At 61.5% G+C, this 198,060-nt stretch carries 181 protein-coding genes, 1 tRNA gene and 2 pseudogenes; 67 read left to right on the top strand and 117 right to left on the bottom strand.

Translation table 11 applies throughout. The features are described 5' to 3' along the window. Window positions 1–291 precede the first annotated feature (291 nt). On the bottom strand, window positions 292–774 hold the full coding sequence (locus tag WBF69_RS03455; RefSeq protein ID WP_424261259.1) for an Lrp/AsnC family transcriptional regulator: 483 nt from the start codon (window positions 772–774) through the stop codon (window positions 292–294). 121 nt (window positions 775–895) lie between these two features. Between WBF69_RS03455 and WBF69_RS03450 the strand changes: the two genes are divergently transcribed. The 5 genes from WBF69_RS03450 to hslU all read left to right on the top strand — a co-directional run bounded on the left by WBF69_RS03450 (window position 896) and on the right by hslU (window position 5,696). After that, the gene (locus WBF69_RS03450; RefSeq protein ID WP_424261232.1) at window positions 896–1,879 is read left to right on the top strand and encodes a nucleoside recognition domain-containing protein; all 984 of its coding nucleotides are present in this window, start codon (window positions 896–898) and stop codon (window positions 1,877–1,879) included. Between the two features lie 167 nt (window positions 1,880–2,046). Next, the gene (locus tag WBF69_RS03445; protein ID WP_424261230.1) at window positions 2,047–3,147 is read left to right on the top strand and encodes a CobW family GTP-binding protein; all 1,101 of its coding nucleotides are present in this window, start codon (window positions 2,047–2,049) and stop codon (window positions 3,145–3,147) included. A gap of 78 nt (window positions 3,148–3,225) precedes the next feature. Continuing rightward, window positions 3,226–3,666: an RNA polymerase-binding protein DksA gene (gene dksA / locus WBF69_RS03440; protein WP_424261228.1), complete on the top strand. Its 441-nt coding sequence runs from the start codon at window positions 3,226–3,228 to the stop codon at window positions 3,664–3,666. 156 nt (window positions 3,667–3,822) lie between these two features. Further along, the gene (hslV, locus tag WBF69_RS03435; protein WP_424261226.1) at window positions 3,823–4,356 is read left to right on the top strand and encodes an ATP-dependent protease subunit HslV; all 534 of its coding nucleotides are present in this window, start codon (window positions 3,823–3,825) and stop codon (window positions 4,354–4,356) included. A gap of 8 nt (window positions 4,357–4,364) precedes the next feature. Beyond that, a complete protein-coding gene (gene hslU, locus WBF69_RS03430) occupies window positions 4,365–5,696 on the top strand; it encodes an ATP-dependent protease ATPase subunit HslU (protein WP_424261224.1) in 1,332 nt (443 codons plus the stop codon). A 57-nt stretch (window positions 5,697–5,753) separates the two neighbouring features. On the opposite strand, the gene WBF69_RS03425 is transcribed toward hslU, so the two are convergent. Continuing rightward, on the bottom strand, window positions 5,754–6,107 hold the full coding sequence (locus WBF69_RS03425) for a copper-binding protein (protein ID WP_424261222.1): 354 nt from the start codon (window positions 6,105–6,107) through the stop codon (window positions 5,754–5,756). Between the two features lie 122 nt (window positions 6,108–6,229). On the opposite strand from WBF69_RS03425, the gene WBF69_RS03420 reads away from it, so the two are divergent. Next, on the top strand, window positions 6,230–6,664 hold the full coding sequence (locus WBF69_RS03420; protein WP_424261257.1) for an N-acetyltransferase family protein: 435 nt from the start codon (window positions 6,230–6,232) through the stop codon (window positions 6,662–6,664). A gap of 34 nt (window positions 6,665–6,698) precedes the next feature. After that, the gene (locus WBF69_RS03415; RefSeq protein WP_424261220.1) at window positions 6,699–7,250 is read left to right on the top strand and encodes a cob(I)yrinic acid a,c-diamide adenosyltransferase; all 552 of its coding nucleotides are present in this window, start codon (window positions 6,699–6,701) and stop codon (window positions 7,248–7,250) included. Here WBF69_RS03415 and WBF69_RS03410 read toward each other — a convergent pair. Together WBF69_RS03410 and WBF69_RS03405 are read right to left on the bottom strand one after the other, a co-directional pair. Continuing rightward, entirely contained in the window at window positions 7,241–7,768 is a 528-nt protein-coding gene (locus WBF69_RS03410) for a carboxymuconolactone decarboxylase family protein (RefSeq protein WP_424261218.1), read from the bottom strand. The two genes, WBF69_RS03415 and WBF69_RS03410, sit on opposite strands and share 10 nt — an antisense overlap. A 63-nt stretch (window positions 7,769–7,831) precedes the next feature. Then, on the bottom strand, window positions 7,832–9,157 hold the full coding sequence (locus WBF69_RS03405; protein ID WP_424261216.1) for an aspartate aminotransferase family protein: 1,326 nt from the start codon (window positions 9,155–9,157) through the stop codon (window positions 7,832–7,834). A 124-nt stretch (window positions 9,158–9,281) separates the two neighbouring features. On the opposite strand from WBF69_RS03405, the gene WBF69_RS03400 reads away from it, so the two are divergent. Then, window positions 9,282–10,148 carry a MurR/RpiR family transcriptional regulator gene (locus WBF69_RS03400; RefSeq protein WP_424261214.1) on the top strand — a complete coding sequence of 289 codons (867 nt, stop codon included), beginning with the start codon at window positions 9,282–9,284 and terminating at the stop codon, window positions 10,146–10,148. Window positions 10,149–10,154: 6 nt separating this feature from the next. Beyond that, complete coding sequence (locus tag WBF69_RS03395; RefSeq protein ID WP_424261212.1) at window positions 10,155–11,180, top strand: C45 family autoproteolytic acyltransferase/hydolase; 1,026 nt, start codon at window positions 10,155–10,157, stop codon at window positions 11,178–11,180. Here the strand turns inward: WBF69_RS03395 and WBF69_RS03390 are convergent, their stop codons facing one another. The 6 genes from WBF69_RS03390 to WBF69_RS03365 all read right to left on the bottom strand — a co-directional run bounded on the left by WBF69_RS03390 (window position 11,181) and on the right by WBF69_RS03365 (window position 15,668). Then, window positions 11,181–11,498 carry a c-type cytochrome gene (locus WBF69_RS03390; RefSeq protein WP_424261210.1) on the bottom strand — a complete coding sequence of 106 codons (318 nt, stop codon included), beginning with the start codon at window positions 11,496–11,498 and terminating at the stop codon, window positions 11,181–11,183. A gap of 206 nt (window positions 11,499–11,704) precedes the next feature. Beyond that, window positions 11,705–12,538, bottom strand: coding sequence for a formylglycine-generating enzyme family protein (locus WBF69_RS03385; RefSeq protein WP_424261208.1), 834 nt, complete (start codon window positions 12,536–12,538; stop codon window positions 11,705–11,707). Between the two features lie 134 nt (window positions 12,539–12,672). After that, window positions 12,673–13,308 (bottom strand): lipoyl(octanoyl) transferase LipB, encoded by a 636-nt coding sequence (gene lipB / locus WBF69_RS03380; protein WP_424261206.1) that lies wholly within the window; start codon window positions 13,306–13,308, stop codon window positions 12,673–12,675. 12 nt (window positions 13,309–13,320) lie between these two features. After that, on the bottom strand, window positions 13,321–13,596 hold the full coding sequence (locus WBF69_RS03375; RefSeq protein ID WP_424261204.1) for a DUF493 family protein: 276 nt from the start codon (window positions 13,594–13,596) through the stop codon (window positions 13,321–13,323). Window positions 13,597–13,604: 8 nt separating this feature from the next. After that, window positions 13,605–14,840 (bottom strand): D-alanyl-D-alanine carboxypeptidase family protein, encoded by a 1,236-nt coding sequence (locus WBF69_RS03370; RefSeq protein ID WP_424261203.1) that lies wholly within the window; start codon window positions 14,838–14,840, stop codon window positions 13,605–13,607. Between the two features lie 168 nt (window positions 14,841–15,008). After that, window positions 15,009–15,668, bottom strand: coding sequence for an alpha/beta hydrolase (locus WBF69_RS03365; RefSeq protein WP_424261201.1), 660 nt, complete (start codon window positions 15,666–15,668; stop codon window positions 15,009–15,011). A 57-nt stretch (window positions 15,669–15,725) separates the two neighbouring features. Here WBF69_RS03365 and WBF69_RS03360 point away from each other — a divergent pair, with 57 nt between their 5' ends. From WBF69_RS03360 to galU, 4 genes are all read left to right on the top strand, one after another. Continuing rightward, entirely contained in the window at window positions 15,726–16,589 is an 864-nt protein-coding gene (locus tag WBF69_RS03360; RefSeq protein WP_424261199.1) for a biotin--[acetyl-CoA-carboxylase] ligase, read from the top strand. Continuing rightward, window positions 16,586–17,419: a type III pantothenate kinase gene (locus WBF69_RS03355; RefSeq protein WP_424261197.1), complete on the top strand. Its 834-nt coding sequence runs from the start codon at window positions 16,586–16,588 to the stop codon at window positions 17,417–17,419. Before WBF69_RS03360 ends, WBF69_RS03355 begins: the two co-directional genes overlap by 4 nt. 90 nt (window positions 17,420–17,509) lie before the next feature. Next, window positions 17,510–17,686 (top strand): hypothetical protein, encoded by a 177-nt coding sequence (locus WBF69_RS03350; protein ID WP_424261195.1) that lies wholly within the window; start codon window positions 17,510–17,512, stop codon window positions 17,684–17,686. Beyond that, window positions 17,683–18,522 carry a UTP--glucose-1-phosphate uridylyltransferase GalU gene (gene galU, locus WBF69_RS03345; protein WP_424261193.1) on the top strand — a complete coding sequence of 280 codons (840 nt, stop codon included), beginning with the start codon at window positions 17,683–17,685 and terminating at the stop codon, window positions 18,520–18,522. The genes WBF69_RS03350 and galU overlap by 4 nt, the downstream gene beginning before the upstream one ends. Window positions 18,523–18,549: 27 nt before the next feature. On the opposite strand, the gene WBF69_RS03340 is transcribed toward galU, so the two are convergent. Then, window positions 18,550–19,887, bottom strand: a complete 1,338-nt coding sequence (locus WBF69_RS03340; protein WP_424261191.1) for a 3-deoxy-D-manno-octulosonic acid transferase — start codon at window positions 19,885–19,887, stop codon at window positions 18,550–18,552. After that, window positions 19,884–20,861 (bottom strand): lipopolysaccharide heptosyltransferase I, encoded by a 978-nt coding sequence (waaC, locus tag WBF69_RS03335; RefSeq protein ID WP_424261189.1) that lies wholly within the window; start codon window positions 20,859–20,861, stop codon window positions 19,884–19,886. Before waaC ends, WBF69_RS03340 begins: the two co-directional genes overlap by 4 nt. Before the next feature lie 103 nt (window positions 20,862–20,964). Here waaC and WBF69_RS03330 point away from each other — a divergent pair, with 103 nt between their 5' ends. After that, the gene (locus WBF69_RS03330) at window positions 20,965–21,486 is read left to right on the top strand and encodes a gamma carbonic anhydrase family protein (protein WP_424261187.1); all 522 of its coding nucleotides are present in this window, start codon (window positions 20,965–20,967) and stop codon (window positions 21,484–21,486) included. A gap of 24 nt (window positions 21,487–21,510) precedes the next feature. Here WBF69_RS03330 and WBF69_RS03325 read toward each other — a convergent pair whose 3' ends face one another. From WBF69_RS03325 to WBF69_RS03310, 4 genes are read right to left on the bottom strand one after another with little or no spacing between them, the layout of a single operon-like run. Continuing rightward, complete coding sequence (locus WBF69_RS03325; RefSeq protein ID WP_424261185.1) at window positions 21,511–22,566, bottom strand: glycosyltransferase family 4 protein; 1,056 nt, start codon at window positions 22,564–22,566, stop codon at window positions 21,511–21,513. 40 nt (window positions 22,567–22,606) lie between these two features. Further along, window positions 22,607–23,974: a bifunctional UDP-N-acetylglucosamine diphosphorylase/glucosamine-1-phosphate N-acetyltransferase GlmU gene (glmU, locus tag WBF69_RS03320; RefSeq protein WP_424261183.1), complete on the bottom strand. Its 1,368-nt coding sequence runs from the start codon at window positions 23,972–23,974 to the stop codon at window positions 22,607–22,609. A 19-nt stretch (window positions 23,975–23,993) separates the two neighbouring features. After that, window positions 23,994–24,656: a PhaM family polyhydroxyalkanoate granule multifunctional regulatory protein gene (locus WBF69_RS03315; protein WP_424261181.1), complete on the bottom strand. Its 663-nt coding sequence runs from the start codon at window positions 24,654–24,656 to the stop codon at window positions 23,994–23,996. A gap of 38 nt (window positions 24,657–24,694) precedes the next feature. Continuing rightward, complete coding sequence (locus tag WBF69_RS03310) at window positions 24,695–25,537, bottom strand: NUDIX hydrolase (protein WP_424261179.1); 843 nt, start codon at window positions 25,535–25,537, stop codon at window positions 24,695–24,697. 252 nt (window positions 25,538–25,789) lie between these two features. On the opposite strand from WBF69_RS03310, the gene coxB reads away from it, so the two are divergent. The 5 genes from coxB (at window position 25,790) to WBF69_RS03285 (ending at window position 29,874) form a co-directional block, all read left to right on the top strand. After that, window positions 25,790–26,950: a cytochrome c oxidase subunit II gene (gene coxB, locus WBF69_RS03305; RefSeq protein ID WP_424261177.1), complete on the top strand. Its 1,161-nt coding sequence runs from the start codon at window positions 25,790–25,792 to the stop codon at window positions 26,948–26,950. A gap of 81 nt (window positions 26,951–27,031) precedes the next feature. After that, the gene (gene ctaD / locus WBF69_RS03300; RefSeq protein WP_424261175.1) at window positions 27,032–28,633 is read left to right on the top strand and encodes a cytochrome c oxidase subunit I; all 1,602 of its coding nucleotides are present in this window, start codon (window positions 27,032–27,034) and stop codon (window positions 28,631–28,633) included. A gap of 36 nt (window positions 28,634–28,669) precedes the next feature. Continuing rightward, complete coding sequence (locus WBF69_RS03295) at window positions 28,670–28,786, top strand: cytochrome oxidase small assembly protein (protein WP_424261173.1); 117 nt, start codon at window positions 28,670–28,672, stop codon at window positions 28,784–28,786. Further along, complete coding sequence (locus WBF69_RS03290; RefSeq protein ID WP_424261171.1) at window positions 28,783–28,974, top strand: DUF2970 domain-containing protein; 192 nt, start codon at window positions 28,783–28,785, stop codon at window positions 28,972–28,974. The genes WBF69_RS03295 and WBF69_RS03290 overlap by 4 nt, the downstream gene beginning before the upstream one ends. A gap of 21 nt (window positions 28,975–28,995) precedes the next feature. After that, complete coding sequence (locus tag WBF69_RS03285) at window positions 28,996–29,874, top strand: cytochrome c oxidase subunit 3 (protein WP_424261169.1); 879 nt, start codon at window positions 28,996–28,998, stop codon at window positions 29,872–29,874. 21 nt (window positions 29,875–29,895) lie between these two features. Here the strand turns inward: WBF69_RS03285 and WBF69_RS03280 are convergent, their stop codons facing one another. Beyond that, window positions 29,896–30,108: a twin transmembrane helix small protein gene (locus WBF69_RS03280; protein ID WP_424261167.1), complete on the bottom strand. Its 213-nt coding sequence runs from the start codon at window positions 30,106–30,108 to the stop codon at window positions 29,896–29,898. Here WBF69_RS03280 and WBF69_RS03275 point away from each other — a divergent pair. From WBF69_RS03275 to WBF69_RS03255, 5 genes are read left to right on the top strand one after another with little or no spacing between them, the layout of a single operon-like run. Beyond that, entirely contained in the window at window positions 30,107–30,892 is a 786-nt protein-coding gene (locus tag WBF69_RS03275; protein ID WP_424261165.1) for an SURF1 family protein, read from the top strand. The genes WBF69_RS03280 and WBF69_RS03275 overlap by 2 nt on opposite strands. Continuing rightward, window positions 30,889–31,506, top strand: coding sequence for an SCO family protein (locus tag WBF69_RS03270; RefSeq protein WP_424261255.1), 618 nt, complete (start codon window positions 30,889–30,891; stop codon window positions 31,504–31,506). Before WBF69_RS03275 ends, WBF69_RS03270 begins: the two co-directional genes overlap by 4 nt. Window positions 31,507–31,509: 3 nt before the next feature. Continuing rightward, window positions 31,510–32,523 (top strand): COX15/CtaA family protein, encoded by a 1,014-nt coding sequence (locus tag WBF69_RS03265; protein ID WP_424261163.1) that lies wholly within the window; start codon window positions 31,510–31,512, stop codon window positions 32,521–32,523. 9 nt (window positions 32,524–32,532) lie between these two features. Next, a complete protein-coding gene (gene cyoE, locus WBF69_RS03260; RefSeq protein WP_424261161.1) occupies window positions 32,533–33,438 on the top strand; it encodes a heme o synthase in 906 nt (301 codons plus the stop codon). A gap of 50 nt (window positions 33,439–33,488) precedes the next feature. Continuing rightward, entirely contained in the window at window positions 33,489–34,100 is a 612-nt protein-coding gene (locus tag WBF69_RS03255; RefSeq protein WP_424261159.1) for an SCO family protein, read from the top strand. On the opposite strand, the gene WBF69_RS03250 is transcribed toward WBF69_RS03255, so the two are convergent. The 12 genes and pseudogenes from WBF69_RS03250 to cphA (WBF69_RS03195) form a co-directional block, all read right to left on the bottom strand. Beyond that, window positions 34,095–36,701 (bottom strand): cation:proton antiporter, encoded by a 2,607-nt coding sequence (locus WBF69_RS03250; protein ID WP_424261158.1) that lies wholly within the window; start codon window positions 36,699–36,701, stop codon window positions 34,095–34,097. The genes WBF69_RS03255 and WBF69_RS03250 overlap by 6 nt on opposite strands. A 298-nt stretch (window positions 36,702–36,999) precedes the next feature. Beyond that, window positions 37,000–37,905: an RNA polymerase sigma factor RpoH gene (gene rpoH / locus WBF69_RS03245; protein ID WP_424261156.1), complete on the bottom strand. Its 906-nt coding sequence runs from the start codon at window positions 37,903–37,905 to the stop codon at window positions 37,000–37,002. A gap of 145 nt (window positions 37,906–38,050) precedes the next feature. Continuing rightward, window positions 38,051–38,908, bottom strand: coding sequence for an endonuclease/exonuclease/phosphatase family protein (locus WBF69_RS03240; protein ID WP_424261154.1), 858 nt, complete (start codon window positions 38,906–38,908; stop codon window positions 38,051–38,053). Window positions 38,909–38,921: 13 nt separating this feature from the next. Beyond that, entirely contained in the window at window positions 38,922–40,712 is a 1,791-nt protein-coding gene (gene aspS / locus WBF69_RS03235; protein WP_424261152.1) for an aspartate--tRNA ligase, read from the bottom strand. Between the two features lie 45 nt (window positions 40,713–40,757). Then, complete coding sequence (locus WBF69_RS03230) at window positions 40,758–41,405, bottom strand: DUF502 domain-containing protein (protein WP_424261150.1); 648 nt, start codon at window positions 41,403–41,405, stop codon at window positions 40,758–40,760. 19 nt (window positions 41,406–41,424) lie between these two features. Further along, window positions 41,425–41,757, bottom strand: a complete 333-nt coding sequence (locus WBF69_RS03225; protein WP_424261148.1) for an FmdB family zinc ribbon protein — start codon at window positions 41,755–41,757, stop codon at window positions 41,425–41,427. A 43-nt stretch (window positions 41,758–41,800) separates the two neighbouring features. Continuing rightward, window positions 41,801–43,075 (bottom strand): putative Na+/H+ antiporter, encoded by a 1,275-nt coding sequence (locus WBF69_RS03220; RefSeq protein ID WP_424261146.1) that lies wholly within the window; start codon window positions 43,073–43,075, stop codon window positions 41,801–41,803. 79 nt (window positions 43,076–43,154) lie between these two features. Continuing rightward, window positions 43,155–44,768 (bottom strand): GMC family oxidoreductase, encoded by a 1,614-nt coding sequence (locus WBF69_RS03215; protein ID WP_424261144.1) that lies wholly within the window; start codon window positions 44,766–44,768, stop codon window positions 43,155–43,157. A 125-nt stretch (window positions 44,769–44,893) separates the two neighbouring features. Further along, window positions 44,894–45,856, bottom strand: coding sequence for a 4-hydroxybenzoate octaprenyltransferase (ubiA, locus tag WBF69_RS03210; RefSeq protein WP_424261142.1), 963 nt, complete (start codon window positions 45,854–45,856; stop codon window positions 44,894–44,896). Window position 45,857: 1 nt separating this feature from the next. Continuing rightward, window positions 45,858–47,066, bottom strand: coding sequence for a PLP-dependent aminotransferase family protein (locus tag WBF69_RS03205; protein ID WP_424261141.1), 1,209 nt, complete (start codon window positions 47,064–47,066; stop codon window positions 45,858–45,860). A gap of 58 nt (window positions 47,067–47,124) precedes the next feature. After that, the gene (gene cphA / locus WBF69_RS03200; RefSeq protein WP_424261254.1) at window positions 47,125–49,704 is read right to left on the bottom strand and encodes a cyanophycin synthetase; all 2,580 of its coding nucleotides are present in this window, start codon (window positions 49,702–49,704) and stop codon (window positions 47,125–47,127) included. A 14-nt stretch (window positions 49,705–49,718) separates the two neighbouring features. Further along, window positions 49,719–51,854 (bottom strand): annotated as a pseudogene (gene cphA, locus WBF69_RS03195) (cyanophycin synthetase); the annotation flags it as partial. Between the two features lie 227 nt (window positions 51,855–52,081). Between cphA (WBF69_RS03195) and WBF69_RS03190 the strand changes: the two are divergent. Together WBF69_RS03190 and WBF69_RS03185 are read left to right on the top strand one after the other, a co-directional pair. Further along, window positions 52,082–54,307, top strand: a complete 2,226-nt coding sequence (locus WBF69_RS03190; RefSeq protein WP_424261139.1) for an ABC transporter ATP-binding protein — start codon at window positions 52,082–52,084, stop codon at window positions 54,305–54,307. Next, entirely contained in the window at window positions 54,297–54,773 is a 477-nt protein-coding gene (locus tag WBF69_RS03185; protein ID WP_424261137.1) for a DUF1854 domain-containing protein, read from the top strand. Before WBF69_RS03190 ends, WBF69_RS03185 begins: the two co-directional genes overlap by 11 nt. Here WBF69_RS03185 and WBF69_RS03180 read toward each other — a convergent pair. The 3 genes from WBF69_RS03180 to WBF69_RS03170 form a co-directional block, all read right to left on the bottom strand. Further along, the gene (locus WBF69_RS03180; RefSeq protein ID WP_424261135.1) at window positions 54,768–55,862 is read right to left on the bottom strand and encodes a hypothetical protein; all 1,095 of its coding nucleotides are present in this window, start codon (window positions 55,860–55,862) and stop codon (window positions 54,768–54,770) included. The genes WBF69_RS03185 and WBF69_RS03180 overlap by 6 nt on opposite strands. A gap of 26 nt (window positions 55,863–55,888) precedes the next feature. Continuing rightward, window positions 55,889–56,077: a YqaE/Pmp3 family membrane protein gene (locus tag WBF69_RS03175; protein ID WP_424261133.1), complete on the bottom strand. Its 189-nt coding sequence runs from the start codon at window positions 56,075–56,077 to the stop codon at window positions 55,889–55,891. A gap of 120 nt (window positions 56,078–56,197) precedes the next feature. Further along, entirely contained in the window at window positions 56,198–56,527 is a 330-nt protein-coding gene (locus tag WBF69_RS03170; protein ID WP_424261132.1) for a YegP family protein, read from the bottom strand. Window positions 56,528–56,668: 141 nt separating this feature from the next. On the opposite strand from WBF69_RS03170, the gene WBF69_RS03165 reads away from it, so the two are divergent. Beyond that, window positions 56,669–57,646 (top strand): DUF4105 domain-containing protein, encoded by a 978-nt coding sequence (locus WBF69_RS03165; protein WP_424261130.1) that lies wholly within the window; start codon window positions 56,669–56,671, stop codon window positions 57,644–57,646. Here WBF69_RS03165 and WBF69_RS03160 read toward each other — a convergent pair. Next, window positions 57,626–58,132, bottom strand: a complete 507-nt coding sequence (locus WBF69_RS03160) for a cupin domain-containing protein (RefSeq protein ID WP_424261128.1) — start codon at window positions 58,130–58,132, stop codon at window positions 57,626–57,628. The genes WBF69_RS03165 and WBF69_RS03160 overlap by 21 nt on opposite strands. 161 nt (window positions 58,133–58,293) lie before the next feature. Between WBF69_RS03160 and WBF69_RS03155 the strand changes: the two genes are divergently transcribed. Continuing rightward, entirely contained in the window at window positions 58,294–58,611 is a 318-nt protein-coding gene (locus WBF69_RS03155) for a DUF4148 domain-containing protein (RefSeq protein WP_424261126.1), read from the top strand. A gap of 133 nt (window positions 58,612–58,744) precedes the next feature. On the opposite strand, the gene WBF69_RS03150 is transcribed toward WBF69_RS03155, so the two are convergent. Beyond that, entirely contained in the window at window positions 58,745–59,746 is a 1,002-nt protein-coding gene (locus tag WBF69_RS03150; RefSeq protein WP_424261124.1) for an Rpn family recombination-promoting nuclease/putative transposase, read from the bottom strand. A 663-nt stretch (window positions 59,747–60,409) separates the two neighbouring features. After that, the gene (locus WBF69_RS03145) at window positions 60,410–60,757 is read right to left on the bottom strand and encodes a two pore domain potassium channel family protein (RefSeq protein ID WP_424261122.1); all 348 of its coding nucleotides are present in this window, start codon (window positions 60,755–60,757) and stop codon (window positions 60,410–60,412) included. A gap of 160 nt (window positions 60,758–60,917) precedes the next feature. Here WBF69_RS03145 and WBF69_RS03140 point away from each other — a divergent pair, with 160 nt between their 5' ends. After that, window positions 60,918–62,045: a hypothetical protein gene (locus WBF69_RS03140; RefSeq protein ID WP_424261120.1), complete on the top strand. Its 1,128-nt coding sequence runs from the start codon at window positions 60,918–60,920 to the stop codon at window positions 62,043–62,045. 45 nt (window positions 62,046–62,090) lie between these two features. On the opposite strand, the gene WBF69_RS03135 is transcribed toward WBF69_RS03140, so the two are convergent. From WBF69_RS03135 to wbpD, 37 genes are all read right to left on the bottom strand, one after another. After that, a complete protein-coding gene (locus tag WBF69_RS03135; RefSeq protein WP_424261118.1) occupies window positions 62,091–62,519 on the bottom strand; it encodes a hypothetical protein in 429 nt (142 codons plus the stop codon). A 59-nt stretch (window positions 62,520–62,578) separates the two neighbouring features. Continuing rightward, a complete protein-coding gene (locus WBF69_RS03130) occupies window positions 62,579–64,399 on the bottom strand; it encodes a polysaccharide biosynthesis protein (protein WP_424261116.1) in 1,821 nt (606 codons plus the stop codon). Window positions 64,400–64,409: 10 nt separating this feature from the next. Further along, entirely contained in the window at window positions 64,410–65,585 is a 1,176-nt protein-coding gene (locus tag WBF69_RS03125) for a DegT/DnrJ/EryC1/StrS family aminotransferase (protein WP_424261114.1), read from the bottom strand. Window positions 65,586–65,647: 62 nt separating this feature from the next. Further along, complete coding sequence (locus WBF69_RS03120; protein ID WP_424261112.1) at window positions 65,648–66,286, bottom strand: acetyltransferase; 639 nt, start codon at window positions 66,284–66,286, stop codon at window positions 65,648–65,650. After that, window positions 66,279–66,872: a sugar transferase gene (locus tag WBF69_RS03115; protein ID WP_424261110.1), complete on the bottom strand. Its 594-nt coding sequence runs from the start codon at window positions 66,870–66,872 to the stop codon at window positions 66,279–66,281. Before WBF69_RS03115 ends, WBF69_RS03120 begins: the two co-directional genes overlap by 8 nt. Further along, the gene (locus WBF69_RS03110) at window positions 66,869–67,996 is read right to left on the bottom strand and encodes a glycosyltransferase family 4 protein (RefSeq protein ID WP_424261108.1); all 1,128 of its coding nucleotides are present in this window, start codon (window positions 67,994–67,996) and stop codon (window positions 66,869–66,871) included. Before WBF69_RS03110 ends, WBF69_RS03115 begins: the two co-directional genes overlap by 4 nt. Then, entirely contained in the window at window positions 67,993–69,957 is a 1,965-nt protein-coding gene (gene asnB / locus WBF69_RS03105) for an asparagine synthase (glutamine-hydrolyzing) (RefSeq protein ID WP_424261106.1), read from the bottom strand. Before asnB (WBF69_RS03105) ends, WBF69_RS03110 begins: the two co-directional genes overlap by 4 nt. 7 nt (window positions 69,958–69,964) lie before the next feature. Continuing rightward, window positions 69,965–72,448, bottom strand: coding sequence for a glycosyltransferase (locus tag WBF69_RS03100; protein WP_424261104.1), 2,484 nt, complete (start codon window positions 72,446–72,448; stop codon window positions 69,965–69,967). A gap of 52 nt (window positions 72,449–72,500) precedes the next feature. Then, on the bottom strand, window positions 72,501–73,652 hold the full coding sequence (locus WBF69_RS03095) for a glycosyltransferase family 4 protein (RefSeq protein ID WP_424261102.1): 1,152 nt from the start codon (window positions 73,650–73,652) through the stop codon (window positions 72,501–72,503). A 52-nt stretch (window positions 73,653–73,704) separates the two neighbouring features. Further along, window positions 73,705–74,781, bottom strand: coding sequence for a glycosyltransferase (locus WBF69_RS03090; RefSeq protein WP_424261100.1), 1,077 nt, complete (start codon window positions 74,779–74,781; stop codon window positions 73,705–73,707). Continuing rightward, window positions 74,759–75,811 carry a hypothetical protein gene (locus WBF69_RS03085; protein ID WP_424261098.1) on the bottom strand — a complete coding sequence of 351 codons (1,053 nt, stop codon included), beginning with the start codon at window positions 75,809–75,811 and terminating at the stop codon, window positions 74,759–74,761. The genes WBF69_RS03090 and WBF69_RS03085 overlap by 23 nt, the downstream gene beginning before the upstream one ends. Further along, window positions 75,811–76,803 (bottom strand): GNAT family N-acetyltransferase, encoded by a 993-nt coding sequence (locus WBF69_RS03080; protein ID WP_424261097.1) that lies wholly within the window; start codon window positions 76,801–76,803, stop codon window positions 75,811–75,813. The genes WBF69_RS03085 and WBF69_RS03080 overlap by 1 nt, the downstream gene beginning before the upstream one ends. Further along, entirely contained in the window at window positions 76,803–77,831 is a 1,029-nt protein-coding gene (locus tag WBF69_RS03075) for a DegT/DnrJ/EryC1/StrS family aminotransferase (protein WP_424261252.1), read from the bottom strand. The genes WBF69_RS03080 and WBF69_RS03075 overlap by 1 nt, the downstream gene beginning before the upstream one ends. A gap of 50 nt (window positions 77,832–77,881) precedes the next feature. Further along, entirely contained in the window at window positions 77,882–79,165 is a 1,284-nt protein-coding gene (locus WBF69_RS03070) for a glycosyltransferase (protein WP_424261095.1), read from the bottom strand. Beyond that, the gene (asnB, locus tag WBF69_RS03065) at window positions 79,162–81,006 is read right to left on the bottom strand and encodes an asparagine synthase (glutamine-hydrolyzing) (RefSeq protein ID WP_424261093.1); all 1,845 of its coding nucleotides are present in this window, start codon (window positions 81,004–81,006) and stop codon (window positions 79,162–79,164) included. Before asnB (WBF69_RS03065) ends, WBF69_RS03070 begins: the two co-directional genes overlap by 4 nt. After that, window positions 80,994–81,707 (bottom strand): hypothetical protein, encoded by a 714-nt coding sequence (locus WBF69_RS03060; RefSeq protein ID WP_424261091.1) that lies wholly within the window; start codon window positions 81,705–81,707, stop codon window positions 80,994–80,996. The genes asnB (WBF69_RS03065) and WBF69_RS03060 overlap by 13 nt, the downstream gene beginning before the upstream one ends. Continuing rightward, window positions 81,707–83,149, bottom strand: a complete 1,443-nt coding sequence (locus WBF69_RS03055) for an oligosaccharide flippase family protein (protein WP_424261089.1) — start codon at window positions 83,147–83,149, stop codon at window positions 81,707–81,709. Before WBF69_RS03055 ends, WBF69_RS03060 begins: the two co-directional genes overlap by 1 nt. After that, entirely contained in the window at window positions 83,146–84,510 is a 1,365-nt protein-coding gene (locus WBF69_RS03050; RefSeq protein WP_424261087.1) for a BFO_1060 family glycosyltransferase, read from the bottom strand. Before WBF69_RS03050 ends, WBF69_RS03055 begins: the two co-directional genes overlap by 4 nt. 33 nt (window positions 84,511–84,543) lie before the next feature. Further along, a complete protein-coding gene (gene wecB / locus WBF69_RS03045) occupies window positions 84,544–85,659 on the bottom strand; it encodes a non-hydrolyzing UDP-N-acetylglucosamine 2-epimerase (protein ID WP_424261085.1) in 1,116 nt (371 codons plus the stop codon). A 90-nt stretch (window positions 85,660–85,749) separates the two neighbouring features. Next, a complete protein-coding gene (pseI, locus tag WBF69_RS03040) occupies window positions 85,750–86,808 on the bottom strand; it encodes a pseudaminic acid synthase (protein ID WP_424261083.1) in 1,059 nt (352 codons plus the stop codon). Window positions 86,809–86,813: 5 nt separating this feature from the next. Beyond that, window positions 86,814–88,448 carry a UDP-2,4-diacetamido-2,4,6-trideoxy-beta-L-altropyranose hydrolase gene (gene pseG / locus WBF69_RS03035; RefSeq protein ID WP_424261081.1) on the bottom strand — a complete coding sequence of 545 codons (1,635 nt, stop codon included), beginning with the start codon at window positions 88,446–88,448 and terminating at the stop codon, window positions 86,814–86,816. 35 nt (window positions 88,449–88,483) lie between these two features. Then, the gene (locus WBF69_RS03030; protein WP_424261079.1) at window positions 88,484–90,511 is read right to left on the bottom strand and encodes an aminotransferase class III-fold pyridoxal phosphate-dependent enzyme; all 2,028 of its coding nucleotides are present in this window, start codon (window positions 90,509–90,511) and stop codon (window positions 88,484–88,486) included. Next, window positions 90,508–91,395, bottom strand: a complete 888-nt coding sequence (locus WBF69_RS03025; protein ID WP_424261077.1) for an aldo/keto reductase — start codon at window positions 91,393–91,395, stop codon at window positions 90,508–90,510. Before WBF69_RS03025 ends, WBF69_RS03030 begins: the two co-directional genes overlap by 4 nt. Window positions 91,396–91,408: 13 nt before the next feature. Beyond that, window positions 91,409–92,077 carry a class I SAM-dependent methyltransferase gene (locus WBF69_RS03020; protein ID WP_424261075.1) on the bottom strand — a complete coding sequence of 223 codons (669 nt, stop codon included), beginning with the start codon at window positions 92,075–92,077 and terminating at the stop codon, window positions 91,409–91,411. Beyond that, entirely contained in the window at window positions 92,070–93,233 is a 1,164-nt protein-coding gene (pseC, locus tag WBF69_RS03015; RefSeq protein WP_424261073.1) for a UDP-4-amino-4,6-dideoxy-N-acetyl-beta-L-altrosamine transaminase, read from the bottom strand. Before pseC ends, WBF69_RS03020 begins: the two co-directional genes overlap by 8 nt. Before the next feature lie 3 nt (window positions 93,234–93,236). Continuing rightward, the gene (pseB, locus tag WBF69_RS03010) at window positions 93,237–94,235 is read right to left on the bottom strand and encodes a UDP-N-acetylglucosamine 4,6-dehydratase (inverting) (RefSeq protein WP_424261250.1); all 999 of its coding nucleotides are present in this window, start codon (window positions 94,233–94,235) and stop codon (window positions 93,237–93,239) included. 55 nt (window positions 94,236–94,290) lie between these two features. Then, the gene (locus tag WBF69_RS03005) at window positions 94,291–94,689 is read right to left on the bottom strand and encodes a hypothetical protein (protein WP_424261071.1); all 399 of its coding nucleotides are present in this window, start codon (window positions 94,687–94,689) and stop codon (window positions 94,291–94,293) included. A gap of 15 nt (window positions 94,690–94,704) precedes the next feature. After that, the gene (locus tag WBF69_RS03000) at window positions 94,705–95,073 is read right to left on the bottom strand and encodes a hypothetical protein (protein ID WP_424261069.1); all 369 of its coding nucleotides are present in this window, start codon (window positions 95,071–95,073) and stop codon (window positions 94,705–94,707) included. Between the two features lie 5 nt (window positions 95,074–95,078). Then, window positions 95,079–96,146, bottom strand: a complete 1,068-nt coding sequence (gene wecB, locus WBF69_RS02995; protein WP_424261067.1) for a non-hydrolyzing UDP-N-acetylglucosamine 2-epimerase — start codon at window positions 96,144–96,146, stop codon at window positions 95,079–95,081. Beyond that, a complete protein-coding gene (locus tag WBF69_RS02990; protein ID WP_424261065.1) occupies window positions 96,143–97,261 on the bottom strand; it encodes an N-acetyl sugar amidotransferase in 1,119 nt (372 codons plus the stop codon). Before WBF69_RS02990 ends, wecB (WBF69_RS02995) begins: the two co-directional genes overlap by 4 nt. Then, window positions 97,258–98,025: an AglZ/HisF2 family acetamidino modification protein gene (locus WBF69_RS02985; protein ID WP_424261063.1), complete on the bottom strand. Its 768-nt coding sequence runs from the start codon at window positions 98,023–98,025 to the stop codon at window positions 97,258–97,260. Before WBF69_RS02985 ends, WBF69_RS02990 begins: the two co-directional genes overlap by 4 nt. Further along, complete coding sequence (hisH, locus tag WBF69_RS02980; RefSeq protein WP_424261061.1) at window positions 98,012–98,644, bottom strand: imidazole glycerol phosphate synthase subunit HisH; 633 nt, start codon at window positions 98,642–98,644, stop codon at window positions 98,012–98,014. Before hisH ends, WBF69_RS02985 begins: the two co-directional genes overlap by 14 nt. A 21-nt stretch (window positions 98,645–98,665) precedes the next feature. Continuing rightward, window positions 98,666–99,934, bottom strand: a complete 1,269-nt coding sequence (locus WBF69_RS02975) for an oligosaccharide flippase family protein (protein ID WP_424261059.1) — start codon at window positions 99,932–99,934, stop codon at window positions 98,666–98,668. A gap of 53 nt (window positions 99,935–99,987) precedes the next feature. Then, window positions 99,988–100,326: a MarR family EPS-associated transcriptional regulator gene (locus tag WBF69_RS02970; protein ID WP_424261057.1), complete on the bottom strand. Its 339-nt coding sequence runs from the start codon at window positions 100,324–100,326 to the stop codon at window positions 99,988–99,990. Then, window positions 100,323–101,267, bottom strand: coding sequence for a Gfo/Idh/MocA family oxidoreductase (locus WBF69_RS02965; protein ID WP_424261055.1), 945 nt, complete (start codon window positions 101,265–101,267; stop codon window positions 100,323–100,325). Before WBF69_RS02965 ends, WBF69_RS02970 begins: the two co-directional genes overlap by 4 nt. Before the next feature lie 34 nt (window positions 101,268–101,301). After that, window positions 101,302–102,393, bottom strand: coding sequence for a DegT/DnrJ/EryC1/StrS family aminotransferase (locus tag WBF69_RS02960; RefSeq protein WP_424261054.1), 1,092 nt, complete (start codon window positions 102,391–102,393; stop codon window positions 101,302–101,304). Window positions 102,394–102,412: 19 nt separating this feature from the next. Next, a complete protein-coding gene (wbpD, locus tag WBF69_RS02955) occupies window positions 102,413–102,988 on the bottom strand; it encodes a UDP-2-acetamido-3-amino-2,3-dideoxy-D-glucuronate N-acetyltransferase (protein WP_424261052.1) in 576 nt (191 codons plus the stop codon). Between the two features lie 356 nt (window positions 102,989–103,344). Here wbpD and WBF69_RS02950 point away from each other — a divergent pair. Together WBF69_RS02950 and WBF69_RS02945 are read left to right on the top strand one after the other, a co-directional pair. Next, window positions 103,345–103,566 (top strand): annotated as a pseudogene (locus WBF69_RS02950) (type II toxin-antitoxin system RelE/ParE family toxin); the annotation flags it as partial. Next, on the top strand, window positions 103,550–103,852 hold the full coding sequence (locus WBF69_RS02945) for a helix-turn-helix domain-containing protein (RefSeq protein ID WP_424261050.1): 303 nt from the start codon (window positions 103,550–103,552) through the stop codon (window positions 103,850–103,852). The pseudogene WBF69_RS02950 and the gene WBF69_RS02945, both read left to right, overlap by 17 nt. A 101-nt stretch (window positions 103,853–103,953) precedes the next feature. Here the strand turns inward: WBF69_RS02945 and WBF69_RS02940 are convergent, their stop codons facing one another. Continuing rightward, window positions 103,954–106,152, bottom strand: coding sequence for an autotransporter domain-containing protein (locus WBF69_RS02940; protein ID WP_424261048.1), 2,199 nt, complete (start codon window positions 106,150–106,152; stop codon window positions 103,954–103,956). A gap of 207 nt (window positions 106,153–106,359) precedes the next feature. On the opposite strand from WBF69_RS02940, the gene WBF69_RS02935 reads away from it, so the two are divergent. Beyond that, complete coding sequence (locus WBF69_RS02935; RefSeq protein ID WP_424261046.1) at window positions 106,360–107,652, top strand: O-antigen ligase family protein; 1,293 nt, start codon at window positions 106,360–106,362, stop codon at window positions 107,650–107,652. 99 nt (window positions 107,653–107,751) lie between these two features. On the opposite strand, the gene nusG is transcribed toward WBF69_RS02935, so the two are convergent. The 8 genes from nusG to ssb form a co-directional block, all read right to left on the bottom strand. Next, window positions 107,752–108,255, bottom strand: a complete 504-nt coding sequence (gene nusG, locus WBF69_RS02930) for a transcription termination/antitermination protein NusG (RefSeq protein ID WP_424261044.1) — start codon at window positions 108,253–108,255, stop codon at window positions 107,752–107,754. A 110-nt stretch (window positions 108,256–108,365) separates the two neighbouring features. Then, the gene (locus tag WBF69_RS02925) at window positions 108,366–109,850 is read right to left on the bottom strand and encodes a nucleobase:cation symporter-2 family protein (RefSeq protein ID WP_424261042.1); all 1,485 of its coding nucleotides are present in this window, start codon (window positions 109,848–109,850) and stop codon (window positions 108,366–108,368) included. Window positions 109,851–110,147: 297 nt separating this feature from the next. Then, window positions 110,148–113,342, bottom strand: coding sequence for an error-prone DNA polymerase (locus WBF69_RS02920; RefSeq protein WP_424261040.1), 3,195 nt, complete (start codon window positions 113,340–113,342; stop codon window positions 110,148–110,150). Window positions 113,343–113,344: 2 nt separating this feature from the next. Continuing rightward, window positions 113,345–114,763: a Y-family DNA polymerase gene (locus tag WBF69_RS02915; RefSeq protein WP_424261038.1), complete on the bottom strand. Its 1,419-nt coding sequence runs from the start codon at window positions 114,761–114,763 to the stop codon at window positions 113,345–113,347. Beyond that, a complete protein-coding gene (locus tag WBF69_RS02910; RefSeq protein ID WP_424261036.1) occupies window positions 114,684–115,487 on the bottom strand; it encodes a translesion DNA synthesis-associated protein ImuA in 804 nt (267 codons plus the stop codon). Before WBF69_RS02910 ends, WBF69_RS02915 begins: the two co-directional genes overlap by 80 nt. A 45-nt stretch (window positions 115,488–115,532) precedes the next feature. Continuing rightward, window positions 115,533–115,847, bottom strand: a complete 315-nt coding sequence (locus WBF69_RS02905) for a type II toxin-antitoxin system RelE/ParE family toxin (RefSeq protein ID WP_424261034.1) — start codon at window positions 115,845–115,847, stop codon at window positions 115,533–115,535. Window positions 115,848–115,850: 3 nt separating this feature from the next. Beyond that, the gene (locus WBF69_RS02900) at window positions 115,851–116,105 is read right to left on the bottom strand and encodes a ribbon-helix-helix domain-containing protein (RefSeq protein WP_424261032.1); all 255 of its coding nucleotides are present in this window, start codon (window positions 116,103–116,105) and stop codon (window positions 115,851–115,853) included. A gap of 158 nt (window positions 116,106–116,263) precedes the next feature. Further along, the gene (ssb, locus tag WBF69_RS02895; protein ID WP_424261030.1) at window positions 116,264–116,749 is read right to left on the bottom strand and encodes a single-stranded DNA-binding protein; all 486 of its coding nucleotides are present in this window, start codon (window positions 116,747–116,749) and stop codon (window positions 116,264–116,266) included. A 363-nt stretch (window positions 116,750–117,112) separates the two neighbouring features. Between ssb and WBF69_RS02890 the strand changes: the two genes are divergently transcribed. From WBF69_RS02890 to WBF69_RS02870, 5 genes are all read left to right on the top strand, one after another. Continuing rightward, the gene (locus WBF69_RS02890; RefSeq protein WP_424261028.1) at window positions 117,113–118,714 is read left to right on the top strand and encodes an ABC transporter substrate-binding protein; all 1,602 of its coding nucleotides are present in this window, start codon (window positions 117,113–117,115) and stop codon (window positions 118,712–118,714) included. A gap of 90 nt (window positions 118,715–118,804) precedes the next feature. Continuing rightward, window positions 118,805–119,833: a dipeptide ABC transporter permease DppB gene (gene dppB, locus WBF69_RS02885; RefSeq protein ID WP_424261026.1), complete on the top strand. Its 1,029-nt coding sequence runs from the start codon at window positions 118,805–118,807 to the stop codon at window positions 119,831–119,833. Further along, a complete protein-coding gene (dppC, locus tag WBF69_RS02880) occupies window positions 119,830–120,720 on the top strand; it encodes a dipeptide ABC transporter permease DppC (protein ID WP_424261024.1) in 891 nt (296 codons plus the stop codon). Before dppB ends, dppC begins: the two co-directional genes overlap by 4 nt. A 13-nt stretch (window positions 120,721–120,733) precedes the next feature. Further along, window positions 120,734–121,729 carry a dipeptide ABC transporter ATP-binding protein gene (dppD, locus tag WBF69_RS02875; protein WP_424261022.1) on the top strand — a complete coding sequence of 332 codons (996 nt, stop codon included), beginning with the start codon at window positions 120,734–120,736 and terminating at the stop codon, window positions 121,727–121,729. Continuing rightward, on the top strand, window positions 121,726–122,742 hold the full coding sequence (locus tag WBF69_RS02870; RefSeq protein WP_424261020.1) for a peptide ABC transporter ATP-binding protein: 1,017 nt from the start codon (window positions 121,726–121,728) through the stop codon (window positions 122,740–122,742). The genes dppD and WBF69_RS02870 overlap by 4 nt, the downstream gene beginning before the upstream one ends. A gap of 1 nt (window position 122,743) precedes the next feature. On the opposite strand, the gene WBF69_RS02865 is transcribed toward WBF69_RS02870, so the two are convergent. Continuing rightward, complete coding sequence (locus tag WBF69_RS02865; protein WP_424261018.1) at window positions 122,744–123,946, bottom strand: MFS transporter; 1,203 nt, start codon at window positions 123,944–123,946, stop codon at window positions 122,744–122,746. A gap of 86 nt (window positions 123,947–124,032) precedes the next feature. Here WBF69_RS02865 and uvrA point away from each other — a divergent pair, with 86 nt between their 5' ends. Genes uvrA through WBF69_RS02850 form a run of 3 tightly spaced genes read left to right on the top strand, consistent with a single transcriptional unit; the run spans window position 124,033 to window position 129,002 of the window. Continuing rightward, a complete protein-coding gene (gene uvrA / locus WBF69_RS02860; RefSeq protein ID WP_424261248.1) occupies window positions 124,033–126,891 on the top strand; it encodes an excinuclease ABC subunit UvrA in 2,859 nt (952 codons plus the stop codon). A 25-nt stretch (window positions 126,892–126,916) separates the two neighbouring features. Continuing rightward, window positions 126,917–127,600 (top strand): response regulator, encoded by a 684-nt coding sequence (locus WBF69_RS02855; protein ID WP_424261017.1) that lies wholly within the window; start codon window positions 126,917–126,919, stop codon window positions 127,598–127,600. Beyond that, entirely contained in the window at window positions 127,587–129,002 is a 1,416-nt protein-coding gene (locus tag WBF69_RS02850) for a sensor histidine kinase (protein ID WP_424261015.1), read from the top strand. Before WBF69_RS02855 ends, WBF69_RS02850 begins: the two co-directional genes overlap by 14 nt. Here the strand turns inward: WBF69_RS02850 and WBF69_RS02845 are convergent. Beyond that, window positions 128,994–131,729: a diguanylate cyclase gene (locus tag WBF69_RS02845; RefSeq protein WP_424261013.1), complete on the bottom strand. Its 2,736-nt coding sequence runs from the start codon at window positions 131,727–131,729 to the stop codon at window positions 128,994–128,996. The two genes, WBF69_RS02850 and WBF69_RS02845, sit on opposite strands and share 9 nt — an antisense overlap. A gap of 218 nt (window positions 131,730–131,947) precedes the next feature. Here WBF69_RS02845 and WBF69_RS02840 point away from each other — a divergent pair, with 218 nt between their 5' ends. Genes WBF69_RS02840 through WBF69_RS02830 form a run of 3 tightly spaced genes read left to right on the top strand, consistent with a single transcriptional unit; the run spans window position 131,948 to window position 134,944 of the window. Continuing rightward, window positions 131,948–132,928 carry a Bug family tripartite tricarboxylate transporter substrate binding protein gene (locus WBF69_RS02840; protein WP_424261011.1) on the top strand — a complete coding sequence of 327 codons (981 nt, stop codon included), beginning with the start codon at window positions 131,948–131,950 and terminating at the stop codon, window positions 132,926–132,928. 31 nt (window positions 132,929–132,959) lie between these two features. Beyond that, the gene (locus WBF69_RS02835) at window positions 132,960–133,397 is read left to right on the top strand and encodes a tripartite tricarboxylate transporter TctB family protein (protein ID WP_424261009.1); all 438 of its coding nucleotides are present in this window, start codon (window positions 132,960–132,962) and stop codon (window positions 133,395–133,397) included. Further along, on the top strand, window positions 133,397–134,944 hold the full coding sequence (locus WBF69_RS02830) for a tripartite tricarboxylate transporter permease (RefSeq protein ID WP_424261246.1): 1,548 nt from the start codon (window positions 133,397–133,399) through the stop codon (window positions 134,942–134,944). The genes WBF69_RS02835 and WBF69_RS02830 overlap by 1 nt, the downstream gene beginning before the upstream one ends. Here WBF69_RS02830 and WBF69_RS02825 read toward each other — a convergent pair whose 3' ends face one another. The 4 genes from WBF69_RS02825 to WBF69_RS02810 all read right to left on the bottom strand — a co-directional run bounded on the left by WBF69_RS02825 (window position 134,945) and on the right by WBF69_RS02810 (window position 139,283). Further along, window positions 134,945–136,357, bottom strand: a complete 1,413-nt coding sequence (locus WBF69_RS02825; RefSeq protein WP_424261007.1) for a CoA transferase — start codon at window positions 136,355–136,357, stop codon at window positions 134,945–134,947. A 138-nt stretch (window positions 136,358–136,495) separates the two neighbouring features. Further along, window positions 136,496–137,623 carry a deoxyguanosinetriphosphate triphosphohydrolase gene (locus tag WBF69_RS02820; RefSeq protein ID WP_424261005.1) on the bottom strand — a complete coding sequence of 376 codons (1,128 nt, stop codon included), beginning with the start codon at window positions 137,621–137,623 and terminating at the stop codon, window positions 136,496–136,498. Between the two features lie 2 nt (window positions 137,624–137,625). Further along, the gene (gene aroB, locus WBF69_RS02815; RefSeq protein WP_424261003.1) at window positions 137,626–138,705 is read right to left on the bottom strand and encodes a 3-dehydroquinate synthase; all 1,080 of its coding nucleotides are present in this window, start codon (window positions 138,703–138,705) and stop codon (window positions 137,626–137,628) included. Window positions 138,706–138,710: 5 nt separating this feature from the next. Beyond that, the gene (locus WBF69_RS02810; RefSeq protein ID WP_424261244.1) at window positions 138,711–139,283 is read right to left on the bottom strand and encodes a shikimate kinase; all 573 of its coding nucleotides are present in this window, start codon (window positions 139,281–139,283) and stop codon (window positions 138,711–138,713) included. A gap of 181 nt (window positions 139,284–139,464) precedes the next feature. On the opposite strand from WBF69_RS02810, the gene WBF69_RS02805 reads away from it, so the two are divergent. The 4 genes from WBF69_RS02805 (at window position 139,465) to WBF69_RS02790 (ending at window position 146,376) form a co-directional block, all read left to right on the top strand. Further along, window positions 139,465–141,906, top strand: a complete 2,442-nt coding sequence (locus WBF69_RS02805) for a penicillin-binding protein 1A (RefSeq protein ID WP_424261001.1) — start codon at window positions 139,465–139,467, stop codon at window positions 141,904–141,906. Then, window positions 141,906–142,070, top strand: coding sequence for an LPS translocon maturation chaperone LptM (lptM, locus tag WBF69_RS02800; protein ID WP_424260999.1), 165 nt, complete (start codon window positions 141,906–141,908; stop codon window positions 142,068–142,070). Before WBF69_RS02805 ends, lptM begins: the two co-directional genes overlap by 1 nt. Window positions 142,071–142,076: 6 nt before the next feature. Further along, window positions 142,077–143,348 (top strand): diaminopimelate decarboxylase, encoded by a 1,272-nt coding sequence (gene lysA / locus WBF69_RS02795; protein ID WP_424260997.1) that lies wholly within the window; start codon window positions 142,077–142,079, stop codon window positions 143,346–143,348. A gap of 115 nt (window positions 143,349–143,463) precedes the next feature. Next, window positions 143,464–146,376: a putative bifunctional diguanylate cyclase/phosphodiesterase gene (locus WBF69_RS02790; RefSeq protein ID WP_424260995.1), complete on the top strand. Its 2,913-nt coding sequence runs from the start codon at window positions 143,464–143,466 to the stop codon at window positions 146,374–146,376. Between the two features lie 52 nt (window positions 146,377–146,428). On the opposite strand, the gene ccsB is transcribed toward WBF69_RS02790, so the two are convergent. The 3 genes from ccsB to WBF69_RS02775 form a co-directional block, all read right to left on the bottom strand. Continuing rightward, window positions 146,429–147,790 carry a c-type cytochrome biogenesis protein CcsB gene (gene ccsB / locus WBF69_RS02785; protein ID WP_424260993.1) on the bottom strand — a complete coding sequence of 454 codons (1,362 nt, stop codon included), beginning with the start codon at window positions 147,788–147,790 and terminating at the stop codon, window positions 146,429–146,431. After that, complete coding sequence (locus WBF69_RS02780) at window positions 147,787–149,766, bottom strand: cytochrome c biogenesis protein ResB (protein ID WP_424261242.1); 1,980 nt, start codon at window positions 149,764–149,766, stop codon at window positions 147,787–147,789. Before WBF69_RS02780 ends, ccsB begins: the two co-directional genes overlap by 4 nt. A 247-nt stretch (window positions 149,767–150,013) precedes the next feature. Further along, complete coding sequence (locus WBF69_RS02775; protein ID WP_424260991.1) at window positions 150,014–150,703, bottom strand: c-type cytochrome; 690 nt, start codon at window positions 150,701–150,703, stop codon at window positions 150,014–150,016. A gap of 230 nt (window positions 150,704–150,933) precedes the next feature. Here WBF69_RS02775 and yihA point away from each other — a divergent pair, with 230 nt between their 5' ends. Both yihA and hemB read left to right on the top strand, forming a co-directional pair. Then, complete coding sequence (gene yihA / locus WBF69_RS02770) at window positions 150,934–151,557, top strand: ribosome biogenesis GTP-binding protein YihA/YsxC (RefSeq protein ID WP_424260989.1); 624 nt, start codon at window positions 150,934–150,936, stop codon at window positions 151,555–151,557. Window positions 151,558–151,627: 70 nt separating this feature from the next. Continuing rightward, window positions 151,628–152,647 carry a porphobilinogen synthase gene (gene hemB / locus WBF69_RS02765; RefSeq protein WP_424260987.1) on the top strand — a complete coding sequence of 340 codons (1,020 nt, stop codon included), beginning with the start codon at window positions 151,628–151,630 and terminating at the stop codon, window positions 152,645–152,647. Window positions 152,648–152,660: 13 nt separating this feature from the next. On the opposite strand, the gene WBF69_RS02760 is transcribed toward hemB, so the two are convergent. Beyond that, the gene (locus WBF69_RS02760; RefSeq protein WP_424261240.1) at window positions 152,661–153,794 is read right to left on the bottom strand and encodes a S1C family serine protease; all 1,134 of its coding nucleotides are present in this window, start codon (window positions 153,792–153,794) and stop codon (window positions 152,661–152,663) included. A 37-nt stretch (window positions 153,795–153,831) separates the two neighbouring features. Here WBF69_RS02760 and WBF69_RS02755 point away from each other — a divergent pair, with 37 nt between their 5' ends. Further along, a complete protein-coding gene (locus WBF69_RS02755; RefSeq protein WP_424260985.1) occupies window positions 153,832–154,611 on the top strand; it encodes a Nif3-like dinuclear metal center hexameric protein in 780 nt (259 codons plus the stop codon). Between the two features lie 213 nt (window positions 154,612–154,824). Here WBF69_RS02755 and mscL read toward each other — a convergent pair whose 3' ends face one another. Further along, a complete protein-coding gene (gene mscL / locus WBF69_RS02750; protein WP_424260983.1) occupies window positions 154,825–155,274 on the bottom strand; it encodes a large conductance mechanosensitive channel protein MscL in 450 nt (149 codons plus the stop codon). A gap of 163 nt (window positions 155,275–155,437) precedes the next feature. Here mscL and petA point away from each other — a divergent pair, with 163 nt between their 5' ends. The 6 genes from petA (at window position 155,438) to WBF69_RS02720 (ending at window position 159,600) form a co-directional block, all read left to right on the top strand. After that, entirely contained in the window at window positions 155,438–156,085 is a 648-nt protein-coding gene (petA, locus tag WBF69_RS02745) for a ubiquinol-cytochrome c reductase iron-sulfur subunit (RefSeq protein ID WP_424260981.1), read from the top strand. Between the two features lie 44 nt (window positions 156,086–156,129). Next, window positions 156,130–157,515: a cytochrome b gene (locus tag WBF69_RS02740; protein WP_424260979.1), complete on the top strand. Its 1,386-nt coding sequence runs from the start codon at window positions 156,130–156,132 to the stop codon at window positions 157,513–157,515. A 30-nt stretch (window positions 157,516–157,545) separates the two neighbouring features. Then, window positions 157,546–158,394, top strand: coding sequence for a cytochrome c1 (locus WBF69_RS02735; protein ID WP_424260977.1), 849 nt, complete (start codon window positions 157,546–157,548; stop codon window positions 158,392–158,394). A gap of 53 nt (window positions 158,395–158,447) precedes the next feature. Continuing rightward, window positions 158,448–159,056: a glutathione S-transferase N-terminal domain-containing protein gene (locus WBF69_RS02730; protein WP_424260975.1), complete on the top strand. Its 609-nt coding sequence runs from the start codon at window positions 158,448–158,450 to the stop codon at window positions 159,054–159,056. A gap of 2 nt (window positions 159,057–159,058) precedes the next feature. Further along, the gene (locus WBF69_RS02725; protein WP_424260973.1) at window positions 159,059–159,493 is read left to right on the top strand and encodes a ClpXP protease specificity-enhancing factor; all 435 of its coding nucleotides are present in this window, start codon (window positions 159,059–159,061) and stop codon (window positions 159,491–159,493) included. 31 nt (window positions 159,494–159,524) lie between these two features. Beyond that, window positions 159,525–159,600 (top strand) — tRNA-Thr (locus tag WBF69_RS02720). A gap of 94 nt (window positions 159,601–159,694) precedes the next feature. Here the strand turns inward: WBF69_RS02720 and WBF69_RS02715 are convergent. Further along, complete coding sequence (locus WBF69_RS02715; RefSeq protein ID WP_424260971.1) at window positions 159,695–161,752, bottom strand: PhoX family protein; 2,058 nt, start codon at window positions 161,750–161,752, stop codon at window positions 159,695–159,697. A gap of 224 nt (window positions 161,753–161,976) precedes the next feature. On the opposite strand from WBF69_RS02715, the gene WBF69_RS02710 reads away from it, so the two are divergent. Further along, window positions 161,977–162,219, top strand: coding sequence for a hypothetical protein (locus WBF69_RS02710; RefSeq protein ID WP_424260969.1), 243 nt, complete (start codon window positions 161,977–161,979; stop codon window positions 162,217–162,219). A gap of 41 nt (window positions 162,220–162,260) precedes the next feature. Here WBF69_RS02710 and WBF69_RS02705 read toward each other — a convergent pair whose 3' ends face one another. The 8 genes from WBF69_RS02705 to WBF69_RS02670 all read right to left on the bottom strand — a co-directional run bounded on the left by WBF69_RS02705 (window position 162,261) and on the right by WBF69_RS02670 (window position 171,263). Then, window positions 162,261–163,280 (bottom strand): 2Fe-2S iron-sulfur cluster-binding protein, encoded by a 1,020-nt coding sequence (locus WBF69_RS02705; protein WP_424260967.1) that lies wholly within the window; start codon window positions 163,278–163,280, stop codon window positions 162,261–162,263. 36 nt (window positions 163,281–163,316) lie between these two features. Continuing rightward, window positions 163,317–163,796 (bottom strand): GlcG/HbpS family heme-binding protein, encoded by a 480-nt coding sequence (locus tag WBF69_RS02700; RefSeq protein WP_424260965.1) that lies wholly within the window; start codon window positions 163,794–163,796, stop codon window positions 163,317–163,319. Window positions 163,797–163,860: 64 nt separating this feature from the next. Then, window positions 163,861–165,321 carry an aldehyde dehydrogenase family protein gene (locus tag WBF69_RS02695; protein WP_424260963.1) on the bottom strand — a complete coding sequence of 487 codons (1,461 nt, stop codon included), beginning with the start codon at window positions 165,319–165,321 and terminating at the stop codon, window positions 163,861–163,863. A gap of 128 nt (window positions 165,322–165,449) precedes the next feature. Further along, window positions 165,450–166,181, bottom strand: a complete 732-nt coding sequence (locus tag WBF69_RS02690; protein ID WP_424261238.1) for a TenA family transcriptional regulator — start codon at window positions 166,179–166,181, stop codon at window positions 165,450–165,452. Between the two features lie 163 nt (window positions 166,182–166,344). After that, window positions 166,345–167,811: a gamma-glutamyltransferase family protein gene (locus WBF69_RS02685; RefSeq protein ID WP_424260961.1), complete on the bottom strand. Its 1,467-nt coding sequence runs from the start codon at window positions 167,809–167,811 to the stop codon at window positions 166,345–166,347. A gap of 47 nt (window positions 167,812–167,858) precedes the next feature. Further along, entirely contained in the window at window positions 167,859–169,064 is a 1,206-nt protein-coding gene (locus WBF69_RS02680) for a porin (RefSeq protein WP_424260959.1), read from the bottom strand. Window positions 169,065–169,234: 170 nt separating this feature from the next. Then, window positions 169,235–169,660: a RidA family protein gene (locus WBF69_RS02675; RefSeq protein WP_424260957.1), complete on the bottom strand. Its 426-nt coding sequence runs from the start codon at window positions 169,658–169,660 to the stop codon at window positions 169,235–169,237. Window positions 169,661–169,739: 79 nt separating this feature from the next. Continuing rightward, window positions 169,740–171,263 (bottom strand): hypothetical protein, encoded by a 1,524-nt coding sequence (locus WBF69_RS02670; protein WP_424260955.1) that lies wholly within the window; start codon window positions 171,261–171,263, stop codon window positions 169,740–169,742. A 346-nt stretch (window positions 171,264–171,609) separates the two neighbouring features. On the opposite strand from WBF69_RS02670, the gene WBF69_RS02665 reads away from it, so the two are divergent. After that, entirely contained in the window at window positions 171,610–172,356 is a 747-nt protein-coding gene (locus WBF69_RS02665; RefSeq protein ID WP_424260953.1) for a TSUP family transporter, read from the top strand. A gap of 111 nt (window positions 172,357–172,467) precedes the next feature. Continuing rightward, on the top strand, window positions 172,468–173,184 hold the full coding sequence (locus tag WBF69_RS02660; RefSeq protein ID WP_424261236.1) for a GntR family transcriptional regulator: 717 nt from the start codon (window positions 172,468–172,470) through the stop codon (window positions 173,182–173,184). 18 nt (window positions 173,185–173,202) lie between these two features. Here WBF69_RS02660 and WBF69_RS02655 read toward each other — a convergent pair whose 3' ends face one another. The 4 genes from WBF69_RS02655 to WBF69_RS02640 form a co-directional block, all read right to left on the bottom strand. After that, window positions 173,203–173,481 (bottom strand): 2Fe-2S iron-sulfur cluster-binding protein, encoded by a 279-nt coding sequence (locus WBF69_RS02655; RefSeq protein ID WP_424261234.1) that lies wholly within the window; start codon window positions 173,479–173,481, stop codon window positions 173,203–173,205. A gap of 10 nt (window positions 173,482–173,491) precedes the next feature. Next, window positions 173,492–173,809: a ferredoxin gene (locus WBF69_RS02650; protein WP_424260951.1), complete on the bottom strand. Its 318-nt coding sequence runs from the start codon at window positions 173,807–173,809 to the stop codon at window positions 173,492–173,494. A gap of 15 nt (window positions 173,810–173,824) precedes the next feature. Next, on the bottom strand, window positions 173,825–174,151 hold the full coding sequence (locus WBF69_RS02645) for a 2Fe-2S iron-sulfur cluster-binding protein (protein ID WP_424260949.1): 327 nt from the start codon (window positions 174,149–174,151) through the stop codon (window positions 173,825–173,827). 101 nt (window positions 174,152–174,252) lie between these two features. After that, window positions 174,253–175,275, bottom strand: a complete 1,023-nt coding sequence (locus WBF69_RS02640; protein ID WP_424260947.1) for a bile acid:sodium symporter family protein — start codon at window positions 175,273–175,275, stop codon at window positions 174,253–174,255. Between the two features lie 80 nt (window positions 175,276–175,355). Between WBF69_RS02640 and WBF69_RS02635 the strand changes: the two genes are divergently transcribed. Next, window positions 175,356–176,219, top strand: a complete 864-nt coding sequence (locus WBF69_RS02635) for an AraC family transcriptional regulator (protein ID WP_424260945.1) — start codon at window positions 175,356–175,358, stop codon at window positions 176,217–176,219. Here WBF69_RS02635 and thpR read toward each other — a convergent pair. The 10 genes from thpR to WBF69_RS02585 form a co-directional block, all read right to left on the bottom strand. Then, window positions 176,180–176,707: an RNA 2',3'-cyclic phosphodiesterase gene (gene thpR / locus WBF69_RS02630; RefSeq protein ID WP_424260943.1), complete on the bottom strand. Its 528-nt coding sequence runs from the start codon at window positions 176,705–176,707 to the stop codon at window positions 176,180–176,182. The genes WBF69_RS02635 and thpR overlap by 40 nt on opposite strands. Next, window positions 176,704–178,572, bottom strand: coding sequence for a cation:proton antiporter (locus tag WBF69_RS02625; protein WP_424260941.1), 1,869 nt, complete (start codon window positions 178,570–178,572; stop codon window positions 176,704–176,706). Before WBF69_RS02625 ends, thpR begins: the two co-directional genes overlap by 4 nt. 140 nt (window positions 178,573–178,712) lie before the next feature. Beyond that, entirely contained in the window at window positions 178,713–180,176 is a 1,464-nt protein-coding gene (locus tag WBF69_RS02620) for an N-acyl-D-amino-acid deacylase family protein (RefSeq protein WP_424260939.1), read from the bottom strand. A 3-nt stretch (window positions 180,177–180,179) separates the two neighbouring features. Further along, window positions 180,180–181,064, bottom strand: a complete 885-nt coding sequence (locus tag WBF69_RS02615; protein ID WP_424260937.1) for a MurR/RpiR family transcriptional regulator — start codon at window positions 181,062–181,064, stop codon at window positions 180,180–180,182. A gap of 14 nt (window positions 181,065–181,078) precedes the next feature. Next, on the bottom strand, window positions 181,079–182,350 hold the full coding sequence (locus tag WBF69_RS02610) for an amino acid deaminase (protein ID WP_424260935.1): 1,272 nt from the start codon (window positions 182,348–182,350) through the stop codon (window positions 181,079–181,081). A 19-nt stretch (window positions 182,351–182,369) separates the two neighbouring features. Next, window positions 182,370–183,335, bottom strand: a complete 966-nt coding sequence (locus WBF69_RS02605; protein WP_424260933.1) for an ABC transporter ATP-binding protein — start codon at window positions 183,333–183,335, stop codon at window positions 182,370–182,372. Beyond that, window positions 183,328–184,404 (bottom strand): ABC transporter ATP-binding protein, encoded by a 1,077-nt coding sequence (locus tag WBF69_RS02600; protein ID WP_424260931.1) that lies wholly within the window; start codon window positions 184,402–184,404, stop codon window positions 183,328–183,330. The genes WBF69_RS02605 and WBF69_RS02600 overlap by 8 nt, the downstream gene beginning before the upstream one ends. After that, window positions 184,401–185,312, bottom strand: coding sequence for an ABC transporter permease (locus WBF69_RS02595; protein WP_424260929.1), 912 nt, complete (start codon window positions 185,310–185,312; stop codon window positions 184,401–184,403). The genes WBF69_RS02600 and WBF69_RS02595 overlap by 4 nt, the downstream gene beginning before the upstream one ends. Beyond that, window positions 185,309–186,247 (bottom strand): ABC transporter permease, encoded by a 939-nt coding sequence (locus WBF69_RS02590; protein WP_424260927.1) that lies wholly within the window; start codon window positions 186,245–186,247, stop codon window positions 185,309–185,311. The genes WBF69_RS02595 and WBF69_RS02590 overlap by 4 nt, the downstream gene beginning before the upstream one ends. 28 nt (window positions 186,248–186,275) lie before the next feature. Continuing rightward, the gene (locus tag WBF69_RS02585) at window positions 186,276–187,862 is read right to left on the bottom strand and encodes an ABC transporter substrate-binding protein (RefSeq protein ID WP_424260925.1); all 1,587 of its coding nucleotides are present in this window, start codon (window positions 187,860–187,862) and stop codon (window positions 186,276–186,278) included. 114 nt (window positions 187,863–187,976) lie between these two features. Here WBF69_RS02585 and WBF69_RS02580 point away from each other — a divergent pair, with 114 nt between their 5' ends. The 6 genes from WBF69_RS02580 to WBF69_RS02555 all read left to right on the top strand — a co-directional run bounded on the left by WBF69_RS02580 (window position 187,977) and on the right by WBF69_RS02555 (window position 194,913). Further along, entirely contained in the window at window positions 187,977–188,372 is a 396-nt protein-coding gene (locus WBF69_RS02580) for a RidA family protein (RefSeq protein WP_424260923.1), read from the top strand. Window positions 188,373–188,520: 148 nt separating this feature from the next. Beyond that, a complete protein-coding gene (locus WBF69_RS02575; RefSeq protein WP_424260921.1) occupies window positions 188,521–189,477 on the top strand; it encodes a TAXI family TRAP transporter solute-binding subunit in 957 nt (318 codons plus the stop codon). Between the two features lie 82 nt (window positions 189,478–189,559). Beyond that, the gene (locus tag WBF69_RS02570) at window positions 189,560–191,581 is read left to right on the top strand and encodes a TRAP transporter permease (RefSeq protein ID WP_424260919.1); all 2,022 of its coding nucleotides are present in this window, start codon (window positions 189,560–189,562) and stop codon (window positions 191,579–191,581) included. Beyond that, window positions 191,581–191,991 carry a DUF1850 domain-containing protein gene (locus tag WBF69_RS02565; RefSeq protein ID WP_424260917.1) on the top strand — a complete coding sequence of 137 codons (411 nt, stop codon included), beginning with the start codon at window positions 191,581–191,583 and terminating at the stop codon, window positions 191,989–191,991. The genes WBF69_RS02570 and WBF69_RS02565 overlap by 1 nt, the downstream gene beginning before the upstream one ends. A gap of 56 nt (window positions 191,992–192,047) precedes the next feature. Continuing rightward, complete coding sequence (locus WBF69_RS02560; RefSeq protein WP_424260915.1) at window positions 192,048–193,445, top strand: DUF2868 domain-containing protein; 1,398 nt, start codon at window positions 192,048–192,050, stop codon at window positions 193,443–193,445. Continuing rightward, window positions 193,438–194,913, top strand: coding sequence for a DUF3482 domain-containing protein (locus tag WBF69_RS02555; protein WP_424260913.1), 1,476 nt, complete (start codon window positions 193,438–193,440; stop codon window positions 194,911–194,913). Before WBF69_RS02560 ends, WBF69_RS02555 begins: the two co-directional genes overlap by 8 nt. Window positions 194,914–194,974: 61 nt before the next feature. Here the strand turns inward: WBF69_RS02555 and WBF69_RS02550 are convergent, their stop codons facing one another. Beyond that, entirely contained in the window at window positions 194,975–195,871 is an 897-nt protein-coding gene (locus WBF69_RS02550) for a TPM domain-containing protein (protein WP_424260911.1), read from the bottom strand. Then, window positions 195,868–196,482, bottom strand: coding sequence for a LemA family protein (locus WBF69_RS02545; protein WP_424260909.1), 615 nt, complete (start codon window positions 196,480–196,482; stop codon window positions 195,868–195,870). Before WBF69_RS02545 ends, WBF69_RS02550 begins: the two co-directional genes overlap by 4 nt. Window positions 196,483–196,737: 255 nt before the next feature. On the opposite strand from WBF69_RS02545, the gene WBF69_RS02540 reads away from it, so the two are divergent. Beyond that, window positions 196,738–198,060: DEAD/DEAH box helicase (locus WBF69_RS02540; protein WP_424260907.1), on the top strand; the 1,323-nt coding region annotated here is incomplete at its 3' end.

The following is a 198,060-nucleotide window of genomic DNA, read 5'->3' as shown; positions in this document are numbered from 1 at the left end:
CTCTACCGCTGCAGCAATCTGACCGAAGATCTTCATCCTCTCGTCGAAGCCCGCCATTAAAACACATCCGCATTTCAATGTCAAACCTGACTGCCTTCGACCGAAGCCGAATCTTCGTCGCTCACATCCGTCATCAATCGGGCTTTTCACCTACAAATCAATGACTTCTACCTGGCTGACCCCATCCTAAAAGGACAGGATTTCAGGGTTAACCCTGGGTGCCTGGCGGCGAAGAGACCGAACTATAGCACAGCTTTTTTACCGCGTGCAAGTCAGCCCTGAAAAACAGAATCAGGCGGGGACCGGTAGTTCGGTGGTCTCTTTAATAGAGCGCAGCGCAAAGCTGCTGCGGATGTCGATCACCGCAGGGTGACGCATCAATGTATCCATCGCAAAGCGCGAGAAGGCAGCCAGGTCCGCCACCTGCACACGCAGCAGATAATCCATGTCGCCCGACATGGCATAACACTGCATGACCTCGGGCCAGCCCTGGACGTCCTGGGCGAAACCGGAGATCGCGCTATGCTCGGCCCGATGGGACTTGTCCAGACGCACGGAGATATAGGCCAACAGCCCCAGTCCCAATCTTTCGGGGTCGGCCAGCGCGACATAACGACGGATGTAGCCTTGCTCTTCCAGGCGTTTGACCCGCCGCAGGCAGGGACTGGGCGATAGATCAACGCGCTGGGCGAGTTCTTGGTTGCTGATGCGCCCATCCTGCTGCAGATGCATCAGGATGAGTCGATCCACCTGGTCTAGGTCCTCGGCAGGCATCATGGGATTCCACACACACAAATAATCAGAAAGGCCTCAAGAATAGAGGCAGGACGGCCACATGGCAATCAGGGACTATTCCCTGTAAAGTCGTCGTCTTGCCCATCGATGCCGTCCCGCGATGATCCACTATCTCAATACTATTCGCCAGCGCAGCACGCGCATGTTCATGACCATCGCCCGCATCATGCTGCCGGTCATGGTGATTGTCTATATTGCAGACCGCTTGGGCTTGGTCAGGCTGGCCGGGGAAGCGCTGGCGCCGGCGATGGGCCTGCTGGGCCTGCCTCCACAGGCGGGCATCATCTGGGTCACGACCGTCATTACCAATATCTATGGCGGCATGGCGTCGATGGCGGCGCTATCGGACAGCCTGCAGATGAACGTCGCGCAGGTCAGCGCCCTGGGCGCCATGATGCTGTTCGCCCACAACATCCCGACCGAACAATCGGTCGTCCGCCGCGCCGGCGCCAGCGCCCTGTTGACGGGCGGCCTGCGGCTGGTGATCAGTATTCTTTACGGCGCTGCGGTGACCTGGACCTGTCAGGCCATGGGCTGGCTGCAAGACCCCGTGTCGTTTGCCTGGATGGGTCAGGATGCAGGCCTGACGCAGGGGCCGCCCGACGTGCTCACCTGGCTGCTGTCTACTGTGCAGTCCCTGCTGCTGGTGCTGGTGGTGATCATCGGCATGGTGATCCTATTGGATCTACTGGAACGCCTGGGCGTCACGCGCCTCGTGACCCGCCTGCTGACGCCGGTATTGCGCCTGTCCGGCCTGGAAGAACGCGCCGCTCCCCTGACGACGGTCGGCGTGCTGCTGGGACTGGCCTATGGCGGCGCCCTGATCATCGATGCCGCCGAACGCGAGGACTTCAGCCCCCGCACGCGCCTGCTGGCGCTGTCCTGGCTATCGCTATGCCATGCCTTGATCGAAGACACCCTGCTGATTCTGGCGCTGGGTGCCAACATCTGGGTGATTCTGGTGCTGCGCGGGCTGCTCACCCTGGGTATCCTGGCGATGATCGCCGCCCTGACGCAACCCCATACCCGCTGGGGCAGACACCTGGCCGCCAAAGCCGCAAGCCCCTCGATGTGCTCCGATTGACTTTCCCCGGACGACATCCCGCCCCGCCAGCGCCACGTTTGCCCTAAACCTCGGCCTATGATGTAATCGCATGCTGATCGCTGAACCCCTTGACAAGGACCGCAAAGCCGGTATGACATTCCGGCAGACGGCATCACCGGGACAGCGCATCGCAATCGAGGTCATTCATGAACGCTGCCAACTCTGCCCGAAAAATTGATTCCATGATTCCCGTCACCGTGTTGACGGGGTTTCTGGGCGCGGGCAAGACGACGCTCTTGCGCCGTATCCTGACGGAATTTCACGGCCAACGCATCGCCGTCATCGAAAACGAATTCGGCGAGGAAAACATCGACAACGACCTGCTAGTGCAGGACCGCGACGAGCAAATCGTCGAACTGAGCAACGGCTGCGTCTGCTGCACGGTGCGCGGCGATCTGATCCGCACCCTGCACGACCTGGCGGCCCGCCGCGAAGCCGGCGGCCTGCAGTTCGATCGCGTCATCATCGAAACCACCGGCATGGCCAACCCCGGCCCGGTGTGCCAGACCTTCTTCATGGATGACGACATCGCCGAGACCTACCGGCTGGACGCTGTCATCACGGTGGTGGATGCAAAACACGGCATGGCCGCGCTGGACCGCCAGGAAGAAGCCCAGCGCCAGGTCGGGTTCGCCGACCGCATCCTGATCTCCAAAAAGGACCTGGTCAACGAGGCCGACTACGAGGCCCTGCGCGACCGGCTGGTGCGCATCAATCCCAGGGCGTCCATCACGCCGGTGCACTTCGGCGAGACCGATCTGCACACCCTGCTGGATGTCAGCGGCTTCGACCTGGATGCGATCCTGGACATCGATCCGGCATTCCTGGCGGAAGAAGACGCTCACGATCATCATGACCACGGCCACGATCATGACCACGACGAAGACGGTCACGTCTGCGGCTCGGGCTGCTCGCACGACCATCATGATCATCATCACGCCCATCACAGCGACGACATCGGCGCCTTTGTATTCCGTTCCAACCGGGCCTTCGATCCTGCCCGCCTGGAGGACTTTCTGGGCGGCATCGTCCAGGTCTATGGCCCCGATCTGCTGCGCTACAAAGGCATCCTCTACATCAAGGGGATCAATCGCCGCATGATATTCCAAGGCGTGCACATGATGATGGGGGCCGAACCCGGCGCCCCCTGGAAAGCCAGTGAAAAACCGAATACCCGATTGGTATTCATTGGCCGTAAACTGCCCCAGGACATTTTTACTCAGGGGCTCGAACAATGCCTGGCCTGACCGCCCACCCCACGCTGCCCCGCTGTACCGACGGGATGCGGACGACAGGCCCCGGCACATAATAAGGAAGGACACGACATGGCTAGCAAATCCAGCGCCAAATCAGCGCCCAAGACCATGACAGAAAAAGAACTGTTGGCGATGCCCGAACAGGACTACATGAACGCTGCCCAGCTCGCCTTCTTTCGGGATCGCCTGCACCAGCTGGAACATGAAATCCTGACCAATGCAGGCGCCACCACCGAAAACTTGCGCGAAACCCAGTATGTGCCCGATCCGGCCGACCGCGCCACGATCGAGGAAGAGCACGCGCTGGAACTGCGCACCCGCGACCGGGAACGGAAACTGCTGAAAAAGGTCCAGCAATCGATCGCCCGCATCGACGCCGGAGAATACGGCTGGTGCGAAGAAACCGGCGAGCCCATCGGCATCGCCCGCCTGCTGGCCCGCCCCACGGCAACGCTGTCCCTGGAAGCCCAGGAACGCCGTGAAATGCGGCAAAAGCTCTACGGCGACTGAGCACCGTCCACACCCGGCGACGCACGGTTCAACAGCTCTCTTCCCCTGGGGACGAGAGCTGTTTTCATTTCCGCCTGCCAGGCCCGTCGGACCCCGGCACGTCTTGAACTTTGGCGCCTCACCCCCATCTGCAAGATCTTGGACCAAGAGAACGCCATGGAACAATTTCACGCTACCACCATCGTCTGCGTCCGCCGCGGCAACGACGTCGCCCTGGGCGGAGACGGCCAGGTCACACTAGGCAACATCGTCATCAAGGGCACCGCCCGCAAAATCCGCCGCCTGTACCACGACAAGGTCCTGGCCGGCTTTGCCGGCGCGACGGCGGATGCTTTTACGCTGCAAGAACGGTTCGAAGCCAAACTGGAAAAACATCAGGGCCACCTGATGCGCGCCGCCGTCGAACTGACCCGCGACTGGCGCACCGACCGCGTGCTGCGGCGTCTGGAAGCCATGTTGATCGTGGCTGACCAGGAACACACCCTGATTCTGACCGGCAACGGCGACGTGCTGGAACCGGAACACGGCATCGCCGCCATCGGCTCGGGGGGCGCCTATGCCCAATCCGCCGCCCGCGCCCTGCTGGATGCCACCGAGATGACGCCCGCCGAGATCGTCAAAAAGTCCCTGGAAATCGCCGGGGAACTGTGCATCTACACCAACCAGAATCACGTCGTCGAAACGCTATAAGGCCTGCCATGTCCGCTACCCCCATGACTCCAAAAGAAATCGTCTCGGAACTGGACAAGAACATCGTTGGCCAGGACAAGGCCAAGCGTTCGGTCGCCGTGGCCTTGCGCAATCGCTGGCGCCGTCTGCAAGTCCCCGAGCCGCTGCGCCGCGAAATCGTGCCCAAGAACATCCTGATGATCGGCCCCACCGGCGTGGGCAAGACCGAGATCGCCCGTCGGCTGGCCCGGCTGGCCAATGCGCCCTTCATCAAGATCGAAGCCACTAAATTCACCGAGGTCGGCTATGTGGGTCGCGACGTGGATACCATCGTGCGCGACCTGGTGGACGTCGCCATCAAGCAGGTCCGCGAAACGGAAACGCGCCGCGTGCGCACCCAGGCTGAAGATGCCGCCGAAGACCGCATCCTGGATGCGCTGCTGCCGCCTGCGCGCAATGCCCACGGCGAACCGGAACGCGAAGAAAACAATACCCGCCAGGTATTCCGCAAGCGCCTGCGCGAAGGCAAGCTCGACGACACGATGATCGACATCGAGGTCGCTCAGACTCCGGCCCACATGGAAATCATGGCGCCGCCGGGCATGGAGGAAATGACCGAGCAGCTGCGCGGCATGTTCGCCGGCCTGTCCCAGGGCAAGACCAAGCCGCGCAAGCTGTCGGTCAAGGAAGCCTTTCGCCTGCTGACCGAAGAAGAAGCCGCCCGGCGCATCAACGAAGAAGACCTGCGCACCCAGGCCATCGCGCTGGCGCAAGAGCACGGCATCGTCTTTCTGGATGAAATCGACAAGATCGCCGCCCGCCAGGAGGCCGGTGGGGCCGACGTATCGCGCCAGGGCGTGCAGCGCGACCTGCTGCCGCTGGTCGAAGGCACCACCGTCAATACCAAATACGGCATGGTGCACACCGACCACATCCTGTTCATCGCGTCGGGCGCCTTTCACTTGTCGCGACCGTCCGACCTGATTCCGGAATTGCAGGGGCGCTTCCCCATCCGGGTGGAACTGGATTCCTTGAGCGCAGAGGATTTCATCCGCATCCTGAGCGCCACCGACGCGTCGCTGACCAAGCAGTACAGCGCCCTGATGGCCACGGAAGACGTGACGCTGGAGTTCACCGACGCCGGCATCCGACGTCTGGCCGAGCTGGCGTTCGAGGTCAATGAGCGCACGGAAAACATCGGCGCCCGCCGCCTGTACACCGTGATGGAAAAACTGCTGGAAGACCTGTCGTTCGAGGCGGCCAGCCCAGGCGCCCAATCGGTGGTGATCGATGCCGATTACGTCAACGACAAGCTATCCGAAACGGCCAGCAGCCAGGATCTGGCCCGCTACGTGCTGTAGCCCGCAGCGCAGCGGCCCATCAGATCCCCGCCCGGACAGACACCCCGGCGGGGATTTTTATTGTTTCTTGAGTGCGGTGATCTGGTATCGGCCACTGGCGCGTTGCGCCGTGAAATCGACGGCATCCCCCACGGCAATGCCCGACAGCAGCGCCGGATCCACGCGATAGACCAGCGTCATGGCGGGCAGTTCCAGTTTGCTGATGGCGTCATGCCGGATGGCGATTTTGCCAGCAGCCGCATCGATGCGCACGACTTGACCGCTGGCCTGGGCCTGCACCGGCTGGGCCTGAGCTGCTGCCGTGACAGGCAGCGCCAGCGCCGCCGCCACGGCGGCGGGCGCGATGATCCCATGACCCGCCAGCGGCGCGGCGGCCAGGATGTTCAGGATGTGCGAAACACGAAAACGCATGGGCTACACTCCGTCTGTTCATTCAAGCATAACGCGAAACAGAGTTCATTTTGCCCAGTCCCATTCCCGGCTACACCCTGCGGCCCGCCACCGAATCCGACATCCCCGCCATTCATGCCCTGATGCTGGAAATGGCCGTTTTTGAAAAACTGACGGATATTTTCAAAGCCACCCACGACAGTCTGCACGACAGTTTCTTCGGCGCACAGCCCGCCGCCCGCTGCCTGGTCATCACGACCGACGACGCGCCGGCCACCGCCGTCGCCTACATCATGTGGTTCCACAACTACTCCAGTTTCCTGGATCGGCGCGGTCTGTACCTGGAAGACGTCTATATTTCCCCCGCGCATCGCGGGCGCGGCCTGGGCGGCTGGGTGCTGAAACATCTGGCGGCCCTGGCAGTGGAACTGGGGTGTGGCCGATTTGAATGGGTCGTGCTGGACTGGAACCAGAACGCCATTGATTTCTACAAGCACCACGGCGCCGAAATCCTGGATGACTGGCGTGTCGTGCGCGTGACGGGCGATGCCCTGCTGAACCTGGCTGCCCAGGACTGACCCTCTTTTCCCATCCGCCCTTCTGGAGCCCCGCATGTCGATCCGCGTCTCTATCGTATCCACCCGCACCGGCGATGACGGCACCACCGGCCTGGGCGACAAGACCCGCGTGCCCAAGGACGCCCCGCGCATCGCCGCGCTGGGTGATGTGGACGAGTTGAACAGCGCCATCGGCCTGTGGCGCACGGCGTCGTTGCCCGCCGAGGTCGATGCCCTGCTGAATCGCATCCAGCACGATCTGTTCGATCTGGGCGGAGAGCTGTGCATCCCTGGCTGGACGGCGTTGAACGACGATCACGTCCTGCGTCTGGATGATGCCCTGAAACGGTACAACGCCGAGCTGGGCCCGCTGAAGGAATTCATTCTGCCGGGCGGCTGCCCCGCCGCTGCGCATGCGCACATGGCTCGCACCATCGCCCGCCGCGCAGAACGGGCGGTCGTGACGCTATCCCATCAGGAAACGGTGAACCCGCCGGTGCTGCATTATCTGAACCGGCTGTCGGATCTGTGTTTTGTGCTGGCCCGCTACCTGAACCGGGCAGCGGGCCGATCGGACGTGCTGTGGGAACGCGACGATCAGCGCTGATCGTCGGAATGCACTTGCAGCGCTTCCAGAAAACGCGACACCATGTTGTAAGCCGCGATCGTGGCGGTCAGCTCGACCAGTTCCGTGTCGGAAAAATGCGTCTTGACGGCATGAAACACGGCATCGGGCACCTGCACCGACTGCGTCATGGCATCCGCATACGCCAATACCGCTGTTTCGCGGGCATCGAATAGCCCGACCGGCAAAGTCATCTGCGCCAAGGCGTCCAATTGATCCTGGCGCAGGCCTTCCTGCAAAGCGATGGGCGCATGCTGGTCGGCTTCGTAGGAAGCGCGGTTCAGATGCGCGATACGCATGATCACCAGCTCGCGCAGCGCGCCATTCAGGCTGGATTTCTGCCGGATCGCCGTCAGATACGTCAGCCAGCCCTCGGCCACCGAAGGGCTGTGCAGCAGCATCTGATACAGATGCAGTACGCTGCCGCGCTCTGCGGCGATGCGCTGCGCCAGACCGGCGGTCGCGCCCTGGCTTAAATCAGCATAAGACACTCGGGCCATCGGGGCCTCCATGGAAAATGCCGGACGACACGCCCGGCGGGGATTGGGCATTCTAGCGTGCTGTCAGGCCGGCAACACCTGACGCACCGTGCGCTCCAGGCGATCAACGATCTGATCGATATCTGCTGCGGAGCAAATGAAAGGCGGCGCCAGCAGCACGTGGGCACCCAGCACGCCGTCAATCGTGCCGCCCATGGGGTACATCATCAGGCCGTTTGCCATCGCCTGCCGTTTGAGCGCCGCGTGGGTCTTCAAGGCCGGATCCAGCACGGCTTTGGTGGCGCGGTCCGCTACGAGCTCGACACCGACGAATAAGCCCCTGCCGCGGATATCACCCACGTTCGGGTGATCGGCGAAAACCTGGCGCAGACACGTGCGCAGCTGTTCGCCGCGTGCGCGCACATTGGCCAACAGCTCGTCGCGCTCGATCACCTGCTGCACCGCCAGAGCGGCGGCGCAGGCCGTGGCATGCCCCATATAGGTGTGGCCATGCTGAAAAAAACCACTGCCTTGCACGATGGTGTCGTACACCCGGCGGCTGGCCAACATGGCGCCGATCGGCTGATAGCCCGCGCCCAGGCCTTTTGCGATGGTCAGGATGTCGGGGACCACGCCGTCTTCCGCGCAGGCGAACAGATGCCCGGTGCGCCCCATGCCGGACATGACCTCGTCCAGAATCAGCAACACCCCATGCCGGTCGCATACCTGACGGATGCGCTGCAGATAGGTGCGCACCGGCGGCACCGCGCCGGCGGTCGCGCCGACCACGGTTTCAGCCACGAATGCCGCCACCCGCCCCGGCCCGATCGAGCAAATCATGGCGTCCAGCTCGTCGGCCAGGCGCTGGGCGTAGGCTTCTTCGGTTTCATCGGCCCGCTGATCACGATAGGCATAACAGGGCGATACATGGTGGGCGGGCGTCAGCAACGGCAGGAATGGCTGACGCCGCCAGGCGTTGCCGCCAATCGCCAAGGCCCCCAGGGTGTTACCGTGATAACTCTGGCGTCGGGCGATGAACTGGCTGCGTTCTGTTTCGCCGCGCTCGACGAAATACTGCCGGGCCAGCTTCAAGGCCGCCTCGACGGCTTCCGATCCGCCCGACACGAAATACACGTGATCCAGATCGCCGGGCGCCCGCTGCGCCAGGAAATCCGCCAGATCCTCGCAGGCCTGTGTCGTGAAGAACGAGGAATGGGCATAGGCCACCTGATCCAGCTGCGCCTTGATGGCGGCGATCACATCCGGATGCCCATGCCCGAGGCAGGATACGGCGGCTCCGCCGGATGCATCCAGATACTGGCGACCGTCCTCGTCGAACAGGGAAATCCCTCGACCGCGCACTGCGTGTTTCAGCGTATGCTGGGGATTCCGGTGAAATACATGCGTCATGAAAGGGCCTCGCTGCCCCGTAAGGCTTAATCAGAAAACCAGGAAATTCAACAAATGTTTCTCATATCATATATCATGAAACACTCGAAGACGATCCTGATTCATCCAAACTCACGCTTCTGTCATGTCCGCCCCACACTCGCCCGATGAGCTGATCCAGCACATCCAGTCGCAATTCACGGCCCTGAGTCCCCAGTTCCAGGCCAGCGCCCGCTATCTGATCGACCATCCCGCGCAGGTCTCGACCCTGTCGGCCCGCAAGCTGGCCGCACTGGCAGGCGTGCAGCCGGCCACCCTGGTTCGGCTGGCGCAGCACCTGGGCTATGCCGGCTGGGACGCACTGAAATCGGTCTTCACCCGCGAGCTGCAGCAGCGCCCCGGCAGCTACGCCGCCCGCGCCCAATCACTGGTCGAGCGTCCGGAATCCGAACAAACCGCCTGGCACAACGTCAGACAGCAACAATCCCGCAACCTGGCAGCCCTGGAGGTCGTCAACCGCCAGGCCATGAGCCGAGCCGTCGCCCATCTGGCCGCTGCGCAGCGCATCATCATCGCCGGGTACCGGTCTTCTTATCCTCCGGCCTTCAGCCTGTGCTATCTGTGCAGCCTGTTTCGCCCGAACGTCCAACTGCTGCACAACGCAGGCGGCACCATGAGCCTGGATCTGCATCATCTGCGCCCGACCGACACGGTGATCCTGATCAGCTATGCGCCTTATTCACGAGAGATCATGCAAGTCGCCCAGGCTGCCCAGGAACGCCGCTGCACCGTGCTGGCGCTGTGCGACAGCCAGGTCGCCCCGATCGCGCTGCAGGCCAATCACGTGCTGGTGTTCCCGACTCAGGGGCATTCCTTTTTTCCTTCCACGGTCGCCATCCAGGCGTTGGTCGAAATGCTGGCCCAGCAACTGCTGACGCACAGCGGCGAACACGCCATCACCGCTCTGTCGCAGGCCGAGGACCAACTGCACGCCACTGGCGCCTACCTATGAATCGTCATGACGCCTGATCCCATTTCCCTGTCCTGGCTGGATGCCCACGGTTCTCACCACGAGATCGGTCTGGCCCTGGGACGATGGGGCGCACAAGCCTGCCGGCAACATCTGATTCATTCCGCCGCCTGGGCGCAGGTCATGGCGCACCGCCAGCATCCCGCGATTCCGGTGTTGCGCGGGCTGTTGCACCAGCATTTCCCCTGGATCGAACAAGAACTGGCCGGCCTGGCCGAAGGTCTGGGACTGGCGCCCGACGACGTATTTTTGTGGAATTGTCGGGGAGACCTCTGGGCGCTGGCGCCGGACGGCTGCACCACCGTGCTGGCCCCGCAGCGGCTAAGCCACAACGAGGACGGCGACCCAGGCTTTGCCGGGGCCTGCGGGCTGGCGAAGATTCGACCGATCGACGCACCGCCCTTTGTCTCGTTTCTATATCCGGGCTCTCTGCCCGGCCATACCTTTGCCGTGAATCAGGCAGGGCTGGCCATCACCGTCAACAATATTCGCGCCCGGCAGGCGCGGGCGGCAGGGCTGCCGCGCATGATACTGACCCGCGCCCTGTTGGCGACCAGCACACCGGCCCAGGCCATCACCCTGTTGCAGGCGCATCCCCGCATGGGGGCGTTTCATCTGGGGGTCGGCCAGACAGGGGCCAACGTGACGTTCAGTGTGGAATTCAGCCAGGAAGCCGTGTCGCTGCAGACTGTTCGCCAGACCCGGCGTGTGCACGCCAATCACGCGCTGCACGAGGCACAGCAGGGCCTGCCCCAGGTCATCACGGAGTCATCCGCCCGCCGCCAAGCCAGGGGTGAATGGCTATTGGATCAGGATGCTGCGGCGCTGGACATCCTGCGCGACACAGACGATGCCGCCGAACCCATGATGCGACTGTCCCCGACCGATACGGATCAGGAAAACACACTGGCGACGGCGGACATCGATCTGTCAGGCGAGCAGGCGCGCTGGGCAGTCTACTGCCCCGGCGATCACCAACCCGCCTATCGCTTCGAAGGGCTGCGCCCGTCCTGATTACTGGACGCGGCTGACCATGTACTCAACGGCGGCGCGCAGGCTTTCGTCGTCGGCCTTGGTGCCTCCCCGGGCCGGCATCGCGCCTTTGCCCTTGGTGGCGACGTCCATCATCTGGTCCATGCCGCGCGCGATGAGCGGTTCCCAGGCCTGCTTATTGCCCAGCTTCGGCGCATTGGCGGCACCCGTGCTGTGACAGGCGATGCAGGACGACTTATAGAGCTTCTCGCCCTTTTGCAGAGTGCCGGCATCCGTCGCCATCGACAGGGCGGGAACCAGGGCCAGACTCAGGATGGCAAGGCTCAGCTTCTTCAACATACTCATCTCCATTTTCAGGCGCCCGTCTCTGTGATCAGGCGTGTTTTACTTCCAACGCCTTCATCATGTCATAGCCTGGGTTAACCCTTATTGTTCTGGATCAAATCCGTTCATCGGAAATTCATGTTTCGTTGGAAAACCTTGATTTGGCGCAAAAAAAGACCCCCTGCGCGCAGAGAGTCTTGAGCGTGGATACCACCGGACGATCAGCCGGCCCGCACCAGGCGGAAGCCCAGGTTGGCGGGCGGCAGGCCGATGGAACAGGCGCCCGTGCGCGGATCACGGATAAAGTCCGGCATGGCGGCAATATGCGCCCCGGCCAGGATGCGCACACCGCAGTTTTCTCGCGGCGCGAGCGGCAAGGCGCCGACGCTGTGGCTGGCGAAACACGTGTCCGTCCATTCCCAGACATTGCCGCCCATATCGCTGATGCCCAGGGCATTGACGCCGAAGCGCCCGAATGGCTGGGCAGCTTTGATGCGTTCCCGGGCGCGGGAGATTTCCCGTTCATATTCCGCCAGCCAGCGCACCGACGGATTGGACGGATCGGACGCCAGAGCGCCTTCTTCCCGGTATTGTTCAGCGGCGGCCCGCACCCATTCGACGTACGTCGGCAGGCGCCAGGCTTGTCCCGTTTCCTGCGACAGCCAGGCCGCGTAGGCGGTGGCATCAGACCAGCTCACCCCCACCGCCGGCATATCCGGCGCGTTCAGATGGCGAAACGCCTTATCCAGCCGTTTGCAGGCCCCCGCCTGGATGCAGCGCGCATATTCTGCCTGGCTGACCTGCCGCCGCATCATGACCCATCCGTCCTCTACGCGGCCCTGAACGCGGGGCGCGTCCACCGGCAGCCCCTGATCCAGGAATTCTCCTGCGGCCTGGTACGTGAAGGTGCCTGCCGGAATCGGGACGACATCAATCGCCGGGGCAGCCTGAACGGCGGCGGCGCAGGCGATGCCTGCCAGCGTGACAGCCGTGCGCTGCAGGATACGTGGGAATGAGCGAAACGGGATGGAGCGATGCGGGGAAATCTGTGTCATGGAGGACCTCGTGAGGACCTCTCTATTGGACCTGGAAGATGCGCCGCACGTGTTGAGGCGCATCAAAAACTGGCGTAACGGCCTGGTGCGACGATCAGGCGCAAAAGAGGCCGGCTTTGCGCGTCAGCCTGTGTTTACCATGCCGCGGCGAAACGCCGCGCCAGCCGATCGCCGACGTCGATCAGGTCAGCCTGTACCCCGCAAGCGCGCAGGTCCACAGTCTGCAAACCCGCATAGCCGCAGGGATTGATGTCCGAAAAGGGGCCGAGATCCATCCCTACGTTCAGCGCCACCCCATGATAGGCGCACCCCCGGCGGACCTTGATGCCCAGCGCCGCGATCTTGGCCAGCGCGCTGCCCTGCGACACGGATAGCGCCGACTGCGGCACGTAGATTCCCGGCGCGCCCGGCTTGCGGCAAGCGGACGGCACCCCCAGATCGGCCAGCACGTCCAGGACGGATTGTTCCAGCCGCGTCACGAAATCACGCACGAACACCCCCCGGCGGCGCAGATCCACGAGCGTATAGAGCACCACCTGACCTGGCCCGTGGTAGGTGACCTGCCCGCCGCGATTGCAATGCACCACCGGGATGCCATGAGGATTCAGAATGTGGGATTCCAGCCCCGCCTGCCCCAGCGTATAGACGGGCGCGTGCTCTACCAGCCACAGCTCGTCGGGCGTGTCCGCCGTGCGGTTCTCGGTGAAATCCTGCATCGCCTGCCAGACCGGCAGATAGGGGGCAGGGCGATCCAGCCAGCGCAGCTGCATGCCGTCGTCGCCTTACAGCACCACCGACACCATATCGTGCCCATGCAGGGCGCGGTACACGTCATCCAGCTGCTCGCGCGAATGCACCCGCACGGTCAGGGTCAGGCCCAGGTAGTTTCCGCTGGAACTGGGGCGCACCTCGATGGTGGCCGGATCAAAATCCGGGTCGAACGCGCGCACCAGATCCGCCATGGTCGGCAGGAAGGCATCCCCCGCCCGCCCCATGACCTTGATGGGAAAGTCACAGGGATACTCGATCAAGGAGTCTTGCGGATTGATCGTTGCCATACAGCCCCCTACTGGAACATCAGGCGGACCTTATCCACCAGTCGACCGAAAAAGCCTGCTTCGGCCACGGAATGCATGACCAGCAGCGGCACCTGCTTCAGGGGCTTGCCATCCAGCGTCACGACCAGGGTACCGGCTTGATCGCCTTCGGTCAGCGGCGCCATCAGCGGCTGGGTATAGCGGGCCTCGGTCTTGATCTGATCCGCCTGACCGCGCGGCACCGTCACCCACAAGGACTGGTTCACCCCCAGATCGGCAGTCTCGGTTTCGCCTTCCCAGACGCGAGCAGCCACCGCCGGTTTGGTCTTATCCAAGAGCTGGACGGTATCGAAGTTCTTGAAGCTCCAGTTCAGCAGCTTCAGGCTGCTTTCAGTGCGGGCGGCTTCGCTGGCGGCGCCGACCAGCACCGACACCACGCGGCGCCCATCGCGCAACGCAGTCGCCACCAGGCAATAGCCCGCCGACTGCGTGTGACCGGTCTTCAGGCCATCGACGGTCGAGTCCGCCCACAACAGGCGGTTGCGGTTGCTCTGCTTGATGTTGTTGTAGGTGTATTCCTTTTGGCTGTCATAGTGGCGGTACTGCGGAAAACGCTGCACCAGCGCGCGCGACAGCACGGCCAGGTCTTCGACGGTGGTCATGTGATCGGGATCAGGCAGACCGGTGGAATTGACGAAATGCGTCTTCGTCATGCCCAGTTCCTTGGCCTGCTGGTTCATCAGCGCGGCAAAAGCGGATTCGCTGCCAGCTACGGCCTCGGCCAGCGCCACGGTCGCATCATTGCCCGACTGAACCAGCATGCCCTGCAGCAGTTCATCCACCGACACTTCCGTATTCGGGTTGATGAACATGCGCGACCCTTCGGTCTTCCAGGCCTTTTCGGACACGTGGACCTTTTGATCCAGCTTCAGACGACCGCTTTCCAGCGCCTCGAAAACCACATACGCCGACATCACTTTGGTCAGCGAGGCCGGTTCGACCGCAAGATCCGGATTCTGGGCGGCAATGATCTGGCCGCTGGTGGCATCCAGTGTCAGCCACGCCTTGACGCCCAATGCCGGCGCGGGAACATTCGACAGCGCGCTGACGCCTTCGGCCTGCGCAGCAGCAGGCGCTTCGACGGCTGTCGGCGCCGGCGCGGCATCCGTAGCCGACCAGGCAGGCAAGGGCGCCAGCAGCGCGCAACTAAGCGCCAGCGGCGCCAGACGGAAACGGCGAAGGGTCGGCAACAGAGCAGTGGTCATAGGCGTCATTGGTAAAAAGAATGGTGAGCAGAAAACATGAGGCTCATTATAGGCAGCGCACCTGGCTGCTTCGCGAGCCGTTCCAGCGGAAATCGAGACAAAACGCAAGCAACTGAAACGTGCGGTCTCACCGGCAGGGGGGGTATATGCCCGCCGCCACCTTGACGGTCAAGTGCCGGCATCCACCAATCCCGCCAGGCCGCTCAGGGTGATCTGGCGCAAGATCAGCAGCTTGCCATGAAAGAAATGCCCGGCATCGGGCACTACCGTCATGGGCAACTGATGCGCGCGGGCGAAATCCATGCCTTCGGACAAGGGCACGACTTCGTCGTGTTCGCCATGCACCATCAGGGTGGAAGCAGGCACCGTCAGGGGGCGATAGCGAAACCGTTCGACCGCGCAGCCGATCAGCATCAGACGCGAGGGCAAATGCAGTTCCTGGTCCTCCAGTTCCGCATACAATTGAGCTGCCACGGACGACCCGAAGGAAAACCCGGCCAGTGCCCAAGGGCCTTGCGCGACTTGCGGCCAAGCCTGCTGGATGTGTTTGACGCACGCCACCATATCGGCGGTTTCACCGACGGCATGGTCAAACACCCCCTGCGAGCCGCCCACGCCCCGGAAATTCGGTCGGATCGTCAACAGGCCCTGCTGCACGCAGGCGCGGGCCACGGTGGTCACGACTTTATTGTCGCGAGTGCCGCCATGCAGCGAGTGCGGATGCAGAACCAGCGCCCAGCCGACCGGCTGCTGCTCGGGATGGTCCACCGTATATTCAACCGTTCCAGCCATGCCCTGAAAAGCCGATTGTTCCGTACGTAAACTCATGATGAACTGGATTCCTGATCGGGTTCGCCCTAGCCCCATTCTACCTATATGAACGGCATGTCTTCCGATGTCGCCCCTTTCCTGCCCGCCCCCGATCAGATGGCGGCTAGCTTGCAGGCGGCGCTACCTTCATTTCAACGCATCGACTGGCTAGAGGAAACCGGCTCGACCAACGCCGATCTGCTGACGCGATCCCGCCAAGCGCACGGGGCGGTCGCCCGCCCCTGGCTGCTGGGCACCCATCTGCAGACACAGGGGCGCGGACGAGCGGGGCGTACCTGGCAAAATCGGGTGGGCGCCAACCTGATGTTTTCTTGCGCCTTCGATGTCTTTCTGCCCGCCCGCCAGTTGCCCACCCTGTCGACGGTGATCGGAATGGCCAGCTGTCAGGCGCTGCGCCAACAGATCAGCCCCGATCTGCAATCCCGACTGAACATGAAGTGGCCCAATGACTTGCAATGGGACCACGCCAAGCTGGCCGGCATCCTGATCGAGTCCACCCGATCCGGCACCACCCAAGCCGCCGACCACCATCTGATCATCATCGGCATCGGCTTGAACATGCTCGACGCTCGCGCCTTGTCGCTTTCCCTGGACCGCAACATCGCCGACTGGGCGGAAGTCGCCGCGATTGACGCCCAGGCGGCGCAAGCCACTGCCGCCACCCTGGTCGCCGGCCTGGCGCGAGCCTGGTACGACACCCTGAATCAGGCCACTGCCCACGGCTTTGCCGATCTGCCGGCCCGTTACGCTCAGGTCGACGGCTTGGCCGGCCAAGCGCTGGACATCATCGACGCCGGCAAGCTGCGCCAGACGGGCATTGCCTGTGGCATCGACGCGCAGGGCCGCCTGCTGGTGCGCAACGCCGAGGGCGTCCACCCTGTCTCGGTCGGCGAAATCTCCGTGCGGCTGCGGCGATGAAACTGCTGATCGACGCCGGCAATACGCGGGCCAAAATCGCTTGGACAGTCCCTGGGGGCGCCCCTGGCCGAACCCCGGCCATCACCTTGGACTACGCCTGCCTGCACGAACTGACGGCCCATCTGCCTCACCCGCCGCAAGCCATCCTGGGTTCGAACGTGGCCGGGACGCAGATCCGCCAACAAGTGGACCAAGCCTGCCACGCCGTCTGGGGGGTGAGCGTGCGCTGGTGCGATGCCCGCGACGGCCAGGCGTGCCTGCGCAACCGCTATGACGACCCGGCGCTGCTGGGCGCCGATCGCTGGCTGGGGCTGGTGGGACTGCTGCCGCGCCTGGCTGCCGACCCCGACTGGCGCGCCGGCCACGGCGCCCTGCTGGCCAGTTTCGGCACGGCCACCACCGTCGATGTCCTGCTGCCAGGCGATGCGCAGGATCCGCCCACCTTTCTGGGCGGTCTGATCCTGCCCGGCCCCTCGCTGATGGCCAGCAGCCTGAACCAGGGCACGGCCCAGCTGCCGGTCAGCGCGGGCCGGCACGTGGATTTCCCGCGGAACACGCACGACGCCATCGCCAGCGGCATTGCCGCCGCCCAGGCCGGCGCGCTGCTGCGCCAGTGGCATCTGGCCCGTCGGCATGCCCAGGGGCGCGCGCCTCTGGTCTTTGTGTACGGTGGCGGCTGGCCGGGGTTAAGCGCTGCCATCCAGGACGCTCTGGCCCAGACGCAGACTGCGCTGGGCCTGCCGCACCGCCCGCCCCAGCTGCTGGATGGCCCCGTCCTGGACGGACTGGCTTGCCTGGCCGACATGGCCGAACCAACGCAGACCACTTGATATACTGAACAACTGCATCGCACGAGGGCCTACCGGACAGCCGCCACCCAGCGATCCCCGGCAAACCAAGAACCGACCATTACTTGCACCATGCGCTTTCTGCTGATCCTTGCCGCCATCGCCAACGTGGCCCTGCTGGCCTACGGCCAGGGCTTTTTCGGCCCGCCCCCCTCCGAGCAGGGACGCACGCCGCGCCCTCTGTCGCAACGCAGCCAGCAGGCGCTCGTCCCCAGCGCCCCTCTTCCCCCCGAATTCACGCCACGATGAAACCCATCCGCAAAGCCGTCTTCCCCGTCGCCGGCCTGGGCACGCGATTCCTGCCGGCCACCAAGGCCATGCCCAAGGAAATGCTGCCGATCGTCGACAAGCCGCTGATCCAGTACGCCGTCGAGGAAGCCCTGGCCGCCGGCATCACCGAACTGGTTTTCGTCACCGGTCGCAACAAACGCGCCATCGAAGACCATTTCGACCGATCCCCCGAACTGGAAGCGGAGCTGCAGGCCAAGGGCAAACAGGCCCTTCTGGACACCATCCGCACCATCCTGCCCGACCACGTGCACTGCATCTACACCCGGCAAGCCCAGGCGCTGGGACTGGGCCATGCCGTGTTGTGCGCCGCCCCCATCGTCGGCAACGAGCCTTTTGCCGTGCTGCTGGCCGATGACCTGCTGGATGCCGATACCGCCGTCACCCGCCAGTTGGTCGACGCCGCCCACCAGCATGACGGCAGCGTACTGGCCATCCAGGAAATCGATCCTCAGGATTCGCGCAAATACGGCATCGTGGCGGGATCCGTCGTGGATGCCCGCAACACTCGCGTCGAACACATCGTCGAAAAACCAGCGCCGCAGGATGCTCCGTCCAATCTGGCCGTCGTCGGACGCTATGTGCTGGAACCGGAGATTTTCGATTTTCTGCGCCAGACCCCCGCAGGCGTGGGCCAGGAAATTCAGCTGACGGACGCGATTTCAGCCATGCTGAAGCACCGGCGCGTCATCGCTCACCGCTACACAGGCGAACGCTACGACTGCGGCAGCAAAGAAGGTTTTTTCGAGGCGACGATCGCGCTGGGCAAGAAATATCACGGCTTAGGCATCGTCTGAACCCTGCAACCGAGCGGGGGGCGGGCATCAGGGCCCGGCCCGCTGCGCCAGCAAATCCTCGATGCCATTGACCACCCTGGCCACTGCCCCGGCATGCTGGCGCACCCAATCGCACCCCGCCTGCCCCGTCTGCGTCAGCACGGCGGGATCGTCCAGCCAACGTACCGCCTGACGCAGCGCCTGATCGGCATCGCTCACCTGCACGAGCGCGCCCGCCGCACGGGCATCCGTCACCGCCTGCTCGAAATGCGCCGTATGCGGTCCGACGATCACCGGACGCCCCAAGGCGCTGGCCTCGATGAAGTTCTGACCGCCCAGCGGCGCAAAGCTGCCGCCCACAATGGCGACCTGAGAGCAGGCGTAATACCAGGGCATTTCCCCCAGCGTATCGCCCAGCAGGACTGTCGCCTGGCGGCAGGCGGCCAATGCAGAGCTGCCGCCATCGCCCAACGCCACCAATTGCGTACGGCGGATAAAGGACAAGCCTGCAGCCTGCAATTGAGCGGCGGCTTCGTCGAAACGCTGCGGGTGCCGGGGAATCAGCATCCACAGCAGGGGCGAATCCGATTCTGTCCCCGCTGCCGCGGCGCGTTCGTGCAGATGGCGGATGCCCCGGATGAAGGCCGCGTCCTCACCCTCGCGCGTGCTGGCAATGGCAATGACTCGGCTTCCTAGTTGCGCCGCGAAATCCTGCCCGCGCGCGACCTTATCCTGATCCAGGCCGACGTCGAACTTGAAATTGCCCGAGACGCTGACCTGCCTGGCCCCGAGGCGTTCCAGGCGTTGCGCATCCGCCAGCGACTGGGCGTAGGTCCGGGTGATGCGGCCATAGGTTTGCCGCATCAGGCCGCCCAGCCGCTCGGTGCGCCGCAAGGCGGCTTCGGACAAGCGTGCGCTGGCCAGTATCAGCGGGATGCCGGATCGCTGGGCGGCAAACACCAGATTGGGCCACAGCTCGCGTTCGATCAGCACCCCCAGGGCAGGCTGATGATGCTGCAAGAATCGGCGCGTGGCACCGGGAAAGTCATAGGGCAGCCACGCCTGCTGCAAGACGCCCGTCGCCAGATCGGCGGCATGCGCGCGCCGGCCTTCGGCCAGCCCGGTCGCCGTCATGTGCGTCAACAAGACCCGATGGCCGCGGTCCAGCAACGCACGAATCAAGGGCTGAGCCGCCCTGGTTTCACCCAGACTGACGGCATGAATCCAGATCGCCCCGGCAGGCGGCGGCGTCTCGCGGTAACGACCAAAGCGCGTGGCATCCAGCACCGCCCAATGCCCACCCGCCCGACGCGCCCGCATCCCCATCCAGGCCAGCAGCAGCGGCGACAGAGTCGCCAGCAGCCAGGAATACAGCCAACGGCTCATGGGGCTTCCGGGACTGAGCGGGCCGCGTCCAAGGCAGCATCGATGGCCGCCAGCACCTGAATCGCATCCGGTTCCTGCCCGCGCTCGCCCAGGCTGGCGGTATAGGCCGCCCCCTGCAGGGGGGTGCGGACCGGCGTCGAAGCCTTGTAGATGCCGATGGTCGGACGCCCCAAACCGGCGCTCAGGTGTGTCAGGCCGCTATCCAGCCCCACCATGATCCGCGCGCGGGCCAACTGATCGGCCACCTGCCGCAAGCCCAGGCGCGGCAGGACCTCGGCCCCGTCGCGCCCCTGGATCAGCGCCCGGGCGCGCGCCTGTTCGGATTCGTTCCCCGCCAGCAGACGCAAGCCCAGGCCCTGCGCCTGCAGGTGATCGAACACCTGCCGCCAGTGGCTGGCCGGCCAGAGCTTGTCGTCGCGACTGGCGGAAGGCATGATCAGAGCCACAGGTTCGACCACGACCTGATCGGTGATGGCTTGCAGGCCGAATTCGGGCGGCCCGTCAAAGGCATAGCCGAACGCGGCGGCTGCCAACGTGCGCTGGCGGATGATGGCCGGCTGCCAGAATTCGACCCGATGTTTGACGTCGTAGAACAACGATGCCAGCGGCTCGCGCGCCGATTTCCAGTCCAGCCCATGCCGCTGGCCCCGCGCCTGGCGCACCAGCCAGACCGATTTCAGCAGGGCCTGCATATCCAGGATCACGTCATACTGCCGGGCGGCCAGATCCGCCCGCAAAGCGGCGCGCTCGCGGCGAGTGCCCGCATCCCACCACTGTTTGCGCCAGCGCCGATGCGCCACGGGGATGACCTCGCGCACGGCGGGATGCCAGGCGGGGATCTCGGCGAAGGATTCTTCGGCGATCCAATCGATCTGCGCATCGGGCACGTGCCGGGCAATATCGGAGATGGCCGGCAGCATATGCACCAGATCCCCCAGCGAGGATGTGCGAACAATCAGGATACGGGTTGTCATGCCGCGATTATAGGCGGGCGACCGCCTCTGGCGCGGGGCTGGTATCCTTATCCGCATCGCATTGAGCCCTGTCGCAGACCGCTTGCCATCCGGAGCACCGACCATGACCTGCTACGCCCTAGGGGATCTGACCCCCAGCATCGATCCTTCCGCCTATATCGCCGCCGAAGCCACCGTGATCGGCGCAGCCACGCTGCAGGCCGGCGCCAGCATCTGGCCGGGGGCCGTGGTCCGCGCCGACAACGAACCCATCGTCATCGGCGAAGAATCCAACATCCAGGAAAATGCCGTGCTGCACGTCGACACAGGCAAACCGCTGACCATCGGTCGCCGGGTGACGGTCGGCCACCAGGCCATGCTGCACGGTTGCACCATCGAAGACGGCGCGCTCATCGGCATCCAGGCCGTGGTGCTGAATGGCGCCGTCATCGGTCGCCATAGCCTGGTTGGCGCGGGGGCGCTGGTCACCGAAAACAAGGTCTTCCCGGAACGATCCCTGATCCTGGGAGCGCCCGCCAAAGCAGTGCGCACGCTGTCGGACGACGAGGTCGCCGCCCTGCAGCGCAGCGCCAAAGACTATGCAGCGCGCGCGGCGCGCTACAAAACGTCCCTGACGCCGTTGTAAGCCGCAGGGCTTCCAGGGCAACAATCAGGCGGCGCGCAACTGGCGATACAGTCGTTCGTACGCGGCTACCATGACCGGCACGGAATAGACCTGCGCCACGTGCGCCTGGGCGCGCTGCGCCATGGCCTGGGCGGCGTCGCCATGACCCAGCACCCACGCGATGCGCCGCGCCAAAGCGGCGGCATCGCCGATCGGCGCCAACAAGCCGCGATCCGGGTCCAGGATTTCCCGGTGGCCGCCCGCATCGGTCGCCACCACCGGCAAGCCGGCCAGGCAGGCATCCAGTACGCTGGTGCCCAGCGCCTCGAACCGGGAACTGCTGACATAGACATCCGCCAACGCCAGGAAATCCGCCACCTGCGGCTGAAAGCCGACGAAACGGTAATGATCCTGCAGCCCCAGAGCCTGAACCCGGTGACGGGCGAGTTCCGCCGCGGCGCCATCTGCCCCACAATGCAGACAGACGATATCGGGATGATCGGCGCGCAGCAGATGCACCGCCTCGATCAGGGCCAGAGGATCTTTTTCCGGACTGAGCGCCGCCGCCGTCACCAGCACGCGCCTACCCTCCAACGCAAACCGCTGCCGCAAGACGGACACATGCGGCAGATCCGGCGGCAGCGCCAGGACGGCGCTGGGGATCACCAGCGCCGGCAGGCCCAGCGCTTCGGGCGCTGCTGCCGCCGCCTGACTGATCGCCACCAGCGCATCGACCCGCGACCACTTCCATCGCTGTCGACGCGCCCTGTCCGGCGCATCGAAAGCCGTGCGCCGGGTAAACACCAGCGCGGCGCTCAAACAAGGGCGCAACACCGCCAGCAGGCTCATGGCCTGGGCCGTCTGCGCATGGATGATGTCGTAGGCGCGTCGCTGCGCCAGCAGCACGCGCACCAGCGCCGCGCTGCCCGCGCAGGGATGCACGGGAATGCCCGCTGCCTGGGCGCGCTGCGCCAGCGGGCTGCCGGCGCGCGCCGCCAAAGCGATCTGATGGCCTGCGGCCTGCAAGCCCTGCAAAGTCAGCAGCGTCTGGCGTTCGCCGCCGCGCCACCCCTTTTCCAGATTCAGGTGCAGCACACGCATCGCGTCATCTCGGTGTCCAGCCGCACGAATGGGGTCGGCATCAGGCCTTGCGCACCGGTCGCTTCCAGCCCGGCACGGTCTGTTGGGACGCACGCGACAGCGTCAGTTCGCCGGCGGGCGCGTCTCGCGTCAGCGTGGTGCCGGCCCCCAGGGTCGCCCCCTGCCCCACCCGCACAGGCGCCACCAGCTGGGAGTCCGAACCGATGAAGGCATCGTCTTCGATCACCGTCTGGAATTTGTTCACGCCATCGTAGTTGCAGGTAATGGTGCCGGCACCGACATTGACCCGCTCGCCGATCACGGCATCGCCCAGATAGGCCAGGTGGTTGGCCTTGGATCCGCGACCCAGGCGTGTTTTTTTCAGTTCGACGAAATTGCCGACATGCGCGTCCGGGCCGATATCGGCCCCTGGACGCAGACGGGCATAAGGGCCGATCCGGGCGGATTCGCCCACCTGGGCGCCTTCGATGTGCGTATAGGCATCCAATGTCGCGCCAGCCCCTATATCGGCGTGACGAATCACGCAATGCGGCCCGACGCGCACCCCGTCGGCCAGCCGGACGTTGCCCTCGAACACGCATCCCACATCGATGAAGACATCGCGCCCGCACTGCAGATCGCCGCGCAGGTCGAAGCGGGCGGGGTCCGCCAGGGTCACGCCCTGTTCCAGCAGGCGGCGGGCCTGTTCGCCTTGCCAGATGCGTTCCAGCTGGGCCTGCTGCACACGACTGTTCACGCCCAGGGTTTCCCAATGCGCTGCTGGTTGGGCATGCGCCACAGGCATATCGTCGCGTACCGCCAGGCCGACGATGTCGGTCAGATAGTATTCGCCTTGGGCATTGTGATTGTCGATCTGTCCCAGCCAGCGCTTCAAGGCGGCGGTGGGCGCAGCCAGGATACCGGTATTGACCTCGGCAATGGCGCGTTCGGCCTCGCTGGCGTCTTTGTGCTCGACGATGCGCTGCACGCGGCCTTGGGCATCGCGCACGATCCGGCCATAGCCGCTGGGGTCGTCCAGGGTTTCCGTCAGCAGCGCCAGCCCGTCGCCGCGCGCCTGCAGCAATGCCTGCAGAGTGGCCGTCTGCACCAAAGGCACGTCGCCATACAGCACCAGGCAGGTATCGTCCGCATCCCCTTCCAGCAAGTGCGGCAGGGCCTGCATGACGGCATGTCCGGTGCCCTGTTGGGGCTGCTGCAGGGCAAAGGTCAGCCCCTGGTCGGCATAGCTGGCCTGCACACGGTCTGCGCCGTGGCCCACCACGACCACGACCCGGTCGGGATTCAGGGCGCGCGCAGCCCCCAGCACATGGCTGAGCATGGGCTGTCCGGCAATCGGGTGCAGCACTTTAGGAAGATCGGACTGCATGCGCTTGCCCAGGCCGGCAGCGAGAATGATGATGTTCAACATAAAGTAACGGTATGAGGTATCAGCGGGTGCGGGACTTGCTGGTCGAGGCCGCCTTGGAAGCAGCGGCCTTGCGAGTCGAAGAGGCTTTCGCAGCGGCGGGCTTGCGAGCCGTGGTGGATTTGGCGGGTTTGGCGGATTTGGTTGCCGGCGCGCGTTTCTGTTTCGGCGCAGCACCTGCGGCGACTGTTTCGGCCGCGTCGGCCATGCCGCTCAAGCTGGAGGCGGTTGCGTCGCGCAGCTGCTCGAATTGCTGCTGGACCATATTCCACCAGTCGCCGGCAGCCTGGGCATACGCCTGACCGGCTTCGTCGGCCTGAGCGCCCGCGGACGCGGCTTTGCCCGACGCAGCCGCCTTGCCGGGCGTATGGGGAAATACGCCCCCGGCAAAAGACTGCAGCGTCTGGAGCGTGCTGCGCTGAATTTCCATCCCTTGAATGGTGCTGGCCAGCATCGTGGCATTCAGCTGCAGCCAGTTCTGCACCGTCTGCAGTTCCCGGATGCGTTGATCCAGGTCTTCCAGCGACATGGCCGGCATCGCGGGAGTATCGGCGCGCCCGGCCCCGGCCAGGCTCTGCCAGGCTTGACGCATCATGTCCAGACCGGCGAACAAGGGATTGCCGGCGGCGTCTCCTTGTTGACCGAACCCAGGCAATACGAAGGGGTTGGAAGAATCCTGTGCCATGATGGTTTCTCCTTTGCCGGGTCGCGCCGGCATGTCAATCAAGCGGTCAAAGAAGCAGACGGCGCGCCCAGGCGCCGCCGCAAAGAATCCAGGATGCACAATTCGGCTTCCAGGGTAAACGCGCCGTGCAGGATCATGTCCCACAAATCGGCCATGCCGACGCAACGGAATTCCAGGACTTCGCCGTCCAGATTGGAAGGCGCCGTCGCGGCATCCAGCACGCAATCACTGAGACAGACCGTTTCGACCTGATAGCCGTCCGGCAAGCGGCGGTGCATGCGCAGCACGGTACGCAAGGGGCTGTGCGCAGCCAGTGCCACGGGCACGAGTCCGGCTTCTTCGTGGGATTCGCGCAACAGCGCGGAGGCGGGGTCTTCGCCCGCGGCCACCAGCCCGCCCGACAAAGTATCCCAGAGCCCGGGATCGGTGGATTTGTTGAGCGCGCGACGAGCGATCCACAAGCGCCCATCCGGCGCCCAGCCGTTCAGATGGATCGCCTGGGTCTGCAGCCCCAGCGGACGCACGGCGCCACGTTCGATGCGCCCCAGCTGGCGGCCTTCGGCCACCACGTCCAGCAATTCGTCGCGCCAGCTGCGGATGCAGCCCGCGTCTCGTAGGGCCAGCGCCAGATTGCGCAGGACACCGTCCAGGCTGAGACGCGCGGCGGGAGCCGCAGTCAAGTGCGCGGCTTCGGCTTCGATGTGCACACCGGGCCGCCCGTCAATCGCCGCCAGGGCCGCCGGCCCGATCCACCCGGCCACCCGCCCCGCCACCGTGACTGGCCGGGCGCCTGGCGGCGGCAATTGCTGGGTACGGCGCACCAGGCGCGCGCTGCGCGCAGCCAAGTCGTCCGAGGTGAAAACCGCAGAGGTGGAATTCATCGGGGCATTGTAGTGGAAGCCTGAACGGGATAGGTGGAAACCCGCGAAAGCCCAGGAATAGGGCAGAACCCCGTCTGTACAAGCCGAAACCCTTAGCTATAATCCCTTCAAGCTTATAAGGACATCGCAGGCCTCAACTCTCGCGGCTGCAGGACCTGACGATCCGATCATGTGTGCAGGGCCCGTTTCCCTCGTGTGTCTTTGACGAAGGTCTACCCGCCCCGAAGAACACACACCAACCAGAGGGACGACATGAAGATGGTCAGAGGGTTGCTAGGCATGATCGCGCTGTCATGGATGACAGGCGCAACCGCACAGGTTCAGGACGTACCAGGGGGGCCAGCGGTCAACCAGCTGAACGTTACTCCGGGGGTCACGCCGATCTCCCTGGAAATCTACGAATTGCACTGGATGATCATGATCGTCTGTACGATCATTTTCATCGGGGTCTTTGGCGTGATGCTGTATTCCATCATTCGCCACCGCAAATCCCGGGGCTACAAACCCGCCAAGTTCGACGAAAACCTGTCCATCGAACTCACCTGGACCGTCATTCCTTTCCTGATCATCGTCGCCATGGCCATCCCGGCCAGCCGCACGCTCGTCGCCATGAAGGACACGTCGGGCGCCGACCTGACCGTCAAGGCAACCGGCTACCAGTGGAAATGGGGATACGAATATCTGGACGGCCCGGCGACCGGCGTGTCCTTCCTGTCCAATCTGTCCACCCCCCAGGAACAAATCGACGGCAAGGCCCCAAAAAGCAATACCTATCTGCTTGAGGTCGACCGCCCCCTGGTGGTGCCGGTCGGCAAAAAGGTCCGTGTCGTCCTGACGGCGTCCGATGTCATCCACGCCTGGATGGTCCCGGAATTCGGCGTCAAGCAAGACGCGGTGCCCGGCTACCTGCGCGACACCTGGTTCCGCGCCGACAAGGTCGGCACTTACCGCGGCCAGTGCGCCGAACTGTGCGGCAAGAATCACGCCTACATGCCCATCGTCGTCGAGGTCAAATCCGCCGAAGACTACGCTCAGTGGGTCAAAGACCAAAAGGCCGCGATGGCAGCGGCCACCGAAGACCCGAACAAGACCTGGACCAAAGACGAACTCGTCGCCAAAGGCAAGGACATCTTCGCGTCCACCTGCGTGGCGTGCCACCAGGCCAACGGCCAGGGCATACCGGGCACCTTTCCGGCCCTGAATGGCGACACCAAATTCGTGCTGGCCCCCATGAAAGGCCAGATCCTGACGGTGCTCAATGGCCACCCCGGCACCGCCATGGCGGCATTCCGCGATCAGCTCAACGACGTTCAGCTGGCCGCCGTCGTCACCTATACCCGCAACGCCTGGGACAATGCCGGCAAAGGCCCGGACCCCGTCGTGCAACCATCGGACGTCAAGGCTTTGCGCTGACATCCGCCGCACCACGGCTCCATCCCATATCCTATTTTTCCGCGCCGCGTCGCACGCAGCGCGTCCTCGAAGGAGGCATACATGAGCAGCGTCACCGCAGACCACATCCCGCCCAGCACGGGACATGACGAACACGCACACCACACCCCCACGGGCTGGCGGCGCTGGGTGTTCGCCACGAACCACAAGGACATCGGGACGATGTACCTGATCTTCTCGTTCTGCATGCTGCTGGAAGGCGGCACCCTGGCGCTCCTGCTGCGCACAGAACTCTTCGAACCCGGCATCCAGTTCTTCCAGCCCGAACTCTTCAATCAGTTCACCACCATGCACGGGCTGATCATGATCTTCGGGGCCATCATGCCGGCCTTCGTGGGCTTCGCCAACTGGATGATTCCGCTGCAGATCGGCGCATCCGACATGGCTTTCGCCCGCATGAACAACTTCAGTTTCTGGTTACTGCCGGTAGGCGCCATCCTGCTGACCGCGTCGTTCTTCGTCCCCGGCGGCGCCAACGCATCCGGCTGGACCATGTACGCGCCGCTGTCGCTGCAGATGGGGCCGGGCATGGACTTCGCGATCTTTGCCGTGCACATCCTGGGGGCCTCGTCCATCATGGGGGCGATCAACATCATCGTCACCATCCTGAACATGCGCGCCCCCGGCATGACCATGATGAAGATGCCGATGTTCTGCTGGTCCTGGCTGGTCACGGCCTACCTGCTGCTGGCCGTGATGCCGGTGCTGGCCGCCGCCGTCACCATGCTGCTGACCGACCGCCATTTCGGCACCCACTTCTTCAATGCCGCCGGCGGCGGCGATCCGGTGCTGTACCAGCACGTGTTCTGGTTCTTCGGACACCCCGAGGTCTACATCATGATTCTGCCGGCCTTCGGGATCGTGTCGCAGATCATTCCGACCTTCGCCCGCAAGCGCCTGTTCGGCTATTCCTCGATGGTGTACGCCATCTGCGCCATCGCCATCCTGTCCTTCCTGGTGTGGGCGCACCACATGTTCACCACCGGCATGCCGGTCACGGCCCAGCTGTTCTTCATGTACGGCACCATGCTGATTTCCATCCCCACCGGGGTCAAGGTCTTCAACTGGACGGCCACCATGTGGCGCGGATCCATGACCTTTGAGACGCCCATGCTGTGGGCCATCGGCTTTATCTTCGTGTTCACCATCGGCGGCTTCACCGGACTGGTGGTGGCCATCGCCCCGATCGACATCCAGGCTCAGGACACGTATTACGTGGTGGCGCACTTCCACTATGTGCTGGTGGCCGGGTCGCTGTTCGCCCTGTTCGGCGCCGCCTACTACTGGCTGCCGAAATGGTGCGGCCACATGTACGACGAAAAGCTGGGCAAGCTGCATTTCTGGAGCAGCATGATTTCCTTCAACATCGCCTTCTTCCCCATGCACTTTCTGGGGCTGGCCGGGATGCCGCGCCGCTATGCGGACTATGCCTCGCAATTCACGACCTTCCACCAGGTGTCCACGATCGGCGCCTTCTGGTTCGGTCTGTCGCAACTGATTTTCATCTATGTCGTGGTCAAGGCAGTGCGCAGCACCGGCCCCACCGTGCCCGCCTGCCCCTGGGAAGGCGCCGAGGGCCTGGAATGGACGGTGCCTTCGCCCGCGCCCTACCATACCTTCGTCACCCCACCCGACTATAAATAAATAAGGCTGGATACCGGCATCACTGGAAGTTTCGTCATGACACCTGAACAACGTCGCCGCAATCGTCGCACCGGATGGATCCTGGCTCTATTCGCGATCGCCATCCTGGTCTGGACCTTTGTCCGCGCCAATCTGTACGGGGTCGCCGATTGAGCGGGCCAGGCGCTTTTCTGCGATCGGTGCGCACCATCGCCTGGGCGTTTCTGGGCCTGCGCAAACGCTCCGGTCATGACGACGATCTGAACCGCATCGGCCCGTCGCATCTTATCGTCGCGGGCCTGCTGGGCGGGCTGGTATTCGTATTGCTGCTGCTACTGGCCGTCCGGCTGGTCACAGCCTAGAATCAGAAAGAGGAGAACAACATGACAGCAGTTGCACAGACAGCGGACGGCAGCAAAGCTCCTTACTATTACGTCCCGCCCCACTCCGCCCACCCGATCCAGGGCAGCCTTTGCATGCTGGCCACGCTGCTAGGCGCGGCATTCTGGGTCAACGACTACGCTTTTGGCCGCTGGCTGTGCATCGCCGGCATCCTGTGCATGTTCGTCGTGCTGTTCAGCTGGTTTGGCGATGCCATTCGCGAATCCGAAGGCGGCATGAACAGCAAACGCATCGACCATTCCTACCGCTGGAGCATGACCTGGTTCATCTTTTCCGAGGTCATGTTCTTTTCCGCTTTTTTCGGGGCGCTATGGTACACGCGGGAAGTCTCCACCCCGTGGCTGAGCACGCTGGATTCCCAGACGCTGCTATGGCCCAGTTTCACAGGGGCCTGGCCTAATTTTGGCCCAGCCGGCACCGTCGCTCCGTTTGAAGCTGTCGGGCCATTCTGGTTGCCGACCATCAATACCGCCCTACTGCTGACATCGGGCCTGACCCTGACCATCGCCCACCACGCGCTGCGGGCTGCCCAGCGCCAAAAAGCCATTCTGTGGCTGGGTCTGACCATCATTCTGGGCTTTACCTTTGTGGCCTGCCAGGCGTATGAATACCACCACGCCTACACCGAACTGAACCTGCGCTTTACGTCCGGCGCCTTCGGCGCGCTGTTCTACATGCTGACCGGCTTTCACGGCTTTCACGTCATACTGGGGGCCACCATGCTGACGGTGATCTGGTTGCGCCTGGTACGCGGCCATTTCACGGCTGAACACCACTTCGGATTCGAAGGCGCAGCCTGGTACTGGCACTTTGTGGACGTCGTCTGGCTAGGCCTGTACATTTTCGTCTACTGGGTGTGACATCCCCCCCCCGGCGCCGGTTCACCCCACGGTGACCGGCACCCCGTTGGCCTCGATCCACCCCAGGGCATGCGCCAACAACAGGAACAGGAACAGCAGGATGGACAGGCCCACCCGCCAGGTCAGGGCCCAGGCCATCCGACCGCTACGCCCCTGATCCTGCATCAGAAACATCAGGGCCGAGCCCAAGCTGGCGACAATCGCCAGAAACAGGATAACAATCAGCACTTTCATGGATGGATTCCCGGTCTTAAGAAAAAAAACCCTGGCGGCCATCGTATTGCTGATCCTGCTGACAGGTATCTGCATCGCGGCGGGCCAGTGGCAATTGGGCCGTGCCCATGAGCGCGAAGCCATTCACGCCGCCCGCTTGGCCGGCCAGCAAGCGCCGCCGCTGACGCTGACGACCGACACCCCTGCCGGACCTGAATGGCATCGCGCCAGCGCTCGGGGGCAATGGCTCAATCCGTTTACTGTACTCCTGGATAATCGTAACCTCAAAGGTCAGCCTGGTCTCTGGGTAGCGACCCCATTGGCCCTGCAGGATGATCCCGGCGCCGCCGTGCTGGTGCTGCGCGGCTGGGTCGCCCGACCGATGCCGCCCGCCGTCCTGCCCGATCTGCGGGCTGCCGAGGGGCCGGTCCGCATCCAAGGCACCCTGCTGCGTCAGGTGCCCCGTCTGCTTGACCTCGACCAACTGACCGGCGGCGAGGGCGCGGAACTGCCACGGCCCTTCCCGTCCTTGGACGGCGTGCCGCCGCGCATGCAGAATCTGAGCCTGGATGCGCTGGCGGCTGCCACCGGCCTGCGCCTGCTGCCCGTCGTGCTGGAACAAGCCCCTACCCAGGATGTCGGCCTGATCCAGGAATGGCCCGGCCCATCGGATAATGCCAGCCAGAACTACAACTACGCCGGACAATGGTTCAGCTTCGCCGCCATTGCCCTGATCGCCGCCGCTGCCATCCTATGGCGCTCCTGGCGGAAACCCGCCGCCCCATCAGAATCGGACGCACCCTGACCATGACGACTGTTCCCGCCCGCCCCCGTTCCATCACTCCGGTCATCGCCATCTTTCTGGTTGCCCTGGCGCCCGTGGTGTTCGCCCTGCTGGCCTACTATGTGCCGGCGCTGGGCCTGCGGCCCGCCATCCAGACAAACTACGGCCAGCTGCTCGAACCTCAACGCCCGATCCCGGACACCCTCACCCTGCGCGACAGCCAGGGGCAGCCGTACGATCTGAATCAGCTCAAAGGGCAATGGCTGCTGATCAGCACCGGCCCCGGCGCCTGCCCTGAATCCTGCGTGCGCGGCCTGTTCGTGATGCGCAATTCGCATGCCAGCCAGGGCAAAAACGTCGACCGCCTGGAACGCATCCTGTTCGTCACCGACAACGCCCCCATCGCCCCGGTCGTCGGTGATGCCTATGTCGGCACGCACGTGCTGCGCGCCGATCCTGCTCAGCTGGCAGCCTGGTTGGCGCCCGGCGCCGCCGACCCCGCAGCCGCGCTGGCCTCGGGCCTCTGGATCGTCGATCCCTTGGGCCATCTGATGATGCAGTTCCCAGATGGCCAGGACCCTGAAGGCGTGCGTGACGACATCCGCGTCCTGCTGAAAAATTCCCGGATCGGATAAGCAGTGACCGCCTATCGCCGCCTGGTTTTTCTGGCCTGGTTCCTGACGCTGGACCTGATCATGTTCGGCGCCTTCGTGCGGCTGACCGATTCCGGCCTGGGCTGCCCTGATTGGCCGGGCTGCTATGGGCACTTCAGCCCCCTGGGGGCGCATGCCTCCATCCGCCAGGCGCTGGAAGCCATGCCGTATGGCCCGGTCAGCGCCTTTCAGGCCTGGGTCGAGATGATCCACCGCTATGCCGGCGCTTTCCTGGGCATGCTGATCATCGCCTTCACGGTCCTGGCCTGGCGCCTGCGTCATGCCCTGGCGCGCAGCCCGGCGCTGGCCACCGCCGTACTGGGCCTGGTCTGTCTGCAGGGCGCTTTCGGCGCCTGGACCGTCACTCATCGCCTGATGCCGCTGGTGGTCACCACCCATCTGGTCCTGGGCATGAGCCTGCTGGCCATGATGACCTGGCTGGCCGCCCGCGAAAAATCCCACGACCCGGTGCCGGCGGCGCTGGCCAGCGGTCGTGGCTGGATGATGCTAGGCCTGACCGTGCTGTTTCTGCAGCTGGCGCTGGGCGGCTGGGTCAGCACCAACTACGCTGCTCTGGCCTGCATGGATTTCCCGACCTGCCACGGTGTCTGGATGCCGCCCATGAACTTCCAGGAAGGCTTTTCGATGCTGCGCAGCCTGGGCCAGCAAGCCAGCGGCGACCCGATTTCCCAAGACGCGCTGACCGCCATCCACTGGACTCATCGCAATTTCGCCTTGGTGGTCCTGGCCCTGCTGGGCGTGCTGGCCTGGCGCTGGCGCGCGGTGCCCGGTCTGCGCGGCCCCGCCCGCCTGCTGCTGGCCTTGCTGGCCCTGCAACTGTTCACCGGGCTGACGACCATCTTCTTTCAATGGCCGCTGCTGATCGCCGTGATGCATAACGGCGGCGCCGCCGGCCTGGTGCTGGTCGGCACCACCTTGCTGTGGCGGCTGGCCCAGGCAGGGAAACTCCCTAGCGGCAGCCGCCGCCAGGACGCCTAGAATGATTCCATGACAACCGCCGCCGCTGCCCGCCACCCATCCCTGCTGCACCAATACCTGGTGCTGACCAAACCCAGGGTCACCCAATTAGCGGTGTTCTGTGCCGTCATCGGCATGTTCCTGGCGGTGCCCGGCATGCCCGATCTGGGCCGGGCGGCAGCTGCCACGCTGGGCATCTGGCTGCTGGCCGCCGCCGCGTTTTCCGTCAATTGCCTGATCGAACGCGAAACCGACGCGCGCATGCGGCGCACGGCGCGGCGCGGCACAGCATCCGGCCAGATCACCCCGCCCCAGGTGCTGCTCATGGCCGGGGTGCTGGGCGGCGCGGGCATGTTCATCCTGAACACCTGGGTCAACGCCCTGACCATGTGGCTGACCTTCGCCACCTTTGTCGGTTATGCCTTGATCTACACCGCCATCCTGAAACCCCTGACCCCCCAGAACATCGTCATCGGCGGATTGTCCGGCGCCATGCCGCCGGCGCTGGGCTGGGCCGCCATGGCCGATGCGGTGCCCGCCGAAGCCTGGGTGCTGGTGTTGATCATCTTCATCTGGACCCCGCCCCATTTCTGGGCGCTGGCCCTATACCGCCACCACGAATACGAGGAATCCGGCCTACCCATGCTGCCGGTCACGCACGGACAGAACTTCACCCAGTTGCACGTGCTGCTCTACAGCATCGCGCTGTTTGCGGCATCCCTGCTGCCCTACGTCATCCGCATGAGCGGCCCAGCCTACCTGGCCGCCGCCTGCCTGCTCAGCGGTCGCTTCGTCTGGCAAGCCTGGATGCTCTATCGCAACTATTCCGATGCCAGAGCGCGTAAACTGTTCTGGTATTCGATTTTGTATCTGGCCCTGCTGTTCGCAGCGCTGTTGCTGGATCACTGGGTCGGCCTGGCGTTGGGCACCATCTGATGTGATGCTTCCCGGTCGGGTCCGGCCCCCTGACCCCGATAGGTAGAAGCATGACCGCCTCTTTTTCTGTTTCCCGCCGCACCCTGCTGGCCGGCATCGCCGCCAGCTTGCCCCTGGCCTTGATCGGCTGCACCTCAAAAGCCGCCGAGCCCCTGCCCTTCGAAGGCAACGACATCAGCGGCACGCATCTGGGCAAAGACTTGTCCATGACCGACCACCATGGCGCCCTGCGTACGCTGGCCGATTTCAAAGGCAAGGTCCTGCTGGTGTTTTTCGGCTATACCCAATGCCCCGACGTCTGCCCGACCGCCCTGGCCCAGGCAGCCCAGACCCTGGAACTGTTGGGCGACCAAGCCGACAAGGTCCAGGTCATCATGATTTCCGTCGACCCGGCGCGCGACACCCCGGAAATTCTGAACGCCTATATGCAGGCCTTCGACCCGAGCTTCATCGGCCTGACCGGCACCCCTGAACAACTGGACAGCACCGCCCGTTCATTCAAGGCCTTTTATGCCAAGGAACCCGGCCCGACTCCCGAACAGTACGCGATGAATCATTCGGCGGCGTTCTACCTGATGGACCAGAACGGCGAAGCCCGCGCCCTGCTGGGGCCATCCCTGACGCCGGAAGACATGGCGCACGACATCAAGCTGCTGCTATAGGGCCGTCGTCGGCGCATCCGGCTGCGTCGTCGCGGCGGCCTGCTCCTGCGGCACCGACGCGACGGCCCGAGCCGCATGCAGATCGGGCAGCGGCTCGTGCTGACGCTGTCCGGATTCGAACTGCCGCCAGACCTCGACCGCGCGCAGGCGCTGATGCACAATCGCGTCGATCTTGTCGCGCAACACCGGGAATTGCGCCAGCAGGCGCTTGAAATCCTTTTCCTGCAGCATCAACAGCCGGCTATAGCCGATCGAGCGGGCCTGAGCCTGGAAGTCGTGATTCATGGCCAGCGCCATTTCCCCGAAAATCTGGCCGCTGCCCAGTTCGGCGGTTGTACCATCGGGTAGATTCAGCGCCACGGCGCCGGACGCCACGAAATACATGGCGTGGCTGCGCCCGATGCGGGTGTGAATCGCCTGCCCCGGCACCGCCAGGCGAGGTTTCAACACCTTGCCGATGGCACTCATGGTGGCCTCGTCCAGCCCCTCGAACAGGCTGACCCGCTGCACCATGGCCTCGGCGCTCAGGGCGATGTCCAGACCGGGATGCGTTTCCAGCGGCCCCCAGCGCATCTCGACCTGCTGGACCAAGTCGGAATACGCCTCGCCGCTGATCAGGTTGTGCGTCAGCATATCCCGGTAGTGCATGCGTTCCAGAGATCGCGCCATCCGCGCCAGATAGGCTTCCTGCAGATGCCGGGCATAGCTGGGGTACTGCAGCGTCAAGGCCTGCAACGCGCCTTCCAGCAAAGCCAGGCGCCGCTGATGGGCGGCAATGATGATGTCGGTGACCTCCGCCCCCAGCAAAGGCTGCACATCCGTGCGGGCAAACTGGATCAGGCGGCGGGCGACCGCCCATTTGCACATCAGATTGGTAAAGCGTCGGGCCAGTTCCCGCCCCAGCCAGAACGGCTTGCCCGTCAGATGATGCAGCCGCAGGGCCAGGCGCAGGGTACTGGCATAGCGCAGATCCCCTTCGATGGCGGATTCAAAACCCGCCAGGCCGCCGGTTCGCACCATATCCCCCAGGCGCTCGGCACGCGCCAACAGGGATTCTGCCGTGCGCCAGTCCACCACTTGGGCTTTCAGCGTTTCAAAGAACATTTCCTCTTCGCGGCCAGCCAGTATCCCCATGCCGACCGCGACCTTCTGGTCCATGGACAGCTGCTGCACCTGTGCCGCATCCATGCTGGTCTGACTGGCGTCGAACACCGCATGCAGGCGTTCCAGCACTTCCGGACCGATATGTTCGTGGCGGGCGATTTCGTCGATCCGCAGGCGCAGCGCTTCCAGTTCCACGATCTGCGCCTGATCGCGCAAGGTGCGGTCCACCGGCGACAACTGATCCAGGCCCAGACGGGCGATCAGAGGCCGCAGGGTCAGGCCGTTGACGAACAGCGTCATCAACACAAAGCCCGTTGTCACGACGGCGATGAACTGACGAGCTTCGTGCGGTACGGCCGGCTGTTCGGTCACCGCCAGCGCCAGCGCCAGCGATACCGCGCCGCGCAAGCCGCCCAGCAACATCACCGCCCGGTAGGACGGGCTGACCTGGGTGCTCAGGCGCAGCCGCCCCAGCAAGGGCAACAGGCCGTAGACCATGACGGCCCTGGCCCCCAGGGTGACGATGAAGACCACCAGGATCAGCAGGACCTCCATCCAGGTGATTTCCGCCATCATGCGTGGAATCAGCATGGCGGCAAACAGGAAGATCAGGGAATTGGCCCAGAAACCGAACTGCGCCCAGGCGCCCTCCAATTGTTCGAACGTGGTGGGCGACATGCGAGTACGGCCATTGGACCCCACCACCAGACCGGCGACGACCGTGGCCACCACACCCGATACGCCCAGGTAGTGTTCCGCCACATAGAACGTCAGATAGGCCAGGGACACCGTCAGCGTGATCTCGGCCGGCGGCCAGCCGCGCAGCCAACGGAACAACGAGGTGGCCAGCCGCCCCATGACCAGACCGGCCAGGCCGCCGCCGATGAAACTGAGCAGAAAACTGACTACCACCTGGGTCACGGAGGGCTCGCCGCCGCTGAACAGGACGCTGAGCAGCACGGAATACAAGGCGATGGATGCTGCATCGTTGAACAGGGACTCGCCCTCAACCAGGGTGGTCAGGCGGCGAGGCGCCCCGACTTCGCGAAAAATGCCCACCACCGCAACCGGGTCGGTCGTCGCCACGATGGCCCCCAGCATCAGGCAAACTACCAGGCCATAGGGGGAAATCGCCGCCAGGGAAAAGCCCACCGCCACCGTGCAGACCACGACGGCCACGATGGCCATCACCAGGATCGGGCTGATGTCATCCAGCAGCCGGCGGATATTCATCGCCAGTGCGGCTTCAAACAATAAGACCGGCAGGAAGACGTACAGAAACGTTTCGGAGGAGATCTCGAAGTTCTGCAGTGAATCCAGAAAATCCGCCACGACCCCCGGCGCCCAGCCATGCACATGGATGATCACGCCCAGCACGAAACCGACAATGGCCAGCAGTACGGAATACGGCAAGCGCAGACGCCCCGCCAGCGGCGGCATGAAGGAAATCAGGGCCAGCAGCCCGGCCAGGCCAAAGACCAGGAGGCCAATTTTCATGATCGAAGCACATTAGCAAAACCGTGACGCCTATTATGTTACAGATCGCAGGACCGTGTCTGAAACAAAGTGATGGCGTGAACAGCCGCCGCTCGTTGCGCGCTAAAAAAAGGGATGCCATAAAGGCATCCCTGGAACATCCGCTTCGATAGGGAGGGGAAGAGGAGAAGCAGAAGCGGACGACAGGACGGCGCAGCCTGAAAGGCTGGTGGTTCGTCCATGATGATTAGTCCGCCGGAGCGCTATAAAGTTCGGCCTGATCCACCGCAGAGATGAAACAAATTATGTTTCCGCCCGATCATGCGGCGAGAAAATCCGGCTGCCGATCCGCCAGCGCGACTTTCAGTTTTTTCAGGGCTGCCGATTCGATCTGGCGGATGCGTTCGGCGGACACGCCGTATTCGGCAGCCAGCTCGTGCAGCGTGGTCGCGCCGTCATCGGCCAGCCAGCGGGCCTGCACGATGTGCCGCGAACGGTCGTCCAGCGCATCCAGCGCATCGGCCAGGCCTTGGCTTTGCAAGGTATCCATCCGGCGGCGGGCCAAAATCTGGGCCGGTTCCTGGCTGTCGTCGGCCAGCCAGGCGATGGGCGCGAAACGGTCTTCGTCGTCGGCCTGAGCTTCCAGAGCGCAATCCCCGCCCGACAAACGGACTTCCATTTCGGAGACGTCTTCGGGGCGCACATTCAGTTCGCGCGCAATGTCGGATATCTGATCCGGCGCCAGAGTCTGGCCATCCGGGCGCATGCGCCGCAGATTGAAAAACAGTTTGCGCTGCGCCTTGGTCGTTGCAATTTTGACCAAACGCCAGTTGCGCACCACGTATTCGTGGATTTCGGCGCGGATCCAATGCACGGCGAACGACACCAGACGCACCCCGCGATCGGGGTCGAAACGGCGCACGGCCTTCATCAGGCCGATATTGCCTTCCTGGATCAGATCGGCATGCGCCAGACCATAGCCCTGATACTGGCGAGCGATGGACACGACCAGACGCAGATGGGACAGGATCAGTTCGCGGGCGGCTTCCAGATCATTACCATCGCGCAGACGGCGGCCCAGATCGGATTCCTGTTCGGCGGTCAGCATCGGCAGGCGATTGACCGCGCTGATGTAGGCATCGATGGAGCCCAGCGCGCCTGGATTCGAAATGGCCTGCGCAAGCTGGGACGGTGCCAACACCAAAGACGAAGAAGTGTGGCTCATAGAAAAATCCTTGGGATCATACCCAGTGATGTTAGCACTCTATAGATCCGAGTGCTAATTTTGGGGCAATGGGGTTTTGACCGATGCATCCGGGAAAAGTTCCGGACCAATGCGACAGCCCCGCCACATCCGTCGGAACAGGCCGTCAGGGCAATTCCAGATCCGCCACCAAGGGCGCATGATCGGACAGTTTTTTCCAGGGCGCACCATGCAGCACTCTGGCCCGGCGCACGGCAAAGCCGCGTTGATAGATACGGTCCAGGCGCAACCAGGGGAAAATGGATGGAAAGGTGCGCGGCGGCGGCATCAGGCGCGCCGCATTGCCGGTCATCGACAGAATGGGGGCATGGCCCGCCAGCGGCTGCCCCGGCAACCAGAACATGCGCTGACGCAGTTGCGCCACCCGGTGACGCAGACGATAGATTTCATCGGTGCCCTGAGGCGCCGCGGCAAAGACCTCCACCAGACCCAGCTGTTCGACGAACAGGGGGGCCAGCCGATTGGTCCAGTCGTTGAAATCCCCCGCGATCAGCAAAGGTTCAGAATCCGGCACCAGCCGCCGGATGCGTTCCACCAGGGCATGCACCTGACGGGAACGACCGCCCGCCAGCAAACCCAAATGCACCACCAGGCAGTGCACGTGGGTCTGTTCCACCTGCACGACCCCGTGCAATAGGCCGCGCTGTTCCAGGCGATGGTCGGAAATATCCTGATTTTCGTAATACAGGATGGGATAACGCGACAACAGGGCATTGCCGTGATCGGTCGCCGTGTGCACGGCATTGCAGCCGTAGGCGGCCTGCATGCGCATGCTGGCCGCCAGGGACTCGTGCTGGGCATCCAGGCTGCCGCGCCGCTGATTGCGCCCCTGAACTTCCTGCAGAAACAGCAAATCTGGGCGCAGGCCATAAAGACCCAGGCGCAGATCCGCCAGCGATTCCCGTCCACCCGTGGTCGAACGGCCCTTGTGGATGTTGTAGCTGACGACCCGCAGGACTGCCATTGCGCATCCCCCGTTAATTCGCCTCGGTCTGACGCAGACGGATGTGCAATTCGCGCAACTGCTTTTCGTCCACCGGCGACGGGGCTTGCACCAGCAAATCCTGCGCGCGCTGGGTCTTGGGGAAGGCGATCACGTCGCGGATGGATTCAGCGCCCGCCATCAGCGTCACCAGGCGATCCAGACCAAAGGCCAGGCCGCCATGCGGCGGGGCGCCGAACTGCAGGGCATCGAGCAGGAAGCCGAATTTCTCGCGGGCTTCTTCTTCGTTGATTTTCAGGGCCTGAAAGACCTTGGTTTGCACATCGGCGCGGTGGATACGTTCGGAACCGCCGCCGACTTCCCAGCCGTTCATGACCATGTCGTAGGCGCGGGCCAGAGCGCTGCCGGGATCGGATTCCAGCAGGTCTTCGTGGCCGGCCTTGGGGCAGGTGAAGGGGTGGTGCGCCGCAAAGTAGCGGCCTTCGCCCTCGTCGTATTCGAACATGGGGAAATCCACCACCCACAGCGGCTGCCAACCGGCTTCGAACAGGCCGTTGGCACGGCCGAATTCGCTGAGACCGATTTTCACCCGCAGCGCGCCGATGGCGTCGTTGACGACCTTGGTGCGATCCGCGCCAAAGAAGATCAGGTCGCCGCTTTGCGCGCCGGTGCGCTCGATCAGGCCGCGCAGCGCGTCCGCATGGATGTTCTTGACGATGGGCGACTGCAGGCCGTCGGGAATGGCGGCGGCGTCGTTGACCTTGATGTAGGCCAGACCGCGCGCGCCATAGATGCCCACGAACTGCGTATAGGCATCGATTTCGCTGCGCGGCAGGCTGGCCCCGCCCGGCACCCGCATGGCCACCACGCGGCAGGCGGGATCTTTCGCCGGGCCGGCGAAGACTTTGAAGTCGACATCCTGCATCAGGTCGGCGACGTCGGTGAATTCCAGCTTCACGCGCAGATCGGGCTTATCGGACCCATAGCGGCGCATGGCTTCAGCCCAGCTCATGACCGGGAATTCGGGCAGCGCGACATCCAGCACCTGGCGATAGACTTCGCGCACCATGCCTTCGAAGATCTCGCGGATCTGGACTTCGTCCAGGAAGGACGTTTCGCAATCGATCTGCGTGAATTCGGGCTGGCGATCGGCGCGCAGGTCTTCGTCGCGGAAGCATTTGGTGATCTGATAGTAGCGGTCGAAACCGGCCACCATCAGCATCTGTTTGAACAACTGCGGCGATTGCGGCAACGCGAAAAATTCGCCGGGATTGACGCGCGAAGGCACCAGATAGTCGCGGGCGCCTTCGGGGGTGCTGCGAGTCAGCATCGGGGTTTCGATATCGATGAAACCCAGGGCATCCAGATAATTGCGGGCCACCATCGAGACGCGGTAGCGCAGCATCAGGTTGCGCTGCATCTGCGGGCGGCGCAGATCCAGCACCCGGTGCGTCAGGCGCGTGGTTTCCGACAGATTGTCGTCATCCAGCTGGAACGGCGGCGTCAGCGACGCGTTCAGGATTTCCAGTTCGCGGCACAGAATTTCCACATCGCCCGACATCAAATCGGGATTGCGTGTGCCTTCGGGCCGCATCCGGACCAGGCCGGTGATGCGCAGGCAGTATTCATTGCGGATGCGTTCCGCCGTGGCAAATGCCGTCTGGTTATCGGGGTCTACCACGATCTGGGCCAGACCTGCCCGATCGCGCAGGTCGATGAAGATCACCCCCCCGTGATCGCGGCGGCGATGGACCCAGCCGAACAGGGTGACGGTCTGGTCAAGATGGTCTTTGGACACCTCGCCGGTGTAGCAGGTACGGTTCAAGAATGACTCCGAAATAGGTGAAGGCAATGCTGCAAATGATCAAAATTACTGCGGCGCGTCGTTGCCGGCGCCGGCAGCCAACGGGACAACTGGCGGCGCGGGCAAGACAGGCGGCGTCACGACACCCATGGACACCACATATTTCAGGGCGGCTTCGACCGACATGTCGAGCACCTGGACATCGGTGCGCGGCATCATCAGAAAGAACCCGGATGTGGGGTTGGGCGTCGTCGGCACATACACGCTGACGAAATCGCCTGCCAGCAGGCCGGCGATTTCGTCGCACGGCGTACCTGTCAGGAAACCAACGGTCCAGGCGCCCTGGCGCGGATATTGCACCAGAATGGCCTGGCGGAAAGCCTGGCCATTGGGCCCAAAGACGGTATCGCCGACTTGCTTGACCGAATTATAAATGGAGCGCACAAAGGGGATGCGTCCCAGGAAGGCTTCCCACCGCGACAAAATCGCGCGGCCAATGAAATTGGCGCAAAACAGGCCGGTGAACAGAATGACCAGGAGCACCAGCACCAGTTCGAAGCCAGGAATGGCGACGCCGAACAGAACTTCCGGCGACAGGAACGACGGCACCAGGGAATCCAAGGTGCGAGCCAGCGCCAGCAGCACCCAGACGGTGATGACCAAGGGCAGCCAGATCAACAGGCCGGTAATGAAGTAGCGCTTGAAAAATCGCATGGTCGAAGGACCCTGGGTATCAGCCCGGCGTGGCGGCTGGAGCGGCTGGAGCGGCAGCAGGCGCAGCGCCAGACGATGCCGCGGTCGACGCGCCCCCTGCAGAGGAAGCATCCGAGGCAGCCGAAGAACCGGCAGAACCCAGCACCCCTTCGGAATGCGAATCAGGCTTGCCGCCCCGGAAATCCGTTTCGTACCAGCCCGAACCCTTTAGACGGAATCCGGCGGCCGTCACCTGTTTTTCGTAAGTTTCCTGGCCGCAGGACGGACAGACCGTCAGGCGCGGATCGGACATTTTCTGCAGCACGTCCTGCTGATGAGCACAGTGGCTGCAACGATAGACATAAATAGGCACAACACAGGTCCTGAAAATCTCAACTGCTTGAATTCTAGTCCTTTTAGGCAAAAGAATTGGGCAGCAGGAACATGACGGCCGCTACCAGCGTCGGCACAGCCGCCGCCCCCAACAGTTTCAGCGGCGAGATCGTGCCATCGCCGAAGCAGCCCTTGAGGATGGAAAAGCCTGCCGGATTGGGCGCATTGGCGATCACCGTCAGGCCGCCGCCCGTCACGGCGCCCGCCACCAGCATGTAGCGCCACAGTTCGTTGGTGCCTTCGACCAGCGATCCCAGATAGGTCAGGGCTGCATTGTCAGTCACGGCCGTCAAGGCCGTGGCGCCCAGGAACAGGACAAACGGCGACAGGCCGGCCAGCAGATCCTGCAACCACCACTGCTGCAGCCCCCCCAGCACCACCAGACCCGCCAGGAAGAAGCCCACCATCAGGCCTTCGCGCAACAGCAAAGGGGCCTGGTGACGCTTATAGGCATGCGCATAGCCGATGAACAGCACCAGCAGCGCCAGAAAGATCTTGATGTGATGCGAGGCCAACACCACCCCCACCAGGAACAGCACGTGCACGGCCATCACCACCCGCGACACCGGATCGCGGGATTCTTCGCCCGTGGCATGCCCCAGTTCGCCATTGAGCAGAAACGGACGGCAGATCCAGGTCAGGACCAGGCCGTTGATCAGCACCGCCGTGACCGCCCGCCAGCCGAAATGCGTGGCCATGAAGGCCGTATCCCAGTTGAAGGTCTGCGCCACCATCAACACCGGCGGCGCGGCATAGGCCGTCAGCACCCCGCCGATGGAGACGTTGACGAACAACACACCAAGCGTCAGATACTTGAAGCCATCCTGCCCCGGGCGACGGAAATAGGCCTGACGCAGCAGCAGCGCCGCCAGCGTCATGGCGGCAGGTTCCGTGATCAGCGACCCGGACAGAGGCACCATGGTCATAATGACGAAAAACCGGGCCAGCTCGCCTCGCACCGGCAAGATCCGCGCCAGACCGTCCACCCCCAGATGCACCAATTCGATGATGGGCCGGCTGGCGGCCACCACCATGATGACGAAGACAAATGCCGGTTCGGTGAAATTACGCGTGTCCAGGTATTCGACTGCGCCATGAACCCCCAACGTCAGCCCCATCCAGACGAACAGCACACAGGCCCACACGCCGAAGACTGCCTCGACTTCGGACAGCAAGTGCCATAAACCGGCGTGACGCCCGCCCTGATTGGCCAGTCGCGCGAAGACCGGCACGGAAAACGTGTGAATGATGGCAATGGCGAACAGTACGCTGGCCACGACCTCGGTGTGACTGACCATATCCGAGTCCAAAAAGTAAGGCTAGAAAAAAGCCTGCCCTGTCCGTTCCAGAACGACAGCACAGCAGGCCTGCAGTATTTCAGACGTCGCCCAGAATCAGGCGGGCGCCCTTTTCAGCAATCATGATGGTTGGCGAATTGGTATTGCCCGAGGTGATGACAGGCATGATGGACGCATCAATCACCCGCAGGTTTTCGACCCCCCGAACACGCAGTTCCGGATCGACCACCGCCAACGAATCGACGCCCATTTTACATGTCCCCACCGGATGGAAGATCGTCGTGCCGATATCGCCTGCGGCGGACTCGAGTGCCTCCTGGGTCTGGCAGGCGTCTCCGGGCAGATATTCCTGAGGATGATAGGACGCCAGCGCAGGCTGCGACATGATGCGCCGAGTCAGGCGCAAGGCGTCTGCCGCCACGGCGCGGTCATCCGGGGTCTGCAGATAATTGCACAGAATGTCCGGATGATCGGCTGCATTGGGCGACGTGATGTGCACATGCCCCCGACTGCTGGGCTGCAGATTGCACACCGATGCCGTGATCGCCGGAAAAGTGTGCAGGGGATCGCCGAATTTATCCAGGGACAGCGGCTGCACGTGGTATTCCAGATTGGCGCGCGAACGAGAGGGATCGGACCGGGCGAACGCGCCCAGCTGCGAAGGGGCCATCGACAGCGGCCCGCGCCGCCACAGAGCGTACTGCAGGCCCATCCAGGCCTTGCCCCACCAGGCATTGGCCAAGGTGTTCAGGGTCAGGCCTTTTCGCAGGCGATAGATCGTGCGCAGTTGCAGGTGGTCTTGCAGGTTCTCGCCCACGCCCGGCAGGTCGTGCACCATCGGGATCCCCAAAGGACGTAACCGGTCGGCGGAGCCGATGCCCGACACCTGCAACAGTTGCGGAGAACCGATCGCGCCCGCAGCCAGAATGACTTCGCGGTGGGCCACCGCATGCCGGCGCACGCCATTGTGCACAAAGGCCAGTCCGGTCGCGCGGTGACCGGAAAATTCGATGCGCTCGACGCTGGCACCAGTCAGCACCTGCAGATTGGCCCGGCCCATGACGGGATGCAGAAAGGCCTTGGCGGCGCTCCAGCGCACGCCGCGACGCTGATTGACCTCGAAATAATTGCAGCCCGCGTTGTCGCCCCGGTTGAAATCATCTATGCGCTCGATCCCGGCTTGGGCGGCTGCATCGCGGAAAGCATCCAGCACATCCCAGCGCAAGCGCTGCGGCTCGACCCGCCAAGTGCCCGCTGCGCCATGAAACTCGCTGGCCCCCGCATGATGGTCTTCGACGTCGCGAAACAATGGCAGCACATCGCGCCAGGCCCAGCCTGGATTGCCCAGGGAAGCCCAATGGTCGTAATCGGCAGCCTGTCCGCGCAGATACAACATGCCGTTGATGGACGAGGAACCCCCCAGCACCCGACCGCGCGGATAAGCCAGAGAACGGTAATTCAGGCCGGGATCGGGCTGCGTGTGATAGCACCAATCGGTGCGCGGATTGCCAATGCAATACAGATAGCCCACCGGGATGTGGATCCAGCGCCAATCGTCGGGACCGCCGGCCTCGAGCAAGAGAACACGGTGTTTTTGCGACAGGCGATTGGCCAGCAGGCAGCCGGCGGAACCGGCCCCTACGATGACGTAATCGAATTCCAATGGCGCGTCAGCCTGGGCGCGGTCGGACATGGAGCGTCTCCTGGGGCCTGATGAATACGGCCCCTGATTTTTAAAATCAGTCTAGCCGTAAATCCACGCAGACGCCAAGAAGCCTGCCCGCTGCGCGGGATGAGGCGACGCCCGGGCGCGCCGGATCAGAATGGCAGGACGGTCCCCGCAAAACCGGCCACGATCAGCAACACGCCAACCTGGATATTGGACCGGAAAACCCGCAGACCGCGTTCAGGATGACGGACGTCGAACACCCGCATCTGCCAGACGAAATGCGCGGCAATGACCGCCATGACGACGTAATACGGCCAATCCATGTCCATGCCCCAGCCCGCTGCCGTCCACAGCGCCGCCGTGACGGCGTAAAAGCCGCTAATCCAGGCCCGGCCCTGATCGCCGAACCGCATCGCCACGGATTTCAGGCCCAGCATGCGGTCGTCGCGCAGATCGATATAGGCATAGATGGCGTCGTAACCGATCTGCCACAGCACCGCCCCCAGCCACATCGCCACCCCGTACCACGGCAGGATGTCGCGCGTATCCGTCCAGGCCATCAACATGCCCCAGTTGAACGCCATCCCCAGCACCGCCTGCGGCCAATAGGTAAACCGCTTGCACAAGGGGTAGATGATCACCAGCGGCACCAGCGCCAGCGCCAGCCAGCGGCTATAGGCATTGATGGCCAGCAGCAGGCTGGCACTGACCAGCAACTGCGCGGCGGCGAACCACAGGGCGGCTTTCAGCGTCAGTTGCCCGCTGGTCAGGGGCCGGAAACGGGTGCGTTCCACCCGATGATCGAAATCGCGGTCGAAAATATCGTTGAAGGTACAGCCGACGCCGCGCATCAGCAGCGCCCCCAGCGAAAAGATCAGCAGCCGCCAGACGGTAGGCCAGCCGTCCGCCGCCTGCACCAAGGCGGCCAAGGCCGGCAGCAGCGTCAGCCAGGTGCCGACCGGCCTATCCAGCCGGCACAGCCGCGCATACGGCCCCCAGGCGTCAGGCAGCCAGCGGGCCACCCAATCGTCCGGGCGCATGTCCGATAAATCCGGACCGCCGCCTGCCGCGGCAGCGACCGGCGCATCCGCCGGGGACTGCGATGGCTTCATATCAACGACTGCCGGCAGGGCCGATCAATTCCCCCAGCACCTGGATGCCGGCGCGGATGCGGTCTTCGGACACCGTCACGAAACTGAGCCGCAGCGTATTGACGGGCGCCTGGACGCCGGCATAGAACGGCGCCCCCGGTACGAATGCCACGTTGCGGGCGATCGCCCGCTGCAGCAGTTCGGTCGTATCGATGCCGTCGCGCAGCGTGACCCAGATGAACATGCCGCCTTCGGGGTGCGTCCAACGGGCATCCGCAGGAAAATGTTGCTGCAGGGCATCCAGCATATAACCGCACTGACGCTGGTACAGCGCCCTGACGACGGGCAGATGCTGCTTCAGAAAACCGCTGCGCACGGTTTCGTACACCGCCATCTGCGTGACGGTAGCCGTGTGCAGGTCGGTCGCCTGCTTGATCTGCACGAGCTTGCTGATGATGTCGCGCGGGGCCACCACATAGCCCAAGCGCATGCCCGGCGCCAGCACCTTGGAAAACGAACCCAGGCGGATGACGGTCGCGCCCACGGCGCGCCCCAGTTCCAGCAAGCTGGGCTGCGGCTCGCCGGCATAGCGCAGTTCGCCGTAGGGGTCGTCTTCGATGACGGGCAGCCCCAGCGCGGCGCAGCGCTCGACCAGCGCCTGCCGGCGGGCCCGGCTCAGGGTCAGCCCGGTCGGGTTCTGGAAATTGGGCAATGCATAGATGAACCGCGCATCACGGCACAGATCCGCATCCAAGGCATCCGGGATCAGGCCGCCGGCATCCGTGGGCACCGCCTGAAAATCCGGCTGGAACAGGGAAAACGACTGCAGCGCGCCCAGATAGCTGGGGGCCTCGACCAGCACTTTCGAACCGGGATCGATGAAGAGTTTGCCCAGCATGTCCAGGGCCTGCTGCGAACCGGACACGATCAGGACTTCTTCAGGATCGATAGGGGCGCCGTCGCGGGACAGATCCTGCGCCACCCATTCGCGCAAGGGGGTGTAGCCTTCGGTGCGGCCATACTGCAGCGCCGTGGCGCCGTGCGTGGCCAACACCTGATCAAAGGACGCCCGCAATTCCTGAATGGGAAAACCTTCGGGAGATGGCAGACCGCCGGCAAAGGAAATGACCTCCGGGCGTTCGGTGATCTTGAGAATTTCGCGGATGGCCGAGCTGGTGAGCTGCCTGGCGCGTTGGGAAAATACAGCGGAGGGTGTGGTCAATGTGTCCATGATCATAAAAGCCCGAATGACGCGGGGAAACTCCAAGCTGCCTATATTAGAACAATTGTCAGGCAGCCACCGGCATCCGGGTGCGCTGGCCGATATAGGCCAGCGCCGCTTCGACCTGATCGATCAGCACCAGACACAGATCGCCGGGCTGCAGCGCATTCAAGGCCGTATCGATGGCCAGAAATTCCCCCCGTATTTCTTCCAGGTGACTGACCCGCCGGGCGCCCGCCAGCCCTGCGCGCAACAGCGCCAATACTTCTCCGTCGGCGCGGCCACGCTGGCACTGATCCTGGTACAGGATCACGGAATCGAACACGCCGCCCAGAATTTCCGTCTGCTGCCGGATGTCCTGATCGCGCCGGTCTCCTGCGCCGCTGATCACCACCGTCCGCCGTTTGGCCGGCAGCGCTTCGACCGCATCGACCAGGGCCAGCATGGCATCCGGGTTATGCCCATAGTCGGCAATCACCATGGCGCCTCGGTAATCGAATACATTGAAGCGCCCCGGCACGGTGGCGGCATCGTTGACGAAAGACGCCAGCCCCGTCTGGATCTGCACCCAGTCCACCCCCAGCGCCCAGGCGGCAGCCGACGCCGCCATCGCGTTTTCCACCTGAAATGGCAGCGTTCCCCCGCGCGTCAGAGGCACGGCGGACAACTGGATGCGGGCTTGCGTCCCGCCCTGCGAAAACACCAGATCCCCCTGATCCACGAACACCACGCGCCCGCCCTGGGCGCGATGGGTCTCGATCAAGGGGTGGCGGGCATCGCGGGCGAAATACGTCACCTGCCCCGGACAACCGGATGCCATCTGCGCCACGATGGGGTCCTGAGCATTGAGCACCGCCATGCCGCCAGGCGCCACGCTTTCCACCACCACGCGCTTGACCACGGCCAGGTCTTCCACGGTGCGGATATAGTTCAGCCCCAGGTGATCGCCAATGCCGATGTTCGTCACCACCGCCACGTCGCAGCGATCGAACCCCAGGCCTTCGCGCAGGATGCCGCCTCGGGCGGTCTCGAAGACCGCCACGTCCACATCCGGGTGCAGCAGCACATTGCGGGCGCTGCGCGGGCCGCTGCAGTCCCCCGTGTCGATCCGCCGGGCGCCCACATAGACCCCGTCGGAATTGGTCATCCCCACACATACGCCGGGCCGGGCGCACAGATGCGCCAGCAGGCGCACGGTGGTCGTCTTGCCATTGGTGCCGGTCACCGCCACCACGGGAATGCGCCCCTCATCCCCCGGCGCATACAGCATGTCGATCATGGCCGCGCCCACGTCGCGCCCGGTACCATACGACGGCGACAGGTGCATGCGCAGGCCCGGCGCCGCATTGGCTTCCACGATGCAGCCGGTCTCGGGCGTCAAGGGCCGATAGACATCCTGGGCGACCAGATCGATGCCGCACACATCCAGCCCCACCATGCGGGCGGCCATCACGGCGCTGGCCGCGAGTTCCGGGTGGACCTGCTCGGTCACATCGGTCGCCGTCCCGCCGGTGCTCAGATTCGCATTGTTGCGCAAGACCACGCATACACCCTGAGCAGGCACGGAATCCGCCCGATAGCCCTGCCCCGCCAAGGTGTTGAGCGCAATCTCGTCCAGCCGGATGCGGGTCAGCGACGTACCGTGGCCCTCGCCGCGCTGCGGATCCTGGTTGATCAGATCCACCAGCTGCGTGATGGTGGATACGCCGTCCCCGACCACCTGAGGGGGATCGCGCCGCGCCGCAGCCACCAGGCGATCGCCCACCACCAACAGGCGGAAATCATGGCCGGGGAAATACTGTTCCACGATGACGCTGGAACCATGTTCACACGCCACCGCATAGGCTGCCAGCACCTGTTCCCGGCCCTGTACATTGACCGCCACGCCCTTGCCCTGGTTGCCGTCCAGCGGCTTGACCACCACTGGCCCATCGATTTCCAGCGCGGCCTGCCAGGCATCGTCGGCATCCACCACCACACGGCCACGCGGCACGGACACTCCCGCCACCGCCAGCAGGGATTTGGTCAGGGCTTTGTCCTGGGCGATGGCTTCGCCGATGGCGCTGCTGGCATCGGTTTCCGCCGCCTGGATGCGATGCTGGCGGCGTCCCCAGCCAAACTGCACCAGACTGCCATCGGTCAGGCGCCGATAAGGAATACCGCGCCGCACGGCGGCCTGCACGATGGCGCCGGTGCTGGGCCCCAGACGTACGCCTTCGTACAAGGCCTTCAACTGCGCGACGGCAGCCGCCAAATCAAAGGGTTCATCACGCAAAGCCGCCTCGCACAAGGCGCCCGCCAGATCAAACGCCAGGCGGCCCACCGATTCCTCGAGGTATTCGATGACGACCTGAAATACGCCGGGATCCTGGGTTGCGGTCGTGCGACAGAACGCCACCGGGCAGCCGGCTGCCGCCTGCAGACTGAGCGCCGCCCCCGCCAGGACATGGGCCAGAGAATGGTCCGCCGCCTGTCCCGCAGGCCGCTGCATGTCGATATCGGGAAAGCGGACGCGCAAACGCGTCTCGAACGCATCCTGTTCATCCATGACGCATTCGCTGCCCGTGCAGGACACGATGGCCTCGATCGCCGTCTGCCGGCACCATACATTGGGTCCCCGCAGGGCACGGACTCGGGAAATTTCCATCATCACCTCGCGGCCCAGGTGCGCAAACCCACCCGGATATGTTCCATCTCCAGACCCAGGGCCCAGACGGCGCCCAAGGCGGCCAGCACACTGGCCAGCTCATCCTGCAAGGCGGACAGGGCCGGATCGCCCAGATCCGCCACGGGAATTTCCACCCCCCGCTCGGACAGCACCAGACTGTCGTCATGCACCACCACCGCGCGACCGCCGGCTCCCACATGGGCTTGCAGGGCATCGCCACCGGGCTGCAGTCCATACAGCGTGGCGGCTCCATCGCACAGGGACGCCAGACTGGCGGTCAAAGGATCGTCGGCATTGAGCACGGCAACGCCGCCGGGCAGGACCACATCCACCTGAGTGCGAAAGATGCGCAGCAGATGCTCGGGCGCTTCCATGTGGAATTCGGGCCACGTCAGGCCCGGGTCGATCCCCGTCACCACCCCGACCTGGCAGCGGTCATAGGCCAGGCCTTCGCCCAGAATCATTCGCCCGCCGTTTTCCAGCACCGCATAATCCACTGCCTGATTCATCAGTAAACGGCGGCCGGCATCCCAGGATGCCGCATCCTGGGCGCTGATCTGTCGATCCCCCAGGAACAGCCCATCGCCAGACGCCTGGCCGACCGTTTTGCCCGTCAGCTGCAGCAAATGGGCGATCAGACGCACCACCGGCGTCATGCCCCGGCTGCCGCTGACACCCACGACCGGGATCCGCCCGTCTTCAGGAGGCGGAAACAGGTCCTCGATAATCGCCTGCCCCACCGGGCGCGGCTGCCCCCTGGCGGGCTTCAAATGCATCAGCAAACCCGGCCCCGCATTGACCTCGACCACGGCGCCCTGCTGCTCGGCCAAGGGCCGCGAGATATCGCGCGTCACCAAGTCAATGCCGGCGATGTCCAGCCCCACCACCCGCGCCGCCAGCGAGACAAGTTCCGCCACATCCGGATGCACCGCATCCGTGACGTCGATCGACACATTGCCGCTGCGCTGAATCATGACGGCACGCCCCCGTTCGGGCACCGCCTCGCCGTCCAGGCCCTGACGGTCGAGTTCCAGACGGGCGGCAGAGTCCAGGCGCACGACATTGAGCGGGTGGTCCTCATCCCGTCCGCGCCGAGGGTCGGAATTCAATTGGGACTCGATCAGCTGCAGCACGGTCGATGCGCCATCGCCCACGACCATGGCGGCTTCGCCACGGGCCGCCGCCGCCAGCTTGCCGCCGACCACCAGCAGACGATGCTCGTCGCCTTCGATGAACCGTTCCACCATCACGCTGCTGCCCTCGTCCACCGCCACCGCGTAGGCGGCTTCGACCTGCGTTTGCGTCGTCAAGCAGGTGAACACCCCCCGGCCATGATTGCCATCCGAAGGCTTGACCACCACGGGCAGGCCGATGTCCTGGGCGACTTCCCAGGCATGGGCGGCACCGGTCACCAGACGGCCTTCGGGAACCGGCACACCGCAGGCTTGCAGCAACTGGCGGGTCAGTTCTTTATCGCGGGAAATGCCTTCGGCAATCGCGCTGGTGCGACTGGTCTCCGCCGTCCAGATGCGCCGCTGGCGGGCGCCGTACCCCAATTGCAGCAGATTGGCATCGCTCAGGCGGATGAACGGAATGTCGCGGTCGTCCGCCGCATCGACGATGCAGGCGGTGCTGGGTCCCAGGCCCAGGGATTCCGCCAGGTTTTTCAGGCGGTCCACCGCGCCCGCCACGTCAAAGGGGCGATCCTCGATGGCCGCCATCACCAGATCGCGGGCCGCGTACAGCGCTTCGCGCGTCAGGGGCTCGTACCAGGCCCGCACAATGACTTTGTAGACACCGCGCAACGGCGTTTCCCGCGCCCGCCCCAGGCCGCCGGGCATGCCCGCCAGGCTTTGAAGTTCCAGCGTGACGTGTTCCAGAATGTGCGCCGGCCAAGTGCCTTCGCGCACGCGCTGCAGGAATCCGCCGCGCTCGCCGATGCTGCAGCGATGCTCGATCAGCGTGGGCAGCCAGGCACTGAGACGTTCGTAAAAACCGGGGATGACGTTCGAGGGGTAGTCCTCGAGATCATGGATATCGACCAGAGCCTCGATGACGGGGCGATAGGCCCAAATGTTCGGCCCCCGCAAATACACCATATTGAGAATCTCAATACTCTTGTTTTCCATGTTTGAACCATGTCAAAAGGTCTGGCCGGGGGGCCGCATGTTGCCGTGAATAAAGGCGCTCCAACACGCCCATCACGCAACGGCACACATCATAATCTTGCGGCGCAACGCCGCACAGAAAAACTGTTGAGGGTTGTGACGCAGGCGCAACGGTCCCCGCCGCGCGCCCGGATTCCGATCTATATTTCTGCTGTCAGACTGATATCCCCCTTCCCAGCCCACCATCCATGCAGGGTTCCATGCTCGAAACACCGGCTGCTGACGGCCTTGCGCCCGCCGCATGGCGCGATACGCTGTCAGCGCAGTTGGCCACGGACGAACACCTGCTGGGCTGGCTGACGCTGAACCTGGACTCGCACCTGCAGTACACCGACAGCCTGCTCGTCCTGACCGACCGCCGCTGGCTGTTCTGCGGCACAGGCGCCCAGTCTTGCCGGTCCTGGCCGTTGCGCCCCGATCTATTCCTGAAGCTGCAGGACCATGCCGGCGTAGGCAGCCTGGAACTGATGGACGAACACGCCCGGCTGGCGCGCTGGCGCTACACGCTGGACCGTCATCCCCAGGCCCTGCAACTGCTGGCCCGCCACGAAGCTCTGCGCCAGCCATCCGCAGAGCCCCCGCCGCCTGCCGTCGCCGCCAAGGACTCACAAGCCCCCCGCGCCAGCTCGCTGTTTCGCCTGTGGCGCTTCGCCCGCCCCTACCGCCGACAACTGAGCATCGGGTTGATCCTGACCTTGATCGCCACGGGCGCATCGCTGGTGCCGCCCTACCTGACCATGCCGCTGATGGACGAGGTATTGATCCCCTTTCAGAACGGCGCACCGATCCGTTGGGACCTGGTGACGCTGTATCTGGGCGGATTGCTGGCGTCGTCGCTGATCGCCTGGGGCCTGGGCTGGGGACGCAGCGCCATCCTGGCCCGGGTCAGCGAGCGCATCGGCGCCGATCTGCGCACCACCACCTACCAGCACCTGCAACAGTTGTCGCTGCAGTACTTCGGCGGCAAGCGCACCGGCGACCTGATGGCTCGCATCGGGTCCGAATCCGACCGCATCTGCCTGTTCCTGTCGCTGCACCTGCTGGACTTCGCCACCGACCTGCTGGTGATCGTCATGACCGCGATCATTCTGCTGTCCATCGACCCCTGGCTGGCGCTGGCGACCCTGGCGCCGCTGCCCATCATCCTGTGGATGATTCATTGGGTACGCGACCGCCTGCGTCACGGCTTCGAGAAAGCCGACCGCGTCTGGTCGGACATCACCAACGTGCTGGCCGACACCATCCCCGGCATCCGCGTGGTCAAGGCCTTTGCTCAGGAAAAGCGCGAGGTCGCCCGGTTTCGCGAAGCCAATGACCGCAATCTGGCAATCAACGATCGGGTCAATGCCCTGTGGTCGCTGTTCACGCCCACCGTCACCCTATTGACGGAACTGGGCCTGCTGGTGGTCTGGGTGGCCGGCATCTGGCTGGTGTCGCGCCAAGCCATCACGGTCGGGGTATTGACGGCCTTTCTAGCCTACATCAGCCGCTTCTACGTGCGGCTGGATTCCATGAGCCGCATCGTGTCCGTGACCCAACGGGCTGCCGCCAGCTCGAAACGCATCTTCGATATTCTGGATCACGTGTCCAGCGTGCCGGAACCCGCCAATCCCCGCCCCATGGAGCGGATCCAGGGACATATCGAGCTGAGCCACATCGGCTTTCGCTACGGCAACCGCAGCGTGATCCAGGACCTGAGCCTGGACATCGCCCCCGGTGAAATGGTCGGCCTGGTGGGCCACAGCGGATCCGGCAAGAGCACGCTGGTCAATCTGATCTGCCGCTTCTACGACGTGACCCAGGGCGCCATCCGTCTGGACGGCGTCGACATCCGCCAGTATGCGATCAGCGACTATCGGCGCCGCATCGGCCTGGTGCTGCAGGAACCTTTTCTGTTCTACGGCAGCGTGGCGGAAAATATCGCCTACGGTCGCCCCGACGCCAGCCGCGCCGACATCATCGCCGCCGCCCGCGCCGCCCATGCCCACGAATTCATCCTGCGCCTGCCGCACGGCTACGATTCCCTGGTGGGCGAACGCGGCCAGGCTCTGTCGGGCGGCGAGCGCCAGCGCATTTCCATCGCCCGCGCCATCCTGATCGATCCCCCTATCCTGATTCTGGACGAGGCGACCTCATCGGTGGACACGGCCACGGAAAACGAGATCCAGAAGGCCCTGGATAATCTGGTGAAAGGCCGCACCACGATTTCCATCGCCCACCGCCTGAGCACGCTGCGCGAAGCGGATCGCCTGGTGGTCATGGACAGCGGACGCATTGTCGAGATCGGCGGCCACGACGAACTGCTGGCCCGCAACGGCGCCTACGCGCGGCTGTACCAGGCGCAGCTGCAAGGCACGCTGCCCCCGTCGCGCCCGACCGAACGCCCCGACGACGAGGACGACGATGAACCCTGAAAGCCAAACGCCGTTCACCCTGTCCCAGGATACGTTCGGGCACCTGCTGCTATCGCGCCCCGGCCAGCCGGACGTGATCGTCACCCCGGTGCGCAGCTTTCCCATCAGCGCCCCGGACGACTGCATTTCCCTGGTGGACGAACAGGCCCAGGAACAGGTCTGGATAGCACGCCTGCAGGATCTGCCCGACACACTGTTGCACCTGATCGCCGATGACCTGGCCCAGCGCGACTTCAAGCCTGAAGTCCTGCGCATCCAGCGGACGTCGGGCTGGACGACGCCCTGCCGCTGGGACATCGACACGGATCGCGGCCCCGCCGTACTCAGCCTGAAAAGCGAGGACGACATCCGCCGTCTGTCGGCCCATGCTCTGCTGATCGCCGACGCCTGCGGCATCCATTTCCTGGTGCGCGACCTGACCGCGCTGGACCGCGCCAGCCGGAAGATCCTGGACCGGTTTTTATAGGTACAAATCCAACTGAAAGGTCTCGGGCCGCACACAGCGCACCGCTTCGCGGGACGCGTCAATGCAGCCGCCCTGATCGTAGACGCCAGCCGGATCACGCAGGCGCATCATGCGATCCAGGATCTGCTTCGTCGCCAAGGGATCGGCCAGCGTCCCGGCCACCCGGGCCTCGACGATCGATTCGTCCATCCAGGTTTTCGCACCCTGGCGCAGACCATGCCGCCAGTGGTAGATCTCCACACACTTGGAGGTCAGGGTGTAGGGCTGATCCGGTTTCCAGAAATTGGTGAAACATCCCTGCCCCAGATAGAACACCCAGGACCCTTCATAGCCCTCGACACTGGCGGAAGGCTCGTGCGGATTGCGAAACCACAGACGGTCGCCCGGCACGTAGTATCGGGTCGGCAGCGGCGCCTGCAGCGAACCGTATTCGTGCAGGAAGGCCTCGTGAAAGGCGCCGGACTGGATGGCCTTGCGCTGCCACTGCGTCTGCAACGCGGCCAGCGCCGCCGGATGACTGGTCTGCAATTCCCGCGCCAGGGCCAGTAGCAGCACATATTCGGTGGCGCGGTAACAGGAAAAGGAATACAGACGCCCGGACACATCCGGCCACAGCGTCTGTTCCAGCGAGGGGATCAGATCATGACCCGGCAGCAGGATGAAGCCGGTCGCTTCGGACCAGCGCCAGCAGTCCGGGCGTTCGGCCTGTTCCGTGTCGAAGGCCAGCACGGTGCGCCGCCCCGCCTGCACAATGAAGCGCCGCAACCGCACGGCGGACTGCCATTCGTCCAGGCTGGGAAAATCGAAAGCGATGGGGGACAGCAGCAGCGCCGCCAGGATTTCGGTATCCAGGTCCTGATCGCTGCCGCCAGGGGACAGATGCAGCGCCCGAGCCAGGTCCGCAGTATCCCAGCCCGCCGGTTGCGGCCTGGACAAGCGGAACCGCTGCCAAGGCCCCTGATCGTCAACGCCGGCGTCCTGCGCAACCAAATCGCCCAGGCCGTATTCCGACAGCCAGAGCCGGCACCGGATCTGCTGTGCATCGGGCCAGGCGCCGCGAATGCGGACACCGGCGTTATCGCCAGTCATCGGCATGCCCCGCCCGCGACTGGTCCTTACTGCCCCAGCGCCTTGCTGATTTTCTTATCGGTGTTGTACTGGCTGAGCGCATACACCGCCCAGATCGCCGCCGGAATCCAGCCGATCAACGTGATCTGCAGGAGCAGGCAAATGATCCCCGAAAAAGGGCGACCGATCGTGAAGAAGGCCAGCCAGGGCAGCAGCAAAGCGATGAGCAAACGCATTGTCGTAATCCGGTGAAAATTGAAAACCGGTATTTTATGGTGTTTCAGTGCAAAACCGCCATGCCCCGCGCATCGCTGCGCACGGTGCCGGACATGGCGCCGCCTGCCGCGGTTCAGCCCTCAGGTTTCGTCTTTCACGGACGCCGTCGGACCATTGGCCTTGACCGACTCGATGCCTTTGTCCCGAGCCGCTGCCGTGGTGTACATTTCGCTGCTGCCGATGATCTCGCCATTGGACGCCGTCAGATTGAAGTAATGCGAGCCGTCCTTGGCTGTCAGCCGCCCATAGCGATCATCACTGGGCGAATTTTTCCGAACGGATTCGATCCCCCCCAACGCCGATGCTTTGCTGGCATACCGTTGGCTGGTCAGGATGACCTGATGATTGCCGGACCTGAGATTGAACAGGAATTTATCACCGCTAGACTTCAGGATGTATTCACCACTCATGGTTTTGACTCCAAGTCGCGCGGACGCGGAATGCGTCCGCCAGGGGATGCAACCTGGAAACTATACCCCTAAAGGAAAGACGGATTCGATGAACCCCGATACACTGGGCCGCATCGCCGACCGGCCCCCGCATTCCTTGCCATGCACATTCTGACGCAAAGCCTGTTGTCCTTCGTCCTGCTGCTGGCCCTGGCCTGGGGGCTGACCGCGCTCTGGGTTCAGGCGCCGGGCGGGCAAGGGCTACGGATGATCTGGATGGGGTTATGGGCGGCCAGTGTGCTGGCGGGCCTGGCATCCCTATGGGTCCAGCACCGCTACGCCGTACCAGCCCGTTGGACACTGGCCGCAGCCGCCATGATGCTGGCGGTCTGGTGGATCAGCCTGACGCCCTCGAATCAGCGCGACTGGACCGACGATGTGGCCCGCAGCCTGACGGGCCGCGTCCAGGGATCCGTCGTCACGCTGCACAACATCCGCAATTTCGATTGGCGCAGCGACACCGATTACACCGTCCGCTGGCAGGACGCATCCTACGATCTGGACACCCTGCAGTCCGTGGACATGGCCCTGTCCCACTGGATGGGGCCGGCCATCGCCCACACCCTGGTGTCCTTTGGCTTTACAGATGGCCGCCATCTGGCGTTTTCCGTGGAAATCCGCAAGGAACGCCACGAATCCTTTTCCACAGTCGGCGGATTCTTCAAGCAGTTCGAGCGCAGCATCATCGCGTCGGAAGAGCGCGACATCCTTTACGTGCGCGCCGGCCCGCGCGGCGAGCAGCTTTTCCTGTATCCCATCCACATGCCCCAGGCCGCGATGCGCCAGCTATTCCTGGCCTACGTGGACAGCGCCAACCGCCTGGCCGATGCCCCACAGTTCTACAACACCGTGACGGCGAACTGCACCACGCTGGTCTACGATATGGTCCGGCCCATCGTGCCCGGATTGCCGATGGACATCCGCCTGATCCTGTCGGGGTACCTGCCGGAATATCTGTACCGGCATGGCGGCCTGGATACGCGCCAGCCCCTGGCTGTCTTGCGCGCACAGGGGGACATCACACAGCGCGCGGCGCAGGCCGGGCCGGGGGCGGATTTTTCAACGCGCGTGCGCCAGTAAGCCGCACACCCAATCGCCATGGCGGTCAATGGCATCCGCCAGGTCCGCTTCGCCGGCCAATTCAAAGCCGGCGAATTCGAAGCCGGGCGCCACCAGGCAGCCCGCCAGCACGAAGTCGTCGGCATCGACCAATTGCGCCGCAAACCAGCAGCCGGCAGGGACCACCGCCTGATACACCGCCCCAGGATAGCGCACGGGATCGCCCAAACGATGCGTCAGCAAACCGCCGTCAGGCAGCAGCACATGCAGGTCCAGCAGGCCGCCCGCATGAAAGCACCAGATCTCATCGGCATCGATGCGATGCCAGGCCGACCAGGCACCCCGCGCCAGCAAATAGTAGATCGACGTTCCGGCGCTGCGCTGCGCCCCCTGAAACGGCACCTGCAAGCCTGAACGGAAGACCTCGCGGTAATACCCGCCTTCCGGATGTGGTTGCAGATCCAGCGCGGCGATCAGGGCCTGGACAGAGTCATGTTGACTGCTCACTGTCAATTACCACCAAAAATAGAAATATGAATTCGATTTTGCCTAATTTATCTTTCTGGAGCAATAGATCATACTGTTTCCAACAAAGCAGGATATGACTCACCGAGCGGAAAACCCGCAACGCCCTGCTCAGTTATCTACACAAATTGAAGGAAATCACCATGAAAATCACCGCCGCCGCCTCTATCGCCATTCTGTCCCTGGGCCTGGCTTCCGCCGGCATCGCACAAGCCGAAAACAACAGCTACCCGGAAACCGTGACGCCCAGCACCCAGACACGCGCCGAAGTCGTCCAGGACCTGCGCTTGGCGCAGTCCCAGGGCTTGATCACGGCAGGTGAAGATAACAGCTATCCGCAACTGCAGGCCGACGGCCCGAGCATGACCCGCACCCAAGTTCTGAAGGAATTGGAAAACGCGAAACGTGCAGGCCTGGTGAGCAGCGGGGAAAACCACAACCAGTATCCCCAAGTTCTGTAATCACCGCGCTACGGCTTGAGATTGAGGCCTGCCGCATGCAAGTGCGGCAGGCTTTTTTGCGCATCTGGGGCTGGAAACGCGAAATCCCACCCTTGCGATCGCTGCAGGGCCTGCCGGCAGCCTGGACGAGTGGCTACTGGCCCGGCTCACCTCGGAAGACCTCACTTAAGCTGGTGGCATCCAGGATATTCAGCGACCAAGTTTCCAGTTGTTCTGTTTTGGCGGTACGGACACATTGCTCAACCTCTTCAGAGACAGGGCCGAAGCGGCGCTGAATTTGTCGTAAGAGCAGATCGGCCTGGCCTTTGGTGCGGCCTTCTGCCTGCCCTTCCTGTCGTCCTTCCTGTCGTCCTTCTTGCCGCCAATGTTGCGCCCAGATGCCGGGTTTCTCAGCGATCATCATATCGAGCTCCTGTAAGGAATTGACGGGTGGCAGTTGCCGCGTGGGGCTGTCGTCGCCTCGGGCCACGTACTGTAGCCAGGCGGTGAGGCTGCGATTCAGTTCTTCGTGGCCCGGACCGCGCACCACGTCCATCAAAGTGTGCAATAAATCGCGCCATTGCTCAACATCTCGGCTTCTGGCCAGGCGCAGCATCAAGGCAGCCAAGTTGCGGTCAGGCAGCTGTGCGCCCTCTAGCAGCTCGCGTTCATTAACCAACAGGTAGCGTATCTGGGGCTGGTACGGCGCCAGATCAGTGGGCACTTCGTCCAACAGTTCAGCCATGCTCTGGGCCGACGTCCAGGGAACATCGCCGCCATACAACACCACTGGCAGCACGGGCGGCAGGGGCAGGCGCACAAGATCGTGGCGCAGCAGCGTCTGATAGCTCAGACTGGCGTAGAAGACGATGCGCAGCGCCATCGTTTTATCGGGCTGCGTCTGCTGCTCGAACAGCAGCAGAATACACAGACCGGGGACCGAGGCGTGCAGCGGCTTCCTGATCCACGGAATCAGCCATGCACAATCCCCTGCGCGCTGCTGCAAACGGTCGCCTACATGATTAGTGGTAACGGGCTGCATACGTGCCCAGTCCAAAGACGCGAACAATTCGGGAGACAGCACGCAGGCCATGAGGTCGCGCAGAATTTCCTGATGCTGGAACAAGCGCCGGTAGGCCGCATCGATCTTGCCCATGAGGATGGTTTCCCTGTGGATCGGACAGGGCTTGATGATGCGGCATAGCAGGGCTGTTCAGAGCGCTGCGTGATCCTGTTTGTCACGGCGGGAAGGCGCCAGGCGACATGCCCAGCTCGTACGCCCCACCTTACTTCCGCAAATAGCTTTTCCTGCCGCTGTCGGAATAGCAATATCGCCCGCCTCGGGGGCCTGTGCAGTATGCGCCTGCACGGCATGAACAGGATGATTCCCCCGCCGACGGCGCAGCAGATCGTTGGGCCGGCGCCGGGGCGAAATTACTCCCACCAACAGGCGAGGCGCTGCACGAACGCTTGCTGGCACTGACGGAACCATCGTTGCAGACAAAGGTTTCCCCCTGGCAATGCGAGACCCCGCCCTTGCGACCGCTGCAAGGTTGGTTGGCAGCATAAGCAGGCAGATTGAAGGCCACACAGGCCAGAAACAGACCCAGCGCAGCAAAGCACCGGCCAAAACCGTTTTTGAACTCCGGCATGAGGCCTAGTGTGCTGTTCGACTAATACTCGTACTTAAATTTGGCGTCTGCGATGCCCATACTGCGTTACAAATCCTCGCGATAGCTACTGCTATCGCTGCGGTTTGCGCCTTGTCTGGACATCGCATCCACCCAAATTTAAATGTACGGATTAGTCGAACAGCACACTAGTCGTCCGTCTCGTCCAGGTGGAATTTGTGCATGATGCGATGGGCGATCGGCGCCAGCATCACGCCCAGGGTCGCCATGACGATCAGACCGACGAAAAAGCCGTAGACGGCGGAAAAGATCTTCCCCCCGTACGATTCCGGCATGATGTAGGTGCCGATACCGCCGATGACAAAGGCTGCATTCATCAGGGCGTCGTGCCAGCCATGGCCGCCGAACCATCGGTGGCCCAGCGCCCCCACCAGCAAGGTCGCGCCCACCAAGAACAAGGCATACGCCGCGTGCAAAGCTAGGCGGCGGCGGAAATGCGCGGGATGCAGCAGGGGTTCGTTGCGGGATTCGTACATGGGATGCGCCCCCCTTTTTGAGTGATGGGCACACTGATCAGCAGCTCTGCTGGCAGCCTATCATCCTGTGCCTGAGATAAGGTGAAAACAAGTATAGTTACAATAAGAGAAATTTGGTATGTTAAAGGATCGATTGAGTCGTACTGCGTGGCAACAACCAATGACCAAGATCAGATTCAACTACCGTACGGCATTGCTGACGATCAGCATTATCGTCTCATCGAACGCCTCTGCTTTTCAGATCCTACCGCGCATTAGCGACGTTGACCGACAGTTAACCAGTGTCGGCAGCAACAGCTTGCTGGACGGCGCTGGGCAATGGATTATCGGCACCTTCGTTCCAATGCTCAAGCACCCAGTGCATGAGGCGATTACGCTCAATGCTCTTGGCTGCGCCGTCCCTCTAGGAAAAGAATCCGATTGCATAACAACCGAGACCGTCCTGAAGCACCAAACATTGCTATATGGCGTGCGCTGGCCCGATGACCCACCCTTTGCCCTGAACCGCACCTCGCCCCCTCGAATTTTGGGCTGTAATCCTACAGTAACACTGCGCTCTACGGCTCAACCAAAATGTTGGCAGGGCCTATTCTCAGACGCAGAGAAATCTGCCCCCCAGCGCCTGGCCGCCAATCCTGAAAAGCCTGCTTTTGGTCCCGGAAGCTACCTGCTGTATAGATCACACTTTGGAGATCTTCAGTTCTTCCATTCCATGGCAGCACGCGATGGTGAGCCAGCATGGGAAACCATGCAACGCATGCGGATGTGGGCTCGATTCTTATGGGGCATTGCAATCAAGGAAATCCCAACGGACGAATATATCCGGCTCCTGGATATAGAACAGCTAGGGCAGTACTTTCCCGGAGACATGACGGCCATAAACTTGCTTGCAACCGGCATCGTCGCGGTGCGCAAGAATTTGGACGAAGTTGCTATGGGTGTGCTCTTGCACATGGTTCAAGACAGTTTCTCGCAGGCACATACGGGCCGATCAACTGAGACCGGTGTGCAGTGCAAGGATATCCCTCGATTTCCACAGCCCGGGAAAATCAGCCAGTTCTACAGCTATGCTGGACAAATAGGTAGTCAACATGATCGCGAAGATACATTCAAAGCACTGAGCCTGCAAACGCTACAGACACAGCCCAGTGTCGTGGACGCCAGTCGTGTGTTTCTGACGCTGTGGCAAGAACATGTCTCATGGGAGCACGCTGAGAAATATTTTGACTGCGTTTTTGCTCTTGAAGACCCTTCTGTTGAGGCTGGACCCGGCCCCTACAGCCGATAATCGATCAGAAATGAGTGGCGTCCGAAGTGATGGACGTAACCCCGCTTATCGCTCACGGCAAAAATCAAGGAATACCCTTGTCACCCAAGAAAGAACAGGGGCAAGCACGGAGATCATAATGGCAATCCAATGCCCCTTGACTGCCAGGGCATAGTCCACACCCTTGCCCGGTAGCACATATATTGGACCAATCCCGAGCGCATCCAGCATCTGATTTTGCATCTCAAATGTCTTAACTACCAGTTCCAGAGCCAACAGCAGCATGGGAACCGTATACAGGATAAACCAATTCCATCGAAAACAATCCTCATCTGATAGGGACACAAAAATAAGCCCCAGCCCAATCAAAGAGACACACAAACCAACCGAAACAAGAAAGGGATTCCCCCAGGAAAGGTATATCTGATAAGCATCAAATATGACGCCAATCATCAACACAACGACATAAACGATACGATCAATGGGATAGCTCAAAACTCACCCAGCAAACATACTTACTCTCCGAACCATCCGCTTTCGCACCACCCACTCCCTCACCCCCTAGGCTCATACTCCGGCACCCAGCGCTTCAGCCCCGCGCGCACATCGTCATCCATCTGAGGCTCCTGCGCCAACCAGCCTTGCACTTCCTCGTAGAAGCGATCCGGCACCGCCCGAGAGCGCGCAATACGCAGCTTTTCATGCGGGGTCGGCAGGGTTTCCTCTGCGTCGGCCAGCAGTTCTTCGTACAGCTTTTCACCGGGGCGCAGGCCGGTGAATTCGATACCGATCTCGTCTTCGGTGAAACCCGACAGGCGGATCATGTTGCGGGCCAGATCCACGATCTTGACTGGTTCACCCATGTCCAGGACGAAAATCTCGCCGCCTTTGCCCATGGCGGCCGCCTGCAGCACCAGTTGGGCGGCTTCGGGGATGGACATGAAATAGCGGTTGATGTCCGGGTGGGTCACGGTCACCGGGCCGCCATGCGCAATCTGGGACTGGAATTTGGGGATCACGCTGCCGGTGCTGCCCAGCACATTGCCAAAGCGCACGATATGGAAACGCGTCGTGCCGGGGCCGTGCTGCAAGACCTCACAGACCATTTCCGCCACGCGTTTGGTGGCGCCCATGACGTTGGTCGGGTTCACGGCTTTATCGGTGGAAATCAGCACGAAGCGCTCGGCGCCCGCGTCCCGCGCGGCACGGGCGACCGTCAGGGTGCCCAAGACATTGTTGCGCACCGCCTGCCAGGCATTGCCGACCTCCATCAGGGGGACATGCTTGTAGGCCGCTGCATGAAAGACCACCTGGGGTTGATGGTCAGCAAACACCTGGGCCATGCGGGATTCGTCCTTGACGTCGCCCGCCAGGCGCACGATGGGGATTTCCGGGCGATGTTCGCCAAACCATTGCTCGATCATGTACAGCGCGAATTCGCTGGCTTCCAGCAACACGATGCTGGCCGGCTGAAAGCGTGACAGTTGACGGCATAGTTCGCTGCCGATCGATCCGCCCGCCCCGGTCACCAGGATGCGCTTACCGGTCAGCATGGCCTGGACATTTTCATTGTCGATACGCACGGATTCCCGGCCCAGCAGATCTTCGATTTTTACCGGACGCATCATATTGATGGCGACCCGCCCGCTCATCAATTCGGCCAAACCGGGGATGGTGAACAGGGCGGCGCCGGCCTCGGTCGCCAGTCGCGTGACGTTCTGCAGGGCGTCGGCGGGCGCCGAAGGCATGGCCAGGATCACATGCCGCGCCCCGTGGCGCTGCAAAATGGCGGGCAGGTCCACCGTGGCGCCTTCGACCCGGCAACCGTTCAGTTCCAGGCCGCGCTTGTGCCGATCATCGTCCACCAGCGCCACCACCCGCCAGCTTGGGCTGCGCGCCAATTCGCGCATCAGCATGGCGCCCGCCGTGCCGGCGCCGACGATCACCACCGGCTTGCGACCTGCATCGGACACCGGCGTCAAACGGGATTCCTTCCACAGCCGCCAGGCGATCCGCCCCCCCCCCATCAGCATGATCAACAGCAAAGGGTAGAGCAACACGATCGAACGCGGGATCAACAGCCATGCGCCACCAAAGGCGGCCAAGGCCATCACAGCGATCACCGACACCGCCACCGCCCGGACCAGACGGCGCAGATCCGGCAGGCTGGCGAAACTCCACATCCCGCGATACAGACCCGCCCACCGGCATGCGGCCAGCTGGACCGCCATCAAGATCAGCGCGCCGTAGTAGATCTCCGCATTGAACACATGCGGCCATTCCAGATTGAAGCGCAGCAGAAATGCACCCACCCAAGCCACGAGCACCGCGACCAGGTCGAATGCAAATACCAAAAACAGCCGGACATTGATCATGCGGCGGTCCTCATGCCGTTGCCTGCGCCATCACGGCGCTCAGGGCCTTGCATGTCTTGTCGATATGTTCATCCTGCAAAGTCGGATGCACCAGGAACATCAGGCTGGTGTCGCCCAATTCACGCGCCACCGGCAAACGATCCGCCGGGCGGAAGTCGGTGCCGTCAAATGCTTTTTCCAGATAGATCTCGGAACAGGATCCCGAATACACCGGCACGCCGTGGTCCGCAATGGCCTGCAGGATACGTTCCCGCGTCCACCCCGGCGCCAGCGCGCCCAGGTCCAGGAAAACATAACATTTATAGGCTGCATGATCGATAAAATCGGGCACCGCGGGCACCCGCAGGCCAGGCAGCGTCCGGGCGTGTTCCCAGATCCGCCGGGCATGGCGCAGACGCGCCGCCTGCCAATCCGCCATGCGCCGCAACTGAATGCGCCCGATGGCGGCCTGGACCTCGATCATGCGCCAGTTGGTGCCGAACGATTCGTGCAGCCAGCGGTAGCCGGGCGGATGCTGCCGTTCGTAAACGGCATCCCAGGATTTGCCGTGATCCTTATAGGCCCACATGCGTTTCCACAGGTCGGTATCGTCGGTCGTGACCATGCCGCCCTCGCCCCCTGTGGTCATGATCTTGTCCTGACAGAACGACCAGGCGCCCACGTGGCCGAGGGAACCCACCGGGCGGCCCTTGTAGTGCGCACCGTGCGCCTGGGCGCAGTCCTCGATCACGAGCAGATTGCGCTCACGCGCCAAGTCCATGATGGGGTCCATGTCGCAGGGCCAGCCCGCCAGGTGCACACAGATCACCGCCCGGGCGCGCGGGGTCAGCACGGCACGGATCGTCTCGGCGGTGATGTTCTGGGAATCAGGATCGACATCGGCAAACACGGGGATCGCCCCCGCATTGACGATACAGGATGCGGACGCCAGGAACGTGCGGGGCGTGACGATGACCTCGTCCCCCGCGCCGATGCCCAGGCCCTGCAGGGCCAGATCCAGCGCCACTGTGCCGTTGGCCAGCGCAATCGCGTGGCGGGTGCCCGCCCAGGCGGCGAATTCGCGTTCGAATTCACGGCATTCCTGGCCGGTCCAGTAGTTCACACGATTGGACAGGATCACATCGCGGGCGGCGTCGGCTTCTTCAGCCGTGAACGAAGGCCAAGGGGGAAAGGGGGTGTTCAGCACATCGGCATCCAGCTATTCTGAGGTAAGCCATTGTAAGCCGGGCACGGACAATTTCCCCCGACTTAGATAGGCCGGGCCGGAACCCCGACCACCGTCAGGCCATCGGCGACATCCGACACCACGGCGGCGCCGGCGCCCACCATGACGCCAGAACCGATGCGCACCCCCTGGCGCACCGACGCGCCAATCCCGATCCAGGAACGATCACCGACCTGCACATCGCCGGCCAGATGGGCGCCTGGACTGATGTGCACGGCATCCCCCAGGATGCAATCGTGATCCACGCTGCACGCCGTGTTCAAAATAGCGCCCGAACCGATCACCGCATCGGCATTCACCACGACGCCCGCCAGGACCACCGTGCCTGGCCCTATTTGAGCCGACGCGGATACGCACGCCATCGGATGCAGAACGGACACCACCTTTGCCCCCGCCCGGCGCAACTGCGTCAACAAGTCCAGGCGGATCTGATTATTCCCAATGGCGACCACCACCCCATCCAGGCGTGTCAGCGCATGCAGCAATGCCGCATCGTCCCCAACGATCATCCAGCGACCGACCTGCTGCTTGCCCGGCCAGGCCCGATCATAAAATTCCACCGCGCCCCAGCCTGCCGCCAACGCGGCTTCGGCCACGACCTTGCCGTGGCCGCTGGCCCCCATGATCGCCAGAGTCCGCCCGACCTGAGCCTGCCTATTCATGACGCCCCGTAAATTTTGACATCGTCGCCTCGCCGTCTGCGCTGATCCCGTCGCGGACCAGCACCTTTTTCACCGTCAGGTACAGGATCTTGAGATCCAGCCACAGCGACTGATTATCTACGTACCATACATCCAGACGGAATTTGTCTTCCCAACTGAGCGCATTGCGCCCATTGATCTGCGCCCAGCCTGTGACGCCGGGGCGCACCTCGTGGCGACGCGCCTGTTCCGGCGAATAAAGCGGCAGATATTCCATCAGCAAGGGGCGCGGCCCCACCAGGCTCATGTCGCCCTTCAGCACATTCCAGAGTTCAGGCAATTCATCCAGGCTGGTCCCACGCAGCCAGCGGCCAAACGGCGTCATCCGTTCCGCGTCCGGCAATGGTTGTCCGTCAGCACCGACTGCGTCCCGCATCGTGCGGAACTTGGTCATGCGAAAGGGGCGGCCCTGCCGGCCTGGGCGCACTTGATGGAACAGCACGGGGCTGCCCAAGCGGCGTCTGATCATCCAGGCCAGGATCAGGATCACGGGGGACAGGATCAACAACCCCAAGCCCGATCCCAGAATATCCAATAGTCTTTTCAAACCACGATCTCCATACCCCGCAGCATCTCCGCATTCACACGCTGCACATCGTACCGGTCTTCCGCAGTCCGACGAGACCGTTCACCCATTTCCCGTGCCAGTGACGGCTCCACCAAGAACCTCCGCATGGCGTCCGCCAGCTCATCGCTCGACCTGACCGGCACCAGATAGCCATTCACGCCATCGACGACTGTTTCCCGACACCCTGGGGCGTCCGTCGTCACGACCGCCCGCCCAATCGCCATGGCTTCCAGCACCGTGCGCGGCGTTCCTTCCCGATACGAGGGCAGCACATACACGCTGCATTCTTGCAGGGCAGGTCGCACATCGGCCAGCTTGCCCAGATAGTCGATGTGGCCCTGATCCACCCAGGCGGCGAGTTCATCCGCCCGGATGGAATCCGGCCCCCCATCGATCCAGCCTGCCAAGCGAAACACCGCAGACGGAAACTCGCGCTGCAGATGGCTGGATGCCAGTGCGTATTCCCGCACCCCCTTGGCCCCCAGCAAACGCGCGATCATCAGGAATACCACCCGGCCCTCTGGAACCGGCGCCTGCGCGAAATGCCGGATATCGACGCCGGACCCATTGACCACCACGGACTCCGTCCGATCCCCCAAAAGACCCAAGGTGCGAAACAGCGCCTGATCGTCCGGATTCTGAAAAAACACCCGATGCGCCACGCGCAGCGCCACACGATACAGCCCGCGCGCCAGTCCCGAAACCAGGCGAGCCTTGACGCCCACGGGCTGATCCTGAAAGGTATAACCCAGACCCGTGACCAGCGCGTAGCGCCGCTTGACCCCCACCAGCCACGCAGCCAGCAGGCCATAGATCACCGGCTTGATCGTATAGCCCAGAAACACATCCGGGCGCAGCTGGCGCATCAAGCGCCACAGGCCAAGCACCGCGCCCAGATCCGCGACCGGGTTCATCCCTGTGCGCCGCAAAGGAATGTCGTGCGGGATTGCACCGCGATCCCGCAAGGCCTGACTCAAGGCCTCATCATCCAGCCCGGGGGCGGCTACATGGACCTCGACCCCGGCTATCAACAAATCGTCGATCAGCGCCCCCCGGAAATTCAGCAGGGATTCCGCAAATCCACCGACCAGCAATAGCTTCATGCCCCGCCATCCTGGTCGGCCAGCCAGGCCTGGAACATCAGGATCGGCCATAGCTGATACTGCCAGTTATGGCTACCCCGCACGTGCTGCAGCCACCGCGCGCGAATCGGCGCGGGATCGAAATAGCCATCCGCCCGCAGGCGGTCCTCCGCCAGCAGGCTGTCCGCCCAGGCCCGCAAAGGCCCGCGCAGCCAATCATCGATCGGAATGCCAAAACCCTTTTTGGGACGCTCGACCAGTTCCCGCGGCACATGCCGGTACAGCACCTGCCGCAACAGCCACTTCCCCTGCCCATCGCGGATCTTCATCCGCAACGGCATCCGCCAAGCCAGTTCCACCACCCGATGATCCAGCAAGGGGGCGCGGGTTTCCAGGCTGGCCGCCATCGCAGCCCGATCCACCTTTGCCATCACCTCGTCAGGCAGGAATGTCTGCGCATCCATCGCCATCATCCAGTGCTCGAAACAATCAGCCTGCGGCTGCAAAGCCGGGCTGGTCATCAGCGTCGGATGCTCGTCTCCGCCCAGGACGATACTGCCAGGGTCCTGCCAGTGACTGGTCAAGCGGCGGAAATAATCCATCTCTGTATCCAGTTCCAGCACATCGGCCAGCTTCTGCGCCTTGGTCCCCGGAATCGCCAGCCTGAATCTTTCGGGCAGCACCGGCTTGGCCAGGGCAAACAAGCGATCCCAGCCGGCAGGGGATACGCTGCGCAGCAACGCCGCGCATGCGTGCCGGACAGGTCCGGGCATAGACTGCAAGCGCAGCCAGACGCGCCGCGCGCCCAGATACCGGTTATAGCCGCCGAACAGCTCATCGCCACCGTCGCCGCTCAACGCGACCGTGACATGCCGGCGTGCCAGCTTGCTGATCAGATACAAGGGAATCTGCGAATCCGCGCTCAGCGGCTCGCAATACATGCGAGGCAGCAAGGGGATCACATCCAGCGCGTCCTCTGGCCGCACGACCAGCGGCATATGATCGGTCCCCAGATGCCCGGCGATGGCCTGGGCATGCGCGGCTTCGTCGTATTCGCTGCCGCTGAAGCCGATGGTAAACGTACGGACCGGCCTGGGGCTGAGTGTCTGCATCAGCGAAACGACGGTCGTGCTGTCGATCCCGCCGCTGAAAAACGCCCCCACCGGCACGTCAGCCAGCATCTGCTGCCCAATGGTGTCGGAGAGCCGTGATTCCAGGGCGTCGATGGCGGCCGTATCATCGCCTGTGAACGGCTGCGCGCATCCCTGGGCAACGATCTCGTTGAAACGCCAGAACGGCTGCGGCGCAGCCGCCTTGGCGGCGGATACACCCTGCCCCAAGGGGATCTCGATGAATTGGCCCTGCGGCAGTTTGAGCACGCCTTGGTAGATCGACCACGGAGTCGGCACATAACCGTGCCGCAGATACAGCGCCAGCGACCCTCTGTCCACCATCGCCCGGAAATCCGGATGCGCCCGCAAGGCTTTCAGTTCGGACCCGAACAACAGCATGTCGCCCTGCCAGCCCCAATACAGGGGTTTTTCCCCCAGGCGGTCGCGCGCCAGGCTAAGCACCTGGCTCTGGCGATCCCATAAGGCCAGCGCGAACATGCCGACCGCTTGTTCCAGGGCGCGCTTCAGCCCCCAGGACTGAATACACGCCAGCAGGGTTTCCGTATCCGAATGCCCGCGCCACTGCCGTCCGGTGTCGCCAAGCCGAGCACGCAGATCCAGGTGATTGTAGATTTCGCCGTTGAAGACCAGCACATACCGGCTGCAGGACGAGTGCATCGGTTGATGGCCGGCGGCGGATAGTTCGACAATGGACAAGCGGCGGTGGCCCAATGCAAGGCCTGCCGCCTGGTCGACCCATACCCCGCTGTCGTCCGGCCCCCGATGGTGCAAGGCATCCGTCATCCGGCGCGTGCGCGCCTCCAGTTCCGCAATCGACCCCGGTTGCCAGAGACCCGTTATCCCGCACATGCCAATCCTATCCGCGTTGCATTGCATTAAGCTGAGGCGCACGCACAGCATCGAACACGCCCACCAGCCGATCGACCTGTACTCCCCTCTCGTATCGCCCCGCACGCTCGTGAAAGGCCTGGTCGTATGCCGACCGTGTCGCCATATCCGACAGCAGCGCCTTCATGAACGTAGAAATTTCCGCAGGATCGTTTGATGCCACCCCAAAGCCTTCACGGCGCACCAGGGACGCCGCGTCCCCATTCACATGCCCCACGACCAAAATCGGCCTGCCAGCCCCGATATACTCGAACAGTTTCCCTGTCAGAACCCCCTGTTCACGGGGATCATCCCACGTCAGCAACAACAATACATCCGCCTGCTGCTGCGCCCTGATCGCATCCACGCGGGCCACAGGCTCATGGACATGGACTGCATCCTGCACACCATATTCCGCCGCCCGATCCGCCACCCATGCCAGATTAGGACCATAAAAATCCACATCCACCTGCGACATGAGGGTGCGATCCAGCGCAAGCGCCTGAAACAACACCGTCGGATCACGACGCCCCGCGTAGAGCTGCCCTGTATACACAACCCGTAGACGCCGATGTTCCAGCGCGGACGCAGCCGCCCTGGGCGCAGATTTAGCAAAATCCTCCGCATCAAACCCATTCATGATCACGTGGCAAGGGCTTTGATACTTATCCGACAGGACCTTGGCCAGCGGCTCTGAAACCGTCACCAACGCAGCGGCGGTCCTCAAGGTTCGGCGTTCCAGCCATCTAGACAAAGCCCGATGGTGCGCATACGGATTATCCGTCCACAGATCGCGCAGCTCACCCACCCAAGGGATCTGATAACGCCGCCCAATGCTGGAGGCCACCATCAAGGCCGTATAAGGTGTCGCGGATGCGTAAATGACATCCGGTCGCCACCCCTGGTCGATGGTCTGCTGACATGCTTTGCGCGCAAAGAAATACCATCCGATATACCGATCGGGCACATGCGTCCAGGATACGTAAAAACGACCCGCCATACCCACGAACCGGGACAGCCGGCCCGCTTTGCTTGTCGGTGTCGCGCCTACAGACTTAGCTTTGGTGACCGTCTTCTTACCCAACGCACGAGTCACGAACATATCCACATCGATCCAGTCGGTATAGTTCACGACCCCATCCGGAATTCCGATCTGCAGGGTCTGCGGCAGGCCTTGGCGTGTTGCGGAAATCACCCGCACGTCATGTCCGGCATCCAGCAATCGCCGCACCATCTTGCCGGTGCGCACCGCCCCGATGGCGCTATAGGGGGGAAAGAAATAGCTGATGAACAGGATCTTCAACCTGGATCGATCATCGGCAGGCAAAGCATCCGCAGGCCTCTGCTTTGCCAAGCGCCCAGCCACAACCAGATACACCAACGCGCCATATCCCGCCAACCAATAGATCGGATGACGAGCAACATAATGAAAGAAAGAAAAAACAATCAACGACGACAGCGCACTGAAAATCAAAACCCGGCCCTGCCGATAAGCAAGCCACCACGCTGACACGGGGAATAGATAGACTGCGAACAGCATCGGAAACCCACCGATTGTCAACGCATCAATCACCGTATTGTGTGCTTCCGATCCTTGGAAGGGAGCAGCCATCCCAGAATAGCTTCCGGCGCCAAAACCCCATAAGAAACCAGGAATCGAAGAAAGCCAAGCATCGATTCCATGAACAAAAAGCAACTGCCTGGCATTTCCATAATCTACTGCAGCCCATCGCGCTTCGATTTGCGTGAGGAATTGATGTCGAAAAAACAACCAGCCCAACCCCACAGCGAGCAAAAACCACAGCAAACGCGCCCGAAGCTTCAAATACGGTATGAAAACAGCAAAACATCCCGCCAGCACAAAAACAACCATTGAAACCTTAGCGGCATTCGATTGCGCCAGATACCCAAAGACCGCCAACCCTAACAACGCCGCAAAAATCAACGGCATATGACGCAGATAAATCAGCAGCAAAAGCAAGCTGCAAAGCACGTACAAAGCCACTTGATTAGGATTGAGCGCCCCCCCCCGGAAACGCGTTGCCAGATACCATACGTCGTCTGATGAGCCAAACATCAGGCCTAGAACCCAAAACAACAACAACCCAGCAATCAATGATGCCGTCATACGACGATAATGTGTCGGACGGAAAGCAATACTACACAAAAACAACAGGCTGAACGCATAGGCCAGCCAATCTCTCACCGAACTGCCCGCCAAATTTATCGATGAGGAATGCCAGGTTTGCGGCAAAAGCACAACCAGCAGATACCCGGCAACCAGCAGCGGCCCCCAATGCCGCATGCCCTGAAAATCGCATCGCCCCCCGAATTTCCAGATCAATGCCGTCACCATGAAGCCCATCAACATGGTGGCCGACAGAATCATTTCGCCCAGACCCACACCGACAGGTAGCCGCCAACTGGTTTGCAATACAAATGCCAATGCCACACCCGAAAAAACATCAGCCACAGCCGATATTCTCAAGCATCGCATTGACCACTCCCCACCATCACTAACATGTTTAGAAATCACAACCCTTCCTACCATGGGCCATCCATTCCAAGCGATATGCCTCTACCATACTTTCAATACTGAAATTATCAACAATCCGGTGCCGTGCGCGACGCTGCCGATCACGCCAGGCGTTCTGATCTGATAAATACTCCTTCAATGCTTGACCGATGGTCTCTGCCAACTCCACAGGTCGCCCTGATGGCACAATCCATCCAGTGTCGGCCACGATCAATGCAGCATCCCCAACATCTGTCGTCACGCACGGGGTCCCACAAGCCATTGCCTCACAAAGAACATTCGGAAATGCCTCACTTGAACTAGAGAGAACATGGATATCCAACGCATTCATGACTCTCTGAATATCAGGTCGCTGTCCAGCCAAAATCACATCAGGATCATTATCTAGTTCATGAGATTTCATTTTACACAATAAATCTGGATTATTTATACTCAGACCAGATCCCACTAACACGCATTTAAACCGCCCCCCTTTCGCGCGGAGTATTGATATGGCAGCGAGCAAATTATCATGATCTTTATCTGGATCTAATCGCGCAACCAACCCAATCACAGGAAAATCATCAGGAACTCCCCACCCTCGCCGCACTTCAGCACGAGCACCCAAGTCAGGACAGAAAAAATCCGTATCATACCCATTATGTATGACTACGCTTCGTTCATCACAATAACCAAATTCAAGATGAAATTCTCTAGATTTCTTTGCACAAAAAATAATCTTAGCCGGTATCCAATATGAAAAAAAAGAATTAATTTTTGCAACCAAAAACGTCGTCCATCGTGTTTTTCCAAAAAAAAGATTAGTATTGTGCACCCCCCAATATATAGCAGAACATCCTGCCAATCGCGCAGCGAGGCTACCTAAGAAATCAGCATGATACATCCACGTCTGCACTGCATCTGGTGCTTGTTCTTTAATAATACGACGAAGCTTGAATAATCCCCAGATTGCAGATAATCCAGAATATGCGTCAAGAGAATATACAATACATCCTAATTCTCTCAACATCGCCCCATATTTTCCTACGCCTTGTAGCGATACGATCACATGCTCATCAGAATGACCTTGCTTACAAGCGCGGTAAAGCACTGCCTCCGCACCACCATCAGCAAGTCCAGTAATAACATGGAGAATCTTCATATCATTACGCTAAAATTCATAGCGAGAAAATAACCAAAACAATGGAACGCCATCACACACTATCTTTTGAACACAAGCCAGCATAGATATCACGGTGCCCCAAGGCAACTTCATCTAGTGATCGAAAATCAATAACCTGTCGAATCCAAGGTGAAATATCGAAAGCCCCTATTCCCTCTAACCCATCTATTACAGGTAGACCGCAGGCAACATACTCATTCGCCTTAGTTGGAGACGCCACACGATTAATAATGCTATCGTCTCTAATAAGCAAACCTGCATCAGCTGCATTTAGATAGGCCCCAACCTCTTCGTACGGCACTCGAAGTACAATTATATTCTCGTTTGCCCCCCCAGCCTTCACAACAATCTCTTTGACTTTATCAGGGGCGGTAGTGAGAATTAAAAGAACGAAACGATTGCTGGACTTCGATATATTTACAAAACGATATATTATCTTATCTATATTTTGCCAGTAACTAATTCCGCCAGAATACACATAAACAAATTGACCCTCATTAATTTTTAGTTCCTTGCGCTTCCTAGCTCGCAAATCAGAAGATCGATAAAAGAACTTTGTATTCACAAGGGTTGGAAAGACCGAAACCTTAGAATCAGGTATTTTGTACATCGAGCAAAAATGTTCTGCCATCGCCTCGCTAACAAATAAGATATGGTCAGATTTTTTAAAAATTACCGCCTCTATCCATCGAACAAATTTCACTTTAAGCCAACGCGTGAGTCTCGATCCAGAACCGAACCCTTCTGCGGCAGATTCACCACGAATATCCGCTATAACTCTAATTTTTTTACTAGTAAAAGATTGAGACGTTATCGCAACAAAACTCATGACATGCCCACGGGCATGCAAGACATCATATCCAGTCAAGATCCCCGTAAGCCTGTACCACACACCAACAGCTGCGGCAATAAAGGGCACCGACATATTCGGTATCCAACGGCGCAATATAATATCGTAGTTATATTTTATAAATGAACGATTTTTCCCATGGGTATGGGCAAGCAACGTTACATCGAGAAATTTGCATTGATGCTCACACAGACTATGCACTTGACTTGCAAAAATACTTGATTCGATATAGCAGTCAGATAGATAAAGAATCCGCATTCTCTTTCCTAATTTTTGACGCAACCTCACCAACGGTCATAAATTTATTCTTGATATCGCTAGCGAGCAGCTCCAAAAGTTTTAGCGATTTTATCGACATCAGTTTCGGATGAGAGATGAAGCAAAGATAGTTATTCTCACATTGAAGCTCACGTTTTAATGTATAGGGCGACAAATTATCCAATGAAAGAAAGGTCGTCTCAGTCCGGAATTTCCGCAGCATAGTTGAATAAAAACCAGCATATTGCGTTGGAACCTGCATGCCAATCCCGTCTCCAAATGGCTGACCACTATTTGGCGCACAAAATATTTCCAATCTTTTTGCTAAACGATCTATAAATTTTATGCGAAACGTTGAGATTGGAACTTCAACGCACGGACCGTCACCATCTGGACATGTCACGTCATAAGTAAAAAAATACGGCTTTTTTACAGAAACAGCCCTAAAGTCAAAATGGTGAGTTCGACTGGTTGAGAAACATCCAGGCCCAACTGATGAATCAATATTTACCCCCGCCGCAATCATTGCCTGTATTATTTGCATACTGGGCTGAATAGACCAGCCTCCAGCACGAAAAGCGCGGATCCGGTAGTCAGACTGGACGCCCGAGGCAATTTCCTGTAATACCTGAACCCCTGAAATAAACAAAGAACGAATTTCCATTGGGGTTAAAGCGTGTAGACGATAGCGCCTATAGTCAGGGAACTGCCAAGTCTTCCCCTCACGAACAGCATCAAGCCAATGAGGATGCAGATGCAATTCAATTCGATGCCCCTCTGCAACGATGCTCTGCAATTGACTTGCAATATTCTCGTACTCTTCTCTTGCTGAACCATTAGTGTCTCGGCAACGCAGTAAATGCGTGGCATCGACAAAAAAAGTTGACGCCATTCCACCGTACTGACGAGCCAATTTTAAGATATGGTTGGTTGGCTCCAACAAACAACGGGAAACAGTACCACTACGATTAAAAAACAATTCATAATCATAAGTCAATACAACCGTACGTGATTGCTTTAATGATGTCATCAGACTCTGTCCCCTAGCCTCACTCGCTCTTGATCTATTAGATCAGGCATGGAAAATCGACCTGATAGCATCGCCCTCACCGACAGGGCAGCGGTCAAGGCCCGGGAGCGCCAAGGACGGCAATTAAATTTCCAGAGAAACCCAGGAGCAAAAGTCGCACCGAAACGTGCCTTAAATCGTTGGATGCTTTCCGGTTTAGAACCTGGCTCGGGTGAGCAGCGGGCGCCAACAAAATCATATTTTTCCACATCTAGATCTTTTAAGGTATCAATGATTCTCCAATGCAATAAATTAAGCGAGCCGCCATATGGAAATTCGGTACTACCTCCCCAAAAATAATATGCACCATATCGATTCCAAGGAATAAGTGCGCATCCTTGAATGATGCCATTTTTAGTCGCAGCCGCCAGCAAAATCTGATTACCTAACGATTCAAATAGAGAGTCGAAATAGGAAATTTTCGGCACACCCATATGATAGCGCGCCATTGTGGAACGAAACAAATCAATACACTCACCCACTTTATTTGTATTAACATCAATGTCCACACCATCGCGCTCAGCTCGCCTAATCACATTGCGATGTTTAGAGTGCAAAGCAGAAAATAAATCTTCTGTATTACGATTTTTTAACGGCACAAATAGGCTCCCGAATGGAGCATGCACACTGCCCTTCGGAACCACTCTGAACACAGCATTATTCTGCGGCTGTACAATCCGATCAACAATCAACTCTCTTGCCGCCAGAGAACATGCAGCCTCAAGGAAATGCCGTTCCGAATCAGGAAGACCGCCAGGTCCAATCTGTACTGGTGAACTAGTTATGCGTAAACTACGAAAGCCAAATTTTGTTGTAATGAACCAAGGCATGACGAAATCTTCAGAAACAAACCAACCAAACTCTTTTGACTGAAAATTCAAATACTCACGCGTCGCAAAGACTGGCAAATATTCTCGAAAAAAAGAATCATCCAATACAATTACAGCACCCATCAATCCACCTCTTTGATAAACTTCTCAAGTGCTTTATATTGATAACTCATTCTCTCGAAACTCTCATCAATCGCAAGCTCAATGACTCTTCCCTTAATAGATGCCCCCCCCTGAAGGTTTACCGAATCAGTCAAGAGCAAATAACCTCTCGAATTAAATATCTCTGATCCTGCGAGAAACCTCTCCAAGCTCTTTGCCCGCTCCGCGCTATCTGCAATCAACACCAACTTATGGGGATGAGGCACGCCACGCTTAGCTACAACCATACGCAAAATGGGCGTTGAGGCCAGGAGACTCTTGAACTTCGAATGCCAATGGTTACGAAACTCATAGCCTCCATTAAACAAGGCATGCAATATTCCACCAAGAATAGGTTCTTCAAAGGGCTCCATCTGATCATTCCAAAATCGATTCCGGTCAAGTCGCCCAGCAAAAATATCAAGCAGGCGAAGTAGCTGACGATAAGGTTTCGTATCGTAGGCACGCAGACGTGAATAGTAGAAATTGAGCCATTTCACGCGATGCGCAAGTGGATGTGAGCTACGCAAAAAAGAATAGGGCTGCCGAGCCCAAAAGAAACCGCCGCCATGCCCCGCCGTTGCTTTCCCCGGGGAGAAAGAGAAAAGACCGGCATCGCCATAGGTGCCTACACAACGATCACCAAACGTAGCCCCCATGCTCTGAGCGGCATCGTCGATCATGACAACTCCATGATCGCGACAAAAAGCTTCAAAGCGCCCTAGATCCGCAGGATTCCCATATAGGCTCGGCACAACAACAGCATCAATAGGCCTCTGCGAAACAATCGATACAAATGACTCAAATGATAGATTCAAGTCGTCAGGGTCTATATCTGCAAATACTGGTTCCAGTCCAAGCCCCCTGATCGGTACCAAGATCGACTCACATGCATAAATCGGCACTACAACCGCTCCCGACACATTCATTGCGCGTAGACAATGATAGATAGCAGCCTTTCCACTAACAGCATAAGTCCAGTGTCGGCCTGTCAACCGCTCAAGAGCCACTTCGTCAAGAGAATAAGGCTTGATTGATGGCGGAACAAAGCGACCGACCCTCAATTCAGCCTCTCTCGCAGAAGAGCATCGTAGCGCGCGGCAAGGCTTTTGAGGTTAAAGCACTCATAAGATACCGACTGCTTTCTCAGAGCCCCGGATCTATGTCGTCGCCACAGATCAAGCAATGCAGCAGAAAGTGATAGCGGATCATAAGTTGCTGTTACCTCACCACATTGTTCGAGGAGCTCAGACAAGCGGCCACCGTTTGAAACATGGAACATCGGGCGGCCTAGCGCCATGTAATCGAAGATTTTTGTCCCAAAGGCGTGTGGATCTTTCATGTCATTGATTGACAGGCAGACATCTGCCGCCAGAATTTCATGCACGAGCGAAGCATGATCAACCATAGGCGAGCAACGTGTCGCTTCACGCAAGATACTAGATTCATATGTAGCGAAAAAATCTGGCTGCAGATCAGAGCACAGCAAGAACTCAATACATACTCCTTCACTTGCAAGACCTTCACAACACTTTGCAAGCTCAACCAATGCGCGCAGACGGCCATCGGGATTAGTGCCAAGAACACCACCGTAAAAGATCCGCAGAACCTCGGGAGAATGCGGTAAATCGGGTGCAATTATTGCAGCAGGGTAGTCCTCTCGATCGAAGCCGTTATGAATAACACGAACCTTATCCGGATCGATGCGATACGTCTGAAGCAACATCGTACGCATATCCTCCGTAACCACCACCACTCGATCAGCGGCTCGAAGTGCGAAGGCCTCACAAGCAATGATACGTCTCTTCTTATCTAATCCAATCCTTTCAGGAAAGTGAAAATCACGATCATGCACCCATGCATCACGATAGTCGAGTGTAAGCTCAATATTCGGACAGTCAATCTTAAGCAGCGCCCCAGCATAAAACAAAGACCCTGGCGGCCCTGATGCAACAACCTTATTAATTCCTCGTGCACTGATCAGTTTCTTTGCCTCAGTCACATAATCAGACAAAGCAAATTCCGCTATATCAATAGCCTCCTTATGGCGCCTCATCACGCCTAAAGCGATACGCCTACCCAAACGCTGTAGAAGCGAACGCGCAGGCTTAAAGAAGAATCCAGGCACTCTCGTCGAAACACGATGAACCAAGACATTATCATTACCCGCTACATCACGCGCCCAATTAACTTTATCGTCGAGACAGAAGTTAGCCGCAACAACGTGGATACGCCAGTCCAAACGTGAAAGATACTTAGAAAACTTTGCCCAGCGCCGAGACCCAACTCCGCCAGTCGGCGGGAACCGGTAGGTTAGCAACAACAGATCATCGATACCGTTCATTGCGGATTCCAAAGATCACACCAGTAATGAGCACAGTACAAGCGCCAGATTTTTGGCCAAAGCGACTGCTCTCCAGCCACATATCGCCTATACAAAGATTGCACGTCACTATGCAATACGTCCGAGACACGCTCATCAATAGCTGCAAAGACACGTGCGAGATCAGGCGCCATCTCGTTTCGCTGCCACTCTTCCTGAGGCGACACAAAACCCATTTTGTCACGGCGGTCCGTGATCATACGTGGCACCATCGTACGCGCATAATCACGTTCTATCTTCTTGTTCTGACCATTACAAATCTTGAAATCAGAGGATAGCGTGAACGCAAACTCAACAAGACGATAATCGAGAAAGGGCGTACGTGCCTCGATACTTGCAGACATGGATGTCCTATCATCGTAGGACAAGTACTCACGCAACGGAGCAACAGCAACCTCATTGAAAAGATGATGATTGAGCGAATTCATGCCTCGAGAAGCATGAGCAACCACACCCGCCAATTGGCGCAGTAGCCTATACCAGTTCCCTCCCCGATCAGACAGGAACTTCTTTGCCTCAGATCCGAACTGGATCAAACGCATCTGTCGTAACAACTCGATGAACCGCCAATAGTGGTGATAACCGTATCCTCCGAACAGTTCATCTGCACCCTGGCCATTAAGTACAACACGTACTCGTGTGTTCGCTTTGATGTATTCGTAAATCTTGAACTGAGAGTAAACACTCAATGAGCGGAACGGCACTTCAGTATGTCGCAACAAGCGTGGCAGGTCCTCAGCGAGATCATTGGGACTTGGCTTGATCCAATGCGGCTGAACAGACAGTTTAGCCAGAGATGTACGTATATAATGACTCTCGTCAAAACTTGGCGAGTCAAAAGTGGCCGAGAATGAGTTGAACTTGCCTCCATCAATAAATCCGAGTTTTTGCAGGCCAAAAACAATACTGTTTGAATCCAGCCCACCGCTCAGCAAAGTTCCAACCTCAACATCAGAGCGCATACGTAAACGTAAAGAATCCTCAAAAAGCTCAGCAAAGCGCTCTTGTGCCACGGAAGCATTGATGGGCCGTTCCTCGGGGACAAGATGCCAGTAGCGTCCACTGTTTGCGCAACCATTGGAGTCCAATGTCATCCAAGTGCCAGGCGGCAATTCGGACACACCTTGCCAAAAAGTTCCATTGCCAGCAAAGAGAGAACAACGCTCCAAATAATCCCGCATCGCATCTCTATCAAACGGATAAGATTGCTTGGATGAAAGCGCCAGCAACGCTTTTATCTCACTGGCGAAACGCACACCGTCACCGCAAACCGCGTAGAACAGAGGCTTGACACCAAATCGGTCACGACAAAGAATCAGCCGCTCCTTATGCTGCTCCCATATCGCTAATGCCCACATACCGTTAAATCGGCCAAAAGCATCAACTCCCCACTCCAGATACGCCTGCAGAGCAACTTCGGTATCAGTGCGCGTGAGAAAGCGCCGACCCGCCTTTTCCAGCTCGGTACGCAGTTCAAGGTAGTTGAAAATCTCGCCATTGAAAACAATAACCGCAGACCTTGACTCATCAAACATCGGTTGATGCCCAGCCGGTGTTGGGTCAATGATCGAGAGGCGTCGATGCAACAGCCCTAAGGTCGCAACGCCAGCATCCGAAACAGAAGGGAGATGCCGTAATTCACCGATCGTATCACTGCCTCGGAATGAGCATAGAACGCCATCTCTTAAACAAACAAAGCCCTCGTCATCGGGGCCACGGTGACGAATTTCCCAAGATGCCTCACGTAAGCAATTGATAGGAACTGGCGAGTTGGGAAGAAATAATCCAGCTATTCCACACATACATTTCCTCGAGATTGCATAATGCATGCATGGATTTTTTCTGCTAGCACTTGATGAGCCAGTGGCTTCAAATGTATCCCGTCAGCAATCAACGGAGAACACCCCAACAACAAAGAATCGACATCAACATGATTTGGAAATATTTCCTTCAAAACAGCATTATATTTTTCAACATTCGTAGCATAGCCATAACTACGATCAATCAAATAAGGAGCAGGCATCGCAATTAGAACTGCAATAAACTCACAACTTGGTGAATAATACAGAATTTCCCGACACATGACACGAAAATTAAAGGCGAAACGGCTCAATGGAACATAGGTAATTTTTCTTATTCTGGTAACAATATTTCTATACCTTGAAAGCATTCGAACCCCGATATCACGAGTCACGAATTTAAACCACGGGCGCAAAAGAACACTTCTAGATTCTTTAGAAAAGAGCCTCGGCGCACAATCGTTAATGCCTAAATGATAAATAACCAGATCAGGTCTGCGATAAGCAACCATCCGCTGATTCCAATGAATCGCATCATCACTATCCAGCGAATCTATATATATTAGATCAACAATCCAATCATTTCCCAAAAGGGTTTGCAAGATTGACCCATAGACCTGCCACAGTTCTGTTTTATCAGCCCCCTCAATCTCTGGCCGCGGTCGGCCGAGAGAGTCGGAGAGCACGACAAGGCGCTTTTTCATTACACCCTCCGTATTAGCTGCAGCGCAAGCCCAATCACAATGCCGGCCAACACCAATTTTTCTGCAAACATCCAGAGGGATAACGGACGTTCCGCAAGAAAAAAATCATAAAGGTAAACCATGCAAGAAAAACCGACAAGCTGAAATAACATCTCTTTTTCTCGAAGACGAAATCTCTCAAGTCGCCAACTCCAATAATAAAGCCATCCGGTAAACACTAGCGTAGCAACACAGAGAGCCCAGGCAGCCGTTCGGATACCGAAATGCTGGACAAACAAAATATTGATCACTACGCTTAGCACTGCCTGACCAATGCCACCAGCAGTCAAAATCCAGGTACGATTATGCAAACTAATAATAGTCACAAAATTTCGATACTGGCACCCCAAAACATAAGCAAAACTGATAACCCCAAGCAATAAGGATGCCGAGGCATATGCATGCGTCGAAACAACAGCGATTATCTCATTCGAGAATAATATTAGTAGAAAATTGGCGGCAAGCATCAGAATCCAAAGCTGCAGTGCACTTCTCCGCATGTTTTCGAGCATTCGCTCTCGATCAGTAAAGAAACCCGACATCGCTAAAGGACCAATCACTTGTGTTATAGCATCCTGTAAAACATACATAGCTAACGCCAAACTTGCCGCCAATGAATAGATACCGACCGCATCGTAATCAACATAATGTGCAATGATTAGACGATCAGAAAGCCCGGTGATCCAGCCTCCAGCCACGCTAGGCACCAATGGCAGTGCATAGATGATTGCTTGCTTGAGAATTTCGCCCCTCCATGTAATAGCCAAGAGCCCTGTCCGCTTGAAATACTGGATATAATAAAATAGGATAAACAATGGAGGAATCGCAATTCCGAGCAAACGAGCCAAGACGCCAAAATCAAAAAAAATCATCAACACCAGAGTGATCAGCGCAGAAAGCAGGGCCCCTCCAACCTCAAGAGAAGTTGTTCTCACCGCATCAAGTGACTGGCGCAAGAAGACCGTACCTAGTTGACCAAGCTGCAAAAACAATGCAGGCACAAAAGTCAACAATAGATATACATATGGAACATCCGGGAACCATCCTGGGCTATATGCCGAAACAATCAAGCACAACAGGACCACACAGCCACCGTAGCATGCGACAAACCAGAAGATCGTTGAGTAAAGAGCACGCAGCATAGGCTGGCTGCCCTTGTACTCATGAAAAAACCGCGCAAATGCGGCATCGAGCTGCAACGAGATAAATACAGGAAGAACGCCCCCAAGAGCTGTCAGAGTATTCAATATACCAAACTCTTCCGGCGTCAAATATCGCGTATAAACAGGCAAAAGAATCAGTGAGAGCCCTTTAGTCATTAAGCTCGAGAGCAGGTACCATTTTCCTGTTGAAAAGATTGTTCTCAGCCAACTCTGTTGATGCACTGCCACCTCAATGGTCATATTGCACGAATATTTAGAAGCTCCATAGGCTTCAAGCCCAGATGATCATAGAAAGCCGTCTGGCGAACCTGCATTTCAGAAGCGAACTTATTGACCTCTTGACGTGAAAATCCATATGGTGTAGATTTATCCGCACTCCACGATTTGATCATCCAACGCACATGTTGGCGCCAGCGCTGCAGCCGTTCACTAGTATTTTCATTCTTTAGTGGCCCCGGGGGTTTCTGCCGTAATAATTCTAAGATTTCATTTCCAACGCGAACATGATTTAAGCCATCTCCCCATTGAATCACTTCCTCAATGAGTGAATCTCGTTTTCCCTGTCGCTCCATAAATCCTGGCAATGTGTCATTCGAGAAAAAATATTGCAGCGCATCACATACCTCATCTGATGTCGCATAGTCTGGACTGCCTTGATGCAATACATCTCTTGGAAAATCACGTCCGGAAGGATTAAGCAATGCAGTTTGCTTGCCGATTAGCCAAGCTTCAAGCGCTGTCGTCGACTCATAGACCAACCAAACATCAGACACCGCAATGCACTGATCAATCGGAAGCTCATTCTTCAAGACAATGACATTGTCATAGTGATCAAGACCATCAATTCCGGACGCTTTTCTCCCAAGCAATACACCCGGATGCTCCTTGAGAAGAAAAAGCACTGAAGGGTTTCGTGTAATTGTTTGCTCTAGCAGATCATGGAAACGGCTTTCATCAGCTTTAAAATTTTTCTGCGCCGTTTCATCATAGTATTTTCCCCACACCTCATGACGCGAATCTTCCGGGTAAAAAATACCAAAATCCCAACAACCCACACCCACCACCTTCGTATACTCTGCCTTGCCAAGACTACGTAATATTTCAGAACGATCCACCGTGATACCGATTTTGTAATTATCGAAACCAACCCCTCCTGATATCAACACCTTCCCTTTTAATTCTGGGTGTTGTCGCAACGTAATACGGCGAGTTCTTTCGCTCCATTGAAAATGCAAATCCTCATACAATACACGATCATGATTCCAGCCCCAGATCATTGCCGACTCTAAGTCGGCATCACCTTCTCGTATATTTCCCTCAACAATCAAGCTAACGCCAAGTACACCGCGCTGGACGGCATAGCGCATGATTTCAAAATTCTCCCGCGCCCCAATAGTATTCGTCATAAATAATAGTCGGGGGCATAATTCGTTAATCTCATCCAGACCATCATGCACTGAATATTCCCCAACCGAAAATCCTTGCCGGCGCAGGTAATTGCATACTAGCGTTGCCATCACACGATCACGACTGGGCCCACTAGTCCACTCAAGATTAAGCACGTCGATTTTGTTATGAATTCGTGATACCTTGAAATCCATTCATCGCTCCCCACAGACAGGATCAAGTAATCATCAAGTCAACTCACGCCGCAATACAGTGACAATACGCTCTGCTGCATGACCATCCCATAGAGCAGGTTGTTTTCCACGTTTCCCGCCATTTTCCAATATTGCCGCAACCTCTCTATCGATCTTCTCCGGGTCCGACCCAACCAAGATATTGCTTCCTTCAAGTACAGTAACTGGACGTTCAGTATTCTCCCGTATCGTTAGGCAAGGAATGCCTAGTGCAGTTGACTCTTCCTGTAAACCACCACTATCGGTCAGAACAACTGTCGCATCTTTGGTAAGAAACAATAGATCCCTATACGGCAGAGGCGGCAACAGATGAATCGACTTTGGCAAAACCAACCCCAACGATTCAATCTGTTTCGCCGTACGTGGGTGAACAGGAAAAATCATAGGCAGACGCTGCGCGGCACGAGACAAACCGGACAGCACCCGATCTAAGGTATCTAAATTATCGACATTAGCAGGGCGATGAAGCGTAACAATTGCATAATTTCGACAAGCAGCTTTAATCGCCTCAACGCTTTTGCTAACAGTCGCTCCCTCACTTAATTTAGCAAGCTCAAAAAATAGATTATCGATCATCACATGGCCGACAAAATGTATCGCAGTATCAGATTTTCCCTCTAAAATAAGATTATCTCGACCGGAAGGCTCTGTCACAAAATACAAATCGCTAATCGCATCAGTCGCCAGACGATTAATCTCCTCGGGCATTCTCCAATCACCACTACGTAACCCCGCCTCAACATGAGCAACACGAATACCGAGCTTTTTCGCGACTAGCGAACACGCAAGTGTTGAATTTACATCGCCAACGACGAGAACCAAGTCTGGTCGGATTTTGGCAACTACTGGCTCGAATGCAACCATCACCTTTGCAGTTTGCTCAGCATGCGTGCCACCACCCGCGTTAAGATGATAGTCTGGATTTGGGATATCTAATTGCTTGAAAAAAACCTCACTCATTTCTTGATCATAGTGTTGCCCAGTATGGATAAGATAATAATTAAAGAAATCTGAAGCCTCCTCCAAGGCTCGAATGATCGGAGCAATCTTCATAAAGTTGGGCCGAGCCCCAGCCACCAGACAGACTGTTATTCTTTGCTTGATATTCATTCAAACCTCTTCCATATCTACGCAATACTGATACGACATCAAATCTTCGATAAATTTATTGTATAAATCTTATTTTCTTTTCATTGAAAATCATGCCAAGTCTTCCAACCGCACTGGATGATATCGAGACACAGCATGAGCCGTTCTCCTTCCAACGACATGCCCCAGCATCTTTGGCGCCAAACCAAATCCTGGACGAACGCTTCTTACAGCATCTGCGGTAATTACCTCACCCACGGCCAAATCTCTAATAAAATACAAGGAACGCCTAAACTTAATATTTTCCAGTTCGCTGGATTTACGTTCATAATCCACTCTTCCAAGGGCGGCCCAGGCTGTTTTACTATCGCAACATAGAGCAGCCATGTCACTAGGCTCTAACGAAAAGCTATCATCGGGGCCACCGCCGTTTCTGTCGAGGGTGAAGTGTTTCTCGATGATCGATGCGCCCATGGCAACGCTGACAATTGCTGTCGTATTATCCAGGGTATGGTCGGAAAGCCCAGTAACTAGTCCAAACCGCGCGATCATATCTGGAATGGTACGCAGGTTGTAATCTTCAGCTGGTGCAGGGTAGCCACTCACGCAATGCAATATGGCAAGATCCTTGCATCCCCCTTCATAGGCAGCATCAATAGCTTCTTGAATCTCCTCGGCATCGGCCATACCCGTTGAGATGATCATAGGCTTACCCGTGCTGGCTACATACTTTATTAAAGGCAAATCCACCGCCTCAAACGAAGCAATCTTATACGCCGGAGCATTCAAGTCCTCCAGCAGATCAACAGCCGTGGCGTCGAAAGGAGAGCTAAAAACAGTTATCCCTAGCGCATGCGCCCAATCAAACAGAGGCTTATGCCAGTCCCAAGGCATATGTGCCTCTTGATACAGTTGATATAAGGTCTTACCATCCCATAGGCCGCCACGGATATGGAATTCCTCTGAATCACCGTCCAGGGTGATCGTATCAGCAGTATACGTCTGTAGCTTGACGGCATCTGCCCCTGCTTTTTTCGCTTCTTCTATGATTTTTAACGCCGTTTCCAATTTACCATTGTGGTTTGCAGAAAGCTCGGCAATTATATAAGGCTCAAACTCAGGGCCAATCATCCGATTGTTGATACAAAAAGATCGATTCAATGAATTCATAATAGTTAACCCTTGAGAGCATCCCACCCTGAGGCAAGGAGGCGATAGCAAATCATGCCAACTTGCTGACCGTGAATGAAACATTGATCTCTTAAAAAGTCTTCTCGTTCAAAGCCCAGAGACTCATGGAAGGCGATGGAAGCCAGATTAGTGGTCAGCACCTGCCCATACACTTTACGAATACCGAGATCTTCAAAAGCATACGCAAGCGCTGCCAGACCCAGCTTTCGTCCGCTGCCTTTTGGCGCGCCCGGCACAGCGTAAAACCCCCAATCTGCCGAAACGCCAGATTGAATATTGCTGAACTGCACGTAACCCAGAGGCTGCTTTTCCTCCTCGACGATCAACAGACGACGGGTTGGATCTTTACTCGCCTGAGCAAACCAATTTGTATGTTCTTCCAATGAGATCTCATGCTGAGTCAGCATATGCTGACGAACAGAAGGATCGTTACGCCATGAGAGCACCATTGCTAAATCGCTCTCCTGCATCTTACGGGCGACGGGCCCCGATAATGTAAAAGCGACGCTCATCGTATCAACTACACGCAAGGCGCCAGTGCCATCGGCAATAAACCGAGTCGCCTCGCTCAACACCGATAATAGGGACCTTTCGTTGCTGATACACGGTTGCGACAGCTCAAGCAGCATACTGGGTATCTGCTCGACAACGTGAGGGACCAGCACAGCCTTACGTTCAAGCAGCGCGTTAGCACCAGCCTCCTGGTTAGCCGCGAGCACCAGAATCAAGCTCGGCAATCCCAGACAGCAACGCTCCCAAGCAGTGCCTCCCGCTGCGCCGATAGCCAGATCAGCCTCTGCCATCAACTGTGCCATGTTTGAAACACCGCATACTACTTCTGTAGGGTGCGGCATGTCGGCAGCCAATCTGCGGACATGATCTAGCCAAGGAGCATTTGCCCCCATTACGACAGTGATCCGGACGTCGTTGATCAGCGGCTTGCTTGCGATAGCTTGCAGGACTTTTCCTGTCACGTCATCTTTGTCCACACCGCCCATCGTGATCAGCAGATGCCGTAAGCCAGGATGCTCTGCACGTCTCTGCAGGCTATAGGGGCGCCATTGGGCGAACTCTGGCCTCAGCAGGGCATAGCTCGGGCCGATCAACTTAGTCGCATGCGCTGGTATCAGTTCTGCATAATCAGCTTCTTGCCGGCCCAAATTCTGATCAAGCAAAAGGTCACAGTTGTGAGGACGATCTGCCAGATCGTCAACCACCATCAAGTGTTGACAGGCGGAACGCAACAGGCCTTCCCAATGCTGATCCAATGCATAATGATCAACAACCATCCACCATGCGATTGGATTTTTACCTACGCAATCATCAATGGCAGCCAAAGTATCATGCGCATCCATTTCTTGAGTAATACCCGCACCCAACCAGGCAGCATGCGCTGTCTGCGTCACAGTCACAACAGACGGCGAACCGGATTGAAGTGGTAGCAGGATGGCGTCATGTCCACGCTGCTGGATGAAGTCCCCCAGATGACCTGGATGCGCCCTACAAATGAAATGGCATTGCACGCCACGTTCACGCAAGACATCGGCAAGCGTCAGGCAGCGCATGACGTGGCCTGTGCCTATGTCAAGCGAGGCATCGGAACGAAAGATTACGTGCATAGTAAAAACAGCACATCAGACCGCATACACAGGATTCAATTCAGCCGCTTGAATCCAGCATGGCATACAGGGCCCTTTAGAAGGGCATCTATGTCACGTCCATTTTCACACTCTCTCACCAGCGCAAACACTGGGTCAAGCGCATCAAAATAAGCATTTATCACATCCGGTGTGTGGGCAATACAAGCATAACAACTGTTACCCGCGAGAAATCCTTTGGCCAGCATTTCTTGCGTAATCAGCGTCTTGTATTTCAAGGCATGCGGGCTTTCAAAGGAATAGCCCGCCAAGGCCGGTAGCCCCCAGTGGCTGATTTTCAAACCATGCTTATCTGCCAACCCTTGCCATTTTTTCCGAACTTCCAGTCCAATGTCAGTAATGGTCTCCCATGACCGCAGGCGCTCCATCACTTCCAGCGTTTTCAATCCTGCCACAGAACCGATACGCTCTGTCCAGAAGGTACTGCTGATAAATGTAGTTTGCGCTGCTTCCATGATTTCACGGCGGCCAATCGTGGCTGTGACGGCATAGCCATTGCCTAGTGTCTTACCGAACATTGCGATGTCGGGTTCCACTCCATAAAGCTTGTGCAGACCACCGAATGTCTGGCGAAAGCCCGAGGTACATTCGTCAAAGATGAGTACGATGCCATGATCACTGGCAAGCTGGCGCACTCGATGCAAAAAATTGTCCTGTGGCCCCATGTTGCGCGAGACTTCCATCTTGATGACACCAATGTCATGATCTCGCACCAGGGCCTCAAGCCCAGAAAAATCGTTGTAATTGAAAGGCAGTGTCGTACCACGCAAGCCGGCGGGCACCCCGTTGGGTTCAAGACCCGGAAGCAAGTGACCTGCCAGATGGGTTTCATCCCCCAGGTTGGCAGACAGATACCAATCATGCCATCCGTGGTAGCCGCAAATCGCCACTTTATCCTTACCTGAGGCAGCTCGCGCAATGCGAATCGCCACCGCATTCGCCTCCCCCCCCGTACGCGCAAAACGCACCATGTCAGCCCAGGGGTGTAGCGCCACCAAGCGTTCGGCAAGATAGACTTCCTCTGGCGCATTGAAAGTTGACATATTGCCAAGATCGATCACCTGCCGTACTGCATCATCGACTTCAGGATGGCCATAACCCAAAGTATTGGTGCCAATGCCCATGATCGACATATCAATGTATTCACGGCCATCCAGATCCCATACTGTGCAGCCTTTAGCTTTGCTGAAGTACGCCGGCCACTGCTCGGGCAAAAACATCTCTGCCCGTTTCGACAACAGCATATTACCCCCGGGGATAACCTGCTTGGCTCGTTTCCACAACTTCTGACCAGTGCCCATGATGGCCCCTTCGTTACGCTCAATTGCTTGATTTGCGGTAAACAGTCCGGGGTGTGCCTTTTGTAGCGCCACGACCTGTTTCCACGAAAAATTAATATCAGGAGAAAAATGCTTGAATACTTGTGTCACAACCGTGAGATCAGCCGGCTCATCGACTGTCCAGCGCAAACCAGAAAGATCCTTTTCATGGCGCACTACAGCGGTACGAAACCGCCCAGAACAACGTAGATAAGGAGTGACGTGTTCATGGTCAAATGGGTCGGCAGATTCGCATGCCGCACGCTCCAGCGCCTCTCTCGTGAACACCTCTGTATCCAAACCATCTGGATAGCTTGGCGGATCGATATTGCTGACATAATCCACTGACGCTGTCTTAAACCGATCAATAACGGCATCTACTATTGCTGGATCAATCAGCGGGCAATCTCCTGTCACACGGACAATCACATCCGCCTGTACTTGGCGAGCCGCTTGTAGGTAACGATCCAGGACGTCATGCTCGCTACCCACAAAACAGGTATATCCAAGCGCCCGAACATGATTGCACAACACATCATTTTCCAGGCCTGAGGATGTTGCAACGACAATCTGATCCAGGTGCCGCGCACGCGCCAGGCGAGTGAGTAAGATCTCTATTAGAGGGACACCCTCGATGAGCTTCATGACCTTACCAGACAACCGCGTGGAACCCATGCGCGCCTGGACAATTGCAACAACTTTCATTCGAGCTTCCAAAGCGAAGGATTCAATAGATTAATATCCTGCGTCTGCAAGGACTGATAACCATCCGGGACCGGGCCAGCATCAGAGACTGTCAGAATCTCGTTCAATTGCCGCTCACTATCGACCCCCAACACCACTTTTTCTATACCGTCTGCGTGCAGGATGTATCGCAAGCATGCTTCCAAAGGCGTAAGGTGGTTTTCATCCAGCCAGACGTCCCATGCATCCCATAGCGCGGCCCACCGCTCAAAATAGGCAGGGCGTCGTGTGCGATGCATCAGCAATAATCCCTGAAGGAATACAGAGCGAACATGCAGCTCGACGCCCTTCCGCTTTAAACGCTCCATCCAACCTGACTTCAAGAGCCTGGAGTCAAGAATATTCAAAGGCGCTTGCACGATATCAAAATCAAATTCCGGAATCAACAAATCTAGATCCGATGGATCATAGATAGATATGCCGATTTTGCATACGGAGTCTTTAGAAATCTGTTCCTGCAAAGCACGATATAGAGACGGCCCCGATGCTTCCAGCAACTGTTCAGGTCGATGCAAAAGTAGACCATCCAGGCGGTCAAGTCCCAAGCGAGAAAGCGAGCCTTGAATTTGCGAATCCACCCAAGCTGAAATTTCAGCATCCGGCATATCAGGAATTTTGGGCAACTTACTGATCACATCAAAGCCATGAACATTTGCCTGACCTAGAACCTGCTCACTTCCACCATAGGCGATTGCGGTATCGATTGCTGTGATGCCGCCGTTCCTGCCTCGTTTCAGGATGCACCGCACCTCTTCATGGCCAGGCTGGCCCACGGCATTAGCTACACCGTAGTTCAACCCAAACTGAGCTGTTCCCAATATTATTCTAGATGTTGCACGCGGCATACCGTAACCACTCTCACTCACGCTGGGTCAGCTTTCTAAGCACGGATACCGCCACCCACTCCTGATCATCATCAGTATATTTCCCATCTGCATGAGAACTTAACTCATGCGAATAACAAATATATGCCGGATTCCAATCAAACAGCCGCCGGCAATCCATTTTAAACGAGCTCACACCAGCCTTATGATGATAAGGTCTCGCCATAGGGAATGGCGAATAGAAGTCATGAATGATGATCCACCCATCCGTCTTCAGAACACGATCAGCCTCGCTCGCAATTCTGAACAGGTCATCACGATCACATAAATAGAGACAAAACCCGAATATCACTATATCAAAGGAGCGTTCATCAAACGGCAAGGAATCTGCAGTTCCCTGCACCACAGAAAGCCCTCGACTTCTTGCGGCGTCAACAGCCAGCTTAGAAGGCTCAATACCTTGAACACACTTCATCTGCCCATGATTTTGCAGCCATTCCAGACGACCGCCGGCACCGGCCCCAACCTCCAAGATGGAAAGCCCCAAAGGCGTTATTTCCACTTGAGAAATATTCATCACCTTCTGAACAACAGGATCATCTGAGAAATCTCTCGAAAGCGATTTTTCGGCATTCCTATTGAACCAAGCGTCTCCCTCAGACTCCAGGAATACCGCTTTCTGATTTTTTATTCCATTATCCATGCAGGCCCCTCTTCAAAGCATCTACAACCGTCTCTTGTTGCAACTCACTTAAACTCTGGAACATGGGCAAACTGATTGCTTCGGCGTAGTAGCGCTCGGCCTCGGGAAAATCGCCAGTCTTGAAACCCATAGCCTGATAGTAAGGTTGAGTATGAACAGGAATATAATGAAGGTTGACGCCAATGCCTTGGGCACGTAGCGACTCAAAAACCTGGCGGTGCGTGATGGGAGCGATCCGGCCAAGTTTCAACCGGATCACATAAAGATGCAAACCAGAATAGCTGTCTGCATGCTGCCAGGGCGTAGTAACTGGCAAGTCAGCCAGCAGAGTGTCGTAGCGACGGGCTAATTGGTGGCGACGAGCCACGTACTGATCGAGGCGCTCCATTTGGCTGACGCCTAACGCAGCTTGCAAATCAGTCATGCGATAGTTGTAGCCCAATTCGGTCTGCTGATAGTACCAAGGACCATCTGGCTCATGGGTCATCAGATCGGGATCACGGGTAATTCCATGGCTTCGATACAGCGCCATCCTGGAAGCCAGTTTCTCATCATTGGTCAAGGCCATGCCGCCTTCCGCAGTGGTGATTATCTTGACCGGATGGAAACTGAAAACGGTAACGTCACTATAGCGACAATTGCCAATAAACTCATCGCAGTATTTACCACCAATGGCATGCGAAGCATCTTCAATGACCTTGAAGCCATAGTGCTTGGCCAAAGCATGAATGGCTGCCATGTCGCAGGGTTGGCCGCACAGATGTACGGCCACCAAGACCTTGGGCAACCGTCCTTCACGCGCAGCCCGCTGCAATTTACATTCCAGCGCGACGGGACAAAGGTTGTAGGTGCGCGGATCTATTTCCACGAAATCCACCCGCGCACCGCAATACAAGCCGCAATTGGCGGAAGCAACGAAAGTGATCGGTGTCGTCCACAGCCAATCCCCCGGCCCCAGCCCCAATGCCAGGCAAGCAATGTGCAAGGCCGAAGTCGCGCTATTGACGGCCACGGCATGCTGCGCACCGACTTTCTCAGCGACAGCTTGCTCGAAGGCCGGAACCTTTGGTCCCTGCGTCAAAAAATCCGATTGCAATACCTCCAGTACCGCTGCTATATCGGCTGGGGTGATGTCCTGACGACCATAAGGAATCATGGCTCAGATCCTGCCGATCTTGTCAGCGTTAACCTCTACCCAGGCCCTCAGGGTCTCTACCGACATCCATTCGGGATTGGTGTCACTGGCATAGGTGAAGCCTTCAGGCACCTTTTTCCCTTGTTTGATCCTCTCGGGAGAATCACACCAGCCATTAATAGCGGGCAAGATCTTATAGTGCTCGGGATACTCATAGGTATAGTATGAGTCCTCCGCACCGATCATCTGCTCATGCAGTTTTTCTCCTGGTCGGATTCCGATGATTTTATGTACGGCCTGCGGCGCAATCACCTTGGCAAGGTCTGTGACTTTCATGGACGGAATTTTCTTTACATAGATTTCCCCCCCCACCATATCGTCAAACGCATGCCAGACCAATTCCACCCCCTGTTCCAGAGAGATCATGAAACGAGTCATTCTCTCGTCTGTAATCGGCAGCTCACCGCGATCACGGACCGACATGAAGAAGGGAATCACCGAACCACGTGAGCCCATGACGTTGCCATACCGAACCACGGCAAACCGAGTGCCATGCGCTCCAGAGTACGAATTTCCCGCCACGAATAGTTTGTCCGATGCCAGCTTCGTCGCACCATATAGATTGATCGGACTGCTGGCTTTGTCAGTGGACAAGGCAACGACTCGCTTGACCCCCTGGTCGATGCAGGCATCGATCAGATTCATGGCCCCCATGACGTTGGTCTTCACGCATTCGAAGGGGTTGTACTCGGCCGTTGGCACAATCTTGGTCGCCGCCGCATGTACGACATAATCAACTCCGTCCAATGCACGATACAGACGATCCTTGTCCCTCACGTCACCAATGAAAAACCGCACTCTAGAATCATCACCATATATTTTTGCCATTTCCCACTGTTTCATCTCATCCCGGGACAAGATGATGATGCGCCGTGGGTTATAGCGCGCCAGAGTCATAGGCACGAACGTGTGACCAAAGGATCCGGTACCGCCGGTGATCAGAATAGTTTTTTCTTCTAGCATAGTGTTCATATGGCCTATGTTTCAAGCAGTATCAGCCGTTTTTGAAAACGATTAATTATCTATCAGATACGATTTCGGCATATGAGCCGATTCTCGATATCCGCCCTTGCTGCAACTCAACGATCAGATCACAGCGCTGTAAAGTTGATAATCGATGAGCAATATTCAATACCGTCAGACCGCTCCCTAGATGATCTATAGCATCCATCACCGCCCGCTCGGTTTTATTATCCAGCGCGTTAGTGGCCTCATCAAAAACCACTCTATAAATCATGCCGAACCCAACAAACGCGATCAAGGACATCAGGGGATCAACAGCCACCAATGCCAACAAGATGGCTATCAGGATCACGGCACTGCTCGATAAGGTCAGGACAGGCGTTAAAAAGCTACCGATCACGATATTAACTTTGGTCGTGATCCCTCTGATGATTTCGCTGCTATTACGAGACACATGCACAGCATAAGGCTAGTACAAAGTGCGTTTATAAATCTGGTAACTAAAATCCGCTCCGACTGCGTGAGACAGCTTGGCCTGCGCGTACAACAAGAGCAGCCGCATCCCGCCAGCCAGCAAGGCCGCCGCAATAAACGTAACGGTAATCGGCAATAACAACGCCTCAGGGCGGGTGATCCGTAACCATGCCAGCACCGGCTGAATTGCCGGATAGGAAAACACCTTTTCCGGCTGAGTGAGCACCCCCAGGAAGGGCAGCACGGCCCCCAGGCTCAGCACCTCGGCAAAAGAGGCCAGCACCATCAGAACCAGCAGAACGACAAGCTGCCGCTTACGCCGGGCAGCGAGGTGTGTCCAAAACCCCTGAGCCAGTTGCAACATAGTCACTACTGAGCCCCTTTGACCAGCAGACTCAACAGGCGCCGGGCGCTATCGCCCTGCCCATACAAGGCCTGCGCGTCACGCTTGAGTGTATCGGCCCCCAGCATCGCATCCCGGATGCGCCCCGCATCCGCCCCAACCAGCACATTCGCCCCCGCCTCCACCAACTCAACCCACTCCGTTTCATCCCTCAAGGTGACACAGGGTTTCCCATGGAAATAGGCTTCCTTCTGCACCCCGCCAGAATCCGTAACGACCATGCGGCAATGCGATTCCAGCCACACCATTTCCAGATACCCGACAGGTTCCACCACACGGATCGTATCCGGCAGGTTCAGATGAAACTGCGCCAACTGTTTCCGGGTCCGAGGGTGCAGGGGCAGCACGACAGGCAAGCTGGATTCTGCCAGCCCGGCCAGAATGCCTTGCATCCGCTGGGCGTCATCCGTGTTTTCGGCCCGGTGGATGGTGCACAAGGCAAAGTCACCGATTTCCAGTGCATCGAACCATTCCGGCTTTCTAGCCAATGCCTTGTAGTACAAGGCTGCGTCATACATGACGTCGCCCACCACATGGACCTTTGAATCCGCAACGCCTTCTTTCTGCAAATTGTGCTGCGCGACCTGGGTCGGCGCGAACAGCAGGTCGGCCACATGATCCGTCAGCACCCGATTGATTTCCTCGGGCATCCGGCGATTGAAAGACCGCAGCCCTGCCTCGACGTGGGCGACCGGCACGTGCAGCTTGGCGGCGGCAAGCGCACCCGCCAGCGTGCTATCCGTATCGCCATAGACCAGGACCCAGTCGGGTTTCTCCTGAACGATCAGCGCATCCAGCTTTTCCAGCATGCGGCCGGTATTCTGTCCGTGAGATCCACCGCCCACCCCCAGATGATGATCCGGACGGGGGATGTCGAGTTCATCGAAAAACACGTCGGACATATTGGCGTCGTAATGCTGGCCGGTATGGACCAGAATCTCGCGCGCGGCTGGATATTGTGCGGACAGCACACGGGATACCGTGGCAGCCTTGATGAACTGCGGGCGGGCCCCGATGACGGTCAGCAGCTTCATCGGCGGAACCTCAGGTAGATGTCTTTCAGCATGGTCCACAGTTTGATTTCACTGGGATAAGCCGTATGGGGCCGCTCGGGCCGGTTCAGGTAGTCTTGCAACTGGGCTTCGGTCCATCCCATCTTCTTCAGGAAATACTCGCGGTCATCATCCAGGTCCGCCTGGCTGGGATAGGGGATGTTTTCCAGATCCCGGATCGCGTCCTCACGCGTCATCTGTCCGGCCACGATCAGGGTGGAAAAATGCACCCGGCGTTTGTCCGCACCGAATTTCTGCGGCAGCAGATAGCCCTGATAGAAGCGGGTAAAAATGGATTCATAGTGCTTGTAGGGATACGGTTTATAGCCATGGGATTCCTGCAAGGCCCGCATGGCGTCGAACTTGTTGTATTCCATCAGGTTCAGGATCTGGCTCCATTTGATCCGCCGGACGAATTCGGCCCACACATACTGCAGGGTACCGAAAGTCGGCAATGTCCGGATCTTCACATTTCCATGCGCTTTGGCAATGGCCCGGATGTTGCGCTGATCGTGCTTAAACCAGTTCCAGGATTTTGGAATGCTGAGGCCTTCGGTTGCCTGGTTCGATCCGGACAGGATCCATTTCACCCCATGATGGGTCGCCTGCTGGTAGTTCACCGCCAGCATGGCATTGTCGTACAGCAGTTCGACGTCGATCACGTCGGCATCAAAGAACGCCTGCATCAGCGCCCGGTATTCAGGCCAGTCGATCACGTGGGTATGCAGGTCCACCCCCAGGCCCTGCACCAGGTTGGCGATGTTGTTCTGCGCCAATTCAGAGTTCCAGCCGTTGTCCATATGGACGGCCAGCGGGCGCAGGCCCAGTTCCACCGCGCGCACCAGCACCCAGGAGCTGTCCACCCCACCGGAAACACCGACGATGCAGTCGTACCGCTTGCCCTGGCCATCGCGCTTGACCCGTGCCACGAAGGCATCCAGTTGCTGCTGTCGAGCGACGGGATCGGCATGAATGATATGGCCGGAATTCTCAAGAAAGCTTGTGCAGTAGTTGCACACGCCCTGCGCGTCGAACTGGATGTCGCCCGCGCTGGTGTCCATGACACAGCGGGTACACATCTGATAGGGTCTGCTCATGCTGAGACGTCCAGAATGCGCTCCAGATCCTGGTAGCGCGGGTAGGTAATCAAAACAGCCCGGTGCGGGCCATGAAAGACGAACATCGATCCGGCGGCCACTGCGGATGCGCCCGCCAGGACGGCATCACGGAAATGATCCAGGCTGCCGGCACCGCCCAAGGCAATGACGGGTACGGACACGGATTGCGTGAGCTGCCGGATCAACCCCGTGTCATAGCCCGTCATCATGCCATCGCGATCCGCGTCGTTCAGCAGGATCTCACCCGCACCGGCCTCGACCAGGCGCTGTGCATGACCCAGCCAGTCCGGCGACGCGCGCTTGCCCGCGCTGCTGCCATACAGGTGTGGCCGTTTACGCCAGTCGCGCTGGATGTCAATGGACACGATCACACTTTGACTGCCATAGCGGCTGGCGATCCGCGTCACCAGATCAGGATCCGAGAGCACGGCAGTCTGCAGGCAGATCTTTTCCACCCCCAGGTCGAAAATCCGGGCGGCCTGGTCCAAAGTCCGGATACCGCCGCCGTAGGCCAGGGGCATGAAGCATTCCCCCGCAAACAGCTCGATCGTCTCGAAATCCGGACCTTTTCCGGACCGGGTCGCCTCGATGTCCAGCACCATCAGCTCATCGACTTCCTTTTCATTGAAGATGCGGATGGCGTTGGTGGGATCGCCCACGTACACAGGGTCTTTGAAACGCCGCGTCTTGACCAACCCGCCGTGACGCAGCAGCAGGGCGGGGATGACTCTATGCCGCAGCATTGACCCACCCCACGAAACGACGCATCATGGCCAGGCCGAAGCGATGGCTTTTTTCCGGGTGGAACTGCGCACCGAACAGATTGGTCTTTGAAAACGCGGCAACGAAGTCGCCGCCGTAATCGCAGGTGGCCACCACATCCTCCGGGTCGCGGCACTGGATGCGGTACGAGTGCACGAAATAGAACCGCGAATCGGGCTCATCAGCCGGCAGCAGGGCATTGTCCTTTGCGATGCGCAAGGTATTCCAGCCCATGTGCGGCACCGGCAGCCGGATGAGTCCAGGATCAGGAAACCGCGTGGCCTGGGCATCGAACCAGCCCAGCCCCGGCAGTTGTCCTTCGTCACTGCCACGGCACATCAACTGCATACCCAAACAGATACCCAGCACGGGCACGGCATGGTCGTTGACGGCATCATCCAGAGCACGGTCCAGACCACGCTCCCTCAACGCGCCCATCCCATGATCGAAGGCGCCGACCCCAGGCAGCACCAACGCTTGCGCCTCGCGCACTTCTTTCGGTGTCGACACGCGGTTGGCCGAAGCACCGGCCTTTTCCAGCATGCGGATGACGGAACGGATGTTGCCGCAACCATAATCAAGCACAGAAATTATTTTCACAATCAGCGTGACCTTTGTTCTTCAGACCTGCGCCACTGCAGCCGGCCTGCCGCCGTATCGCCTGGACAGCATCAGATACACCACATACATGCCCGCATAACCGACGCCATACGCAATTAGCGTCGGGCGGTAGGAATCGAAGCCATACAGAACCGCGATCACCATGCCCAGCAAAACGCTTTGCCAGATCAGATCCGCCTGTTGCTTTTGCGCCAGAAAGAAGGTGTAGCTCAACGGGCTGGCGATGAAACGCAATGCAAATAATGGCACCAGCCAGACGGCCATCATCCCTGCCAAGCGCCAAGGCTCGCCGAACACCAGGGCAAAGACCGGCTCAGCCAATGGCACCGTGACCAGCACCAGGCCAAACGACAGTAGCGCCAGGATACGGAAGGTTCGGCGATAGACCTGTTGGCAGTGACCGTGTGTACGCATTTCCAATCCTGCGTCACGAATGAAAACATCGCGGACAGCCCCGCCCAGGACCGCCAGCGGAGCCCCCAAGGTCCTGGAGGCCAGCGCGAAACAGCCCGCTACATCACCGCCATAACGTGCCCCCAGTACGATCACCGGCAACTGGGCAGCCGAGGCATTGATCATGTCGCTGGGCATCGCCAGCAAGGGAAAGCGCCAATAATTGCGCCAGGCATCAGACCACATGGCCCGCAGTTCACGCCACGTACCGGGCAGATATGCCAGGACAGGCAACAAACCGACTGCCACACACACAGCGACGGCTGTCCCAGCAACCTGAGCGACGACTAGTGATCTAGCCGACGGGTCGATCCAGGCCGCCATAATCTGCAAGCCCGTCACTGCGGCTGCCTGCACCAGCCGGATGACATTCAGCGCATGGATCTGTCCGTTATTAGCGGCCCATGCCTGCCAAACGATGGACAGCGCCGCGCACAGACACATAGGCGCCAGCCAGCCGGTCAAAGTAGCCGGGACTCCGAACAAACCAGCCGGCCATAATCTGACAGCCAGCCAGGTCAGCAGACCCAATAAGCAAGCCATGCCCAACACGACCAGGACTGTGACAGCCACCAGCCGCCCGCGTTCCCTGCCATCTGAGGCCAGACCAAACGCCGCATCCAGCCTGGCGGTCAGGAACAGATTGAGAACGACTGACACCCCATACCAGGCGGCGTACAAGCCGAACTCGGCTGGGACATACAGCCTCGCGATCAACAAGGACCCGAAAATGGGGATCGCCTGAGACAGGGCGGCTCCCGAAAAGACCACGGCCACCCGCTGCCAGTAGGACGAAAGAGGCTTACCGAACATCATGACTCATGTCAGTAATCCGCTTTCAGATAAGGCAGCGTGATCAGCGGTCAGCATCATAGGCTGCTTGTATCCGATTCCCGCTGCAATTCTTCGATCTCCTGTCTCAGGGTTTCGTATTCCCGCAGCTTGATCTTCAGAAAACTACGCGTGAGTTCGGCCTTGGCGGCGATTCCCGCAGGGGTCAGCAGGTAAGCGTAGCCTAGTTTGTTTTCGCTATGGCGAAAGTTCTGCATCTTGATCAGCCCCTTGTCCAGCAAGGCGCGCATGCAGTAATTGGTCTTGCCCAAGCTGATGCCCAAAGCTTGCGACAGGTCGCGCTGACTCAGCCCTGGATCTGCTTCCAGTAAACGCAGAACTTTCAGGTGACTTTCTTCGTAAACGCCGTCAGTCATCTTTTCAGAAACGGATGATAATCACCTGCCAACGGCGTTAGGGATGCGCTACGAATGGCAGACACAGTCTGGATGGCGGTACGATTTTCTTCCAGGCCAAAACCCTGGCCTGCCAGGATCCCCTCGTAGCTGCGGGTATGTAGATCCGTGAAGCCGCCGGAAAATTCAATTTCCTGTCCGTCCACGGTGATGGATCGATAGGTGCGCTGGCCAATCGCCTTTTGCGCATCGGGGACATCGTTGTAGTCCACGGACAGGAACCAGCGCACCCGCGCGTGTTCATATTCCAGATAACCACCTGCGTGGGTTTCCGCATTGGCATGCACCACATTGGCCTGCAGGTCGCCAAAGATATAGTGCAGCATGTCGAAGAAATGCACACCGATGTTGGTGGCAATGCCGCCGGATTTCTTCACATCACCCTTCCAGGACTGCAGATACCAGTGGCCGCGAGACGTGATGTAGGTCAGGTCTACTTCGTGTTTGGTGTCTTTCTTCTGCGTTGCAACCTGGTCTCGCAGAGCCACAATAGCTGGGTGCACGCGCAACTGCAGGATGGTATTGACCTTATGGCCCGTGTCGCGCTCGATTTCCTGCAATCCGTCGATATTCCAGGGATTCAGCACCAGCGGTTTTTCGCAGATGGCATCCGCGCCGGACCGCAGGGCGAAGCGCATATGCGAGTCGTGCAGATAATTAGGCGAACAGATCGAGACATAATCAATACGATTGTCGTCACCTGCACGGCGCATCTTGTCCACGTGCCGGTCAAAACGCTCGAATTCCGTGAAGAATTCCGCCTCTGGAAAATGACTGTCGATGATGCCGACCGAATCATTGGGATCCAGAGCGGCCACCAATTGGTTGCCGGTATCTTTGATGGCCTTCATATGACGCGGGGCAATGTAGCCAGCGGCGCCGATCAGGGCGAAATTTTTCATGTCTCTCGTTCGGGTTGGATAAGAAAGTTGTGAATCAGGCTGGTTGGCATTGCGCCACAGCATCAACAACGCGACCAATAGCCGCATCGTCCATATACGGATGCATCGGCAAACTCATCACCCGCTCGGCCACCGCATCGCCGACCGGCAGCGCAACGCTGTCATCCGCCACGGCGGGCTGCCGATTCAGGGGAATGGGGTAATGCACGGCAGTAGGAATGCCGGCGTCCTTCAGCGCAGCCTGCACGGCGGCGCGCTGGCTGATCTGCACGGTGTATTGCGCCCAGGCGCAGACGTTGTGGGTCTCGATGACCGGCGTGGCCTGGACGCCCGCCGCATTGAACAGTCGGGTGTAGGTGTCCGCCACGCGCTGGCGGGCGGCGATTTCATCGTCCAGCACGGCCAGCTTCGGCAGCAGGATGGCGGCCTGCAGGGTGTCCAGGCGGCTGTTCACGCCGACGCGGATGTGGTGGTAGCGGCGATCCTGCCCGTGGCGGGCGATCTGGCGCAGCACGACCGCCAGGGCGTCGTCGTTGGTGAAGATCGCGCCGCCGTCGCCGTAGCAACCCAGGGGTTTGCTGGGGAAGAAGCTGGTACAGGAAATCGTGGACAGGTTGCCGCTTTTGCGGCCTTTGTAGCTGCCGCCCAGGCTTTGGGCGGCGTCTTCGATCACCGTCAAGCCATGCTTGTCGGCGATGACATTGATGGCGTCCATGTCGGCGCACTGACCGTACAGGGACACGGGAATGATGGCGCGGGTCCGGGGGGTGATGGCGGCTTCCAGTTTGGCCGGGTCCAGGACATAGGTGCGCGGGTCGATATCCACGTAGACAGGCTTGGCGCCCAGCAGGGCGACGGTCTCTGCCGTGGCGATGTAGGTGAATCCGGGGGTAATGACTTCGTCGCCCGGCCCGATGCCCAGCGCCATCTGGGCGATCTGCAGGGCGTCGGTGCCATTGGCGACGGTAATGCAGTGCTTGGCGCCGGTATAGTCGGCCAGGCGTTCTTCCAACTGGGCGACTTCAGGCCCCAGAATGAACTGGCCGTGCGCCAGCACGCGCTGGATGTTGGCATCGATGTCGGATTTCAGGCGCTGGTATTGGGCGTGCAGGTCGACGAATTGCATGGTTTCGCTTCAGTTGGGTTCAAAGGCGGGTGCAGTGGCCGTCGGTCAGACGATAGGTGGCGCCGGTATGGGTGCAGATGGCTTCGCCGTCGCCGGTCAGGGGCAGGTCCAGTTGTTCGCCATGTTCGCTCATCCAGCCGATCTGGCGGGCGGGCACGCCGACCATCAGCGCGTAGGGTTTGACGTCTTTGTTGACGACGGCGCCCGCGCCGATGAAGGCGAATTCCCCGATGGTGACACCGCAGACGACGGTGCAATTGGCGCCCAGGGTCGCGCCCTTTTTGACCAGGGTGTCGCGGTATTCGCTTTTACGCTCGATCAGGGACCGGGGGTTGTAGACGTTGGTGAACACCATGCTGGGGCCGCAGAACACGCCTTCTTCCAGGGTGACGTTGTCGTAGACGGAGACATTGTTCTGGATCTTGCAGCGGTCGCCGATGACGACTTTGTTGCCGACGAAGACGTTCTGGCCCAGGGACACCCCGGCGCCGATGCGGGCGCCGCCGCAGACATGGACGAAATGCCAGATGCGGGATCCTTCGCCGATCTGGGCGCCCGGATCGACGATGGCGGTCTCGTGCTGGGTGTGGGACATGGTGTGCGGATCTTCAGATTTTGGGCGCGCTACCGCCGTGCTGTGAGACGATCAGCAAGCGCTTTTTGGGTTGTTCAAGTCGTGAACGCGATAGTACACCAGGCGGATGCTGCTTGAAAACACCTTGCCTGTGAAACAGAGCCACCCCCCCCTCCTCTTCAGGCTTTCCACAATAGGCAATTTGGTCCACCTGCTGGCCATGCGACAGGTTGTCGTCGTTACTATGACTTTGCCTCTGAATACACCTGACGGCGTGGTCATCCCTTCCGTCTAAGTGCTACACCAGAGACTGGAAAATCATACCCGTTTCGGGTATAGTTTGGAGATCGAAATGACGCACACCCTCAAGCGGAAGGACTTTGCGCGCTGGCTACCGCACGCTGGTATCGGCCAGGATCGGCAGCCGCTATGTATTTCTGCATGGGTTCCCGAAAAACGAGAAGGCGAACATCACGCATGACGAAATGAAGGCGCTGCAATTTGCCGGCAAGGTGTTCTTGGGCCTGTCTGCTGAAGCCCTGTCAAAGGCGTTGCAGTTGGGTGTTTTAGTGGAGGTGCATTGTGAGCAAGATCATTGAATCGCTGCGTAGCGACCTAGCTGCGCTCCATAAAGTTGGCGCGATCGGTAAAGTGACGATGCGCGAGTTCGAAGCGATTTGTCCGCCCCCGGTGAGGGAATTCGGCGCTGCCGACATCAAGCGCTTGCGCGAAGGCTTGAAGTTCAGCCAGCCGGTGTTTGCGCTCCATCTGCATACGTCGGCATCGACCGTGCGCAAGTGGGAGCAAGGCGAAACCCACCCCACTGGCCCGGCGCTCAAACTGCTGAATATCATCGCCGACAAGGGCTTGCAGGCCATCATTTGATGCCCACCGAGCTCGTAACGCAGCAACAAACACCTTGCAACCCAGGCCTGTCCCCATCATCTGCGGACAGGCCTGGTGCTTTTAACGCTGCGGAAGCAGTATCAGTGCATCAAGCCTTGGCTGCCACCCAAGACCATGCTTACCCCCAGCCACACCCCATGCTGCATCTGCCCGCCGCCATGCTGGCCGGTATAGGCCAGGGTGGCGGATGCCTGCCGGCTGATGGGCGCATGCACGCCAATGTCCAGCTGCCCGACATGCCGCGCCATGGGCAGGCCGGGAACATCGAACCATCGGTCAGGATCAGCCCGATAGACCTGGGGACTGCTGAAGGTGTTTCCGCCCCACAGGCTGCGCACTGCCGCCTGGGCGAACAGCCGGGCATCGCCTGGCGGGACGGGCCAGCGGCGTTCCACCTGGATGCCCAGCTGAGTCAGCCAGCGCTGGTCGGTTTGCGCATCCAGCGCCACGGCGGCCAGACCTCCGGTTTCCTGGACGGCGGGCCGCCGCAGATGCAGCCAGGCGGTGCGCGCCCATGGGGTAGCGGCCCAGTCCCCCAGCGCCAGCGGCGGCGTGGGGCGAATGTCCACCCACAGCTGGGTCAGGGCCGCACGGGCGCGCGCGTTCAAGGCGGATTCCGCCGGATCGGCCTGGCGGCTGATACGCGCCCGATGATGGGACTGGGCGGCGCCTAAAGTCAACGTGACCGATGGATCGCGGTACTGTGCGCCCAGCCCCAGGTGCGCTGCCTGATCGCGCAGGCGATAGGTGTCGCCATCGCCCGCGGCGGCGTGGCCAGATGCTGTGCGCTGGCGGCCATCCTGCCAGCCGGCGAAAGCAGTCACATGCCAATTCCTACCCCAGGGCCGGCTGACGCCCAATTGCAGGCCGCTGGTATCGCGGTCGTCCCCTGGCAGGCCGTGCTGGTTGCGCCGTTCGGTATTGGCGGCCCAGGTCTGCGCCCAGGCCTGGCCGCTGCCGGTATGGGCCAGGGCCGATTCCCGCAGAAAACGGCTGTCATCCAGCAATGCGCTGCGCCAGCTGGGATCTGCAGTGTTCAGACCTTTGGCGTTATAGCGCAGGGTCAGGCCGACGGATTGCAGGCCGTAGTCCAGAACGGGATCCAGGTAGCGTGCGGGGCTGTTGAGTACCCTGGCGAAACGTCCGCCACCGCTGCTGATGCCCACGGGGGTGAGGGCGGCAGGGTCGGATGCATGGATGGGAACATAGTCCAGGCCGCCGTCCGCCCGGATGATGTCGTAGCGGGTATTGGGCGCCCACTGACCGGGGATGGGGTCCAGCCATAGCTCTCCCGCCAGGCGGATGGACCCCAGGGACTGCAGGGCGGGCTCACCCAGGCCAATGGGGATGCGGGTCCGGGCGCTGTCGGCCAGCTGCAAGCGATTGCCGAACCACAGGGAACCCGGCGTGCCAGGCGATCCGGGCTGCAGATGGCCTGCCACCAAGGCATCCAGGATCAGGCCCGTACCGGACAGCACGGTATCCGGGCGGGCATGGATGGCGCCAAACCAGAACTGGCCCATGGCGATGCCGCCCTGCCCGATTTGCAGGCCGCCCTGGCGCAGGTCCAGCGCATGCGCCGGGGCGAAACCGGACCCCAGCAGGCGCAAGGTCCCGGCGCCGTCTTTGATCAACGGAATATCGGCGGTGATGCCGCCCCGCCAGGTTGCCATGCCCTGGTCCACCCGCAAGGTGGCGGTCGGATCGGTGGCGGCGGACGGCGTCACACCCCAGGCCCCCGGCACCAGGGGCGCGATGGCCGCAAAGGGCCGCGCCTGCAGGTGCTGATCGACGGTGATGCCATCGACCAGGTCCAGACGGGTGCCGCCCGCCATGTCCAGGGTATTGGCGATATGACCCAGCGCGGGGCTGGACTGCAGGCCCAGACTGCCTTGCAGTAGCGCGGTATTGCCGCGATAGCGGTTGGCGCCGGACAGCGCCAGGTGGCCTGCGCCCAGTTTCAGCAAGAGGGATGGGGGATGCATGCCGGGGATCAGCGTATCCTCGCAAATATCGCTGCCCAGTCCTGTCGGGGTGCAGATGGATCCCTGGATGAGCAGACTTTGCCCATGGGCGACGCTAAAGCCGCTGTTTTGCTCCAGCAGCAGCGGGCGGACGATGGCCTGGGTGCCGGGCGGCTGGAACAGGTCGCCCTGCAAAGCAAAAGGCGCCGGGGACGGATCCCACGGCGCCTCGGGCACGACCGGCATCGGTTGGGCAATCAGAGGTGGCGGCAGGCCCAGGCAGGCGCACAAAATGGCAGTGTGTCGGATTGACATATTCATTTCCTATAAAGACGAATAGTCACGAAATGTGACGACCCATCTTGTCAAGCAAATTGGCAGAATCCGCAATCGGGATTGACTCGATACCGCCGCCCCTGCCACGCGGGCGGAACAGGGGTGATAAAGATGGCTGTTCCACCCAATCACTGCGGCAAGAGCCAGTAGAATGGCCTTCGATCTCTATTCCTGTCGCCCTGCCCCATGATCCCCAATCCGGCCACCCGGCTGTCGGTCTGGATGTCCGCCAGCGCCGCGCTGTTTTTTTTGCTGATGCTGTCCGCCCCCAACGGCTATTCCTGGGGCGGGGGCCTGCTGCTGCTCGGCGGGTTGGCGGCGTGGGCCTGTTCCAGGCGGTGGCGACCGGCTTGTGCGGTCAGCCACCCGGCACAGGCGTCTGAATGTCATGCGCCGTGGACCATCCAGGACCGCACACTGCTGATCCTGTTGCTGGCGGTATTCCTGATCAATGCCCTGGCGGTGATCTGGCACGGCGATTCAGGCAAATATCTGGACCAGGGGGTGCGCTACCTGCTGGCGATCCCCATTCTGTGGGGGCTGCGGCAGGCGCGGCTGCGGCTGGACTGGATCTGGGCCGGGCTGGCGCTGGGCAGCCTGGGCGCGGCGGGGGTGGCGTGGTGGCAGGTGCATGCACTGGGTCATGTCCGTGCCGAAGGCTTTGTCACCAGTGCGATTCCCTTTGGGGACATGGCGCTGATGATGGCGTTCTGGTGCGTGCTGGGGGCGACGCTGTTTGCGATCCGGCGCCGTCCAGGGTGGATGGTTTTTCTGCTGATCGGGGCCTTGGCCGGGGCCTATGCCTTTATCGCATCGGCCACGCGCGGCGGGATGGTGGCCATCCCCGTCCTGATCGTGCTGGCCGCCCTGGCGCTGATGCGCCGTGGGCACCGCCGCCAGTTGCTGGCGGGCGCAACGTTGCTGACCGTGGCCGTAACGCTGGTGGTTGTCTTGTCGCCGGCGGGTCAGTTAGCCGAACGACGCTTCAACGAGGCCTTTGCAGAGTGGCAGTCCTACAGCCAAGAAGGCAATGCGACCAACAACGTCGGGGCGCGCCTGGAATCCTGGAAGGCTGCACTGATCAGCATCCCCAAACGACCGCTGCTGGGCTGGGGGCATCAGGAATACAAGACGCACCTGGACACGATGGTCCAGGAAAACCGCACACCGCCTTTCGTAGCGGAGCTGTCCAACACCCACAATCAGTTCATCGAGATCTGGCTGCACCAGGGCACGCTGGGCCTGATGGCGTTTCTGGTCCTGCTGATCGCGAGTTTTTGGTATTTCGCCCAGCGCCTGCGCCACGCGGACGCCACGGTGCGCATCCTGGCCTGCTGCGGCGCCAGCCTGCCGGCGGGCTTTGCGGCATTCGGCCTGACCCAGGTGATCCTGGGGCGCAACAACGGGGTGATGTTTTTTCTGGTGTCCCTGGCGGTGTGGTGGGCGCTGATGCGGGAAGCGGAAGGGAAAGCGGACTAATCAGGCTTGTGCAAGGCAAGCATGGCCGCTTCGGGCGCTCTGTCCAGGATGGTGAGCTGTTGCCGGGCCCGACTGTCACAACGGCTGCGGCATGCCCCATCACAGCGGCGTAATCTGCCCGAATTCGACCTGGATGGTCTGGGCGCGGCCCAGGATGTTCAGCAGCAGGGTGACGCGGTCCTTGGACACCGACTGGACCAGGGCCTGGATGCCGGCCAGGGGGGAATCCTGGATCTGCACCGGCATGCCGGGCTGAAAAGGACTGATCTGATCCAGCTGCGCGGATTCGCGCAGGGTTTCGGCCTGCCGAATGGCCTGCACGGCGGCATCGGCCAGGGTGGCGGGCTGAGGGCCGAACATCACCAGGCGGCTGATCCCGACGGTGGAACGCACGACCGACAGCGATTGCGTGGGCCTCGTGGGCCGCAAGAACAGGTAACGGGGGAACATGGGCTCGTGCCCGATGGCGTGCGGCTTTTTGAAGACCTTGAACAGCGGCAGGTAGACCTCGAAATCCTGACGCAGCAGCTGTTCCCGCGCAGTAGATTCCTGACGGGGTTTGGTGTGGGCGACATACCAGAGGGCGCTGAGGTCTGCAGACATGAAGAGCCCACCGTTTGCTAAAGATAGGGATATTGTAAAAACAAATCGGCTCAGGCATCGTCTGAGCCGATTTGCAGCGATCCACCCCAGATCAGGGGCGGATCAAAGCATCACGCCTCGGCGTGTTTGGCGGCCTCGACGGCAGCCGTGGTGTCGTGCGGGGCGCCGTTGAAGAACACGTTGAGCAGCACCGCCGACAGGGATGTCAGCAGGATGCCGGATTCGATCAGGGGATGGATGGCATGCGGCATCCACTGGCGGAAGTTCGGGGCGACCACGGGAATCATGCCCATGCCGATGGAAATCGCCACGATCATGGCGTTGTTGCGGTTCTTGACGAAATCCACCCCGCCCAGGATCCGGATGCCGGTGGCCGTGACCATGCCGAACATGACGATGCCGGCGCCGCCCAGGACGACGGTGGGCAAGGATTCCACCAGAGCCGCCAGCTTGGGCAGCAGGCCCAGTATCACCAGGATCACGCCGCTGGCCACGCAGACGAAGCGGCTGCGCACGCCGGTGACGGCGACCAGGCCGACGTTCTGGGAAAAGCTGGAGTACGGGAAGGTATTGAAAATGCCCCCGATCAAAGTGCCCAGGCCGTCGGTGCGCAGGCCGCGCGCCAGGTCTTTCTGGCCGATCTTCTTGCCGGTCATGTCCGACAGGGCCAGGAACATGCCGGTGGATTCGATCAGGATGACGATCATGACCAGAGTCATGGTCAGGATCATCCAGAAATCGAATTTAGGCATGCCGAAGTGAAAGGGCATGACGATGTCCACCCAGTCGGCCTTGGCGACCTTGTCGAAATTCATGATGCCCATCGCGGTGGCGATGATCGCCCCGATGACGATGCCCAGCAACACGGCGATATTGCCCAGGAAGCCCTTGCAGAATTTGGCGATCAGCAGAATGGAGACCAGCACGATGGCGGCCACGCCCACGCCGGTCAGATCGGCATAGCGGGGATTGGGCACGGTGGGCAGAATCGCCAGCCCCTGCGGGACTGCCGGCAGCGGCGAGCCCGGCGCCCCGGCAGCCGCCTGGGCGCTTTTCAGCCATTCGGCATAGCTGGGATCGACGATGGACGGCGCGGTAGGGCCGAAGGGATTGCCAAAGATCCAGTTGATGCCCACGCGCATCAGCGTGATGCCGATGATGGCGATGATGGTGCCGGTGACCACGGGCGGAAAGAACCGCAGCAGGCGGCTGATCCAGGGGGCGATGATGATGGTGATGATCCCCGCGGCGATGATGGTGCCAAACAGCAGCTGGGCGCCTTCGTGCCCTGGGTTGCTGTTGGCGATGTGGATCATGGGGCCGACCGGGGCGAAACTGACGCCCATGATGACGGGCAGTTTGATGCCGAACCACGGTGTAGCGCCCAGCGACTGAATGATGGTGACCAGGCCGCAGGCGAACAGGTCGGCGGCAATCAGCAGGGAGACCTCGTGGGCGTCCAGGTTCAGGGCGCGACCGATGATCAGCGGCACGGCGACTGCGCCTGCATACATGACCAGCACGTGTTGCAGGCCCAGTGCGGTCAATTTGCCCATCGGCAAAATTTCATCGACTGGGGCGACGGAATTGCTCATGGTTGTCTCCAGATTTTGATATGCCCGCCGCATCGGCATTACCAGGGGTTTTACACAGATCAGGCGGTTTCAAGCAATGTACCGGAGGCCATTCCAGGCGACTATAAGGAAAGCACCATAAGGTGCTTTAAGGTTGGCACATAGTTCCGGGATAACCCTGGGCTTTGGACATCAAAAGGGGATGCGCACGGGCCTGGACAGGGAAAACACCTATTCGCCGGGGTCACGAACGACCCCCAATGAATATCTGATGCACGCCGCCCAAAGACCTGAGCAACCGCCATCGTTTTATCCCGTTCAGCAGAAATCCCGGGACGGAGTTTCCAGCCCGGATAGTGTCTGGGTCAGCAGCGCGCTGCGATCCGCCAGACGTTTGGCGATCAGGTGGTGGACCTGGCCGTCGGTCTGCCAGATGCCGTAGACGGCCAGCAGGGGTGCGTCCAGGGCCTCGCGACGGTATTTCTTGAAGATATCCGGCCACAGGATGACGTTGACAGATCCGGTTTCGTCTTCCAGCGTCATGAACACCACGCCTTTGGCGGTCTGCGGGCGCTGACGCACGGTGACCAGGCCGCAGGCGCGGGCCAATTGGCGGTTGCGCAGGCCCGCCAATTGCGCGGCGGACAGCAAGCGGTCGGCCTGCAAACGCGCGCGCAGCAAAGCGACGGGATGACGACCCAGGGTCAGGCCCAGGGCGCGGTAATCCGCCGCGATGGCCTGCCCTTCGGTGGGCAGTGTCAACGCCGGATCGGCGTCATCGCGGGCGGTGCCGCGCAGCAGATCGCGGTCCGGCACGGCGGCTGCCGCCTGCCACAGGGCGGCGCGGCGGTTGCGACCAGCCAGCGCCTGTAAAGCGCCCGCCCGTGCCAGCGTCTGCAGGTCATGGCGGTCCAGCCGTGCACGATGCGCCAGATCGGCCACATCCACGAAGGCTTGCTGCGAGCGGGCCTGCGCGATGCGTTCGCCGGCATCCGGTCGCATGCCGGCGATGCGGGAAAAACCCAGGCGCACGGCGTCTGTTTCCAGCATGCTGTCCCAGCGGCTGACGGTGACGTCCACCGGCAGGACCCGAACACCGCGCCGTTGCGCATCCTGCACCAGTTGCGCAGGTGTGTAGAACCCCATGGGCTGGCTGTTCAACAGGGCCGCCAGGAATACGGCGGGTTCGTGGCAGCGCAGCCAGGCGCTGGCATAGGCCAGCAGCGCGAAACTGGCGGCGTGGCTTTCGGGAAAGCCGTATTCGCCGAAGCCCCGGATCTGGGCGAAGATGCCCTCGGCAAAATCCCGATCGTAATGCCGCGCCAGCATGCCGCTGACCAGACGATCATGATGGATTTCCATATTGCCATGACGCTTCCAGGCCGCCATGTCGCGACGCAGCTCGTCGGCCTGGCCGGGGGTATAGCCGGCGGCCAGCATGGCGATCTGCATGACCTGTTCCTGGAAGATCGGCACCCCCAGCGTGCGTTTCAGCGCCTGTTCCAGCGCGGGGGACGGAAAGGTCACGGGTTCTTTCTTTTCCCGGCGGCGCAGATAGGGGTGCACCATGCCGCCCTGCATGGGGCCGGGGCGCACGATGGCGATCTGGACCACCAGGTCGTAGAAATTCTGCGGACGCAAGCGCGGCAGCATGGCCATCTGGGCGCGGGATTCGACCTGGAACACGCCGATGGTGTCGCCCTGCGACAGCATGGCGTAAGTCTGCGGGTCTTCGGGCGGGATATCCTGCAAGGCAAACGACCGCCCGTACCGTTCGGCCATCAGGTTCAGGGCGCGATGCAGCATGGTCAGCATACCCAGGGCCAGAATGTCGACCTTCAGGATGCCCAGGGCCTCGATGTCGTCCTTGTCCCATTGGACGACGGTACGCCCGTCCATGGCGGCATTTTCCACAGGCACCAGGCGGGTCAGCGGTCCCCGGCTGATGACGAAACCGCCGGAATGCTGGGACAGGTGACGCGGGTATCCTTGCAGGCGGTCGGCCAATGCCGCCCAGTGGCGATTGCGGCGGGCCTCGGCGGACAGACTGACGGCATCGTCTGCCCCCATGTCCAGGCCGACGTCGGCCAGACGCTGCGACAGATCGACGCGGCCATCGAAACGCCGGGAATGACGGGCCACGTGATCGATCACGTCCGCCGGCACCCCGAGCGCCCTGCCCACGTCGCGCAAGGCGCCGCGCGCGCGATACGTGGCGACCGCCGCCGTCAGGGCGGCGCGATGCCGACCATATTTTTGGTACAGATACTGCATGACTTCTTCGCGCCGCTGGTGTTCGAAATCCACATCGATGTCCGGCGGTTCGTTGCGTTCTTTGCTGATGAAGCGTTCGAACAGCAGGCTGGAGCGGGCCGGATCGACCTCGGTGATGCCCAGGCAATAGCAGACCGCCGAATTGGCGGCGGATCCCCGCCCCTGGCACAGAATGTCACGGGATCGGGCGTACTGCACCACGTCATAGACCGTCAGAAAATAGGCCTCGTAGCGCAGGTCTGCGATCAACTGCAGTTCATGGTCGATCTGCTGGCGCACCGGCGGCGGAATGCCCTGGGGAAACCGTCGATGCGCGCCCTTCAGGGTTTCCTGGCGCAACCAGGCGGCGGGGCTGACGCCTGCGGGCACGAGTTCGTCGGGATATTCGTAGCGCAACTGGTCCAGGGAAAAATGGCAGCCCTGCGCCATGCGTACGGTTTCAGCCAAGGCGCCGACGGGATACAGACGGGCCAGGCGCAGCCGGCTGCGCAGGTGACGCTCGGCATTGGGCTGCAAGGCATAGCCGCATTCATGCACGGTCTTGCCCAGGCGGACGGCGGTCATCACGTCCTGCAGGGGCTTGCAGGAACGGGCATGCATCAGCGGCCATCCGGTGGCCACCAGCGGCACGTCGTGGCGGGCCGCAGCGCGCGCGACCCGCCCGCCGTGGATGTCGTCCAGCGCCTGGGCATGCAGCGTCAATGCGACCCGCAGCCGATCATCGAACACGGCCTTGGCCCAGCGGATCTGTTCGTCCAGGATCGTCTCGTCGGCAGGATAATCGGGGGACAGAATGATCCAGCAACCGGGCAGGCCGCGCAGCCTCAGATCCCGACGCGTTACGCGATAGCCGCCCTTGGGGCTGCGCATCCGCGCCAGGGAAATGAGTTCACATAGATTGCCGTAGCCATCACGGTCGCGCGCCAGCGCGGTGAGCGTCAACGCCGCATCGCCGATGTCGCGCTGCGCGCCGACGCTGTTTTCATCGGCGGCAGAGACCGCCCCCGTCTCGCAGACCGTCAAACGAAACGTGGCGCCGACGATCAGCGGCAGGCCGATCTGTTTGGCCGCCACGTGCGCCCGCACGACCCCGGCCAGCGAACACTCGTCGGTGATCGCCAGGGCGGCATACCCCAGCCGCGCGGCGCGCCCGACGAGTTCTTTCGCCGTGGACGCGCCTTCCAGAAAGGAGAAATTGCTGGCGCACTGCAGTTCCGCATAATCGGGCAGGGTCGCCATGATCAGCCGAACAATCCATGCAAAAACCAGCCCGGCGCGTCCACCGCCTGAGTCCGGAAGATCCAGTAGCAGATGCCGGATTCGTCTTCGGCGACAAAATAGTCACGCGTCACGGGACCACCATCCTGCCAGCCGCAATCCAGCCGTTCAGCAGGCGAGACCAGGCGCAGCGGGGTGCCATAGAAGGGACGATGCACGCGCACAGTCAGCGGCACGGGGGTGTCCAGCAACCAGACCGGTCGCGGCAGCGGGACGACGGGAAAGCCGCCCGCCGCGACGGCAGGTTCGCCCTCGGCATCGGCAGGGTCTGGCGCTGCCGCCCGGCGACGACCCGATGGCACTTGGTTCAAAGGCGCCCAGCGGGCGGCGCGTTCCGGTCGGTGATCGGCCACGGGCGCCGGCGCCAGCAGGTTTTCCGCCCCCAGACGGGCGCCCAACAGTTCCAATAGCTGAGCATGATCCTGCGGCGTGCCGCCGGGTTCCGGGAATAGTTCCAGGCTGGGGGTCTGCGCGGCCTGAAATTGGGTGGCCGTCAGGCGCACGGCAATCACGGAAGCCGGCAGGATCAGGCGGGCGAGATGTTCCTGCACCAGCCGGGTCAGGATCGCAGGATCGCGCGACGGCGCGCCCAGGGTGATCGGCACGAGGGTGGGTTCGCCCATCGGCGGGTGTTCTGCACGCGACGCCGTGCTTGCACGACGCGTGTGCCCCGACAGATCCGTAGGCGGTGCGCGGCGCGGGCGCCGCTCGTGCGCCAGCAGCACGGTAAACGCCGTAACGTCCTGCTGGCAGCCCGCCAGCCAGCCGCACAATTGCAGGATCAGACGCTGCGTCGCCCACTGCAAGGCAGGCGCATGTTCGATGTGATCAGGCAGTTCGAACGCGGCATCGAATTCCGGCGGCAATTCCAGTCGGCGATACGGCATGACGGTCGGCGCCAGTTCACGCTGCCCCAGCGACAACTGATCCAGCCAGTCCAGCAGCGCCGGCCCGCAGCGCTTGTTCAGACCGACACGCGGCAGCCGCTGCAGATCGGCCAGGGTTTCGCATCCCAGATCGCGGAACCAGTCGGCAAAGGGCCGCGCAGGCGGCGCAACAGCCAATGAGACCTGGGCGACAGCCCGCTGCAAGGAACGCCGCGTCAGGGCGCTGCCGCCGCGCCCGCTGCGCGCCAGCATCCAGGCCACTGGGCCGGACGCCGCCACCGACACGACGGCGGACGCAACGCCGAACGCTGCCAGCACCTGGCGCACCTGCGCCCGCAAGCGCCGGATGCCGCCAAACAGGCGCAAGCTGGCCGTGACATCCATCAGGATGAGGGATTCCGGCGCCAGCGCCAGGTCAGGCGTGAACCGCAGCAGCGCGCAGGCGATGGGCTGCAGCAGGTTCGAAGGCGGGGACACGCCGATCCAGACGGACATGATGGTCGAGTAAAACCGGGGACGGAGACAAAGGCACGAACAGGGGTTCGTCGCGCCGGGGGCCTCGGCGCTTGATGAAGACCACCTGCACGCCGCCGAAGGCGGGCGCCAGCGCCAGGCGCAGGGGCGCGGGTGAAGACTGATCCGCATCGCAGGACGGGCGGAACATGAAAAACAGGGCGGACCCAGCCTGGGCGGCCAAATGCAGACGCCGCAAGGCCCCGGGGCGAATAGCGGCGCCGGCACCCGGTCGGACGCCGGGGTCTTCTGCCGGCACACGCCGCCGCCCCTTTGCGGTCGACGGCCCGGTGCCCGCCCATAGCAGCACCAGCCGACAGGTACCCGCCTGCAGCGCCTGTTCGGCGGCCCAAAAGGCATCGGCCCGGCGCGCCGCCCGCAGCAGAACGACCCTGCCCGGATCCACCCCCCACCCGTTCAGGGCCAAAGGCTGCAGCACATGCGGCGGCTGGATCAGCACCACGGATCGGCGGGCCGGCACCCCGGCGCACCGCCGCAACACGGGCAGCAACAGCCGCAATTCCCCAATGCCCGGCTGGGACAGCAACAGTTCGGTCAGACTGCCGACCGGCCACCCCCCGCCCGGCAATTCGGCTGACAACATCGCGTGACCGGTATCGACGCACGCCGCCCCGCCCCGCGCCAACTGCGAGGCCCGCCACAGGGACGGATGGATGATTTCAGGGCGGACGGAAAGGGCGGACATGGCAGGAAAGCGATTTTAATACTGTATGAATATACAGTATTTGGATCACATGCCAAAATCTTCCTGGAAGCGCCTGATCTGGTGCATTTTTTCGTGCAAGATCGTCACGATACCGATATCGCCGTCCGACAGCCTGCGCCAATAGACGACATGCCGTTCATAACGGAAGAAATACCCGTCCACTGCGAATTCGGCAGGCACCGGTCGCGACACCACAGCATGGGCATCTATCCCGGCAAACGCCTGGAAGAGTCCCGTGACATAGCGATCCGCCTGCTGTTCTCCCCATCTGTCGCGTGTATAGCGATAGATCTGGTCAATCCGATAGGACGCCGCCGCCTGAACACGCACCTGAGCCACGCGTCATGCCTTGTTGCGCTGGATGACTGCCGCCGCAGTCAGCGGCTGATAAGAGGCTTCCGGCGCAGCAAAAGCATGCTGCAATTCGGCCTTGAGCCGATCAAACGCGGCTGCTTCCGCGCGTTCCTGATCTCGACGGATCAGATCCCGCACGTATTCGCTGACGTTGTCGTAGGCGCCGTATTCGCCCACATTGGACGCCACAAAATCGCTTAACGAGCCATTGAGGCGAACGGTCATCGTTGTGGTTTGGGACATATCAAGGTTCCGGATGCGCCGACGATGTATTCAATTTAATCAATAAACAATACAAAAACAAGGCGCGCAGCCCCATGGGGTCACTGTGAAATAACAATCCCCGGCGAACAAGGTTGGCCGGGGATGTGAGTGCACACGCGTACAGGCTGCAGGATGTTTTAAAACGGAATGTCGTCGTCCATATCCGCCAGATTGCTGGCCGGAGCCGCTGCCGGAGCGGCGGGACGCTGTTGCTGCGGAGCGCGGCGGGGGGCGGGAGCCTGCGAAAAACCGCCGGCATCGCCGCCGCCTGCCGATTCGCCGCCTTCGCGGCCGCCAAGCATCTGCATCTGGTCGGCCACGATGTCGGTGCTGTAGCGGTCGGCGCCGGTTTCCTTGTCCTGCCATTTGCGGGTTTTCAGGCGGCCTTCCACGTAGACGGAACGGCCCTTGCGCAAGTATTCGCCGGCGATTTCAGCCAGACGGTTGTAAAACACCACGCGGTGCCATTCGGTTTCTTCGCGGCGTTCGCCGCTGGCCTTGTCCTTCCAGGTGCTGGTGGTAGCGATGGACACATTGCAAATAGCGGCGCCATCGGGGCTGTAACGCACTTCCGGGTCGCGCCCCAGATTGCCGACGAGAATGACTTTGTTGACTGAGGCCATGGTGGGAATCCTGTGATGGTGAACGATGTAGCTGCCATTATCGGGGATTTGGCGGCCCCGAGGCCACCAAATGGTACCAGATGGACAGAATTGTCCAAACGGGTTTACCCCTGCCGAAAAATGGCGCACCACAACCAGAGAATGGGCAACCCGCAGCACCGATCAGGTAACACCCAGGCATGCATCATCGCCCATATCCGATCTTTTCAAAAATCGGCAAAAAACGTCTAGGCCCAGCAAACACGCCACTTTCCAAAAGTTGCGTATTTGCTGGTTCGGGTAATCCTGGATGCCTGAACACTACGGCTCAAGCAGTGTTTCATGCTATGTTCACGCAAATTCACGCATTCATGCGAGGAGGAAATGATGATTTCAAAACACGCACTGGGTCTGTCCCTGATTTCTCTGGCGCTGGCGGTCGGCTCCGCCCAGGCAGCCACGACCACCTATGTTTACTGCTCTGAAGGCTCCCCCGAAGGCTTCAACGCTTCGTTCTTCACGGCAGGCACCACCAACGACGCCACGCACCCGATCTTTGATCGCCTGGTCGAATTCAAAGCCGGTACGACGGAAATCATTCCGGGCCTGGCCGAATCCTGGGACGTCAGCGAAGACGGCAAGACCTATACCTTCCACCTGCGCAAAGGCGTGAAGTTCCATTCCAACAAGACCTTCAAGCCGACCCGCGATTTCAACGCGGACGACGTGCTGTTCACATTTCAGCGCCAGAAAAACGCCGATCACCCCTACCACAAGGTCTCCAACGGCTCGTACCAGTATTTCAATGGCATGGGCATGGACAAGCTGATCGACAAAGTTGAAAAGGTCGATGATCACACGGTGCGCTTTGTGCTGACGCGCCCCGAAGCCCCCTTCATCGCCAATCTGGGCATGGATTTCGCATCCGTCTATTCGGCTGAATACGCCGATGCCATGATGAAGGCCAACACCCCGACCAAGGTCGATACCGACCCGATCGGCACCGGCCCGTTCGAATTCGTCACCTACCAGAAAGACGCCCGCATCCTGTACAAGGCCAACACGGCGTACTGGGGCGACAAGGCCAAAGTCGACCGCCTGGTCTTCGCCATTACGCCGGACGCATCCGTGCGCTACGCCAAGCTGCAGAAAGACGAATGCCAGTCCATGCCCTACCCCAATCCGGCCGACCTGGACTCCATCCGCGCGAACAAAGACATCCAGCTGCTGGAACAAGCGGGTCTGAACGTGGGCTATCTGTCGTTCAACACGGAAAAGAAACCCTTCACCGACGTCAAGGTGCGCCAGGCCCTGTCCATGGCGATCGATAAGCCGGCCATCATCAAGGCCGTCTTCCAGGGCGCTGGTCAGCCGGCAAAGAACCTGCTGCCGCCCACCATGTGGAGCTACAACGACGCTGTGCAGGATTGGCCGCACGACATCGCCAAGGCCAAGGCCCTGCTGGCCGAAGCCGGCTACCCCGACGGCTTTGAAACCGACCTGTGGGCCATGCCCGTGCAGCGCCCCTACAACCCGAACGCGCGCCGCATGGCCGAAATGATCCAGTCCGACTGGGCAAAGATCGGCGTCAAGGCAAAAATCGTGTCCTACGAATGGGGCGAATACCTGAAGCGCACGAAAAACGGCGAACACCAGACCATGCTGATCGGCTGGACGGGTGACAACGGCGACCCGGACAACTTCCTGGCCACGCTGTTCAGCTGCGCGGCGGCCCAGAATGGTTCGAACTATTCCCGCTGGTGCTACAAGCCCTTCGAGGACCTGATCCAGCCGGCGCGGACCACGTCCGACCACGCGAAACGCGTCGAACTGTACAAACAGGCTCAGGTCGTCATGCATGAACAGGCGCCTGCGGTCATGATTGCGCACTCCACGGTGTTCGAACCCCTGCGCAAAAACGTGCAAGGCTACACTGTGTCCCCCGTGGGCCGTCATATCTTCGACCACGTCAGCCTGGGTAAATAAGCCCTCGCATTGACCTGATCCGGGCCTCGGCACCGTCCGAGGCCCGACCGCAGCCGCAACAGGACTGCGGTACTCCACACACCTTGCCCCATGCTCTCTTTCATTCTCAAACGCGTCGGATTGGCGATTCCGACGTTCATCGGCATCACCTTGCTGACGTTCGCCTTCATCCATTTGATCCCCGGCGACCCGGTGCTGATCATGGCAGGCGAACGCGGTTTGTCCCCCGAACAGCACGCCGCCATGATGACCCAGCTGGGGCTGGACCAGCCCCTCAGCACGCAATACATGCACTACATCTGGAACGTGCTGCATGGCGACCTGGGCACTTCGCTGACCACACGCCAGCCCATCTGGTCCGAATTCGTGCCGCGTTTCCAGGCCACGCTGGAACTCAGCATCATCGCCATGATCATCGCCCTGGCGATCGGCATTCCGGTCGGTGTGCTGGCAGCCGTCAAACGCGGTTCCTGGTTTGATCATGTATCCATCACAGCGGCCCTGACGGGCTATTCCATGCCGGTGTTCTGGTGGGGCCTGATGCTGATCATGCTGGTCTCGGTGCAACTGGATCTGATGCCGGTCTCGGGGCGCGTCAGCGCCGCGCTGTTTCTGGACCCCAGCGATCCGCTGACGGGCTTCATGCTGATCGACACGCTGCTGTTTGGCGAGCCCGGCGACTTTCTGGATGCGCTGCACCACATCATGCTGCCGGCGTTTGTCCTGGGCACCATTCCGCTGGCGGTGATCGTGCGCATGACGCGCTCGTCCATGCTGGAAGTCCTGAACGAAGACTACATCCGCACCGCGCGCGCCAAAGGGCTGTCGCGCTTGCGTGTCGTGGTGGTGCACGCTCTGCGCAACGCGCTGCTGCCGGTTCTCACGGTGATCGGCCTGCAAGTTGGCGTGCTGATGGTCGGCGCCATCCTGACCGAAACCATTTTTTCCTGGCCCGGCGTTGGCCGCTGGCTGATCCAGGGCTTGGCGCAGCGCGACTATCCCGTGGTCCAGGGCGGCGTGCTGATGGTGGCCACGCTGATCATTCTGGTGAACATGTGCGTCGATATCCTCTATGGTCTGGCCGACCCGCGGATCCGTCAGCAACAGGGGCGCAAATGAACGAATTGACGACTTCCATGCCGGCCCCTCCGGGGCCGCTCAAATCCTTTTGGCAGGATTTTTCCCGCAATCGGGGCGCCCTGATCGGCCTGTATTACATCCTGCTGATGCTGTTCGTGGCCATTGCGGCCAACCTGATTGCGCCGCACGATCCCGCCGCGCAGTTCCGCGACCATCTGCTGCAGCCGCCGGTCTGGCACGCGGACGGCAGCTGGCAGTTCATCCTGGGCACCGACGACGTGGGCCGCGACATCCTGTCGCGCCTGATTCACGGCGCGCGCCTGTCGCTGCTGGTGGGCTTTCTGGTGGTCAGCGTGTCGCTGGTACTGGGGATATTCTTTGGCGTGCTGGCAGGCTACACAGGCGGCGTGGTGGACATCACCATCATGCGCATGGTGGACATCATGCTGGCCCTGCCCAGCCTGCTGCTGGCCCTGGTGCTGGTGGCGATCTTCGGGCCGTCCATCGTCAATGCATCCCTGGCGCTCAGTTTCGTCGCTCTGCCGCACTATGTGCGCCTGAGCCGCGCCGCCGTGCTGCGCGAAATGACTCGTGATTACGTGATCGCCTCGCGCGTGGTCGGCGCCGGCGCCTGGCGGCAGATGTTCATCAACATCCTGCCCAACTGCCTTGCGCCGCTGATCGTGCAGGCCTCGCTGGGTTTTTCGAATGCCATCCTGGACATGGCCGCCCTGGGCTTTCTGGGCATGGGCGCCCAGCCGCCCACCCCCGAATGGGGCACCATGCTGGCCAACGTGCTGCAGTTCGCCCAAAGCGCCTGGTGGGTCGTGACCTTTCCCGGCCTGGCGATCTTGCTGGCGGTGCTGGCGTTCAATCTGATGGGCGACGGCCTGCGCGATGCGCTGGACCCGCGCCTGAAAGTCTAGGGAGGGACGGATCATGCTGGAAGTTTCCAATCTGTCCGTGCATTTCGGTGACGAATCGGCGCCTTTCAAGGCGGTCGACCGCATCAGCTATCACGTCAACGCCGGCGAAGTCGTCGGCCTGGTCGGCGAATCGGGGTCCGGCAAATCCGTCAGTTCCCTGGCGCTGATGGGGCTGATCGATTTTCCAGGCCGCGTCCAGGCGGACGCGCTGCGCTTCGAGGGCCAGGACCTGCTGTCCTTGCCGGAAAAAAAGCGCCGTGCAATCGTCGGGTCACAGGTGTCCATGATTTTTCAGGACCCCATGACCAGCCTGAACCCCTGTTACACCGTCGAATACCAGATCGCCGAGGCGCTGCAGGCGCACAACGGCGGGTCGCGGCGCGCGCAACGGGCGCGGGTGCTGGAGCTGCTGGAACAGGTCGGCATCCCGGATCCGGCGTCCCGTCTGAAAGCCTATCCGCACCAATTGTCAGGCGGCATGAGCCAGCGCGTGATGATCGCCATGGCTATTGCCTGCAACCCCCGCCTGCTGATCGCCGACGAGCCCACCACCGCGCTGGACGTGACCATCCAGGCGCAGATCATGGATCTGCTGCTGTCGCTGCAGCGACAGCAAGGTCTGGGCCTGGTGCTGATCACCCACGACCTGGCCCTGGTCGCCCAGGCGGCGGACCGTATTCTGGTGATGTACGCCGGGCAGATCGTCGAATCCGGCCCGGCCAAAGACATTTTCCGCCGCCCCCGCCACCCCTACACGCAGGCATTGCTGCGCGCTCTGCCTGAATTTTCCCGGGATTCGGATCGCCTGGTGTCCCTGCCCGGCGTCGTGCCGGGGCGCTACGACCGCCCGCAAGGCTGTCTGCTGAGCCCCCGCTGCCCCTATGCCACCGAACACTGCCGCCAGGAAGAGCCCGCCCTGCACGGCCACGAAGACCGGCAAGTGAAATGCCACTACCCACTGGACGATCAGGGCCTGCCGACCGGGCAGTCCACCGAGATTTCCGCATGAACGCCACGCCTTCCCCTTCCGCAGACACGACCGCCGCCGGCCACGACATTGTCTTGCAAGCCGTCGACCTGAAACGCCATTACCCCGTCCAGACCGGATTTCTGAAGCCGAAGCGCTCCGTCAAGGCGCTGGACGGCGTCTCCTTTTCCCTGCAGGCGGGCAAGACGCTGGCGGTGGTCGGCGAATCCGGCTGCGGCAAATCGACGCTGGCCAGGGTGCTGACCATGATCGAGCCGCCCACGGCGGGCCAGTTGCTGTATCGCGGCCAGGATGTGTCCCAGACCAGCCCGGAACTGACGCGCCTGCGCCGCCAGAAGATCCAGATCATCTTCCAGAACCCTTATGCCTCGCTGAACCCGCGCAAACGCATCAGCGCGATCCTGGAAGAACCTCTGCTGATCAACACCAGCATGGATGCCGCCCAGCGCAAGGCGCGCGGGCAATCCATGATGGAACTCGTCGGCCTGCGGCCCGAACACTACAGCCGTTACCCGCACATGTTCTCAGGCGGCCAGCGCCAGCGCATCGCCATTGCGCGCGGCCTGATGCTGGACCCGGAAATCCTGGTCGCCGACGAGGCCGTCTCGGCCCTGGACGTGTCCGTGCGGGCGCAGGTGCTGAACCTGATGAAGGACCTGCAGCGCGATCTGGGGCTGTCCTACGTCTTCATTTCCCATGATCTGTCGGTGGTGGAACACCTGGCCGACGAGGTCATGGTGATGTATCTGGGCCGCGTGGTCGAACAGGGCAGCAAGGCCGCGATTTTCGGCCAACCGCTGCATCCCTACACCCAGGCCTTGCTGTCGGCCACGCCGCGCCTGAACCAGGAAGGCCACGGCGAGCGCATCCGCATTTCCGGCGAACTGCCCAGTCCCCTGAACCCGCCGCCCGGATGCCCGTTCAGCAGCCGCTGCCCGCGCGTCATGCCGGTCTGCCGCCAAGCCCTGCCCGCCCTGAAAATGCAGGGTGGCCGACTGGTGGCCTGTTATGCGGTGGAACAGGATCTGGAATGATCTAGCGCCCCGACCGAATTTCCTTGAATCCCCGGGCGGTATACAGCCAGACCACAGCCAGCATGGCGCTGACCCAGAACACCATGGACGGCCCGCTGGTGCGCACCAGAATGCCGCCCAACACGCCGCCTGCGAACACGCCCAGCGACTGAGCCGTGTTGTAAAAGCCCAGCGCCAGGCCTTTCAGGGCGGGCGGCGCCACGCGCGACACCAGGGAAGGCTGCAAGGCTTCCAGAATATTGAAGCAGACGAAAAAGCCGACCAAGGCGATGACCACCAGGACAAAGGAATCCATCAGCCAGGGCAAGGCGCCCAGGGTGACGGCCAGGCCCAGCACCGCCCATTCCAGAGCGGGTTTATGCGCCTTGCGGGTTTCGGTATAGAACACCGCCGGCACCATCAGCACGAAGGACGCCAGGATCACCGGCAGGTAAACCTGCCACAAGCTGCCGGAATCCAGGCCGCCCAGGCGCCCCAGCATGCCCGGCGCGACCATGAACAGCGCCATCAGGATGAAATGCAGGCAGAACACGCCGAAATTCAGACGCAGCAAGTCGCGGTGCGCGAGCACGTCGTGCGGGGTAGCCTGAATGATGTCGGCCTCGGATTTGGGCACATCGGGCACGAAGAACATGGCGATCAGCAGGCAGACGAAACCCAACAGGCTGATGGCCCAGAACAGGCCGGACAGGCCGAATTCCCCTACCAGCAGGGGCGACAACACCAGCGACAGGGCAAAGGAAATCCCGATCGACCCGCCCACCATCGCCATGGCGCGGGTACGGACTTCGGGCCGGGTGGCGTCGGCGATCCAGGCGGTGATGGCCGCCGACACGGCCCCCAAACCTTGCACCACGCGCCCCACGGTGACCCAGTCCACGTCGTTGGTCAGGGCGCAGATGATGCCGCCGATGACGAACAGCAACATGCCGAACACGATGATCGGACGGCGCCCATAGCGGTCGGACGCCATGCCCAGGGGAATCTGCATCACGGCCTGCGTCAGGCCGTAGGCGCCCAACGCCAGACCCACGCGAACCGGGTCGTCTCCGCCCACCAGCGCACCGGCGGCGACGGCAAAGATCGGCGTCAACAGGAACAAGCCCAGCATGCGGGCGGCAAACAGCATCGCCAGCGCAATGCTGCTGCGCCTTTCCAACGCGGTCAGCTTCAAGGCGGGGGTCTTAGAACGGGATGACGTCATGTGGGGCGTATTTCCAGTCGGATAAGCAGGGACTGCGCGTTATAGTAGCAAGTTGGCCTTTGAAAAACCTGAACCACCCTACCGGCATGGACGCCATCTGCATACGCGGTGCTCGCACCCACAACCTGAAAAACATCTCGATCGACCTGCCGCGCCGCCAGTTGGTGGTGATCACTGGCCTGTCGGGGTCGGGCAAATCGTCGCTGGCGTTCGACACGCTGTACGCCGAAGGCCAGCGGCGCTACGTGGAAAGCCTGTCGGCCTATGCGCGGCAGTTTCTGCAGATGATGGACAAGCCCGACGTGGACGTGATCACCGGCCTGTCGCCGGCCATTGCCATCGAACAAAAGACCGCCGGCCACAATCCGCGATCCACCGTGGGCACGGTGACCGAAATTCACGATTACCTGCGCCTGCTGTACGCCCGTGTCGGCACGCCCTATTGCCCCGACCATGATCTGCCGCTACGCGCGCAAAGCGTCAGCCAGATGGTGGACCAGGTGCTGACCCGCCCGGAAGGCAGCCGTCTGGCGATCCTGGCCCCGCTGGCGCACGAGCGTCAGGATGATCTGGCCGTCGAATGCCGGCGCCTGCAGGCGCTGGGCTTCGTGCGCGCCCGCATCGATGGCGTCATCCACCCCATCGACGGCAGCGCCGCCTTGCCGCACACCGACGGCCCCTGGTCTCTGGACGTGGTGGTGGACCGGCTGCGCGCCCGCCCCGACAGCCGCCAGCGGCTGGCCGAAAGCTTCGAGACCGCCCTGGATCTGGCCCAGGGCCGTGCCGCCGTCCTGGACCTGGATTCCCAGGAAGAATGGGCATTTTCCGCCGCCTATGCCTGTCCGGTGTGCGCGCGCGGCATGGGCAATCTGGAACCGCGCCTGTTCAGCTTCAACAATCCGGTGGGGGCCTGTCCGACCTGCAATGGCCTGGGCCAGGTGGATTCTTTCGATCCCGCCCGCGTCGTGGCGTTTCCCGAACTGAGCCTGGCGGCAGGCGCCATTCACGGCTGGGATCGGCGCAACGCCTTCAGCTACGCGATGATGGCCAGCCTGGCCCAACACTATCGCTTCAGCCTGGACACGCCGTTTCAGGCCCTGTCCCCCGAGATCCGCGACCGTCTTCTGTATGGCTCCGGCGCCGAGGAAATCGCTTTTCAATACCTGGGCGAAGGCGGCATTCCCGCGATCCGCCATCACGCCTTCGAAGGCGTGATCCCGAACCTGGAACGGCGTTGGCGCGAAACGCATTCCAACGCCGTGCGCGAGGAACTGGGGCGGCTGCGCCACACCAGCAACTGCCCCGACTGCCAGGGGGCGCGTCTGTGCACCGAAGCCCGCCATGTGCTGATCGGCACCGATCCCGGCCCCGGCGAGCGGCGCGGACGGGCCATCTACGAAATCGAAGCCCTGTCGCTGGCCGACTGCCGCCGCTGGTTTCAGGAATCGGAGATCGGCGGGGCCAGACGCGAAGTCGCCGAGCGCATCGTGCACGAGATCCGCGCGCGCCTGGATTTCCTGGACAACGTGGGTCTGGGCTACCTGTCGCTGGACCGCAGCGCCGACACGCTGTCGGGCGGCGAGGCCCAGCGCATCCGCCTGGCCAGCCAGATCGGGTCGGGCCTGACCGGGGTGATGTACGTGCTGGATGAACCGTCCATCGGACTGCATCAACGCGACAATCAACGTCTGATCCACACCTTGCAGCAACTGCGCGATCTGGGCAACAGCGTGATCGTGGTGGAACACGACGAAGACATGATCCGCGCCGCCGATCACGTGCTGGACATGGGGCCGGGCGCCGGCGAACAGGGCGGCTACGTGGTCGCCCAAGGCACGCCGCAGGACATCGCCGCCCAGCCGCAGTCGCTGACCGGCCAGTATCTGTCCGGCGCACAGCGCATCGCCCTGCCCGCGCGCCGGCCCGTGGCGACCGACGACCCGGAACTGCCCTGGCTGCGCGCCCTGGGCTGTCGGGGCAACAATCTGCAGGGGGTGGATCTGGCCATCCCGGTCGGGCGCTTCACCTGTGTGACCGGGGTGTCGGGGTCGGGCAAATCCACCTTGATCAACGACACGCTGGTTGCGGCCATGAGCCATCGTCTGAACCGCGCCCAGACCACCCCTGCGCCCTTTGATCGTCTGGACGGCCTGGAACACTTCGACAAGATCATCAGCATCGACCAGAACCCGATCGGGCGCACCCCACGCAGCAACCCGGCCACGTATACCGGCCTGTTCACGCCGATCCGCGAACTGTTCGCCGGTGTGCCGGAAGCCCGCCTGCGCGGCTATGATGCCGGGCGTTTTTCCTTCAACGTCAAAGGCGGTCGCTGCGAGGCCTGCCAGGGCGACGGCATGGTGCGCGTGGAAATGCATTTCCTGCCCGACATGTATGTGCCCTGCGAAGTCTGCCAGGGGCTGCGCTACAACCGCGAAACGCTGGACATCCGCTACCGGGGCCACACCATCAGCGACATCCTGGACCTGACCGTGGCCCAGGCGCTGGATCTGTTCGCCGCCGTGCCGGTGGCCGCCCGCAAACTGCAAACCCTGATGGACGTGGGCCTGTCCTATATCCGCCTGGGTCAGAGCGCCACCACCCTGTCGGGAGGCGAGGCGCAACGCATCAAACTGTCCCAGGAACTGTCCCGGCGCGGTTCCGACCGCACGCTGTACGTGCTGGACGAACCGACCACCGGCCTGCATTTCCACGATATTTCGGTCTTGCTGGATGTGCTGCAGCAACTGGTGCAGGCGGGCAGCACCGTGCTGGTCATCGAACACAATCTGGACGTGATCAAAACTGCCGATTGGGTCGTCGATCTGGGTCCTGAAGGCGGTGCCGGCGGCGGTCGAATCGTCGCCCAAGGGGCGCCGGAAACCATCGCCGCCAGCCCGGACAGCCACACCGGCGCCTGGTTGAAAACCACACTGGGAAAATAGGCCGCCCGGACCTATCATCGATGCCATGCGTATCCTGTTGATCGAAGACGAAGCGGAACTGGCCAACTGGCTGGCGCGCAGCCTGGCGCGCCACGGGGGCTTCATGGTCGATTGGGCCGATGACGCCGAACTGGCCGAACGCCGTCTGGCCGTGGAAGAATTCGACGCCATCATCCTGGACCTGGGCCTGCCCGGCATGAACGGACACGAATTCCTGCGCCGGCTGCGCAGTCGCGATGACCGCTGCCCCGTGCTGGTGCTGACGGCGCGCGACGCCATGGCCGAACGCATCGGGTCGCTGCACGAAGGCGCCGACGATTTCATGCAAAAGCCTTTTGCCATCGAAGAACTGGAAGCCCGGCTGCACGCCCTGATCCGCCGCAGCAGGGGCCGCGAGCACCCACGCTGGATGCTGGGCGAACTGGTGCTGGACATCGGCAGCCAGCGGTTTTTGCACCGTGATACCCCCCTGGCCCTGTCACCCCGCGAATACGCGGCCCTGAAGGTCCTGATGCAAAAGGCCGGCGAACCCATCACCAAGCAGCAGATGCTGGATCGCATCAGCCCCGACGACACCAGCATCAACCTGGAAGCCATCGAAGTGCTGGTGCATCGCCTGCGCAAGAAACTCGCAGACACCGGCGTCCAGGTCGTTACCCTGCGCGGCGTCGGCTACTGTCTGGAACCCGTCCAGCATGTCCCCGACTGAACCCCGCTCACACAGCCTGCGGGCGCTGCTGCTGTGGATTCTGATCCCCGTTCAAGTGGCGGTACTCAGCATCGCGCTCTGGCATTCCAGCCACCAGTTGCACAATCAGATCGACCTGGCCTATGACCGGTCCCTGATCGGCGCCCTGCGGGCCATCGATCACAACATCGCCACCGATAGCGGCGGTCTGGCGGTGGAACTGCCCTACCTGATGCTGGAATTTTTCGAGCTGGCAGCCGACAACGCGGTGTACTACCGCATCATGACCGAAGACGGCCTGGCCGACATCGGCAACCAGGAACTGCCGCTGCCCGATACGCGGCTGGAGTCGAACGTGCCCGTCTTCTATGACCGCGACTATCTGGGCACGCCCATCCGCATCGCTGCTTTGGCCCGGCGCATGGACCCGCCCCTGTATGGACAGGCGCGCGGTCGGGTCATCGTGATGGTGGGCGAGGACCGCAGCGGGCGAGACAGCGTCATCCGCGACATCATGCTGCGCAGCATTGTGCGCGATGCCTTCGAGGTGCTGGCGTCGTCGGGGCTGATCTTCCTGGGAGTGCTGATCGGCCTGCGACCGCTGACACGCCTGTACCGCAATCTGAAAAACCGCCGCGCAGATGACCTGAGCCCCATCCTGGCCCCCGAGTTGCCCCGCGAGGTCCAACCGCTGGTGCAGGCGGTCAATCAGCACGTCGCCCGCTACGCCCGTCAGGCCCGGCGGCAGCGCCAGTTTCTGGACGATGCCTCGCACCAGCTGCGCACCCCGCTGGCGGTGCTGAACACGCAACTGGACTACGCCCTGCGCGAACCCGACCCCGCCGAGGCCCGCACCGCCTTGCTGGCCATGCGTCAGGGCCTGATCCAGGCCCAGCGCACCGCCGCCCAGATGCTGGCGCTGGCGCGCGCGCGCGAATCCGATGCACAAACCGACACCCTGATGCCCGTCGTCCTGGCCCCGCTGGCACAGGACGTCATTCGCCAGCTCTACAGCCTGGCGCGGCAAAAACACCAGTCCATCGCGATGGAAGGCGCCGAATTGGGCGCTACCGTGCAGGGCATCGAATGGCTGTTGCGCGAAGCCGTGCTCAATCTGATGGACAACGCCATCAAATACACCCCGCCTGGCGGTGCGATCACGCTGCGCATCCTGCAGGAACCGGGTCAGATCGTGCTCAGCGTCCAGGATACGGGGCTGGGCATGACGGAAGCCGACATCCGCAAAGCCGGCAAACGCTTCCGGCGCGGTCAAGCCGGCAAACACACCCACGGGGCAGGCCTGGGCTTGGCCATCGCGCATACCATCATGCAGCGCCACCATGGGTCCTTGAGCATCCGCTCGTCAGGCCGGGGCTGCGAGGCCGCGCTGATCTTTCCCGTTTCAGACTCGCGATCAGCCTGAGGCGGACGCCGGATCAGGCGCCGGCTCGTCGAGCCCGGCGCACTCGACACGATTGCGTCCAGCCTCTTTGGCGCGGTACAAGGCGGCATCGGCTTGGCCGATGACTACCTGCACCGCCTGAGGGTCGCCAAGATCCATTTCCGCCACGCCGACACTGACCGTCACGCGACCGCGTAGCCCGTGCTCATGCGGCAAGTCCAGGGCGGCGATGGCAGCGCACACTCGCTGCGCCATCCGGGTGCCGGCCACACGGTCCCGCCCCACCATGATGACGGCGAATTCCTCGCCGCCATAGCGCGCCGACAAATCCCCCGAGCGCTGAAAGGTCTGGCGCAAGACACGCCCGACATGCTGCAACACCGCATCGCCCGCTTGATGGCCGTACGCATCGTTATAGTGCTTGAACCAGTCGACGTCGATCATCAGCAGACTGACCGCCTGCCCTTCGCGCCGGGCACGGTGCCATTCCTGGTCCAGCGCCTCGTCAAACCGGCGCCGATTGGCCAGGCCCGTCAGGCTGTCGGTCGCGGACAGTTCGGTCAGCTGCCGATTGGCCTGCACCAGCGCCTGCGTGCGGTCCGCCACCTGCTGCTCAAGCGCCTGCTGATTGCCACGCAGACGGTCTGCCATGCTGCCTAAAGCCCGCGCCAGCAACACGATTTCCTGCACAGGACTGTGCACCGACGGCGACGCCTGCCACTGCCCATCGGCCAGCCGACCGGCCCAGTGGATCAAAGAATGCAGAGGTCGGGACAACCACCAGGCAGCCGCGGACACCACGATCAGGCCCAACACCCAGAACCCCACAATCAGCAGCCCGACGCGCTGGATGGACTGTTCCGCCGAGCCCGCATAGCGACTTTCCGGCAGGGCCAGCGCCAGCGTCAGCAAAGGCCCGTCGGGCAACTGGATGGACTGCCAATGCGTCTGGTAGCGCTGACCCTGCTCGCTTAAAAGGCGATGACCGACTGCGCGCCCCGATTGCCCGATTTCAGCGCCCACCCGACGGATCATCGGGCTCACGCTGTCCGCCGCCAGGATCTGCTGCGCCTGTCCTTCGCGCGCGGCATACACAGGCCCGCCATCGGATGCGGCCAACAGGCGGCCATCGGGTTCCATCAGAAAGGCGACGCCGCCCAGGCCATCCATTTCCGACGACAGGAACTGGCCGATCCGCGTCAATGCCACATCCGCCGTCAGCACCCCCAGCAACTGATGCCGGTCGTCGTACAGCGGCGCGGCCATGCCTATGCCCATATCGTCGTAATACCCATCGGTCGCCTGAATCGCATATTCGTACGTCGTGTACCAATGCAGGGCGCCCGCCTGGACCGCCGCCTTGAACCAGGGGCGGTCGCGGGGGTCGAAATGCGCATTGCCCGCTGGCAGCTGCGTGCTGCGCCGATTCGCGTCGTCGACCCGATGGATATGCATGACGCCGCCGTCGGTCTGATCGGCCTCCAGGATCCGCAAACCCTGATCCCCTCCGCGCGGCGGACGGCTGGCCGCCAGATAATCGCCGCCCACGGTACTGAAGGACAAGTACGTCAGCAGCGATTGCTGACGCAACTGCAGCAGAAAACTGTGCAACAAAGCCGGCCGGTCATCCAATGACAGCAGTCCGGCCTGCAATTGGCGAATATTGAAGGTGGCGGCGGCGCGCGGCACTTCGAAGAAAGCCGCTACCTTGTCCCGCAACTGGACGGCCAATTCCTCGACCCGCTGCTGTTCCATGCTCTGGACGGTCTGGATGGACGCCGTGAACACCAGCCAGCCGGCCAGACCGATGACCAAGGGCAAAGGCACCAAGGTGGACAGCAGCAAGAGGGTGCGCAAGGACATCAGACCCCCTGCTGGCTTATGGCCCTGACGCCCCTCTGCCAATCCTCGGTGGCGATACAGGACCAGCAGCACCAGCATCATGGTGAGGCCACCGCCCACCCCGCGGATCAGCCAGGCCCGACCACCGTCGTAGGCCAGGTCCAGACGGGGCACGGCGGCCAGTTCCCAGTCCCCATCCAGCAGAGCAATACGGGCCAGGGCGTGGGGCTGATCGAATAGGTTCGGCGAGCCTTCCAGGACGCGGTCGGGCAGATTCGGCCCGGAATCGCTGCGGATGGCCAGACTGAATGGCAGATCCGGCCCCTGCAGCCCCGCCTGCTGCAGGGTGCGGGCCAGATCGACGGTCAAGGCCGTCATGCCCCGATAGACCGGCGCTTGTCCGGGCGCGCCCGGCATGAACAAAGGCGAACGCACGATCAAGCCGACCCGCCCGGTCTGAACCAAGCGGGCGGTGGCGTCGATGACGGTTTCCCGCTGCTGGACCATCTGCCGGATTTTGGACATGAATTCCGGGTGCAGACCGTAATCCATGCCGATCACGCTTTCATTGCCCGCCACAGGATGGATCTGCGTGACCTTCAGGCGATCGACATAGACGACACTGCGGATACCGGTGTGCTGGCGCACCATCTGCGGCGCCAGCACGGCAAAAGGACCGGCTTCCTGCCCCGGCGCCACGACGGCCAGCGCATCGGCCAAACGGCGGCTCAGCGCCAGCAGCGCCTGAAGATCATCCGACAGGCGGCTGGCACGCTCATTGAGCTGCTGCTGCACCTGATCCATGAGGGCGGCCTGATGGCGCGACCGGTCCCAGGATTCCAGCCCGAACGTCGCTCCTATCCCGACCAACAGCAACACCACCACGACGAACAGGACTCTATTCAAGCGACCGCTCCAGCACAGGAACCTTGTATGAAAGTGTGTCATCAAGTGACACGAATGACCAGCCAAAACCGCACGATTTGCGGCTTTCATCCTAGGGTTATCCCGAAACTATGTCATTTTGAAAGCAAATGGAAAGCACCGACTGCTTAAGGTGCCGGAGTACCTGGTCTCTGCTGTTCATTCGTACCAGGCCTTTTCCCACTTAGGAGACTCACGTCATGACTCCCCGATCTTTGTCGCTGTTGTTGGGCAGCACCCTGCTGTCCCTCGGTCTGGCCGCGCAAGCCGCCCCGCCGAAACCCGAATGTATCGCTCCTGCCAACCCCGGCGGCGGCTTTGACCTGACCTGCCGCCTGGCCCAAGAAGGCCTGAAGGCGTCCGGCGCCCTGAGCGATCCGATGCGCATCGTCTACATGCCCGGCGGCATCGGCGCGGTGGCCTACAACCACGTCATCGCCCAGAAGCCCGACGACCCCAACGCCATCGTGGCGTTCTCCGGCGGTTCGCTGCTGAACCTGGCCCAGAAGAAATTCGGTCGCTACAGCGTGGATGACGTGCGCTGGCTGGCTGCCGTCGGCTCCGACTACGGCGTGGCCGTGGTGCGCGACGATTCGCCCTACAAGAGCCTGAAAGACATGATGGCCGCCTTCAAACAGGATCCGACCAAGATCGTGCTGGGCGCAGGCGGTACCGTCGGCAGCCAGGACTGGATGAAGGCCGCCCTGACGGCTCGCGCTGCCGGTGTGGACTATCGCAAGATGCGTTTCGTGGCCTTTGAAGGGGGCGGCGACGCGCTGACGGCCCTGCGCGGCGGTCACATCCAGGCCTATATGGGCGATGCAGCCGAAGCCTTCACCATGCTGGAAGGCGGCGCCCCGATCCGTGTGCTGGCCGTGTTCAGCGACCACCGCCTGCCGGGCAAGCTGTCGTCCGTGCCGACCGCCGCCGAAGAAGGCTTCGACATCGATTGGCCCATCATCCGCGGCTTCTACGTCGGCCCGAAGGTCTCGGACGCCGACTACCAATGGTGGGTGGATGCCTTCAACAAGACCCAGGCCGATCCGTCGTTTGCCGCCATCCGCGACAAGCAGGGTCTGTTCCCCTTCAACAAATCCGGCCCGGAACTGGATTCCTACATCAAGGAACGCGTCAAGGCCTACACCAAGCTGGCCGACGAATTCGGTCTGATCCGTCAATAATTTTTCAATAACTTAAGTACCGGACCTCGCCATGAGTGATCGTTTGTTGGGCCTCTGTGCCCTGATCTTTGCCGGCCTGATGGCGTGGTTCGGCCACGACCTGCAGGCTCCCTTTGCCTATGAACCGGTGGGCCCCCGGGCCTTTCCGATGCTGATTGCCTTGATCATCGCCCTGTGCGGTGCCTGGCTGCTGTACAAAAACTGGAACAAGCCCCGTCGGGGCGAAGCCATCGACTGGCCGCGCCTGATGCTGATGGTGGTCTACATCTTCATCTACGCCCTGCTGTTTGAAACCCTGGGTTTCATCATCGCCACCGCCATCATCACGGTTGTCATCGGTCGCCTGTTCGGCGGCCCGTGGATCAAGATGATCATTGCGGGCATCGTCATGGGCGTGCTGTTCTTCCTCTTATTTGATCGCGGGCTGGACGTCGTGCTGCCGCTGGGCCTCCTGGAGTTCCTGTCATGATGAGCGAAATCCTCAGTCACCTGAGCATCGGTTTCGATGTCGCCTTTTCCTGGACCAATCTGCTGGTCGCCGCCATTGGCTCTTTTCTGGGCACCATGGTCGGCGTACTGCCGGGTTTGGGTCCCATCAACGGCGTGGCCATGCTCATCCCCATCGCCTATGCGATGAATCTGCCCCCTGAAACCGCGCTGATTCTGCTGGCCGCCGTGTACGTCGGCGCTGAATACGGCGGACGCATCAGCGCCATCCTGATCAACGTGCCCGGCGAAGCCAGCGCCATCATGACCACGCTGGACGGCTATCCCCTGGCGCGCAAAGGCCTGTCCAATGTCGCGCTGTCTCTGTCGGGCTGGTCGGCCTTCTGCGGCTCGCTGGTCGCCACCCTGGGCGTCATCATTCTGGCCCCGATCCTGGCCAGCTGGGCGTTGGCTTTCGGGCCGGCCGAATATTTCGTCCTGATCATCTTCGCCTTCTGCTGCCTGACCAGTCTGCTGGGGAACCAGCCCGTCAAAGGCACACTGTCGGCCATGCTGGGCCTGGCGATCGCCACGGTGGGCGTGGACGCCAATTCGGGCGTGTACCGCTATACCTTCGATTCGGTGCACCTGTTCGACGGCATCGCCTTCGTGGTGGTGGTGATCGCCCTGTTCGCCATCGCCGAACTGCTGGAATTGCTGGAATCGACCATTCGCGGGCAGACCCCCGAAGTGCCGCCCAACAAGCGCAAGCTGTTCAACCTGAAAGAACTGCTCTACACCAAATGGACGGTGCTGCGCGGCTCCATCATCGGGTTTTTCATCGGAGTGCTGCCGGGCGCCGGCGCCAGCGTGGCATCCGCCGTGGCGTATTCCAACGAAAAGCGCTACCAGGAAGCCCGCGATCCCGACGCCTGCTTCGGCGAAGGCGACCTGCGCGGAGTGACCGCCCCCGAAGCCGCCTCGACCTCGGCCGCCGTGGGCGCCATGGTCCCCATGCTGACGCTGGGCGTCCCCGGATCGGGCACGACGGCAGTGATGATGGGCGCCCTGACGCTGTACAACATCACGCCGGGCCCGGTGCTGTTCGACACCAAACCCGAATTGGTCTGGGGCCTGGTGGCGTCGCTGTTCATCGCCAACGTCATGTTGTTCATGATGAACATCCCCCTGGTGCGCGTGTTCTCCAAAGTCCTGGCGCTGCCGAACTGGCTGCTGGTTCCCGGCATCCTGTGCATCAGCTTCATCGGTGTCTACGCCATCAACGCCGGCACCTTCGACCTGACCATGGCCGCCTTCCTGGGCCTGCTGGGCTACCTGCTGCGCAAGGGCGGCATCCCCATGGCGCCCATGGTGCTGGGTGTCGTGCTGGGTTCCATGATGGAACAAAACCTGCGCCGGGCGCTGTCCATCACTAACGGTGAACTGCACATCCTGTGGAGCAGCCCGGTGTCCATCGGACTGTGGATCATCTCCCTGGCTATCGTCATCATCCCGCCCCTGATGCGCCGCCGCCGCGCCAAGAAAAACCTGGCGCCCTCGACGCTGTCCGCCATGGCGACCGACGACTGATCACCACCAATCCGGCGGGCTGCTGCGCAGCGCACCCGCCGGCCTGTCCCACCGCCACGGCACATCCCCCACCCTGCAGGGCGCCTGCAGACGATGAGCCGGCCCCCAGGCGGTGGATTCGACAGCAGTCTCATAAGCATCCGATGGAACCGCCCCCAAAGGCGGTTCCGTTTTTTCATGAGTGTCTGCCAGGGCATCCGACGTCAACAAGGCTGCCGTGCGCGCCAGCGACGCGCGCCACTGGCTGCCCTGTGATCGTTCCCGCCGGTCAAGCAGCCCCTTCAACACGCAGGCCGCCATCCAGTAGCCCGTTGCCTGATCCAGCGCCTGCACCGGCAAGGGGTCCGGTTTGCAGTCCGGACGGCCTGGCCAGGCGATGCCGGTGCTCATCTGCACCAGGCTGTCAAAACCCCGGCGGGCGCACCAGGGGCCGGTCCATCCCCAGGCGTCCAGACTGACATCCACCAGGCCTGGGCGCAGCCGCTGGCGGACATCCGCACCCAAACCCAGGCGATCCAGCGCATCGGGCCGGTAGCCATGCACCAGCACGTCAGCCTGCGCCAGCAGCCGCCTGAAGCGGTCCAGCCCCGCTGGATCGCGCAGATCCAGCTCGGCGCAGCGCTTGCCCACGGTGACTTCCGGCACCATGCCTGGCTCTTCCCAGTCCGTTGGGTCCAGACGCAGCACCTGCGCCCCCCAGGCCGCCAGAAAACGGGTACAGACCGGCCCTGCCAGCACGCGGGTCAGATCCAGCACCCGCACCCCCGCCAGCGGTCGGGCGGCGGATGAGGCATCGCCCTGAACCCAGACCGGTCCGCCGTGCTCCACGGCGCCAGTCCAGGCTGTCCCATCCTGCCGATGCAGCAAGGGCTCGGCAACAACGGCCAGGCCCTGCGGATGTCGCCGCCACTGCTCGGGCGGGCGCAAGGCGGCGGCACACGCCGCCTGTTCGACCAGCGCCGCTTCCAGATCGGTCGCCGACCAGGCGCGCACCCGCGCCGCCACCTGATCCCGCTCGGCGCCGTCGGGCAGATCCAGCACGCGCAAAGCCCGGCGCCGATGGTGCGCGGCATTGGCATGCAGGCGGATCCAGCCGTCCGCAGCGGCGTAATCGCCCGTCACGGCATCGCGTACGGCAGGCAACTGCCAGTCCTGAGGTTTCAGGGTATGCGCAAACCACCAGGATGCCAGGGGCCGGTCCAGTCGGACCGGCGGCGGGGACGCGGGGTTGATCCAGCGCGCCAGCATGAGAGCCGCCGCACCGATGCTGGCGCAGGCCAGATCCGTCACCGGATAGCGCGACGCCAGGACACCTTTGCCGTCAATCTGGATGGCGTCGTGCGCATAGGGTTCGTCCAGCGCCGCCAACGCGGCGCGCAGGAAAAAATCGAAAACGGAATTACCGAGGTTCATGGACGCACCTCCTGTTTAATCAGGCACAGGGCAGTCCGCAGGGACTGCCATATGCCACGATCACCCCACCTCGTGGCCTGCAGGCCACTCGGATTAATCAGGCACAGGGCAGTCCGCAGGGACTGCCCTGCGTCCAGATTAATCCATCCGAAAAATCGCGTGGTGTTCGCGGATGGCGTAGCGGTCCGTCATGCCGGCGATATAGTCTGCAATAGCGCGGGCCTGAGCCACGGAGTCGTCGCGCCGGTATTCGTCGGCCAGCAGTCGGGGATCTTCCTGAAACGCGCCGAACAGATCGCGCACGATGCGCCGCGCCTTATAGGTCATGCGCATCACTTGGGCATGCCGGTATAGATTGTTCAGCAAAAACTGTTTCAGCGCGTCGGCCTGCACGCGGATGGCATCGGAAAAGGCCGCGAGCGGCGGCCCGGTGCGCACGGCATCGACACTATCGGGCTGCAAGCGGGCGATATTGGCCGCGGTTGTCCGTGTCAGATCCAGCACCAGGGTGTTGATCATGGCGCGGATGACCTCGGACACCAGACGCTTGGATTCGACATCGGGATAGCGGCGGCGCACCTGCTCGTGATGCGCGGCGAAGATATCCAGATCCAGCAGTTGTGGCACGGTGATCAGGCCGGAACGCAGCCCGTCATCGATGTCGTGATTGTTATAGGCGATTTCATCGGCCAGATTGGTCAGCTGGGCCTCTAGCGAAGGCTGTGTGCCATCCAGGAAACGGGCGCCCACCGGTCCCAACTGGCGGGCATGACGGCGCGAGCAGTGCTTCAGGATGCCTTCGCGGGTCTCGAAGCACAGATTCAGACCGTCAAAGGCCGCGTAGCGTTCTTCCAATTCGTCCACCACCCGCAGGCTTTGCAGATTGTGCTCGAAACCGCCCGCCTGCGGCGCGAATTCGCGCAGGCAGGCATTCAGCTCATCCTGACCGGCATGGCCGAACGGCGTGTGCCCCAGGTCGTGCGCCAGGGCGATGGCTTCGATCAGGTCTTCGTGCACCCCCAGATTGCGCGCCAGGGTGCGGGCGATCTGAGCGACCTCGATGCTGTGGGTCAGGCGGGTGCGAAACAGGTCGCCTTCGTGGTTCAGAAAGACCTGGGTCTTGTATTCCAGCCGGCGAAACGCCGAGCAGTGCACGATGCGATCGCGATCGCGCTGGAAATCGCTGCGCCCCTGGGGCGCGGGTTCGGGATGCTGGCGCCCGCGCGTGGCTTCTGGATGGCAGGCATACGGGGCCAGCTGCACCATGGTCAGACCTCGGCCCCGGCGGGCAACAGGGGCCGGACCAGGGCATCATCCACCGCCTGCACACCGGCGCGGCCCAATTCGGGCAAGAGCACGTAGCGGATATGCCGGCCTTCGGTTTTTTTATCCACCCGCATCAGGTCCAGCCAGCGGTCCGTCCCCAGGCCGGGCGCCTGCACGGGGCAACCGATGGCCTGAACCAGGGCGCGGATGCGATCCACTGCCGCGCGGTCCAGACCGCAGACGCGGGCGGAGAGTTCCGCCGCCATGACCATGCCGCAGCCCACGGCCTCGCCATGCAGCCAATGGCCATAACCCAGGCCGGATTCAATCGCATGCCCAAACGTATGACCAAAATTCAGGATGGCGCGCAGCCCGGATTCACGTTCGTCCTGCGACACGACCCAGGCCTTCAGTTCGCAGGCGCGGCGCACGGCATATTCAATGGCGGCATCTTCCAGCGACCGCAAGGCCTGCACATGGGATTCGCACCAGGCAAAAAATTCCGCATCGGCGATCATGCCGTATTTGATCAGTTCGGCCAGGCCGGCGGAAATTTCGCGCGCCGGCAAGGTCGCCAGGACACGGGTATCGATTTCCACGGCCAGCGGCTGATAGAACGCCCCGATCATGTTCTTTCCCAGGGGGTGGTTGATGGCGGTCTTGCCGCCCACCGAAGAATCCACCTGCGCCAGCAAAGTAGTCGGCACCTGGATGAAACGCACGCCGCGCATGTAGCAGGCGGCGGCAAAGCCGCACATATCGCCCACCACCCCGCCGCCCAGCGCCACCAGCACGGCCTTGCGGTCCAGGCCGGCAGACAAGAGCGCATCGAAAATGCGGTTCAGCGATTCCCAGGTCTTGAATTGTTCGCCATCGGGCAATTCGATCCAGACGAGCGGCTTGCCGGTCGCCGCCAACGTCGCCCGCACCCGATCCCCCATCAAGGCCGACACGGTGGTGTTGGTGACGACGGCCAGCGCCGTGGCATCCGCCGGCAGGCTGCCGGCCAGCGCGTCCAGCCGGTCGGGGCCGATATGGATGGGATACTGCCCGCCAGGGGTCGAGACGTGAACGGTATGCATAAGACCTACTGTAAAGGATGAGCGGGCAGCGCGGCCAGCAAGCTGCGCACGACCTGCGCAATGGGCTGGTCGACCGTGTCCTGCCGGATGGCAGCCACGCTGTCGTACAAGGGTTCGCGCTGCGCCAGCAAATCGGCGATGCGCTGACGGGGGTCTTCGGTGCGCAACAGCGGGCGATTGCGGTCCCGCGCCACGCGCCGGTACAGTTCGTCGGCGCTGGCGCGCAGATAAATCACGCAACCGCGCTCGCTCAGCATGCGGCGGTTTTCCTCGGCCAACACGGCGCCGCCGCCCGTGGCCAGCACCAACCCCGGTATCCGGGTGTATTCGTCCAGCAACGCCGTTTCACGCCGCCGGAAACCGGCCTCGCCCTCGATGTCGAAAATCGTGACGACGCGCACCCCGCAACGGTCCTCGATGGCATGATCCAGATCGACGAATTCCCGCCCCAACGCTGCCGCCAACTGGCGACCGATCGTGGTTTTGCCCACCCCCATCATGCCCACCAGAAAGATCGGCGCGGCCACGTCCTGGGCGGAACCTGGGAGAATGTCGGCGTCGGCGGGGACGGATTCCATCGGCATGAGAGTGCAGGTCGGGGTTGGTTTACCTGTATTATCGCATTGGCCGATGCAACAACTCCGACGCCCCATTCTGTGCGCCGGCAGATGCTAGGCACACCGCATTCGCAGCATCCGGTTACATAGACTCCGCCCCGGATCTCTGGTCCGCTTTCGCCAGGCTTTACAATCGCCTCTGATGAGAACCACCAAAACCCCCTCCAAGGCCAAGGCGCCTGCCCGTTCCTGGCTCACGCGTCTGGTCCTGAAGGCGTTCGTCCTCTGCGCAGGCATGGGCGTCTGTGCCGCCTTGCTGCTGTCGCTGGCGCTGGCGCTGGCCTGGCCCAACCTGCCCGATCTGCACGCCATGACCGATTACCGGCCGCGCGTGCCTTTGCGCATCTACACGGCGGATCAGGTGCTGATCGGCGAATTCGGCGAAGAACGCCGTAACGTGCTGCGCTTCGATGAAATCCCGGACATCATGAAATCCGCGATTCTCGCCGCAGAAGACGACCGTTTCTACCAGCACGGCGGCATCGACTGGACCGGCGTGCTGCGCGCCGCCATCGCCAACGTGGTGAACATGTCCAAGACCCAGGGCGCCAGCACCATCACGATGCAGGTCGCGCGAAATTTCTATCTGTCGTCCGAAAAGACCTACACCCGGAAATTCTACGAACTGCTGCTGACCTTCAAGATCGAAGCCACTCTGACCAAGGACCAGATTCTGGATCTGTACATGAACCAGATCTTCCTGGGACACCGGGCCTACGGCTTTGCCGCCGCCAGCCGCACGTATTTCGGCAAACCGCTGGCGGACATCACGGCAGCCGAAGCCGCCATGCTGGCGGGCATCCCCAAAGCCCCGTCGCGCTTCAATCCGATCTCGAACCTGGCGCGCGCGAAATCTCGTCAGGCCTACGTGCTGAACCGCATGCGCAGCCTGGGCTATCTGAACGACGCCGAATACCAACAGGCGAAAGACCAGCCCATCGTCATCAAGTCGGCTGCCGGCACGCCCAGCGGCCGTTATGCCGTGCATGGGGAATATCCGGCTGAACTGGCCCGCCAGCTGCTGTACGGCGTCTATCAGGATGACATCTATTCTCGCGGCTTCAACATCTACACCACCATCCAGTCCAAAGACCAGGAAGCCGCCTACGAATCCCTGCGCAACGGCGTGCTGGACTACACCCGCCGGGCGCCTTACCCAGGCCCCGAGGAAACCGTCAATCTGCCCGCCGGCATCGAAAACCAGCCAGAGGCCTTCAACGACATCCTGGACTCAGTCCAGGAAAAATACCCGGATAACGGCGACCTGCTGACGGGCATCGTCCTGTCGGCCAGCCCCACCGAGGTCAAGGTCGCCCGCAGCCCCAGCGATATCGTCAGCATCACCGACAAGCGCGCCTTGCGGGTCGTGGCGCGCGGCCTGGTCGCCAACGCCAAAGACGCCGTGCGCATCCAGCGCGGCTCCGTGGTCTATGTCCGTCAGCAGGATGACTATTGGGAACTGCTGAACAAACCCAGCATCCAGGCGGCCCTGGTGTCGCTGCGGCCCCAGGATGGCGGCATCGTCGCCATGGTGGGGGGCTTCGATTACGAAGAAGGCAAATTCAACCGCGTGACACAGGCCTGGCGTCAGCCAGGGTCTTCGTTCAAGCCCTTCATCTATGCTTCCGCGCTGGAACGCGGGCTGACGCCGGCCACGCAGATTTCCGACGAACCCTTTTCCCTGACGGCGGAACAGACCGGCTCCAAAGCCTGGAACCCGAAGAACTACGGGCGCACCTACGAGCCCATGCTGACCATGCGGCAAGGCCTGTACAAATCGAAGAACATGGTGTCGATCCGCATCATGCAGGCGGTTGGCCCGCAGTACGTGCAGGACTACATCACGCGCTTTGGCTTTGACCGGTCCCGCCAGCCCGCCGTGCTGCCGCTGGCCCTGGGCGCCGGCAGCGTCACGCCCCTGCAGTTGGCGGGCGGCTTTGCGGTCTTTGCCAACGGCGGCTATCGTGTGCCGCCCTACCTGATCGACCACGTGACCGACAGCAGCGGCAAAGTCATCATGCGCGCCCGCCCGACCATCGCCGGCGACACCCTGGCCCGGGTCATCGACCCACGCACCGCCTACGTGATGGACGACATGCTGCGCGGCGTGGCGACGTACGGCACCGGCGCGCGCGCGCACCGCGAGCTGAAACGCAACGATATCGGCGGCAAGACCGGCACGACCAACGATTCGCAGGACGCCTGGTTCGCAGGTTTCACGCCCAAGCTGGTCGCCGTGGCCTGGATGGGCTTTGATCAACCCAAATCCATGGGTCAGGGCGAAACCGGGGGCGGCGCCGCTCTGCCGATCTGGATCGGCTACATGCGCACCGCCTTGGCCGGCCAGCCGGAAGTCCCGCCCGGCCCCATGCCTAGCGGCCTGCTGCGCGCCGACAATGATTTCTACTTTGCGGAATTCCCGCCCGGCACCGCAATCGCCCGCGTCGGCCTGCCGGCGCCCGGCGATCCCTTGCCTGGCGATCAGCCCTCCGGACAGGACGGGATCGGCGCCCTGCTGGACCGGCTGCACGGGCAAAACGACAGCGATGCCGCTGTTCCCCAACCTGTCCGAGTGCCCTTCTGATGATGTCGCGCCCCCTGATCCGTTCTTCCGCCGCCTTGACCGTTGCCTGCCTGGCCCTGCTGCTGGGCGGCTGCGGCATGAAAGGCCCGCTTACGCCGGCCACGCCGCCGCCCGCCGCCGATGCCACTTTGGTGGCGCCGCCCACCGTCACCCCTCAACCCTGACCGCCCATGACCGCTGCCCCCCATTTCCCGCTTCGGGACGGTGTCCTGCATGTTGAAAACCTGCCGTTGAGCGATCTGGCCGACCGTTATGGCACGCCGCTCTACGTCTATTCCCGCGCCGCCCTCAAAGAAGCCTGGCAGCGCTACGAATCGGCGATCGCCGGGCGCAACGCGCTGATCTGCTACGGCGTCAAGGCCAATTCCAATCTGGCCGTGCTGCACGAATTCCAGCAACTGGGGTCTGGCTTTGACATCGTGTCGGGCGGCGAGCTGGCCCGCGTGCTGGCCGCCGGCGCCGACCCTGCCCGCATCGTGTTTTCCGGCGTGGGCAAACAGGGTTGGGAAATCCGCCAGGCCCTGGCGGTCGGCATCAAGTGCTTCAACGTCGAATCAGCCGCCGAGCTCGAGCGCCTGGCCGACATCGCCCAGGAAATGGGTGTGCGCGCGCCGGTGTCGCTGCGCGTGAACCCCGATGTGGATGCCAGAACCCATCCCTACATTTCCACCGGCCTGAAAGAAAACAAGTTCGGCATCGATATCCTGAAGGCCCCCGCCCTGTACCGCCAAGCGCGACAGATGCCCGGGCTGGAGATCGTCGGCGTGGACTGTCACATCGGTTCGCAGATCACCCAGATCAGCCCCTACCTGGACGCTTTGGACAAGCTGCTGACCTTGATCGACGTCCTGGCCGCCGACGGCATCACCCTGCGGCATCTGGATCTGGGCGGCGGACTGGGCATCCGCTACACGGATGAAACTCCGCCTCACCCCGCCGAACTGTTGGACCCGGTCTTTGCCGCCTTGCAGGCGCACGGACTGGGCCACCTGCAAGTGATCCTGGAACCGGGCCGGTCTCTGGTCGGCAACGCCGGCATCCTGCTGACGCGAGTGGAATACCTGAAACACACCGAAGTCCGCAATTTCGCGATCGTAGACGCCGCCATGAACGACCTGATGCGGCCTGCCCTGTACGAAGCCTGGCACGGCGTGATTCCCGTGCAGCCACGCACCGGCACCCGGACAGATACCTACGACATCGTCGGGCCGATCTGCGAAAGCGGTGACTGGCTGGCCCGGGCGCGTCAGCTGCCCCTGGAACAGGGCGATCTGCTGGCCATCGAATCCGCGGGTGCCTATGCCTTTTCTATGGCCAGTCAGTACAACACGCGCGCGCGCGCCGCGGAAGTGCTGGTCGACGGCACGCAGCACTGGCTGATCCGCCCACGCGAATCGGTTCAGGATCTGTACGCCCAGGAACGCATCCCGCCTCGCACCTGAAACCGCTGGGCGGCGAGACAGGCTAAAATCCACACGCTTTTTGCCGTAAAGCGTGTATCGCCGCAATCCGCCCGAAACATGCGGGTTGCGAATCCCTGTCTCACCCGGCCGCTGCATGTCACCACCGAAGGATCTCGCCTCCACGCCTCACCCGCCAGTCGCCGTCAGACATGGCAGTTCACGCGTTTTCCTCATCCATTTTCTGCTGCCGCTGCTGCTGGGCCTGGGCGTGCTGCTCAGCGCATGGCTGTTGCCCCCGCACCACGCCAGCCCGTCTGGTCAGGGTATTGCCACGCATTTCATGCCAGGTCAGTTCGATGGCCCCTATCATGCCGCTTCGGCGCTCAAGACCAGCCCCACCCGTCTGTCCCAGCAAATGCCGACCGGTCCCGCCTGGCTGCTGGCCAACCTGAATCCGCAGTCGGGCTCCGACAGCACGCCGCCGCCGGCCTTGCTGATCCGCAGCATCCTGATGGCAGCGCCGACCTGCTGGCTGCAGGACGAACAGCAAGCCGGGTTGTTGATCGCCCTGCCCTTCCAGGAAAGCATCCTGGGGTACAGCGCCGCGATCCCCGCCGCAGCGGCGGCGACTCAGATCCTATGCTCACTGGACCTGGCGATTCCCGGCCAGCTGTCCATCGAACAATGGCAGTCCACCGATCTGGCGGTGTCCAGATCCCATCAGGCCTATTCCCTGGGGCTGCTGGAAGGCGGCCTGCTGATGCTGGCTGCCTTCATCGCCGTCATCGCCCTGACGACCCGCGACCACCTGTACGTGCTGCTGACCTGCTGGGTGCTGTGCAATTTGCGCCTGGGCGCCTGGGCGCTGGGCTGGGACCAGATCTGGCTGGGGCATCAGCTACCGCCGGACGCCCTGATCTGGTCGCGCAAACTGACCCTGCTGCTGTCCTTCACCACCACCTGGCTGCTGTTTACCCGTCTGTTTCGCCAAGGTCTCAGCATCGGTCTCCATCGCAGACTGCAGCAGATGGGCCTGCTCTCGTCCGTCCTGCTGTTGCTGCCCCTGGCGATGCCATCCTACGGCATTCTCCAAACCGCCAGCTTCCTGGCGGCCTGGGTGGGCATCGCGCTGGTCGCCACCATCCTGATCCATGCCCTGTTTCGTTTGACGACCCGGTCCTTGTTCTGGCACACGCTGGCCGTCTGCCTGGCGGTCATCGTCATGGCGACGGGGCTGGTGCTGATCGGCTTGGGCCAGAGCGCGGTGTTCAGCACCTGGCTGGCCACCGGCCTGTTTCTGGGCTGCAACCTGCTGGTGGCGCTGGCCACCGCCAACCGCACGCGTGAAGACCGTCAGATGCGTCTGCGCCAGCGCAACGAACTGATCGTCCATGATTCGCTATCGCCGCTGGGCCTGTTCACCCTGGGCGCCACCCGCCATTTCGAACATCTGAACCCCAACGCCCGCACCATGCTGCGTATCCAGCCCGAGGCGGAAATCCCCGCCCTCAACTGGAGCTCTTTCTTTCAGGACGTCGATTGGGTGGCCGTCTCGCTGGCGACAGAAGAAGGCCGCGACACCGAGATCCAGCAGATCGACATCGACCCCAAAGCGCCCATCCGCAATTTCCTGCTGCGCGCCACCTTGGTCGGCAGCCGCATCGAAGGCTCTTTGCAGGATGTCACCGCCCGCACCGAAACCCTGCGCAATCTGCGCCTGATGACGGATCACGATGCGCTGACCAACACCCTGAACCGCCGCGGCATCGAAGACGCCATGCAGGCCGCCATCCAGGATCTGCAACAGTCCGGCACGCCTTGCGCCTTGTCCTTCCTCAGTCTGGACCACCTGAAGCGCGTCAACGATCTGTTCGGGCATTCCGCCGGCGACCAGCTCTTGCAACTGGCCTGCGATCGCCTGAAATATGCGCTGACCGAGCAGCAGAAACTAGGCCGCATCGGCAGCGATGAATTCATCATCCTGTTCCCGAAGATCCGCGCCCGCGAGGCTCAGCGCATCGCCCAGGACATGATCGACAGCCTGAACAGTTCACCCTTTTATGTGGGCGATCGCGCCTTCCAGATCAAAAGCGCCATGGGCCTGATCGATCTGGACCCGCGCATGCGCCCCAAAGACGCTGTCGCCGCCGCCACCCGCGCATGCCGGGATGCTCGCAAACAGCATCAGGACCTGGTGCTCTACGAGGAAAACGCGCACGAACTGTTCGACCATATCAACGAACTGCGCGTGTTCGAGCAGCTGGAACAGACCGCGCCCCCCGATGACATCCATCTGGTCATGCAGCCCATCATGTCGCTGCGCCATCCCCTGCAGACCCTGAACTTCGAGGTCTTGCTGCGAGTGCGCAGCAATGATGCGCACCCTCTGCAGACCCAGAAGATCATCCAGGCCGCCGAAGACAGCGGCATGATCACGGTCATCGACAAATGGGTGTTTTCCACCGCCCTGCAATGGATGGCTGAACATCATGAGCAGCTGGGCCAGACCCAGCAGATGAACATCAATCTGAGCGGAGTGTCCCTGAACGACGATCGCTTCATCGACACGCTGTTCGGCATTCTGACCCAGCAACCGCAATTCACGCGCCGCCTGTGCGTCGAAATCACCGAAGGCGTGGCTCTGCAGGATCTGGAACGCACCCGGCAGTTCATGCGCCGCCTGCAGCGCATGGGCGCCCGCGTCGCCCTGGATGATTTCGGCGCGGGCTATACCTCGTTTTCCTACCTGAAGGAACTGCCCGCCGATACGATCAAGATCGACGGTTCGCTGATCCGCGACATGCTCAATAGCGAAGCCAACATCGCCATCGTCAACAGCATCGTGGATCTAGCGCACAACCTGGGCATGGAATGCATCGCCGAATGGGTGGAAGACGTCGCCACGCTGCGCACCCTGACCGAGATGGGGGTGGATTACGTGCAGGGTTATGTGATTTCAGCCGCCCGATCGCCGGCGGATATCCTGGTCCACGACAATATCCTGTCCCTGATCGCCAATCCGGCTGCCAAAGCTTACGTCGAGGAAATCAGCGGCAAGCGGCCCTGATGATCCAGGCGGGCCGCCGGAAAACGGCGGCCCATCAGGCACTGCGGCAGGTTTACAGTTCGCCGTAGGAATGCAGCCCGGACAGGAACATGTTCACCCCCAGGAAAGCAAAGCTGGTCACCAGCAGACCGCTGAGCGCCCAGTACGCCGCCATCGACCCGCGCAAACCCTTCATCAGGCGCATGTGCAGCCAGGCCGCATAATTCAGCCAGACGATCAGCGCCCAGGTTTCTTTCGGGTCCCACTGCCAGTAGGTACCCCAGGCATCGGCTGCCCACAAGGCGCCCAGAATGGTCGCCACCGTGAAGAATGCAAAGCCCACGGCAATGGCCCGGTACATGATGTCGTCCAGGAGCTCCAGCGACGGCAGACGCTGGGCGATCGGCGCGCGAAACGCCAAAATCGTCCCCACCAGCAGCGCACCGATGCCGAAATACAGCATCCAGGTGAGCGACAGTTCGCGCGAACCGAAGACAAAGGGCTCGGCGCACAGCACGGCGCCCAGCAGAAAGACCGGCACCAGCGGTTTCCAGCTACGCGTTTCCCCATGCGATTTGACCAGATAGGCAAAGCCCACCATCGCCGCCAGGCTGAAGGTGCCGTAACCGATGAAGTTCGCCGGCACGTGCAGTTTCATCCACCAGCTTTTCAGGGCGGGCACCAGCGGCTGGATCTGATAGGCTTCCCGGGTAAAGGAATACCACAACAGGAACACCACCAGAGACGTCACGACCAGCAGCACGAAACCGCCCAGCGCCCTGGTCGCGTAACGACGCTCGTAGTACAGATAGAACAGGGCCGTGATCAAGGCCATCAGGACGAAGACCTCGTACAGATTGCTGACGGGGATATGACCGATATCCGGCCCCATCAGATGGCCTTCGCGCCAACGCACCAGCAGGCCGGTCACGCCCGCGTACACGGCGGACCAGGTCAAGACCGTGCCTAGCCAGGCAGCCGTCTGGCTGACGAAGCCCGCCCAGTAGCACACCGTGGCCAGCACGAACAGCGCGCACATCCACAGAATGGCGGATTGCGAGGACAACAGGTATTTCAGCAGAAAGACGGATTCGGCACGCGACAGGTCGCCCTGCAGCAAGACGCCTGTCGGGCTGTAGAGCCAGACGGACAGCAGGGCGCTGGCGCCCGCCGCGATCATCAGCACCCGCAGAGGGCGCCACAACCAGCCCATCCAGCTGAACAGAACCACCGCCCCGATCAGGATCAGTTTTTCGTAGTAATCCATGAACTGGCCGTAAGTGGTCAGCGCATGACCGGCCCCCACCGCCAGCAGCAGGAAAAAGGCCAGATCGGTCCAGTTGGGCCGACCACGCCGACCCCGGTGATCGCCGCTGGTGTTCATATCCTGCAGCCACAGGGTCGTGGCATCATGCGTCAGGGTATCGCTTGTCATTGGGAGCCTCCGAGGCGGCGCAGCGCATCGCGCAAACGCTCAAATTCGTGATTGAAGTCCAGGTTGCGGCGCTGCGTGGTCATGGCGGCCAGCCAGCTGCTGCCCGTCTCCGACGGGCGAATCCAGACCCACACCCGCCGTTCGCGGATATAGAACATGGAAAACACGCCCAATACCAGCAACAGGCAGCCGATATAGACGGTGATTTTGCCAGGGCTGCGCGCGACCTGAAAGACGCTGGCCTGAACGTGCTCGAAAGTCGACAGCTGCAGCGCCACAGGAGCAGGATAATCCGGAAGCGTGGCCAAGGCCAGAACGGACAGCCGCAGCCATTGCGCCTGGCGTTCGGCCTGTGAACCATCTGACGACAGGGCCGGCAGGTGCTGTCGTTCCCGCATCAGAGCGCGCAATTCCTGCAGGCTGAGCTGGATCATGGGCACGGCGAAATTCAGGATCTTTTCCCGCTGATCCGCCGGTGCGGATTCGATGATGCCGTTAAAGCCCCGCTGGGAAAATGTGCGCAACGCCCCCTGGGCGGCCTGGAACATCAAATCGCGCTGTTCGCCGTCGGGCGCGTTGGCGGCGGCAAACCGGCGGGCGGCTTCTTCGCGCTGAGCGGGATCGGCCAAGGCGGCGCGCAACTGCATGAATTCCTGCATCGTGCCCTGATCGTCGGCGGGAATGCGCAGATAGCGATAGGCCTCGGACGGGGTATTGCGGGTGCCCAGCAAAAACATGGGGAAGCCATCGACCGCCACCGGCAGCATGTACTGGGTGAATTCGTGGGCTTGGCCGTCTGCCCCGATCAGGCGGTACTGGACGCTGGGGCCGACGTTGCGCAGGTTCTCGTCGCGCGCGCGCGCCGCGCTGCCGGTCACCGCGGCCACATCGCGGATCAGGCTGGTCGGCTGCGGATCGCCGGCAGCGGCCATGTTTTCCACATTGATGACGCGCAAGCCGGTGTAATCCACCGTCTCGCCTCCCAAGGCCGCCGGCAGTCGGGCCTGGCTGCCCACTGCGCCGGACAGTTCCTGGGGCTGCGCCTGCGTACCCGACAGCGGCCAGGCCTTCAGAGCGAGGGTGCTGCCCCCGTCGTCGAAGCTGGACTGATACACCGTGACCCCTTTGTAGTGCAGGGGCTCATTGACCTGAATGGTGCGCTCGAAAGAGGCGCCGGTTTCCAGATCCGTGACCACCACATCGCTGCGGAAGTCGCTGGGCATGCCGGTGTCGTAGTAATCGATATAGAATTTTTTCAGATGGATCGTGAATGGCAAGGGCTGCAGCAGCACCCCCTGACCCGCCGCGATGATGCCCATGCTGCTTTGTTTGCCGTCGGGGATCAGCATATTGGCGCGAAAGCTGGGGTTGCGCGCCGACAGCCGCCCGGATTCGGGCACGTCGGAAATCAGCATATTGCCCACGATGGGCTGTTTGTCGAATAACCAGGTCTGCAGACGCACGGGCAGTTCGCTATCCAATAGCCCGCCCAGGCAGATCACGACGATGGCGACGTGCGCAAAGATATATCCCAAGCGGTTGGCCGCCCCCTTTTTGGCCGCCACCATGCGGCTGTCGCCATCCACGCGCACGCGATAGCGAAAGCCCTGGCTGCGCAGCAGGGCGCCCACCTGTTCCACGGCCTGATCCGGGGCCAGCGCGCTGTCCACGTCGACCTTATGGTGGAAGGCTTTCAGGCTGGAACCGCGCACATATTCCCGAAACGTCCGCATGTCGCGCAGCATCTTGGGCGTGTTGCGCATGACACACAGGGTCGTGGACACGACCAGAAAGGCCATGATCAGCAAGAACCAGGGGCTGTTGTAGATATGCCAGATCGAAAACTGATCGAATACGGCGAACCAGAAAGGCCCGAACTGATCGATGTAGGTATTGGCGGCCTGGTTCTGCGGCAGCACGGTGCCGATCAGGCTGGCCACGCAAATGAACACCAGCAAGCTGATGGCGAAGCGCATCGAACCCAGTAGTTCGACGACGTCAGCACCCCAGGTGCGGGAACGGGAAGAAGAAGTCACGGCAGCCCGACTCAAGAAAAAGGGGAGGCGCGCCAGCGCGTCCCCCCTTTTATATATTTTTTAAAGTTCAACCTTACACCGGCTGAGCCGGGGATCCCTCCCAAGACCCCAGAAACAACCGGGACATACGCTTTCCGGCTGTGGGTTGCGTGGCCATTCGTGCGGCCCCGCCTACCCGCCAGACCGATCAGCGCAAGCCGGCGGCGAAATCCGCCACGGCTGCCAGGTCGGGATCGGTCATCCGGCTGGTGATGTCATACATGATGCTGTTGGCCCGATCACCCGAACGGAACAGCTTCATCTGTTCCAGGATGTATTCCGGATGCTGACCCGCCAGGCGGGGAAATTCGCCGGGCAGCCCCGCGCCATTGGCCGAGTGGCAAGCCGCACAGGCCGGCACCTGGCGATCGGCGATGCCGGCGCGCCAGATGTGCTGACCGCGTTCCATGCTGGATTCGTTGGTGGCAGTGCCGGCATGTTCCCAGTCTAGCTTTTGCTGCGACAGATAGAGCGAGACGTTCTGGATGTCCTGGGCGGTCAGCGACGGCGCGATGGCGGCCATGATGGACGGCGCCCCATCCGCCCCGGTGCGCACGGGGGGTTTGTCGCCCTGGGGCGCGAAATCGCGCAATTGTTTCGCGAGATATTCATGCGGCATGGCGGCCAGATTGGGGTTGGCCGGGATGGTGCTGTTGCCACCCTCGCCGTGACACGTCATACAGGCCAACACACCGCGCGACATATCGCCATTGACATACAGTTGTTCGCCGGCCTTGGCGTCAGGTTTGGCGACGTCCTGAGCGTGAGCCAAACCAGGCAGAGCGCCGGCAAACATCAGACTGCTGGCCATGAACATACTGGAAAGCGCACGCTTCATGAGATCCTCGGATTTTTTGTACGGGCGCCGCAAGACGCCATCAGGTCATGAGGCCGGGACGTCCTTCGGCATAGCGCGGAAGACGACCGGCGTAACAAACACAAGCGAAGATTATACAATAGGCATCAGGCGACATCCGCATCAGGCGGTCATGGTCGCCATCGTCGCAGGCCGGCGCTCATGCGCCTGCTCCTTGTCATCCGCGCCCACCAGGCTTTCACCGATCCGCCGTGTCCCTTCTTCATCGCGCCCGCTTCACGATATCCGCCGCCCGGCTGGACCAGCTGCCCGCCCCCACGACGGCCGAGGTCTGCTTCGTGGGCAGGTCCAATTCCGGCAAGTCGTCCGCCATCAACGTGCTGACCAATCAGCGCCGCCTGGCTTTTTCCAGCAAGACGCCGGGGCGCACGCGCCTGATCAATCTGTTCGGTATCCCCGATCCGATCACGGATGACGCCTGGCTGGGCTTCCTGGTCGATCTGCCCGGCTACGGCTACGCGGCCGTCGACCGCGCGTCCCGGGACGAATGGGCGGAAGTCCTGGGCGGTTACCTGCACGAGCGCAGCAGTCTGGCCGGCGTCGTCCTATTGATCGACATCCGCCGCGGCGTCACGGATCTCGATCGCCGCCTGGCGCACTGGATCGGCCTGCGCGGCCTGCCCACGCTGGCCTTGCTGACCAAAGCCGACAAGCTGCCCTACGGGCAACGGATACGCGCCGTCGCGCAAGTGCGCAAAGACCTGGCCGAGATCGGCACGCTGACCGCCCTGCCTTTTTCCGCCACCCACCGCATTGGCCTGGAAGACGCCGCCGTCCATATCGAAAACTGGATTTCGCCCCAGTTCGTCCCCTGAGCGGCACCCAGACGCACGCCTGGATCCATCCGGCCCATTCCCGCATCGCGCAGGTTTTCAGGAGCTTTGAATGACTGCTTTTCTGCCCCCCGTCGATTTCCCCACCGCTCGCCTGCGCCGCAACCGGCGCGACGATTTTTCACGCCGCCTGGTGCGCGAAAACCGTCTGTCCGCCGATGACCTGATCTACCCGGTCTTTGTCCAAGAAGGCAGCCAGGTCCGCGAGCCGATCGCCTCCATGCCGGACGTCGTGCGCCATTCGCCTGACACGCTGCTGCAGACCGCCGAAGACTGTCTGCGCCTGGGTATCCCAGTGCTGGCCCTGTTTCCGCACATCGACCCCGCGCTGAAGACCCCGGACGGCATCGAAGCGGCCAATCCCGACGGCCTGATCCCGCGTACGGTGGCGCTGCTCAAACAGCGCTTTCCCGAACTGGGCATCTTGACCGACGTGGCGCTGGACCCCTACACCAGCCATGGCCAGGACGGCCTGATCGATGGCGACGGCCAACTGTTGAACGAGGCCACGGTCGCCATGCTGGTGCGCCAGGCCTTGGCTCATGCCGACGCGGGCGTAGACATCGTAGCGCCCAGCGACATGATGGACGGGCGCATCGGCGCCGTGCGCCAGGCGCTGGACGGGCGCGGACGCATCCACACCCGCATCATGGCGTATTCCGCCAAATACGCCAGCGCCTTCTACGGCCCCTTCCGCGATGCCGTGGGATCCGCCGCCAACCTGGGCGCTTCCAATAAAGCCACCTATCAGATGGACCCCGCCAACCGCCTGGAAGCCCTGCGCGAAGTCGCCGCCGATATCCGCGAAGGCGCGGACATGGTCATGGTCAAGCCTGGCCTGCCCTACCTGGACGTGCTGCGCGAAGTCAAAGACGCCTTCGGCATGCCCACCTACGCCTATCAGGTCAGTGGTGAATACGCCATGATCAAGGCTGCCGCCGCCAATGGCTGGCTGGATCACGACAAGGTGATGATGGAATCGCTGCTGGCCTTCAAGCGCGCCGGCGGCGACGGTGTCCTGACGTATTTCGCCATCGCCGCCGCCAAGCTGCTGCGCGAACAGGGCTGCTAAAGCCCGCGCCGCATCAATTGTCCGGCCTGCGCGCCACGGGGCGCAGGCCCACGGTGATTTCCAGCTTCAGCGTCCGGCCATTGCGCCAGACCTCCAGCCGCACCTTGCTGCCGGCCTTCATGGGCGCAAGACGATTCAGCAGGTCGAAGGAATCGCGCACCGCCTGCCCATTCAGGGACAGCAGGATGTCGCCGACCTGGATACCCGCCTGAGCAGCCGGCCCGCGCTTCAGCACTCTGGCCACCACAGCGCCTCGGGTCGACTGCAAATGAAAGGCCCGGGCCAGATCCGGCGTGATGTCCTGGGGTTCCAGGCCCAGCCAGCCGCGCTGCGCCCGCCCATGCTCGATGATCTGATCCAGGATGTGATGCGCCGGCCCCGCAGGAATGGCAAACCCGATGCCCAGGGACCCGCCGGTCTCCGAATAGATGGCCGTATTGATGCCTACCAGGCGCCCTTGCGTATCGATCAGCGCACCGCCGGAATTGCCCGGATTGATGGCGGCATCGGTCTGGATGAAATCCTCGTAGGTGTTGATGCCCAGGCGGTTGCGCCCCAACGCGGAGACGATGCCCTGGGTCGTGGTCTGCCCCACGCCGAAGGGGTTGCCGATGGCCAGCACCACGTCGCCCACCCGCAGGGATTGCTCGGCATCGAAATCGATGGCCGGCAGTTTGTCCAGGTCGATCTTCAGCACGGCCAGATCGCTTTCGGGGTCCGCACCCACCAATCTGGCCGTCGCCTGCCGACCGTCGCGCAAAGAGACTTCGATCACGTCGGCGGATTCAATCACGTGGTTGTTGGTCAGTACATAACCATCCTGACGCACGATCACGCCCGAACCCAGACTGGTGGAATCCCGCCGCTGCGTGAATCCGGGCAGGCCGCGCAAAAACTGCTGCAGCTGCGGATCCGGCGGCAGGGGCACCAGGGGCACATCGACATGTTTGCGTGTGTACACGTTCACCACGGAAGGGGCCGCCTTGGCCACCGCCGGCGCATAGCTGGCGATCGTCTGCCCCGCCGCCTCTACCGCCGGCGGGCGATCGCGCCCAGGCAGCCATTGCGGTCGCAGCGTGGATACCAGAAACAGGACGGCCAGACACACGGTCACGGTCTGGGCGAAAATCAGCCACAATCGTCGCATCAACATGAATTCCCGATCAGCAAAGGATTTGTCTCTCATGAAACCACAGATTTCCCGCCATGAACTGGAAAACTGGCTGAACAGCACGCTGCAGCCTCATCGCTTCAAAGATTACTGCCCCAACGGGCTGCAGGTCGAAGGTCGTGGCGCCATCCGCCACATCGTCACTGGCGTGACGGCGTCCCAGGCCCTGATCGATGCTGCGATTGCGCAAGACGCCGACGCGATCCTGGTGCACCACGGCTGGTTCTGGAAAAACGAAAATCCCTGCATTCGCGGCCCCAAGCACCGACGCCTGACGTCCTTGCTGTCCCATGAGATCAATCTGTTCGCCTACCATCTGCCGCTGGACGCGCACCCGGAATGGGGCAACAACGCTCAGCTGGCCCGGGTGATGGACTGGACGCCGGACATTCAGGCCGACGGGACTCCGCACCGCTGCGGCCCGGACGATCTGATCTGGCTGGGCGCGCCCGCCTGGGACTGCACGGTCGGCGAGCTGGCGACCGATATTGCGCAGCGGCTGGGGCGCAAGCCGACGGTGATCGGCGAGCTGGACCAGCCGGTCCGCCGGCTGGCCTGGTGTACGGGGGCGGCGCAGAGCATGATGGACGCGGCGTTGGCGGCAGGGGCGGATTGCTATGTCAGCGGGGAGATTTCGGAACCCACGGTGCATCTGGCGCGGGAAACAGGCAGCGCGTATATCAGTGCGGGGCATCATGCGACGGAACGGTATGGGGTGCAGGCGCTGGGGGCGGCGATCGAGGCGCAGTTCGGGGTGTCTTGCACGTTTGTGGATATTGATAACCCGGTTTGACTTGGCGAAACGTTTGGTTTCTAGGTTGGTGGTGTGTTTAAAACCGTTCTTTTGTGGAACCTCATCGTCGTGCTCAGGGGCCGGGTGAGGCCGGTCGCATTCTGGCGGCTTCGCCGGGCGTGGACGGGGTGGGCTCCAACAGCCTCCCCCGGCCCCTGAGCACGACGATTGACGCAAAGAGCGGCGGGGTTGGGGCTACCCCTTGCGATAGGCTTATTTTTTCAGGGCGTCGCGGATTTCGCGTAGCAGGACGATGTCTTCGGGGGTGACGGGGTCTGCGGCAGCCGGCGGGGCCTCGAAGCGGCGGCGGGCGTTGTTCATCATTTTGACCATGATGAAGACGACCAGGGCCAGCAGGATGAAATTGACGAAGATGGTCAGGAAGTGCCCCCAGGCGAACACCACGGCGCCGGCCTTGGTGAGCGCGTCGGTCGTCATGGCCCCCGCATAGCCTTCGGGCAGGCGCAGCACCCAGAACAGGTTGTCGAAATTCACCTGGCCGCCCAGGATGAAGTTGATGATCGGCATGACCAAATCAGCGACGATGGAGTCGATGATTTTGCCGAAGGCGCCACCGATGATGACACCGATGGCGAGATCCATCATGTTGCCCTTGACGGCAAATTCCTGGAATTCTTTGATGAAACCACGTGCTCCGGCCATATTGTGTTCCTCCTAGCATTTACCCCACTGGTCGTAACGCTATAATACGCGGTTGAAGAACCTCGTGGGATGCGCCGCAGTCGTATTTTGGCCCCTGCATCCCATGCGTACGAAGATTATTGTCAAACCGCTCCGCCCGCAGGGCGGCTACCAGGGATAACAAATGAGTCAGAATCCGACACAGTCCGATGAGCAGGGCGCAGTCGACCCGAACCTGCCCCCCGATCCTTCGCGACGCTTCTGGGTGGCTTCGGCCTGTACCCTCGGCGGGGTAGCCGGCGTCGCCACGGCGGTGCCGCTTGTCGGATCATTTGCCCCTTCCGAAAAAGCCAAGGCCGCCGGCGCGCCGGTCGAAGCCGACATCTCCGGCCTGCCGGCCGGGCAGATGATGGTCGTCGAGTGGCGCGGCAAGCCGATCTGGATCATGCATCGCACCAAGGCCGAACTCGACGGCCTGTCCAAACTCACCAGCGAGCTGGCCGACCCCGACTCCCAGCGCCCTGGCTATACGCCGCCGTTCGCCGAAAACGAATGGCGTTCGCGCAAGCCCGAATACTTCATCTGCATCGGCATCTGCACGCACCTGGGCTGCTCCCCCACCTCCCATTTCCAGCCGGGCGCCCAACCGGGTCTGCCCAATGACTGGCCGGGCGGCTGGCTGTGCCCCTGCCACGGCTCCACCTTCGACCTGGCTGGCCGCGTGTTCAAAAACAAGCCCGCGCCCGACAACCTCGAAGTCCCGCCCTATGCGTTTTCTCCCGACGGGTCACACGTCATGATCGGGGTGGACGAATACCCCAACAAGGCCTGATGAACGCGCTGTTCATCTTTTCGTGATACTGATAGGAGCCGTTCATGGCCGAAAATAATGTCGAGACGACCGGGTTGCTGGGCTGGGTAGACCGCCGCTTCCCGCTGACGAAAATGTTCAAAGAGCATATGTCCGAATACTATGCTCCGAAGAACTTCAATTTCTGGTATTTCTTCGGATCGCTGGCGCTGCTGGTGCTGGTGATCCAGGTGGTCACCGGAATTTTCCTGGTGATGAACTACAAACCCGACGCGCGCTTCGCCTTCGAGTCCGTCGAATACATCATGCGCGAAGTCCCCGGCGGCTGGTTCATCCGCTACATGCACTCCACCGGCGCGTCGATGTTCTTCGTCGTGGTCTACCTGCACATGCTGCGCGGTCTGTTCTACGGTTCCTACCGCAAGCCGCGCGAACTGGTCTGGATCTTCGGCGTCGCGATCTTCCTGTGCCTGATGGGCGAAGCCTTCTTCGGCTACCTGCTGCCCTGGGGCCAGATGTCCTACTGGGGCGCTCAGGTGATCGTGAACCTGTTCTCGGCCATCCCCTTCATCGGTCCTGACCTGTCCCTGTGGATTCGCGGCGACTACGTCGTGTCCGACGCCACGCTGAACCGTTTCTTCGCCTTCCACGTGATCGCGATCCCGCTGGTGCTGATCGGCCTGGTCGTGGCGCACATCCTGGCGCTGCACGAAGTGGGTTCCAACAACCCCGACGGCGTCGAAATCAAACAAGGCCCGAAAGACAAATATGGCCGTCCGGTCGACGGGATCCCCTTCCACCCCTTCTATTCGGTGCACGACATCGTGGGCGTGGCGGGCTTTCTGATCGTCTTTGCCGCCATCATTTTCTTCGGCCCCGAAATGGGCGGCTACTTCCTGGAATACAACAACTTCCTGCCGGCCGACCCGCTGAAGACCCCGCCGCACATCGCGCCGGTCTGGTATTTCACGCCGTTCTACACCATGCTGCGGGCCACCACCAGTGATTTCACCTGGGTCCTGTCGGCTGCCGCCGTGATCGCCGCTCTGGCGCTGTTCGCCAAGGGCAAGCTCTCGGGCATCTGGCGCCTGGCCGTGCCGGCGATCCTGATCGTCGTGGCCATCCTGATGAAAGTCCTGGACGCCAAGTTCTGGGGCGTGGTGTCCATGGGCGGCGCCGTGGTGATCCTGTTCTTCCTGCCGTGGCTGGATCATTCCCCGGTGAAGTCGATCCGCTACCGTCCGTCGTGGCACAAAGTGCTCTATGCTATTTTTATCGTGAACTTCCTGATCCTGGGCTGGCTGGGTACGCAGCCCGTGACGCCGACCTTCACCCTCATGGGCCAGATCACCACGGTTATTTACCTGGCGTTCTTCCTGTTGATGCCCGTCTGGAGCCGCCTTGGCACGTTCAAGCCGGTGCCCGACCGCGTCACGTTTCGCGCTCACTAATGGCCCATCACTGACTGCTACGGAAAGATCATGATCAAAAAACTGCTCGGTGCATTGGCCCTTTCCCTGGTCTGCACACTGACCTTCGCCGCTGAAGGCGGTGTGCGCCTGGATCGCGCCCCCGACCGCATCACCGACCTGGCTGCCCTGCAAAACGGCGCCAAGCTGTTCGTCAACTACTGCCTGAATTGCCACAGCGCCAATTCCATGCGCTACAACAAGCTCATGGATCTGGGGCTGACGGAAACCGAAATCAAGAAAAACCTGCTGTTCTCCCGTGACAAGATCGGCGATCTGATGACGGTCTCCATGACTCCCGAAGACGGCAAGAAATGGTTTGGCGCCGCGCCCCCGGACCTGTCCGTGATCGCTCGCGCCAAGAGCACCAACTTCGGTCCGTCGGGCGTGGATTACATCTACACCTATCTGCGCAGCTTCTACCGCGACACCACCAAGAAGATCGGTTGGGACAACACGGTCTTCCCCAGCGTCGCCATGCCCAACGTCCTCTGGGAACTGGAAGGCCCGCGCACCTACACCAGCATCCAGGTTCACGAAGTCGCTGACGACTCGGGCGCTACCCACTGGACACGCACCACCACCGTCTATGACGAGGCCGGCTTCCCGACCGTCAAGAACGAAAAGCTGGACGGCTACAAGGGCGAATCCAGCCAGACGGGGCGTTTCGACTCGGCTGACGCCAAAACCTTCAGCCAGTTCGAACACAACGTCGCCGACCTCAGCAACTTCCTGGGCTGGATGGCTGAACCCGTTCAGCTGGAACGCAAACAGATCGGCGTCTGGGTGATGCTGTTCCTGTTCCTGTTCCTGTTCGTGGCCATCCGCATGAACCACGCCTACTGGAAGCACGTCCGGTAGTCCGCGCGCCCTTCGGGGCGCATCCCTGCTTTTTCTGTATTGGAATCCTCAATATGATGGTGCTTTATTCCGGAACGACCTGCCCTTTTTCGCAACGCTGCCGCTTTGTGTTGTTCGAAAAAGGCATGGACTTCGAAATCCGCGATATCGATCTGTACAACAAGCCGGAAGACATCGCGGTCATGAACCCCTACGGCCAAGTGCCGATCCTGGTTGAACGCGATCTGATTCTGTACGAATCGAACATCATCAACGAGTACATTGACGAGCGCTTCCCGCATCCTCAACTGATGCCGGCGGACCCCATCATGCGCGCTCGCACGCGTCTGTTCCTGTACAACTTCGAAAAAGAACTGTTCGTGCACGTGTCCACGCTGGAAAACCGCAGCATCACGGACGAAAAAGTCCGCGATACCGCCCGTGCCAACATTCGCGATCGGCTGGCGCAGCTGGCGCCGCTGCTGGTGAAAAACAAGTTCATGCTGGGCGACGATTTTTCCATGCTGGACGTGGCGGTAGCCCCCCTGCTGTGGCGCCTGGCGCACTACGGCATCGAACTGCCGAAAAGCGCCGCACCGATCCAGAAATACGCCGAACGCCTGTTTTCCCGTCCCGCCTACATCGAGGCCCTGACCCCGTCCGAAAAGGTCATGCGCCGCTGATCATGCAGGAAACGTCGACCAAACCGTACCTGATCCGCGCACTGCATGAATGGTGCACAGACAACGGCTATACGCCCTATCTGGTGGTCACGGTGGACGCCAATACCGTGGTTCCCCCTGCCCATGTGCACGACGGCCAGATCACGCTGAACATCAGTCATCTGGCCACCAATCGCCTGACGCTGGGCAACGAATACATCGAATTCGAATCGCGGTTCAATGGCGCAGTCGAACACCTGTTCGTCCCGGTCGCCGCCGTGTCCGCCGTCTATGCCCGGGAAACCGGCGCCGGCATGGGCTTCGAGGTCGTGGCGTCACAACCCTACCCTGGTGGCGACGATGCCGCGACCGACGCGGCACCGGCGGCATCGGCCCCGACGCCAGACGACACGCCCCCCGCCAGCGCCAAGCCATCCCACCTGAAAATCGTCAAATAAGACCGCCATTCCTGTAGAATGGCGGTCTTTCGCCGGCTTAGCTCAGTTGGTAGAGCAGCTCACTTGTAATGAGAAGGTCGAGGGTTCGATTCCTTTAGCCGGCACCAGTTTTTGGACGCATTGCCCGAGAACGCCTGACAGGCCTGCGGTCGGCTGGCCGATGCGCCACCCGAGCGGCACGTCTGCCAGCCGGCGCCCCCATCAACTGCCGACGATGCCGCCGTCCTGTTTCCAGATCACGACCGTGGCGGGACGCGGGCGCGTAGCCTGGGCGCCATCCGGCCAATTCGACGCGGACAAAGGCTTGGTCTGAGCGTCGTCCAGATCCGGTCCTTCGCCTGGATGCTGGATATTGATGAAGACGAAACGCTGATCGGGCGTCCAGGTGATGCCGGTGACCTCGCAGCCCTTGGGGCCGGTCAGGAAGCGGCGCAGTTCGCCCGATACGGGATCGGCTACCAACATCTGGTTATTGCCCTGGCCGGCGTAGTCCCCGCTATTGCTGTATTTGCCATCCGTCTGGATCCACAAGCGGCCCTGCGGATCAAAGCCCAGGCCATCCGGGCTGTTGAACATATTGTCCGGCGTCACGTTGCGCGAGCCGCGGCGGGAATCGTCCTGACCATACAGGCCCGGATTGCCCGCCAGCAGGAAGATGTCCCAGGTGAATGCCTGATTGGTGGCGGCATCGCCCGTCTCGCGCCAGCGCACGATCTGGCCGTAGATGTTCTTGTCGCGCGGGTTGGCGGCATCCGCTTCGGGGTGCGCCGGGCCGCCCGGCCAGCGGGGCTTGCCGCTGCCGCGCGCGCTGTTGTTGGTCAGCGTGACGTAGGCTTCGCGCCGGTCCGGGTGCACGGCCACCCATTCCGGGCGATCCATCGGCGTGGCGCCCACGGCGTCCGCTGCTTGACGGGTCTTGATCAGCAATTCACCCATATCCTCGTTGAACAAGGCGCCCAAGCGCCGGCCATCGATGGCCTTGGACTCCAGAGTCAGCGGTATCCAGCGACCCGTGCCCTGTCCGTCGGCGCCGGCGCCAAAACGCGCGACGTACAGCGTGCCCTGCTCCAGCAATTGACGGTTATGGGCGGGGTCGCTCTCGCGGAAAACCTCGTCAGAGACGAATTTATAGAGATACTCGCTCTGCTGGTCATCCCCCATATAGACCACCACGTGTCCGTCGGGCGCAATCATCAGGGCGGCGTTTTCGTGTTTGAAGCGACCCAGCGCCGTCAGTTTGCGCGGCGCGGCCTTGGGGTCGAAGGGATCAATCTCGACGATCCAGCCGTGGCGGTTGTATTCATTGGGTTCCTGCGTCCAGTCGAAACGCGCATCGTGCAGGTCCCAGGCATATTCGGGATCGGCTGCTTTGCCGGCGCCCTTGTAACGCTGCATGTGTTCGCGATAGGCCGCATCCGGGTAATCGACCGCCTTCGCATCCTGCTTGCCGACGCCAAAATAGTCGGTGAAATTTTCTTCGCAGGTCAGATAGGTGTTCCAAGGCGTCCAGCCGTTGCCGCAATTGCCGAAAGTACCGCGCGCCTGCCGCCCGCTGGGGTCGGCCTGCGTCTGCATCAAGGCATGCCCGGCTGAAGGCCCGACCAGATCGATGGCAGTGTTGGCATGAATGCTGCGGTTGTAGGGCGAATCGGCGACCAATTGCCACTGCCCCTGTGCATCCAGGCGGATGTGGGTGACGGATACCCCTTGCGCATGCTGCGCCTTGCGGATCCAGTCCAGCGACCAGCCCTGCCCGCCGGGCTGTACGCCGACCGGAAAGAAATAATGCGGTGTGACGTATTCGTGGTTGGTGACCAGCAGACCTTCCGTGCTGCTGCCTGGGTTTGCGTTCTTGCCGTCGATGGGGAAGAAATGCATACCGTCGTGGTTGTAGCCGACCTGCTGCTCCTGGGCGGCGCTGTCGTCGCTGGCATCGCCCTTGAATGCGGGCGCACTCGCATGCAGGGGGTCGCCCCAGCGTTTGATCACGGCGTGGGCGTATCCTTTGGGGACGACAACCGAGTCACTCGTGCTCATGGGCACAGGCTCAAAGCCCAGCGCCTGGGCGGCAGGCGCCACGCCGGTGGCGGCCAGGGCTTGCGCCAGCGGCAGCATGCCGCCCAGAAAACCCACGGCTCCAACGCCTAGCCCGCCGGCCATGAAACGCCGACGGCTCAGGCGCGCCCGCAGATTCGCCAGCGACTCCTGACAGGAAGGGTTGGCGGAGATATCGTCCAGATCATAAGAAGGAAACTGCATCGGCTCGTCCTTGACGTGACAGGGATAGAAGCCTGCAGTCTAGTGAGCCTATATGTCGGGCATATGACAAGCGGATCGGGGTTGATCAGCCGACCAGCCGCCCGACCCGACGAGTCACACGAGTAAATGACCTATCGATATTAGGGTTAATACTAGTAAATTCGGTCAATAAACGGTATACTAAATACAAGTCAATCAAGACGAACTCATACAGGAGAACCATCATGGCATCCCCTAATCGCTACCCCTCCACACCGCTGGGTGAATCACTCGGTCGTTTTTACAAGCATCGTTCGGTTCTGCGGCGCACCATCCCGCTGATCACCATCACCGCGAAAGATCTGGCAAAGGCCCTGAAGGGTGAAATGGCCGAATCCGGCGAACTCTCGGCCACTGGGTCCAGCAACACGCCGCACCAGCGGACCGCTGTGCATCATCGTCATCGCCACGCGCATGCATCCTCATGATCACCGTGGGTGCCGGCCAGCGCTTAGTCCGGTGAAAGCCATCAGGCTTCCACCGGATGCTCACGGTGATGGAAGGTGAAGCTGTCCGAATAGATGTAGTCCAACTCGGCCCCCAGCCCCAGCAACAACCGCTTGGTATCCGTCACCATACCCGGCGATCCACACAGGTAGAAGGAAAATTCGGATACCTCGTCGAAATCCTGAGCGATGGCTTGCTGCACATGGCCGCGCCTGCCTCGCCAGACATCCGATGCCTGCGACAGGACCGGCACGAAATTGAATTCATACAGTCTGTCGGCCCACGATTCCAGTTCCTCGCGAGCATACAGATCGGCTTCGGTGCGCATGCCCCAATACAGGGATACCGGCGGACAGTCCTCGTCATCCAGCAGGGATTCCAGGATGGCACGGATCGGCGCCAGACCGGTGCCGGTCGCCACAAACATCATGGGCCGGTAATCGTCAGGGTGGTAGCAGAACGTCCCACGCGGGATCTCGACGTCCAGCAGGCTGCCCGTCGCCAGCGATCCCGATAGATCCTGGGTGAAATACCCGCCCGGCACTCGCCGGATGTGAAATTCGACCTCGTTGCCAAAGGGATAGGCGCTCGCCATCGAGAAGCTACGCTCACCTACGCCCTTGAGCAGAATGTTCATGTGCTGGCCGGGCCGATACTCGCAATCCAGGTCTTCCGGCAGTTGCAACACCAGGCGCGAAATATCGGCGGTCAGCGGTTCCACCGCCCGAACTTCGGCATGCGTCCGGACGGGATCCGGCAGTTCCAGCCCTTTGCTGGCCGGCGTGATCACCATGTCGCCATCAGGACGTGCCTGACAGGCCAGGGCATAACCCTGGGCCGCCTCTTCCTCGGTCAGCGCCATAGGGAATTCGTCGTAGTGGGCGGATCCTTCTTGCACTTTGATCCTGCACGTGCCGCAGCCTCCGAAGGTGCACTCGTGCGGAAGCTTGATGCCGGCCCTCAAGGCGGCATCCAGAATCGTTTCGTGACTCGACACGTCGAAAGCTTCGTTGGTATCCGATACTACGATTCGATGACTCATGGCGACTCTCCTGATTTTTCTCGCCGACTGCTGCGCTTACTTCTTGATATCGGCTTCTACCAGCACGGTCATGCCCTTGGCCTTCAGCGCCTGGGCCAACGCCCGCAGACCGGCAAGACCCGCCTCGGTATCCTGCTTGCCATTACCACCGCTCAAGCCGATGCCGCCGATGACCTCGTCATCGACCACGATGGGGAAACCACCCACGAATGCGGCGAAGCGCCCTTCAAAGCTGAGCTGAATGCCAAAGGCTTCGTTGCCCGGCAGCGCCGGCCCGTTGGGCGGCGTGGTAAACAGGTGCGTGGAACGCTTGTGACCCGCAGCGGTGAAAGCCTTGTTCATGGCAATCTGCGGTCCGGTGATCCGGGCGCCGTTCATACGCTCCAGAACAATCGGAAAGCCGCCCGCGTCCACCACGCACACGGTCTCCAAAACCCCGATCTCCTTGGATCGCGCAATGGCGGCATCCACCATCAGACGGGCTTCTTCCTGTTCCAGTTGCAGGGTCTTTTTCATATCTGTTCTCCAGTTCCTGAGTGCTGCGATGGTCCCAGTCCTGGGCCATCATCGAAATCCATCGTCAAACGCCGCGATAGACTGTCTTAATCTGTGTGAAGAATTCCAGGCCGGCGCGCCCGGACTCTCTGAATGTCGCCGTACTGGAACGCTTGATGCCGCCAAACGGCGCATTCGTCAGGTTCCCGGTCGTCGTGCGATTGATCTTGACGGTGCCGGTCTGGATCTCGTTTGCAAATCGGTGGGCAAGCCGCGCATCCCGTGTCACGATGCTCGCCGACAAGCCATATTCCGTGTCGTTGGCGATGCGGATCGCCTCTTCGTACCCATCCACCGACAGGATCGCAATGACGGGCCCGAAGATCTCTTCGCGTGCGATCTTCATATCGGGCTTCACGTCGGTGAATATGGCCGGCGTCACGAAGTAGCCCCGGTCATAGCCCTCTCCGCTCAGTCGATCCCCTCCCACCAGGTGAGTGGCTTCGGCCTTGCCGATCGCGACGTATTCCAGCACCGTCTTCATCTGGTTCTCGGTCGCCAAAGGCCCCAGGTCATTGCCAGCCTGCATCCCGGCCCCGATCTTCAGCCGTGCGACCTGCTGCAGCAGCTTATCGGTGTACGGCTGCAAGACCGATCGATCCACCAACACCCGGCTGGTGCCGGTGCAGGCTTGCCCGGTCAGCGACAAGCCGCCTTTGATAGTCAGATCGACGGCCAGGTCAATATCGGCGTCCGCCATCACGATCAGCGGGTTCTTGCCCCCTAACTCCATTTGCAGACGCGTCGTCATCGAGGCGCCGCGATGAATAGCCTCGCCGGCCTGCGTCGACCCGGTAAACGTCACGGCTCGGACCTCAGGCGACTGCGTCAACACATCGCCGACCCGGGAAGCCCGGCCCGTCACGAAATTCAGGACACCTGCCGGGATACCGGCATCGACCAGGGCCTCGGCCAGGCGATAGCCCGACAGTGGTGCATCCGTCGATGGCTTGAAGACCACGGTGTTCCCCGTGATCAGCGCGGGCGCGATCTTGCGGGACGGGATGGAGATCGGGAAATTCCAGGGCGAAATAACGGTGACGACGCCCAACGGTTCGCGCTGGGTGTAGACCACCATGTCAGGGTCGTCCTGAGGAAAGGTTTCACCGGAATAGGTCTGACCCTCGATCGCATAGAACTGCAAGGTGCCGGCGGACCTTAGCACTTCGGCCTTGGCCTGCGACAGTTGCTTGCCTTCTTCTCGAGTGAGCTCTTCGGCGATCTGATCCGCCCTGTCGCGCAGCAGTTCGGCGGCGCGCATCAGGATGGCTGCCCGCTTGGAAATCGGCGTGGCGAACCAGGCCGGAAACGCAGCATGAGCCGCCTCGATTGCAGCCCGGGCATCCTGTTTGTCTGAATCCTGAAAGTGTCCGACGATATCCGATGTGTCGGCTGGATTGGGATTGGGGTAGGTGTCGCCCGAAGCCGCATCCTGCCATGTCCCACCGACGTGATTCTTGAAGACCTGCGTATTGATATTACCCACAGCCAATCATCCTGTTGCCCGGATTGCGCAAGGCCCTGGGGCGCCACGCCATCCGGATCGATTCCATGAAGAAAGAACTCGCCGGCTGCGCGCGGGCAGGCCGACTGCCGCCCGTGCGCCCGGCCTGTTTATGCCGCCATTTCCAGTTCTTCGAGGGAGATCTCGTCTTTCACGTAATCGTTGTACAGAGCGGTGGTGTACAGATACCGCATCTTCGCGCCGATCTCGCAGATGTGCAGGCATTTCTGCTGCAGTTCCACCGTGTTGGCGTGCTCCAGAACGATCTGATAGCCACGTTCGCCGTGGATTTCATCCGAGACGATGTGCAGGTCGAAGAATTCGGCTTCTTCGTCGGTAAAACCGTATTGCTCCTTCAGAATCGGCGACTGTTTGCGATAGATCGACGGCACCTGCGATTCCAGGCCCACGACCAGGCCAGCCACCGCGACGATGGGGTCTTCCCGCATCGCCACGCAATAACACCAGGACTGCAGCGCACGCGTGGTCGGCGACATGTTGTCCGGATCTTCCACGCGCTCGCGCGTCGTGCCGCAAGCTTCGGCGAACCGGATCAGCAGATCAGTGTGGCGATCACCGCCGATTTCCTCTTCATACATATTGGCCAGGAGGAAGTCCTTGGCGTCGGTGAAGTTGTCGGGCATGCGTGCGTAGACGTAGGCCAGGTAGTCCGCAAACGGACCGACATAGTGATAGTGGTTCTCAGCCCATCGCGCCATATGGGCCCGGCTCAGTTTTCCGGTCGCCCAAGCCACGCTGAAGGGAGCCTTATTCGCGCTATTGCCCTTAATCGCCAATTCCAGGGCAGTGCGGAATTCATCTTGGTTCATCAATGTAGCCATTTCCATTCCCGTATCAAAACACAACATAAAAGTAGGTGGTCGCAAGACCTTGCCCAGGAAAATCCGCATGTGGTGTGGATCGATTGAGCAGCATGTATAGACTATTGTATACCGTATACTGTTGCGGAAAATAAGGGTTATCCCGCGAATTTCGAATCCTGGATTATTGAAGCTTAAAGGCCTCTAACCACTGACCGTCCTTCCTCGGATCTGCAGCCCCCTGCAGCTCGCCGGTCTGCGAGCGAAAAATAGCGTGCGCACCCCCGAAATCGCTGCGGCCTGCCAGCTCGCCGGCAGCTGCATGAGGCTCTTCGTAGCCCGATGCCCGCAACACCTGGGCAATGCTGTCGGGAAAGCCCTTCTCGATCGCCAGGGTATCGCCCGCCTCCAGACGCCAGCGCGGAGCATCCAGCGCTTTCTGGATATCCCAGCCCCACGCCAGGACCCGCGTCAGGATCTGGATCTGCCCCTGGGGTTGCATCAGGCCGCCGACGACCCCCATGCCCAGCAAAAATTCGCCGTCCCGTGTCGTCAGCCCTGGGACCACCGTATGGTAAGGGCGCTTACCCGGCCCCGGCCCATTGATATGGCCAGGTTCGGAAAAGCCGAATCCCCGATTCTGCATGCAGAACCCGCCATCGGCCACGGCAATGCCGGAACCAAAGCGCTTGAAGACGCTGGACATGAGCGTGATCGCCAGGCCCGCGGCATCCACCACGACGGTACAGACCGTGTTGCCGGCTGGGTCCGCGACTGTCCGCTTGGCCTTGTCCATCGCCGCCGCCGTCGCTCGGACCATCTGCACCCAGGTATCGGGATCGTCCGGGGCGCCGCCCCGATTCTGAATGGCCGCCAGCGCATCCAGAATCGCAATGCCATGCGTGTTGGGGAGACACTCGTGGATCCGCGCCCCATAGAAATCCAGGGACAAGGGGGTCACGAAATCACCGGTATGCCGTCGGAAATCCTCGGGCGCCAGCACGCCCCCCATCCGCTGGACGGACAGCGCCGCAGCCTGGGCCAGCGGCCCCTGATAGAAATAGTCGGGACCATCCACAGCGATGCATGCCAGGGCGTCGGCCAGTTCGGGATTCTGGAACTGCTCCCCCGACGCGGGCGGGCGCCCCGCACGGAACAGTCGGGCGCACACGGGATCTTGGTGCAGGACGAAGTCGAAAATCGCCCATTCATGCGCCGCCACGCTGGCCACGGAAAACCCGGCGCGCGCATGGTGAATGGCGGTGTCAAACAGACGCCGCCATTCCAAACGGCCGAAACGCTGATGCAGGTCCCACCAGCCCATCACCGCTCCTGGCGTGGTCACCGACAGGGGGTGACGTTCGGGAATCCGGGCGCCTGGCAGCGCCTGCACCATCGCAGCATCCAGAGCAAGGGGCGCGCGTCCGGTCCCGTTATAGCTGAGCACAGGCTGCCCGGCCTGATGAATCATCGCCAGCAGATCGCCACCGATGCTCGTCGCCATCGGTTCGACGACCCCCATGACCGCATCGGCCGCAATCGCGGCATCCACGGCAGAACCGCCGGCTTCCAGGATTTCCCTGGCAGCTTGCGCCGCCAGGGGGTTGCCGGTGGACACCATGGCGCCCGACCTGCCTTGATTTCCGCTCATCACTTCACTCCCGTGTCGGGCAGGCGACTGACACGCCTGCCCGGTCTTCAGAAACTATGATTCAGGCCCACACCCGCCTCGGTCGCCTTCAGTCCATCGATGTAGGCGATGTTCTTGCCGTATGAACCATAGATGTACACACTGGTGCGCTTCGACAGGGGATACACATACCGCGTGCTGTATATGTTCTGATCACCCGCGTAATCGCCGAGCTTGTCCGCATCATCCAGGTTGGACGATGTGCGTGCCCAGGCGAATCCCGCCGTCCCGCCCCCGACCGGTACAGACAGGCCGACGTAATAGTTGCTGGCTTTGAAGTCATGGGACATCAGGAATTCGTCATAGTCCGTGATCGCCGACCCCGCCTTCGCGAATATCTGGGCGAACAGCGCGTTATCCCCGAAAGCCCCTACGCCATTGATCTTCCCATACCGATCCTGCCCATACCCCAGGGCCAGCTTCGCCAGGCCGAAATCATACGACCCCACCAGCGCCCAGCTGGTCGCTGCATGCTCCGATTTGCCTGAACCGGCGCGATCATAGGTCGCCACGGCATGGAGTTCCTGATCGGTGTATTGCACACCCAGGGACAGATAGCTGTCGCGATCCCGGTTGTTGACATCAGGATCCTGATTATTCCTGACGATGGCGCCATTGGCCGCATAACCGACACCCGCCTGGAACCCGGAAAAATTGGGTGTCATATACCTGAACATATTGTCCACGCGCACAGAAGCCGCGCCGAATGTTTTATCGATATCCCCCATCGACGAGGTACTGTTAATGCTGAAGAACGGGTCGGCCAGGTTGTATTGGCGGCCCATGCTGAAGGTTCCCCAGAAGTCGCTGGAGAGGCCGACGTTGGACTCTCGGTGAAACATCCGCGGAGTCACCGTGGTGCCATCGCTGGGGTTGATGCCGGATTCCAGCACGAAGATGGCGCGCAGGCCATCCCCCAGGTCTTCGACTCCCTGGAAGCCGAAGCGGCTGCCGGACAGATAGCTGTCGTGCATGCCAGAGGCCGTGGTTGAATAATCAATGCCTGATTTGTTGATTTTTCTCTGGCTGTAGCCATAACCGGTGTCGACGACGCCATACAAGGTCACCGACGTTTCCGCCTGAGCAACGCCGATTGTCGCGAAACTGCCGATCAGCGACAGAATAAGAGCTTCCCTCTTCATAATATTTCGAGTCTCCATCTTATTGATAGGTTGCCGTTCACCCGATTCACGTGAACCGATGCGCCAGCCCAACCCTGAATGACATGCAGCTCAGCTGCACTCCTTTACTCCAGCATGGGTCTGAGATCACCTCCTTTGGCTTTCGATTGAAAAACCTTCCCCACGGCGCAGGCGAAGCACTGCGCGCAAGAGAACGATGACGGGAGAATCTGCGAAGAATGACGGGGATCAGGTGCCCGACATTACGGGTCCCGAACCGAAACCACCAGAGAGATTTCGACCGGAGCGCCACCCGGTAAAGAGTGCACACCCACGGCGCTCCTGCAACCAATGCCGGCATCGCCCAGCACGGAGAACAGCTTGTCGGATGCGAAATCGGCGATTTTGGAGTGCGCCTCGTACCCATCTTCGGCGGCGACGTACACCACCATATTGAGGACCCGGGCAATCCTTTCCCCGTCGCGCAACTGGCTGGACGCCGCCCGCAAGGCATTGCCCACCGCCAGCTCGACGGGCTCCCGATATGCTTCGATCGACCGCTGCGCCGAAACCCTGCCGCGCATGGTCAGCACCCCGTTGTTTCGCGGTGTCATGCCGGCGGTAAAGATGGTTTCTCCGGTTCTGGAGGCGATGCTGTAATGACCCTGGGACAGCGGCAAGGAAGACATGTTTTATCCTGAAGACGTCATGGACGAACACGCCGCCGAGGGAAAGGGCATCACACGGCCCCTCCCCGGCGACCGGTTGCTAGACCATCCAGATGGCAGCGTAGATGGTCGACACCGCAAGGGCGATCAATACCGGCAAGGTCAGCATCCGGACCAGATCCAGCACCGACACGCGAGCAAAACCCGCCACCGCAATCAGCGACGACCAGGCGATCAGGGTGCCGCCGCCTGTCCAGATGGCTCCCATCTGACCAATGGCGGCCAAGGTTGCCGGGTCCATCCCGATCACCGGGCCGATGGCGCCAGCCAACGAACCCGTCAGCGGCAATCCCGAGAATCCCGAACCGTCGATGCCCGTCACCATCCCGACGATGAGTTCGCCAAAGGCCATCATGAAGGGATTGCTGGGAATGTAGTGCTGCCCTGCAGCGATCAGTTCGAAGAGCAGACTGGGGGCCTTGTCGCCGGCAATGCCCAGGATCTGCGCGGTGGCCTCGCTGGTGCCGAGAAAGAAGAAGCCCGCAATCGGCAACACCGAACCCATGGCTTTGAAGGCGAACACAAACCCGTCCGTCATGTAGTCCGGACAAAGATCCAGCATTCTGCGGGGACCTACGAACATCAGACAGGCCAGCATCATCAGCACGAAGCCGACGCCGCCCACCAGCCCGGCAGCGTCTCCGCCCCGCAAAACGGGCAGCGATGGGTAAACGGTGGGCAGCACCAGCACCAGAATGACGCCCAGGAACGCCAGCGGCGTGACTACCGCGAAGGTCCGGGCGCATTTGGCCAGATGCGCCCGCGCACGCGAGGCGGCCGGCACATCTTCGTCCGGGGCTTCGGCGCTCTGGGCCAATTCCGCCTTGTCGAAGGTCCCCGAGCGCTCTACTTGGCCGAGACCGCCATCGCTTGCCCGGGACTGCCATTCATCCAGCAATGCCGGGTCGGGCTTGCGAACGCTTTTGCGTGTGAACACGTAGGCCAGCACCAGCGCCACCACCCCGGTGATCAGGGACAGCACCAAGGCCTTATCGGCCACGGCTTGCGCACTGACCGCCGCCCCTGCCGCCTTGGCGCTGATGCCCGGCGCCACGCCAATGATGTAGTCGGAAGACAGCGCCATGCCCTGGCCCGAGATCGCAATCACCATGGCGCCCGTCAGAGGAGGCAGGCCAGCCGCGATTGCCGCCGGCAGCAGAACCGCCGACACCAGGGGAACGGCAGGGGTCGGCCAGAAAAACAGAGAAAACAGATACGTCACCACGGCGATGACGATGTAGGAGGACAACCCGCCCCGCATGATTTTCTGGAACGGTCGGACCATCAGTTCATCGGCGCCGGTCGCCTTCAAGGCGCTGAGCAGCGCCGTCATGAAGGTGATGACCAGAAAAATATTGAACAGTTCGCGCGCTGCCACGAAGCTGGCCGAGAAAATACCGATGAATCCATTGACAGGATTGCCCATCAATGAGGTGACAACGAGAAACGTGCCGATCACCGCTGGCACGACCACATTGGCACGAAAGATCATCGTGACGATGATGACTACCACACTGGCCAGATACAGCCAATGCGATAGGTTGAGTGTGACTTCTGAACCCATGAGCCTCCCCTTGTAGGCGAATCCTGGAATTGAATTTCGAGGATGGTAATTGCAGAGATGGACAATCTGATAGCGGAGATCAGGGTACGAATAGAGATACCTCGCATCCTGTATACTTTATATTATATTCTTGAAGCTTAATGTTTATACGAGGGGTTTCCCGTAGTCCTTCAAGCATGAAGCATATTCCGCCAAATTACCCTATATAAATCAAGGGATGGCTGGAAATTACGCACGGCGCTGGCGACCATGCATCCATTTGATTCAAGCGTTCTCATCGACGCAAGATCCGCAAATCGTATACAAAATCCATTAAGATAGGATCTCTCTTTCCGTCGGAAGCACCATGACATCTCTTGATCTCCTGCCGTTCACCGACCCATGGATCTACGCGTTGATGGCGGTCTTGATCGTCGGATCAGCCTTTCTGCAGGGCATCGGGGGGGTCGGGTTCACCATGTTTGCCGCCCCGATCGCCCTGATCGTCAGCCCCGACCTGGTCCCCGGCCCCTTGCTCACCCTGGGCGGCATGGCGACATTGCTGACCGCCTTGCGGGAACGACGGCACATCGCCTGGCGGCCGGCATCCTTCGCGCTGGCGGGCCGGGTCGTCGGCGCGCTCATCGCCGTCTTCGCACTGAGCCAGCTAGCGCCACAAGCCATGGCCCTGGTATTTGCCGGTCTCATCCTGATGGCCGTCATCCTGAGCGCTTCGGGCCTGAAACTCAAGGTGTCCGCATCCAATGCCAGCATCGCCGGCCTGATCTCAGGCGTCATGGGTACGCTGACCTCTGTGGGTTCCCCCCCCCTGGCGATCATCATGCAGCACAGCGCGCCACAGACCATTCGCGCCACCATCGGCGCCATTCTGGCGTGCGGCGCCACGGCATCGCTCGTCGCACTCGCCATCGCGGGGCACTACGGGCTGCGCGACATTCTGCTGAGCGCCAGCCTGATTCCGTTCCTGCTCTTTGGCTTCCGGCTGTCCAACAAAGCACGCTACTCCGTCAGCGGGCCCGCGCTACGCTACGGCCTGTTGACGTTCTGCGCGCTCAGCGCGCTGGGCCTGATCACCAAGACACTCTGGTATTAATGGCAAACCCCGATCACAACCCCTTTCATCTTCCTCTGATCGCCTATCCGGGACTTGTATACTAAGAAATTGTTCAAGAAGGCCAAGAGCCGGACCATGGGCACGACCACAATGAGACTCAACAGCTACGCGCATGGCAACACCCGGGGGGGTGACGACCTGAAGATCGGCGAGCAGTATTCCCCTCTTTTCGCAGTCATCCGCGACAAACTGCGCGATCGGATACTGCAAGGCGAATTCAGGCCTGGCGCACGCTTGGTCGAAAGCCGTCTGTCCGACGAGATGGCCGTGTCCAGAATCCCCATCCGCGAGGCCCTGAGAGCGCTCGCCGCCGAAGGCCTGGTCACGATCGAACCTCGCCGGGGGGCTTCCGTCGCCGTCCTGTCAGACGAACTGGCCTACAACATGGTGGAAGTCCGCGCAGCGCTGGAAGGCCTGAACGCCCGCCTGGCCGCGGAACGCCGCGATGACGACGCCATCGCGGAACTTCAGATCATCCTGGAAGAAGGGATGCAAGCAGCCGAGCGCGAGGACACAGACGCCTGCCGCCACCTGAACCGGATCTTCCACGAAACACTGGCCACCGTGACGGGAAATCCGGTGCTGATGGACCTGATGAATTCACTGCGGGACCGGACCGCGCTGGTATTCGCCCCCAGCAATATGCGCCGCGTCAAAGAGAACTGGGCGGACCACGCGCAGATCCTGCGGGCCGTCATTGCCGGCAACGTCGAACTCGCCGGCCTGCTGGCTACCCAGCACGTCCACAATGCGGCACGCGCTTACGTGGAAGAACGCGGGGGCGTGCCGCCGCAATGGGCGCGTTGACGGCCCTGGGCGACGACATTACCAAGACACCTTGATGTCGCCCGTCACGAACGTCTGGCACGCCATCCGGTAACCCGCCTCGAAGTCCTCCGGCTTCAGATGCCGCCGCTCTTTGGGCTTGATCTGATCGGTATTGTCCTGCCCTTCTTCGATCAGGCATTTGCAGGTGCCGCACAGGCCGCCGCCGCATTTGAATGGAATCCCGCCCTTTTCACGGATCGAGACCCGCAGCAGATTACTGTTGTCCGGCGCCTGCACCGATTTGGCACTTCCATTCAGAAACGTAATCGTCACCATCACAACCTCCTCATCCAACAGCGACATCAGAGGTCTGGCAGCGCTGCAAAACCGCATCCAAGCTGCCGAAACGAACCAGATGATTCAATTCCGCGCGAGCCTGATCCAAGGTGTCGAAATGATCCAGAAATTTGGTCGACACAATATTGCGAGTGTGCGGCGGCTCGTCTTCGACGATGCACACCTTTGCTTCCGCGTCCAGGCGCGCAAGCTGGAACACCGCCTTGCAACGGCCATAAAACAGATACTGATAGGACTCCACTATCGCGTCTGCCACATCCAGGGTCGAGGTAAACAAGCCGGGCTTGCTGGTCACAATGACATACATGAGCGCTCTCCAGGACTAGGAAGGGGTTCCGACACGATGATGAACCGGCTCGACATCCTGAGTCAGCTCAACGTCATGGGTCAGCCATAACTGGCACACCAGCCTGTAGCCCTCGTCCAGGAGTCCGCCGAGCTGCTTTTTTTCCTTCCAGTTCGGGGCAGGCAGATGTTCCGCCCCGTCCAGAATCTTGCAGGCGCACGTAGCGCATTTGCCCATGCCGCACTTGTAGGCCAGATTGGGATGTGGAAACTGTCGAATGCCGGCGCGAACGACCAGATTGGTGTTTTCCTGCACTTCGCCCAGGTAAATCTGCCCACCTTTGTGGAAGGTAACTTTCACCATGAAATCAATCTCACCATTAAATGCCGATTTCTGGATATTGTATACCGTTTTGGGGAAAGTGCATCGGGAGTATCCCTGAGGGGCTCTCGCTCCAGGGGACCTCAACGACTGGCGCGAGCGGGCATCCCCTTCAGTCCGAGCGCCTCGGATTCTCTCCGTAGCAGATAGCGCTGGGCCAGCACGGCACACACCATCAACTGGATCTGGTGAAAGATCATGAGCGGCAGCAGCACAGGGCCAATAGCGCCTGCGCTGAACAAGACGCCCGCCATCGGCACTCCGGTGGCCAGGCTCTTTTTCGATCCGCAGAAAACGATCGTGATCTCATCTTCGAGCTTGAACCCCATGCGCCGGGTCGACCAGGTGTTCAGGCCCAGCACAAAAGCCAGCAGCACCGCACAGACCGCCACCAGCAACGCCAGGGAACCCGTGTCCACCTGCTGCCACAGGCCGCCGACGACCGACGCGCTGAAGGCGGTGTACACCACCAGCAGGATCGAACTCTGGTCGACATTGCGCACGAGGCGGCGATGCCCGTCCATCCAGCGGCCAAGCCAGGGGCGCGCCAGATGGCCCAGGACGAAGGGCAGCAGGATTTCCAGGCTGATCCGTCCGATGGACTGCAACAAGGACCCCGAGCTGAGCGCCGATGTATCCGCCGTCAACAACAGCTGCAGCAACAAGGGCGTGATCACGATGCCCAGGATGCTGGACGCGGAAGCCGCGCAAACCGCCGCCGGGATATTGCCCCGTGCGATCGAGGTGAAGGCGATCGCAGATTGCACGGTACCCGGCAGCACACACAGGTAAAGCACCCCGATGTAAAGCGGCATGCCCAATAGCGGCACCAGCACCGGGCGCAAAGCCCACCCCAGGACCGGAAAGATCACGAAGGTCCACACGAATACGACGATGTGCAGGCGCCAGTGCATCACCCCAGCCAGAATGGCCTGCCGGGACAGCTTCGCCCCGTGCATGAAGAACAGCAAGGCGATCGCCGCCGAGGTCAGGTGCTTGAAAAATACAGCCCCCTGCCCATGCGCAGGCAGTAAGGTGGCAGCCGCCACGACGGCGATCAGCGTCAGGGTGAATCGATCAAAAAGTAAGCGTAATTTGGTGGACATGCCATCGATCTCGCAACAGTTTCAGAGCCAGCGGATTCAGCTTAAACTGCAAACAGACAGACGTCTGGCGCTAAATGACAATGAAACATTCCCAAAGCGACAATAAAACCTCTGAAGCATCGTCGGAAAACAAGCGTCCCGAACGCCCCAGAACACTGCCTCGCCCCCTCTACGGCAGCGTAGACCAGCACCCCAACATCGTCCGCACCCGCCCGCATCACCACCGATGGGCCCAGCTGTCCTATGCCATCCAGGGGCATCTCCAGGTCTGGACGCCCAAGGCCCATTTCATTGCGCTCCCGCACCGGGCGGTCTGGATTCCCGCCCGCGCCCAGCATCAGGTCCGCCAATCGCCGCAGGCCGTCATCCGCAGCCTGTATCTGGACAGCGACGCGCTGGGACTGGACTGGCCCGACTTTCGTGTGCTGGCGGTGTCTTCCCTGCTGCATGAGCTGATCCGGGAATTCGCTCTGCTGCCCAGCGCCTATGAAGAAAGCGGCGCCGATGGCCGGCTGGCGCACGTGTTGGTCGACCAACTGGCAAAGGCGCCAGAAGTCGGCCTCGTCCTGCCCTGGCCGACGGACCCCCGGCTGGGCACCATCTGCCGCCAATTGCAGAATGATCCGGCCGCGGATATGGATCTGAAGACCTTGAGCACGCAGCTGGGTGTCTCGACCAGAACACTGACCCGGATATTCCAGCGACAAACCGGCCTCGGGTTCAGACTCTGGCGTCAACGCGCCCGCCTCGTACATGCTCTGCCCCTGCTGGAACGCGGCGACAGAATCACCGACGTCGCCCTGGCATGTGGCTACGACAGTCTGTCCTCGTTCATTGCGACCTTCCGGGAATACACCGGGTCCACACCCGGCATTTTTGCAGTGCACGCGGGGGCCGGATCCGTTCAGGCGCTCACCAGCGCTTGTTCCCCCAGCACCTGGTAATACGATCCCGTCTCACGCGGCGTCGAGGCCACGAGCACCAGGCGATGGGCGGCCCAGATGATCGGCCTCGCCGGCGCAAGCGCCGACAGATCGCCGTCGCCGGCCTTGCGCAGCAGCGACACATGGGGACGAAAGGTGTCATCCGGTCCGGGCAGGCCCAATGCCGCCAGATCCCGCCATAAAGACTGATGCAAGGCGAGCAGCCAGGGCGCCACAGCAGATGGTCCCGCCCAGACGATGCGCGGTCCCCGAAACCGCCCGAAGCGATCCAGCATCAGTGTGCCGCCAGGACCACGCGGCGACCGCAGCAATGCCACCAGATCCGGCACCAGATCGGCCTCGACCGCCCCCAGAAACGCCAGCGTCAGATGCAGCGTATCCGGTCGCATGGGACGCCCTCCGCAGCACGCGTGGGCCCGCTGGACCCAGGGCTGCAGAGCCTGCACGACATCCGCATCGGGCCACAAGGCGTAAAACAGGCGGCTCATAAGCGTTTTGGCGCTTCAGGCGGGTTCGGGCCCGTCGGGGCCGCCTCGGGCGGCGTGACAGCCTGTGCGCCCGCATCGGCATGCAGGCCGATGATGGTCCAACCGGCCTCGGGTTCGAGGTCCTGGTCCAGCGTGAAGGGGATGGCGTAGCCCTTGGGATTCACGGCAAACAGCGGCACGGTGATCGCGCCAGGGTCCTGCTCGCGGTAGCGCTGGAAGCCAAAGCTTTCACTGAGTTGCGTGGCCCGGATGCGGGCGCCTGCCGCCAGCAGGCCGGAGAGCTTCCAGTAGCCCATGCCCGGCGCAAACAAGGTACGGCCACGGTATTCAGGGTCGACGGCATGGCGCTCTGATGGGTCACCATCCTGCGACAAAGGCAGGCTGAACACCTTCTGCTTGCCGAACTCGTCCCGACCGCGCACCATCACCAGCTGGTTGGCCTGGTCACGCGTGCCCAAGGCCAGCAGGCGGCCCAGACCGGTCGTATCCAGGTTGCGCTGGGCGTGTTCGGACAGTGGATTGCCGTGATAGGTGGGCAGGCCCATCATGCGCGCTTTCGACAGGCTGTACCAGTCGCTGTCACACAGGCGAATGGGAATGCCCTGCTTGTGCAAGGCCTGGCCAATGGCGCGCGCCACCGGGTTGGCCCCCGAGATCAAAAACCCCACACGATCGGGTTCGACCGACCGCAAGAGCTTGGCCACCGGGCGCGCCGTCAGGCTCTGCCAGACCACCGTCCCGATGATGACCAGGAAGGTCATGGGCAGCAGGCGTTCGGATTGCGGCACATCCAGGGATTCCAGCCGCAAGGCAAACAGGGCGGACACGGCGGCCGCCACAATCCCGCGCGGGGCGATCCAGGCCAGCAGGCTGCGTTCGCGCCAGTTGAGCTGGGATCCCCAGGTAGAAAACAGCACCTTCAGCGGTCGCCCGATCCACAGCATGCAGGCCAGGACCGCCAGCGCTGGCCAGCCCAGCCCCAGGATCTGGTCGGGCGCCACGCGGGCGGCCAGCAGGATGAACAGGGCCGAGAGCAGGATCTGGCTGAGCGTTTCCTTGAATTCCAGGATATCGTGCACCGGCACCCCCGGCCGGTTGGCCAGCCAGATCCCCATGATGGTGACCGTGAGCAGACCGGATTCATGCTGGATGAGGTTAGACACGGAAAATGCCAGGAAAACGGAGGCCAGCACACACAGATTGAGCAGCGCATCAGGCACCCAGCCACGGCGCAACACGACTGCCAGCATCCAGCCCGCCGCGATCCCGAAAAACAGGCCGGTGGCAATGGTGCCCCCCAGGGACAGGAGGGCATGTGCCCAGGCGTGCGTCGACCGCAAGGCGACCATCAGATCGTATGACAACACCGCCAGGATGGCACCGACGGGATCGATCAGGATGCCTTCCCAGCGCAGCGCATGCGCCACGGGGCCGACTGGCTTGACCGTCCGCAGCAGCGGCGCAATGACGGTCGGGCCGGTGACACAGGTGATGGCCCCGAACAGCACGGCGAGATCCCAGGGAAAATCCAGGAAGACATGGACGGCCACTGCCGCCACGCCCCAGGTGATGAGCAGGCCGCCACTGACCATACGACGCACGACTTGTTTCAGGCCCTTGGTCTGGTGAAACTCAAGGGTCAGGCTGCCTTCGAAGAGGATGACCGCCACCGCCAGCGAGACCACGGGAAACAGCAAGGGACCGAACAGATCATCGGGCTTGAGCCAGCCTGCCAGCGGCCCGACGGCAATGCCGGCCAGCAGCAGAAACAGGATGGCCGGCACCCGTAGTTTCCAGGCCAGCCATTGGGCCGCCATGGCGACCACACCGATGCCGGCCAGCAGGAATTCAGGACTCGTTGTCATGGTTGCGGTTTCCTTGGTGCAATGCGTACCACCAGTGCTGCAGCCGGGTCCGCATCCCTTGCGACCGCATCTGGCGCCAGCCCCTCGCAATCCATAGGATAGATGGGTTTTTTCCTGACCGCCAGGAAAGCATCAGCGCGCTAACCCGCCGTCTTGGCGCGCGAAACAAAGCGCCCGGCGCGCCCGACGCAGACCCGGGCCTGCGCGGTATAGCTGAGACATCCATTGACCCAGACCTGCTCGATCCCCTCGCTGAATTGGGCGGGCGAGGCGTAGGTCGCGCAATCCCGCACCCGATCCGGGTCCAGCACCACGATGTCGGCAAAATCGCCGGCCTGTAATCGCCCCCGGCCTTCCAGGTGATAGCGTCCGGCGGACAGGCCCGTCATCTTATGAATCGCTTGTTCCAGCGGCAGCAGGCCCTTGACCCGCCAATACTGATCCAGCACGCGGGGAAAGGCGCCCCATAAGCGCGGGTGCGGTCGTTCATCGTGGGGCAGGCCGTCGGACCCGATCATGGTCAGCGGATGGCAGACCACCCGGTCCACGTCGTCCTGATGCATCTGAAAGTAGCAGGCGCCGCCCGGCTGCAGCCGGCGGCAGGCCTCGACCTGGGTCACGCCCCAGTCGGCAGCGATATCGGCCAGATAGCGGCCCGCCATATCGGGGTGCGGCACACTGCCCGTGATCAGGATATCGATGATGCCATCGACCAAGTCGTCGCGCAGCACCGTAGAGCCAGCGGTATAGGGGTAGACGTCAAGACCGATAGGTTGCTGCTGCGCCAGTTGTTCGATATGGGCCAGGGTTTCCTTGGTGCGCCCCCAGTTCATCGGCCCCGCGCATTTGTGATGCGACAGCACCAGAAAGGCGCCCCCCATGCGAGCGGTCAAGGCGGCTTCGTCGATGGCTTCCATGATGCCCTTGAGTTCGTCGCGGATGTGGGTGGCGTAGACACCCTGATACGGGGCTATGACACGCACCAATGCCGCCAGCTCATCGATATCCGCCGCATAGGCCGGACGGTAGAACACGCCCGACGACAAGCCCACCGCGCCCGCCCGCATGGCCGCATCCAGAATGTCGCACATCGCCTGGCGTTCGGCCTCGCTGGCGGGCTGATCCAGATCGGCCATGACCTGCATGCGCAGCGCCGTATGGCCGATCAACAGGGCAATGTTGACCGCCGGCTGGACGGCATCGACCGCCGCCCGATAGGATGGCACGTCGGGATAGCGGAACTGCTGGTGGCCCAGCAGAGACAGCGGAGCGGCGGGATCGTCCGTGACCATCGGCACCAGCGAAATCCCGCAGTTTCCACCGACGACCGTCGTGATGCCCTGGGATAGCTTGGGCAACATCTCGGGCCGGTCCAGCACGATGGCGTCATCGTGCGTATGCACATCGATGAACCCCGGCGCAACCACCCGCCCGGCGCAATCCACGCGTCGGACCGGAGCGACATTGACGACAGGGGCTATGCCCGGCTCGGAAACGGCGACGACTCGATCGCCGCGGATCCAGACATCGGCACGGCGCAAGGGGTTTTGGGAACCATCGTGCACAAGGCCATTGCACAAAACGGTCAGGGTTGCATCATCCATATTTCAGTAAAGTCCGGTATAGACGGAGCTGTCGACGCCGTGCTGTTCCAGCACGTGCTTGAACTGCTTCAGGTTTTCCAGGGTTTCAGGCCCCAGGTTTTGCGCCACGCGCACCATCAGGATTTCGATCACCAGCAGATGCGCCAGATAGGCTTCCGTGCCTACTCGCATGGTGGTGTCATGCGGCACCGAGACCTCCAGGCACAGGTCGGCGCATTTCGCCAGCGGGGTGTCCGGCTGCGTCAGCGCGACGACGGTGGCGCCCCGGCTGCGCACCAGCCGGGCGGCTTCCAGGGCGAACGGCATGCTGCCCACATGGGAAATCACGAAAGCCACACCCTGTTTGTCCAGAGAACTGGCGGAAATCAGCTGCTGGTGCGGGTCGGAGAAGGCATGCGCACGAATCCCCAGACGAAACAGCCGGGCCTGCAATTCCTGGGCCATGAAGCCGGATGTCGCCCCGACTGAATAGGCATCGACCCGCGAGGCCGACACCAGGCGCTGGGCGACCTGATCCAGAATCGATACGTCCAGGCGCCGCTGCAAGGCCGCCAGCGAGGAGATCGCCCCCTGGATGATCTTGCGGGCCACTTCCGGACCCTCGTCGCTGAGCGAGACGTTGCGATGCAGATGATGCGGCGACAGCGCCAGATCCTGCGCCAGCGCCAGCATGAATTCCCGCACGCTGTCATAACCCAGGCTGCGGCAGGTACGGACCACCGACGGCATGGACACTCCAGCCTGGGCGGCAATCGATTCGACCGTCTGGTTGACCTGGGTAGCGGGATCGGCCAGCAGCACGGCGACCACTTGCTGCTGAGCCTTGGGCAGTGTCGGCAGGGCGGTCCGCAGTCTTTGCTGCAAGCTTTCCTCGGTCCATGTGTTCATGATGTCCGCTCCCGTCAGAACTCGATGGTGATCGCGCCGACGACATCGCCTTGGCCGCCGAGCAACGGCATCCAGGCCCACTTGTCGAAGGTCGTGCAGGGGTGCGAGATGCCCAGCGCCACGCGATCCCCCACCACGGGCGCAGGGCCGGCCGGATCAAAACGCAGGTAGGCATGATGATCGTTCAGGGCCGTCACCGACCAGCCGTCAGGGGCCGGCGCATCGACCGTGGCACCGCAGGGCGCCAGGCGGATCGGCTGGGGCAGCGACAGATCGAAGGAAATATCCCTTTTGCCGCAACCCAGCAAGGCCAGGCCGGGTTCGGGAACGGACTGCACCATCGCCCAGACCGACAAGGCGGGCCGCAAGCTGTCATCCAGCCCGGCGCGGGTTTCGATATTGCGCAGGAAATCCGCGTAAAAACCGTGGTCATGCGCGATATAGCACCCGGACCTGAGCACGCCGCGCAGGGGTCGCGACACCGCAGCCCGCAAGGCGGGCGCCACCACGTCGAAGACCGCCGAGCCTCCGGCGCTGAGAATGATCTTTTCGTCCTCGAACAGGCCGGCACGATCGCAATCCTGGGCAATGTCGCGCACCGCATCCAGGAAAGTCGTTACCGCTGCCTGGTCGCCATGCAGGTCGCAGGCCGCCAGGCCGCCTTCGTAGCACTCGATGCCGCCCAGCCGCAGTGCGCTGCTGTCATGGATGCGCTGCGCCAGGGCCAAGGCCTGCTGCCCCGTCCGGCAACCCGTACGCTGGCCGGCCACGCCGATTTCCAGCAGGCAATCGAAAGGCGTTTGGCGGTTGCGCCGCTGCGCCCAGTGTTCGATGCGCTCGACCTGGGCCACGGAATCCACCAGAAACCACACCCGCAAATCGGCATGCGCATCCAGCAAGGCCGCCAGGCCGTCAAAGTCGGCGTCGGCCACGACCTGGTTGGCGATGATGACACGCCGCGCGCCGGCCCGAATGCCCACGCTGGCCTGCCAGACGGTGGCAAAGGTCAAACCCCAGGCGCCGGCATCCAACTGGCGGCGAAAGATCTGCTGCGACATGGTGGTCTTGCCGTGCGGCGCGAACACAATGCCGTACGATTGGGCGAAGGCCTGCATCCAGCGCAGATTGTGTTCCAGCGCCTCGGCATCCAGCACGGCGATCGGGTAGGGCAGATCGCCCCGGTGCAGATTCCATCCCTGAGCGCCGATCCGTTCGATCGCGCACGGCGCCGCCGCCAAGGGATAACCTTTCCAGCGCCCGTCCAGCACGACAGCATCCTGTGTCATTCTTGCATTCCTATTGAAATCACTCATCCCGCCAACAGGCCGTCCAATGACCGTCGGACAACTGCCGTGGCGTCATGTCATGACTGGCGCAGCGGGCCTCGGCCAGCGGGCAGCGGGTGCGAAACACACAGCCGGACGGCGGGTTGGCGGGGCTGGGCAGATCGCCTTCCAGCAGCGGAATGTCGCGCCGCTGCGCGGGGTCGGGCGCCGGCGAAGCGGCGAGCAAGGCCCTGGTGTAAGGATGCCTGGGGCGAGCATACAGTTCTTTCGTCGGCGCAATTTCCACCACCCGCCCCAAATACAGCACCACCACCCGGTCGCACAAGTATTCCACGACATCCAGATCATGCGAAATGAACAGCATGGTCAAGCCCAGTTCATTGCGAATGTCCGACATCAGATTGATGACCTGGGCCTGGATCGAGACGTCCAGCGCCGACAGAGGTTCGTCGGCCACAATGAAGTCGGGTTCGACCGCCAGCGCGCGGGCAATGCCGATGCGCTGGCGCTGGCCGCCGGAAAATTCATGCGGATACCGGTCGGCGTGATCTTCGTTCAGGCCCACTTGGCGCAGCAGCGCATGAATGCGCGGCAGGCGCGCTGCGCCCCGATGCAAGCCGTGCGTATCCAAGGCCTCGCCAATGATGTGGCGAATGCGCAGGCGCGGATTCAAGCTGGCGTAGGGATCCTGAAAGATCATCTGGATCTGGGCGCGCAGCGGTCGGTATTGGCGCTGGCTGATGCGGGCCAGATCGACAGGTTCCGCCGCGCCCCGATACAGCACCTGACCGGCGCTGGGGTCCGTCAGGCGGGTCAGCATGCGACCGATGGTGGTCTTGCCCGAGCCGGATTCCCCCACCAGGCCGACCGTTTCACCGCGCGCGATGGAAAAATTGACATCCACCACCGCCCGCACGGGAGCGGACGCGGGGCCGAAGTTCTTGCTCAGGCCCTGGATTTCGACAAGGGGCTGATCGCTACTCATGAAGCGTGTCCTTCACCCGGATACAGCGGGCTTCCTGATGTTCATTGACTCGGTACAAAGGCGGCATGGCCAGATCGCATTCGGGCGTCGCTACCGGGCAGCGCGGACGAAAGGCGCAGCCCGGCGGCATGTTGAAGGGGCTGGCCACCTGCCCCTGGATCGCCGGCAAGCGGGGACGATCCGCCGCATTTTCGCTGCGCCGCTGGCGGGCCAGCGCCGGCAGACAATCCAGCAAAGCCCTGGTGTACGGATGCGTCGGCTGGGCGAACAAATGATGGACATCGCCGCGTTCGACGATACGCCCCGCATACATGACTGCGATTTCATCGGCGTATTGCGCCACCACGCCCAGATTGTGCGTGACGAACAGAATGCTCATGCCGGTTTCTTTCTGCAGCCGTCCCATCAAGGCCAGAATCTGCGCCTGGATGGTGACGTCCAGCGCCGTGGTGGGTTCATCGGCGATCAACAGCGTCGGGGTACAGGCCATCGCGATGGCGATCATCACGCGCTGGCGCATGCCGCCCGACAGCTGATGGGGGTATTCATGCAGACGGCGGGCCGCTGCGGGAATTTCCACCATGTCCAGCATGCGCTGGGCATGCGCCAAGGCGCGTTTCTGGTCATAGCCCCAGTGCAGCCGGACGGATTCGGCGATCTGCTCGCCGACCTTCAGCAGCGGATTCAGGCTGGTCATGGGTTCCTGGAACACCATGGCGATTTCATTGCCGCGCAGGGTGCGAAACTGCGCCGCCGACAAGCCGATCAGGTTGATGATTTCGCCGTTGCGCCGCTGAAAATACGCCTGCCCGCCGACCACGGGATGAGAGCCGCGATCATGCAGCCCCATCAGGCTGAGGTTGGTGACGGATTTGCCCGAACCGGATTCCCCCACCAGCGCCAGAGTGCGCCCTGGGGGCACGGTGAACGACACATCCGAGACGCTGTTGATCCGACCGCGTTCGGTCATGAAGGACGTGGACAGGCCCTCGACCCGCAACCGGGGGGTGTCCGCCCCGGCCTGCGCCGCTTCTGTGGCGGGCGCAGTCGCCGACAACAGGGGGCTCATGTGTTCTTCCTCAGTTTCGGATCCAGGGAATCGCGGATGCCATCACCCACCATCTGCAAAGACAGCGAGGTCAATACGATCGCCAGCCCCGGATAAATGATGGTCCAGAACGCCTTGTCCATATAGTTCAGGCTGCCGGCGATCATCGTGCCCCAGGTCGGGATGGTCGGCGGCACGCCGACCCCCAGGAAGGACAGACCGGCCTCGGCCAGGATGGCATAGGCGAAGATGAAGGTCAGCTGCACCAGGATGGGCGACACCAGGCCCGGCAGCACGTGCATCCACAGGATCTTCCAGGTGGGCGTGCCCAGCGCACGGGCTGCATCCACATACAGCAGGTCGCGCAGCACCAGGGTCGACGCCCGCGCCACACGCGCCACGCGCGGGGTGTAGACGATGACCAGAGCCAGCACCACGTTCCACAGCGACGGCCCCAGGATCGACACCAGCGCAATCCCCAGCAGAATGTCGGGAAAGGCCATCATGGCATCGATGACGCACATGACGGCGCCATCGATCTTGCGGAAATAGCCGGACAGGATCCCCAGCAGAGTGCCGAGAATCACGGCGCCGATGGCGGTGGCAAAGCCGATCATCAAGGAATAACGACCGCCATATGCCACGCGCAGCATGACGTCGCGCCCCAGCTGGTCGGTGCCGCCCCAGAATTGCCAGGACGGAGCCTGCAAACGCTGGCTGATGGAAATGGCGTTGGGGTCGGTGCCCGACAACCACGAGATCGACAGGGCCAGCGCGATGATCAGCAGCAACAGGATTGTCGACAGCACCACCACGCGGCGGGCGAACAATCGACGCACCCAGATCCGCCCAGGGCTGTCGCGGCGCCGGCGCGGCGCGGGCACGGTGGTATCCAAAGCGACGGCGGCGGCATTCGAGGGGGCGTTCATCGCACTCTCCGGATGCGCGGGTCGATCACGGTATACAACAGATCAATCATGAAATTGATGACGACATAAATAAAGGCGACGACGAGCAGCGTGCCCTGGATGACCGGGTAGTCGCGCCGCAGCACGGCTCTCACGACCAGGCCGCCCACGCCGGGCAGGTTGAACACGGTTTCCGTCACGACGGTGCCGCCGATCATCAGTGCCATGGTCAGGCCGATCACGGTCACGATGGGAACCAGGGCATTCTTCAGCACGTGGCGGATGATGATGACCGGCTCGGCCAGGCCTTTCGCCCTGGCCGTGCGCACGTAGTCCTCGCTCAGCGTATCCAGCATGGATGCACGGGTAAAACGGATGATCAGGGCCGAATTCAGGATACCCAGCACCGCCGCCGGCAGGATCATATGGTTCAGTTTCAGCCACAGGCTGGCATCCGGCGGACCGTAGCCCGAGGCCGGCAGCCAGCCCAGCTGCACCGCAAAGATGCGGATCAGGACCAGCCCCATCCAGAAGCTGGGGATGCTGGCTGCGCACATGGCGACGGTGCTGAGCACCTGGTCAGTGCGCGAGCCGCGCCAGACGGCGGCCAGCACACCGCAGGGTACGCCGATCAGCGAAGCGATCAGCACCGACAGCCCGGCCAGCATCAGCGTGGGTTCGGCCCGGTTCCAGAGAACCTCGGTGACGGGCGCCTGCATGAAGATGGACGTGCCCAGATTTCCTTGCAGGACCTGCCCCAGCCACAGCGCGAACTGAGTCGGCAAAGGCTGGTCCAGGCCATACTGCGCACGGACCTGAGCAATGTCACTGGCCGTAGCCTGGTCGCCCAGCAGCACAGCGATCGGGTCGCCGGACGACAGGTGAACCAGAGAAAACACCATCACCGCCACGATCAGCAGTACTACGCAGCCCCCCAACAAACGAGAGGCAAGCATTCTCAAAGCCGTGCGCATCAGTTCCCCATCAGGCCAGTTTGACGTTCCAGAAGGCCGGCCAGGCGCTGGGGTTATAGCCCTGCAGCTTGGCGGACCGGGCCGACAGGCTGTTGAACTTGCCCAGCTCGATGAACGGCACCTGCTCATAGACCAGTTCTTGCACCGTGCCCCACAGAGGGCCGCGCTTGCTCAGGTCCATTTCGCGGTTGAAGGCATCCAGCACCGCCTTCTTTTCCGGGGTTTCCCACCAGCCCGGCGCATTGTCGCCCAGTTGCGGGGGCGAGAGCATGGGTTCAGGGAAGATGCCCGAGTGCGTAATGTAGATGTCCCAGAGCGAGGGATCGTTGCGGCGCTGCAGCAGCGTCGCCCAGTCCACCACCTGCAGATCCACTTCCAGGCCGGCCCGCTTGAACTGCTCGGAGAGCACCAGGGCCATGTTGTAGTGGAACTCGTATTGGCGGCTGGCCAGGATGCGGATGGGCTTGCCGGCATAACCGGCCTTCTTTGCCAGTTCCGCTGCTTTTTTCGGATCGTTGACGTTGTAGCGTTCTTGGCCGGCCAGGGAATAGTACGGCGTGCCCTGGGGGAAGAAATTGGCACCGATGCTGAAGAATTTCGGGTCGCCGAAGGCGGCGGCCATCAGTTCTTCCGCCCCGATGGCGGCTTGGGCGGTCTGGCGCAAAGCAGCCGAATCCAGCGTGCCCTTGGTGTTGAAGACCAGGTAGGGGAAGCCGAAGTTCTTGCCGATCAGCGGCACGACCTGCTTACCACCCTGCTCCAGACGACCGGCGGCCTCGGTCGGCAACAGATCGGCAAAATCGAACTGGCCGGACAGCACGCCCTCGACACGGGTATTGGAATCCGGAACCGGAATGAACCGCAATTCCTGGATGTAGGCGATACGCCGCCCGCCATATCCATCCGGCGCTTCGGTGCGCGCAGCGTACTGGTCGAATTTTTCCAGAATGGTGTATTGATCCGGACGACGTTCTTTCAGGCGATAAGGCCCGGTGCCGATGAATTCCGTCAGTTGGGCGGCAATGGTGCTGGCCGGCATGACGGCAGCCATGCTGGTGGGCAGCGCCAATTGGGCCAGCAGCGGCGCATAGGGGGATTTCAACTTGAAGGTCAGGACGGAATCCGACGCGGCCTCGACCGACACGACCTCGGCTGCCACCGATTTGCCACGCGGCGAGACTTCCATCCAGCGCTTCAACGAGGCCACGACATCGCCGATCTGGACGGGCTTGCCGTCATGGAACACCAGGCCTTTGCGCAAGGGAATGTCGACCTGCTTGCCGCCATCCAGCACCGTTGGCATGGCTGCAGCCAGCATGGGCACAATACGCCAGTGCGAATCGAAGGTATACAGCGGTTCGTAGACGTGCTGCATCAGGGTGCCGACCAGGTCGGCTGTGGTAAACATCGGATCGAGCGTTTGCGGCTCGCCGATCATGGCCAGACTGACGGAATTTTTTCCGTTAGCCGCAAAGGCCGACCGTCCCATCAGGCTGAGGGCCGGCACTCCCAGGGCACCGGCCAGCAAAACCTGGCGCCGCCTGGAATCGAAAGGTTGGCCAGACCGGGATTGGCCAGGAAAAGCGCGCGATTGCATATGTCTCCTCGTTAGTAATAAAATTACATCGACATCCTATTTTGAGGCCGAATTCCTGTCAATATTTTCATGTTCAGGGTTTTCCCTGTAAATTTATTACATCAAGGTCATCACATGTCTTCTTTGCAACTTCTGGGTGGGGAACCCAACGCATCCGATCGCCAGATCCGTCCCTTTTCGCCCGCCGTGCGCGCCGGCGACTTTGTGTTTGTCTCCGGGCAGGTGCCGGTCGACGCACAAGGCGAACTGGTCGCAGGCGGCATCGAAGCGCAGACCCGCCAGGTCTTCGAGAACCTGCGCCGCGCGCTGGCCCTGGCGGGCTGCACCTTGGACGACGTCTGCAAGATCAGCGTCTGGCTGGAAGACGCCCGCGACTTCGGCGCGTTCAACCGCGTCTATATGGAATGCCTGGGCGCGCATCGCCCGGCCCGATCCACGGTCGAATCGCGCCTGATGGTCGACGCCAAGGTGGAAATGGACGTCACCGCCTATAAACCGCAAACCGCTTGATGCCCCTGAACCCCGGTCGTTCACCCGTGCCTCTGCGGGCAAAACCGGGGAAACCGCGCCATTCCTAGGGTGATTCCCAGGTTTGACTGCACGGTGGTCCTGCTACCATGCGAGATCAATCTCCGTCCGTCTCAGAGGAATGCACACCATGAAAATGACGAAATGGCTGGTCACGGTCGCCATGACCGCTGCAGCCGTCGCTTCGGTTCCGGCCCACGCCGACACAAAATTCATCAATATCCTGACCGGCGGTCAAAGCGGCGTCTACTACCCCATGGGTGTCGCCCTGTCGCAGATCTATAACAAGCACATCCCCGACGCCAAATCCACCGCCCAGGTGACGAAGGCCTCGGCTGAAAACATGAACCTGATCCAGGCCGGGCGCGGCGAACTGGCCTTCGCCCTGGCTGATACGGTAGCCGACGCCTATACCGGCAACGCCGAAGCCGGCTTCAAGGCCCCGCTCAAGGATCTGCGCGGCATGACCGGCACTTACAACAACTACATCCAGATCGTGGCCAACGCCGATTCGGGCATCAAAACCCTGGCCGACCTGAAAGGCAAACGCATTTCCGTCGGCGCCGCGCGCTCGGGCACCGAACTGAACGCCCGCGCCGTGCTGAAAGCCGCCGGGCTGACCTATGCCGATTTCTCAAAGGTCGAATACCTGCCCTTTGGCGAATCCGTCGAGCTGATGAAAAACCGTCAGCTGGATGTGACCCTGCAATCGGCCGGCCTGGGCGTGTCCTCGATCCGTGACCTGGCGACCTCGGTGAAGATCGCGGTGGTACCCATCCCCGCCGACGTCGTGGCAAAAATCAACAATGCCGCCTACCAGCCGGCCACCATTCCGGGTGACACCTACGAAGGCATGGAAGGCGACACGCCGACCGTGGCGGTGCCCAACTTCCTGATCACCTCTGCATCCGTCTCCGACGATCTGGTCTACCAGATGACCAAGGTCTTCTACGAGCAGCTGGACACCCTGAAATCCACGCATAATTCCGCCAAGACGATCGAACTGGCCAACGCCCTGAAAGGCATGCCTGTTCCGGTCCACCCCGGCGCCGAGCGCTACTACAAGGAAGTCGGCCTGATCAAATAAGATCAGCGCCACGCACCAAGCAACACCCAAAGCCCCCTCCGGCAACCCCCGAGGGGGCTTATAACTCAACGGAACCCCACTCATGAGTTCTGCACACGATCTCGCCGACAAACCCCTGTCGCGCAGTGTTTTCTGGATCGCAGTGATCTTCTCCGCCTTCCAGATCTGGACGGCGGCCTACAGCCCCTTGTCCAGCCAAGTCATCCGCGCCATCCACGTCGGCTTCGTCCTGCTGATGGTATTCACCTTGTACGCTCGCAGCGGTCGCCTGGGCGCGCTCATCGGCTGGACCCTGGGCGGCATCGGCTTTCTGACCAGCCTGTACCACTGGTTCTACGAAGCCGACCTGACGGCGCGCGCCGGCCAGATGACCGACGCCGACATGGTGATCGGCATCCTCACCATCATCCTGGTCTTCGAGGCCACGCGTCGCATGATGGGCTGGGCGCTGCCCATCATCTGCGGGATCTTCCTGGCCTACGGCCTGTTTGGCCAATACATCCCCGGTCCATTCATGCACCGGGGTTACGGGCTGGACCAGATCGTCAGCACCATGAGTTTCGGGGTCGAAGGCATCTACGGCACTCCCACCTACGTATCGTCCACCTACATCTACCTGTTCATCCTGTTCGGTGCCTTTCTGGAGCAGGCAGGCATGATCAAGCTGTTCAGCGATTTTTCGATGGGCATGGTCGGGCACACGCGCGGCGGCCCGGCGAAAGTCTCGGTGGTCAGCTCCGGCCTGATGGGCACGATCAACGGCTCGGGGGTGGCCAATGTGGTCACGACCGGCCAGTTCACCATTCCGCTGATGAAGCGCTTCGGCTATTCCCCGGCCTTTGCCGGCGGGGTTGAAGCCACGTCCAGCATGGGCGGGCAGATCATGCCCCCGGTGATGGGGGCAGTCGCCTTCATCATGGCGGAAACCCTGAACATTCCTTACATCGAAGTCGTCAAAGCCGCCATCATTCCGGCCATCCTGTATTTCACGACCGCATTTCTGACCGTGCACTTCGAGGCCGGTCGGCGCGGTCTCCACGGCCTGGCAAAGGAAGACTGTCCCGACCCCTGGGCCGCCGTGCGCAAAAGCTGGTATCTGCTGATCCCCCTGGTCGGCCTGGTGGCTCTGCTGTTCTCAGGCTACACGCCGCTGTTTTCGGGCACCGTCGGCCTGGGTCTGACCGTGATCCTGATTTTCGGGGCCGCTGTGATCCAGGGCGCGCGCCCCATGATGCTGCGCTATCTGTTCTGGCTGCTGTTAGGCATCGCCTGCGCCGGCTTCGTAAAATTCGGGGTCACGGATTTCTTCGTCATCATCGCAGTCCTGGTCGCCATTCTGCTGTTTCTACGGCATGGCAAAGACGCGCTCAAACTAGCCTTGAATTCCCTGGCGGAAGGCGCCCGCAACGCCCTGTCCGTGGCGACGGCCTGCGCCCTGGTGGGTGTGATCATCGGCATCATCAACCTGACCGGGGTCGCCGCCGAATTCGGCGGGCAGGTGATCGCCATCGGCGAGGACAGCCTGTTCCTGGCGCTGTTCCTGACCATGATCACCTGCCTGGTGCTGGGCATGGGCATCCCGACGATCCCGAACTACATCATCACCAGCTCGCTGGCGGCGCCGATCCTGCTGAAACTGGGCGTGCCGCTGATCGTCTCGCACATGTTCGTGTTCTACTTCGGCATCATGGCCGATCTGACGCCGCCGGTCGCGCTGGCAGCCTTCGCCGCCGCGCCGATCGCGCGCGAAAACGGGCTGAAGATCAGCATCCAGGCGCTGCGGGTGGCGGCAGCCGGCTTTGTCGTGCCGTACATGGCGGTCTATTCCCCCGCCCTGATGCTGCAAGGCGGCACCGCCTGGGACACGGTCTACATCGTCCTCAAGGCACTGCTGGCCATCACGCTATGGGCAGCCGGCATCACCGGTTTCCTGAAGACCCGGCTTAATCTCTTCGAGCGTGTCTACATCGTGCTGGCCGCTGCGCTGCTGGTGGCCGCCATGCCCCTGACCGACGAGATCGGCTTTGCCGCCACCGCCGTGTTCCTGGTCTGGCATCTGCTGCGCAGCCGGCGCACTCTGCCCCCGCACACCCAGGCTGTCTGATGCTGGGAGCGCTGGGCGTCTGCCTGACGCTGGCGGCGGCCCAGGCGCCGCCGCGCTTTGTCCCCGTCCAGGCCTTCACTCTGGCCTGGACGCATTCCATCGAAAAGATCCGCTGGGAAGAAGACTACCGGGTTCAGGCGGATGCCGACGGCACCCCCCTTTTGATCGCCGGTCATGCCCGCGTCCTGGGTTCAGGGGCCGGCATGGACCCGCCGCCGGATGCGGTGCATCACGCGGACGGCTGGTACGAATATCAGCCGCACACGCCGCCGCTCAGCATCCTGCGCCTGACCCGATCGCCTTACACCGCCGATTATGACTGGTGCGTTGCGGGGCGCTGCGAACCGCTAGGCGCGCTCATCCCGACCGATGGCGACGTGACGCTGCTGCAGCCCTGCCGCCAGCCTTAGCGGACCCGGCCTGTAAAACTCGGTATCATCTTCTTTTTCCCGCATCTTCGGTCTTCATGAGGAACGGCTCTCTTTCTTCTCCCGCTCGCCCCGACGCGCCGCTGCTGCAGCATTGGCGCGCCGAGGCTGTGCGCCTGCGCGAGGCGCACTGGGGGCCGCTGGAAGATCGCGCCGCCTGTCAGGCCGCCTTGCGCGAACCCGCTCGATTAGAGCCACGCATCCTGGCGCGCGCCGCCTGGCTGGCGCGACACGGCACGCTGCAGGACTGCCTGGACCAATGGACCCACGGCGCCCGCTGGGCGCTGATCGTCCTGTGGCTGGCCGCCGGCCTGGCGGGCATCGCGGCGGCGACCGCCGCCCTGAACCAGGGCCAGGGCTCGGTCAACCTGGCATCGGCCCTGCTGGGGCTGCTGGGACTGCACGCCCTGACACTGTTGATCTGGCTCTTCAGCTGCCTGCCGGGCCTGCAGCCCGCCACCGCGCTGTCGCGCGCCTGGTTATGGCTGACTCGCAAGATCGTGCGCGGCCCGGATGCCGCGCTGGCCGCCCAGGCCTTTCTGTCGCTGCTGATGCGCGTGCGGGCCTGGAAACCCACTCTCGGCCTGCTAAGCCACGGCGCCTGGACCACCGCTTATCTGGGCGCCATCCCCACGCTCATCGTGCTGCTGAGCACGCGCAGCTATACCTTTCACTGGGAAACGACGCTGCTGTCGCCGCAGGCTTTCACGGTCTTCAGCCAATGGCTAAGCAGCCTGCCCCGGCTATTGGGCTTCCCGTCCCCCGACCACCAGACCGTGGCCCAGAGCATGGGCGACGCCGCCAGCGCTGCCGCCGCCATCCAGGCCGACTGGTCCCTATGGTTGATCGGCTGTCTGGTCTGTTGGGGCCTGCTGCCCCGCTTGCTGTCCCTGGCCGTCTGCGGCGCGTGGCTGCGCCTGCGCATCCAAGGCCTGAGCATCGACCCCGACTTGCCCGGCTGGCTGGAATTGCGCGAACGCCTGATGCCCACCCACGAAATATTGGGCACGGACGGTCCCGCGCCCCCGGTCGCCCCGGTACGGACCGACGCCCGCGCCGCCCGCCTGCCCGCCCGGCATGCCGCCGTGCTGGCCTGCGAACTGGGTCCGGATCTGCCCTGGCCGCCCGACGGCCTGCCCGGCACCGTGCACGATCTGGGGCGCTGCGACAGCCGCGCCGACCGCCAGCGCATCCGCACGCAGGCCGATGCAGCGCACCTGCTGCTGGTCTGCGACGCTCGGCTGACTCCGGATCGCGGCACTGCCGCCTGGTTCGACGAGCTAAAGCACAGCTGTCCCGACCTGCGGGTCCTGTGCCTGGGCGGCCCCGCCGCACGCCGCCAGGCCTGGGATCAGGTCCTGGCCCGACAAAATCTGCAGCAGGTTCCCGACCTGAACACCTGGCTTGAACACATCGGATCCGCCCGCCATGACTGACGCCACATCCCCCATCGATCTGGCCGTGGTCGGCCACACCAACACCGGCAAAACATCCCTGCTGCGCACCTTGCTGCGCGACGAGCAGTTCGGTGAGGTGGCAGATCAGCCCGGCACGACCCGCCATGTCGAAAGCGCCCAATTGCTGTCGAACAGCGGCAGGCCCATGCTCACCCTGCGCGACACCCCCGGCCTGGAAGACGCCATGGGCGTGTTGGACTACCTGGACCAGCTGATCGCCCCCCAGGAACGGCCCGACGGCCCGGAGCGCATCCAGAGGCTGCTGGACAGCCCCGAATCCGTCGGACGCTTCGAACAGGAATGCCGCGTGCTGTCCACGGTGCTGAGCGCCGATGCCGCGCTGTACGTCATCGATGCCCGCGATCCGGTGCTGCCCAAACACCGGGACGAATTGACGTTGCTGGCGGCCTGTGGCCGGCCCATCCTGCCCATTTTGAACTTCACCCGCAACCCGCTGGCCAACGTCGCGGCCTGGCGCGAAGCCTTGGCGCGGCTTGGCCTGCACACGACCGTGGATTTCGATACCGTAGCCCCGGCGCTGGACGGCGAAAGCCAGATGCTGGATCGCCTGGCGCTGATGCTGGACACGCAGTCCGCCACCCTGGCGGCCTTGCGCACCGACCTGGGCCAGCAGCGCCTCAAACGCCTGCAGGATGCCACCCGTTTGATCGCCGAACTGCTGATGGATGCCGCCGCCTTGCGCCTGCCCTGCGCACAGGACCCCACCGACATGGCCACTGTCACGCTGGTGCTGCGCAAGCGCACACGCGATCGCGAACAGGACTGCGTGCATGCGCTGCTGAAGCGCTACCGCTTCAGCAAAGCGACCTTTCCACACCACCCCCTGCCGCTGGAAGGCGAACGCTGGGGCATGGATCTGTTCAATCCCCAAACACTACGGCATTTCGGCGTCCAGGTCGGAAAAGGTCTGGCCACCGGCGCGATGGCCGGCGCTACGGTGGACATGCTGACCGGCGGCCTGAGCCTGGGCGCCGCCACCTTGCTGGGCGCCGCGATCGGCGGGGCCTGGCAAGGCGCCAATCAATGGGGCAAGCGACTGATGGGCCGTCTGGCGGGCAATATGGAAATGACCGTGGACGATCCGGTGCTGCATCTGTTGGGGCTGCGCCAGCTGGCCTTGGTGCGGGCGCTGGAATGCCGGGGACACGCCGCCATGCGCCCCATTGATCAGGATCTGATGATGCCGGTCGGGGATCTGGACGCGCACGAGCCACCCGCCGACGACGCCACCGAGACGGAACCGTCGAATGGCGCCGACCAAGCGCCTGGCGACGCCCAGCGCCGCCTGCCGGCTGAGGTGCAGACCATTCTGGACGAAGCCCGCACACACCCATCCTGGTCGGCCATCGGCGAGACATCCAGCCCGGATCAGCGTCGTGAACAACTGATCGGCCAGATGGCGCAGGCTCTGTTCCTGGCGCTATAACGCCGATCAGCGGCGGCCGAGCCCGGCAGACACGGGCGGCGGCGCCATGGCGGCAAGCGGCTTACCAGCCGCCGGATGCGCCGCCGCCACCGCCCCGGCCACCGCCGCCGCCTGAACCACCACCAAAGCCGCCACCGCCGCCACCGAAACCACCGCCGAAACCACCGCCTCCACCCCTACCCCCGCGACGACCCGAGCGACCGCGGCCACGACCGAGCTTGTCTGCCACCCCCAGGACGCGTCCCAGCACAGAAAACAGCAGGCCGCCCAGCGCGCCCAGCGCCGCCCACCCCCAGCTGCCCGTCGCGACAAAGACGAAGCCACCCGCCAGCACGGCGCTCAGCCAGAAGGGCATGACCAGCACCAGCACGAGCAAGGGCAGCACCATGGCATAAGGCGCATCGTCGTATTCGCCCGAGGACTCATCCGAGCTTGCAGGCGGCGGCAGGGCTTCGCCCCGCATCAGCATCTGCAAAGCCGACACCCCCGCCTGCAGGCCACTGAACACATCGCCCTGGGCGAAATGCGGCGTGATCTGTTCACGGATGATGCGTCCGGCGGCCACATCCGGCACGGCGCCTTCGAGGCCATAGCCGACATCAATGCGCACACGGCGATCCTGCACCGCCACCAGCAGCAGCACGCCATCGTCGACGCCTTGGCGGCCCACCGCCCACTGATCGAAAACCCTGCGGGCGTATTGTTCGATCGTCTCATTGCCGGTCGTCGGCACCAGCAGCACAAACAATTGCGACCCCTGCTGCGCCGTCAGCGTGCTCACCTGCTGGGTCAGCGTCTGGACCTGGCCGGCATCCAGCGTCTTGCTGAGATCCATGACCGGCGCCGTCCAGGCCGGCACGGGGATGGCGTCCGCATCGGCGTTTTGTGCCGCCGCCGGCCACACCAGGACCGCGCTCAGCAAACACGCCGCCAGACGCCAGACGCCGGTCAGTCTCATTTCGCCGCGCCCGCCGGCAGATCAAAGGTCACCGCAGGGTCCTGCATGACCTTGTCCTCTTTGTCCAGGCCGTACTGCGCCTTGGGCTGATAGCCGAATACACGGGCCGTGATCAGCGTGGGGAACTGGCGGATCGTCAGGTTGTAGGACTGCACGGCGCCCACATATCGTTCCCGCGCGACGGCGATGCGGTTTTCCGCGCCCTCGAGCTGTGTCATCAGGTCGCGAAACAAGCCATCGCTTTTCAGTTGGGGATAATTTTCCGAGACCGCCAGCAGGCGCGACAGGCTGGACCCCAGCGCCCCCTGCGCCTGCTCGAAACGGGCCACCAGCGCCGGATCGGACAGGTCGTCGGCGCTGATCCGGATCTGGCCGACTTTGGCGCGGGCTTCCGTCACCTGCTGCAGCACGGTGCGCTCGTTGACCATGTAGGCGTTGACCGAGGACACCAGTTTCGGCACCAGATCGGCGCGGCGTTCGTACTGGTTCAGCACCTGGGACCAGGCGGCTTTGACCTGTTCGTCCTGGCGCTGGATCTCGTTATAGCCGCAGCCGGACAGCAGCAGCGTCAGGGCTGCCACAGCGGCCAGGTTCAGGTAACGTCGGATCATGCGGACCTCATCGAAACTGCCCCTCGGGGCGAATGTCGTATTTTAGGGAAGCAGTCGTCCAGATAACAGTCCCCATCTACCGGGCAACACGCTATAATCCAGCCTTTCGCGCGGCTTACCAGTCACTGCGCGGCATTCCCCGGACCTCGGCCCACTCTGTGGCGCGGCCGGCGGCACTTTCCAGACTTTTTTCATACGTCGGCCTCGATTGGTATCTCTCAGCTCGAGCGATAGGCGGTCGCTGGAGTCACACTGTTGGACACTTCTATTACTTTTGCCTCGCTAGGCTTGGCAGAACCCCTGCTGCGCGCCGTTCATGACGCGGGCTACACCCACCCCACGCCGATTCAGGCGCAGGCCATCCCGCGTGTCATGGAAGGCGGCGACCTGCTGGCCGCCGCCCAGACCGGCACCGGCAAGACCGCCGGCTTCACGCTGCCGATCCTGCATTACCTGATCCAGCACCCCGCCACCGCCCGCCAAGCCGGTCGTCCGCGCGTACTGGTGCTGACGCCCACCCGCGAATTGACCGCTCAGGTGGAAGAATCCGTGCGCCTGTACAGCCAGCACACGCAGATCCGGTCGATGGTGATTTTCGGCGGGGTGAACATCAACCCGCAGATCAGCGCCCTGAAAAAGCCGCTGGACATCCTGGTGGCCACGCCGGGCCGCCTGCTGGATCATGCCCAGCAAAAAACGCTGGATCTGTCCGGCGTGGAAATCCTGGTGCTGGACGAAGCCGACCGCATGCTGGACATGGGCTTCATCCACGACATTCGCCGGGTGCTCAAGCTGTTGCCGGCCAAACGCCAGAATCTGCTGTTTTCCGCCACATTCTCGGATGAAATCCGCAACCTGGCCCAGGGCATTTTGCGCAACCCCGGCGAGGTCTCCGTGGCCCGCCGCAACACGACGTCCGAACTCGTCAGCCAGCAGGTCGTGATGACCGAGCAATCCCATAAACGCGATCTGCTCAGCCACATCATCCGCGAAAGCGGCTGGCACCAGGTGCTGGTCTTCACCCGTACCAAACACGGCGCCAACCGCCTGGCCGAAAAACTGTCCAAGGACGGCCTGACGGCGGCAGCCATTCACGGCAACAAGAGCCAGGCAGCCCGCACCAAGGCCCTGGCAGGCTTCAAGGACGGCAAGGTCGCCGTGCTGGTCGCCACCGACATCGCCGCCCGCGGCCTGGACATCGATCAGTTGCCCCAGGTGGTGAACTTCGAACTGCCCAACGTGCCGGAAGACTACGTGCACCGCATTGGCCGCACGGGCCGCGCAGGCAGCACCGGTTCGGCCCTGTCGCTGGTGGATCAGTCCGAGATCAAGCTGCTGCGGGCCATCGAACGCCTGACCAAGCAGACCATCGAACCCATCAAGATCGAAGGCTGGAACCCGACCGCGATGGTAACCTCGGATTCCGCGCCGGACGCGCGGGAAAAGCGGGATCAGGCGCGGATGCAAGGCGATCTGCGCGGCGGCGGCGGACATCGTGACGCCGGTCGCGGCGGCAACCGCGACGGCCATCGGCGTTCGTCGTCCGAACCGCGCCACAGCCAGGACACGCGCCGAGGC

This window comes from Castellaniella sp. (genome assembly GCF_049673105.1).
Classification (GTDB): Bacteria; Pseudomonadota; Gammaproteobacteria; order Burkholderiales; family Burkholderiaceae_B; genus Castellaniella.
This window is presented reverse-complemented; position numbering and strand designations above follow the sequence as displayed.

What these genes read in the sequence shown, in the direction of transcription:
- WBF69_RS02920 (WP_424261040.1), bottom strand. Translation starts at nt 113,342, where the DNA reads ATGGCGACCCTGCCCGATTATGCGGAACTGCAGTGCGCCAGCAATTTC.
- WBF69_RS02715 (WP_424260971.1), bottom strand. Translation starts at nt 161,752, where the DNA reads ATGCAGTTTCCTTCTTATGATCTGGACGATATCTCCGCCAACCCTTCC.
- WBF69_RS03095 (WP_424261102.1), bottom strand. Translation starts at nt 73,652, where the DNA reads ATGAAGATTCTCCATGTTATTACTGGACTTGCTGATGGTGGTGCGGAG.
- WBF69_RS02575 (WP_424260921.1), top strand. Translation starts at nt 188,521, where the DNA reads ATGAAAATGACGAAATGGCTGGTCACGGTCGCCATGACCGCTGCAGCC.
- pseC (WP_424261073.1), bottom strand. Translation starts at nt 93,233, where the DNA reads ATGATTCCTTATGGTCGTCAGGACATCACCCCAGCCGATATAGCAGCG.
- WBF69_RS02915 (WP_424261038.1), bottom strand. Translation starts at nt 114,763, where the DNA reads ATGTCCGTCTGGATCGGCGTGTCCCCGCCTTCGAACCTGCTGCAGCCC.
- aroB (WP_424261003.1), bottom strand. Translation starts at nt 138,705, where the DNA reads ATGCATACCGTTCACGTCTCGACCCCTGGCGGGCAGTATCCCATCCAT.
- WBF69_RS02970 (WP_424261057.1), bottom strand. Translation starts at nt 100,326, where the DNA reads ATGACTGACGGCGTTTACGAAGAAAGTCACCTGAAAGTTCTGCGTTTA.
- lptM (WP_424260999.1), top strand. Translation starts at nt 141,906, where the DNA reads ATGATGTCGCGCCCCCTGATCCGTTCTTCCGCCGCCTTGACCGTTGCC.
- WBF69_RS03080 (WP_424261097.1), bottom strand. Translation starts at nt 76,803, where the DNA reads ATGGGTGCTGTAATTGTATTGGATGATTCTTTTTTTCGAGAATATTTG.
- WBF69_RS03350 (WP_424261195.1), top strand. Translation starts at nt 17,510, where the DNA reads ATGCGCTTTCTGCTGATCCTTGCCGCCATCGCCAACGTGGCCCTGCTG.
- cyoE (WP_424261161.1), top strand. Translation starts at nt 32,533, where the DNA reads ATGACAACCGCCGCCGCTGCCCGCCACCCATCCCTGCTGCACCAATAC.
- WBF69_RS03395 (WP_424261212.1), top strand. Translation starts at nt 10,155, where the DNA reads ATGACGCCTGATCCCATTTCCCTGTCCTGGCTGGATGCCCACGGTTCT.
- WBF69_RS02570 (WP_424260919.1), top strand. Translation starts at nt 189,560, where the DNA reads ATGAGTTCTGCACACGATCTCGCCGACAAACCCCTGTCGCGCAGTGTT.
- WBF69_RS02675 (WP_424260957.1), bottom strand. Translation starts at nt 169,660, where the DNA reads ATGTCTTCCTTGCCGCTGTCCCAGGGTCATTACAGCATCGCCTCCAGA.
- WBF69_RS03055 (WP_424261089.1), bottom strand. Translation starts at nt 83,149, where the DNA reads ATGACCATTGAGGTGGCAGTGCATCAACAGAGTTGGCTGAGAACAATC.
- WBF69_RS03325 (WP_424261185.1), bottom strand. Translation starts at nt 22,566, where the DNA reads ATGCGTGTGCTGCACCTGAATCTGGAAAAGGGGTGGCGCGGCGGCGAA.
- asnB (WP_424261093.1), bottom strand. Translation starts at nt 81,006, where the DNA reads ATGTGTGGAATAGCTGGATTATTTCTTCCCAACTCGCCAGTTCCTATC.
- WBF69_RS03085 (WP_424261098.1), bottom strand. Translation starts at nt 75,811, where the DNA reads ATGACATCATTAAAGCAATCACGTACGGTTGTATTGACTTATGATTAT.
- WBF69_RS03280 (WP_424261167.1), bottom strand. Translation starts at nt 30,108, where the DNA reads ATGAAAGTGCTGATTGTTATCCTGTTTCTGGCGATTGTCGCCAGCTTG.
- WBF69_RS03255 (WP_424261159.1), top strand. Translation starts at nt 33,489, where the DNA reads ATGACCGCCTCTTTTTCTGTTTCCCGCCGCACCCTGCTGGCCGGCATC.
- WBF69_RS03140 (WP_424261120.1), top strand. Translation starts at nt 60,918, where the DNA reads ATGACCAAGATCAGATTCAACTACCGTACGGCATTGCTGACGATCAGC.
- waaC (WP_424261189.1), bottom strand. Translation starts at nt 20,861, where the DNA reads ATGACAACCCGTATCCTGATTGTTCGCACATCCTCGCTGGGGGATCTG.
- dppC (WP_424261024.1), top strand. Translation starts at nt 119,830, where the DNA reads ATGAACGAATTGACGACTTCCATGCCGGCCCCTCCGGGGCCGCTCAAA.
- petA (WP_424260981.1), top strand. Translation starts at nt 155,438, where the DNA reads ATGAGTCAGAATCCGACACAGTCCGATGAGCAGGGCGCAGTCGACCCG.
- WBF69_RS02595 (WP_424260929.1), bottom strand. Translation starts at nt 185,312, where the DNA reads ATGAACGCCCCCTCGAATGCCGCCGCCGTCGCTTTGGATACCACCGTG.
- WBF69_RS02780 (WP_424261242.1), bottom strand. Translation starts at nt 149,766, where the DNA reads ATGCGCTTCGCCATCAGCTTGCTGGTGTTCATTTGCGTGGCCAGCCTG.
- WBF69_RS03030 (WP_424261079.1), bottom strand. Translation starts at nt 90,511, where the DNA reads ATGAAAGTTGTTGCAATTGTCCAGGCGCGCATGGGTTCCACGCGGTTG.
- WBF69_RS02820 (WP_424261005.1), bottom strand. Translation starts at nt 137,623, where the DNA reads ATGGTGCAGCTGGCCCCGTATGCCTGCCATCCAGAAGCCACGCGCGGG.
- WBF69_RS03385 (WP_424261208.1), bottom strand. Translation starts at nt 12,538, where the DNA reads ATGACACAGATTTCCCCGCATCGCTCCATCCCGTTTCGCTCATTCCCA.
- WBF69_RS02850 (WP_424261015.1), top strand. Translation starts at nt 127,587, where the DNA reads ATGTCCCCGACTGAACCCCGCTCACACAGCCTGCGGGCGCTGCTGCTG.
- thpR (WP_424260943.1), bottom strand. Translation starts at nt 176,707, where the DNA reads ATGAGCCGCCTGTTTTACGCCTTGTGGCCCGATGCGGATGTCGTGCAG.
- WBF69_RS03050 (WP_424261087.1), bottom strand. Translation starts at nt 84,510, where the DNA reads ATGGATTTCAAGGTATCACGAATTCATAACAAAATCGACGTGCTTAAT.
- WBF69_RS02990 (WP_424261065.1), bottom strand. Translation starts at nt 97,261, where the DNA reads ATGAGCAGACCCTATCAGATGTGTACCCGCTGTGTCATGGACACCAGC.
- WBF69_RS03330 (WP_424261187.1), top strand. Translation starts at nt 20,965, where the DNA reads ATGACCTGCTACGCCCTAGGGGATCTGACCCCCAGCATCGATCCTTCC.
- WBF69_RS03220 (WP_424261146.1), bottom strand. Translation starts at nt 43,075, where the DNA reads ATGGTCAGTCACACCGAGGTCGTGGCCAGCGTACTGTTCGCCATTGCC.
- WBF69_RS02775 (WP_424260991.1), bottom strand. Translation starts at nt 150,703, where the DNA reads ATGAAGCGTGCGCTTTCCAGTATGTTCATGGCCAGCAGTCTGATGTTT.
- hslU (WP_424261224.1), top strand. Translation starts at nt 4,365, where the DNA reads ATGTCCGCTACCCCCATGACTCCAAAAGAAATCGTCTCGGAACTGGAC.
- WBF69_RS03450 (WP_424261232.1), top strand. Translation starts at nt 896, where the DNA reads ATGATCCACTATCTCAATACTATTCGCCAGCGCAGCACGCGCATGTTC.
- WBF69_RS03275 (WP_424261165.1), top strand. Translation starts at nt 30,107, where the DNA reads ATGGATGGATTCCCGGTCTTAAGAAAAAAAACCCTGGCGGCCATCGTA.
- WBF69_RS02965 (WP_424261055.1), bottom strand. Translation starts at nt 101,267, where the DNA reads ATGAAAAATTTCGCCCTGATCGGCGCCGCTGGCTACATTGCCCCGCGT.
- dppB (WP_424261026.1), top strand. Translation starts at nt 118,805, where the DNA reads ATGCTCTCTTTCATTCTCAAACGCGTCGGATTGGCGATTCCGACGTTC.
- WBF69_RS02840 (WP_424261011.1), top strand. Translation starts at nt 131,948, where the DNA reads ATGACTCCCCGATCTTTGTCGCTGTTGTTGGGCAGCACCCTGCTGTCC.
- ccsB (WP_424260993.1), bottom strand. Translation starts at nt 147,790, where the DNA reads ATGACAAGCGATACCCTGACGCATGATGCCACGACCCTGTGGCTGCAG.
- WBF69_RS03000 (WP_424261069.1), bottom strand. Translation starts at nt 95,073, where the DNA reads ATGTTGCAACTGGCTCAGGGGTTTTGGACACACCTCGCTGCCCGGCGT.
- asnB (WP_424261106.1), bottom strand. Translation starts at nt 69,957, where the DNA reads ATGTGCGGGATAACGGGTCTCTGGCAACCGGGGTCGATTGCGGAACTG.
- WBF69_RS02600 (WP_424260931.1), bottom strand. Translation starts at nt 184,404, where the DNA reads ATGAGCCCCCTGTTGTCGGCGACTGCGCCCGCCACAGAAGCGGCGCAG.
- WBF69_RS02890 (WP_424261028.1), top strand. Translation starts at nt 117,113, where the DNA reads ATGATGATTTCAAAACACGCACTGGGTCTGTCCCTGATTTCTCTGGCG.
- lysA (WP_424260997.1), top strand. Translation starts at nt 142,077, where the DNA reads ATGACCGCTGCCCCCCATTTCCCGCTTCGGGACGGTGTCCTGCATGTT.
- WBF69_RS03405 (WP_424261216.1), bottom strand. Translation starts at nt 9,157, where the DNA reads ATGACGCATGTATTTCACCGGAATCCCCAGCATACGCTGAAACACGCA.
- WBF69_RS03180 (WP_424261135.1), bottom strand. Translation starts at nt 55,862, where the DNA reads ATGACTGGCGATAACGCCGGTGTCCGCATTCGCGGCGCCTGGCCCGAT.
- WBF69_RS03360 (WP_424261199.1), top strand. Translation starts at nt 15,726, where the DNA reads ATGTCTTCCGATGTCGCCCCTTTCCTGCCCGCCCCCGATCAGATGGCG.
- WBF69_RS02825 (WP_424261007.1), bottom strand. Translation starts at nt 136,357, where the DNA reads ATGAACCTCGGTAATTCCGTTTTCGATTTTTTCCTGCGCGCCGCGTTG.
- WBF69_RS02730 (WP_424260975.1), top strand. Translation starts at nt 158,448, where the DNA reads ATGATGGTGCTTTATTCCGGAACGACCTGCCCTTTTTCGCAACGCTGC.
- cphA (WP_424261254.1), bottom strand. Translation starts at nt 49,704, where the DNA reads ATGGAAATTTCCCGAGTCCGTGCCCTGCGGGGACCCAATGTATGGTGC.
- WBF69_RS02625 (WP_424260941.1), bottom strand. Translation starts at nt 178,572, where the DNA reads ATGACAACGAGTCCTGAATTCCTGCTGGCCGGCATCGGTGTGGTCGCC.
- WBF69_RS03295 (WP_424261173.1), top strand. Translation starts at nt 28,670, where the DNA reads ATGACACCTGAACAACGTCGCCGCAATCGTCGCACCGGATGGATCCTG.
- WBF69_RS02580 (WP_424260923.1), top strand. Translation starts at nt 187,977, where the DNA reads ATGTCTTCTTTGCAACTTCTGGGTGGGGAACCCAACGCATCCGATCGC.
- WBF69_RS03315 (WP_424261181.1), bottom strand. Translation starts at nt 24,656, where the DNA reads ATGGCACAGGATTCTTCCAACCCCTTCGTATTGCCTGGGTTCGGTCAA.
- WBF69_RS02870 (WP_424261020.1), top strand. Translation starts at nt 121,726, where the DNA reads ATGAACGCCACGCCTTCCCCTTCCGCAGACACGACCGCCGCCGGCCAC.
- WBF69_RS03445 (WP_424261230.1), top strand. Translation starts at nt 2,047, where the DNA reads ATGAACGCTGCCAACTCTGCCCGAAAAATTGATTCCATGATTCCCGTC.
- wecB (WP_424261067.1), bottom strand. Translation starts at nt 96,146, where the DNA reads ATGAAGCTGCTGACCGTCATCGGGGCCCGCCCGCAGTTCATCAAGGCT.
- dppD (WP_424261022.1), top strand. Translation starts at nt 120,734, where the DNA reads ATGCTGGAAGTTTCCAATCTGTCCGTGCATTTCGGTGACGAATCGGCG.
- WBF69_RS02605 (WP_424260933.1), bottom strand. Translation starts at nt 183,335, where the DNA reads ATGAGTAGCGATCAGCCCCTTGTCGAAATCCAGGGCCTGAGCAAGAAC.
- WBF69_RS02550 (WP_424260911.1), bottom strand. Translation starts at nt 195,871, where the DNA reads ATGAGACTGACCGGCGTCTGGCGTCTGGCGGCGTGTTTGCTGAGCGCG.
- WBF69_RS02985 (WP_424261063.1), bottom strand. Translation starts at nt 98,025, where the DNA reads ATGCTGCGGCATAGAGTCATCCCCGCCCTGCTGCTGCGTCACGGCGGG.
- galU (WP_424261193.1), top strand. Translation starts at nt 17,683, where the DNA reads ATGAAACCCATCCGCAAAGCCGTCTTCCCCGTCGCCGGCCTGGGCACG.
- WBF69_RS02735 (WP_424260977.1), top strand. Translation starts at nt 157,546, where the DNA reads ATGATCAAAAAACTGCTCGGTGCATTGGCCCTTTCCCTGGTCTGCACA.
- WBF69_RS02960 (WP_424261054.1), bottom strand. Translation starts at nt 102,393, where the DNA reads ATGCAATTCGTCGACCTGCACGCCCAATACCAGCGCCTGAAATCCGAC.
- WBF69_RS03165 (WP_424261130.1), top strand. Translation starts at nt 56,669, where the DNA reads ATGCACATTCTGACGCAAAGCCTGTTGTCCTTCGTCCTGCTGCTGGCC.
- glmU (WP_424261183.1), bottom strand. Translation starts at nt 23,974, where the DNA reads ATGTTGAACATCATCATTCTCGCTGCCGGCCTGGGCAAGCGCATGCAG.
- WBF69_RS02760 (WP_424261240.1), bottom strand. Translation starts at nt 153,794, where the DNA reads ATGCGACGATTGTGGCTGATTTTCGCCCAGACCGTGACCGTGTGTCTG.
- nusG (WP_424261044.1), bottom strand. Translation starts at nt 108,255, where the DNA reads ATGTCTGCAGACCTCAGCGCCCTCTGGTATGTCGCCCACACCAAACCC.
- WBF69_RS02865 (WP_424261018.1), bottom strand. Translation starts at nt 123,946, where the DNA reads ATGACGTCATCCCGTTCTAAGACCCCCGCCTTGAAGCTGACCGCGTTG.
- WBF69_RS03455 (WP_424261259.1), bottom strand. Translation starts at nt 774, where the DNA reads ATGCCTGCCGAGGACCTAGACCAGGTGGATCGACTCATCCTGATGCAT.
- WBF69_RS02725 (WP_424260973.1), top strand. Translation starts at nt 159,059, where the DNA reads ATGCAGGAAACGTCGACCAAACCGTACCTGATCCGCGCACTGCATGAA.
- hemB (WP_424260987.1), top strand. Translation starts at nt 151,628, where the DNA reads ATGACTGCTTTTCTGCCCCCCGTCGATTTCCCCACCGCTCGCCTGCGC.
- WBF69_RS03240 (WP_424261154.1), bottom strand. Translation starts at nt 38,908, where the DNA reads ATGGCAGTCCTGCGGGTCGTCAGCTACAACATCCACAAGGGCCGTTCG.
- WBF69_RS02790 (WP_424260995.1), top strand. Translation starts at nt 143,464, where the DNA reads ATGTCACCACCGAAGGATCTCGCCTCCACGCCTCACCCGCCAGTCGCC.
- WBF69_RS02640 (WP_424260947.1), bottom strand. Translation starts at nt 175,275, where the DNA reads ATGTCCACCAAATTACGCTTACTTTTTGATCGATTCACCCTGACGCTG.
- WBF69_RS02855 (WP_424261017.1), top strand. Translation starts at nt 126,917, where the DNA reads ATGCGTATCCTGTTGATCGAAGACGAAGCGGAACTGGCCAACTGGCTG.
- ssb (WP_424261030.1), bottom strand. Translation starts at nt 116,749, where the DNA reads ATGGCCTCAGTCAACAAAGTCATTCTCGTCGGCAATCTGGGGCGCGAC.
- WBF69_RS02610 (WP_424260935.1), bottom strand. Translation starts at nt 182,350, where the DNA reads ATGACACAGGATGCTGTCGTGCTGGACGGGCGCTGGAAAGGTTATCCC.
- WBF69_RS03400 (WP_424261214.1), top strand. Translation starts at nt 9,282, where the DNA reads ATGTCCGCCCCACACTCGCCCGATGAGCTGATCCAGCACATCCAGTCG.
- WBF69_RS03230 (WP_424261150.1), bottom strand. Translation starts at nt 41,405, where the DNA reads ATGCGATTTTTCAAGCGCTACTTCATTACCGGCCTGTTGATCTGGCTG.
- WBF69_RS03070 (WP_424261095.1), bottom strand. Translation starts at nt 79,165, where the DNA reads ATGAACGGTATCGATGATCTGTTGTTGCTAACCTACCGGTTCCCGCCG.
- WBF69_RS02755 (WP_424260985.1), top strand. Translation starts at nt 153,832, where the DNA reads ATGAAACCACAGATTTCCCGCCATGAACTGGAAAACTGGCTGAACAGC.
- WBF69_RS03170 (WP_424261132.1), bottom strand. Translation starts at nt 56,527, where the DNA reads ATGAGTGGTGAATACATCCTGAAGTCTAGCGGTGATAAATTCCTGTTC.
- WBF69_RS02830 (WP_424261246.1), top strand. Translation starts at nt 133,397, where the DNA reads ATGAGCGAAATCCTCAGTCACCTGAGCATCGGTTTCGATGTCGCCTTT.
- WBF69_RS02615 (WP_424260937.1), bottom strand. Translation starts at nt 181,064, where the DNA reads ATGAACACATGGACCGAGGAAAGCTTGCAGCAAAGACTGCGGACCGCC.
- WBF69_RS02740 (WP_424260979.1), top strand. Translation starts at nt 156,130, where the DNA reads ATGGCCGAAAATAATGTCGAGACGACCGGGTTGCTGGGCTGGGTAGAC.
- hslV (WP_424261226.1), top strand. Translation starts at nt 3,823, where the DNA reads ATGGAACAATTTCACGCTACCACCATCGTCTGCGTCCGCCGCGGCAAC.
- dksA (WP_424261228.1), top strand. Translation starts at nt 3,226, where the DNA reads ATGGCTAGCAAATCCAGCGCCAAATCAGCGCCCAAGACCATGACAGAA.
- uvrA (WP_424261248.1), top strand. Translation starts at nt 124,033, where the DNA reads ATGGACGCCATCTGCATACGCGGTGCTCGCACCCACAACCTGAAAAAC.
- WBF69_RS02655 (WP_424261234.1), bottom strand. Translation starts at nt 173,481, where the DNA reads ATGGTGACGATTACGTTTCTGAATGGAAGTGCCAAATCGGTGCAGGCG.
- WBF69_RS03090 (WP_424261100.1), bottom strand. Translation starts at nt 74,781, where the DNA reads ATGCGGATTCTTTATCTATCTGACTGCTATATCGAATCAAGTATTTTT.
- WBF69_RS03120 (WP_424261112.1), bottom strand. Translation starts at nt 66,286, where the DNA reads ATGAATAGGCAGGCTCAGGTCGGGCGGACTCTGGCGATCATGGGGGCC.
- WBF69_RS03025 (WP_424261077.1), bottom strand. Translation starts at nt 91,395, where the DNA reads ATGCCGCGTGCAACATCTAGAATAATATTGGGAACAGCTCAGTTTGGG.
- WBF69_RS03355 (WP_424261197.1), top strand. Translation starts at nt 16,586, where the DNA reads ATGAAACTGCTGATCGACGCCGGCAATACGCGGGCCAAAATCGCTTGG.
- WBF69_RS03415 (WP_424261220.1), top strand. Translation starts at nt 6,699, where the DNA reads ATGTCGATCCGCGTCTCTATCGTATCCACCCGCACCGGCGATGACGGC.
- WBF69_RS03130 (WP_424261116.1), bottom strand. Translation starts at nt 64,399, where the DNA reads ATGATCAATGTCCGGCTGTTTTTGGTATTTGCATTCGACCTGGTCGCG.
- WBF69_RS02560 (WP_424260915.1), top strand. Translation starts at nt 192,048, where the DNA reads ATGAGGAACGGCTCTCTTTCTTCTCCCGCTCGCCCCGACGCGCCGCTG.
- WBF69_RS02690 (WP_424261238.1), bottom strand. Translation starts at nt 166,181, where the DNA reads ATGGCTACATTGATGAACCAAGATGAATTCCGCACTGCCCTGGAATTG.
- WBF69_RS03145 (WP_424261122.1), bottom strand. Translation starts at nt 60,757, where the DNA reads ATGTACGAATCCCGCAACGAACCCCTGCTGCATCCCGCGCATTTCCGC.
- lipB (WP_424261206.1), bottom strand. Translation starts at nt 13,308, where the DNA reads ATGCAGCTGCGCTGGCTGGATCGCCCTGCCCCCTATCTGCCGGTCTGG.
- ctaD (WP_424261175.1), top strand. Translation starts at nt 27,032, where the DNA reads ATGAGCAGCGTCACCGCAGACCACATCCCGCCCAGCACGGGACATGAC.
- WBF69_RS02940 (WP_424261048.1), bottom strand. Translation starts at nt 106,152, where the DNA reads ATGTCAATCCGACACACTGCCATTTTGTGCGCCTGCCTGGGCCTGCCG.
- WBF69_RS03420 (WP_424261257.1), top strand. Translation starts at nt 6,230, where the DNA reads ATGCTGGAAATGGCCGTTTTTGAAAAACTGACGGATATTTTCAAAGCC.
- WBF69_RS03215 (WP_424261144.1), bottom strand. Translation starts at nt 44,768, where the DNA reads ATGTCCGACCGCGCCCAGGCTGACGCGCCATTGGAATTCGATTACGTC.
- WBF69_RS03375 (WP_424261204.1), bottom strand. Translation starts at nt 13,596, where the DNA reads ATGGCAACGATCAATCCGCAAGACTCCTTGATCGAGTATCCCTGTGAC.
- WBF69_RS02545 (WP_424260909.1), bottom strand. Translation starts at nt 196,482, where the DNA reads ATGATCCGACGTTACCTGAACCTGGCCGCTGTGGCAGCCCTGACGCTG.
- WBF69_RS03340 (WP_424261191.1), bottom strand. Translation starts at nt 19,887, where the DNA reads ATGAGCCGTTGGCTGTATTCCTGGCTGCTGGCGACTCTGTCGCCGCTG.
- WBF69_RS02925 (WP_424261042.1), bottom strand. Translation starts at nt 109,850, where the DNA reads ATGAGCAATTCCGTCGCCCCAGTCGATGAAATTTTGCCGATGGGCAAA.
- WBF69_RS03310 (WP_424261179.1), bottom strand. Translation starts at nt 25,537, where the DNA reads ATGAATTCCACCTCTGCGGTTTTCACCTCGGACGACTTGGCTGCGCGC.
- WBF69_RS02810 (WP_424261244.1), bottom strand. Translation starts at nt 139,283, where the DNA reads ATGGAATCCGTCCCCGCCGACGCCGACATTCTCCCAGGTTCCGCCCAG.
- ubiA (WP_424261142.1), bottom strand. Translation starts at nt 45,856, where the DNA reads ATGAAGCCATCGCAGTCCCCGGCGGATGCGCCGGTCGCTGCCGCGGCA.
- mscL (WP_424260983.1), bottom strand. Translation starts at nt 155,274, where the DNA reads ATGGCCGGAGCACGTGGTTTCATCAAAGAATTCCAGGAATTTGCCGTC.
- WBF69_RS02670 (WP_424260955.1), bottom strand. Translation starts at nt 171,263, where the DNA reads ATGGGTTCAGAAGTCACACTCAACCTATCGCATTGGCTGTATCTGGCC.
- WBF69_RS02705 (WP_424260967.1), bottom strand. Translation starts at nt 163,280, where the DNA reads ATGAGTCATCGAATCGTAGTATCGGATACCAACGAAGCTTTCGACGTG.
- WBF69_RS03250 (WP_424261158.1), bottom strand. Translation starts at nt 36,701, where the DNA reads ATGAAAATTGGCCTCCTGGTCTTTGGCCTGGCCGGGCTGCTGGCCCTG.
- pseI (WP_424261083.1), bottom strand. Translation starts at nt 86,808, where the DNA reads ATGAATTCATTGAATCGATCTTTTTGTATCAACAATCGGATGATTGGC.
- WBF69_RS03205 (WP_424261141.1), bottom strand. Translation starts at nt 47,066, where the DNA reads ATGGACACATTGACCACACCCTCCGCTGTATTTTCCCAACGCGCCAGG.
- pseB (WP_424261250.1), bottom strand. Translation starts at nt 94,235, where the DNA reads ATGCTAGAAGAAAAAACTATTCTGATCACCGGCGGTACCGGATCCTTT.
- WBF69_RS02590 (WP_424260927.1), bottom strand. Translation starts at nt 186,247, where the DNA reads ATGCTTGCCTCTCGTTTGTTGGGGGGCTGCGTAGTACTGCTGATCGTG.
- WBF69_RS02900 (WP_424261032.1), bottom strand. Translation starts at nt 116,105, where the DNA reads ATGTCCCAAACCACAACGATGACCGTTCGCCTCAATGGCTCGTTAAGC.
- WBF69_RS02835 (WP_424261009.1), top strand. Translation starts at nt 132,960, where the DNA reads ATGAGTGATCGTTTGTTGGGCCTCTGTGCCCTGATCTTTGCCGGCCTG.
- WBF69_RS02565 (WP_424260917.1), top strand. Translation starts at nt 191,581, where the DNA reads ATGCTGGGAGCGCTGGGCGTCTGCCTGACGCTGGCGGCGGCCCAGGCG.
- WBF69_RS03020 (WP_424261075.1), bottom strand. Translation starts at nt 92,077, where the DNA reads ATGGATAATGGAATAAAAAATCAGAAAGCGGTATTCCTGGAGTCTGAG.
- WBF69_RS02635 (WP_424260945.1), top strand. Translation starts at nt 175,356, where the DNA reads ATGAAACATTCCCAAAGCGACAATAAAACCTCTGAAGCATCGTCGGAA.
- WBF69_RS03155 (WP_424261126.1), top strand. Translation starts at nt 58,294, where the DNA reads ATGAAAATCACCGCCGCCGCCTCTATCGCCATTCTGTCCCTGGGCCTG.
- coxB (WP_424261177.1), top strand. Translation starts at nt 25,790, where the DNA reads ATGAAGATGGTCAGAGGGTTGCTAGGCATGATCGCGCTGTCATGGATG.
- wecB (WP_424261085.1), bottom strand. Translation starts at nt 85,659, where the DNA reads ATGAATATCAAGCAAAGAATAACAGTCTGTCTGGTGGCTGGGGCTCGG.
- WBF69_RS02555 (WP_424260913.1), top strand. Translation starts at nt 193,438, where the DNA reads ATGACTGACGCCACATCCCCCATCGATCTGGCCGTGGTCGGCCACACC.
- WBF69_RS03390 (WP_424261210.1), bottom strand. Translation starts at nt 11,498, where the DNA reads ATGTTGAAGAAGCTGAGCCTTGCCATCCTGAGTCTGGCCCTGGTTCCC.
- WBF69_RS02975 (WP_424261059.1), bottom strand. Translation starts at nt 99,934, where the DNA reads ATGATGTTCGGTAAGCCTCTTTCGTCCTACTGGCAGCGGGTGGCCGTG.
- WBF69_RS02685 (WP_424260961.1), bottom strand. Translation starts at nt 167,811, where the DNA reads ATGAGCGGAAATCAAGGCAGGTCGGGCGCCATGGTGTCCACCGGCAAC.
- rpoH (WP_424261156.1), bottom strand. Translation starts at nt 37,905, where the DNA reads ATGAGCCACACTTCTTCGTCTTTGGTGTTGGCACCGTCCCAGCTTGCG.
- WBF69_RS03185 (WP_424261137.1), top strand. Translation starts at nt 54,297, where the DNA reads ATGAACCCTGAAAGCCAAACGCCGTTCACCCTGTCCCAGGATACGTTC.
- WBF69_RS03370 (WP_424261203.1), bottom strand. Translation starts at nt 14,840, where the DNA reads ATGACCACTGCTCTGTTGCCGACCCTTCGCCGTTTCCGTCTGGCGCCG.
- WBF69_RS02660 (WP_424261236.1), top strand. Translation starts at nt 172,468, where the DNA reads ATGAGACTCAACAGCTACGCGCATGGCAACACCCGGGGGGGTGACGAC.
- WBF69_RS02650 (WP_424260951.1), bottom strand. Translation starts at nt 173,809, where the DNA reads ATGTATGTCATTGTGACCAGCAAGCCCGGCTTGTTTACCTCGACCCTG.
- WBF69_RS02665 (WP_424260953.1), top strand. Translation starts at nt 171,610, where the DNA reads ATGACATCTCTTGATCTCCTGCCGTTCACCGACCCATGGATCTACGCG.
- WBF69_RS02910 (WP_424261036.1), bottom strand. Translation starts at nt 115,487, where the DNA reads ATGTCCGCCCTTTCCGTCCGCCCTGAAATCATCCATCCGTCCCTGTGG.
- WBF69_RS03190 (WP_424261139.1), top strand. Translation starts at nt 52,082, where the DNA reads ATGCAGGGTTCCATGCTCGAAACACCGGCTGCTGACGGCCTTGCGCCC.
- wbpD (WP_424261052.1), bottom strand. Translation starts at nt 102,988, where the DNA reads ATGTCCCACACCCAGCACGAGACCGCCATCGTCGATCCGGGCGCCCAG.
- WBF69_RS02620 (WP_424260939.1), bottom strand. Translation starts at nt 180,176, where the DNA reads ATGGATGATGCAACCCTGACCGTTTTGTGCAATGGCCTTGTGCACGAT.
- WBF69_RS03425 (WP_424261222.1), bottom strand. Translation starts at nt 6,107, where the DNA reads ATGCGTTTTCGTGTTTCGCACATCCTGAACATCCTGGCCGCCGCGCCG.
- WBF69_RS03060 (WP_424261091.1), bottom strand. Translation starts at nt 81,707, where the DNA reads ATGAAAAAGCGCCTTGTCGTGCTCTCCGACTCTCTCGGCCGACCGCGG.
- WBF69_RS03110 (WP_424261108.1), bottom strand. Translation starts at nt 67,996, where the DNA reads ATGAAGCTATTGCTGGTCGGTGGATTTGCGGAATCCCTGCTGAATTTC.
- WBF69_RS02585 (WP_424260925.1), bottom strand. Translation starts at nt 187,862, where the DNA reads ATGCAATCGCGCGCTTTTCCTGGCCAATCCCGGTCTGGCCAACCTTTC.
- WBF69_RS03410 (WP_424261218.1), bottom strand. Translation starts at nt 7,768, where the DNA reads ATGGCCCGAGTGTCTTATGCTGATTTAAGCCAGGGCGCGACCGCCGGT.
- WBF69_RS02935 (WP_424261046.1), top strand. Translation starts at nt 106,360, where the DNA reads ATGATCCCCAATCCGGCCACCCGGCTGTCGGTCTGGATGTCCGCCAGC.
- WBF69_RS03285 (WP_424261169.1), top strand. Translation starts at nt 28,996, where the DNA reads ATGACAGCAGTTGCACAGACAGCGGACGGCAGCAAAGCTCCTTACTAT.
- WBF69_RS02645 (WP_424260949.1), bottom strand. Translation starts at nt 174,151, where the DNA reads ATGGTGAAAGTTACCTTCCACAAAGGTGGGCAGATTTACCTGGGCGAA.
- WBF69_RS03150 (WP_424261124.1), bottom strand. Translation starts at nt 59,746, where the DNA reads ATGGGCAAGATCGATGCGGCCTACCGGCGCTTGTTCCAGCATCAGGAA.
- pseG (WP_424261081.1), bottom strand. Translation starts at nt 88,448, where the DNA reads ATGCACGTAATCTTTCGTTCCGATGCCTCGCTTGACATAGGCACAGGC.
- WBF69_RS02700 (WP_424260965.1), bottom strand. Translation starts at nt 163,796, where the DNA reads ATGAAAAAGACCCTGCAACTGGAACAGGAAGAAGCCCGTCTGATGGTG.
- WBF69_RS03175 (WP_424261133.1), bottom strand. Translation starts at nt 56,077, where the DNA reads ATGCGTTTGCTCATCGCTTTGCTGCTGCCCTGGCTGGCCTTCTTCACG.
- WBF69_RS02805 (WP_424261001.1), top strand. Translation starts at nt 139,465, where the DNA reads ATGAGAACCACCAAAACCCCCTCCAAGGCCAAGGCGCCTGCCCGTTCC.
- WBF69_RS03365 (WP_424261201.1), bottom strand. Translation starts at nt 15,668, where the DNA reads ATGAGTTTACGTACGGAACAATCGGCTTTTCAGGGCATGGCTGGAACG.
- WBF69_RS02710 (WP_424260969.1), top strand. Translation starts at nt 161,977, where the DNA reads ATGGCATCCCCTAATCGCTACCCCTCCACACCGCTGGGTGAATCACTC.